201 protein-coding genes, 1 tRNA gene and 2 pseudogenes (2 of these 204 running past the window's edge) are annotated in these 229347 nt (G+C 72.1%); 86 read left to right on the top strand and 118 right to left on the bottom strand.

The genetic code is table 11. From position 1 onward, the window contains the following. Window positions 1-1268, bottom strand: partial view of a 30S ribosomal protein S1 gene (rpsA, locus tag JW613_RS07380; protein WP_209209880.1) — the 5' portion only. It extends 265 nt beyond the left edge of the window; only the first 1268 of its 1533 coding nucleotides appear in the window; the start codon lies at window positions 1266-1268; the stop codon falls past the left edge of the window. A gap of 365 nt (window positions 1269-1633) precedes the next feature. Here rpsA and JW613_RS07375 point away from each other — a divergent pair, with 365 nt between their 5' ends. Beyond that, complete coding sequence (locus tag JW613_RS07375) at window positions 1634-2497, top strand: class I SAM-dependent methyltransferase (RefSeq protein WP_209209879.1); 864 nt, start codon at window positions 1634-1636, stop codon at window positions 2495-2497. Window positions 2498-2575: 78 nt separating this feature from the next. Then, complete coding sequence (gene hrpB, locus JW613_RS07370) at window positions 2576-5086, top strand: ATP-dependent helicase HrpB (protein WP_209210004.1); 2511 nt, start codon at window positions 2576-2578, stop codon at window positions 5084-5086. Window position 5087: 1 nt separating this feature from the next. Here hrpB and pgfA read toward each other — a convergent pair whose 3' ends face one another. The 4 genes from pgfA to polA all read right to left on the bottom strand — a co-directional run bounded on the left by pgfA (window position 5088) and on the right by polA (window position 11136). Further along, entirely contained in the window at window positions 5088-6131 is a 1044-nt protein-coding gene (pgfA, locus tag JW613_RS07365) for a cell envelope lipid trafficking protein PgfA (protein ID WP_209209878.1), read from the bottom strand. Window positions 6132-6157: 26 nt separating this feature from the next. Next, window positions 6158-6292, bottom strand: a complete 135-nt coding sequence (locus JW613_RS07360; protein WP_107488695.1) for an SPW_0924 family protein — start codon at window positions 6290-6292, stop codon at window positions 6158-6160. Between the two features lie 231 nt (window positions 6293-6523). Continuing rightward, window positions 6524-8230, bottom strand: a complete 1707-nt coding sequence (locus JW613_RS07355; protein WP_209209877.1) for a lytic transglycosylase domain-containing protein — start codon at window positions 8228-8230, stop codon at window positions 6524-6526. 239 nt (window positions 8231-8469) lie between these two features. Beyond that, on the bottom strand, window positions 8470-11136 hold the full coding sequence (polA, locus tag JW613_RS07350; protein WP_209210003.1) for a DNA polymerase I: 2667 nt from the start codon (window positions 11134-11136) through the stop codon (window positions 8470-8472). Window positions 11137-11395: 259 nt separating this feature from the next. On the opposite strand from polA, the gene JW613_RS07345 reads away from it, so the two are divergent. The 8 genes from JW613_RS07345 (at window position 11396) to JW613_RS07310 (ending at window position 21010) form a co-directional block, all read left to right on the top strand. After that, window positions 11396-13678, top strand: coding sequence for an FdhF/YdeP family oxidoreductase (locus tag JW613_RS07345; protein WP_209209876.1), 2283 nt, complete (start codon window positions 11396-11398; stop codon window positions 13676-13678). Window positions 13679-13740: 62 nt separating this feature from the next. Next, window positions 13741-14196 (top strand): PaaI family thioesterase, encoded by a 456-nt coding sequence (locus tag JW613_RS07340; protein WP_209209875.1) that lies wholly within the window; start codon window positions 13741-13743, stop codon window positions 14194-14196. 349 nt (window positions 14197-14545) lie between these two features. Then, window positions 14546-14923: a hypothetical protein gene (locus JW613_RS07335; RefSeq protein WP_209209874.1), complete on the top strand. Its 378-nt coding sequence runs from the start codon at window positions 14546-14548 to the stop codon at window positions 14921-14923. A gap of 300 nt (window positions 14924-15223) precedes the next feature. After that, a complete protein-coding gene (locus JW613_RS07330) occupies window positions 15224-16468 on the top strand; it encodes a branched-chain amino acid ABC transporter substrate-binding protein (RefSeq protein ID WP_099879532.1) in 1245 nt (414 codons plus the stop codon). A gap of 95 nt (window positions 16469-16563) precedes the next feature. Continuing rightward, window positions 16564-17493 (top strand): branched-chain amino acid ABC transporter permease, encoded by a 930-nt coding sequence (locus JW613_RS07325; RefSeq protein ID WP_185016527.1) that lies wholly within the window; start codon window positions 16564-16566, stop codon window positions 17491-17493. A gap of 5 nt (window positions 17494-17498) precedes the next feature. After that, window positions 17499-19376: a branched-chain amino acid ABC transporter permease gene (locus JW613_RS07320; protein ID WP_209209873.1), complete on the top strand. Its 1878-nt coding sequence runs from the start codon at window positions 17499-17501 to the stop codon at window positions 19374-19376. A 6-nt stretch (window positions 19377-19382) separates the two neighbouring features. Further along, window positions 19383-20297 (top strand): ABC transporter ATP-binding protein, encoded by a 915-nt coding sequence (locus tag JW613_RS07315; RefSeq protein ID WP_209209872.1) that lies wholly within the window; start codon window positions 19383-19385, stop codon window positions 20295-20297. Beyond that, window positions 20294-21010 carry an ABC transporter ATP-binding protein gene (locus JW613_RS07310; RefSeq protein ID WP_209210002.1) on the top strand — a complete coding sequence of 239 codons (717 nt, stop codon included), beginning with the start codon at window positions 20294-20296 and terminating at the stop codon, window positions 21008-21010. Before JW613_RS07315 ends, JW613_RS07310 begins: the two co-directional genes overlap by 4 nt. Before the next feature lie 74 nt (window positions 21011-21084). On the opposite strand, the gene JW613_RS07305 is transcribed toward JW613_RS07310, so the two are convergent. Further along, on the bottom strand, window positions 21085-21768 hold the full coding sequence (locus JW613_RS07305; protein WP_209209871.1) for an ANTAR domain-containing response regulator: 684 nt from the start codon (window positions 21766-21768) through the stop codon (window positions 21085-21087). Between the two features lie 96 nt (window positions 21769-21864). Between JW613_RS07305 and JW613_RS07300 the strand changes: the two genes are divergently transcribed. Together JW613_RS07300 and JW613_RS07295 are read left to right on the top strand one after the other, a co-directional pair. Then, window positions 21865-21939: transfer RNA gene (locus tag JW613_RS07300), tRNA-Leu, on the top strand. Window positions 21940-22049: 110 nt separating this feature from the next. Then, entirely contained in the window at window positions 22050-22820 is a 771-nt protein-coding gene (locus JW613_RS07295; RefSeq protein WP_209209870.1) for a helix-turn-helix domain-containing protein, read from the top strand. Here JW613_RS07295 and JW613_RS07290 read toward each other — a convergent pair. Both JW613_RS07290 and JW613_RS07285 read right to left on the bottom strand, forming a co-directional pair. Then, window positions 22817-23443, bottom strand: a complete 627-nt coding sequence (locus JW613_RS07290; protein ID WP_209209869.1) for an isochorismatase family protein — start codon at window positions 23441-23443, stop codon at window positions 22817-22819. The genes JW613_RS07295 and JW613_RS07290 overlap by 4 nt on opposite strands. A gap of 50 nt (window positions 23444-23493) precedes the next feature. Then, entirely contained in the window at window positions 23494-24477 is a 984-nt protein-coding gene (locus JW613_RS07285) for a GlxA family transcriptional regulator (RefSeq protein ID WP_209209868.1), read from the bottom strand. 200 nt (window positions 24478-24677) lie between these two features. On the opposite strand from JW613_RS07285, the gene pepN reads away from it, so the two are divergent. The 5 genes from pepN to pyk all read left to right on the top strand — a co-directional run bounded on the left by pepN (window position 24678) and on the right by pyk (window position 33019). Then, window positions 24678-27233, top strand: a complete 2556-nt coding sequence (gene pepN / locus JW613_RS07280; protein ID WP_209209867.1) for an aminopeptidase N — start codon at window positions 24678-24680, stop codon at window positions 27231-27233. 234 nt (window positions 27234-27467) lie between these two features. Then, the gene (locus JW613_RS07275; protein ID WP_209209866.1) at window positions 27468-29135 is read left to right on the top strand and encodes a pyridoxal phosphate-dependent decarboxylase family protein; all 1668 of its coding nucleotides are present in this window, start codon (window positions 27468-27470) and stop codon (window positions 29133-29135) included. Continuing rightward, on the top strand, window positions 29114-30586 hold the full coding sequence (locus JW613_RS07270) for a lysine N(6)-hydroxylase/L-ornithine N(5)-oxygenase family protein (protein WP_209209865.1): 1473 nt from the start codon (window positions 29114-29116) through the stop codon (window positions 30584-30586). Before JW613_RS07275 ends, JW613_RS07270 begins: the two co-directional genes overlap by 22 nt. Next, window positions 30583-31365, top strand: a complete 783-nt coding sequence (locus JW613_RS07265) for an SIMPL domain-containing protein (protein ID WP_209209864.1) — start codon at window positions 30583-30585, stop codon at window positions 31363-31365. The genes JW613_RS07270 and JW613_RS07265 overlap by 4 nt, the downstream gene beginning before the upstream one ends. 226 nt (window positions 31366-31591) lie before the next feature. After that, window positions 31592-33019 carry a pyruvate kinase gene (gene pyk / locus JW613_RS07260; RefSeq protein ID WP_209209863.1) on the top strand — a complete coding sequence of 476 codons (1428 nt, stop codon included), beginning with the start codon at window positions 31592-31594 and terminating at the stop codon, window positions 33017-33019. A 65-nt stretch (window positions 33020-33084) separates the two neighbouring features. On the opposite strand, the gene JW613_RS07255 is transcribed toward pyk, so the two are convergent. From JW613_RS07255 to JW613_RS07235, 5 genes and pseudogenes are all read right to left on the bottom strand, one after another. Further along, on the bottom strand, window positions 33085-33417 hold the full coding sequence (locus JW613_RS07255; RefSeq protein WP_209209862.1) for a chorismate mutase: 333 nt from the start codon (window positions 33415-33417) through the stop codon (window positions 33085-33087). A gap of 9 nt (window positions 33418-33426) precedes the next feature. Next, the gene (locus tag JW613_RS07250) at window positions 33427-34314 is read right to left on the bottom strand and encodes a helix-turn-helix domain-containing protein (RefSeq protein WP_209210001.1); all 888 of its coding nucleotides are present in this window, start codon (window positions 34312-34314) and stop codon (window positions 33427-33429) included. Window positions 34315-34427: 113 nt separating this feature from the next. After that, window positions 34428-37299: pseudogene (locus tag JW613_RS36740) on the bottom strand (endo-alpha-N-acetylgalactosaminidase family protein); the annotation flags it as partial. A 55-nt stretch (window positions 37300-37354) separates the two neighbouring features. Then, window positions 37355-38320: a Ppx/GppA family phosphatase gene (locus JW613_RS07240; protein ID WP_099886397.1), complete on the bottom strand. Its 966-nt coding sequence runs from the start codon at window positions 38318-38320 to the stop codon at window positions 37355-37357. A gap of 119 nt (window positions 38321-38439) precedes the next feature. After that, a complete protein-coding gene (locus JW613_RS07235) occupies window positions 38440-38733 on the bottom strand; it encodes a sigma-70 family RNA polymerase sigma factor (RefSeq protein WP_209209861.1) in 294 nt (97 codons plus the stop codon). A 307-nt stretch (window positions 38734-39040) separates the two neighbouring features. On the opposite strand from JW613_RS07235, the gene JW613_RS07230 reads away from it, so the two are divergent. Together JW613_RS07230 and JW613_RS07225 are read left to right on the top strand one after the other, a co-directional pair. After that, window positions 39041-39943 (top strand): hypothetical protein, encoded by a 903-nt coding sequence (locus tag JW613_RS07230; RefSeq protein WP_209209860.1) that lies wholly within the window; start codon window positions 39041-39043, stop codon window positions 39941-39943. A 70-nt stretch (window positions 39944-40013) separates the two neighbouring features. Next, window positions 40014-40478, top strand: coding sequence for a PPOX class F420-dependent oxidoreductase (locus JW613_RS07225; RefSeq protein WP_099879559.1), 465 nt, complete (start codon window positions 40014-40016; stop codon window positions 40476-40478). A 105-nt stretch (window positions 40479-40583) separates the two neighbouring features. On the opposite strand, the gene JW613_RS07220 is transcribed toward JW613_RS07225, so the two are convergent. From JW613_RS07220 to JW613_RS07210, 3 genes are read right to left on the bottom strand one after another with little or no spacing between them, the layout of a single operon-like run. Beyond that, window positions 40584-41573 carry a carbohydrate kinase family protein gene (locus tag JW613_RS07220; protein ID WP_209209859.1) on the bottom strand — a complete coding sequence of 330 codons (990 nt, stop codon included), beginning with the start codon at window positions 41571-41573 and terminating at the stop codon, window positions 40584-40586. 60 nt (window positions 41574-41633) lie between these two features. After that, entirely contained in the window at window positions 41634-42086 is a 453-nt protein-coding gene (locus JW613_RS07215; protein ID WP_209209858.1) for an SCP2 sterol-binding domain-containing protein, read from the bottom strand. After that, window positions 42083-43369 (bottom strand): NAD(P)-binding domain-containing protein, encoded by a 1287-nt coding sequence (locus JW613_RS07210; RefSeq protein WP_209209857.1) that lies wholly within the window; start codon window positions 43367-43369, stop codon window positions 42083-42085. Before JW613_RS07210 ends, JW613_RS07215 begins: the two co-directional genes overlap by 4 nt. 172 nt (window positions 43370-43541) lie before the next feature. Between JW613_RS07210 and JW613_RS07205 the strand changes: the two genes are divergently transcribed. The 7 genes from JW613_RS07205 to JW613_RS07175 all read left to right on the top strand — a co-directional run bounded on the left by JW613_RS07205 (window position 43542) and on the right by JW613_RS07175 (window position 51063). Next, on the top strand, window positions 43542-44075 hold the full coding sequence (locus JW613_RS07205) for a hypothetical protein (RefSeq protein ID WP_209209856.1): 534 nt from the start codon (window positions 43542-43544) through the stop codon (window positions 44073-44075). Beyond that, window positions 44072-45712 (top strand): multicopper oxidase family protein, encoded by a 1641-nt coding sequence (locus tag JW613_RS07200; protein ID WP_209209855.1) that lies wholly within the window; start codon window positions 44072-44074, stop codon window positions 45710-45712. Before JW613_RS07205 ends, JW613_RS07200 begins: the two co-directional genes overlap by 4 nt. Window positions 45713-45835: 123 nt before the next feature. Next, window positions 45836-47038, top strand: a complete 1203-nt coding sequence (locus JW613_RS07195) for a nucleotide disphospho-sugar-binding domain-containing protein (RefSeq protein WP_209209854.1) — start codon at window positions 45836-45838, stop codon at window positions 47036-47038. After that, on the top strand, window positions 47026-48882 hold the full coding sequence (asnB, locus tag JW613_RS07190; protein WP_209209853.1) for an asparagine synthase (glutamine-hydrolyzing): 1857 nt from the start codon (window positions 47026-47028) through the stop codon (window positions 48880-48882). Before JW613_RS07195 ends, asnB begins: the two co-directional genes overlap by 13 nt. Before the next feature lie 34 nt (window positions 48883-48916). Further along, window positions 48917-49591, top strand: a complete 675-nt coding sequence (locus JW613_RS07185; RefSeq protein WP_209209852.1) for a TenA family protein — start codon at window positions 48917-48919, stop codon at window positions 49589-49591. Window positions 49592-49664: 73 nt separating this feature from the next. After that, a complete protein-coding gene (locus JW613_RS07180) occupies window positions 49665-50864 on the top strand; it encodes a cytochrome P450 (protein ID WP_180289598.1) in 1200 nt (399 codons plus the stop codon). A gap of 1 nt (window position 50865) precedes the next feature. Continuing rightward, on the top strand, window positions 50866-51063 hold the full coding sequence (locus JW613_RS07175; RefSeq protein WP_099879578.1) for a ferredoxin: 198 nt from the start codon (window positions 50866-50868) through the stop codon (window positions 51061-51063). Window positions 51064-51172: 109 nt separating this feature from the next. Here the strand turns inward: JW613_RS07175 and JW613_RS07170 are convergent, their stop codons facing one another. From JW613_RS07170 to JW613_RS07150, 5 genes are all read right to left on the bottom strand, one after another. Continuing rightward, window positions 51173-52363, bottom strand: coding sequence for a glutathionylspermidine synthase family protein (locus JW613_RS07170; RefSeq protein ID WP_209209851.1), 1191 nt, complete (start codon window positions 52361-52363; stop codon window positions 51173-51175). A gap of 33 nt (window positions 52364-52396) precedes the next feature. Next, window positions 52397-52822, bottom strand: coding sequence for a hypothetical protein (locus tag JW613_RS07165; protein ID WP_209209850.1), 426 nt, complete (start codon window positions 52820-52822; stop codon window positions 52397-52399). A gap of 45 nt (window positions 52823-52867) precedes the next feature. After that, window positions 52868-53647, bottom strand: a complete 780-nt coding sequence (locus JW613_RS07160; RefSeq protein ID WP_209209849.1) for a hypothetical protein — start codon at window positions 53645-53647, stop codon at window positions 52868-52870. Window positions 53648-53774: 127 nt separating this feature from the next. Next, window positions 53775-55394 (bottom strand): FAD-dependent monooxygenase, encoded by a 1620-nt coding sequence (locus tag JW613_RS07155; protein WP_209209848.1) that lies wholly within the window; start codon window positions 55392-55394, stop codon window positions 53775-53777. 32 nt (window positions 55395-55426) lie between these two features. Then, entirely contained in the window at window positions 55427-56443 is a 1017-nt protein-coding gene (locus JW613_RS07150; RefSeq protein WP_209209847.1) for a methyltransferase, read from the bottom strand. A 221-nt stretch (window positions 56444-56664) separates the two neighbouring features. On the opposite strand from JW613_RS07150, the gene JW613_RS07145 reads away from it, so the two are divergent. Beyond that, window positions 56665-58305 (top strand): FAD-dependent monooxygenase, encoded by a 1641-nt coding sequence (locus JW613_RS07145; protein ID WP_209209846.1) that lies wholly within the window; start codon window positions 56665-56667, stop codon window positions 58303-58305. Window positions 58306-58320: 15 nt separating this feature from the next. Further along, window positions 58321-59346 carry a methyltransferase gene (locus JW613_RS07140; RefSeq protein WP_209209845.1) on the top strand — a complete coding sequence of 342 codons (1026 nt, stop codon included), beginning with the start codon at window positions 58321-58323 and terminating at the stop codon, window positions 59344-59346. A 76-nt stretch (window positions 59347-59422) separates the two neighbouring features. Here the strand turns inward: JW613_RS07140 and JW613_RS07135 are convergent, their stop codons facing one another. Together JW613_RS07135 and JW613_RS07130 are read right to left on the bottom strand one after the other, a co-directional pair. After that, entirely contained in the window at window positions 59423-60583 is a 1161-nt protein-coding gene (locus tag JW613_RS07135; protein ID WP_209209844.1) for a CDP-alcohol phosphatidyltransferase family protein, read from the bottom strand. Between the two features lie 196 nt (window positions 60584-60779). Continuing rightward, window positions 60780-61271, bottom strand: coding sequence for a MarR family winged helix-turn-helix transcriptional regulator (locus JW613_RS07130; protein WP_209209843.1), 492 nt, complete (start codon window positions 61269-61271; stop codon window positions 60780-60782). Between the two features lie 118 nt (window positions 61272-61389). Here JW613_RS07130 and JW613_RS07125 point away from each other — a divergent pair, with 118 nt between their 5' ends. Continuing rightward, entirely contained in the window at window positions 61390-61920 is a 531-nt protein-coding gene (locus JW613_RS07125; protein WP_209209842.1) for a hypothetical protein, read from the top strand. A gap of 131 nt (window positions 61921-62051) precedes the next feature. After that, a complete protein-coding gene (locus JW613_RS07120) occupies window positions 62052-63371 on the top strand; it encodes a cation:proton antiporter (protein WP_209209841.1) in 1320 nt (439 codons plus the stop codon). Window positions 63372-63391: 20 nt separating this feature from the next. On the opposite strand, the pseudogene JW613_RS35625 reads toward JW613_RS07120, so the two are convergent. The 7 genes and pseudogenes from JW613_RS35625 to JW613_RS07090 all read right to left on the bottom strand — a co-directional run. Then, window positions 63392-63682: pseudogene (locus tag JW613_RS35625) on the bottom strand (glycosyltransferase family 2 protein); the annotation flags it as partial. Between the two features lie 209 nt (window positions 63683-63891). Next, entirely contained in the window at window positions 63892-64758 is an 867-nt protein-coding gene (locus JW613_RS07115) for an LLM class flavin-dependent oxidoreductase (RefSeq protein WP_209209840.1), read from the bottom strand. A gap of 31 nt (window positions 64759-64789) precedes the next feature. Continuing rightward, window positions 64790-65827, bottom strand: coding sequence for a methyltransferase (locus JW613_RS07110; RefSeq protein ID WP_209209839.1), 1038 nt, complete (start codon window positions 65825-65827; stop codon window positions 64790-64792). Beyond that, window positions 65824-67398 carry a peptide MFS transporter gene (locus tag JW613_RS07105; protein ID WP_209209838.1) on the bottom strand — a complete coding sequence of 525 codons (1575 nt, stop codon included), beginning with the start codon at window positions 67396-67398 and terminating at the stop codon, window positions 65824-65826. Before JW613_RS07105 ends, JW613_RS07110 begins: the two co-directional genes overlap by 4 nt. Then, window positions 67395-68822, bottom strand: a complete 1428-nt coding sequence (locus JW613_RS07100; RefSeq protein ID WP_209209837.1) for an NAD(P)/FAD-dependent oxidoreductase — start codon at window positions 68820-68822, stop codon at window positions 67395-67397. The genes JW613_RS07105 and JW613_RS07100 overlap by 4 nt, the downstream gene beginning before the upstream one ends. 194 nt (window positions 68823-69016) lie before the next feature. Further along, window positions 69017-70225: an FAD-dependent oxidoreductase gene (locus JW613_RS07095; protein ID WP_209209836.1), complete on the bottom strand. Its 1209-nt coding sequence runs from the start codon at window positions 70223-70225 to the stop codon at window positions 69017-69019. A 128-nt stretch (window positions 70226-70353) separates the two neighbouring features. After that, entirely contained in the window at window positions 70354-72009 is a 1656-nt protein-coding gene (locus tag JW613_RS07090) for a multicopper oxidase family protein (protein ID WP_209209835.1), read from the bottom strand. Between the two features lie 128 nt (window positions 72010-72137). Here JW613_RS07090 and JW613_RS07085 point away from each other — a divergent pair, with 128 nt between their 5' ends. The 5 genes from JW613_RS07085 (at window position 72138) to JW613_RS07065 (ending at window position 77093) form a co-directional block, all read left to right on the top strand. Continuing rightward, on the top strand, window positions 72138-72824 hold the full coding sequence (locus tag JW613_RS07085) for an SDR family NAD(P)-dependent oxidoreductase (protein WP_209209834.1): 687 nt from the start codon (window positions 72138-72140) through the stop codon (window positions 72822-72824). A gap of 104 nt (window positions 72825-72928) precedes the next feature. Then, window positions 72929-73330, top strand: coding sequence for a VOC family protein (locus JW613_RS07080; RefSeq protein ID WP_180289600.1), 402 nt, complete (start codon window positions 72929-72931; stop codon window positions 73328-73330). A gap of 190 nt (window positions 73331-73520) precedes the next feature. After that, a complete protein-coding gene (locus JW613_RS36290; RefSeq protein ID WP_209209833.1) occupies window positions 73521-73967 on the top strand; it encodes a VOC family protein in 447 nt (148 codons plus the stop codon). 115 nt (window positions 73968-74082) lie between these two features. Further along, window positions 74083-75315 (top strand): cytochrome P450, encoded by a 1233-nt coding sequence (locus JW613_RS07070; RefSeq protein WP_307843675.1) that lies wholly within the window; start codon window positions 74083-74085, stop codon window positions 75313-75315. A gap of 74 nt (window positions 75316-75389) precedes the next feature. Further along, window positions 75390-77093: an MFS transporter gene (locus tag JW613_RS07065; protein ID WP_209209832.1), complete on the top strand. Its 1704-nt coding sequence runs from the start codon at window positions 75390-75392 to the stop codon at window positions 77091-77093. 77 nt (window positions 77094-77170) lie between these two features. Here the strand turns inward: JW613_RS07065 and accC are convergent, their stop codons facing one another. From accC to JW613_RS07010, 11 genes are all read right to left on the bottom strand, one after another. Next, window positions 77171-78514, bottom strand: a complete 1344-nt coding sequence (accC, locus tag JW613_RS07060; RefSeq protein WP_307865818.1) for an acetyl-CoA carboxylase biotin carboxylase subunit — start codon at window positions 78512-78514, stop codon at window positions 77171-77173. A gap of 2 nt (window positions 78515-78516) precedes the next feature. Next, a complete protein-coding gene (locus JW613_RS07055) occupies window positions 78517-79056 on the bottom strand; it encodes an acetyl-CoA carboxylase biotin carboxyl carrier protein (RefSeq protein WP_209209831.1) in 540 nt (179 codons plus the stop codon). Between the two features lie 141 nt (window positions 79057-79197). Further along, on the bottom strand, window positions 79198-80883 hold the full coding sequence (accA, locus tag JW613_RS07050) for an acetyl-CoA carboxylase carboxyl transferase subunit alpha (protein ID WP_209209830.1): 1686 nt from the start codon (window positions 80881-80883) through the stop codon (window positions 79198-79200). Continuing rightward, on the bottom strand, window positions 80880-81194 hold the full coding sequence (locus tag JW613_RS07045; protein ID WP_099879622.1) for an antibiotic biosynthesis monooxygenase family protein: 315 nt from the start codon (window positions 81192-81194) through the stop codon (window positions 80880-80882). Before JW613_RS07045 ends, accA begins: the two co-directional genes overlap by 4 nt. Continuing rightward, window positions 81184-81528, bottom strand: coding sequence for an antibiotic biosynthesis monooxygenase family protein (locus JW613_RS07040; RefSeq protein WP_209209829.1), 345 nt, complete (start codon window positions 81526-81528; stop codon window positions 81184-81186). The genes JW613_RS07045 and JW613_RS07040 overlap by 11 nt, the downstream gene beginning before the upstream one ends. Next, the gene (locus JW613_RS07035; RefSeq protein ID WP_209209828.1) at window positions 81528-82280 is read right to left on the bottom strand and encodes an SDR family NAD(P)-dependent oxidoreductase; all 753 of its coding nucleotides are present in this window, start codon (window positions 82278-82280) and stop codon (window positions 81528-81530) included. The genes JW613_RS07040 and JW613_RS07035 overlap by 1 nt, the downstream gene beginning before the upstream one ends. 26 nt (window positions 82281-82306) lie before the next feature. Continuing rightward, a complete protein-coding gene (locus JW613_RS07030; RefSeq protein ID WP_209209827.1) occupies window positions 82307-82768 on the bottom strand; it encodes an anthrone oxygenase family protein in 462 nt (153 codons plus the stop codon). Continuing rightward, window positions 82765-83244, bottom strand: a complete 480-nt coding sequence (locus JW613_RS07025; RefSeq protein ID WP_209209826.1) for an SRPBCC family protein — start codon at window positions 83242-83244, stop codon at window positions 82765-82767. The genes JW613_RS07030 and JW613_RS07025 overlap by 4 nt, the downstream gene beginning before the upstream one ends. Window positions 83245-83256: 12 nt before the next feature. Continuing rightward, window positions 83257-84549 (bottom strand): ketosynthase chain-length factor, encoded by a 1293-nt coding sequence (locus tag JW613_RS07020; protein WP_245225153.1) that lies wholly within the window; start codon window positions 84547-84549, stop codon window positions 83257-83259. Beyond that, complete coding sequence (locus JW613_RS07015) at window positions 84546-85847, bottom strand: beta-ketoacyl-[acyl-carrier-protein] synthase family protein (RefSeq protein ID WP_209209825.1); 1302 nt, start codon at window positions 85845-85847, stop codon at window positions 84546-84548. The genes JW613_RS07020 and JW613_RS07015 overlap by 4 nt, the downstream gene beginning before the upstream one ends. Continuing rightward, window positions 85844-86278, bottom strand: a complete 435-nt coding sequence (locus JW613_RS07010) for a cupin domain-containing protein (protein WP_209209824.1) — start codon at window positions 86276-86278, stop codon at window positions 85844-85846. Before JW613_RS07010 ends, JW613_RS07015 begins: the two co-directional genes overlap by 4 nt. A 262-nt stretch (window positions 86279-86540) precedes the next feature. Here JW613_RS07010 and JW613_RS07005 point away from each other — a divergent pair, with 262 nt between their 5' ends. After that, a complete protein-coding gene (locus JW613_RS07005) occupies window positions 86541-86912 on the top strand; it encodes a SchA/CurD-like domain-containing protein (RefSeq protein WP_099879635.1) in 372 nt (123 codons plus the stop codon). A gap of 30 nt (window positions 86913-86942) precedes the next feature. On the opposite strand, the gene JW613_RS07000 is transcribed toward JW613_RS07005, so the two are convergent. Next, entirely contained in the window at window positions 86943-87896 is a 954-nt protein-coding gene (locus JW613_RS07000; RefSeq protein ID WP_209209823.1) for a LysR family transcriptional regulator, read from the bottom strand. Window positions 87897-88026: 130 nt separating this feature from the next. Here JW613_RS07000 and JW613_RS06995 point away from each other — a divergent pair, with 130 nt between their 5' ends. The 4 genes from JW613_RS06995 to JW613_RS06980 all read left to right on the top strand — a co-directional run bounded on the left by JW613_RS06995 (window position 88027) and on the right by JW613_RS06980 (window position 91898). Next, window positions 88027-88938 carry an ABC transporter substrate-binding protein gene (locus JW613_RS06995; protein WP_209209822.1) on the top strand — a complete coding sequence of 304 codons (912 nt, stop codon included), beginning with the start codon at window positions 88027-88029 and terminating at the stop codon, window positions 88936-88938. Then, window positions 88935-89885: an amino acid ABC transporter permease gene (locus tag JW613_RS06990; protein WP_209209821.1), complete on the top strand. Its 951-nt coding sequence runs from the start codon at window positions 88935-88937 to the stop codon at window positions 89883-89885. Before JW613_RS06995 ends, JW613_RS06990 begins: the two co-directional genes overlap by 4 nt. Then, a complete protein-coding gene (locus tag JW613_RS06985; RefSeq protein WP_280635106.1) occupies window positions 89882-90655 on the top strand; it encodes an amino acid ABC transporter ATP-binding protein in 774 nt (257 codons plus the stop codon). Before JW613_RS06990 ends, JW613_RS06985 begins: the two co-directional genes overlap by 4 nt. Before the next feature lie 82 nt (window positions 90656-90737). Next, window positions 90738-91898, top strand: coding sequence for an NAD(P)/FAD-dependent oxidoreductase (locus JW613_RS06980; RefSeq protein ID WP_209209820.1), 1161 nt, complete (start codon window positions 90738-90740; stop codon window positions 91896-91898). Between the two features lie 23 nt (window positions 91899-91921). Here JW613_RS06980 and JW613_RS06975 read toward each other — a convergent pair whose 3' ends face one another. The 6 genes from JW613_RS06975 to JW613_RS06950 all read right to left on the bottom strand — a co-directional run bounded on the left by JW613_RS06975 (window position 91922) and on the right by JW613_RS06950 (window position 95605). After that, a complete protein-coding gene (locus JW613_RS06975) occupies window positions 91922-92383 on the bottom strand; it encodes an anthrone oxygenase family protein (protein ID WP_209209819.1) in 462 nt (153 codons plus the stop codon). Between the two features lie 4 nt (window positions 92384-92387). Next, the gene (locus JW613_RS06970) at window positions 92388-92768 is read right to left on the bottom strand and encodes a SchA/CurD-like domain-containing protein (RefSeq protein WP_209209818.1); all 381 of its coding nucleotides are present in this window, start codon (window positions 92766-92768) and stop codon (window positions 92388-92390) included. Further along, window positions 92768-93544, bottom strand: coding sequence for an SDR family NAD(P)-dependent oxidoreductase (locus JW613_RS06965; protein ID WP_099879642.1), 777 nt, complete (start codon window positions 93542-93544; stop codon window positions 92768-92770). The genes JW613_RS06970 and JW613_RS06965 overlap by 1 nt, the downstream gene beginning before the upstream one ends. Further along, on the bottom strand, window positions 93541-93810 hold the full coding sequence (locus tag JW613_RS06960) for an acyl carrier protein (protein WP_209209817.1): 270 nt from the start codon (window positions 93808-93810) through the stop codon (window positions 93541-93543). Before JW613_RS06960 ends, JW613_RS06965 begins: the two co-directional genes overlap by 4 nt. Beyond that, the gene (locus JW613_RS06955) at window positions 93807-94145 is read right to left on the bottom strand and encodes a TcmI family type II polyketide cyclase (RefSeq protein WP_099879646.1); all 339 of its coding nucleotides are present in this window, start codon (window positions 94143-94145) and stop codon (window positions 93807-93809) included. The genes JW613_RS06960 and JW613_RS06955 overlap by 4 nt, the downstream gene beginning before the upstream one ends. 206 nt (window positions 94146-94351) lie before the next feature. Next, a complete protein-coding gene (locus JW613_RS06950; RefSeq protein ID WP_209209816.1) occupies window positions 94352-95605 on the bottom strand; it encodes an aldehyde dehydrogenase family protein in 1254 nt (417 codons plus the stop codon). A 222-nt stretch (window positions 95606-95827) separates the two neighbouring features. Here JW613_RS06950 and JW613_RS06945 point away from each other — a divergent pair, with 222 nt between their 5' ends. Both JW613_RS06945 and JW613_RS06940 read left to right on the top strand, forming a co-directional pair. Continuing rightward, window positions 95828-97369: a DUF6002 family protein gene (locus JW613_RS06945; RefSeq protein WP_209209815.1), complete on the top strand. Its 1542-nt coding sequence runs from the start codon at window positions 95828-95830 to the stop codon at window positions 97367-97369. Next, on the top strand, window positions 97366-98592 hold the full coding sequence (locus JW613_RS06940) for a hypothetical protein (protein WP_209209814.1): 1227 nt from the start codon (window positions 97366-97368) through the stop codon (window positions 98590-98592). The genes JW613_RS06945 and JW613_RS06940 overlap by 4 nt, the downstream gene beginning before the upstream one ends. On the opposite strand, the gene JW613_RS06935 is transcribed toward JW613_RS06940, so the two are convergent. The 3 genes from JW613_RS06935 to JW613_RS06925 all read right to left on the bottom strand — a co-directional run bounded on the left by JW613_RS06935 (window position 98549) and on the right by JW613_RS06925 (window position 101244). Continuing rightward, entirely contained in the window at window positions 98549-99403 is an 855-nt protein-coding gene (locus JW613_RS06935) for an AfsR/SARP family transcriptional regulator (protein ID WP_099879654.1), read from the bottom strand. The two genes, JW613_RS06940 and JW613_RS06935, sit on opposite strands and share 44 nt — an antisense overlap. A 39-nt stretch (window positions 99404-99442) precedes the next feature. Then, window positions 99443-100273 carry a thioesterase II family protein gene (locus JW613_RS06930; protein ID WP_209209813.1) on the bottom strand — a complete coding sequence of 277 codons (831 nt, stop codon included), beginning with the start codon at window positions 100271-100273 and terminating at the stop codon, window positions 99443-99445. Between the two features lie 113 nt (window positions 100274-100386). Continuing rightward, complete coding sequence (locus JW613_RS06925) at window positions 100387-101244, bottom strand: AfsR/SARP family transcriptional regulator (protein ID WP_209209812.1); 858 nt, start codon at window positions 101242-101244, stop codon at window positions 100387-100389. Window positions 101245-101599: 355 nt separating this feature from the next. On the opposite strand from JW613_RS06925, the gene JW613_RS06920 reads away from it, so the two are divergent. The 3 genes from JW613_RS06920 to JW613_RS06910 all read left to right on the top strand — a co-directional run bounded on the left by JW613_RS06920 (window position 101600) and on the right by JW613_RS06910 (window position 105730). Continuing rightward, on the top strand, window positions 101600-101956 hold the full coding sequence (locus JW613_RS06920; protein WP_209209811.1) for a hypothetical protein: 357 nt from the start codon (window positions 101600-101602) through the stop codon (window positions 101954-101956). Between the two features lie 33 nt (window positions 101957-101989). Continuing rightward, the gene (locus tag JW613_RS06915; protein ID WP_209209810.1) at window positions 101990-104317 is read left to right on the top strand and encodes a TOMM precursor leader peptide-binding protein; all 2328 of its coding nucleotides are present in this window, start codon (window positions 101990-101992) and stop codon (window positions 104315-104317) included. A 153-nt stretch (window positions 104318-104470) separates the two neighbouring features. Then, window positions 104471-105730, top strand: a complete 1260-nt coding sequence (locus tag JW613_RS06910; RefSeq protein ID WP_209209809.1) for a sensor histidine kinase — start codon at window positions 104471-104473, stop codon at window positions 105728-105730. Here the strand turns inward: JW613_RS06910 and JW613_RS06905 are convergent. Continuing rightward, window positions 105666-106271, bottom strand: a complete 606-nt coding sequence (locus tag JW613_RS06905) for a response regulator transcription factor (RefSeq protein WP_099879667.1) — start codon at window positions 106269-106271, stop codon at window positions 105666-105668. The two genes, JW613_RS06910 and JW613_RS06905, sit on opposite strands and share 65 nt — an antisense overlap. A 122-nt stretch (window positions 106272-106393) precedes the next feature. Between JW613_RS06905 and JW613_RS06900 the strand changes: the two genes are divergently transcribed. After that, window positions 106394-107614, top strand: a complete 1221-nt coding sequence (locus JW613_RS06900; protein WP_209209808.1) for a cytochrome P450 — start codon at window positions 106394-106396, stop codon at window positions 107612-107614. An 18-nt stretch (window positions 107615-107632) separates the two neighbouring features. On the opposite strand, the gene JW613_RS06895 is transcribed toward JW613_RS06900, so the two are convergent. The 17 genes from JW613_RS06895 to JW613_RS06815 all read right to left on the bottom strand — a co-directional run bounded on the left by JW613_RS06895 (window position 107633) and on the right by JW613_RS06815 (window position 132129). Further along, complete coding sequence (locus tag JW613_RS06895; protein WP_245225150.1) at window positions 107633-108001, bottom strand: DUF4260 family protein; 369 nt, start codon at window positions 107999-108001, stop codon at window positions 107633-107635. Further along, the gene (locus tag JW613_RS06890) at window positions 107998-109182 is read right to left on the bottom strand and encodes an alpha/beta hydrolase (protein WP_209209807.1); all 1185 of its coding nucleotides are present in this window, start codon (window positions 109180-109182) and stop codon (window positions 107998-108000) included. Before JW613_RS06890 ends, JW613_RS06895 begins: the two co-directional genes overlap by 4 nt. After that, window positions 109179-110474, bottom strand: a complete 1296-nt coding sequence (locus JW613_RS06885) for an FAD-dependent monooxygenase (protein ID WP_209209806.1) — start codon at window positions 110472-110474, stop codon at window positions 109179-109181. Before JW613_RS06885 ends, JW613_RS06890 begins: the two co-directional genes overlap by 4 nt. Next, window positions 110464-111336, bottom strand: coding sequence for a 4'-phosphopantetheinyl transferase superfamily protein (locus JW613_RS06880; protein ID WP_209209805.1), 873 nt, complete (start codon window positions 111334-111336; stop codon window positions 110464-110466). Before JW613_RS06880 ends, JW613_RS06885 begins: the two co-directional genes overlap by 11 nt. Window positions 111337-111453: 117 nt before the next feature. Further along, a complete protein-coding gene (locus JW613_RS06875) occupies window positions 111454-111681 on the bottom strand; it encodes an acyl carrier protein (RefSeq protein ID WP_099879674.1) in 228 nt (75 codons plus the stop codon). Continuing rightward, entirely contained in the window at window positions 111660-113636 is a 1977-nt protein-coding gene (locus tag JW613_RS06870) for an HAD-IIIC family phosphatase (RefSeq protein WP_209209804.1), read from the bottom strand. Before JW613_RS06870 ends, JW613_RS06875 begins: the two co-directional genes overlap by 22 nt. Continuing rightward, entirely contained in the window at window positions 113629-114696 is a 1068-nt protein-coding gene (locus JW613_RS06865; protein ID WP_209209996.1) for a 3-oxoacyl-ACP synthase III family protein, read from the bottom strand. Before JW613_RS06865 ends, JW613_RS06870 begins: the two co-directional genes overlap by 8 nt. Beyond that, entirely contained in the window at window positions 114696-117725 is a 3030-nt protein-coding gene (locus tag JW613_RS06860; RefSeq protein WP_209209803.1) for a type I polyketide synthase, read from the bottom strand. Before JW613_RS06860 ends, JW613_RS06865 begins: the two co-directional genes overlap by 1 nt. Window positions 117726-117727: 2 nt before the next feature. Continuing rightward, a complete protein-coding gene (locus tag JW613_RS06855; RefSeq protein ID WP_209209802.1) occupies window positions 117728-118102 on the bottom strand; it encodes an acyl carrier protein in 375 nt (124 codons plus the stop codon). 31 nt (window positions 118103-118133) lie between these two features. Further along, the gene (locus JW613_RS06850) at window positions 118134-119951 is read right to left on the bottom strand and encodes an acyl-CoA dehydrogenase family protein (protein WP_209209801.1); all 1818 of its coding nucleotides are present in this window, start codon (window positions 119949-119951) and stop codon (window positions 118134-118136) included. Then, the gene (locus tag JW613_RS06845; protein ID WP_209209800.1) at window positions 119945-121801 is read right to left on the bottom strand and encodes an acyl-CoA dehydrogenase family protein; all 1857 of its coding nucleotides are present in this window, start codon (window positions 121799-121801) and stop codon (window positions 119945-119947) included. The genes JW613_RS06850 and JW613_RS06845 overlap by 7 nt, the downstream gene beginning before the upstream one ends. After that, window positions 121798-123588: a fatty acyl-AMP ligase gene (locus JW613_RS06840; protein WP_209209799.1), complete on the bottom strand. Its 1791-nt coding sequence runs from the start codon at window positions 123586-123588 to the stop codon at window positions 121798-121800. Before JW613_RS06840 ends, JW613_RS06845 begins: the two co-directional genes overlap by 4 nt. Window positions 123589-123875: 287 nt before the next feature. Then, window positions 123876-125729 (bottom strand): glycoside hydrolase family 15 protein, encoded by a 1854-nt coding sequence (locus JW613_RS06835; RefSeq protein WP_209209798.1) that lies wholly within the window; start codon window positions 125727-125729, stop codon window positions 123876-123878. Window positions 125730-125861: 132 nt separating this feature from the next. Beyond that, window positions 125862-127352 (bottom strand): lanthionine synthetase LanC family protein, encoded by a 1491-nt coding sequence (locus tag JW613_RS36285; protein WP_280635105.1) that lies wholly within the window; start codon window positions 127350-127352, stop codon window positions 125862-125864. Between the two features lie 35 nt (window positions 127353-127387). Continuing rightward, entirely contained in the window at window positions 127388-130168 is a 2781-nt protein-coding gene (locus JW613_RS36540; protein WP_209209797.1) for a lantibiotic dehydratase family protein, read from the bottom strand. Window positions 130169-130349: 181 nt separating this feature from the next. After that, window positions 130350-131276, bottom strand: a complete 927-nt coding sequence (locus JW613_RS06820; protein WP_209209796.1) for a thiopeptide-type bacteriocin biosynthesis protein — start codon at window positions 131274-131276, stop codon at window positions 130350-130352. A 385-nt stretch (window positions 131277-131661) separates the two neighbouring features. Beyond that, window positions 131662-132129 carry a DUF2000 domain-containing protein gene (locus tag JW613_RS06815; protein ID WP_245225148.1) on the bottom strand — a complete coding sequence of 156 codons (468 nt, stop codon included), beginning with the start codon at window positions 132127-132129 and terminating at the stop codon, window positions 131662-131664. Between the two features lie 49 nt (window positions 132130-132178). Between JW613_RS06815 and JW613_RS06810 the strand changes: the two genes are divergently transcribed. Further along, on the top strand, window positions 132179-132982 hold the full coding sequence (locus JW613_RS06810) for a helix-turn-helix transcriptional regulator (protein WP_209209794.1): 804 nt from the start codon (window positions 132179-132181) through the stop codon (window positions 132980-132982). Here the strand turns inward: JW613_RS06810 and JW613_RS06805 are convergent. From JW613_RS06805 to JW613_RS06790, 4 genes are all read right to left on the bottom strand, one after another. Then, on the bottom strand, window positions 132955-134418 hold the full coding sequence (locus JW613_RS06805; RefSeq protein WP_209209793.1) for a tetratricopeptide repeat protein: 1464 nt from the start codon (window positions 134416-134418) through the stop codon (window positions 132955-132957). The genes JW613_RS06810 and JW613_RS06805 overlap by 28 nt on opposite strands. 244 nt (window positions 134419-134662) lie before the next feature. Next, window positions 134663-135637: a pentapeptide repeat-containing protein gene (locus JW613_RS06800; protein WP_209209994.1), complete on the bottom strand. Its 975-nt coding sequence runs from the start codon at window positions 135635-135637 to the stop codon at window positions 134663-134665. Between the two features lie 431 nt (window positions 135638-136068). Continuing rightward, window positions 136069-138486 carry an ABC transporter permease gene (locus tag JW613_RS06795; protein ID WP_209209792.1) on the bottom strand — a complete coding sequence of 806 codons (2418 nt, stop codon included), beginning with the start codon at window positions 138484-138486 and terminating at the stop codon, window positions 136069-136071. Then, on the bottom strand, window positions 138483-139367 hold the full coding sequence (locus JW613_RS06790) for an ABC transporter ATP-binding protein (RefSeq protein ID WP_209209791.1): 885 nt from the start codon (window positions 139365-139367) through the stop codon (window positions 138483-138485). Before JW613_RS06790 ends, JW613_RS06795 begins: the two co-directional genes overlap by 4 nt. 110 nt (window positions 139368-139477) lie before the next feature. Between JW613_RS06790 and JW613_RS06785 the strand changes: the two genes are divergently transcribed. Together JW613_RS06785 and JW613_RS06780 are read left to right on the top strand one after the other, a co-directional pair. Beyond that, on the top strand, window positions 139478-140653 hold the full coding sequence (locus JW613_RS06785) for a sensor histidine kinase (protein WP_209209790.1): 1176 nt from the start codon (window positions 139478-139480) through the stop codon (window positions 140651-140653). Next, window positions 140623-141297: a response regulator gene (locus tag JW613_RS06780; RefSeq protein WP_209209789.1), complete on the top strand. Its 675-nt coding sequence runs from the start codon at window positions 140623-140625 to the stop codon at window positions 141295-141297. The genes JW613_RS06785 and JW613_RS06780 overlap by 31 nt, the downstream gene beginning before the upstream one ends. A gap of 21 nt (window positions 141298-141318) precedes the next feature. On the opposite strand, the gene JW613_RS06775 is transcribed toward JW613_RS06780, so the two are convergent. Next, on the bottom strand, window positions 141319-142128 hold the full coding sequence (locus JW613_RS06775; protein WP_209209788.1) for an SAM-dependent methyltransferase: 810 nt from the start codon (window positions 142126-142128) through the stop codon (window positions 141319-141321). Between the two features lie 208 nt (window positions 142129-142336). Between JW613_RS06775 and JW613_RS06770 the strand changes: the two genes are divergently transcribed. The 9 genes from JW613_RS06770 (at window position 142337) to JW613_RS06730 (ending at window position 152220) form a co-directional block, all read left to right on the top strand. Beyond that, entirely contained in the window at window positions 142337-142732 is a 396-nt protein-coding gene (locus JW613_RS06770) for a TOBE domain-containing protein (protein ID WP_209209787.1), read from the top strand. Window positions 142733-142911: 179 nt separating this feature from the next. After that, window positions 142912-143703 carry a molybdate ABC transporter substrate-binding protein gene (gene modA, locus JW613_RS06765; RefSeq protein WP_209209786.1) on the top strand — a complete coding sequence of 264 codons (792 nt, stop codon included), beginning with the start codon at window positions 142912-142914 and terminating at the stop codon, window positions 143701-143703. Further along, window positions 143700-145844: an ABC transporter permease gene (locus tag JW613_RS06760; RefSeq protein ID WP_209209785.1), complete on the top strand. Its 2145-nt coding sequence runs from the start codon at window positions 143700-143702 to the stop codon at window positions 145842-145844. The genes modA and JW613_RS06760 overlap by 4 nt, the downstream gene beginning before the upstream one ends. A gap of 123 nt (window positions 145845-145967) precedes the next feature. Next, complete coding sequence (locus JW613_RS06755; protein ID WP_209209784.1) at window positions 145968-146588, top strand: helix-turn-helix domain-containing protein; 621 nt, start codon at window positions 145968-145970, stop codon at window positions 146586-146588. 257 nt (window positions 146589-146845) lie between these two features. Beyond that, complete coding sequence (locus JW613_RS06750; protein ID WP_209209783.1) at window positions 146846-148135, top strand: NAD(P)/FAD-dependent oxidoreductase; 1290 nt, start codon at window positions 146846-146848, stop codon at window positions 148133-148135. Beyond that, window positions 148132-148518, top strand: a complete 387-nt coding sequence (locus tag JW613_RS06745) for a (2Fe-2S)-binding protein (RefSeq protein ID WP_209209782.1) — start codon at window positions 148132-148134, stop codon at window positions 148516-148518. Before JW613_RS06750 ends, JW613_RS06745 begins: the two co-directional genes overlap by 4 nt. After that, complete coding sequence (locus tag JW613_RS06740; RefSeq protein ID WP_209209781.1) at window positions 148515-150272, top strand: NAD(P)/FAD-dependent oxidoreductase; 1758 nt, start codon at window positions 148515-148517, stop codon at window positions 150270-150272. Before JW613_RS06745 ends, JW613_RS06740 begins: the two co-directional genes overlap by 4 nt. After that, window positions 150269-151219 carry a dihydrodipicolinate synthase family protein gene (locus tag JW613_RS06735; RefSeq protein ID WP_209209780.1) on the top strand — a complete coding sequence of 317 codons (951 nt, stop codon included), beginning with the start codon at window positions 150269-150271 and terminating at the stop codon, window positions 151217-151219. The genes JW613_RS06740 and JW613_RS06735 overlap by 4 nt, the downstream gene beginning before the upstream one ends. Next, complete coding sequence (locus JW613_RS06730) at window positions 151219-152220, top strand: proline racemase family protein (protein ID WP_209209779.1); 1002 nt, start codon at window positions 151219-151221, stop codon at window positions 152218-152220. The genes JW613_RS06735 and JW613_RS06730 overlap by 1 nt, the downstream gene beginning before the upstream one ends. 78 nt (window positions 152221-152298) lie before the next feature. Here JW613_RS06730 and JW613_RS06725 read toward each other — a convergent pair whose 3' ends face one another. After that, a complete protein-coding gene (locus JW613_RS06725; protein ID WP_209209778.1) occupies window positions 152299-153120 on the bottom strand; it encodes a DJ-1/PfpI family protein in 822 nt (273 codons plus the stop codon). Further along, complete coding sequence (locus tag JW613_RS06720; protein WP_372447917.1) at window positions 153117-154103, bottom strand: GlxA family transcriptional regulator; 987 nt, start codon at window positions 154101-154103, stop codon at window positions 153117-153119. The genes JW613_RS06725 and JW613_RS06720 overlap by 4 nt, the downstream gene beginning before the upstream one ends. 157 nt (window positions 154104-154260) lie before the next feature. On the opposite strand from JW613_RS06720, the gene JW613_RS06715 reads away from it, so the two are divergent. Beyond that, window positions 154261-155040 carry a maleylpyruvate isomerase family mycothiol-dependent enzyme gene (locus JW613_RS06715; protein ID WP_209209776.1) on the top strand — a complete coding sequence of 260 codons (780 nt, stop codon included), beginning with the start codon at window positions 154261-154263 and terminating at the stop codon, window positions 155038-155040. Here the strand turns inward: JW613_RS06715 and JW613_RS06710 are convergent. Then, complete coding sequence (locus tag JW613_RS06710) at window positions 154988-156310, bottom strand: MFS transporter (protein WP_209209775.1); 1323 nt, start codon at window positions 156308-156310, stop codon at window positions 154988-154990. The genes JW613_RS06715 and JW613_RS06710 overlap by 53 nt on opposite strands. A gap of 376 nt (window positions 156311-156686) precedes the next feature. Here JW613_RS06710 and JW613_RS06705 point away from each other — a divergent pair, with 376 nt between their 5' ends. Further along, on the top strand, window positions 156687-157322 hold the full coding sequence (locus JW613_RS06705; RefSeq protein WP_209209774.1) for an HD domain-containing protein: 636 nt from the start codon (window positions 156687-156689) through the stop codon (window positions 157320-157322). A 114-nt stretch (window positions 157323-157436) separates the two neighbouring features. On the opposite strand, the gene JW613_RS06700 is transcribed toward JW613_RS06705, so the two are convergent. The 3 genes from JW613_RS06700 to JW613_RS06690 all read right to left on the bottom strand — a co-directional run bounded on the left by JW613_RS06700 (window position 157437) and on the right by JW613_RS06690 (window position 160249). Further along, window positions 157437-158165, bottom strand: a complete 729-nt coding sequence (locus JW613_RS06700; protein ID WP_307865817.1) for a maleylpyruvate isomerase family mycothiol-dependent enzyme — start codon at window positions 158163-158165, stop codon at window positions 157437-157439. 117 nt (window positions 158166-158282) lie between these two features. Further along, the gene (locus JW613_RS06695) at window positions 158283-158942 is read right to left on the bottom strand and encodes a response regulator transcription factor (protein ID WP_209209772.1); all 660 of its coding nucleotides are present in this window, start codon (window positions 158940-158942) and stop codon (window positions 158283-158285) included. Next, window positions 158939-160249, bottom strand: a complete 1311-nt coding sequence (locus JW613_RS06690) for a sensor histidine kinase (RefSeq protein ID WP_209209771.1) — start codon at window positions 160247-160249, stop codon at window positions 158939-158941. The genes JW613_RS06695 and JW613_RS06690 overlap by 4 nt, the downstream gene beginning before the upstream one ends. 133 nt (window positions 160250-160382) lie before the next feature. Between JW613_RS06690 and JW613_RS06685 the strand changes: the two genes are divergently transcribed. Together JW613_RS06685 and JW613_RS06680 are read left to right on the top strand one after the other, a co-directional pair. After that, window positions 160383-161291: an ABC transporter ATP-binding protein gene (locus JW613_RS06685; protein ID WP_209209770.1), complete on the top strand. Its 909-nt coding sequence runs from the start codon at window positions 160383-160385 to the stop codon at window positions 161289-161291. Next, window positions 161288-162148, top strand: coding sequence for an ABC transporter permease (locus tag JW613_RS06680; RefSeq protein WP_209209769.1), 861 nt, complete (start codon window positions 161288-161290; stop codon window positions 162146-162148). Before JW613_RS06685 ends, JW613_RS06680 begins: the two co-directional genes overlap by 4 nt. Window positions 162149-162267: 119 nt before the next feature. On the opposite strand, the gene dapA is transcribed toward JW613_RS06680, so the two are convergent. Both dapA and JW613_RS06670 read right to left on the bottom strand, forming a co-directional pair. Then, on the bottom strand, window positions 162268-163215 hold the full coding sequence (dapA, locus tag JW613_RS06675; RefSeq protein WP_209209768.1) for a 4-hydroxy-tetrahydrodipicolinate synthase: 948 nt from the start codon (window positions 163213-163215) through the stop codon (window positions 162268-162270). A gap of 138 nt (window positions 163216-163353) precedes the next feature. Then, window positions 163354-164094: an SDR family NAD(P)-dependent oxidoreductase gene (locus tag JW613_RS06670; RefSeq protein WP_209209767.1), complete on the bottom strand. Its 741-nt coding sequence runs from the start codon at window positions 164092-164094 to the stop codon at window positions 163354-163356. 63 nt (window positions 164095-164157) lie between these two features. Between JW613_RS06670 and JW613_RS06665 the strand changes: the two genes are divergently transcribed. The 3 genes from JW613_RS06665 (at window position 164158) to JW613_RS06655 (ending at window position 166580) form a co-directional block, all read left to right on the top strand. Further along, on the top strand, window positions 164158-164745 hold the full coding sequence (locus JW613_RS06665) for a MarR family winged helix-turn-helix transcriptional regulator (RefSeq protein WP_209209766.1): 588 nt from the start codon (window positions 164158-164160) through the stop codon (window positions 164743-164745). Between the two features lie 126 nt (window positions 164746-164871). After that, complete coding sequence (locus tag JW613_RS06660) at window positions 164872-165507, top strand: hypothetical protein (protein WP_245225146.1); 636 nt, start codon at window positions 164872-164874, stop codon at window positions 165505-165507. A 47-nt stretch (window positions 165508-165554) separates the two neighbouring features. Beyond that, window positions 165555-166580, top strand: coding sequence for a hypothetical protein (locus JW613_RS06655; RefSeq protein ID WP_245225145.1), 1026 nt, complete (start codon window positions 165555-165557; stop codon window positions 166578-166580). 209 nt (window positions 166581-166789) lie between these two features. Here the strand turns inward: JW613_RS06655 and JW613_RS06650 are convergent, their stop codons facing one another. The 4 genes from JW613_RS06650 to JW613_RS06635 form a co-directional block, all read right to left on the bottom strand. Beyond that, window positions 166790-168256: a glutamate synthase subunit beta gene (locus JW613_RS06650; RefSeq protein WP_209209763.1), complete on the bottom strand. Its 1467-nt coding sequence runs from the start codon at window positions 168254-168256 to the stop codon at window positions 166790-166792. After that, on the bottom strand, window positions 168249-172850 hold the full coding sequence (gltB, locus tag JW613_RS06645) for a glutamate synthase large subunit (protein WP_245225144.1): 4602 nt from the start codon (window positions 172848-172850) through the stop codon (window positions 168249-168251). The genes JW613_RS06650 and gltB overlap by 8 nt, the downstream gene beginning before the upstream one ends. Before the next feature lie 491 nt (window positions 172851-173341). Beyond that, window positions 173342-174667, bottom strand: a complete 1326-nt coding sequence (locus JW613_RS06640) for a cytochrome P450 family protein (RefSeq protein WP_209209761.1) — start codon at window positions 174665-174667, stop codon at window positions 173342-173344. Then, window positions 174667-175866 carry a cytochrome P450 gene (locus JW613_RS06635; protein WP_209209993.1) on the bottom strand — a complete coding sequence of 400 codons (1200 nt, stop codon included), beginning with the start codon at window positions 175864-175866 and terminating at the stop codon, window positions 174667-174669. Before JW613_RS06635 ends, JW613_RS06640 begins: the two co-directional genes overlap by 1 nt. Window positions 175867-176279: 413 nt before the next feature. Here JW613_RS06635 and JW613_RS06630 point away from each other — a divergent pair, with 413 nt between their 5' ends. The 10 genes from JW613_RS06630 to JW613_RS06585 are packed head-to-tail and all read left to right on the top strand — an operon-like array spanning window position 176280 to window position 187669. Beyond that, on the top strand, window positions 176280-177305 hold the full coding sequence (locus tag JW613_RS06630; protein ID WP_209209760.1) for a LacI family DNA-binding transcriptional regulator: 1026 nt from the start codon (window positions 176280-176282) through the stop codon (window positions 177303-177305). After that, a complete protein-coding gene (locus tag JW613_RS06625) occupies window positions 177302-178312 on the top strand; it encodes a carbohydrate ABC transporter permease (protein WP_209209759.1) in 1011 nt (336 codons plus the stop codon). Before JW613_RS06630 ends, JW613_RS06625 begins: the two co-directional genes overlap by 4 nt. Continuing rightward, entirely contained in the window at window positions 178309-179196 is an 888-nt protein-coding gene (locus JW613_RS06620) for a carbohydrate ABC transporter permease (RefSeq protein WP_209209758.1), read from the top strand. Before JW613_RS06625 ends, JW613_RS06620 begins: the two co-directional genes overlap by 4 nt. After that, complete coding sequence (locus tag JW613_RS06615; RefSeq protein ID WP_209209757.1) at window positions 179196-180533, top strand: ABC transporter substrate-binding protein; 1338 nt, start codon at window positions 179196-179198, stop codon at window positions 180531-180533. Before JW613_RS06620 ends, JW613_RS06615 begins: the two co-directional genes overlap by 1 nt. Before the next feature lie 32 nt (window positions 180534-180565). Then, window positions 180566-181711: an ADP-ribosylglycohydrolase family protein gene (locus JW613_RS06610; protein WP_209209756.1), complete on the top strand. Its 1146-nt coding sequence runs from the start codon at window positions 180566-180568 to the stop codon at window positions 181709-181711. After that, window positions 181708-182946 carry an ADP-ribosylglycohydrolase family protein gene (locus JW613_RS06605; RefSeq protein ID WP_209209755.1) on the top strand — a complete coding sequence of 413 codons (1239 nt, stop codon included), beginning with the start codon at window positions 181708-181710 and terminating at the stop codon, window positions 182944-182946. Before JW613_RS06610 ends, JW613_RS06605 begins: the two co-directional genes overlap by 4 nt. Next, window positions 182943-184118, top strand: a complete 1176-nt coding sequence (locus JW613_RS06600; RefSeq protein WP_209209754.1) for an ADP-ribosylglycohydrolase family protein — start codon at window positions 182943-182945, stop codon at window positions 184116-184118. Before JW613_RS06605 ends, JW613_RS06600 begins: the two co-directional genes overlap by 4 nt. Then, on the top strand, window positions 184115-185575 hold the full coding sequence (locus JW613_RS06595) for an ADP-ribosylglycohydrolase family protein (RefSeq protein ID WP_209209753.1): 1461 nt from the start codon (window positions 184115-184117) through the stop codon (window positions 185573-185575). The genes JW613_RS06600 and JW613_RS06595 overlap by 4 nt, the downstream gene beginning before the upstream one ends. After that, window positions 185568-186776, top strand: coding sequence for a CaiB/BaiF CoA transferase family protein (locus tag JW613_RS06590; protein WP_209209752.1), 1209 nt, complete (start codon window positions 185568-185570; stop codon window positions 186774-186776). Before JW613_RS06595 ends, JW613_RS06590 begins: the two co-directional genes overlap by 8 nt. Then, entirely contained in the window at window positions 186773-187669 is an 897-nt protein-coding gene (locus JW613_RS06585; protein WP_209209751.1) for an HpcH/HpaI aldolase/citrate lyase family protein, read from the top strand. Before JW613_RS06590 ends, JW613_RS06585 begins: the two co-directional genes overlap by 4 nt. Window positions 187670-187685: 16 nt before the next feature. On the opposite strand, the gene JW613_RS06580 is transcribed toward JW613_RS06585, so the two are convergent. The 18 genes from JW613_RS06580 to hisI all read right to left on the bottom strand — a co-directional run bounded on the left by JW613_RS06580 (window position 187686) and on the right by hisI (window position 204559). Further along, window positions 187686-188417 carry a VIT1/CCC1 transporter family protein gene (locus JW613_RS06580; protein WP_209209750.1) on the bottom strand — a complete coding sequence of 244 codons (732 nt, stop codon included), beginning with the start codon at window positions 188415-188417 and terminating at the stop codon, window positions 187686-187688. 102 nt (window positions 188418-188519) lie between these two features. Then, entirely contained in the window at window positions 188520-188918 is a 399-nt protein-coding gene (gene mnhG, locus JW613_RS06575) for a monovalent cation/H(+) antiporter subunit G (RefSeq protein WP_209209749.1), read from the bottom strand. A 22-nt stretch (window positions 188919-188940) separates the two neighbouring features. Next, a complete protein-coding gene (locus JW613_RS06570; protein WP_307865816.1) occupies window positions 188941-189396 on the bottom strand; it encodes an MrpF/PhaF family protein in 456 nt (151 codons plus the stop codon). Then, entirely contained in the window at window positions 189387-189971 is a 585-nt protein-coding gene (locus JW613_RS06565) for a Na+/H+ antiporter subunit E (RefSeq protein ID WP_209209748.1), read from the bottom strand. Before JW613_RS06565 ends, JW613_RS06570 begins: the two co-directional genes overlap by 10 nt. After that, the gene (locus JW613_RS06560; RefSeq protein WP_209209747.1) at window positions 189968-191641 is read right to left on the bottom strand and encodes a Na+/H+ antiporter subunit D; all 1674 of its coding nucleotides are present in this window, start codon (window positions 191639-191641) and stop codon (window positions 189968-189970) included. Before JW613_RS06560 ends, JW613_RS06565 begins: the two co-directional genes overlap by 4 nt. A 49-nt stretch (window positions 191642-191690) precedes the next feature. Next, complete coding sequence (locus tag JW613_RS06555; protein ID WP_099879777.1) at window positions 191691-192323, bottom strand: Na(+)/H(+) antiporter subunit C; 633 nt, start codon at window positions 192321-192323, stop codon at window positions 191691-191693. After that, window positions 192320-195433 (bottom strand): Na+/H+ antiporter subunit A, encoded by a 3114-nt coding sequence (locus JW613_RS06550; RefSeq protein WP_307865815.1) that lies wholly within the window; start codon window positions 195431-195433, stop codon window positions 192320-192322. Before JW613_RS06550 ends, JW613_RS06555 begins: the two co-directional genes overlap by 4 nt. Window positions 195434-195515: 82 nt before the next feature. After that, the gene (gene lgt / locus JW613_RS06545) at window positions 195516-196583 is read right to left on the bottom strand and encodes a prolipoprotein diacylglyceryl transferase (RefSeq protein WP_209209746.1); all 1068 of its coding nucleotides are present in this window, start codon (window positions 196581-196583) and stop codon (window positions 195516-195518) included. Between the two features lie 122 nt (window positions 196584-196705). Further along, entirely contained in the window at window positions 196706-197458 is a 753-nt protein-coding gene (locus tag JW613_RS06540; RefSeq protein WP_209209745.1) for a DsbA family protein, read from the bottom strand. A 150-nt stretch (window positions 197459-197608) separates the two neighbouring features. Then, window positions 197609-198427, bottom strand: coding sequence for a tryptophan synthase subunit alpha (gene trpA / locus JW613_RS06535; protein WP_099879784.1), 819 nt, complete (start codon window positions 198425-198427; stop codon window positions 197609-197611). Further along, window positions 198424-199689, bottom strand: a complete 1266-nt coding sequence (gene trpB, locus JW613_RS06530) for a tryptophan synthase subunit beta (RefSeq protein WP_209209744.1) — start codon at window positions 199687-199689, stop codon at window positions 198424-198426. Before trpB ends, trpA begins: the two co-directional genes overlap by 4 nt. Window positions 199690-199767: 78 nt before the next feature. Then, the gene (gene trpM / locus JW613_RS36735) at window positions 199768-199920 is read right to left on the bottom strand and encodes a tryptophan biosynthesis modulator TrpM (protein ID WP_368860579.1); all 153 of its coding nucleotides are present in this window, start codon (window positions 199918-199920) and stop codon (window positions 199768-199770) included. A gap of 6 nt (window positions 199921-199926) precedes the next feature. Further along, on the bottom strand, window positions 199927-200745 hold the full coding sequence (trpC, locus tag JW613_RS06525; protein ID WP_099879789.1) for an indole-3-glycerol phosphate synthase TrpC: 819 nt from the start codon (window positions 200743-200745) through the stop codon (window positions 199927-199929). 217 nt (window positions 200746-200962) lie between these two features. Continuing rightward, window positions 200963-201382 carry a DUF2752 domain-containing protein gene (locus JW613_RS06520; RefSeq protein WP_307865814.1) on the bottom strand — a complete coding sequence of 140 codons (420 nt, stop codon included), beginning with the start codon at window positions 201380-201382 and terminating at the stop codon, window positions 200963-200965. A gap of 23 nt (window positions 201383-201405) precedes the next feature. After that, window positions 201406-201684, bottom strand: coding sequence for an HGxxPAAW family protein (locus JW613_RS06515; RefSeq protein ID WP_099879793.1), 279 nt, complete (start codon window positions 201682-201684; stop codon window positions 201406-201408). 255 nt (window positions 201685-201939) lie between these two features. After that, window positions 201940-202614, bottom strand: coding sequence for a TIGR02234 family membrane protein (locus JW613_RS06510; RefSeq protein ID WP_372447922.1), 675 nt, complete (start codon window positions 202612-202614; stop codon window positions 201940-201942). A 53-nt stretch (window positions 202615-202667) separates the two neighbouring features. Then, window positions 202668-204188 carry an anthranilate synthase component I gene (locus JW613_RS06505; protein ID WP_209209742.1) on the bottom strand — a complete coding sequence of 507 codons (1521 nt, stop codon included), beginning with the start codon at window positions 204186-204188 and terminating at the stop codon, window positions 202668-202670. A gap of 11 nt (window positions 204189-204199) precedes the next feature. Beyond that, window positions 204200-204559, bottom strand: a complete 360-nt coding sequence (hisI, locus tag JW613_RS06500) for a phosphoribosyl-AMP cyclohydrolase (protein ID WP_099879797.1) — start codon at window positions 204557-204559, stop codon at window positions 204200-204202. Window positions 204560-204703: 144 nt separating this feature from the next. Between hisI and JW613_RS06495 the strand changes: the two genes are divergently transcribed. Further along, the gene (locus JW613_RS06495) at window positions 204704-205336 is read left to right on the top strand and encodes a TIGR03085 family metal-binding protein (protein WP_209209741.1); all 633 of its coding nucleotides are present in this window, start codon (window positions 204704-204706) and stop codon (window positions 205334-205336) included. 142 nt (window positions 205337-205478) lie between these two features. After that, window positions 205479-206699, top strand: a complete 1221-nt coding sequence (locus tag JW613_RS06490) for a serine hydrolase domain-containing protein (protein WP_209209740.1) — start codon at window positions 205479-205481, stop codon at window positions 206697-206699. A 224-nt stretch (window positions 206700-206923) separates the two neighbouring features. On the opposite strand, the gene JW613_RS06485 is transcribed toward JW613_RS06490, so the two are convergent. Continuing rightward, window positions 206924-207811, bottom strand: coding sequence for a LysR family transcriptional regulator (locus tag JW613_RS06485; protein ID WP_209209739.1), 888 nt, complete (start codon window positions 207809-207811; stop codon window positions 206924-206926). Between the two features lie 96 nt (window positions 207812-207907). On the opposite strand from JW613_RS06485, the gene JW613_RS06480 reads away from it, so the two are divergent. Genes JW613_RS06480 through JW613_RS06460 form a run of 5 tightly spaced genes read left to right on the top strand, consistent with a single transcriptional unit; the run spans window position 207908 to window position 213402 of the window. Continuing rightward, window positions 207908-208654, top strand: a complete 747-nt coding sequence (locus JW613_RS06480) for a succinate dehydrogenase cytochrome b subunit (RefSeq protein WP_209209738.1) — start codon at window positions 207908-207910, stop codon at window positions 208652-208654. Window position 208655: 1 nt separating this feature from the next. Next, window positions 208656-210662 carry a fumarate reductase/succinate dehydrogenase flavoprotein subunit gene (locus JW613_RS06475; RefSeq protein WP_209209737.1) on the top strand — a complete coding sequence of 669 codons (2007 nt, stop codon included), beginning with the start codon at window positions 208656-208658 and terminating at the stop codon, window positions 210660-210662. Beyond that, on the top strand, window positions 210659-211399 hold the full coding sequence (locus tag JW613_RS06470; RefSeq protein WP_209209736.1) for a succinate dehydrogenase/fumarate reductase iron-sulfur subunit: 741 nt from the start codon (window positions 210659-210661) through the stop codon (window positions 211397-211399). Before JW613_RS06475 ends, JW613_RS06470 begins: the two co-directional genes overlap by 4 nt. 57 nt (window positions 211400-211456) lie before the next feature. After that, window positions 211457-212620 carry a pentapeptide repeat-containing protein gene (locus JW613_RS06465; protein ID WP_209209735.1) on the top strand — a complete coding sequence of 388 codons (1164 nt, stop codon included), beginning with the start codon at window positions 211457-211459 and terminating at the stop codon, window positions 212618-212620. 50 nt (window positions 212621-212670) lie between these two features. Beyond that, the gene (locus tag JW613_RS06460) at window positions 212671-213402 is read left to right on the top strand and encodes a class I SAM-dependent methyltransferase (RefSeq protein WP_209209734.1); all 732 of its coding nucleotides are present in this window, start codon (window positions 212671-212673) and stop codon (window positions 213400-213402) included. A gap of 85 nt (window positions 213403-213487) precedes the next feature. Here the strand turns inward: JW613_RS06460 and hisF are convergent, their stop codons facing one another. The 8 genes from hisF to hisD are packed head-to-tail and all read right to left on the bottom strand — an operon-like array spanning window position 213488 to window position 219360. Next, on the bottom strand, window positions 213488-214246 hold the full coding sequence (gene hisF / locus JW613_RS06455) for an imidazole glycerol phosphate synthase subunit HisF (protein ID WP_209209733.1): 759 nt from the start codon (window positions 214244-214246) through the stop codon (window positions 213488-213490). Then, entirely contained in the window at window positions 214243-214668 is a 426-nt protein-coding gene (locus JW613_RS06450; RefSeq protein ID WP_185016612.1) for a Rid family hydrolase, read from the bottom strand. The genes hisF and JW613_RS06450 overlap by 4 nt, the downstream gene beginning before the upstream one ends. Continuing rightward, complete coding sequence (priA, locus tag JW613_RS06445; protein ID WP_372447914.1) at window positions 214668-215393, bottom strand: bifunctional 1-(5-phosphoribosyl)-5-((5-phosphoribosylamino)methylideneamino)imidazole-4-carboxamide isomerase/phosphoribosylanthranilate isomerase PriA; 726 nt, start codon at window positions 215391-215393, stop codon at window positions 214668-214670. Before priA ends, JW613_RS06450 begins: the two co-directional genes overlap by 1 nt. A gap of 56 nt (window positions 215394-215449) precedes the next feature. Then, a complete protein-coding gene (gene hisH / locus JW613_RS06440) occupies window positions 215450-216100 on the bottom strand; it encodes an imidazole glycerol phosphate synthase subunit HisH (RefSeq protein ID WP_209209731.1) in 651 nt (216 codons plus the stop codon). Beyond that, a complete protein-coding gene (locus JW613_RS06435; protein WP_173869221.1) occupies window positions 216100-216264 on the bottom strand; it encodes a CG2302 family histidine operon protein in 165 nt (54 codons plus the stop codon). The genes hisH and JW613_RS06435 overlap by 1 nt, the downstream gene beginning before the upstream one ends. Next, a complete protein-coding gene (gene hisB, locus JW613_RS06430; RefSeq protein ID WP_099879829.1) occupies window positions 216261-216851 on the bottom strand; it encodes an imidazoleglycerol-phosphate dehydratase HisB in 591 nt (196 codons plus the stop codon). The genes JW613_RS06435 and hisB overlap by 4 nt, the downstream gene beginning before the upstream one ends. Beyond that, a complete protein-coding gene (locus JW613_RS06425; RefSeq protein ID WP_209209730.1) occupies window positions 216851-217993 on the bottom strand; it encodes a histidinol-phosphate transaminase in 1143 nt (380 codons plus the stop codon). The genes hisB and JW613_RS06425 overlap by 1 nt, the downstream gene beginning before the upstream one ends. Beyond that, window positions 217990-219360, bottom strand: coding sequence for a histidinol dehydrogenase (hisD, locus tag JW613_RS06420; RefSeq protein WP_372447912.1), 1371 nt, complete (start codon window positions 219358-219360; stop codon window positions 217990-217992). The genes JW613_RS06425 and hisD overlap by 4 nt, the downstream gene beginning before the upstream one ends. A 209-nt stretch (window positions 219361-219569) precedes the next feature. On the opposite strand from hisD, the gene JW613_RS06415 reads away from it, so the two are divergent. From JW613_RS06415 to ybaK, 3 genes are all read left to right on the top strand, one after another. Next, the gene (locus JW613_RS06415) at window positions 219570-221222 is read left to right on the top strand and encodes an oxidoreductase (RefSeq protein ID WP_209209729.1); all 1653 of its coding nucleotides are present in this window, start codon (window positions 219570-219572) and stop codon (window positions 221220-221222) included. 105 nt (window positions 221223-221327) lie between these two features. Further along, the gene (locus tag JW613_RS06410; RefSeq protein ID WP_209209728.1) at window positions 221328-222143 is read left to right on the top strand and encodes an LON peptidase substrate-binding domain-containing protein; all 816 of its coding nucleotides are present in this window, start codon (window positions 221328-221330) and stop codon (window positions 222141-222143) included. A 22-nt stretch (window positions 222144-222165) separates the two neighbouring features. Continuing rightward, window positions 222166-222663, top strand: a complete 498-nt coding sequence (gene ybaK, locus JW613_RS06405; RefSeq protein WP_209209727.1) for a Cys-tRNA(Pro) deacylase — start codon at window positions 222166-222168, stop codon at window positions 222661-222663. A gap of 29 nt (window positions 222664-222692) precedes the next feature. Here ybaK and JW613_RS06400 read toward each other — a convergent pair whose 3' ends face one another. The 4 genes from JW613_RS06400 to JW613_RS06385 all read right to left on the bottom strand — a co-directional run bounded on the left by JW613_RS06400 (window position 222693) and on the right by JW613_RS06385 (window position 227130). Then, entirely contained in the window at window positions 222693-223379 is a 687-nt protein-coding gene (locus JW613_RS06400; RefSeq protein WP_209209726.1) for a hypothetical protein, read from the bottom strand. A 112-nt stretch (window positions 223380-223491) separates the two neighbouring features. Then, entirely contained in the window at window positions 223492-224424 is a 933-nt protein-coding gene (locus tag JW613_RS06395; RefSeq protein ID WP_245225172.1) for an ABC transporter permease, read from the bottom strand. Window positions 224425-224593: 169 nt separating this feature from the next. Continuing rightward, window positions 224594-225625 carry an ABC transporter ATP-binding protein gene (locus tag JW613_RS06390; protein ID WP_209209988.1) on the bottom strand — a complete coding sequence of 344 codons (1032 nt, stop codon included), beginning with the start codon at window positions 225623-225625 and terminating at the stop codon, window positions 224594-224596. A 149-nt stretch (window positions 225626-225774) separates the two neighbouring features. Continuing rightward, window positions 225775-227130, bottom strand: coding sequence for an NYN domain-containing protein (locus tag JW613_RS06385; protein WP_209209987.1), 1356 nt, complete (start codon window positions 227128-227130; stop codon window positions 225775-225777). Between the two features lie 255 nt (window positions 227131-227385). Between JW613_RS06385 and JW613_RS06380 the strand changes: the two genes are divergently transcribed. Further along, a complete protein-coding gene (locus JW613_RS06380; protein WP_180289607.1) occupies window positions 227386-227538 on the top strand; it encodes a hypothetical protein in 153 nt (50 codons plus the stop codon). A gap of 69 nt (window positions 227539-227607) precedes the next feature. On the opposite strand, the gene dnaE is transcribed toward JW613_RS06380, so the two are convergent. Continuing rightward, on the bottom strand, window positions 227608-229347 hold the final stretch of the coding sequence (gene dnaE / locus JW613_RS06375) for a DNA polymerase III subunit alpha (protein WP_209209725.1). 1806 nt of this gene lie beyond the right edge of the window; only the last 1740 of its 3546 coding nucleotides appear in the window; its start codon lies off the right edge, out of view; the stop codon is at window positions 227608-227610.

Here is a 229347-nt window from a genome sequence, read left to right as displayed (position 1 = left end):
TCCCACTCCTCGCGCTGCTTCTCGTAACCCGGCAGCCAGTCGTTGGCCTCCGGGTCGAAGCCCTCGGGGTAGATGTAGTTGCCCTGGTCGTCGTAGGACGCGGCCATGCCGTAGAGCGTCGGGTCGAACTCGACCGCGGTCGGGTCCGCACCGAAGGACTCGTTGGCCTGCTTCAGCGAGAGGCTGATGCGGCGGCGCTCCAGGTCGATGTCGATGACCTTGACGAAGATCTCGTCGTTGACCTGGACGACCTGCTCCGGGATCTCCACGTGGCGCTCGGCCAGCTCGGAGATGTGGACCAGGCCCTCGATGCCCTCGTCGACGCGGACGAACGCACCGAACGGCACCAGCTTGGTGACCTTGCCGGGAACGACCTGGCCGATCTGGTGGGTCCGGGCGAACTGCTGCCACGGGTCTTCCTGGGTCGCCTTGAGCGACAGGGAAACGCGCTCGCGGTCCATGTCGACGTCCAGGACCTCGACCGTGACCTCCTGGCCGACCTCGACGACCTCGGAGGGGTGGTCGATGTGCTTCCAGGACAGCTCGGAGACGTGCACCAGACCGTCGACGCCACCCAGGTCCACGAAGGCACCGAAGTTGACGATGGAGGAGACGACGCCGGAGCGCACCTGGCCCTTCTGGAGGGTGGTGAGGAAGGTCTGGCGGACCTCGCTCTGGGTCTGCTCCAGCCAGGCGCGGCGGGAGAGGACCACGTTGTTGCGGTTCTTGTCGAGCTCGATGATCTTGGCTTCGAGCTCCTTGCCGACGTACGGCTGGAGGTCGCGGACACGGCGCATCTCGACCAGGGAGGCCGGGAGGAAGCCGCGCAGGCCGATGTCGAGGATGAGGCCGCCCTTGACGACCTCGATGACGGTACCGGTGACGATGCCGTCTTCTTCCTTGATCTTCTCGATGGTGCCCCAGGCACGCTCGTACTGGGCGCGCTTCTTCGAGAGGATCAGGCGTCCCTCCTTGTCCTCCTTCTGGAGGACGAGGGCCTCGATCTCGTCACCGACGGCGACGACCTCGTTCGGGTCGACGTCGTGCTTGATCGACAGCTCTCGGGAAGGGATGACACCTTCGGTCTTGTAACCGATGTCGAGCAGGACCTCGTCCCGGTCGACCTTCACGATGACGCCGTCGACGATGTCGCCGTCGTTGAAGTACTTGATCGTCTCGTCGATCGCGGCGAGGAAGGCTTCCTCGGAACCGATGTCGTTGACCGCAACCTGCGGGGTGGTGGCGGAAGTCTCGGTGCTGCTCGTCATGTGGGAAAGGGTCTCCGGTACGGACATGAAGTCGTAGGTACTGCTACGCCGAGGACCCTTTGATCGCACCACATGCAAGTCTCAGCCGGACAGCCTGGAAAGCCGGAAACCCGAGGGGACATACAGCCGATGCGAGCGCGGCCTGCTCCGTCCGAGGCACGCAGGCCCGCAGCGCAACTTGTAGCATACGGGGGCTGCTGGGCATGGTCAATGCGCGAAAGAGCACACCTGGGATGCAACACCCCATTTCCGGCACAACTCGCCGCTGCACTCGGCCAGATGGCCCTCAGCCGCGGCACTCCCACGGCGTCCACCGAGGCCGCCGACCGTGAGCACGGCCAACCGAGGGTACGGCTACTGGCGCAATGGAACAAAAGCACGAGGGCAACAGGGGTGTCCAGCCCCTGACACAGGGTGATCATGACGGCGAGGCCGTGCGGCGGCCGGCCGGGGGCCGGGAGAGCAGCCGGGCCAGCCGCGGCTGGTGGGACAGCAACGCGGACGAGTACCAGAACGACCACGGCGACTTCCTCGGCGACGCCCGCTTCGTCTGGGGCCCGGAGGGCCTGGACGAGAGCACGGCCGGTCTGCTGGGCCCGGCGCAGCAGCTGCGCGGCCTGAACGTGCTGGAGGTGGGCGCCGGAGCCGCCCAGTGCTCCCGATGGCTGGCCGCACAGGGCGCGAGGCCCGTCGCGCTCGACCTCTCCCACCGGCAGCTCCAGCACGCGCTGCGGATCGGCGACGGGCAGGGCGGCGAGCCGGGGTTTCCGCTGGTCGAGGCGGACGCGCGGGCGCTGCCCTTCGCGGACGGCTCCTTCGACCTCGCTTGTTCGGCGTACGGGGCGATCCCGTTCGTGGCCGATCCGCAGCGCGTCTTCGCCGAGGTGGCACGGGTGCTGCGGCCCGGCGGCCGGTGGGTCTTCTCGCTGACCCATCCGCTGCGGTGGTCCCTGGCGGACGAGCCGGGACCCGAGGGGCTGTCCGTCCTCGCCTCCTACTTCGACCGCACGCCGTACGTGGAGCAGGACACCGAGGGGCGGACGGTGTACGTGGAGCACCACCGCACGCTGGGGGACCGGGTGCGGGAGCTGGTGGGCGCCGGTTTCCGGCTCGACGACCTCGTCGAACCGGAGTGGCCCGAGTGGAACCAGCAGGTGTGGGGCGGCTGGTCCCCGCTGCGCGGGCGGCTGGTGCCGGGAACCGCCATCTTCGTGTGCACGCGCGCGTGAGCAGCCTGTGCACGCGCATATGAGCAGCCGACGGGGAGGATCCCGGTGCGCCGCGACGACCAGCTGAACCGGCTTCCCATGGCCGAGGCCCTGCCCCGGCTGCGGGAGGCCCTCACCGTCTGCGGGGCAGCCGTCGTGCACGCTCCGCCGGGCACCGGAAAGACGACGCTGCTCCCGCTCGCCCTGGCCGGGCTGTTGTCCGACGGCGCACCCGCACGCACCGTCCTGGTGGCCGAGCCGCGCCGGATGGCGGCGCGGTCGGCGGCGCGCCGGATGGCGTGGCTGCTGGGCGAGCAGCCGGGCGGGAGCGTCGGCTTCACGGTGCGCGGCGAGCGCCGCGTCGGCGCCCATACCCGCGTGGAGGTCGTCACCACAGGCGTACTGCTGCAACGCCTCCAGCGCGACCAGGAGCTGTCCGGTGTGGACGTCGTCCTGATGGACGAGTGCCACGAGCGTCATCTGGACGCCGACACGGCGCTCGCCTTCCTGCTGGACGTACGGGCCACGCTCCGCCCGGACCTGCAGCTGATAGCCGCCTCGGCGACCCAGGACAGCGCGGCGTGGGCGCGGCTGCTGTCGGCACAGGTTGTACACGGACGGGGGACGAGCCACCCGGTCGAGGTGCGGTACGCGCCGCCGCCCGCCGGGGTGCGGCCACCGCACGGCATGTGGGTCGATCCCGCCCTGCTGCGCCATGTGGCGGCGACCGTCCGGCAGGCGCTGGCGGCCGTGCCCAAGGGCGATGTGCTCTGCTTTCTGCCCGGTTTCGGCGAGATCACCCGGGTGGCGGGACTGCTGTCCGGCGTGGCGGCCCGCGTGCTGCCGCTGCACGGGCGGGCACCGGCCCGGATGCAGGACGACGTGCTGAGCGGCGGCGCGGACGGCGAGCGGCGGGTGATCCTCTCGACGGCGGTGGCCGAGTCGAGTCTGACGGTGCCGGGAGTGCGGGTGGTGGTGGACGCCGGGCTGGCCCGGGAGCCGCGAACGGACCACGCACGCGGTCTCGGCTCCCTCACAACGGTGCGGGTCTCCCGGGCGGCGGCCGAGCAGCGGCGCGGCAGAGCGGGGCGCGAGGCACCGGGCGTGGCGTACGCGTGCTGGGCGGAGGCCGAGGAGACCGGACGACCCAGGGAGCCGTCCCCCGAGATCGCGGTGGCCGATCTGACGGCGTTCGCCCTGCAGGCCGCCGGCTGGGGCGACCCGGAGGCGGCACAGCTCGCCCTGCTGGACGCACCGCCGCCGGGTGCGATGAGCGCGGCGCGGCGGACGCTGCGCGCGATCGGTGCCCTGGACGAGGCGGGCCGGGTGACCGGGCGGGGTGGACGGATGGCCCGCCTGGGTGTGCACCCCCGGCTCGCCCGGGCCCTGCTGGACGGCGCCACGGCAGTCGGCAGCGAACTGGCGTGCGAGGCGGTGGCGCTGCTGAGCGAGGAGCCGCCGCGCGCCTACGGGGACGACGCGGCCGAGGCGCTGCGGCGGGCCCGCGCGGCCCCGCGGGAGGAGGCCTACGGGGCGCGCTGGGCGGCGGAAGTGCGGCGGCTGCGCTCGCTGCTGGGTGAGCAGACGGCGCGGCCGGACGGGCTGACCGACGAGCAGGGCGTCGGCACGGTGGTCGCGCTCGCCCAGCCGGAGCGCGTGGCGCGGATGCGCGACGGGACGTCGTATCTGATGGTCGGCGGCACCCGCGCCGAGCTGTCCCAGGACAGCCCGCTGCGCGGCACCCGATGGCTGGCCGTCGCGGTCGCGGACCGGCCGGTGGGCGCTGCCTCCGCCCGGGTGCGGCTGGCGGCGTCGATCGACGCCCGGACGGCGTTCGCAGCGGCGGGAGCCCTGTACGACGTACGTGACGAGGTGCGCTGGGACCCCGAGCAGGGTGCGCAGGGCGCACCGGGCGAGCGCGGTGATGTGGTGGCGCGCCAGGTGGAGTTCCTGGGCGCCGTGCGGTTGTCGGCGCGCCCCCTGCCCGACCCGCCGCGCGAATCGCTGCGCAAGGCCGCACTGGAGGGGCTTCGGCAGCACGGAACCGGGCTGCTGCGATGGTCGGACAGTGCGGTGGCGCTGCGGCAGCGGCTCGGCTTCCTGCACCGGACGCTGGGTGCGCCCTGGCCGGACGTCGGGGACGAGGCGCTGCTGGAGCGGGCCGAGGAGTGGCTGGAGCAGGTGCGGTCCCGGGCCGACCTCGCCCGAATCGACGCCTCCCGTGTGCTGTCGGGGATGCTGCCGTGGGCATCCGGTGAGGCGGCGCGCCTGGACGAGCTGGCGCCGGAGCGGATCGAGGTGCCGTCCGGGTCACGGATCCGGGTCGACTACGCGCCGGAGCAGCCGGTGCTGGCCGTCAAGCTCCAGGAGATGTTCGGGGCGCGGGAGACGCCGCGGGTGGCGGACGGGCGGGTGCCGCTGCTCGTCCATCTGCTCTCCCCCGCCGGGCGCCCTGCCGCCGTGACCGCCGATCTGGCGTCCTTCTGGTCGGCGGGCTATCGCAGTGTGCGGGCCGAGCTGCGGGGGCGGTACCCCAAACATCCGTGGCCGGAGGACCCCGCCACCGCGGAGCCCACCCGGCGCACCAGGGCCTCCCGAGGGCGGGGCTGACCTAGGACTTCGCCCTCCCGTGGTCTGGCGACGGGCTGCCCCCGCTCGACGCTTGCAGGCTGCGGCTCTGGTGTAGCTGGTCGCGCAGTTCCCCGCGCCCCTTACGGGGCGCGGCCGCGGCGCGGGCCTCCAGGGCGAGGGAGCCGGCCAGCAGGAGACCCCCCAGCACGAGGAAGCCCCAGGGCAGATAAGTGGTCATCGTCAGGACGAGCTGCCGCTGGGAGGCGACCATCTCCACCGTCGCCTCCTGGTAGTCCGGGCGCATCTTCACATGCCCGGCGAAGGCGGTGAGCGGCTTCTTGCCGGGCTTGTCCGTCCAGCGCATCTCCTCCTTGTGGATCTCCTGACCGTCCACCGGGGCGCCGGTGGTCGGCTCGACCCAGAACATCCGCTTGGTGGTGTACCAGCGCTCCAGGCCGAGCTGCTCGACGGTCTCGGGGGTGGCCCCCAGCGGCAGCTTCTTGGGGACCTTCACCTTCGTCCAGGGAATGGTCTGCTCGAAGTAGTAGGTCTCCAGGCCGTGAACGGTACGGGTGCCCTTGTAGTGGATGGGGGCCGAGGTGCGGGTCTGGAAGTCGAAGTACTCGTAGTCGCGCTTCTCGGTGAGGAACGGCCACTTGTACTCGATGCCCTGGCGGCGGACCGGGTCGCCGTCCACGTGTTCGCCGCCCGCGTGCACGGGTTCCTGGGAGTGGGCGTCGAAGACGTACCGTTCGGGGATCTGCGAGACCATCTTGCCCTTGTGGTCGGCCACATGGCTGAGGGTGTCCCAGACGACGACGTCGCGGCCCGTGCGGTCCTTGACCTTCTTCGCCGCCGCCACATTGCCCTTGAGGGTCTGCACGATGCTGACCTTGGGCACCTTCTTCGACTTCATGGTGGCGTAGTCGAGCAGGGTGGCGTTCTTCGCCTCCAGGACCATGTCCTGGTACTGGCTGGGCGGGATCTTCGCCAGGCGGGGGAAGGCGTACCAGCGGATGAGGGGCGAGAGCGCGGCGAAGAACACCGCGAGGGCGAGGAGGATCAGGCTCGCTCTCCTGCGCATGCTGCCTCCTGCCTGTTGCCGGGCGGCTAGGGGCGGTCGGGGACGGTGGTGTGCAGCGGCTTCTTCGACGTCTCCCCGGGAGGGGCGCCGATCGCGGTGATCGCGAAGACGAGCGCGAGTGCGGCGGCCAGTCCGATCCCGGCGGCGATGAGAGCTCGCATGCGCTGGCTTCACCCCTTCTTGGTAGCCGGCTGGTCCGTGGTGGCCGACCGGTTGCCGGTTACCGACTTGTGAGCTGACGCCCCGTCAATTCCGCGGATCGCACCGTAGCAACGCCCGCGTGGGATGGGAACCGTGCATCACGGTTCCGGGCCGGGAAAGGGCCGGGCCAGGCCCCGCGCAGCAGACCGCCCCCGGTGCGTGGCACCGGGGGCGGTGGAGGGTCGTCGCGCTCAGCCCTTGATGGTGAGCTTCACCTTGAGAGTGACGCCGCCGTCGGCCGTCAGCGTCAGGGTGTAGGTGCCGGGCTGGTCGTCGGCGAACAGGTCGGGCAGCTTGACGACACCGTTGGCGTCCGTCTTCAGATCCGTAAGGCTGCGGATCGGTTCGCCCTGCTCATTCTTGCCGAAGTACGGACCGGCCTTGGCGTCCTGGCCGAACGTCGCCGTCAGCGTGGTGTTCGCGACGGCCTTGCCCTTGCGGGTGGCCTTGACCTCCACGGCCTGGGCGAACTTCGCGTTCTTGGCGGCCTCCAGCACGACATCGCTGGTACGGGCCAGCGTGTCGGCCTGCGGTGCGGTGACCGAGGCCGTGAAGCCGACCTTGCCCAGGTCCTTGCCGGGGACCGTCGCGTTGACGGTGAAAGAGCCGGTCTTGCCGCCCGCACTGAGCACCGGTGCCGTTGCGACGCCGTCGGCATTCGTGCTGACGGTCTCGCTCTTGCCGCCGCCCTGGAACGTCGCCTCCGTCTTGCCGCTGATGTCGAAGCGGACCTTGACGCCCTTGACGGCCTTGCCCTTGGAGGTCACGACCTTGACCGCGGGGCGCGCCGCGAACTTCTCGCCCGCGACCGCGGTGAGGTTCTCGGCGCCGACCCGCTTGATGGTGTGCGGCTTCGTCGGCTCGGGGCTGGGCTCGTCGTGGCCCCCGCCGCCCTCGTTGTTACCGCCTCCGTTGCCGGGCCTGTTCGGCTTGTTCGGCTTGTTCGGCTTGTCGTGGGAGCCACCGCCCTTGCCGGGCCGCTTGCCGCCGCGCTCCGGCGAGCCCTTGTCCGGGCCGCCACCGGACTCGCCTAGGCCGGGAGCGGTGGGCAGCACCGAAAGGTCGCGGTCCGGTACCGCATGGGTGCCCTTGCGGTAGAACTCGTACCAGGCCAGCACGGTGCGCAGATAGTCGCTGGAGTTGTTGTAGCTGAGGATCGCCCGGTCCAGATCGGCACCGGTGGACAGATCACGGCCCCCCGCGCACAGATAGTCGCCGGCGGCGAGCGCGGCGTCGTGGACGTTGTTGGGGTCCTTGCGGCCGTCGCCGTTGCCGTCGGCACCCCACCGGTCCCAGGTGGAGGGGATGAACTGCATGGGGCCGACCGCGCGGTCGTAGTCGGCGTCGCTGTCCCACCGGCCGCCGTCGGTGTCCTTGATGTTCGCGAAACCCTGGCCGTTGAGCACCGGACCCAGGATGGGACGCAGCGTCGTGCCCTCCTTGTCGACGGCGCCGCCGCGGGCATGACCCGACTCGACCTTGCCGATGCCCGCGAGGAGCTCCCAGCGCAGCCCGCAGCCGGGCGTTCGGGAGGCGAGCGACTTGGCGGCCTTCTTGTAAGCGGCCAGCACGGAGGCCGGTATGCCGGACTCGCCACCCGCGCCGGGCTCGGAGGCGCCGGGCGGGTGCGGGGACTCCAGCGGGGGCAGCTCCGTCTCGTAGCTGTCGTCACCGGGCGTGCGGTCGCTCGCGGCACCCGACCGGCCATCGTCGTGGTCGCCACCGAGTTCCACACCGGGTGCCTGGGAGGCGGTCAGCGCCGCCATGACGACGGCCGCGATCGCTGTACCACCCAGACCCCTGCGGTATCTGGTGCTGCGAAGCCCGCCGCGACGCCGGTGTCCCGTCGCTGTGGTGGCCGCCCGCTGTGCGGCGTGCCTGCCCCGGTTTCGCGCCATAGGTCAGTCCCCGTCCTCTCCCCTTCGGACGCAATCACCGCGACCTTACGGCAGAGTCAGGCCCCAAGTCAGCGGCCTCCGGCCACTTATGGCGCCTCTGACCCGCTTTCCCGGCCGGTTTTCGCGGAGTTTGCCCCGTGGTGTCCCCAACATCCGCGAAGCGACGCCCGCCGGGGCGCCGAAGCGCCCTCGGGTGCCCCCGGTGTGCCCTCGGCCGGGGGCGCGTCCCCTCGCGGCTCTCAGTGTGCCGCCGACTCCCAGTCCAGACCGACACCTACCGACACATCCAGCGGCGCCCGCAGCGAGACGGCCGTGGACATCTCGGAGCGGACCAGCTTCTCGGCCTGCTCCCGCTCCCCCGGCGCGATCTCCAGCACGATCTCGTCGTGCACCTGGAGCAGCATCCGGGAGCGCAGTCCGGCCGCCCGCAGCGCCGCGTCGACCTTGAGCATGGCGACCTTGACGATATCGGCGGCGGTGCCCTGGATCGGCGCGTTCAGCGCCATCCGCTCGGCCATCTCGCGGCGCTGCCGGTGGTCACTGGTGAGGTCGGGCAGATAGCGGCGGCGGCCCATGATCGTGTGGGTGTAGCCGGTGGCACGGGCCTCCTCGACCGTGCGGTGCAGATAGTCCCGCACTCCGCCGAAGCGCTCGAAGTAGGTGTCCATCAGCTTGCGCGCCTCGTCGGGGGTGATCCCCAGTTGCTGCGAGAGCCCGAAGGCCGAGAGCCCGTACGCCAGTCCGTAGGACATCGCCTTGATCTTGCGGCGCATCTCCGCGTCGACGGCCGTCTTCTCGACGCTGAAGACCTGCGCCGCGACCGTGGTGTGCAGATCCTCACCGGAGGTGAACGCCTCGATCAGGCCCTCGTCCTGAGACAGGTGCGCCATCACCCGCAGTTCGATCTGGCTGTAGTCGGCCGTCATCAGCGACTCGTAACCCTCACCGACGCGGAAACCGCGGCGGATCGCGCGGCCCTCGTCCGTGCGGATCGGGATGTTCTGCAGATTCGGGTCCGTGGAGGAGAGCCGGCCGGTGGCGGCGACCGTCTGGTTGAACGTGGTGTGGATACGCCCGTCCGGGGCGATGGTCTTGATCAGCCCCTCGACCGTGGTGCGCAGCTTCTGCTGCTCGCGGTAGCGCAGCATGATCACCGGCAGTTCGTGCTCGGTCTGGGCCGCCAGCCAGGCCAGCGCGTCCGCGTCCGTCGTGTAGCCCGTCTTCGTCTTCTTCGTCTTGGGCAGGCCCAGCTCGCCGAAGAGGACCTCCTGGAGCTGCTTGGGCGAGCCCAGATTGAACTCGTGGCCCACCGAGGCGTGCGCCTCGCCGACCGCCTGCTGCACCGCGTCGGCGAACTGCTGCTCCAGCCTCGTGAACCACTCGCGGTCCGCGCAGATACCGGCACGCTCCATCCGGGAGAGCACCTCGGAGGTCGGCAGCTCCAGCTCGCGCAGCAGATCGGCGGCCCCCACCTGCTCCAGGCGCTCCTCGAAGGCGCCCCCCAGATCGAGGATGGTCCGCGCCTTGATCATGAGGGCTTGCGCCTCGGCCTGTTCGTCCACCCCCAGCGCCAGCTGGCCGTCGGCCTCGGCCGTGGGGCCCAGCTCGCGGCCCAGATACTCCACGGACAGCGCGTCCAGCGCGAAGGAGCGGCGGCCCGGCTTGTCCAGATAGGCGGCCAGCGCGGTGTCCATCCAGACGCCGGCCACCTGCCATCCGTGGTCGGCGAAGACCCGCATCAGCGCCTTCGCGTCGTGCATGGCCTTGGAGCGGTCGGCGTCGGCCAGCCAGGCGGCGAACGCCCGCTCCTCCGCCTCGGTCAGCTCGGCCGGGTCGAACCAGACGGCCGGGCCCGCGCCGGTGGCCAGCGCGATCTCGCTGACGCTGCCGCTGCCCTGCTTCCACACATCGACGGTGGCCACCCCGAGCGGGGCGGCACCGTGCTGCTCCAGCCAGGGGGCGAGCTCGCCGGCCTGCGCCACCGTGCCGTCCACCTCGATACCGTCGGCCGAGGCGGGCTCCTCGGCCTGGGCCGCCGCGCCCGGGTCCACGGCGAAGAGGCGGTCGCGGAAGTTCTGGTGGCGGAACTCCAGGGTGTCCAGGATGACGGCGAGCGCGTCGCGGTCGTAGGGAGCGCGCACCAGGTCCTCGGGGCGGTCCGGCAGCGCCACGTCGCGGACCAGCTCGGTCAGCCGGCGGTTGAGCAGCACGGACTCCAGGTGGGCGCGCAGGTTCTCGCCCGCCTTGCCCTTGACCTCGTCGACGCGCTCGGCCAGCTCGGCGAGGGAGCCGAACTGGTTGATCCACTTGGTGGCCGTCTTCTCCCCCACACCGGGAATGCCGGGAAGGTTGTCCGAGGGGTCACCGCGCAGCGCCGCGAAGTCCGGGTACTGCTGCGGGGACAGCCCGTACTTCTCGTGCACCTTCTCGGGGGTGTAGCGGGTCAGCTCGGAGACGCCCTTGGTCGGGTACAGCACCGTGACGTTGTCGCTGACGAGCTGGAAGGTGTCCCGGTCACCGGTGACGATCGACACCTTGAAGCCCTCGGCCTCGGCCTGGGTGGCCAGCGTGGCGATCACATCGTCCGCCTCGTAGCCGTCGATGGCGTAGCGGCGGACGCCCATCGCGTCGAGCAGCTCGCCGATCAGCTCCACCTGGCCCTTGAACTCGTCCGGGCTCTTGGATCTGTTCGCCTTGTACTCCGCGAACTGCTCGGAGCGCCAGGTCTTGCGGGAGACGTCGAAGGCGACGGCGAAGTGGGTGGGGGCCTCGTCGCGCAGAGTGTTCGCCAGCATCGACGTGAAGCCGTAGATGGCGTTGGTGGGCTGGCCCGTGGTCGTGTTGAAGTTCTCCGCGGGTAGCGCGAAGAATGCCCGGTATGCCAGGGAATGCCCATCCATGAGCATCAGGCGGGGCTGCGCCTCGCCGCTCTGCTGAGAGGGTGCTGTTGGTGCCGTCTTCGGTGCTGCCTTCTTAGCCACGTGCCCGATCCTCGCATGCGGGTCCGACAATGGCGGGGCACGCTTGCGTTGTGGCTCAGGTCCCGCCGCCGGATGCCGGCCCGGTGGGCGGGGTTCTGCCGTCCCGGTCCGTTGGCCCACCCCGCCCGAAATCCACGGGGAGCGGGCTGCCCACGGACGCTGATCAGTGGCACCATCAGGTGCTATGAAGCGGAAGGCTCCCTCGGATGACCCGGTCCAGGACGCGCCCCGGGTGGCGGCGCCCGCACGAGCTGCGGCGGGGTTGCCTGCCGTAGGGCACTCGCTGCGGATGGCACGGCAGCAGATGGGGGTGAAGCGGACCGCGCTCACGCTGCTGCGCGTCAACCAGAAGGACGGCTTCGACTGTCCGGGGTGCGCGTGGCCGGAGGGTGACAAGCGGCACACCGCGGAGTTCTGCGAGAACGGGGCCAAGGCGGTCGCCGAGGAGGCCACCACGCGCCGGGTCACCCGGGACTTCTTCACCGCGCATCCGGTGACCGACCTGGCCCAGCGGTCCGGGTACTGGCTGGGGCAGCAGGGACGGCTGACCGAGCCGATGTATCTGCCCGAGGGCGGGGAGCGGTACGAGCCGATCAGCTGGGACGACGCCTTCGCCCTGATCGCCGAGGAACTGCGCGCCCTTGCCTCACCCGACGAGGCGGTCTTCTACACCTCGGGCCGCACCAGCAACGAGGCCGCGTTCCTCTACCAGCTCTTCGCCCGCGAATTCGGTACCAACAACCTGCCCGACTGCTCGAACATGTGCCACGAGTCGTCGGGCTCCGCACTGACCGAGACGCTCGGTGTCGGCAAGGGCAGTGTGCTGCTGGAGGACCTGTACAAGGCGGACCTGATCATCGTCGCCGGGCAGAACCCGGGCACCAACCATCCGCGGATGCTCTCCGCGCTGGAGAAGGCCAAGGCGGCCGGCGCGAAGATCATCACCGTCAACCCGCTGCCCGAAGCGGGGATGGAGCGGTTCAAGAACCCGCAGACCGCCAAGGGGCTGGCCGCGGGCGGCACCCCGCTGACCGATCTGTTCCTGCAGATCCGCCTCGGCGGCGACCAGGCCCTCTTCCGGGCGCTGAACCGCATGATCCTGGAGCGGGACGGCGCCGTCGACACGGAGTTCGTACGGGAGCACACACACGGTTTCGAGGAGTTCGCGCAGACCGCGCGCGCCACCGACTGGGACGCGACGCTGGCCGCGACCGGCCTGGAGCGCGCCGAGATCGAGCGCGCCCTGGAGCTGGTGCTGGCCTCCCGCCGCACCGTGGTGTGCTGGGCGATGGGGCTGACCCAGCACAAGCACTCGGTGCCCACCATCCGCGAGGTGGTCAACTTCCTGCTGCTGCGGGGGAACATCGGCCGCCCCGGCGCCGGGGTGTGCCCGGTGCGCGGCCACAGCAATGTGCAGGGCGACCGCACGATGGGCATCTTCGAGCGGCCCGCGCCCGCCTTCCTGGACGCGCTGGAGAAGGAGTTCGGCTTCGCCCCGCCGCGCGAACACGGCTACGACGTCGTACGGGCCATCCGCGCGATGCGCGACGGACTGGTGAAGGTGTTCTTCGCGATGGGCGGCAACTTCGTGGCCGCCTCGCCCGACACCCAGGTGACCGAGGCGGCGATGCGCCGGGCGCGGTTGACCGTGCACGTGTCCACCAAGCTCAACCGCTCGCACTGTGTGACGGGCGCACGGGCGCTCATCCTGCCGACGCTGGGCCGCACCGAGCGCGACACCCAGCACGGCGGTGACCAGTTCGTCACCGTCGAGGACTCGATGGGCATGGTGCACGCCTCACGGGGACGGCTGGAGCCGGCCGGTGAGCAGCTGCTGTCCGAGCCCGCGATCGTCGCCCGGCTGGCGCGGGCCGTGCTGGGCGAGGCGTCGAGCACACCATGGGCACGGTTCGAGGGCGACTACGGGCTGATCCGCGACCGCATCGCACGTGTGGTGCCCGGCTTCGAGGACTTCAACGCCAAGGTGGCCCGCCCCGGAGGGTTCGCGCTGCCGCACGCGCCGCGGGACGAGCGGCGCTTCCCCACCGCGACGGGGAAGGCCAACTTCACGGCCGCGCCGGTGGAGTACCCGCAGGTTCCTCAGGGGCGGCTGCTGCTGCAGACACTGCGCTCCCACGACCAGTACAACACCACCGTCTACGGGCTCGACGACCGCTACCGGGGCATCAGGAACGGCCGCCGGGTGGTGCTCGTCCACCCCGAGGACGCGGCGGCCCACGGGCTGGCGGACGGGGCGTACGCCGACCTCACCAGCGAGTGGAGCGACGGCCGGGAGCGGGTGGCGCGCGGGTTCCGCGTCGTCCACTACCCGACGGCGCGCGGGTGCGCTGCCGCGTACTACCCGGAGACCAATGTGCTGGTCCCGCTCGACGCGACGGCGGACACGAGCAACACCCCCGCCAGCAAGTCGATCGTGATCAGGCTCACTCCGTCCGAAGCCGACTGACGGCTCAACGGGCTTAAGCTCGGATCGGCCGGTTGAACAGCACATGATCGGAGCAGCGGCACATGGGTGAGCAGCAGACCACCACCACGTTCCCCCAGGAGGTCCTGGACCAGTGGAAGGGGTCGGGGGTCGACCTGCCCGCGCTGTTCTCGGCCGGGAAGCTGGGCGAGCGGATGGGCCTGGAGATCCTTGAGGCCTCGCCCGAGCGGGTGGTCGGCACCCTGCCGGTCGAGGGCAACACCCAGCCGTACGGGCTGCTGCACGGCGGGGCCTCCGCGGTGCTCGCCGAGACGCTGGGTTCCGTGGGCGCGATGCTGCACGGCGGGCCCGGCAAGGCCGCCGTGGGAGTGGACCTCAACTGCACCCACCACCGCGGCCCGCGCTCCGGGGTGGTGACCGGCGTGGCCACGCCGGTGCACCGGGGGCGGACGACGGCCGGCTACGAGATCGTCATCAGCGATGAGGAGGGGCGGCGGGTGTGCTCCGCGCGCCTGACCTGCCTGCTGCGTGACGCGTAAGCCCGCTGCGGGGTTCGGGGACGGGGTGCCCCTGCCCGTTGTCCGCGGGCTGCGGGCTGCGGGCTGCGGGCTGCGGGCTGCGGGTCGAGTGTGGTTGCGCACGCAGTTCCCCGCGCCCCTTTCTTGCATACCCCACCCACCTCGGGCGCGCTAACGTCCCCGTATGGGGGACGTTCTCAGTGGCGGGTCCGACAAACCCCGGCTCTCCGAGCGGTGGGGCGGGTTTTCCCGAGGTGTCCGGCGGTTGATCGTCGGCCTCGTCTGCTGTGCCCTTCTCGCCGGGGCGGCGGTCTGGATACTGCGAGCCGACCGGTCGGCTCCCGCGGCGCGGCACAAGGTGCCGTACCCGGTGCACAGCACGCGGATCACTTTCGTGCGTGTCTTCGACATCGACGCCCAGAAGCGCTCATTCCGGATCGAGTTGCGGGCAGTCACCAAGCACCTTGTGCTGGTGCGGCGGGTCACCCAGCAGTACGAAGCGCTGACGATGGAGCTCTCCCCGCCGCAGGCGGTCACGGTACGGCCCGGACAGGCGAGGCGGGTGCGGGTGACGGCGCGGGTCACCTCCTGCCGGGACCTGCCGGTGCGGGCACGGCTCCCTTTCCTGGACGTCACGTTGCGTAACGCGCGTGCGTCGCAGGATCTCAGCTTCATCCCCGGGGACCGCTACGCCCGGGCACTCACCCGCGTGTTCCGTACGGTATGCGGACCCGTTTCGCGCTCCTGATCGACGACCTGTTGACCCAACTGCGGCTTCGGAGCGGGAAACGCGTCCGCCATCTCCCCGTCATACGGGGTGCGTTGAGGAGCGCCGACCACCGGGCTGCCGGTTCCGTGACGGTCATAACAAGAGAGTCACATCCTGGATCCGACCTCTGCCCGACCGCACGGCAGCGGCCATAGAGTCACCGCCAGTCACCGCGCCGCCGGGCGCGCACGACGAGCTCCGTTCTGTACTACCCGTACGGCCCGGCGCGCGATACGGCCACCACTCCTTGGAGGCCGCGCCTTGGGGAAAGGACTGATCGTGCGTCACCGTTCCTTGCTCATACTCACCACCACCGTCACGGTGTCGGCTCTCACCCTGTCAGCGTGCGGCTCGCGCGACGACAAGAGCGGCGGCGGCGACAGCGGTGAGAAGACCACTGTCGTCATCGGCGTCGACGCCCCGCTCACCGGCGACCTGTCCGCACTCGGGCAGGGCATCAAGAACTCCAGCGACCTGGCCGTCAAGACGGCCAACAAGAACAACGAGGTCGAGGGCGTCACCTTCAAGCTGGAGTCGCTGGACGACCAGGCCCAGGCGGGCACCGGTCAGCAGAACGCCACCAAGCTGGTGGGCAACGACAAGGTCGTCGGCGTCGTCGGCCCCCTCAACTCGCACGTCGGCCAGTCCATGCAGAAGGTCTTCGGCAACGCCGACCTGGTGCAGGTCTCCCCCGCCAACACGGCGCCCGAACTCAGCCAGGGCCCCAACTGGCAGAAGGGCGACAAGAAGCGGCTGTTCGACACCTACTTCCGCACCTCCACCACCGACGCCGTGCAGGGCCCGTACGCCGCCCAGTACCTGTTCAACAAGCGGAAGTTGAAGAAGGCGTACATCATCGACGACAAGAAGACCTACGGCGCGGGACTGGCCGGCACCTTCTCCGACGAGTTCAAGAAGCTCGGCGGCAAGGTCGTGGGCACCGACCACATCAACCCCGACGACCGCGACTTCTCCGCCGTCGGCACCAAGGTCGCCAAGTCCAAGGCCGACTTCGTCTACTACGGCGGCGAATACCCCGCAGGCGCCCCGCTCAGCGCGCAGATCACCAAGGCCGGCTCCAAGGCTCCGGTCGTCGGCGGTGACGCCCTCTACAGCGAGGAGTACATCAAGCTCGGCAAGAAGAACGTCGAGGGCGACCTGGCCACCTCGGTCGGCGCCCCGCTGGAGACGCTCGACACCGCCAAGACGTTCATGGAGAACTACAAGTCGGCCGGGTACAAGCTCCCCTACGAGGCCTACGGCGGCTACTCCTACGACAGCACCTGGGCGATCATCCAGGCGGTCAAGGCCGTCGTGGAGAAGAACGACGGCAAGCTGCCCGACAACATCGACGACACCCGCAAGCAGGTCACCGAGGCCATGCAGGACGTCAAGTTCAAGGGTGTCACCGGTGACGTCGCCTTCGACGAGTACGGCGACACCACCAACAAGCAGCTGTCCGTCTACGAGGTCAAGGGCGGCAAGCACAAGCCCGTGCAGACCGGCACCTTCGAAGAAGGCTGATCCGGCACGCACGCCCCGCCCTTCACCTCAAGGCCGCGCGGGGGCGCCGAGCGCGCCCCCGCGCAGCCGTTTCTGACACACCCCAAGGAGTCCCGGTGCAAGATCTGCCGGATCAGCTGGCGAACGGACTCGCACTCGGCGCGTTGTACGGCCTCATCGCGATCGGGTACACGATGGTCTACGGCATCGTCCAGCTCATCAACTTCGCCCACGGCGAGATATTCATGATCGGCGGCTTCGGCGCGCTGACCGCCTACCTGTGGCTGCCCGACGGCACCGGCCTGGCCGTCGCCCTCCCCCTGATGATCCTGCTCGCCGTCGTATGCGCCGTGCTCGTCGCCATCGGCGCCGAACGCTTCGCCTACCGGCCGCTGCGCGGCGGGCCCCGGCTCTCCCCGCTGATCACCGCGATCGGGCTGTCCCTCGCGCTGCAGCAGGCCGTCTGGGCCTTCTACCCCGACGCGAAGAAGGCCCGGCCCTTCCCGCAGCTCGGCGGCAGCGACTTCGACCTCGGCTTCGTCACCCTCTCCCGCGAGGACCTGTTCATCTTCGTCTCCGCACCCGTGTGCATGCTGGCGCTCGGCCTGTTCGTCGCCAAGACCCGCACCGGACGCGCAATGCAGGCCACCTCGCAGGACCCCGACACCGCCAAGCTGATGGGCGTCAACACCGACCGCATCATCGTGATGGCCTTCGCCATCGGTGCCGCCTTCGCCGCCGTCGCCGCCATCGCCCAGGGTTTCAAGACCGGCGAGGTCAACTTCCGGATGGGCTTCATCGCCGGGCTCAAAGCGTTCACCGCCGCCGTACTCGGCGGCATCGGCAACATCTACGGCGCCATGGTCGGCGGCCTCGTCCTCGGCGTCGCCGAAGCCCTGGCCACCGCCTACATCGGCGACATCCCAGGGCTCGAACAGTTCGGCGGCGGCTCCTGGAAGGACGTATGGGCGTTCATCCTGCTCATCCTCGTCCTCCTCGTACGGCCCCAAGGAATACTCGGCGAACGCCTCGCGGATCGGGCGTGATACCCATGACGACTCAGCACACCACCGGCACCCCCGCCCCCGGCGAAGCGGCCACCACCGCGCCGCACACCTCCACCGCGGGCCCACCGCCCCTGCCGCTCAACCCCGACCCGCACACCAGCCGCAAGCTGGGCCGCATCCTCATCGGCGCCGGAGCCGTCGTCTCCTTCGCGAGCACCATGCTCCCGTGGACCTGGACCTCCGCGTTCCCCGGCGATCTGACCATCGCCATGTACCCCGCCGGGCTCCAGCTGCTCACCCTGGCCGCCGCCGTACTGACCGCGGCCGTGCTGCTGGCCACCGCCGGCGTGAGGGGACTGCGCTGGCTCACCCCCGGCGGCAAACACAGCACCCTGCTGCTGCTCACCGTCGGCAACCTCGCCACCACCTGGTACACGGCCGCGGCCATCGCCGTCGAGCTGGGCGGCATCGTCAACTTCGAACCCGGCATGTGGATCGCCGTCGCGGGCACCGCGCTGGCCGTCGTCGGCGCCCTCGCCCTGCCCACCGACCTCCCGCCGGACCCCTCCGCCTCATCCACCTCGTCCGCAGCCGGGACGGACGAGCGGCCCGGGAGCTGGCAGCGGCTCCGCCACGCGCTCAAGGCACCCGCGCCCGGCACCGCCGCACCCCTCCCCGGCTGGGCCGAGATCGTGGTGATCTGCGCCGCCTGCGCCATCGGACTCTACGTCTTCGCCTACGGCATCGAAGCCGAGGACGGACCGCCCTTCATCGGCTTCCTCGTACTGGCCGCCTTCGTCTTCCCCGCGCTCGCCCGGGCCGGACTGCCCAAGCGGCTGTCCGTACTGGCCGGCCGCAACCGCAACACCACCCTGGCCGCCGCCTTCGTCGCCGCACTGCTCTTCCCCATCACCCAGAGCAACGAGGCCTACACCAACATCGCCGTCAGCGTGCTGATCTTCGCCACCGTCGCCCTGGGCCTCAACATGGTCGTCGGCCTCGCCGGCATCCTCGACCTCGGCTACGTCGCCTTCCTCGGCGTCGGCGCCTACACCGCGGCACTCGTCTCCGGAGCCGAGACCTCCTCGCTCGGCATCCATGTGCCGTTCTGGGCCGCCGTGCTCATCGGCGCCGCCGTGGCCCTCGTCTTCGGCCTGGTCATCGGCTTCCCCTCGCTGCGGCTGCACGGCGACTACCTCGCCATCGTCACCCTCGGCTTCGGGGAGATCTTCCGTATCTCCGTACAGAACCTCGACGGTGACTCCGGCCCCAACATCACCAACGGCCCCAACGGCATCCCCAACATCCCCGACCTGAAGATCTTCGGCTTCGACCTCGGACAACCCCACACCATCCTCGGCTTCGAACTCGGCCGCTTCGCCAACTACTACCTGCTGATGCTGGTGTTCACCGCCATCGTCGTCACCGTCTTCCGGCGCTCCGACGACTCCCGCATCGGCCGCGCCTGGATCGCCATCCGCGAGGACGAGACCGCGGCCCGCGCCATGGGCGTCAACGCCTTCCGGCTCAAGCTCATGGCCTTCGCCCTCGGCGCCACCCTCGCCGGCATGGCAGGCACCGTCCTCGCCCACGTCGAGTTCTCCGTCACCCCCGAGTCGTACAAATTCGTACACACCGCACCACCCAACTCCGCGTTCCTGCTGATCGCCGTCATCCTCGGCGGCATGGGCACCGTCAGCGGACCGCTCATCGGCGCCGCACTGCTCTACCTCATCCCGGCCAAACTCCAGTTCATGGCCGACTACCAGCTGCTGCTCTTCGGGATCGCGCTCATCCTGCTGATGCGCTTCAGGCCCGAGGGCCTGATCGCCGACCGCCGCAAACAGCTCGAATTCCATGAGACGGGACAACTCGACACCCCTAAGGCAGCCACCCCCGGCCTCGGCAAGACGGAGGCGTGAGACGAGATGACGACCACCACACCAGCCGACGCACCCGCACCCGGATCCGGACCCGCCCCGGGCGAGGTCGTACTCGACGCCTCAGGGGTCACCATGCGGTTCGGCGGCCTCACCGCCGTACGCAACGTGAACCTCGATGTGCACGCCGGAGAAATCGTCGGACTGATCGGCCCCAACGGCGCCGGCAAGACCACCTTCTTCAACTGCCTCACCGGCCTCTACATCCCCACCGAAGGAACGGTGCGCTACAAAGGCACCGTCCTGCCCCACCGCTCCCACCTGGTCACCCAGGCAGGCATCGCCCGGACCTTCCAGAACATCCGCCTGTTCGCCAACATGACCGTCCTGGAGAACGTCCTCGTCGGCCGGCACACCCGCACCCACGAAGGCCTCTTCTCCGCCCTCATCCGCGGCCCCCGCTTCCGCAGAGCCGAGCAGGAATCCGAAGAACGCGCCATGGAACTGCTCCGGTTCACCGGCCTCCAGGACAAACGCGAACACCTCGCACGCAACCTCCCCTACGGAGAACAGCGCAAGCTGGAGATCGCCCGCGCCCTCGCCAGCGAACCCGGACTGCTGCTGCTCGACGAACCCACCGCGGGCATGACCGCCGTCGAGACCACCGCCACCCGCGAACTCGTCCTCGCCGTCCGCGAACAGGGCACCGCCGTACTCGTCATCGAGCACGACATGCGGTTCATCTTCAACCTCTGCGACCGGGTCGCCGTCCTCGTCCAGGGCGAGAAACTCGTCGAAGGCACCCCCGAAACCGTGCAGCGCGACGAACGCGTCGTCGCCGCCTACCTCGGCACCCCCTTCGAAGGCGAACCGGGCGAGGCGGAGGCAGCCGAAGTACAGGCGGCCGAAGAAGCCGACACCCCCGGCGCGCAGCACGGACAGCAGGAAGGGAAGACGGACTGATGGCCCTGCTCGAAGTCGAGGACCTACGCGTCGCCTACGGCAAGATCGAGGCCGTCAAAGGCATCTCGTTCACCGTCGACGCCGGCGAAGTCGTCACCCTCATCGGCACCAACGGCGCCGGCAAGACCACCACCCTGCGCACCCTCTCCGGACTGCTCAAACCCGTCACCGGGAAGATCACCTTCGGCGGAGAAGTACTCAACGGGGTCGGCGCCCACAAGATCGTCTCCATGGGCCTGGCCCACTCCCCCGAGGGCCGCCGCATCTTCCCCCGGCTCAGCATCGAGGAGAACCTCCAGCTCGGCGCCTTCCTCCGGAAGGACGCCGACGCCGTGGCCAAGGACATCGACAACGCCTACGAGCGCTTCCCCATCCTCGGAGAACGCCGCCGCCAAGCCGCCGGCACCCTCTCCGGCGGAGAACAGCAGATGCTCGCCATGGCCCGCGCCCTGATGTCCCGCCCCAAGCTGCTGATGCTCGACGAGCCCTCCATGGGGCTCTCACCGATCATGATGCAGAAGATCATGTCGACCATCAGCGAGCTGAAGGAACAGGGCACGACGATCCTGCTCGTCGAACAGAACGCCCAGGCAGCGCTCTCCCTGGCCGACCACGGCCATGTCATGGAGACCGGCAACATCACCCTCTCGGGAACAGGTGAGGAACTGATGCACGACGAGTCGGTACGCAAGGCGTACCTCGGCGAGGACTGAGAGCCGGGCGGCCGGGGCCCCGGCAGGAACGGGGCCGGGGCGACCCCGCCCCGGCCCCGGCCACCGCATCCGGCCTACTGCTGCTTCTTGCGCTCCTCGGCGTCAGCGATGACCGCCTCCGCCACCTGCTGCATCGACAGCCGGCGGTCCATCGACGTCTTCTGGATCCACCGGAAAGCGGCCGGCTCCGTCAGCCCGTACTGCGTCTGCAGCACGCTCTTGGCCCGGTCCACCAGCTTCCGCGTCTCCAGCCGCTGAGAGAGGTCGGCGACCTCCTTCTCCAGCGTCTTCAACTCCGTGAACCGGGAGACCGCCATCTCGATGGCCGGCACCACATCGCTCTTGCTGAACGGCTTCACCAGGTAGGCCATCGCCCCGGCGTCCCGAGCCCGCTCGACCAGCTCCCGCTGGGAGAACGCCGTCAGCATCAGCACCGGCGCGATGCTCTCCTCCGCGATCTTCTCGGCCGCGGAGATACCGTCGAGCACCGGCATCTTCACATCGAGAATGCACAGGTCAGGACGGTGCTCACGAGCCAGCTCCACCGCACGTTGGCCGTCTCCGGCCTCGCCGACGACGGTGTAGCCCTCCTCCTCCAACATCTCCTTGAGATCCATCCGGATCAGCGCCTCGTCCTCCGCGATCACGACCCGGGTCGTCGCCGGAGGTACATGCGCACTACCGTCCGTCGAGGCCTCCGCCTCGACGGACTCTGCACTCTGGGCACTCTCAGGCTCGGGGAAGTCCGCCGCGCTCACTTGGCTCCTCGTTTCCGCACAGGTGGGACCTTCGAGCCTACCTAGGTGTTGTAAAGTGAGAACACAGCGGGTAGGCGTTAGCCTGCGATTCCGTTGGCCCCGGTAGTCCAATTGGCAGCAGACAATGGATTCAAAACCCATACAGTGTCGGTTCGAGTCCGACCCGGGGCACTTCACCTTCGATTCCAAGGTGACAAGCGAAAGCGACTGACTCCACTCCATCGAGCTAACGGAGCCCCTTTCACCCTCCCGCGTCGTACGTATCAGCGAATGCTGCTCGCATGTACGACATCAACACGAGGAGGCGCGCTCTCGCACTCGTCGCGCAGGGCCGCAGCCTCAACTCCGTCAGCAAGCAGACCGGCATCTCGCGGTGGTGCCTCCGCTCGTGGCAGCAGAGGCTCCACCCGAGCCGCCGATGCACCACCACATGTGAGCGGTGCTCCTCTCCTCCTCGACCACCGGCGGACGTCGCTGCCTACAGCTACCTCTTAGGCCTCTACCTCGGAGACGGCTGCGTCAGTCGGCTGGCCCGCACCTACACTCTCCGGATCGCGTGCGCGGACGTCTGGCCCGGGCTCATCGACGCCTGCGAACAGGCGATGCGCCTGGTCCGACCGGAGAACAAGGTCTGCCGCGTCCAGCGTCCTGGCTGCGTCAATGTGACCGCCTACTCCAGTCACTGGCCCTGCCTCTTTCCCCAGCACGGACCCGGCAGGAAGCACGGGCGCCGGATCGTACTGGCCCCCTGGCAGCAGGAGATCGTTGACGTGTACCCCTGGGAGCTGATCCGTGGGCTCGTGCACTCAGACGGCTGCCGGATCACGAACTGGACCACGCGTATGGTCGGCGGGCAGCGGAAGCGCTACGAGTACCCGCGCTACTTCTTCACCAACAAGTCCGATGACGTTCGGCAGATCTACTGCCGCACCCTTGATCAGGTCGGGGTCGAGTGGAAGGTCACCAAGCGCGGCGCGGAGCCGTACAACATCTCCGTCGCCCGTCGTGCCTCCGTGGCGCTGATGGACGCGCACGTCGGGGCCAAGTACTAGGGGGTGAGGTCGGCGACGGTGGGGGCGATGGGGCCGAAGAGGTCGGCGATGGTGGTGAGGGCGGCCAGATGGAGGGTGGCGGCTGGGATGACGGTGGCGTCGGGGGCGGCCAGGGACCGGGTGGCGGTGGCCTCGGCGACGACGGTGGGGCGGTAGCCGAGGTTGAAGGCGCCCTGGGCTGTGAAGGTGACACACATGTGGGTCATGAAGCCGGCCAGCACCAGCTGTGTGCCAGCGCCGAGTTCTCGCAGGATCTTGTCCAGGTCCGTGTCGTGGAAGGCGTCGGGGTGGTGCTTGACCACGACGGGTTCTCCGTCGGCAGGGGCGACTTCGGGGCTGATGGCGCCGATGTCGGCGCGGATGTCGTAGGGGGTGTCCTCGCCGCCGTCGTTGACGATGTGGACGACGGGGGTGCCCGCGGCGCGGGCGGCGGCCAGCAGGCGGGCTCCGGCTGCGAGGGCCGGCTCGGCGCCTTCGAGGGTCATGACGCCGGTGCGGTAGGTGTTCTGGAAGTCGATCATGACGAGGGTGGTCTCGGCGAGCCGGGGAAGTCGGTTGTCGAGGCCGATCACCTCCCGCAGGCTCGGGGAAGGGGTCGGGGAAGCAGTCGGGGCAGCGGTCATGGCAGGGCTCCGTTTCATGAGTGTCGGTTCGGCAGGGGGTCGGCAGGGGTTCAGCCGGCGGTGCGGAAGCGGCGGCGGTAGGCCGCCGGGGTGGTGCCGATCTGTTTGCGCAGCGCTCGGTGGAGGGTTTCCACCGAGCCGAGTCCGCAGGCGGTGGCGATCCGGTCCAGCGGCTGGTCGGTGCTCTCCAGCAGGCGGCGGGCCGCCTCCACCCGGGCGGCCTCGACGTATGCGGCGGGGGTGGTGCCGGTCTCCTGGCGGAAGACCCGGGCGAAGTGCCGTTCGCTCAGGCACATGTGTGCGGCGAGGGCGGCGGCGGACAGGTCGCCGTCCAGGTGGTCGGCGATGAACATCCGTAGTTCGTCGATGTCCCGGCGGGTGGCCGGCGGCCGGCTCAGCGGAACCGAGAACTGGCTCTGGCCGCCTTGGCGTTTGAGGTACATGACCAGTTGCCGGGCCACCGCCAGGGCGATGTCCTCGCCCAGGTCCTCGGCCACCAGTGCCAGTGCGAGGTCCATGCAGGCGCTGATACCGGCGCCGGTCCACACGTTTCCGCACCGTACGAAGATCGGGTCGGGGTCCACCGTCACCGCCGGGTGGTCGGTGGCCAGTTGTGCGGCGGTCGTCCAGTGGGTGGTGGCCGTCTTGCCGTCCAGCAGGCCGGCCGCGGCCAGCAGGTGTGCGCCCACGCAGACCGACGCCACGCGCCGGGCCAGCGGCGCGGTCGTCTTGAGCCACGCCACGATGTCGGGGTCGATCCTGGCGACCGGCCCTTCGGGGGGCATGTCCACGGCGCCGGGCACCAGCAGCGTGTCGAGAACGCCGTCGACCTCGGCGAACGAGAGGTCCGCGACCAGCCGTATCCCCGCGGATGTGGTGATCACTCCGGCGGCGGGGCCGGCGAGCTGCACCTGGTAGCCCGCCCGGCCGCCGGTCTCCCGGTTGGCGAGCGCGAACACCTCGGCCGGGCCGGTGACATCGAGGAGGTCGACATCGGTGAAGACCGCGATGACGACCCGGCGGGTTGTGGTCATGCGCTCATCGTCACGCCTGGTCGGTCATGGCGGCAATGACGGTCTTCTGTCATATCCGGACACGGTGCGGGTGCCCCTCACGGGGGACGGACGGAGGCCGTCGCGGGGTGGCGCCCGGTGGTGGGCGGTGGCGCTCGGTGGTGATCCGCTGTGCGCGGCTACCGGTGCGCGATGTACCCGTGTGGGGCACTATGGCGCGCATGGTCGTGTTGACGTGTGCGGAAGCGCAGGGGCGGGCCCGGGTTGTCAGGGTCGAGCAGTATGCGGTGGATCTTGACCTGACCCGGGGGGAGGAGGTGTTCGGGTCCACGACCGTGGTGCGGTTCGCCGCGCTGGAGGCGGGGGTGGACACGTTCGTGGAGCTGCGGCCGAGCCGGCTGGTGCGGGCGGAGCTGGACGGGGCGGCGATCGATCCGGGCGAGCTGCGCGAGGGGCGGTTGCCGCTGCGCGGGCTGGCGGCCGGGGAGCATGTGCTCCGGGTCGAGGCGTTGATGCCGTACTCGCGGGTGGGCGAGGGCATGCACCGGTTCACGGATCCGCAGGACGGCAAGGTGTACGTGTACACGCAGTGCTGTGTCACCGATGCGCCGTTGGTGTTCGCCTGTTTCGACCAGCCGGATCTGAAGGCGGTCTTCCGGGTGTCGGTGACGGCGCCCGAGGGATGGACGGTGCTGGGCAACGGTGTGGCCGCCCGCGTCGGGGAGGCCGGCAGCGGCGCCGGCCGGTGGGAGTGTGCGCCCACGCCGCCGATCAGTACCTATCTGATGGCGGTGGCGGCGGGCCCGTTCCATTCGGTGCGCACCGAGCACGCGGGGCTGCCGTTCGGGCTGCATGTGCGCAGCTCGCTGGGCCGGTATCTGGAGGCGGACGCGGCGGAGTTGCTGGAGGTGACGCGGCGCTGCTTCGACCGCTATCACGAGATCTTCGACGAGCCGTATCCGTTCGACTCCTACGATCAGGCTTTCGTGCCGGAGTTCAACGCGGGTGCGATGGAGAATCCTGGTCTGGTGACCTTCCGGGACGAGTTCATCCACCGTTCGGCCGTCACGGAGACCGAGCAGCAGACGCGGGCCATGGTGATCGCGCACGAGATGGCGCACATGTGGTTCGGCGATCTGGTGACGCTGCGCTGGTGGGACGACATCTGGCTGAACGAGTCGTTCGCGGAGTACATGGGGTATCAGGTGTTGAGCGAGGCGACGCGCTTCGGCGACACCTGGACGGACTTCGCGGTGGCGCGCAAGAGCTGGGGTTACGACGCGGACGAGCGGCCTTCGACACATCCGGTGGCGCCGGATCCGGACGCGGTGCCGGACACGGCGGCGGCGCTGGGCAACTTCGACGGGATCTCGTATGCGAAGGGCGCGTCGGCGCTGCGGCAGCTGGTGGTGTGGCTGGGTGAGAAGAGTTTCCTGGCGGGCATCAACGAGCATTTCGCCCGGCACCGGTTCGGCAATGCGACGCTCGCGGACTTCCTGGACTCGCTGGCCCGTGCTTCGGACCGGGATGTGCGTGGCTGGGCGGAGAGCTGGCTGCGTACGACGGGGGTGGACACGCTGGTGCCGCGGGTGGGCGAGTCGGGGGCCCGGCGGTGGTACGTGGATGTGGAGCATCGGGGTGATCGTCCGCACCGGTTGGCGGTGGGGTTGTACGACCGGGCTGCGGCGGACGAGTCGCGGTTGGTGCTGCGGGAGCGGCTGGAGCGGGATGTGCCGCCGGACGGGGGCCGGTTGACGGTGACGTTGGACGGGCCGCGTCCGGATCTGGTGCTGGTCAATGATCTGGACTGGACGTATGCGAAGGTGCGGCTGGATCCCGTCTCGTGGGGGACGGTGCGTTCGGTGCTGTCCGGGTTGCCGGGGCAGTTGTCGCGTGCGGTGGTGTGGAACGCGGCGCGGGACATGCTGCGGGAGGCCGAGTTGGGCCCGTTGGAGTATGTGCGGATGGCGCGGGCACATCTGCCGTTCGAGACGGACAACGCAGTGGTGCAGGGGGTGCTGGCGTTCGCGCGGGGGTATGCGGCCGACCGCTGTCTCTCAGGTGCCCAGCGCACGGAGGCGCTGGGGCTGCTGGGCGAGGTGTGTCGGGAGTTGCTGGCCGCCGGGGGTGGCGGCGGTGTCGTAAGTGGGGCGGGTGCCGGTGGTTCGGGGGTGCGGCTGACGGCTGCGCGGTATTTCATCGACTGCGCGACCGAGCCGGCGGAGCTGCTGGCGTGGCAGGCGGCGGGCGAGGTGCCGGGGGGCGGTCCGGCTCTGGATGTGGAGCTGCGGTGGCGGCTGCTGTTGCGGCTTTCGGTGCTGGGTGCGGTGGATACTGCCGAGATCGAGGAGGCCCGGGCGGCCGATGCGAGTGCGCGCGGTGCGGAGGCCGCTGCCCGGTGCCGGGCGGCGCTGCCCGAGGCGGCGGCCAAGGAGAAGGCGTGGGAGGACATGTTCGGCCCTGCGGACGCGTTGTCGAACTATCTGTTCACGGCGACGGCGCAGGGTTTCTGGCAGCCGGAGCAGTCGGGGCTGCTGCACGGGTTCGTGGCGCGGTACTTCACGGATGTGGTGCCGTTGGCGGCGCGGCGGGGCCCGGCGCTGGCGGAGGCGGCGGGGCGGTACGCGTTCCCGGCCGTCTTCGTGGACGAGGAGACGCTGACCCGGGGTGAGGAGTGTCTGGCCTCGGGTCGTCCGGTCCCGGCGCTGCGGCGTCGGCTGGAGGATCAGCTCGATGATCTGCGGCGTGCGCTGGGGGTGCGCGCGGCGATCTCCTGAGCGGCGACGCGGCTGCGGGCCCGTCGGCGGGCGGGCGGGCAGGTGCGGGCGGCAGGTGCGCGCGGCGACCCTTTTATCAGATCCGTCGCGCGGATCGGCTCCCGGCTACCTCCTTCGGGCGAAGTAGCGCGGAGATCGTCGGGTGGTGGGGCGCACGGCACCTAAGTTAGGTCGCCCTAACCACCCAAGGCCGCCGTCGTGTTCGGTTCGGCCGCCGCGTACGAAAGAGCCGCCATGTCTGCGTTCACCGTCGATGGCCTGCAGGATGTCGCCCCGGGACCGGGGGGAAGGGCAGGTCCGGATCCCGGTCCTGAACCGGGACCGGGCCCGGACACCGGTCAGTTGCTCGCGGGCGGGGCCGCCGGTCCGGCCGCGCTGCGCCCACTGCTCGGCACGGTGGTGGGAGCGTTGTCGCGGGGGGCGGTGGAGCGCGGCGGGCCGCTGCCGGCCGGCGGTCCCGAGGCGGTCGCCGCGCGGGTGCGGGCGGCTGTGGGTGCGGTGTTGCCGGAGCGGGGCGCTGGGGCCACCGAGGCGCTGGACGTCCTGGTCGACGCGGTGGCGCGGGGGGCCGCCGACCCCGCGGACCCGCTGTGCGCCGCTCATCTGCACTGTCCGCCGCTGGCGGTGGCGGCCGCCGCCGATGTGGCGGCCAGCGCGTTGAACCCGTCGCTGGACTCGTGGGATCAGGCGCCCGCCGCCTCGGAGCTGGAGACGCTGGTGTGCGGTGCGCTGGCGCGGCTGGTCTTCCCCTCGGCGGGTGCGGCGGTGGGGCCGGACGCCTCGGCGGCGGGGCCGGACGCGCTGGTGACGACCGGTGGTACGGAGGCGAACCAGCTCGCGCTGCTACTGGCCCGGGAGCGGGCCAGCACCGCGGCGGAGGGTGATGGCGGCCCGGTGCGCGTGGTGTGCGGCGCGAACGCGCACCACAGCGTGCACCGTGCGGCGTGGCTGCTGGGGATGGCGCCGCCGCTGGTGGTGCCGACGCCCCGCGGGGTGCTGGATCCCGCGGCGCTGGAGACGGCGCTGGAGGATCTGGCGCGCGGCGACGCGGCAGCGGACCGGACTGCGTCGGGGCGGGCCGGCGCGGTGCCATGGGTGGTGGCGACGGCGGGGACGACGGACACGGGCGCGGTGGATCCGCTGCCGCGGCTCGCCGAGGTGGCGCACCGGCACGGCGCGCTGCTGCACGTGGACGCGGCGTACGGCGGTCCGCTGCTGTTCAGTGCGGCGCTGCGGGGGCGGTTGGCGGGTCTGGAGCGCGCCGACAGTGTGACGTTCGATCTGCACAAGCTGGGCTGGCAGCCGGTGGCCGCCGGATTTCTGGCCGTGCCGGACCGGACGGCGCTGGGCGTCCTGGACCATCGCGCCGACTATCTCAACGCGGACGACGACACCGAGGCGGGGCTGCCGGATCTGCTGGGGCGCTCGTTGCGCACGACGCGGCGCCCGGACGTGCTGAAGGTGGCGGTGACGCTGCGGGCGCTGGGGCGGTCGGGGATGGCCCGGTTGGTGGAGCGCACCTGTGCGGCGGCGGCGGAGCTCGCGGACCGGCTGGCGCGGGACGAGCGGTTCGAGCTGTATGCGCGTCCGGTGATCTCCACGGTGGTCTTCCGCCCGGTGGGCGGGGACGACGCGCTGGTGGCGGGGGTGCGCCGGCAGTTGCTGGAGCGGGGTCAGGCGGTGTTGGGCCGGGCTGCGCTGGGCGGCCGGCTGTGGTGGAAGGTGACGCTGCTCAACCCGGCGGTGCGGGGCAGTGATCTGGCCGCGCTGCTGGAGCTGGTGGCTCGGGCGGCGTCGCCTGGTGCGGCGGCGGACACGGCAACGGCGGCGGATCGTGCGGCGGCGGGGCAGGTGGCGGGACCGGAGTCGGAGGGATCGGTATGCGAGGGAGTGGACGCGTGAGGGACGGCGAGGAAGCGCGGGCGGCGGCAGAGTCGGCGGCGGAGCCGCTGGATCTGGTGGGGGTCGGGATCGGCCCGTTCAACCTTTCGCTGGCGGCGCTGGGGGACGGGGTGCCGGGGCTGCGGTGCGCGTTCTACGAGCAGCGGTCCGCCTTCCGCTGGCATCCCGGGCTGCTGATCGAGGGGGCGACGCTGCAGGTGCCTTTCCTGGCGGACCTGGTGACGCTGGCGGACCCGGCGAGCCCGTGGTCGTTCCTGCGGTTCCTGCGGGAGCGGGAGCGGCTGTTCCCGTTCTACTTCGCGGAGCGGTTCCACATCGAGCGGGCCGAGTACGACGCGTACTGCCGTTGGGTGAGCGAGGGGGTGCCGGGGCTGCACTTCGGGCACCAGGTGGACGCGGTGCGCTGGAACGCCGAACAGGAGCTGTTCGAGGTCGACTTCACTCAGCTGGACGCGCACGGCGAGGCGGAGGCGCTGGGCAGGTCGTACGCGCGCAACGTGGTGCTGGGGGTCGGTACGGCACCGTATGTGCCGCAGGCGCTGCGGCCGTTGGCGGAGGCGCCGTCGGTTCCGGTGTACCACTCCTCGGAGTATCTGGAGCATCGCGAGGAGCTGCTGGCGGCCGGGCATGTGACGGTGATCGGGTCGGGTCAGTCGGGTGCGGAGGTATTCCTGGATCTGCTGCGCAGGCGGCCGGTGGGGCGGGAGCGGCTGCGCTGGCTGACGCGCAGCGGTGCTTTCGCGCCGATGGAGTACAGCAAGCTGGGGCTCGAACACTTCACCCCGGACTACACCCGCTACTTCCACGGTCTGTCCGAGCGGGTGCGCGACGGGCTGCTGCCGCGCCAGTGGCAGCTGCACAAGGCGGTGGACGCCGAGACGCTGGCGGCGGTGCACGACGAGCTGTACCGCAGGACGCAGGCACTGAACGACGGTGGCGGTGACGGTGACGGCGGGGGCTGGCCGGACGCGGTGCTCACCCCGGGGGTGCGGGTGCGGACGGCCGGGAGGGGCGGCAGGTCGGGACTGGAGCTGCACGTGGAGCACACGGAGCAGGAGGAGCGCGGTGTCCTGACTACGGACGCGGTGGTGCTGGCGACGGGTTACACCGAGCGTGCGACGGACGGGATGCTGGCGGCGCTCCACCCGTATCTGCGGCGGGACGGCTCGGACCGTCCGCTGGTGGACGAGGAGTACCGGCTGGTGCTGGACCGCGCGGTCACTGGTGCGGTCTTCGTGCAGAACGCGGAGCGGCACACGCACGGGGTGGGCGCCCCGGATCTGGGGCTGGCGGCGTACCGCAGCGCGGTGATCCTCAACGCGATGACGCGGCGGGAGAGTTATCCGCTGCCGAGGCGTACGGCCTTCACCCGCTTCGGGCTCCGGGAGGAGCGGTCGGGCGCCGCCGGTGCCGCGGGGCCCGCGGGCCGGTCTGCCACAGTTGGCGTATGACGCAGATACCCGGAACATGGCCGACTCCCGACCCGCCGCCCCACGGTGCCGGCTCCGCCGCAGGGCCGGACTCCGCCGACGCGGACGGCGGCTTCGGGGCGCTTCCCTACGGCACTCCTCAGGCGCCGCGGGTGGCGGTGCGCGGGGAGGCGAGCTTGGAGTTCGACCCGGACTACGCGCGCATCGGTGTCTCGGTCTCCGCGCGCGGTACCGACCGGCGCGCCGCGCTGGAGGATCTGACGCGGCGCAACGCGCGAGCGCTGGAGCTGATCAAGAGCTACGGCGACGCGGTGCAGAAGTTGTCGACGGGTACGTTCAGTGTGCAGCCTCAGATGCGGGACGGCAGCAAGCGGGAGCGCGTGCACGCCTACGACGGGCGGGTGCGGCTGAACGCCACCGTCACGGATTTCACGGTGCTGGGCGAGTTGACGACGCGGCTCGCCGATCTGGAGCTGACTCAGGTGCAGGGCCCGTGGTGGGGGCTGTGGCGGAATTCCCCGGCGCACCGTGAGGCGCGGCAGCAGGCGGTGCGGGAGGCGGTGACGCGGGCCCGGGAGTACGCGGAGGCGCTGGGGGCGCGGCTGGTGGCGCTGGTGGAGCTGGCGGATCTCGGTGCGGAGAACAGCGTTCCGCCGCCGTTTCCGGCGGCGCCCGGGGGGATGCGCGGGTACGGCAGGGCGGCGGGGCCGCCGCCGGAGCTGGATCTGGAACCGCAGCGGCAGACCGTCTCCGCGCAGGTGAATGCGCGCTTTGTGATGAGTCCGCCGCGGTTGGAGTGATCCGCGAAGGAGTCGGTGCGCGAGGAGCACGCGAGGGGTGTGCGAGGAGTGCGGGGGCTGTTCCGTCTCGGCGGTCGAGACGGAACAGCCCGGTGCATGCTCATCAGAGCGAATGGGCGCCCAATTTATTAGTTGTCCTCGGGATTCAATGGCTTTTCGGTAAAGGGCGGTTGGACAATTGTCCAGTGACGGTTCTTTACGCGTCGGTAAGTCTTAGGCTCTGGCTATGCGCCGAGCAAAAATCGTCAGCACCCTGGGCCCGTCCACCGACTCGTACGAGCAGATCAAGACGCTCGTGGAAGCGGGAATGGATGTCGCCCGGTTCAACATGAGCCACGGCACGCACTCCGAGCACGAAGAGCGCTACCACCGGGTGCGCGCCGCCGCCGAGGAGACGAAGCGGAACGTGGGGGTGCTCGCGGACCTTCAAGGTCCGAAGATCCGGCTGGGTCGATTCCAGGAAGGGCCTGTACTCCTTGAACGGGGCGACGAGTTCGCCATCACCGTGGAGGACATGGAGGGTGACCGCTCGATGTGCGGCACCACCTATCCGGGACTGGCCGCCGATGTCACGGCCGGTGAGCGGATCCTGGTGGACGACGGCCGGGTCACCCTGGAAGTCACCCGCGTCGAGGGCTCCGTGGTGCACACCATGGTCATCGAGGGCGGGATGGTCTCCGACCACAAGGGCCTCAATCTGCCGGGCGTCGCCGTCTCCGTGCCCGCGCTCTCCGACAAGGACGTCGAGGACCTGCGCTGGGCGCTGCGCACGGGTGCCGACCTGATCGCGCTCTCCTTCGTGCGCAGCGGGCACGACATCAAGGAGGTGCACCGCGTCATGGCGGAGGAGGGCCGCCAGCTGCCGGTCCTCGCCAAGCTGGAGAAGCCGCAGGCGGTGGCGAACCTGGAGTCCATCGTCGACGCGTTCGACGGTGTCATGGTCGCCCGCGGTGACCTGGGCGTGGAGATGCCGCTGGAGCAGGTGCCGCTGGTGCAGAAGCGGGCCATCAAGCTGTGCAGGCGGAACGCCAAGCCGGTGATCGTGGCGACGCAGATGCTGGACTCGATGATCGACGCGTCCCGCCCCACCCGCGCGGAGGCCTCCGACGTCGCCAACGCGGTGATGGACGGCACCGACGCGGTGATGCTCTCGGGCGAGACGAGCGTGGGCAAGTATCCGATCGAGACGGTGCGCACGATGAGCCGGATCGTCGAGGCGGCCGAGGAGGACATGCTCGCCAAGGGGCTGCCGCCGCTGACGCAGAGCAGCAAGCCGCGCACCCAGGGCGGCGCCGTGGCGCGGGCGGCAGCGGAGATGGGCGACTTCCTCGGCGCCAAGTACCTGGTGGCCTTCACCCAGTCCGGCGACACGGTCCGCCGGCTGTCCCGCTACCGCTCCCCCATCCCGGTGCTGGCGTTCACCCCGGACGCGTCGACCCGTTCGCAGCTCAATCTCACCTGGGGCGTCGAGACCTTCCTCGGCCCGATGGTGCAGACCACGGACGAGATGGTGGACCAGGTCGACGAGATGCTGCTGAAGCTGGGCCGCTGCGACCGCGGTGACCTGGTCATCATCACCGCCGGCTCGCCGCCCGGAGTCCCCGGCTCGACCAACCTGGTGCGGGTGCACCGGCTGGGCGAGGAGGACTCCTGAGGCAGGACTTCTGAGGGACGATTCCCGGACCGGTGCGACCCGGCCGCCGCGACCCGGCGGCCGGGTCAGCGGTCCCGCTGCCCGGCTCCCCCGGCGATCTGCTCGTGGTGGCGGATGACCTCGGCGATGATGAAGTTCAGCAACTTCTCGGCGAAGGCCGGGTCCAGCTTGGCGTCCTTGGCGAGCTCGCGCAGGCGGGCGATCTGCCGGGCCTCACGGGCCGGATCGGCCGGGGGCAGCTGGTGGTCGGCCTTGAGGCGGCCGACGCGCTGGGTGCACTTGAAACGCTCGGCGAGCATGTGCACCACGGCGGCATCGATGTTGTCGATGCTGTCGCGCAGCGCGGTCAGCTCCGCGCGTACGGACTCGTCGGGCTGCTGGATGTTGCTGCTGGTCATCGCTCGACCCTATCCGCTGAGCCGACTGCACGGGATGGTCGGCGGGTGGTCCGGGTCGGGGACGCGGCCGGCGTAGCCGCCGGGGACCTTGCGGGACTGGGTGGCGCGGAAGTGGATGGGCGGGGTGCCCACCCGTCGGGTGAAGAGGCGGGAGAAGTAGGCCGGGTCGTCGTAGCCGACGCGGCGGGCGACCGTGGAGACGGGCAGCTGGGTGCCGGCCAGCAGTTCCTTGGCGCGGCCCAGCCGGATACCCAGCAGATAGTCCTTCGGGCTGCACCCGGCGCTGCGGCGTACGGCGGCGCGCAGCTCGGCGGGGGTCATACCGTGCCGGGCGGCGTGGTCGGCCACGGAGAGCGGGAGGAACGCGTCGCGGGCCAGGGCCTCCAGCACGGGTGCGCCGTCGGCCGTGGTGTCGGCGCGGGCCCTGCGCAGGGCGACGAGGAGTTCGTGGACGGCTGCGGCAGCCTCCACCTCGAGCAGCGGATTCCCGGGGCGGGCCGCGCGGGCGACGCGCGCTATGGCGGCGCGGGCCGGGTCCGCGTCGGTGAGCGGGACGAGGGGGCGGCCCGGCTCGATGCAGCCCAGTTCGGTGTAGGCGGTCACGGCGGAGCCGGTGAAGTCGACGAAGCTCTCGTCCCAGCCCTCGCGGGGGTCGGCGCCGAAGTGGTGCGGTACGCCGGGGACGATCCACAGCAGCGCGGGTGCCACCACCTCTTGGCGGGCCCCTTCCGGATCGCGGGGGTCGACGTACCAGCCGCGGCCGCCGCTGACGACGACCGCGACATGGTGGTCGAGGGTGCGGGGACCGACCGGGGGCAGAGCGCCGTGCTGCATTCCGACGCCGAGGCAGACCAGTCCGAGGCGGTGGTGGACGGGCCCCGGAGTGAAGTGCCGCATCCAGGACTGGTACCGGTGCTCGGCCACCGCAGGCGCTCCCCTCACTCGTTCAGGGCAGCAGCGTACGGTGATCACCCCGGTCGGTCACCGGTCCGTCGGCCGGCGACCGCCGCTCATGCGCTCGCCCGGGTCACCGTGAAGGTGTCCAGTACGAACTCGGCCTTGCCGTCGTCACCCACGTTGCGCAGGCCGACCCACGCCTCGCCCTGTTCGGGTGCGGTGAACTCGTAGGTGTGGGTGGCCGTTCCGGTGGCGACCGGCAGCGGTGTGCGCTCCAGCTCCCGTGCGTCCGGCTCGTCCACCCCGGTGACCCAGGCGTACTGGCCTGCCTTCTCGTTCTGGTAGCGGAACGCGACGCGGTAGGTCTTCCCCGGCTCGAAGCGGGCGGTGTGCGCGACCGTGCGGTGGACGAGGCCGGTGTTCTCGCCCCGGGACTTGAGCGACTCGCTCCCCCCGATCACGTCGTCGACAGCTTTGCCGTTCCAGCCGCGCTGGGTGTAGGGCGCGTGCCGCTGGGCTGGGGGCACCTCCCAGCGTTAGCTGGGGGAGGGTGCGCGGGTCGGTGGTGCCGCCCGCGTCGCCCTTGACGAACGGCCCCCAACCGTGCGGCACATGCTCGAAGTCCTCGTGCACGAGTGTGCCGCGCCGCCCGGAGGGAGTGCCGGGGACGATCCGTACGTCGTCGAAGCGGACCGGTACCTCGCCCTTCCCCACCGTGAGGGCGAGGGTGACCGGTCCGCCGCCTTCGGGCACGGTGAACCAGGTCGTCATCCGCTGGAAGCGGGTGCCGTGCTTGAGGTCGGCCGCGACGTGGTTGGTGGCGGTGGAGGATGTGGTCCAGTTCTGCGCGGTGACACCGTCGGCGGTGCGGACGGTGAGCGCGGCACGGCGCCGGTGGCCCGCCTCGGTGCCCACCTGCACCTGGACCGAGGCGGCGTAGCTGCCCGGCCGCAGCCGGGCCGCGCGCTGGCTGACGGAGGCGGCGCCGCCCGGCGGGAAGACGAGCTCGTTGTCGCCGCGTTCGCCGGCCGCCACGCTGGCCGCGCCCTGGACGGTCCACGCCGCGAGATCGCCCGCGTGGAAGCCGGGGTCGGCCAGCGGGGTGCCCTCGCCCCAGCGGGGGTCGGGCGGTGCGGGCGCGGGGGTGCGGTACAGGACGTACGGCTGGTCGGGCTCGGCGGTCAGCGTGACCTCGCCGCCCGAGACGGCCACCCGGCGCGGTGCGCCCCGGCCCCGGCCGGTCAGCGGGTGGAGATGGACCGTGCGGGCGTCCGACCAGCCGGCGGGCAGCCGCCAGGTGGTGCATCCGCCGCGGGGGTTGTAGTGGTAGAGCTTCGGCGGGTCGGTGGCCTTGCGGGGCTCCCAGGGCAGCAGGTACGTGCCGTCGTCGTAGACCTTCCGGCCGTCGGTGGTGATGCGGCGCCTGCCGTCGGTGTCGGTGACGGTGGTGGCCTCGGCGCCCTCGAAGGTGATCTCGTGCTCCCGCCAGGTGCGGATGGGCCTGGCCTGGAGGTACTTGGCGGGGAGGCTGTGGGTCCAGATGAGCCGGTAGAAGGCGTGCCAGTCGGTCTTGCCCCGCCAGCCCTCGTAGTTGCCCATCCGGGCCGCGCCGAGCAGGGTGGGCCACTTGTCGGCGAAGACGTCCTTCTGGTGGTTGCGGATGAAGCGGATGAGGCGGGAGTTGATGCCGCGCGAGGTGTCGCCGCCGTAGTCGGTCTCGGTCGCCCAGTGCGACCACAGCGCCGACCGCTCCAGGCCGTGGCCCCACTCGGTGGTGACCATCCAGCCCTGTTCGTCCAGGACCCGCTGGAGGCGGTCGGAGGTCCAGCCCGACTCGCCGAAGACATCGATGTAGAGGCAGTTGAGTCCCTCGTCGGTGTCCTCGCGCAGCTTGCGGAAGCGCGCGGTGATGTCGCCGGATACCAGGTCGCGGCGCTGGTCGATGCGGTAGGACTGGTCCAGCCAGTCCCACTGTTCGTCCGTCTTGTCGACGAGGGTCTCGGAGAAGGCGTGGGCGACCGGGTACGACTCGGTGGCGTTGACGTGCACCGCGAAGTCGCAGTTCCACCGCTTGCCCTTGCGCAGCAGGGTGTTCAGGTCCGCCAGCCCGCCGGCGCGATTGTTGTAGTTGCCCGCGTAGTCGGGGTGCGCGGAGTCGTGGCCCTCGGACTGGTAGCCCTTGAGCAGGGCGAACTGGCGCAGCCCGTCGGTTGCCAGGTGGATGCGTTTGACGTGGTCGAGGGTGGTCAGGAACGGGTTGGTGGCCTGGCTGGCGAAGTTGAACGGGATGTGCGGGACCACCCGCAGATGCTGTTCGTCGGCGCCGCGCGGTTCGACCATGATGTCCCGCATCGCGATGGCCGCGTCCTGCCAGTCGGCGACCCCGTCGCCGTTGCGGTCCCGGGTGACGACGACGGTGACCTGCGGCAGCGGCTCGGTCTGCTCGGGCCCGGCGGTGGCGGCGCGGTACGTCCACTGGCCGCAAGTCAGCCGGGCCACCACCGCTTTCCGGTCGCTGACCGTCTGCCGCCAGAACCTGCCGTTCTCCCAGGTGGCGCCCTTGGTCCCGGTCGGCTCGTCGTAGCTGGTGTTGGTCTCGACGGCCGCGGCGAGATCGCCGGTGGCCACGACCGCGTATGCGCAGCCGACCGGTTCCGGATCAATCCGGGTGCCGTCGGCCAGTTCGACGAGGGTGTCGCCGCTTGCGGCCTTGTCCAGCTCGATACGGGCGGCGTACAGCACGGGCGCGGGCCGCTGGTCGGAGCGGACGGACAGAAAGGCCAGCTGCGGGAGGCCGAGCGTGCCGATGCGTCCGGTGGCGCTCTCCTCGATACGGGTGACGCGCCAGTGCACCTGGTGGCCGTCGGCCTCGATCTCGACGGTGAGTACGGTGCCGGTGTCCAGGGTGAGGGTGTAGGTGATACTGCGGGCGCCCGGTCTGCTCGTGACATGGGGCCGGTGTTCCGCGCCGTCGACCAGGAGGCTGTCGCCCTACGGTCCGGTTGGGCGACCCAGCCTTCGCCGACGGGTGTGCGGCTGCCTATGGACAAGTGTGGGCAGTTGTTGGACTTCCGGATGCGCCGGGGGCGTCCTGTTCGAGCTCGTGGATCAGGACACCCTCGCGCAGTGCCCAGGGGCACAGCTGGAGCGTCTTGATGTCCAGCAGTGTCATGGTGGTGTGCGCGACCAGGGCGCCGGCCAGTGCCTGGCCGGCCCGGGCGGGGGAGATACCGGGCAGCTCGGCGCGTTCGGCGGCCGGGAGCCGCGCCAGCCTGCTCAGCTCCTTGCGCAGCCGGCCGCGCTTGAGATAGCGCGGGGTGAACGGGCCTTCCCTGCCGGGCGCCGCCCCGCACAGCCGGGCCAGCTGGTGCAGTGTGCGGGAGGTGGCCACCGCGGTGTGCGGCTGCTCCCAGCGGATGCGGGCGGTGACATCGCGCAGTTGGTGCCGTACCTGGCGCCGTACGGCCCGCAGTTGCTCGGCGGGCGGCGGGTCGGCGGGGCCGAAGTGCTCGCGGGTGAGCCGGCCGGCGCCCAGCGGGGCCGAGACGGCGAGGTCCGGCACTCCGGAGCGGCCGAAGGCCACCTCCACGGAGCCGCCGCCGATGTCGAGCAGCACCATCGGTCCGGCCCGCCAGCCCATCCAACGCCGGGCCGCCAGGAACGTCAGCTCCGCCTCGCGGCGACCGGACATGATCCGCAGCTGGAGCCCCGAGCGTTTGTGTACGGCTTCGACGATCTGGTCGCGGTTGGGCGCCTCTCGGACGATGGCCGTCGCGAAGGCCGCCAGCCGGGTCACTCCCCAGGACCGGGCCTCCTCCTCGGCCGCCGTGGCCGCTTCGGCCAGCCGCTCGACCGCGTACTCGGGCAGCCGGCCCTCGCTGTCCACGTCGTCCGCCAGCCGCAGCCGGTACTTGACGGTGTGCACCGGGAGGGGAACCGCTCCGGTGGCGTCGGCTATCTCCAGCCGTACGGTGTTCGAACCGACATCCAGTACCCCCACGCGCAAGCCGAAACCTCCCACCGACGACCGTACCGCGCCCTCGTCTGTTCGTGGCCCGGGCCCCGTGAGTGGCCGTGGGGCGCACGGGGGCCGCGGGGCGGGAGAGCGCCCCGCGGCCGCGGCCGTCAGGCGGCCGGCACGCGCCCGGTCGCGTGCGGGCGGACGGTGCGGTGCCCGGGCCCGGCGGCACGGTGCCGTCCCAGGACGCAGCAGTTGTCCATGGCCTCCAGCCCGGTGCGCACCTGGTCCCCGGCCAGCCCGGCCTGCTGGGCGATCCGTTCGACGGTGGGGGCCTGGGCCCGGGTGGTACTGCTCAGCTCTCGGACGGCGGCGCGCACCTTCTCACTCAGCTCACGTACCTGGTGGGACGTGTGCACGTCCCGGCGGTCGCGGACGTGACGGTGGCGTGCGGCGCACATAGGATCTCGCTCCTCCCGGTCTCGAACATCCCCGGCAACCGCGGGAGGCGGCTCGGGTGACACACCCGGGGCGACCGTTGGCGGTCACCTCCCGCGGATGTGCCTGTCCTCCCAAGCACCTGGCGTTTCGTCTTACCGGCAGCACCGGCCGCAAACCCCGGTGATCGCAACTTTTCTCAAGGGGCAATGGTTGCCGTCTGCCGTCCCGTGGTGCCGGTGGTGTCCGTGGTGCCGGTGACCGAGGATGCCCGGCGGGGCGCCCGGGGCGGCGTTATCGTGGCGGTAGGCCGCGTGCTGGGGGTGTGGGATGGGTGGTTCGGTGGCTGACCCCGTGGAGCGGGGGTTTCCGCACCTGGAGACGGTGCGCGAGGCGATCACGGCGCTGTATCGGCGGATGTCGGCGGACTCCGTCCGCGGCTTCGACACCAGCGTGGCCCCGGGGGATGTCGCCTTCGCGGACGCCGACGACCTGTATCTGGGGGCGCAGCGCGTCGCGGGAGTGATGGTGCGGCACCTGCGGCTGCCCGAGGCGCGGGTGATCGTCAGCTTCCGCGAGATGACACATGCGGCGAACGTCGAACTGACGGCCGGGCCCGAGTACTTCGTGGAGCTGAACTCCCGCTTCAAACGCCACCGCCACGACATCGGCGCCGCCCTCGCCCACGAGGTCACCCATGTCTGGCTGCACCGCCTCGGCCTGGCGTTCGACGGCACCCGGGCCAACGAGATCCTCACCGACACCGCCACCACCTATTTGGGCGCCGGCTGGCTGCTACTGGACGCGTTCCGGCAGGACGCCCTCACCTCGCAGAAGCTCGGCTATCTGACCCCGGAGGAGTTCGGCTACGTGCTGGCCAAGCGGGCGCGGCTGTTCGGGGAGGACCCGGCGATCTGGTTCACCAGCCCGCAGGCGTACGAGGCCTACGAGCGGGGGCGGAAGGTGGCCGACCGGGACGAGGAGGTGCCGCCGCTGGCGGCCGCGCCGTGGCTGGAGCGGCGGCGCTATGTGCGCGACCGGCGGCACGGGCAGGGCGGCGGCACCGACGCCGGCCCGGGCGCCGCCGGGTACTCCTTCGAGCCGGGCGACGGCTCGGCGCTGCGGGTCTCCTTCCCGTGCCCCACCTGCCGGGTGCGGGTGCGGGTGCCGGTACGCGGACATGTGCGGGCCCGGTGCGGGCTGTGCGGCTCGGTGTGGCCCTGCGACACGTAGGAAGCCCCGGCCCCCGTCCCTTCCGCCGCAGCTTCTCGTGGCGGGGCGCGCCATGGCGTAGGTTCGGAGGATGAGCCCTTCCATTGCCACCAACACCCGGGTCGGGGTCGAGGAACTGCTGGAGTTCGTGCGGCCCCGGCACCGGGCCATCCTGCTGACGCGCCGGGCGGACGGCACACCGCAGGCGTCGCCGCTGACGTGCGGGGTCGACGCCGAGGGCCGGATCGTCGTCGCGACGTACCCGGAGCGCGCCAAGACGCACAACGCGCGGCGCGACACCGCGGTGAGCGTGATCGTGCTGTCCGACGAGTGGAACGGGCCGTGGGTGCAGATCGACGGGGAGGCCGAGGTGCTGGACGTGCCCGAGGCGGTGGAGCCGCTGGTCGAGTACTACCGGTCCGTCTCCGGTGAGCACCCGGACTGGGACGAGTACCGGACGGCCATGCTCAAGCAGGGCAAGTCGCTGATCCGGGTGACGCCGCGCAGGTGGGGGCCGATCGCCAAGGGCGGGTTCCCGGCCCGGCTGGCTTCCTGAGGGCGCTGCCGGCCCCGGGCCCCTGCCGCAGGCGGGGTCGGCCGAACGTCCCAGTCGTCAGTCGTCAGTCGTCAGTCGTCAGTCGTCAGTCGTCAGGCAACAGTGTCAGGCGAGTGCCGACAGACACGGGGCCAGCTCCTGTGCCGCATCCTGGCCGTACGCGTCACGCAACCGGCGCGCCAGCAGGCCCCGGTCCAGGGCGTAGGTCTGGGTGCCGGTCACCTCCAGCGCCGTGGTCGCCAGGGCACTGCCGAGCCGGGCCGCGCGTTCGTGGCCGACGCCCCGGGCGAGGCCCGCCAGGAAGCCCGCGCGGAACGCGTCGCCCGCGCCGGTCGGGTCGATGGTGGCGGACGGTTCCAGGGGCACGGCGGGGACGTCGAGGGGGCGGACCCCGACCCGCTCGATGTGCACCCCGTCGGCGCCGCGGGTGGTGATCCAGGTGCCGACGCGGCCGAGGATCTGCTGCTCGGTCCAGCCGGTGCGCTCCTGGAGCAGCACCGCCTCGTAGGCGTTGGTGAACAGATACGCGGGTGAGGCCAGCAGCGCCCGTACACCGTCGCGGTCCAGGACGGCGAGCTGCTGGGAGATGTCGGCGGCGAACGGGAGGCCCAGTTCGGCACATTCGCGGGTGTGGCGCAGCATCGCCTCGGGGTCGTCGGGGGCGACGACGACCAGGTCGAGTCCACCGGTGCGGCGCGCCACCTCGTGCAGCGAGATGTGACGGGCCTCGCTCATGGCGCCCGGGTAGAAGGAGCCGATCTGGTTGTGGTCGGCGTCGGTGGTGCACACGAAGCGGGCGGTGTGGCGGCTGCCGCTCACGTGCACGGAGTCGGTGTCGACGCCGTGCTCCTTGAGCCACAGCTGGTAGTCCGTCCAGTCGCTGCCCGCCGCCCCGACCAGCACCGGGGTCAGTCCGAGCCCGCCGAGGCCGAAGGCGATGTTGGCCGCGACCCCGCCGCGCCGGATCTCCAGCTCCTCCACGAGGAAGGAGAGCGAGACCGTGTGCAGGCTGTCGGGCAGGAGTTGGTCGCTGAAGCGGCCGGGGAACGTCATCAGGTGGTCCGTGGCGATCGAACCTGTCACGGCTATCCGCACGGGAGTCTCCTTGCCGGCTGGAAGCTTTGCGGTGGGGGTGGGGTGGGGGACGGCCGAGGGTCAGGCCGGGTCCGGGGCGGGACCGGGCGGGTGGCCGCTGCGGGCGCCGAACCACTCGATCCAGTTCATGGCGAAGAACGCGTCGCCCGAGATCTTCAGCCGGCCGCCCACGAACGCGTCGGTGCCCTTCAACTCCCCCACCGCCAGTGCCACCAGGTCGGGCAGCGCCACGCCGATGGTGGCGTCGGGTGCGCCGTCGAGCGTGGCGGGAGTGGTGCAGGTGCCCCGGCACACGACGACATAGCGGTGCCGTACGCCGAGCGGGGTGTCGATCTCGTAGTGGAAGGTGCCGGACGCGTCCCCGGCGCGCCGGGGGCTGAACCGGGCACGGAACCATTCGAAGACCAGGTCCAGCAGCGCCTCCACCTCGTCGGGCGGCGGCGAGGGGGTGGCGGCCGTGCTGGAGCGGGCGATGTTGCGCAGCTGGTGGAACATCGCCTCGCGCGCGGTCACGACTCCGCCTTGGCGCCGCCGTCGCGGACCGTGTGTTCCAGCAGTACGGAGGCGTCCTTGTCGCCGTCGCCGGCCGCGTTGACGTCGGCGAAGCGCTCGCGTACGGAGTCGAGGACGGGCAGCGGCACACCGGCGACCGCCGCGTCGCCGAGGGCGAGGCGCAGATCCTTCTCCATCAGCGTGGAGCGGAAGAACGCGGGCTCGTAGCTGGCCTTGCGCATCAGTTCGGCGCGGAAGCGCAGTACCACCGAGCTGAATCCGCTCTCGGCGACGGAGGCCAGCAGCCGGTCGCGGTCCAGCCCGGCGGCGACGCCGTAGGCCACCGCCTCGGCGAGGGAGGCCACCTGCGCGCCGAGCAGCAGGTTGAAGATGAGCTTGAGGGTGGCGGCGGTGCCGGGTGCTCCGAGATGGACGACCTGCGCGCCGAGGGTGTCCAGGATGTCGCCGACCCGGGCGAGGTCGCTCTTCTCGCCGCTGGTGTAGACGCGCAGCTTGCCCTCACGGGCCTGGAAGGGGTTGCCGACCACGCACGCCTCCACCCGGCGCAGCCCGAGCCGGTCGAGCCGCTGCGCGCACTCGCGCGCGTACGCGGGGGAGACGGTGGAGGTGTCGACGACCACGGCGCCCGGCGCCAGCACCTCGGCCACCTGTCCGAAGAGCACCTCTTCGACGGCCGCCTCGTCGGCCAGGCTGAGCAGCACGACGCTGTGGCCCTTCGCGGCCTCGGCCGGGCTCGCGGCCACCGTGGCGCCCGCCTCGGCCAGCGGCGCCGCCTTGGCGGCCGTGCGGTTGTGGACGGTCAGGGTGCGCCCCGCCGCCAGGAGCCGGTGGGCCATGCCGCCGCCCATGTTGCCCAGGCCGATGAAGGCCAGCGGTTCCCCGACGGCGGACCCGGGGCTCGGCCGGTCGGCCGCGTCCTGTGCCGCAGTCCGAGGGCCTGCCGCGGTCCCGGTGCCTGCCGCGGGCGCCGGTGGCAGGTCGTGGACGGTCTCGGTGACGACCATCTCACCGCCCCGCCGGAACGGCTGCAGCCTGCGCCGGTTCTCGACGTGGGCCTCGCTCAGCTCGAACGTACGGAAGGAGGACTCGTCGGCCCAGTCGGTGAAGACGTAGTAGACGTGCTCGTCGTCGACCGAACGCACCAGCTTCTGGCCCCGGTTGGCGGGCTCGCGCGCGATGCCGGTGGCCACCTGGAGCCAGGTGCGCTCGAACTCCTGCCGCCTGCCGGGGTGGACCTCCATCCGCAGCATGACGCGGAACGGTGGCCGGGAGTCAGCTTCCATGGTGCGGCCTCCAATGCGTGGGATCGCCCTCCACGGTCGCCGTCCGCGCTCGACATCCGATCGAGGCCCGCTCCGGACCGGGCGGCGGGCGCCGCCGGGCAGGCGGCTCAAGTCTTGCTCGAGGGCGTCTTTCTACGCTCGGTGCAGACCCCGACCCCGGAGAGATCACGCCATGGCACACATTCCCGACGGGGGCCTCACCGGCGCCCCGGACGCTGCTCGCGGGTCCGCCCCGGGAGAGGCCCCGCCGCCCGCCACCACCGCAGCCGCCGCCACCGCGACCACCGGTGAGGACGGCACCGCTGCCGCGCCCCCGCCCACGGTGCGCGGCTGGCCCGTCGTCGCGCTGCGGACAGTGGCGACGCTCTTCTTCCTGCTCCTGCTGATCCAGCCGGTGCTGGCCGGCATGTTCATCAGCGGCGATGTCGATCTGCTCAAGCTGCACGAGGCCAATTCGTTCGTCATCTCCATCACCAGCTGGTTCCAGGTGCTGGCGGCCGTGCTGGTGTGGCGGCCGGGCCGCGGCCCGCTGTGGCCGATCGGGGCCACCGTGCTGCTGAGTTTCACCGTCGTCATGCAGGACGGCTGGGGGTACGCGCGGGAACTGGACCTGCACATTCCGGTCGGAGTGTTCATGGTGGCCGCCTCCACCGCCCTGCTCCACTGGGCCTACGGGTACCGGCCGGGACGCGGGAGGCGTGGATGAGCGCGCCGCGCGAAGCCGGGGAAGCCGGCGGGCCGGGCCCGGTGCGCGGCGGCCCGGGCCGACGGCGCTTCCTCGCGCTGGCCTCGGGCGCGGGAGCGGCCGCCGCGCTGGGCGGGGCCGCCGGATGCGGTGCGCCGGGCCCCGGTGACGAGGTCGCCGGTGAACTGCTGCGCAGCAGCGCCGAGCTGCCCGAGCCCTTCCAGGTGCCGCTGCCGGTGCCGCCGGTGGCCGAGCCGGTGCGTACGCGGGGCGGCGCGACCGTCCACGAGGTGGAGCAGCGCACGGCGCGCCAGGAGATCCTGCCGGGCCTCAAGACCGAGGTGTGGGGGTACGACGGGCGCTTCCCCGGGCCCACCTTCGTCGGCGAGTCGGGTCGTGAGCTGCGGCTGCGGGTACGCAACAAGCTCGCACTGCCGACCTCCACCCATCTGCACGGCGGCGTCCAGGAGCCGGAGTTCGACGGGCACCCGACCGATCTGGTGCTGCCACCCGGTTTCCCCGATCCGCGCAAGAGCCACGGGCACGGGAAGCACAGCATGGTGAAGCCCTCCGAGTGGACGGTCTCGCGCGGCCACAAGGAGTACGTGTATCCGCTCGACCAGCCGGCGGCCACGCTGTGGTACCACGATCACCGGATGGACTTCAGCGCTCCGCAGGTGTGGCGAGGGCTGGCCGGGATGTTCCTGATACACGACGACGAGGAGGCCGGGCTGCCGCTGCCCGAGGGCAGCCGGGACATTCCGCTGATGATCTGCGACCGGGCCTTCGAGGAGGACGGCTCGCTGCGCTACCCCTCGCTCGACCCCTCGCTGACCAAGGAGCCCGGGGTGCGCGAGGCGTACATGGAGGGGGTGATGGGGGATGTCGTCCTGGTCAACGGGGCGCCCTGGCCGGAGCTGGAGGTCAGCGCCGAGCGGTACCGCTTCCGCGTCCTCAACGCCTCCAACGCGCGCCGCTACCGGCTCATCCTCGATCCCGGCCCCCGCCAGGGTGCCGCGTTCGTCCAGGTCGGCAGCGACGGCGGGCTGCTGGACGCGCCCCGCTCGCACGAGGCGCTGCCCGTCTCGCCCGCCGAGCGGTTCGATGTCGTCGTCGACTTCGGGGCGTATCCCGTGGGGTCGCTGGTGCGGCTCGTCAACACGCTGGGCAGTGGCGGCACCCGGGATGTGATGCGCTTCCGGGTGACCCGGAAGGCCGGCCGGGGCGGCGCCCCGAAGGTGCCCGGGCGGCTGGCCGACCTGCGGAAGCTGCGGGCCGGGCAGGCGGTGGCCGAGCGGCAGTTCGACTTCCGCCTCAAGCAGGTGGACGGGATGCGGATGTGGACCGTCAACGGCAAGCCGTACGACCCGGGCGCGGCGCTCGCCAGGCCCCGGCTCGACACCGTGGAACGGTGGCGCTTCACCAGCGACTTCCACCACCCGGTCCACCTCCACCTGGCGCACTTCCAGGTGTTGGCCAGGGGCGGGAAGTCGCCGTCGGCCACCGACGCGGGATGGAAGGACACGGTGGATGTGCGGCCGTACGAGGTGGTGGACGTCCTCGTACGGTTCGCCGGGTACCGGGGGCGGTACATGTTCCACTGCCACAACCTGGAGCACGAGGACATGGCGATGATGGCGGACTTCCGCGTGGTGTGAGCATCCCCGACCGAGGGCCCGGGCCGTGGTGACAGCCGGCTCCAGCGAAGGCCGACCCGTCTCCTAGGCGGGTCGGCCACCGTCTTCCTCGTCATGTTGGCGGCGGAAGGGGCTGGGGCTGCGATGCGGGTACTGTTCACCACCTGGGCCTGGCCCTCACATCTTTACGCACTGGTGCCACTGGCGTGGGCCTGCCGCAGCGCGGGCCACGAGGTGCTGGTCGTCAGCCAGCCGGAGCTGCTGCCCCTCATCGAGCGGACGGGGCTGCCGGGCGCCGCCGTCGGCAAGGACGTCGACGGGGTCGGCATGGTGCGCGGCTATGTGCTGCCGAGCCAGGACGACCCGACGGGCGACCAGCGGGCGCCGCGCGGTGGCAAGGGGCCGCGGGCGCTGCGGATGTTCACCGCGCACGCCGACTCGATGGTCGACGGGGTGACGCGGACGGCTCGCGAGTGGGGCGCCGATGTGGTGGTCTCCGAGCCGACGGCGCTGGCGGGGCCGCTGGCCGCCGCCGCTGCCGGGGTGCCGGCGGTGCGGTTGCTGTACGGCGCCGATCTGATGGCGCGGGCCCGCACCCTGCTGCCGCAGGCGCTGGCGCCGCTGGCCGAACGGGTGGGGGTGGATCCGGAGGGCTACCACCCGTTCGGGGACTTCACCATCGACCCGTGCCCGCCGGGATTCCAGGCCCCCGCCCCGGCGGAGCACCCCCGGGTTCCCATGCGGTACGTGCCGTTCAACGGGCCCGGCACCCCGCCCGATCCGCCGCTGCCCCCGCCGCGCGAGGGCCACCGCAGGATCGTCGTCACCTGGGGGCACACGATGGCGCGGCTGGACCCCGCGCTGTTCCTGGCCGGGCACGCCGCGCGGGCGCTGGCCGCACTGCCGGACACCGAGCTGGTGCTGGCCGTCACCGCGGCGCAGCGCCCGCTGCTGGGCCGGGTGCCCGACGGCGACAGGGTCCGGGTGGTGGTCGACGCACCGCTGCACACGCTGCTGGGCGGCGCCGACCTGGTGGTCGCGCACGGCGGGGCGGGCACCGTGCTCACCTCGCTGCGCGCGGGTCTGCCGATGCTGCTCGTACCCCAGTTGCCCGATCACGCCGGACACGCGGCACGGGTGCTGGCGGCCGGCGCCGGTGAGGTGCTCACCAGGGACGAGGCCGACGCCGAACGGCTTCGCCAGGAGGCGGCGGGGCTGCTGGACCGCACACAGGGCGCCGGGCGGCGCGAGGCGGCGCGGACGCTGCGCGACGGGATGCTGGAGCAGCCCGCGCCCGCCGAGGTCGTCGGTGAACTGGAGAAGCGGGTGGTCGCATGTGCGGCATAGCGGGCTGGATCGACTTCGCGCGGGAGATGAGCGAGGAGGGCAGCACCGTCCGGGCCATGGCCGGCACCCTCGCCAACCGGGGCCCGGACGACGAGGCGGTGTGGACCGACGCGGACGCCGCGCTGGGGCACCGCAGGCTCGCCGTCATCGACGTCGACGACTCCACCCAGCCGATGACCGCCGAGCACGACGGGCGCACCCTCGCCGTCCTGGTGCACAACGGCGAGGTCTACAACTACCGCGAGGTCCGGGCCGAATTGACGGCACGGGGGCACCGGTTCCGTACCGCTGGTGACACCGAGGTGGTGCTGCGGGCCTATCTGGAGTGGGGGCCCGAGTGCGCCCGGCGGCTGGAGGGCATGTTCGCCTTCGCCGTGTGGGACCCGCGCAGCCGGCAGCTGCTGCTGGCCCGCGACCGGCTGGGCATCAAGCCGCTGTACTACGCGCGAACGGCCCAGGGGCTGCTCTTCGGCTCCGAGCCCAAGGCGCTGCTGGCGCACCCGTCGCTGGAGTGCGTGGTGGACGCTGAGGGGCTCGCCGAGCTGCTGGCCTACATCGCGACACCGGGGCACGCCGTCTACCGCGGCATCCGCGAGCTGCCCGCCGGGCACACCGCGCTCCTGCGGGAGGGCGCCGGTAGTGCCGTGCTGCGCGAGTCGCGCTACTGGTCGCTGCCCAACCACGCGCACCCGGATCCGCTGGAGCGCACCGTGGAGACGGTGCGCGGACTGCTCCAGGAGTCGGTCCGCGATCATCTGGTGGCCGATGTACCGCTGTGCACGCTGCTGTCGGGCGGTGTCGACTCCAGTGCGCTGGCCGCCTTCGCGGCCCGTTCGGGTTCCGGGCGGCCGCGCACCTTCGCGGTGGACTTCGAGGGGCACACCGAACGGTTCCGCAAGGACTTCTGGCACGAGGACCCTGACGCGCCCTACGCCGCCGAGGTCGCCCGGCACGTGGGCACCGACCACGAGCCCGTCGTGCTGCGTACCGCGGATCTGGCCGACCATGTGGTGGACGCGGCGGCGCTGCGCGCCCAGGATCTGCCCCGCCCCATCCCCGACATGGACCGCTCGCTGTATCTGCTGCTGCGCGCGGTACGGCAGCGCTCGACGGTGGCGCTGATGGGCGAGGTCGCCGACGAACTCTTCGGCGGCTACCAGTCCTTCCGCGACCCCACGCTGGTGGACACCGCCAACTTCCCCTGGGTGACGATGGGCCTGCGGGTCGCACCGCACGGGATGAGCACAGGGCTGCTCGACCCGGGCCTGCTGCGCAAGATCGACGTGCCGGACTACTCGGCGCAGCGCTGGTCCGAGACCGTCGCCGAGGTACCCGACGTACCCGGGGAGTCGGAGACCGAGCGGGTGATGCGGCGGGTCGGCCACGCCCATCTGACGCGCTGGCTGCCGCTGCTGCTGGCCCGCGACGACCGGCTGAGCATGGCCGTGGGCCTGGAGCTGCGGGTGCCGTACTGCGACCACCGGCTGGTGGAGTACGTCTACAACATTCCCTGGGCGATGAAGACCGCCGACGGCCGGGAGAAGAGCGTGCTGCGCTCCGCCGTCGCCGACCTGCTCCCCGACTCGGTCACCCAGCGCCGCAAGAGCCCCTTCCCGATCACCCAGGACCCGCACTACGGGCAGGTGCTGCGGCGGCGCTTCAACGCGGTCGTCGCCGATCCGGCGAGCCCCGTGAGGCCGCTGCTGGACGGACCGGCGTGCGCCGAACTGGCCGCCGAGGACCGGCCGATCGCGGTGGACGGGTGGGGCGAGCGGCGCAACGTCGAGATGGTGCTCCAGCTCGACGCGTGGCTGCGCCACTACCGGGTGCGGCTGGACCTGTGAGAGCCGACGGAGCGAGGGAAGAGGGGCGAGATCGATGCTGTTGAGCGATCAGCTGAAGGAGCTGGCCGCGCCGGTGCTGGAGAAGGTGCGGGCCCACCCGTTCTGGTCGGGGCTTCGGGACGGCTCCCTGCCGGGCGAGTCACTGACGTACTTCGTGGAGCAGGACACCGGGCATCTGCTGCCCGCCTACGCACGGGCGCTGGCCCGTACGGCGGCGACTGCAGAGCAGGACGCGCACACGGCGCTGCTGGGCCGCTCGATCACCGGCACGCTGGAGGCCCGCGACCGGCTGCGCGAGAAGTACGCGGAGCTGGCGGACGGTCTCGGGCTGCCCGGGCCGGTGCACGGAACACCGTCGGTCGGCCCGGTCACCCACGCGCACTGCGCGTTCTTCAACGCCTCCAGCGCGGCGTCCTTCACCGCGGGCGTCGGGGCGCTGCTGCCGATGGTGTGGTTCAACTTCCAGGTCTCCGACGATCTGCTGGAGCGCCACACGGCCGGCTCCCGCTACGCGAAGTGGATCGAGGCGTACCACCCGGGCCCGGGCTACGGCTATGCGGTGCGGGCCTTCATGGGGCTGGCCGACGAACTCGGCGAGACGGCCTCCCCGGCCGAACGCGACCGGCTGGTCGCGCACTTCCGCACCGGTATCCGCCACGAGTGGGCGTTCGCCGAGTCCTCGTGGGAGCGCCCCGAATGGCCCGTGTGACCGGCGCTTCCGTCGTGCCCGTACGGCCCTGCCCCCCTCCCGCATCCGATCACCGCAACCCGAAGGGACAACCGTGAGCACTCAGACCCCGCCCAGGTATCCGTTCGCCTGGACCCCGCCCATGCAGGTGCCCGAAGCGCTGCGGCATGTGCACAGCAGCTCCGCGATGGAGGTGACGCTGCCGAGCGGGGACGTGGCGACGCTCGTGACCCGCTACAAGGACGTGCGCGCCCTGTTCGCCGACAAGCGTCTGTCCCGCAACATCGCACGCCCCGACTGCGCGCGCATCTCCAAGGACAACGACCTGTTCATGGACCCGGAGATCGACCCGGACCCGCCCAAGCACACCCAGGTGCGCTCACTGGTGACCAAGGCGTTCACCGCCCGCCGGATCGAGGCCCTGCGGCCGTATGTGCAGCAGGTCGCCGACGAGCTGCTGGACGAGATGGCCGCCGGTCCGCAGCCGGTGGAACTGAACGAGGCGCTGGCCTTCCCGCTGCCGATCAAGGTGATCTGCAAGCTGCTGGGCGTACCGGCGGAGGACCGCGACCAGTTCCGCGCCTATGTGGACGGCTTCCTGTCCGTGACCAAGCTGCCGCCCGAGGAGGTCGGGCAGTGCCGCCAGAACCTGTGGAAGTACCTGGGCGACCTGATCGACGCCAAGCGGGCCGCTCCCGGTGACGATCTGGTCAGCGAGCTGATCCGGGTCCGCGACGAGGAGGACAACCGGCTCAACGACCATGAGCTGCACTTCTGGTGCCAGGGGCTGCTCATCGCCGGCTATGTGACCACCGCCAGTCAGATCGGCACCGGCACCGCCGTGCTGCTGCACCACCCGGAGCTGGTGCGGCAGATCCAGGCGGACTGGTCGCTGGTGCCCTCCACGGTGGAGGAGCTGCTGCGCACCCAGATCATGGGCTCCTCGGTCGGCACCATGCGCTACGCCGTGGAGGACATCCCCCTCTCGGACGGCTCGGTCATCAAGAAGGGCACCAGCGTGCTGCTGTCGGAGGAAGGGGCCAACATGGACCCCGAGGTCTTCGACAACCCCTTCGAGCTGGACATCCGCCGCCAGGAGAACCACCACATGACGTTCGGCGCCGGCATCCACTACTGCGTGGGCGCCGCACTGGCCCGGATGGAGCTCCAGGTGGCCACGGAGTCGCTGCTGCGCCGCTTCCCCGACATCCGGCTGGCGGCCCCCGCCGAGGAGCTGCCGCGGGCGCTGGGCGGGTTCATGGAGGGCTTCACCGAGATTCCTGTGGAGTGGTGACATGCTCCGTGTGACCGCGAACTCCGAGACCTGTGCGGTCAGCAGTCTGTGTGTCTACCGGCTGCCCGGCGTCTTCGACCAGGACGAGGACGGACTGGTCGTGGTCCTCGACGAGACCCCTGACGGGGAGCTCCACGAGGAGGTCCGCCGGGCGGCCCGGGGCTGTCCGACGAAGTCCATCCGGGTGACGGAGGAATGACCCTGCGGACCGGTCCCGCCACCCGCCTCCCCGCGAGCCGGGACCGGTCCGCACACCGCTGTCCTTGCCGGGCGGCGGTGTCGTGCCGAGCGTCCTGCCGCCCGGCGGTCTACTGGCGGATGACGTGCGGCAGGAACCGCGCGTACTCGTCCGTGACCGGCCCCGCCGACTCGCGGATGCCCAGCCCCGCCGCCTCACCGTCGACGACCCAGGTGCCGAGCACCGTGCGGTTGCCGTCGAAGTCCGGCAGCGGGCACAGGGCCTGGTAGCAGCACGGCTCGCCCCGTACCGACGGCTCGGTCCCGGGCTGGTGCAGGGTGACCCCGGCGCCCTCGCGACCCAGCAGCGGCTTGGCCGCCCATCCGGTGGTGGCCGCCAGCTCGCGCGGCCCGTCCAGGTAGGCGGGCAGCAGATTGGGGTGGCCGGGGAACAGCTCCCACAGGATGGCCAGCAGCGCCTTGTTGGACAGCAGCATCTTCCAGGCCGGCTCGATCCACAGCGTGGAGCCGGTGCCGCCCCCGTTGTCGAGGGTCTCCAGCACATGCGGGCCGAACCTGTCGGAGGCCAGCCACTCCCACGGGTAGAGCTTGAAGCAGGCGCGGATGAACTTCAGCCGCTGGTCGACGAACCGGCCCGACAGCCGGTCCCAGCCGATCTCCTCCACCGGTATCGCGACGGTCTCCAGACCGGCCTGCTCGGCCGTCTCCTGGAGGTAGGCGACGGTCATCAGGTCCTCGCCCAGTTCGTCGCGCGCCGAGTGGGCGAAGTGCACGGGTGCGCCCGGCGGCAGCAGCGCCGCCTGCTTCTTCCACGTGTCGACCAGCCGCTCGTGCAGCGAGTTCCACTGGTCGGCGCCGGGAAAGCGCTCCTCCATCCAGAACCACTGCGGAGAGGCCGCCTCGACCAGCGAGGTGGGGGTGTCCGCGTTGTACTCCAGCAGCTTCGCCGGCTCACCGCCGCCGTCGTAGCGCAGATCGAACCTGCCGTAGAGGCTGGGCAGTTCGTCGCGCCGCCGCCAGCTCTCCGCGACCCGGGCCACCAGGGCCGGGTCGGTGATGCCCAGTTCGGCGAACCGGCCCTGCTCCACGATGTGCGCGGCGGCCCGCAGACACATCTCGTGCAGCTCCTCCACGACCTCCTCGAGGGCTTCGACCTCGGGCAGGGTGAAGGCGTAGTAGGCGCTCTCGTCCCAGTAGGGGCGCAGCGAGCCGTCGGGGTACCGCGTCAGCGGATAGATGCAGCCCTGCTCCTCGACGGTCTCCTGCCAGCCGGGGCGCGGAGCGAGGGTGTGGCGTTCCACTCGGGGCGTCTCCTCTCCTGAGCCGCGCCCGTCTCAGCCGCCGTACCCGCCGCCACCGCTGCTGCCGTCGTCATCGTCGTCGCATCCGAAGCCGGCCCGTTCGACGGCCGCGGCGTGGATGAACGTGCCTCCCTTCGCGCGGCCCTTCGCCTCCCGGCCGCCGTAGTACCAGACGTCCTCCTGGCCCTCGGCGCCCCCGGCGGCGGGGAAGGCCGCGGTCCTGGCCGAAGCGCCGGCGCCGCCGGTCTCGCACTGGCTCTGGGGCAGGACGCGGTAGCCGCGCACCGCGTCGTAGCTGTCGGGGTCCACGCACCGCCGGTCCGGCTCCGAGGAGTACCCGGACAGCGCCACCGCGAGGGCGCCCATGCTGCCGAGTACGACGGTCGAGGAGCGCAGCTTGCGCCGGCGGCCCTGTCCGGCGTCGCTGTCGGTGCTGCGCGGCTTCGGTGTGACGGTCATGCGGTGCCCCCTGTGCACAACGGAGATTCAACTGCCCGGCACACCCTAGTGGGTGGCGACGACCTCCTCGATCAGGCGTTCGCAGCCGGTGATGTAGTGCCGGGCCGCCTCGGGGGTGACGGGGGCGCGGTCTTGCACCGCCGCGTCGCGCAGCCGGTGCAGTCCGTCGAAGACGGCGACCAGTCCCGTCGGGGCCCCGCCCAGCAGCAGCCGGCTGCGCAGCGCGCGGTCCGCCGCGGCCGGTGCCTCCTCACCGGGGCGGGGGGCGGGCGGCGGCAGGACGGCGGCCAGCATCCCGGCCGTCGTCGCCCAGGCCGTCACCAACGCCGCCGTGGGCGAGACCTCGACGGTCTCCCACGCCTCGTGGAAGGCCGTCCGACCCCGGTCCGCCGCCGTCCGCTGCGAAGGCGGGGGCAGCGGTTGGGAGGGCGCCGGATCCCCGGCGGGCGCCGGACGGGGATCCGGTGCGGGGGACGGCGGTGCGGGCGAGGGCGGCGGCCCTTGGGGGCGCGGACCCGTTTGGCGCCGGTCCCTGACCGGGGGCGCGGCATACGGACCGGCGCCGGGTTGCGGCTGCTGCGGGACACCCCAGGGGCCGGGCGCCGGCTCTCGGGGCGCGCTGGGCTGCTGCCGCAACTCCTCGGCCCGCTCGCGCAGCTGCCGTGCCTCCGTCTCGAACTCGATGGCTCCGGCCGGGGTTTCGATCCGCGTCATACGGGCGAAGGCCTCCCGCAGATAGGCGCGCAGGTACCAGGCCACCGTCAGTGTCACCAGCGGCCAGATCACGGCCTCGACGTACCTGAGAACGAGCTCGGCCACATCCATGGGGATCATCTTGGCCCGCAGCGCAGCCGCGCGCACGCGAACGGGCCCGGCAGCCTCGCACGCTGCCGGGCCCTGTCCGAAGCGGTCCGGGGCCGGCCGGGGCGGCCCCGGACCGGTCCCGGGCCGGTCAGGTACGCGGATACAGGGCGCGCACCGCCTCCCGCAGCGCCGCCTTCGGGTCGGCGGCGGCGCCTTCGGAGCGCCAGGCGACGAATCCGTCCGGCCGCACGAGCACGGCGCCGTCGTCCGCGATGCCGTGCGACTCGGCAACCGAGCGGCCCCCGGGGGCCGTCAGTGTGGCGCCGGGACCGCCCACCCGGTGGGCGTCCACCCGCACCCCGGTGTCGGCGGCCACGGCGGTGGCCGCATCGACCCACGGCTGACCGCCCTCGGCGGTCAGGAGTACCGGCGCCCGGCCGTACAGGTCGAGGGAGGAGATCCGCTCCCCGGCGCGGTCGAGCTCGATGTGCGGGGCCCGGGTGCCGGGCTCGCCGCGCAGGGCGTGCGGGGGAACCGGCGGACCGTCGCCGTAGCGGTAGCCGAAGACTGTGGTGCTGTACGCCTCCGCGGGGTCGGGGCCCTCCCCTTCGCCGTCGCCGTCGGGACCGGTGCGCTCCTGCATCATGCCCAGGGCCTGCTGAAGGGTCATCCAGGCGACCGGGTGGCGCTCGGTCTGGTAGGTGTCCAGCAGTTCGGGTCCCGACTCGCCGTCGAGGACGGCGGCCAGCTTCCAGGCGAGGTTGTTGGCGTCCTGGATGCCGAGGCTGGCGCCGAACCCGCCGGTGGGCGGCACCAGGTGGGCGGCGTCACCGACCAGGAAGACCCGCCCTCTGCGGTAGTCGCGGGCGACCTGGGCGCCGATGATGAAGCTCAGCCACTTGGCGCCGCCGGCGGGCAGCTGGGGGACGATGCGCACCTCCAGGTCCCGCTGGCCGATGGCGGCACGGACGAGGCCGATCGCCTGCTCCTCGGTGACGGTCTCCAGCGTCTCGCCCTCGGGCATGGCGGTGGCGAAGATCCACCGCTGCTTGCCGTCGTGCGCGAACAGAATGGTGGAGGGCGCGGGCTTGTCGAGGTAGCAGACGCCGACGTCGCGGCCGCGTGCCGCCTGGCTCAGGTCCGCCTCGAAGAGCACCGAGAGGGTGGTGGCGAACTCACCGGGTCCGTCCGCGACGATGCCCAGTTCCTGACGGATGGGGCTGCGACTGCCGTCGGCAGCGACGAGGTAGGCGGCGCGCACGGTGCGCTCCTGGCCGGTCGCGGTGTCCCTGAGAACGGCGGTGACCCCGTCGTCGTCCTGGGTGAAGGAGACCAGCTCGGTACCGAAGGCCAGCTCGGCGCCGAGCTCGGTGGCCCGGCCGCGCAGCAGGTGTTCGAGCCGGTCCTGGTCGATGGGTGCCCACTCGCAGGGGCTGACGCCACCGGTGGGGTCGGGCTGGTCGGTGGGGCCGCTGAACATCTCCGGGCCCGCGAGTGTCTCGGCGCGGATCATCAGCAGCTTGCTGAAGTCGGTGGCCAGGCTCGCCTCGGACCAGATGGGGTCCTCCAGTCCGACCTGCCGGTACAGCTCGACCGTGCGCGGGTTGACGCCGCGCGAGCGCGGGTGGCTCAGCGTGTCGGGGTGGCGTTCGACGACGAGCGAGCGGATGCCGTGCCAGCCGAGGAACACCGCGGTGGACAGTCCTGTCACCGCGCCTCCCACGACCAGTACCGGGACCTGCTGCGGGGCCTGCTGGGTGTCGCTCATGGGGTACGGACTCCTCTTCTCGGGCGGCGCGCTCAGCCGGCCTTGCGGCAGATCACGAGGGTGTCGTAGTCGCTCAGCGGCAGCACCTCGGTGGAGGCGAACCCGGCGCGCTCGGCGTGCGCGACGGCCTCGGAGACCGGGTACTCGGAGCCGCCGTCGGTGACCAGCAGCATGTCGAGGCTGATGACGAGGTTCTCGACGTGGTCGGGCTCGTCGTCCAGCATCCGGTCGTAGATCAGCAGGGCGCCGCCCGGGTTGACGGACCGGTACGCCTTGGCGACCAGCTCGCCGCGCTGCTTCTCGTCCCAGTCGTGCAGCACATGCCCGAGGGTGACGACGTCGGCGCTGGGCAGCGGGTCTGTGAAGAAGCTGCCGCCGTGGAAGGTGACCTTGCCGGTCAGCCCGTACTCGGCGACCTTCTCGTCGAACAGCGGCTCCATGGGCGGCAGGTCGAAGACGTGGCCCTGCAGATGCGGCTGCGCCTTGACGATGATGGAGCACAGGTTGCCGCGGGCGCCGCCGATGTCCAGCACGGAGCTGTGGCCGCTCCAGTCGAACTTGCCCACCAGCTCCGGCCCGACCACATGGGTGAGGGCGTCCATCATGCCGACGAACTGCCGCAGGATGTGCGGGTTCCTGGTCACTTCCTCGAAGTCGCTGCCGGACTGCTGCTGACCGGTGCGCAGGGCCTCGGTGAGCTTGCCCCAGGCGGGGTAGAGGTTGCGGTTGGAGCGCTCCAGGAAGCCGCCCACGTAGGTGTGGCTGCCGCGCACCAGATAGGTGCCGGCGCCCTCCGCGTTGCCGAACCTGCCGCCCTCCTCGCGGGTGAGCAGACCCAGCGCCGCCAGCAGGTTGAGCCAGTCGCTCAGCCCGCGGCCGTGCAGACCCAGCTCCTTGCGGATCTCCTCCGGGGTGGCGGGGCCCTTCTCGGCGAGGGTGGTGAACAGGCCCAGTTCGACGGCGGTCAGCAGCGCCTTCGCGTCGCAGAACGCGTTGCTCAGCCGAATGATTCCGGCCGGGGTGCTGACATCCAGGCTGGTGTGCGTCATGCGCGAGACTCCTTCCGAAACGGCACATGGCCTGGCGCCAGGGCCGCCCCGGGAGGGTCACACCGGGAAGTTGAGCGCCCCTCGAACGGTGGTGGGGGCCCGCCCGGGGCGTGCCGCGCCCCGTTCGCTCCCCGCCGTATCTCCAGCGGCCCTCTAGGGGCCGTGGCTACTCATCAGGGGTGCCGAAATCGGCCAAGCCCAGCCGTTCAGAGGGGACATGCATGTATGACGTGAAGATCCCGGTGCTGATCGTCGGCGGTGGTCCCGTCGGACTCTCCACCGCGCTGTTCAGCGGCCGGCGTGGCGTCCGCACGATGCTGCTGGAGAAGCGGGACAGCACCTCCATGCTTCCCCGCGCCCCCGGCCTGCAGGCCCGCACGATGGAGCTGTTCCGCGCCGCGGGGCTCGGGAAGGACATCCGCGCGCTGGAGAAGGGCAACTCGCACGCCTATTTCGAGGGCGGGATCATCAAGGTCGACACCTTCTCCGACATCGACAACGCCGAGCTGCTGGAGTCCCCCTCGCTGGACGGCCCGACCGTCAGCCCGGAGCGGGTCATGGGCTGCGGCCAGGACCGCTACGAGAAGGTGCTGGTCGCCAAGGCCCGTGAGTACGGCGCCGATGTGCGGTTCAACACCAAACTGCTCTCCTTCGAGGCGGACGACGAGGGCGTGACCGCCGTCGCCGAGGAGGCCGCCACGGGCAACCGGCTGACCATTCGGGCCGACTACCTGGTGGGCGCCGACGGCGCGGGCAGCCGCATCCGGCAGGCGCTGGGTGTCGAACGGGTCGGCCGCGGCACCGTCTTCAACGCGCTGAGCATCTACTTCCGCGCGCCCGAACTGGAGACGCTGCTCAAGGACCGCAAGTTCATCCTGTGCTACGCCTCGGCGGGCGGCTCCCTGATGGGGCTCTCCCGGCTGCACGGCTGCGACCCGTGGCTGGCTGCGCCCATCTACTACCCGGAGAAGGGCGAGAAGCCCGAGGACTACACCGACGAGCGGTGTGTGGAGATCGTCCGCCGTGCGGCGGGCAAGGACATCGACGTCGAGATCATGGACAAGGTGCCGTGGCAGGGGGCCCAGTTGGTCTCCGAGACCTTCCGGGTCGGCCGGGTCTTCCTCGCGGGTGACGCCGCGCATGTGCACCCGCCCGCGGGCGGCTTCGGCGCCAACACCGGCATCCACGACGCGCACAATTTGTCCTGGAAGCTGGCCGCCGTACGGGCCGGCTGGGGCACCGAGGCGCTGCTGGACACCTATGACGCGGAGCGCCGCCCGCTGGGTACCGCCATGTCCGAGCAGGCGCTGGTGCGCAACCGCATCCGGCACGGCTACGCCACCGAGCAGGACCGGCAGGACTTCGTCGACGATGTGATCATCACGCTCGGCTACCGCTACCGGTCCTCGTCCATCATCGGCGCCGAGGGCTCCAAGGTCCTCACCCCCGATCTGGAGCTGACCGGCGAGCCGGGCACCCGCGCCCCGCACGTGTGGCTGACCCGCACGGGCGCCGGGGGCGAGGAGCGGATCTCCACCGTCGACCTGTTCTGGGACGACTTCGTCCTGCTGCACGGCCCTGCCGGCGGCGCCTGGGCGAAGGCGGCGGTCAAGGCCGCCGAGCGGCTGGGGGTGCCGCTGCGCACCCACGCCGTCGGCCCGGACGAGGAGTTGCGGCCCGCGGACCGGGACTGGGCGGCGGCGTACGGGGTGGGCGCGGGCGGCGCCGTGCTGGTGCGGCCCGACGCTTTCGTCTCCTGGCGCTCCGAGGGCGACGCCTCGGCCGTCACGGACCCGGACGCGGTGCTCGACGACGTGGTGGCGCGCGCCTCGGCCGCCGACGGCGCGAAGGCCGGCTCGTGACCGGGAGGTGGCTTCGTGGGTGACGATGTGACGGTCCGCGCCGGTCAGGTGCTCGGCCAGGCCATGGCGTTCCAGCCGGCGAAGCTGGTGCTGGCCGGGGTACGGCTCGGTCTGTTCGGCACGCTTGCCCAGGGCCCGCTGTCCGAGGAGCGGCTGCGGCAGCGGCTGGGCCTGCATCCGCGCGGCTGCGACCACTTCTTGGCGGCGCTGGCCGAACTCGGCTTCCTGGAGCGCCGGCGGGACGGCACCTGGGCCAACGCCCGGGTCGCCGACCAGCTGCTGGTGCCCGGCGACCCGGCCTCGCTCAGCGGTTTCCTGCGCCTCGCCGACCAGGTGATGTACCCGGCGTGGGAGCGGCTGGCCGACGGGCTGCGCACCGGCGAGCCGCAGGCGGCGACGTATTCCGGTGAGGACATGTTCGACCAGCTCTACGACAGCGAGGAGCACAAGGACGGGTTGGTCGGTATGGCGGAGGACGCCAGCCGCCCGCTCATCCCGGCGCTGACGGAGGTCTTCGACTGGCCGTCGTACGGCTCCGTGCTGGAGCTGGGCGGCTGCCGCGGCAACGTGCTGGCCGGTCTGGTGGCGGCCCATCCGCACCTGGACGCGCGGGTCTTCGACCTGCCGCAGCTGGAGGGCGACTTCGCAGCCCATATGTCGGCGTTGGGAATGGCCGGCAAGCTCGGCTTCGTGGGCGGCGACTTCTTCGCCGGTCCGCTGCCCGAGGCCGATGTGCTGATGCTGGGGCACGCGCTGGTCGACTGGAACGACGACCAGCGCGCCCAGTTGGTCAAGAACGCCTTCGCCGGGGTGCGGCCCGGTGGCGCCTTCCTGGTGTGGGACCCGGTGATCGTGCCGGAGGAGGAGAGCTATCTGCGCAACCTGCTGCGCAGCCTCAACCTCCAGCTGATGACCCCGCACGGCAAGGGGTACACGCTGGCGCAGTGCGCGGCGTGGATGCGCGAGGCGGGGTTCGACTCGGTCGAGCACCGCTCCCTCGGGCACGACGTCACCCTGGTGATCGCGCACAAGAGGGCGTGATCGCCACCTCGACCGCGCATACTCCGCTGTCCCGCCCTCCCCCCCCCGGTGACGGGTAGGGGAGGGCGGGCCGTTCTCAGGCCACCACCGCCGGGCTGGCCTCGCCCTGGGGGGCCTCGGGGGCGTGGGGAAGCGCCTCGACGGCGGGCGCCTCCCGGTCGAAGGCGTCGATGGTCCTGGCGAAGTCCCGGGTGGACAGCAGCAGTTTGTAGATGATGGCGAGCTCGAAGACCAGGAGCAGCACTCCGGAGACGATCGTGACGGCCAGCACCTGGTCGAGCAGCGGGCCGACGATGAACACCCCCATCTGGAACTCGATACCGCTGATCAGATGGGTGCGTATGCGGTGCCGCAGCAGGAAGGAGCGCATTCGCAGATACCACGGGAAGCGGTGCCGGAACTCCTGGTGCAGGTCGATGACCGGTCGCCTGGACCGCTCCGCTTCCCGGTCCTGCTCGCCGACCTGCTCGCTCAGCTGCTCCTCGGCCGGCTCCGCGCGGTCGGAGGCCGCGTACGTGCCGGGCCCGGCGACGCCTTCGGCGGCTGCCTGCACCGTTCCCGTCGTCGGCGCCGTACTCGGCACCGCGTGCGGTTCCGATACGGTACCGACCGTCTCCCCGTGCGCCCTGCGCAGGTCCTGCTCGACGTCGGCCTCGGGGTTGTCGCGCAGCAGGTCCTCCATGAAGGCGAGCTCGACCTGGTTCTCCGCCCGGCGGGCCGCCCGGATCCTGCCCTTGATCTGCTTGCGCATCGTGTGCCGGGTCTTGAAGATCTCCAGCGAGTTGATGTAGCGCAGGCCGTCCAGGAAGATGACCGCCGCCGCGAGCCAGACGTACCGGATGTCGTCGGTGCGCTGGTACTGCCCGGCCATCAGCGCCACGGCGCAGAACATGACGCGGACACGGTCGAAAATGTAGTCCAGCCAGGCGCCGAAGACGGAGCCGGTGCCGGTGAGCCGGGCGGTCTTCCCGTCCATGCAATCCAGGATGAAGCTCAGGTGGTAGACGACGGCTCCGGCCACGAGCCAGCGCCAGTCGCCCATGGCGAAGCAGGCTGCCGAGCCCAGTCCCAGCAGCAGGGCGCCCCAGGTGATCTGGTTGGGAGTGATGCGGGTGCGTGCCGTGAGCCGGACCAGCGGGGTGGCGACCGGGTCCACGAGCAACACCGTCCACCATGCGTCGCGCTTCTTCTGCGTGATGCGACGCACTTCGGACAGGGGCGGTATGTCTGAGCGCATGCTCTACTTCCTTGGATCCACAGAATGTTCATGTGAAGTCAAGAGTGCGTTCATGCAAAGTACAACCTCTTGGCCGTGCAACCTTTTTGGCCGGGTAACGGTCTTGGTTCGGCAAGCGGTCGGTAGTGGTCTCGTACCCCCTCCCCCCGCACCCGGCCCCGGGGGCGGCCGGTTCGCCCCCGGGTGCCGGCTCAGCTCACTCCGCGTCCCGCAGCCTGCGCACCTGCCGCTCCTGGATCTCACGGCTGCGCCGGGCGAAGTCCAGGAGGAGCTCCAGCTCGGGCAGCGAGTAGCGCTCCAGGAGCGCCGCACCCTCCTCCGCGAGGGGGCCGTAGAGGTCGTCGGCACCGCGCCGGATCGCGGCGGTGGCGCGGACGACGGACTTGCGGCGGTCGTTCGGGTCCGGTTCGCGGGTGAGGTAGCCGAGCCGGGCCAGGCGGTCGAGCATCGCCGTGACGCTGCCCGTCGTCAGCCCGAGGGCGGTCCCCAGCTGGCTGGGGGTCGCGCTCTCGCGCTGGGTGAGGACGTCCAGGCAGTGCAGGTCGGTGCGGTTGATACCGAGCCGGTCGGCGGTGGCGGCGTCCACGGCCTCGGTCGCGCTCTGCAGTGCGCGGATCTGCTCACCGAGCTGTCGGCGCAGCTCGGTTTCCTTCGACTCCTGCGGCGGAGAAACCTGTTCACTTGACATACAAGTATCTCGACTCCCAAAATAAAGACCGACCGGTTAGCTTGGTTGCCAAGATAGCCGGTTTCCAAGGTACTTCCACCATCGGGTTGTTGCCCGGGTTCCAGGAAGGAACACTGCGATGAGCAACCAGCACACCGAGCACACGCCGGACCTCCACACCGAGCGGGTCGAAGCCTTCTACACCAGTGTGAAACGGCTGGGCCACTGGACGCGGTCCCGCACCGTCGAGGTACGCACCCGGCGCTCGGCCGTCCACCTCGACCTGCGCTCGGCGCAACTGCCCGACGGCGAGATCGAACTGCGGCTGCTGAGCGAGCGGAGCATGCTCAAGCTCCTGCTCCCCCAGGACGCCGTCCTCGACGAGAGCGAGCTGCGGCTGGTCGGACGCTGCAAGATCAAGGACCGCGAGCGGCATGTGCCGCACCACGGCCGCGTCGTCCGGCTGACCGGCACCCTCCAGCGCAGCGAGATCCGCGTCGCCCGCGGCGGCGTCGCGACCCTCAGCGCGATGTTCTCCCGCGAGTTCATCGACGACTGCCGCACCGCACACCGCGACGGCACCTGGCCGGTACTGCCCGACCCCGGCGAGCTCCACCCCCGCCCCGAAGCCGAGCGGCACCACGAGGCGGCCACGAGCCGGTCCCGCTGAAGCCTCCAAGCGCCGTCGAGCGCGCCCCCCTAGCCTCACCGTCCGGCGCCGGATGCTGCCTGGTCACGGCGTGACAGCCGGTCGGCCGGACGACCGGCCGCACCGCTCGGTACCGCGCAGGGGGCGCACTCATGACTCCGGAGCAGGCCCAGTCGTTCTTCATCGGACTCGCCGCCATCCTGGCGCTCAGCCGGCTGCTGGGCGCCGCGGCCCGCAGAATCGGACAGCCGCCCGTGGTGGGGGAACTGCTCGCGGGGGTGCTCGTCGGCCCCACCCTCTTCGACGGCGCCCTGGCCCGGCACCTGTTCCCCACCGACATCCGGCCCATGCTCGGCGCGCTGGCCGAACTGGGCCTGGTGCTGTTCATGTTCGTCGTCGGCTACGAGCTGGACCTCGCCCGGCTCCGGGGCAGGGAACGCGTCGCGGTCAGCGTTTCACTGTGCTCCGTACTGGTGCCGCTGAGCCTCGGCGGGCTGCTCGCCCTCCACCTCGCCGAACGCCACGCCACCGGCAGCCGGGCCGCCTTCGTACTCTTCCTCGGCGCCGCCATGGCGGTCACCGCGTTCCCGGTGCTGGCCCGCATCCTGGCCGACAGCGGACTCGGACGCACCCGGATCGGCGGCATCGCCCTGGCCGGCGCGGCGCTCGACGACATCCTCGCCTGGTCGCTGCTGGCCGTCGTCGCCGCCGTCGCGGGCGGCGGCGGCCAGTGGCGGCTGCTGCTGACTCCGGTCTACCTCGCGGCGATGCTGCTGGTCGTACGACCCTGGCTGCGGCGGCTGTTCGAGGGGCGGCGCGGGTCCGGACCGCGCGCCGGCTGGCAGGGGTGGATGCGCGAGCACGTCACCGCGGACCAACTGATCGTCGTACTGGGCGGGCTGCTGCTCTCCTGCCTGGCCACCGCGTGGATGGGCGCCCATTTCGTCTTCGGCGCCTTCCTGTTCGGCGCCGTGATGCCACGGGACGCCTCCCGGCAGCTGCGGCACCAGATCACCGACCGGCTGGAGTATGTGACCCGGCTGTTGCTGCTGCCGTCCTTCTTCGTCGTCGCCGGGCTCCAGGTCGACCTCTCCGGCATCGGCACCCGCGGGCTCGGCGAGCTCGGACTGATCCTGCTGACCGCCATCACCGGAAAGTTCGCCGGCGCATATCTGGGCGCCCGGCTCAACCGGGTGCCGCCCGTGCAGAGCGGGGTGCTGGCCGCACTGATGAACACCCGCGGACTGACGGAGCTGGTCATCCTCACCGTAGGACTGCAACTGGACGTCATCGGCCCCGACCTGTACGGCCTGATGGTCGTCATGGCCCTGGTCACCACCGCCATGGCCGGCCCCCTCCTCCACCTGCTGGGCCGCCGCCGCGGCGGCGCCCAGGCACTGGGGGACTTCGACTTCCCCGGGGAGCATCCCAGGACCACCCCCGCCACGGGCACCCCCTCCCACCTGGGCTGAGGCGCGGTGGGGTGGGCCGTCTAGAGCACCGGCGGGCGGCCGAGGCGGGTCATGCGCCAGACCGTGGCCCACCGCATCGGCTGCCGCGGCGGACACGAGGTACGCACGCCTTCTGCGAACCCTGCGAACCAGGCGCGGAGCCCGCCCACGAGCGGGTCCGGACCAGGGTGAGCAGGGTCCAAGCTCCCAGATATGCGGGGACGAGCGGCGCGGGAAGGTGGGCGTTTGGCCAGCCACACCCGGTTGCGGGCGACCATACGGTGGAAGACCGCGTGCCGGGTCGGCGAGGTCCACGGGTGCTGGAGCACCATCAGTTCGGCCGGTCGGTTGCCCATCGTCAGGATGGCGACGCCGATGCGCGGACTACCCACAGGTGGACGCTCCGTTCCTCGGGACTGACGCAGATGCTAACGGCACCGTGTGCCGGGGTCTGTCCGTGAAAGAGGGCGTGTGTCCAGGGTGGGGGCCCGTGCGGCAGCGGCCCGGCTCCATGGGAGCGGGCCGCCGGCGAAGAGCGGGTTCAGCCCAAGGTGGCCTCGGCCAGCAGGTCGAGCTGGCTCGGTGCGGCGGTGCAGGGGAAGACGAGCAGCTCGTCGCAGCCGGCTTCCGCGTAGGCGGCGGCCGTCTCACGGAGCGAGCCCGCGTCGGTGAGGACGGCCTTGGCCGCCATTTCGGCCTTGGGCCCGATGAAGGCGTAGTAGGCGCGCAGATAGCGCTCGGCTCTGTCGCGGGCGTCCGGGCCGAGGCACGCGTAGACCAGGGCGATCAGGCGTGGGGAGTCGGTGCGGCCCTCGGCGCGCCAGGCGGCGCGGGCCTGCTGTGCCAGGTCCGCGTACGCGGTGGCGGAGCTGCCGCCCGCGATCCAGCCGCCCGCGTGGCGGGCGGCGCGCCGCATGGCTGCCGGGGTGTGGCCACCGACGATCAGTTCGGGACCCGGGGCGGCGGGGCGGGGGCCGATGCCGGCGATGCCGGTGGCCGTCTCCTTGCCGTCCCAGATGGCGCGCAGTTCCGTCAGGATGGCGTCCAGGCGACGGCCCCGGTCGCGGTAGGGCGCGCCCGTCGCCTGGAAGTCGTCCTCCCTGCCGCCCGCGGCCGCGCCGACCACCAGTCGGCCGCCGGAGATCTCGTGCAAGGTGGCGAGTTGCTTGGCCAGCAGCGGGGTGCCGGGGCGGTAGGCGGCCAACAGGATGCTGGTGGCCAGCCGGATCCGTTCGGTGACGGCCGCGGCGGCGGTGAGCGCGGTGAGGGGTTCGTAGCTGTCGTAGACGAGCCGGTCGAGCACGCCCAGCGTTGAGAAGCCGTGCTCCTCGGCTCGGACCGCCCACTGGACGAGCCGTCGCCCGTCGATGTCGGGCACGGTGGTGGGCAGGCCCACTCCGATCTCCACAGTCGGTCTCCTTACGGGTGGGGCGCGGGCGTCAGGCCGCCGGTTTGCGGGCGGTCAGCAGGGTGTTGCCCAGCGGCAGCGGCCGGCTGGTCACCTCGGTGAATCCGGCCTGCTCCATCCAGCCGGCGCAGTGGTCCGGGTGGTATCCGGCGCCCGCCGGGGTCATGACGAGCATGTGGAGGCTGGCGATCAGCGAGGCCAGTTCGGGCTTGTCGCCGTTCATGGGGTCGTAGACGAGCAGCGCGCCGCCGTCGTGGACAGCCGCGTACGCCTTCTCGATCAGGGTGCGGCGCTCGTCGCGGGAGAAGTCGGCGAGCACGTGCCCGATGACGAGGACGTCGGCGGGCGGCAGCGGGTCGGTGAAGAAGTCGCCGCCGGTGAAGCCGACCCGGTCGGCAACCCCCAGGTCGCCGGTGTGCTCGGCGCAGGGCTCGGCGTTCTGCGGCCGGTCGAAGACGGTCGCGCTCAGCCCGGGGCGGGCACGGACGACACGCGCTGCGAGGTTGCCGCGGGCTCCGCCCACATCGGTGAGGGTGGTGTATCCGGACCAGTCGAGCGCGTCCAGCAGCTGTCCGATCAGCGGCTGGCTGAGCGAGTCCTGCATGGCCAGGAACATCCGGCGCGCGTGCGGATCGCTGAGCATGGCCTCGAAGTCGCCCTCGGCCTGCGGCTTTCCGGTGCGCAGCGCCTCGGTGAGCCGGCCCCACGCCGGATAGAGCACGAAGCCCGCGCCCTCCAGGAAGCCGCCCTGGTAGTCGGGGCCGCGGACCAGGTGCCGCTGGGCCGCCTCGGTGTTGCGGTAGCGGCCGTACCGGCGCTCCAGCAGTCCGACGGCGGTCAGCGCGTCGAAGAAGTCGGCGGCGGCGCGCGGGTGCAGACCGAGCGCGGCGCGCAGTTCCTCGGCCTCCGCGGTGCCGTCGGCGGTCTCGGCCAGCGCTGTGAACACTCCCAGTTCCAGTGCGCTCAGCAGCAGTTTGGAGGCGGCGAAGCCGAGCCCCAGCTGGGCGAGGGCGGAGGTTGGCGTGGAGTCGAGGGTGGTGGGTTCCGGTGCCGGGGAGAGGATGGTCATGCGGGGTCGCCTTCCTTGACGGTCGCGGGCGCGGCGTCCTCGGGCGGAGCTTCCTCGGCCGCTTCGCCGGCGTCCCGTTCGGGGGCCAGCCCGCGCGCGACGGTGTGCCGCCGCAGCGCGAGCGTGCCGCCGACGGCCAGCGCCAGGACGGCGAGCAGCAGGTAGTACAGCGCCTCGGGGATGACGTCGATCAGCCGGACGAGGCCGCTGCCCGCGCCGCCGCCGAGGGCGGCGAACAGCCACAGCAGTCCGAGCATGTGCGCGATGAAGCGGCGCGGCAGCACATCGGCGACGGCGGCGATGCCCACGGCGGCGACGATGAGTTCACCGCAGGCGTGCATCAGATAGACCACCAGCAGCCACAGCGGGGAGACCTTGTTGTCGCCCGAGGCCAGCGCGGCGGCGACCGCCATGATCAGGAAGCTGACGCCGGTCAGCAGCAGCCCGGCGGAGAACTTGGCCGGCACGCCCGCGCGTCCGCCGCCGTGCTTGAGCAGCAGCCAGGCGAAGACGGGCGCCAGTACCAGGATGAACAGCGGGGTCGCCGACTGCAGCCAGCTGACCGGGACCTCGAAGCCGAGCACGTCGCGGTCGGTGGAGTGCTTGGCGAACAGGGTCAGGGACGAGCCGTCCTGGGCGATCAGCGACCAGAACAGGGTCGAGCCCAGGAAGATCCACAGGAACGAGCGCAGCCGTCTGCGGTCGCCGGCCCGCAGCTCGCGGCTGCGGTAGAGCACGGTGTAGGCGACGACGGGCGCGATGATCGAGGCCATGCCGACCAGCGCGATACCGCTGCCCGGCGTCAGCCCGCCGCCTGCCGCCATACCGCCCAGCAGCAGCGCGAGCACGCCCGCGACGGTGCCGGCCCGCCGTTTGACGCGGCGTGCCGTCCCGGCGTCCAGCGGCCTGCCGGGCTTGTCGCCCACACCCTGGAACTGCGGCCTGGCCAGGGCGACCTGGATGGTGCCGATGAGCATGGCGGTGCCCGAGACGCCGAAGCCGAGCCGCCAGTCGACGCGTTCGCCGAGGAACCCGGCGATCAGCGGCGAGGTGAGCGCGCTGACCTGGATGCCCACGTAGATCAGCGAGATGCCGGCCTCGCGGCGTCCGTTGTCCTTGAACATCAGGTTGAGCATCGCCTGGTGGTTGGGCTTGTACAGGCCCATGCCGACGGCGAGCAGGACGAGTGCGATCGGGGTGAGCCACAGCAGCGGCGTGGCCAGCGCGAAGTGGCCCGCGGTGGTGATGGCGGCACCCAGCAGCAGGGTGCGGCGGGGGCCCAGGACCCGGTCGGCGATCCAGCCGCCGGGCAGGCACAGCATGAAGGCCAGCCCGATCCAGGCGCCGAACAGCGCGGCGGCGTCCGCCTTGGCGAGCCCGAGCCCGCCCTCGTCGCGGGGCGCCACGGCGAACAGGACGAGGATCGCCTGCATCCCGAAGAAGCCGAAGCGCTCCCACAGATCGCTCATGAACAGGGTGCGGAACCAGTTGGGCCAGGGGCGCAGCGAGGCGGAGGCGCTCTGCTCGCGGGGGGCGGTCCCCCCGGCCTCGGCGGTGTGCTCGGCTGTCATGCCGCGGGTCCTCCCTCGTCGGCGGCGGGCGCCGCATCCTCGGTCCTGGCCAGGTGCAGATGCGGGCGGAAGGAGAGGTACAGCCCGCCGACGGCGTTCTGTGCGCTCATCGGGGCCTGTTTCTGCTCGTGGACCTTGTTGAGGTTGGCGAGCGGGTTGGGGTCGCCGCTCTCGGCGCCGTTGAGGTGGGCGTGCACGCTCGCGTACACGTCCTGGGCGTCCTCCATGTCGGCGATGCCGGTGATGATGCGGTCGAAGGCGTCCTGGAGGTTGAGGTTCTCGCGCTGCGCGGAGGTGAGCTTCTGCGCGTTGTAGAAGTGGTGCTCCTTGCCTCGGTAGCTCTCGTAGAAGACCGAGACCAGCACCAGCAGCCGCTCGTAGGCGTGCCGGTAGACGGTGTTGAAGAAGTGCCAGGCCTCCTCTTCCTCGACCTCGCCGCGGATGACGCTGCCGAGGGCGGCGCTGGCCAGCATGGCGCTGTAGGTGGCCAGGTGGACGCCGGTGGACAGCAGCGGGTCGAGGAAGCAGGCGGCGTCGCCGCACATCAGATAGCCGGGGCGGCCGAAGTTCTCCGCGGTGTAGGAGTAGTCCTGCTCGACCTTCATGCCGCTCACCTGCTCGGCGCCGCCCAGCAGTCCGGTGACGGCGGGGCACTCGGTCAGCGCCTGGTCGTAGACCTCCTGGATGCCGCCCAGGTCGTTGCGCTTCTCGTTGAAGATGTCCCGCCCGGTGACCAGGCCGATGCTGGTGGTGCCGTCGTGCAGCGGGATCACCCAGAACCAGCCGTCGGGCGCCGAGCAGACGGCGATGGCGCCCTCGGGGCCGCGGTCGAGCGGCTTGACGTTCTTCCAGTACGTCCAGGCCGCCACATTGCGGAAGATCTCGTGGTACTGGCGGTTCTTCATATGCCGGGCCGCCAGGACGCCGCCGCGCCCGGAGGCGTCGATGACGTAGTCGAAGGTGATGCGCCCGCTCTCGGCCGGGTCCTTGGTGCCGGCCCACTGGGCGGCGACGGGACGCTCCCCGTCGAACTCCAGTTCCTTGACGGTGATGTTCTCCACGACCTCCACACCCAGCGACTCGGCGTGCCGCAGCAGCAGTTCGTCGAACTCGGAGCGGATGACCTGCCAGGCGTTGGTGCCGTCGTCGCCCAGGTTGTCGAACTTGACCTCCCACTCCTCCGGGCCCCAGAAGAAGTAGGCGCCGCCCTTGGGCTGGAAGCCGTGGGACTCCACCTTGTCCCAGACGCCGAGCAGTTCCAGGATCGGCCGGCACGAGGGGAGGATCGACTCGCCGATGTGGTAGCGGGGGAACCGGTCGCGCTCCAGCAGGGTGACCTCGAAGCCCTGCTTCGCCAGCAGTCCGGCCGCCGTTGACCCGGCGGGCCCGCCCCCGATGACGAGGATCTGGGTGGAACCACGCATGAACTTCTCCATCTCTCCGGGGTCCAGGACAGGTCGGTGCCGAAGGCTCGGACCCTGACCGGCACGGTGCTCCGGGCTGCCGGAGGGGCGGTGGAGACGTCCTCGAAGCGGAATCGCCGGCGCAGCGCGGCACACGCGAGGGGCGCACCCTTGAGCGGGCGCGCCCCTCGGTGCTGGGCGGTGGAGGGTGGTGCTCAGACGCGGGCGGGTGTCACCGGCTCGTCCCAGGGGACGCGGTAGGAGTAGACCGGCTCGGTGGCCTTGACGCCGAGCTTGAGGAAGAAGGGCAGCACCAGATCGCGCACGGCACGTTGGAAGCCGTTGGCGGCGGCCTTCTGGTTGCCGGTCTTGCGCCCCTCCTTGATGATCTTCTCGACGCGGCCCTTGCGAATGTCCTGGTAGGCGGCGAAGGCCCGTTCCGGGGCGTCCAGGTCCCGCAGGCACTTGGCGAGCACGATCGCGTCCTCCATCGCCATGGAGGCGCCCTGCCCGACGTGCGGCGAGGTGGCGTGCGCCGCGTCCCCCACCAGACAGACCCGCCCCTTGTACCAGGTCGGCAGGGACGGCATGTCGTAGATGGGGTAGCCGATGATGCCGGCCGGGGTGTCCTCGATCAGCTGCGGCACCGGGTAGTGGTCCTTGCGGTGCTTGGCCAGCAGCCGCCGCTGCCACTCCTCATGGGTGACGGCCTCGATCTCGCCCCGGGCGGGCTCGCGGGACTGGTGGTAGTTCTCGAACCAGTAGATCTCCCCGCCGGGTGTGGTCTGGTGGCCGAAGAAGCCGTCGAGGCAGAAGGACATCCGCATCGTGCCGTCCTCGGGCGCGCCGTACCGGGAGCGGGTGTAGCCGGCGGTGCCGATGACGCCGGTGTACGTCGGCCTGGGGGCGTTCGGCAGCACCGAGTACCGCGACTTGGAGTGGATGCCGTCACAGCCGACCATGAAGTCGCCCTCGGCGGTGGTGCCGTCGCGGAAGCGCACGGTCACGCCGTCCCCGGTCTCGGACACGCTCTCGAAGAACTTCCCGAACTCGACGGTGATGCCCCGCTCGACGGCGGCCTCGCGCAGCCCCTTGTTCAGCAGACCGCGTTTGAGCAGCAGCGTCTCCGCCGGGTTCTCGCCGAGCTGCTTGCCGCGGTGGTTGAGGAAGGCGGTGCTGGTCGTCGGCGATCCGTACCGCTCCACATTGTCCCTGATGCCGAGGGTCTCCAGCACCGCGAGGCCGTTGGGGGCGAGGTTGAGGAAGGCGCCGACGTCGTCGCGTGGTTCCTCGCTCGCCTCATGGATGACGGCCTCGACACCGATCCGCTGGAGGAAGAGAGCCAGCACCGGGCCGGCGATCCCGCAGCCGATGAGCAGCGCCCTGCGCTGCTCCTTCGACCCTGGCGCTTGTGGGTTACCCATGCGAGTCCTCGCCTCTCGTCACGATCGGGCAGTGCCTCTGCCACGTGCGCGGAGCGTAGGAAAGAGCACTTGCGGACCGCTCGAACGCCGGGGCGCCCCGTCAGGGGCACCCCCTCACCGGAAGAGCGCTAGTGGTGGCCGCCCGGTACGCGGCGCGGAGCCGAGCGCTCGGTTCCGGGCTTGACGACGGTGAACTGGCCCATCATCCCCTGGTCCTCGTGCTTGAGCATGTGGCAGTGGAACATGTAGGGCGTGGCCGGGTCGACGTACTCGGGGATCGGCACGGCCAGCCGTACCGTCTCCTGCGGGCGCAGATAGACGGTGTCCTTGAGGCCGCGCAGCCGTTCGGGCACGGGTCCTCCGTCGTAGGAGACGACGCTGAAGCTGGTGCCGTGCACATGGAAGGAGTGCGGCACGCCGTCGATGCCCTGGACGTCCCACAGTTCGACGGCGCGGGCGGGCGCGACCTGGTCGATGCGGTTCATGTCCATGGACCGACCGTTGATCTGGATGCCGGACAGTTCGAACTTCCGGGTACGCGCGGAGTCGGACGCCTTCACCGGCTCGGGGGCTCCGGGCAGCTCGGTAGGCAGCTCGCCGGAGCCGCGCAGCTTCTCGGCGGCGCGGAACTGGAGCAGGTCGAAGGTGTCCTCGCCGCCGTCCAGCCGCCCGTTGGGGAAGCCCACACCGAGATCCGGCGGGTAACTGCGCAGCACCGTCTTCTCGCCCGGCTCGAAGGGCACCACGATCTCGGCGCGCTCGGCGGGTGCCAGCTGCAGCCGGCGCAGCCGTAAGGGGGCCGGCAGCAGGCCGCTCTCCTGGGCCACCAGGTGGAAGGCGCGGCCGTCGGTGAGGCCGAGGTTGTAGACGCGCGCGTTGGACCCGTTCAGCACGCGCAGCCGCACCAGCCGGGTGGTGACCTTCAGATGGGGGTTGGCGGTGCCGTTGACGAAGATGTTGTCGCCGAGGACGCCCAGGGAGCCGGCACCGGCCAGTTCCTCCAGGAAGGAGACGCCGCGCAGCGACAGCGAGCCGTCGTCCTGGAAGGCGCGGTCCTGGAGGATCAGCGGTACGTCGTCCACACCGTAGGTGTGCGGCAGGCCGGAGCCCTGGGAGTGCTCGTCCTCGATCAGGAACAGACCCGCGATGCCGCGTGTGACGTGGTCGGCGGTCTTGCCGTGCGGGTGGGGGTGGTACCACAGGGTCGCCGCGGGCTGATCGAGGCGCCAGCTGGGCCGCCACACCTCGCCCGGTGCGACGGCCTGGTGCGGCCCGCCGTCGAACTCCGCGGGCAGATGCATGCCGTGCCAGTGCAGCGTCGTGGTCTCGGGCAGCCCGTTGCTGAAGGTGACGGAGACGGTGTCGCCGCGCCGGGCACGCAGGGTCGGGCCGAGGAACGGCCCGTTGATGCCCCAGGTGGGTGTCTTCTTGCCGGGTACGAGGCTGCTGGTGCCGGTGCGTGCCTTCAGGGTGAAGTGGCGCCTGCCGCGCTTGTCCTTCTCCGGCTCCAGCAGCCGCGGTACGGCCACCGGGTTGCGGAAGTCCAGCTCGCCGACGTTGGACAGCTTCCGGTCGCGGTAGACCAACGCGTAGTTGACGCCGTACGCGCCTCCGGTCAGCGCGCCCAGGCCCAGCAGCGAACCCGTGGTGATCAGGATGCGGCGCCGGACGACTCTCCGGCGGGTTGGGACGGGCGGCCCGTCCTGCTCTCCGGTGTGCTCACCGGAGCCGGACCGATCGGCGCCGGAGGGGTCGGGGGTCGCGCTGTGCGGCGGTCTGTTCATCGGTCCATCATGCCCAACGTCGCTCAACACCCGCTGGTGACCGTGAACTTGACACCCGTCCGGTCGAGCGCGGCTCCACCAGGGCGCGGCATGCTGCCGCTCCCGAAGACAGGCGAGAGGGCGATCCCATGGCGGAGGTCTGCAGGACTGCTCTGGTCACCGGCGGCAATCGCGGCATCGGGTACGCCGTCGCGGCACTGCTGCACGCCCGCGGGCACCGGGTGATCGTCGCGGCGCGGAACGGCGCCGAGGCCCGGACCGCCGCCGAGCGGCTGGGCGACGGGGCGAGGGGCGCCACCGTGGACGTCACCGATCCGGACGCGGTGGCAAAGCTGCGCGCGGCGGTGGGCGCGGTCGACATCCTGGTCAACAACGCCGGGGTGCAGCTCGACTGGGGCGAGCAGCCCACCGGTGTGGAGCTGGCGCTGGTCGACCGCACGCTGGAGGTCAACCTGCTGGGCGCATGGCGGATGGCGCAGACATTCGTCCCGGACATGGTGCGCAGGGCCTGGGGGCGGGTCGTCAACATCTCCAGCGGTACCGCCTCGTTCGCCCTCGGGCTGCCGGGCGCGTGCCCCGCCTACTCCGTCTCCAAGGCCTCGCTCAACGCGCTGACGGTACTGCTCGCCCGGGAGACCGAGGGCACGGGCGTGCTGGTGAACGCGATCAACCCCGGGCTGGTCCGCTCCCGGATGCGGCCCGACGCCGAGCAGTCGCCGCAGCAGGCCGCCGAGCACATCGTCCGCGCCGCCACGCTGCCCGACGACGGCCCGTCGGGGGTCTTCCTGCGGCGGGACGCCGTCATCGGCTGGTGACGTGCCCGTCGGCGGGCCCCGCGACCGCGTCCCCAGACATCTTCGAGGGCCGCTGGCTACTCCTGGGGACGACAGCGCATCCCAGCCCTGCGGAGGTACTCCCAGTGATCAACGGCGTGAACAAGATCTTCATCTTCGTGGACGACCAGCAGAAGGCCAAGGAGTTCTGGACCGGAACCATGGGCTTCGGGCTCCACCTGGACTCCGAGGAATGCCCGGGTGCGGGATGGGTCGAGGTGGTGACCCCCGACAAGCGGGCCATCCTCATCCTGGCACAGCGCCCCGAGGGCATGCCCAGCACGGCCGGGCAGCGCTCGCACACGGCGTTCTACTGCGACGACATCCACAAAACGGTAGCCGAGCTGCGGTCGCGCGGGGTCGAGATCGCGAACGACATCACCGAGGAGCACTGGGGGCTGTCGGCGGACTTCAAGGACCCGCTGGGCACCCTCTTCAACATCGGTGAGCGCACCCCCGAGGTCCAGCCCCCGCCGCCGAACAACTGACGACCCGACGCGGTTGTCGCAGCTCCCGACGATCCCGCCGGACCCGCGCCGTCGTGGCCGACCGCTGTTGCGGCGGAGATGTCCTCCGCCGCAACAGCGCGCGACCGCACAGCGGAGGGTCCGGCGGAGTCGTCGGCGGGCGCGGCCCGCCACGCACCGGCCCACACCACACCTGCAGGAGGTATCCACCGTGCCAGGGGACGAGACAGCGGCCGACGCCGACGACATCCGGGCCGGCCAGCCCACCCTGTTCACCGACGACATCGAGGCCATGGCGGCCTTCTACCGGACCATCGGCTTCATGGAGACGTACCGGTTCCCCACCAAGGAGGAGCCGGTGTTCATCACCCTCAAGTGGAGCGCCTTCCACCTCACGCTGGCCGACGCGGCAGCCGTCCGCGGCTCGACGGGGCTGTCCGGCATCGGAACGTCCGGCAGCCACCGGTTCGACATCACCGTCATCGTCGAGGACGTCGACAAGACCGTCGGCGCGCTCCGGGAGGCCGGCGCCCCGGTCGTACTGGAGCCGCGCGACCAACCCTGGGGGGACCGGCACGCCTATGTGACCGACCCCGAGGGCAACTACGTGCAGATCACCACGCACAGCAACCACGACTTCGGGTGGAGCGGCGCATGACCCGGTCCTGCCGCGCTCGAGCCGGACTCGAGGCGCGGCTGGGACGCTGGCCGGTGCGACCGGTCACATCGCTGCGACCTCCGCACGAGAGAAGAGCCTTCGAAGGGAGCCAGGTGTGACCACGACAGGTCCGCAGCCGCCCGCAGCCCGGCGGGAACAGCCGCCGCTCGCCTACCCGTTGGGCGAGCCCACCCGACTCGACCTGCACCCGGGCTACGCCCGGCTGCTCGCCGAGTCCCCGCTCACCCGGGTGACGATGCCGCACGGCGGCACAGCGTGGCTGGCGACCGGCTACGAGGCGGTGCGCGAGGTGATGTCCTCCCCCGCCGTCAGCCGGGCCGCCGCGGCGGAGAACCCGGCGATACCCCGGCTGCTGCCCGAACCCCCTCCCGCCGGAACGATCATGACGCTCGACCCGCCGGAGCACTCCCGGCTGCGTCGCCTGGTCAGCAAGGCGTTCACGGCCCGCCGGGTGGAGGCCATGCGGTCCCGCATCCAGAAGGCCGTCGACGAGCTGCTGGACGACATGGTGGCGCACGGCGCTCCCGCCGACCTGGTGCGGCAGTTGGCCGTGCCGCTGCCGGTGCGGGTGATCTGCGAGGTGATGGGCGTGCCCGTGGAGGACGAGAAACACTTCCGCGCCTTCACCGAGGGGATCATGGGCACCACGGCCTTCGACTCGGACGAGGTCAAGGCCGCGATGGGCAACTTCTTCGGCTACTTCGCCCAGTTGGTCGCCGAGCGCCGCGCCGACCCGACCGACGATCTGCTCGGCGCCCTGGTGACCGCGCGGGACGACGACGACAAGCTGAGCGAGCAGGAACTGGTGTGGCTGGGCGTCGCACTGCTGATCGGCGGCCACGAGACCACGCTGAACCAGATCACCAACTTCACCTATGTGCTGCTGGGCAACCCCGCACGCGCGCAGGAGCTGCGTGAACACCCCGAGCTGTGGCCCAGGGCCGTCGAGGAGCTGCTGCGGTACGTGCCCACCGGGGCCGGCTCGGCGTTCGCGAGTCTGGTCACCGAGGACACGGTGCTGCACGGGGTGCCGGTGGCCGCGGGCGAGGCGGTGATCGTGGACCTGGGGGCCGCCAACCGTGACCCGGCCGCCTTCGACCACCCCGACGAGCTGGACTTCCACCGGGAGCCCAACCACCATCTGGCGATGGGGCACGGCGCCCACTTCTGCCTGGGCGCCCAACTCGCCAGGATGGAGCTGCACATCGCGCTCGGCACGCTCCTCGACCGCTTCCCCGGCCTGCGGTTGGCGGTGCCCGAGGAGGACCTCACCTGGCGTACGGGGTCGCTGATCCGCGGTCTGGACGAGCTGCCGGTCGCCTGGTGACGGCCCGCCCATGACCCGCCCGGCAACCCCGACCGCCCACAACCTCATAGCACCGACAGTGCGGAGTTGGAGACATGACCACCACAGCGGACAACTCGGTGACCCCGGCGGCCGGGCCGTACCCCAAGCGCTGGCTGGCGCTCGGGGTGCTGCTCGCCGCGGCCTTCATGGACCTGCTGGACGTCACGATCGTCAACATCGCCTTACCCGACATCCGCAGTGACCTGGACGCCGGCTACGCGGCCTCCCAGTGGGTGGTGACCGCCTACACCCTGGCCTTCGGTCTGGGGCTGATCACCGGTGGCCGCCTGGGCGACGGTTACGGCCGCAAGCGGATCTTCCTGCTGGGCATCGGACTGTTCACGCTCTCCTCGCTGCTGTGCGGTATCGCACCCGACGTCGAGGTGCTGGTGGCGGCGCGCGCGGTGCAGGGCATCGCCTCGGCGCTGATGGTGCCGCAGATCATGGCGACGGTCTACGCGATCTTCCCGGGGAACGAGCGCGGCGGCGCCAGCGGCGCCTATGGCGCCGTGACCGGGCTGGCCGCGGTGGCCGGGCCGCTGCTCGGCGGCGTGTTCGTCGCCTACGACGTGCTGGGGCTGGGCTGGCGCGCGGTCTTCCTCGTCAATGTGCCCATCGGGGTGGCCGCGCTGTTCGCCGCCTGGCTGCTGGTGCCGGAGACCAAGTCGGACTTCCCGCTGCGGATGGACATCCTCGGCGTCGTCCTGGTCAGTGTCAGCCTGCTGCTCCTGCTGTATCCGCTGGTGCAGGGGCGTACCAGCGGCTGGCCCGCCTGGATGGTCGTCGCGCTGGTCGCGGCGCCGCTCGTGATGGTCGGCTACGCGCTGCACGCCCGGGCCAAGGAGCGACGCGACGACTCCCCGCTGGTGCCACTGCGGCTGTTCGGACAGCCAGGGTTCAGCGCGGGCACCGTCGTGCTGTTCGTCTTCGACGCGACGATGATCGGCTTCTTCCTGGCGATCTCGCTCACCCTGCAGATCGGCCTCGGCTACAGCGCCATGCGCACCGGTCTGCTGTTCCTGCCGTGGGCGATCGGCGCGGGCCTCACCTCCGGTGCGGCCGACGGCCTGGTCGGAAAGCTGGGGCGGCATCTGCTCACCGCGGGCGCGCTGGTGATGGCCGCGGGCATGCTGTGGTTCGCACTGGCCCTGGGACCGGGCGCGAGCTGGTGGGAGCTGGCCCCCGGCCTGTTCCTGGCGGGCATCGGCATGGGCGGCGTCATCGGCCCGGCCTTCACCGTCGCGGGCGCCCATGTGGCGGGCCGGGACGCCGGTGCCGCCTCCGGTTCGCTGAGCGCCGCCGTACAGCTCGGCAACGCGACCGGTGCCGCACTGCTGGGCGTATTGCTGTTCACGCCGCTGGCCGCCGCCGCCCCGGACGCCTACGACGGCCACGAGAAGCAACTGCGCACCCAGCTGATCGCCGCCGGCACCCCGGCCGCCGAGGCGCGGGAGCTGACGGCGCAGCTGCGCCCCTGTTTCCTCGACTACGCGAAGGAGGAGAACCCGGACGAGCAGCCGGCCAGCTGCGGCCCGGTGTTCGAGAAGGCCGGCAGCGATCCCGAGGTGCGGCAGGCCGTGGACAAGGCGGTCGACGCCAGCCGCGCCGAGATGTTCACCGACACCTTCGGGCGCTTCGTATGGTTCACGGTCGGCGGCCTGGCCGTCGTCGCGCTGCTCGCCCAGACGATGCCGCGCGAGGTGCGCGGCTATGAGAGCTGGGGCGAGGAGAGCGAGGCGCGGGAGGCCAAGAGCTAGCGCCGCTCCCCGGGCATGAACTCGGCCCCGGCCCTGGGATCAGGGCCGGGGCCGAGTTCGTGCCCGGGGGGATGCCGTCAGTCGCGGGTGTCGAGGAAGGAGGTGATGTGCCGGCCGGCGCGGAAGACCGGGTCGGCGACGATCTCGCGCAGCAGCGGGATGGTGGTGTGCACTCCCGGTCCGGCGATGCGGAACTCGGCCAGCGCCCGGTCCATCCTGTCCAGGGCCTCGTCGCGCTCGGGCGCCCAGCAGACGACCTTCGCCAGCAGCGAGTCGTACTGCGGCGGCACCTTCCACCCGGCCCGGCCGTGGGTGTCCACACGGACGAACGGCCCACCGGGCGGTACGAACTCCTCCAGCGTGCCCGGTGCCGGCGCGAAGTCCCGCGCCGGGTCCTCGGCGTTGACCCGGCACTCGACGGCCACCCCGCGGGGCACCAGGTCCTCCTGGGTCATCCGCAGCGCCTCGCCCGAGGCGACCCGGATCTGCTCGCGGACCAGGTCGACCCCGTACACCGCCTCGGTGACCGGATGCTCGACCTGGATGCGGCAGTTCATCTCCATGAAGGAGAAGCCCTCGTCGTGCACCAGGAATTCAAAGGTGCCCGCGCCCGTGTAGCCGATGGCGCGGGCCCCGCGCACCGCGGCGCGGGCCATGGCCGAGCGCAGTTGCGGGTGCAGCCCGGGCCCGGGGCTCTCCTCGACGAGCTTTTGGTGTCGGCGCTGCACGGAGCAGTCCCGCTCGCCCAGGTGCAGCACGGTGCCGTGCCCGTCGGCGAGCACCTGGACCTCGATGTGCCGGGCGCTGTCGCAGTACCGCTCCATGTAGACGCGGTTGTCCCCGAAGACGGCCTGCGCGGTCGCCCGGGTCTGCCGGTAGGCGGGCAGCAGGTCGGCGGCGTGCCGTACGACGGTCATTCCACGGCCGCCGCCGCCCGCCGCCGCCTTGATGATCAGCGGGTAGCCGATCCGGGACGCCAGGTCGGACGCCTCGGCGGCGCTGTCGACGGTGCCGGGGCTGCCGGGCAGCACCGGCAGCCCCGCGTCCGTCATCAGCGCCCTGGCCACGGCCTTGTCCCCCAGCTTGGCCAGCACCTCGGGGCGCGGGCCGATGAAGGTGAGACCGTTCTCCGCGCAGATCTCGGCGAAGTCGGGGTCCTCGGAGAGGAACCCGTAGCCGGGGTGCACGGCGTCGGCCCCGGTGCGCAGCGCCGCCTCGATCACGGCGGGCGCCGAGAGGTACGACTTGCGGGGCGCCCCGGGGCCGATCTGCACCGCGGCGTCCGCAGCGCGCACATGGCTGCTGTCCTGGTCCGCCGTCGAGTGCACGGCAACGGTGCGGATGCCCAGCTCGCGGCAGGTCCGCATGACGCGTATCGCGATCTCACCCCGGTTGGCCACCAGGACGGTGCCGAATCCCACGGTCAGGCCCCCTCGTCCGTACCGTCCGCGGCCGGGTCGGGGTCGAGGAGCACCAGCGGCTCGCCGTACTCGACCGGCTCGCCGTCTCCGACCAGCACCTCCACGACCCGCCCGGGCCGGGTGGCCTCCAGCGGGTTCATCAGCTTCATCGCCTCGATGATGCCGAGCTGCTGCCCCTTCTCCACATGATCGCCCGGCTGTACGAAGGGCGGCGCGCCGGGGGCGGGAGCGGCGTAGAAGGTACCGACGAGAGGGGCACACTCGCGGTGCCCCTCCAGGATCTGCTCTCCGGCGCCCCCCGCGGCGCCGGTTCCCTCCTGGGGGGCCGGGCCGACCAGGGCGGCCGGCCCTCGGTCGCCCTCCCATTCGACCTCGACGCTGGCCGCGCCGAGCGCGACGCGGACCCTGCGGGGCTTGTCCGGCCCCACCCGGACCACTTCCGCGATGCTCCGGCAGATGTCCGCGAGCGCCAGCCCGCTGTTGTCGTAGTCCAGCCCCGCGAAGGTGTCGTCGGAGCCCTGTGTTCGGGTGAGCTCACTCATGAGTGCCTCTCGATCGGTAATGCGTACCCGGCATGGGGGTTGCGCTTGCCGGCCCTGCGCCCTGGGGGCACCTCCCGGCCGGAGGCTGGACGAGGATGGGCGGCCGGCAGCGAACGGACAGGGGTACCGCCTCGCCGGACCTCACGGGCCCTCCGCGAGTCCGAAGGCCCGGAAGCGCCGCCTCCGTGCAGCCACCGACTCCCCGTCCGGCGCGGAGCGCAGCTCGCGCAAGGCGGCGACAACAGCCCTCCGCACGGAGTCGCTGAGGGTGGCCGTATCCATATGGCCGCCGCCCTCGGGCTCGGGGATCACCCCGTCCACCACGCCGAGCCGCAGCAGCGAAGCGGCGTCGAGGCCCAGTTCGTCGGCGGCGACAGCCGCCTCTGCGGCGTTCTTCCACAAGATGGCCGCGCAGCCCTCCGGGCTGATCACCGAGTAGGTCGCGTTCGCACAGATCAGCACCCGGTCGGCGACGCCCAGCGCGAGAGCGCCGCCGCTGCCGCCCTCGCCGGTCACCACGGCGACGACCGGCACCGGCAGCGAACCCATCAGCCGCAGATTCTCGGCGATGGCGACGGACTGGCCCTTCTCCTCGGCGGTCAGCCCCGGGTAGGCGCCCGGGGTGTCGATGAGGGTGACGACGGGAATCCGCAGCTTGGCCGCCAGCCGCATCAGCCGTGCCGCCTTGCGGTAGCCGGCGGGTGTGGGCATCCCGAAGTTGCGGCCCACCAGTTCGGTGGTGGTGTGGCCCTTCTGGTGCCCGATGACCATGACCGGCAGCTCGTCCAGGCAGCCGATCCCGCCGACGATCGCGGGGCACTCCTCGCCGGCCCGGTCGCCGTGCAGTTCGACGAAGCCGTCCAGCCAGTACCCGATGTGCTCCAGGGCGGTGGGCCGGCCGGCCTCGCGGGCGAGCTGTACGCAGTCCCAGGCGGGCAGCTGGTCCAGCAGCTGGCTGTCGCGGACGACGGGATCCACCTCGCCGCTCCCCCACTCCGCCGCCGGGCCGGTGGACACGGCCAGCAGCCGGGCGAGCCGGGCGCGCAGTTCACCGCGCTCCCACACATCGTCCACGAGGCCGTGGTCGCGCAGGAACTCGGCGGTCTGGAAGCCGTCGGGCAGCTGCTGGCGGATGGTCTGTTCGATGACGCGCGGCCCGGCGAAGCCCATCCTGGCGCCCGGTTCGGCGACCACCACGTCGGAGAGCGTGGCGAAGGAGGCGGCGACCCCGCCGTAGGTCGGGTCGGTGACCAGGGTGACCGTCAGCAGCCCGGCCTCGTCCAGTTCGGCCAGCGCGTTGCTGGTCTTGGCCATCTGCATCAGCGAGAGCGCGCCCTCCTGCATACGGGCGCCGCCGGAAGCGGTGACCAGCAGCAGCGGGGTGCGGTCCCGGAGCGCGTTCTCGGCGGCGGTGGTGATCGCCTCGCCCGCCGCCACACCGAGGCTGCCGCCGAAGAAGCGGAAGTCCATGACGGCGGCCGTCAGCTGCCGTCCCTCGATGCGTCCGCGCACGGCCAGCACGGCGTCGTGCTGATCCGTGCGGTGGCGGGCCTGCTGGAGCCGCTCGGCATACGGCCGCTGGTCCACGAAGTCGAGGGGGTTGTGCTGGGTCGCGGGTATGTCGAGGTACTGGACGCTGCCCTCGTCGAAGAGTTGCGCTATGCGCGCGGGTGCGTCCAGGCGGGCGTGTGCCCCGCACTCGGGGCACACGTGCAGCAGCCGCTGGTACCGCTTGCCGTAGACCAGGGAGCGGCAGTTGGTGCACGAGACCCAGGAGGGTTGTTCCTGGGCCGGTGCGTGGCCCGGCGGCCTGGGGGAAGTCGTCATCTGTACTCCGCGTCCACCTCGTAGATGCCGAACGGCACCGTCGGCCGCGTGTCCCGGTAGGGGCGCAGCGGGGCCGTGTCGTCCTTGTGGGTGGCGCCCTCCTCCCATGCGCGGAAGGCCGCCATGTCCGACCAGCGGCTGACGACGACGAGCGCGGTCGGGTCGGCGGGCGAGCGCAGCAGCTCGTTGCCGAGCATGCCGGGAACCTGCGCCATCCGCTTGCTGACCAGGTGGTACGCGTCGCGTACCGCGGCCAACTGCTCGTCGTCGTACGCCGCCTGGTACACCAGTACACGGACCTCAGCGGGCATCCGTGTCCGCCTTGCCGGGTACGTGTGCGACGACCGTCATCGTGTTGAAGGAGCCCTGGGAGCGGTAGGGGTGCAGCCGCTCGCGGTGGGCCAGGTGCGCGTCGCTGGTCTCGAACTCGCGGAAGCCGGGCTCGTCCACCCAGTCGCTGACGATGTAGTAGGTGGACTCCTCGTCGGCCGACTTGGACAGCCACTGGCCCAGGCAGGCGGGGTGGCCGGTGACCGCCTCGGTGCTGCCGCGCCACACCTTCTCGAAGTCGGCTTCCATGCCCGGGTTGATCTGCATCCGCAGCAGCACCCGGAACTGCCCCTCTCGCTGTGCTTCGGTGGTCATCAGGAGATTCCTCCGTCCACGCCGATGGTGGCGCCGGTGACATAGCGGGACAGGTCGCTGGCCAGCCACAGGACGGCGCCGGCGACCTCTTCGGGGGTGCCGAGCCGGGCCAGCGCGGTCTTGGCGCTGTACCGCTCGATCATGAGTTTCTGCTGGTCCTCGGGCATCTTGTGCAGGTTCTCCGTCTCGATGACGCCGAGCGCGACGATGTTGAAGCGGATGCCCTGGCTGCCGAACTCCTTGGCCAGCGAGCGGTTCAGCCCCACCAGCGCGGCCTTGGTGGCGGTGTAGTGGGAGCGCAGCGGGATGCCCGCCTCCACGGCCTTGGAGCCGATGCTGACGACCGACGAGCCCTCGCCCATCAGCGGCAGCGCCGCCTGGATGACCAGGTGGACACCGGTGAGGTTGACGTCGACGATGCGCCGCCACTCCTTAAGCGGCAGCTCGGCGTAGGGGATGTGGCTGATGGCGCCCGCGTTGTTGACGACCAGGTCGAGGTGGCCCCAGCGGGTGCGGGCCTCGGCGATCAGGGCGCCGACGCTGTCGGGGTCGGAGACGTCGGCGCGCACCACATGGTGGTCGCCGTCGGTCTCCTTGAGCGCCGCCTGGAGCGAGGCGACGGCCTCGCTCTCGGTCTGGTAGCAGGTCAGCACGTCGGCGCCGGCCTCGGCCAGGGCGAGCACGATGCCCCGCCCCACTCCCCTGGTGCCACCGGTGACCAGGGCTTTCCTGCCCTTGAGGCCGAGATCCATGAGTGTCTCCTTAAGCGGTTCGTAGGTCACAGCAGCAGCGTGAGCGCCGCACAGTTGGCGACCAGGGCGAGGACGGTCAGCGCGCTGCGGCGCTGGTTCCAGGCACCCCAGTGCCGGCGCGGATCGCGGTCGGCGAAGTCGGCCGGCAGGTTGTCCGGGTCGAGGGTGCGCACCCACTTGTTGACCGGGACGTTCTTGGTGAGCGAGATGACGACGGTGACCGCCGCCAGTACGGCGCCCGCGACGAACAGGCCGCGGGCCCCCGGGTGCGGGCTGACGGCCGCCAGCCAGCTGTCCCCGGCCAGGGTGCCGAGCAGACAGATCGGCATGGCCGGGTCGTAGCGGGTGGCGAAGAACGCGTGCGCGTGCACATACCGGTCGGCGGGCAGCGCCGCCAGCAGCGGCCAGCCGCCGAGCTGGGTGCCGAACAGCACCCCGGCGGCCAGCCCGTTGAACAGGACGACGAGCGGGGCGAGATACTCGATCACTGCCGCCCCGCCGCTGCCTTCGCTGCCGCCTCGACCTTCTCCTTGATGAGCTTCATCTGGATGGCGGTGTTGCGGTTGAGGTGCTCGGTCATGCCCTCGTCGGTGACGGGGGCGGCCTCCTTCATATGGAAGTCCTGGACCCAGCGCATCTTGGTGCCGTCGCCCTCGGGCAGGTACTCCCAGTAGATGTTCATGTACTCGAAGGGCCCCGTCTCCACGCGGTGGGCCCGCACCTGGCGGGTCTTCGGGTCGGGGATCCGCTTGGAGACCCAGCTCCAGGCGTTGCCGTCCTCGTCGGGGTGCATGGTGAGCCGGAAGAGGATCTCCCGGCCGCTGTCCCCGTCCTTGTCCTCCAGCACCTCGACGGACGCGTACTCGCTGAACAGCCGGGGCCAGGAGTCGAGATCATTGGTCATGTCCCAGACCAGTTCCAGCGGCGCGTCGATGACGATGCTGTTGTCGGTGTGGCCCGCCATGGCGGTCCCTCCTCACTTGTCGCGGTTTTGCTGCGCGTGTCCCAGCACGAGTGCGGCGTTGAAGCCGCCGTGGCCGCGGGCGACGACCAGAGCGGTACGCAGCTCGGTCGGGCGGGGCTCGCCGAGCACCAGGTCGATCTCGTATCCGGGGGCTGCCGCGGCCGGGCCCGCGGTGTGCGGGACGGTCTGGTCGCGCAGTGCGAGCAGCGCGGTGGCCGCGTCCAGTGCCGCTCCCCCGCCGTAGAGCCGTCCGGTCAGCGTCTTGGGGGCGGTCACGGGCACCCCGCGCGGCCCGAACACCTCGGTCAGCGCCTCGGCCTCGGCGCGGTCGGCCTCCGGGACGCCGAGCGCGTCGGCGAACACGACGTCCACGTCGGCCGCGTCCAGCCGGGCGTCGGCGAGCGCGGAGCGGACGGTACGGCCCAGCACCGGGCCGCGCTCCGAGCCCGGCGGCGGGTCGAAGCCGGCGGCGTAGCCCAGCACCCGGCCGTAGATGTGCGCGGCACCGCGGGCCTCGGCCGCCTCGGCGTCCTCGACGACGAGCAGCGCGCCGCCCTCGCCGGGCAGATAGCCGCAGGCGTCGGCGTCGAACGGCAGATAGGCGCGCGCCGGGTCCTGCACGGTGGACAGCTGCCCGGTGGTCAGCTGCGCGGTCAGCCCGTAGGGGCACAGCGAGGCGTCGGTGCCGCCGGTCATCACCAGCTTGGCGCCGGTACGGATCAGCCGCCGGGCCTGGCCGATGGCGTCGAGCCCACCGGCCTGTTCGCAGCACAGCACACCGCACGGGCCGCGCATCCCGTGCCGGATGGAGACCTGGCCGGTGGTGGCCGCGTAGAACCAGGCGATGGACTGGTAGGCGCCCACCCAGTCGGGGGCGTGCTGGTAGAGGTTCTCCATCTCGTGCTGGCCGAACTCGGTGCCGCCGGAGGAGCTGGAGGTGACCACGGCCATCTCGTACTCGGGCAGTTCGGCGGGGGTCACCTGCGCATCGGCGATGGCGGCCTCCGCCGCCGCCAGCCCCAGATGGGTCCAGCGGTCCGTCTGCTGGATGAGCCTGCTGGGCACCCGCCCCTTCGCCTCGAAGCCGGGTACCTGGCCGGCGAGCCGCACCGGGTAGGGGCTCGGGTCGAAGAGGGTGATCCGGTCGATGGCGGAGCGGCCCGCCAGCACCGCGCGCCAGTGCTCCTCGGTGCCGATGCCGGTGGGCGCCAGGACGCCGAGTCCGGTGATGACGGGGGCGCGGGTCGGGGCGGTGACGCCGGTCGCGGAGACCGGCATCGTCCCGGTGGTCGCGGTGGGGCTCATGCGGACCTCCCCTCGTAGGCCACAACTCCGGGCCGGGCCAGCACGGTGGCGCTCTGGAAGCCGCCGAAGCCGCTGCCGACGCTGAGGACCACGTCCATGGGGTGCTCGCGCGCGGTGAGCGGTACGTAGTCCAGGTCGCACTCGGGGTCGGAGTTGTGCAGATTCGCGGTGGGCGGCACGACCTGCCGGTCGAGGGCCAGTGCGCAGGCGGCCACCTCGATGGAGCCGATGGCACCCAGCGAGTGGCCCACCATGGACTTGATGGAGCTGACCGGGACCCGGTAGGCGTGTTCGCCCAGGCTGCGCTTGAACGCGGCGGTCTCGTGGCGGTCGTTCTGCTTGGTGCCGGAGCCGTGCGCGTTGATGTAGTCGACGGCCGTCGCATCGAGCCGGGCGCGGTCGAGGCAGACCCGGATGGCCTCGGCCATCTCGCGTCCGTTGGCCTTCAGACCGGTCATGTGGAAGGCGTTGCTGCGGCCCGCGTAGCCGACGATCTCCCCATAGATCCGTGCCCCGCGCGCCTCGGCCGCCGCCTTCTCCTCCAGCACCAGTACGGCGGCGCCCTCGCCGAGGACGAAGCCGTCCCGTTCGGCGTCGAAGGGCCGGGAGGCGTGCTCGGGGTCGTCGTTGTTGGGGGAGGTGGCCTTGATGGCGTCGAAGCAAGCCGAGGTGATCGGGGAGAGCGGCGCGTCGGTGGCGCCGGCCAGCACCACGTCGCTGCTGCCCTCCTCGATCAGCTGCACGCCGTGCCCGATGGAGTCCAGCCCGGAGGTGCAGCCGGTGGACACGAGCGCCACCGGGCCCTCGGCGCCGACCTCCCAGGCGACCTCGACAGCGAGGGTGGAGGGCACCATGTAGCCGTACAGATGCGGCACGCCGTAGGTGTGGTCGACCAGCCAGTGCTTTCCGGCGTCGCTGAGCAGGACGTACTCCTCCTCCAGGCCCATGGTGCAGCCCACCGCGCTGCCGATGCTCACCCCGGTGCGGGCCGGGTCGGCGGCGGCGAAGTCGTAGCCGCTGTCCTCCACGGCCTCCCGGGCACCGACGACGGCGAACTGCGCGGCCCGGTCCATACGGCGGATCTGCCGCGGGGTGAGGCCGGCGGCGACCGGGTCGAAGTCGGCCTCGGCCGCCATCCGGGAGCGGAAGCCGGTGGGATCGAACAGCGAGATGCGGCGGGTGGCGGTACGGCCGTCGGACAGCAGCTTCCAGAACGCCTCCCGACCCACCCCGCCGGGTGCGACCACCCCGACGCCGGTGACGACGGCGCGGCGGCCGGTCGCTGCGTCACGGGTCACGAGGCACCGCCGACCGACGGGTTGGGCTGCTCGGGCCGTGCCACCTTCTCGGTGTCGACGTGTCCGAGGTCGGGGCGGGGCGCCAGCGGCGAGAGGTGGAAGGCGGCGTGCGCGCTCTCGGTGCCGGTGTTGACCAGCCGATGGCGCACCCCGATGGGCACCAGCAGCGAGTCGCCGGGGCCCAGCTGCACGACCTGGCCGTCCATCGTCATCTCCAGCCGGCCGGTGACGACGTGCAGGAACTCCTCGGAGTAGGGGTGGTAGTGCTCGGTGACGTGTTCGCCCGGCTCCAGGCTCAGCACCCCGCCGAAACCGCTGGTGCATCCCGTGGTCTTCGGGCTGAGCGTGGTCCTGATGTCGCCGCCGCGCCGGGTGTTGGCCTCGACGTCGTCGGCGTGCACCCGGACGGTGCGCGTGATTTCGGTGGTCACTGACCCCGCCTCCTCATCGGCTGTCGCTGGCAGCGCCGTGCACCGTCGCAGCCGCGCCTACAAGTCCGCTCGAACCGCCGTTGATGCCGATGAGGGGCTGCCCCTGTCCGTGGTCCCCGGACTGCGGGTGAGTTGTGGCTTGTCGCGCAGTTCCCCGCGCCCCCGACGGGGCGCTCCCCCAGCACCGCTCTAGCGCTCAGCGAGCGGAGTGCGGCGACATGGCCCCACAGGGATCCGTGTTCGCGACCAGCGAGGAGCAGCTATGCCGTTCGCCGCCATCACCTACGACATCAAGGCGGGGTACGAGAAGGAGATATCGGAGATCTTCGGCAACTTCCGCCGGGTCGGCTCACCCGTCGTCCAGGACGAGTCGGGCGGCGAGACGGCGCGCATCCTGTCCACCGCGGTCTTCATCCGCGACGACACGATGGTGCGGGTCATCGAGTACGAGGGCGACCTGGACGCCATCGCCCGGCACATGGCGACCCAGCCGGGAGTGCGTGAGGTGGAGGAGAAGCTGGCCCCGTATCTGTCCCGGCCCCGCGCGACCGACACCGTCGAGGGCTTCGTCGCCACCTTCCGCCGCTCCCTGCTGACCTGTATGGCGCAGATGTCGGTCCGGGACGCCGCCTGACGAGACCGTTCGCCGCCGCTGCGCCGCCGTTCAGCCGGTCACCGTGCCGCACTCCCGCTCGTCCCGTTCGGGGAGCGCGGCCGCGGCGGCGTGCAGCAGATCGAGGGCCTGCGGGAGGAACGGGTTGGGATCGGTGGTGCGTCGGGTGGCGTAGACGCGACGGGTGTGGCTGGGGTCGGTGAGCCGGACCAGGCGCGTCCCTGGTGCCTTGGACGTGCTCGGGGCGTCCACCACGGCGAGCTCGGGCGCGATGGCCACGCCCAGCCCCTGCCGGACCAGTTCGTAGGGCAGGTTGTAGTCGTTGGTACGGAAGAGCACCTCGGGCAGGAAGCCGCCGGCGGCGCAGATGTGACGCAGACAGCGCGCGGCGTCGGTGTCCTCGTGGTAGCTGATCCAGCGCTCGTCCCGCAGCTCGGCCAGGCGCAGATGCGGGCGTCCGGCGAGGGGGTGGGTCGCGGGGAGAAGCAGGTGGAGCGGCTCCTCCAGCACGAGTGTGTGCTCCAGGCCCTCGGGCCAGTTGTGCGGCACCACGCCGTACTCGAAGATCACGGCCAGGTCCAGCCGCCCCTCCAGCACGGCGGGGACCGTGACCTGCGGGTCGCCCTCCTCGTAGCGCACCTCGACCTCCGGCCGATCGCGGAGGAACCCCGTCAGCACCGTCGGCACCAGCCGGAATCCCGCGGACCAGAAGCTGCCCAGCCGCAGTCGTCCGCGCTCGGCGGCGGCGTAGGCACGCATCTCGTTCTCCGTCGCCGACAGGTCGGCCAGCAGACGTCCGGCGCGCCGGGCGAGCTGCAGCCCGGCGGGGGTGGGCCGCACGCTGCGCGGTGAGCGCTCGAACAGCTGCACGCCCAGGGCGCGTTCGACGGTGGAGATCTGCTGGGAGACGGCGGAGGGCGTGTAGCCGAGGCGCTGGGCGGCCGTACGGAAGGAACCGGCGGCGACCACCTCGCATATGGCCTGCAGCTGCGGCGGAGTCAGCATCAGCTGAACTTAACACTCTGTTGGGCAACGTTCATTCTCTTTGACCTTGCCTGGGCCTCCGCCATCCCGCAGATTGGGCGTCCACCAGCCCAGCCCCGGCCCTGACCAGCAGCTGCAGAAGGGAGGCACCGTGCCCGGAAGGCATACGCGGGCCCGTGCCGCCGCACTTCCCCTGGCGCTCGCGGCGCTGCTCACCTCGACCGCGACGGCCTGCGGCGGCACCGCGACCGTCAACCAGTCCAAGGTGCCCACCCAGCGCGTCGACCCCGCACTCCGCTCGCTGCTCCCGGCGGACATTCGCGACAAAGGGTCACTCACCTCCGCCGTCGGCAACGACTACCCGCCGCTGTCCCTCCTGGACATCGACAACAAGACCGTCATCGGCGCCGAACCCGATCTGATCCGGGCGATCGGCCAGATCCTCGGCGTCCGCGTGCACCTGGTGCAGGCGAACTTCGACAGCATCATCGGCGGCGTCAAATCCCACCGCTACGACGTGGCGATCCAGGCCATGCTCGACAAGAAGGAGCGCCAGGAGCAGGTCACCTTCGTCGACTACATGAAGACCAGCAGCTCGATCCTGGCCTCCGAGAAGGCGGCCGACGACATCGACTCGCTGGCCGGCATGTGCGGCAGCCGGATCGCCGTCGAGCAGGGCACCTCGCAGGTGGACGACGTGACGGCGCAGGCGAAGAAGTGCGCGGCGGCCGGCAAGCCGGAGCTGGAGAAGCTGGTCTTCCCCGACTCCGTGGGCTGCTTCCAGGCCCTGTCCACCGGCCGCGCCGACGCGTTCGTCGGCGGCACCCCCACCGTCGTCTACCAGGCGGAGATGTCGCACGGCAGGTTCCGCACGGCCGGCGAGCCGTACCGCTTCCTGCCGTACGGAATCCTGATCAACAAGGAGGAGCGGACCTTGGTACGGGCCATCCGCGGTGCCCTGCAGAAACTCATGGACAACGGCACCTACGCGAAGATCCTCAAGCAGTGGAACATCCGCTCGGGGGCCCTTGAGCGCGCCACGGTGAACGGGGGCACGGCATGACCGAGACCCTTGTGCGTGCCGGCTCCGGCGGCGCCGGCCCCGGCCGTGCGGCCGAGTCCGTCCGCGCCGTTCCACAGCGCCGTCCGGGGCTGCGCGTCGCCGCGATCGTGGTGACCTTCCTGCTGGTCTTCCTCTTGGAGGGATGGATCACCAATTCCCGTATGCAGTGGGGGACCGTCGGCGAGTTCCTCTTCTCGCCGGTGATCATGGAGGGGCTGCGGACCACGCTGCTGCTGACGGCGCTCGCCATGGCGCTCGGTGTCGTCGGCGGTGTCGTCCTCGCCGTCCTGCGGATGTCCTCGAACCCCATCCTGGCCCAGCTGAGCTGGTGCTACATCTGGGTCTTCCGCGGCACCCCGCTACTGGTCCAGCTGCTGTTCTGGTACTTCCTGTCCGCGATCGTCCCCACCGTGGGCCTCGGCGTCCCCTGGGGGCCGACGTTCGTCCAGGCCGACACGAACACCCTCATCACCCAGCTCACCGCAGCCGTGCTCGGCCTCGGACTGCACGAGGCGGCGTACATGGCGGAGATCGTCCGCGCGGGCATCACCTCCGTCGACGACGGCCAGAACGAGGCCGCCCAGGCGCTGGGCATGTCCCGCGGGCAGACGCTGCGCCGCATCGTCCTGCCGCAGGCGCTGCGCATCATCATCCCGCCCACCGGCAACCAGGCGATCTCCATGCTCAAGACCACCTCGCTGGTCTTCGCCATCGCCGTACCCGAGCTGCTGACCTCCATCCAGGGCATCTACTCGCGCAACTTCCAGCAGGTTCCGCTGCTGGTCGTCGCCTGCTTCTGGTACCTGGTGGCGACCTCCGTGCTCAACGTCGGCCAGTTCTACCTGGAACGCCGCTTCGGCCGCGGCGCCAGCCGCGACCTGCCACCCACCCCGCTCCAGCGGCTGCGCGCGGCGGCCCGCAAGAACCTCAAGGAGACGGCACGTTGACCACCACAACGACCCCGCTGATCAGAGCCGAGAGGGTGCACAAGAGCTTCGGCCGGACCGAAGTGCTCAAGGGCATCGACCTGACCGTCGCACCCGGAGAGGTGATGTGCCTGGTGGGCCCCTCCGGGTCCGGCAAGTCGACCTTCCTGCGCTGCATCAACCACCTGGAGACCATAGACCGGGGACGGCTGTGGGTCCGCGACGAGTTGGTCGGCTACCAGGAGCGCGACGGCCGGCTCCACGAACTGAGCGAAAAGGCCGTCTCCCGCCGCCGCCAGGGCATCGGCATGGTCTTCCAGCGCTTCAACCTCTTCCCGCACATGACCGCGCTGGGCAACGTCGTCGAGGCCCCCCTCCGGGTCCGGAAGGAGCCGAAGGAGCAGGCACACGCGCGCGGCGCCGAACTGCTCGCCCGCGTCGGACTCGCCGACAAGGCGCACAGCTACCCCGCCCAGCTCTCCGGTGGACAGCAGCAGCGGGTGGCCATCGCCCGTGCCCTGGCCATGAAGCCCGAACTGATGCTCTTCGACGAGCCCACCTCCGCACTCGACCCCGAACTGGTCGGCGAGGTGCTGGAGGTGATGCGGACGCTCGCCGAGGACGGCATGACGATGGTCGTCGTCACCCACGAGATGGGCTTCGCCCGCGAGGTCGGCGACTCCCTGGTGTTCATGGACGACGGGATCGTCGTGGAGACCGGAACACCGGCCGACGTACTGGGCGCACCGCGACACGAGCGCACCCGCGCGTTCTTGAGCAAGGTCCTGTGACCGCCCCGCAGATCCGCTGACCACCCCGCAAGGGCCACCGCCCGCCCTGCGCCCCACCGCCACCCCCCGAGGGAGTTTCCGCATGACCAGCCGAGCCGTCGTCATCGGTGCCGGAGTGATGGGCGCCGCGACCGCTCACCGCCTGGCCGAGGCAGGCGTCAGCGTCACCGTGCTCGACGCCGGAGGCCGTACGCCGGGCACCTCCGGCGCCACCTTCTCCATCGACGTCACCCATCTGAAGACCCCGCTCTCCTACTTCCTGCTCAACCAGCGCAGCGCCGCGCTCCACCGCGAACTGGAGTCGGAACTCGGCGTCGGGCGGGACGCCGGATGGCGCCACCCCGCGCCGCTCGTCCAATGGGGCCACAGCGAGGAGGAACAGCGCACCCTCCGCGCACGTGCCCAGCGCCTCGCCGAGTGGGGGCACCCCTGCCGCAGCGCCGACCCCGGCGAGTTGAGCGCCCTGGCACCCGGCGTCGACCCGGCCTCCTGCCGCGCCTCCGAACTCGTCGTGCACGACGACGCCGCCTGGTACGACGCGCCCCTCCTGGCACGTACCCTGCTGGATCGCGCCGCGGCCCTGGGAGCCGACATCCGCTACGACAGCCCCGTGACCGCACTGCTGCGGGACGGCGGGCGCGTGTGCGGAGCCGAGGCGCGCGGCCGGCGCTTCGAGGCCGAGCACGTCGTCAACTGCGCGGGCCCGGACGCCGGACGCATCGCCGAACTGGCCGGGGTGCGGCTGCCGCTGCGGCAGATCCCCGGCCTGGTGGGCGAGTCCACACCGCTGCCCGAACCGTTGCGCGCCATCGTCGCCACCCCCGGCGTCGATCTGCGCCCCGCCCCCGGCAACCGGGCCTGCGCCATCTCCTGGCCCGTCGACGCCCTCCTCGACCCGACCTCGGCAACCCCTGTCCCCGCCGAGGCGCAGCTGCTCACCCGGTGCTCCGCGGTCCTTCCGGCCTTCCGCGCCCTGGGCGGCACCCGTATCGGCGTGCGCCCCGTCCCCGAGGACGGCCTCCCCCTGGCCGGTCCGCACCCGGGGGCCCCCGGCCTCTACACCCTCGTCAGCCACAGCGGCGTCACGCTCGCTCCCCTCCTCGGCGCGCTCGCCGCGCGGGAGCTCACCGGTCGGGCGCCCGTCCCCGACCTCGCCCCCTACCGCCCCGACCGCGACACCTCGCACCCGGTCCGCGACGAGAGTCTCGCGGTGATGAGTGGGCACCGCCCTCCCTCCCCCTGACAGGGCACTTCCCCTCCTGCGGGTCACAGCACCGCCACCGCTGCGGCGTTCAGCACCAGGGCGACGAGGGACAGCGCGGTCCGCAGCAGGTGCCAGCGGCGCCACAGGGGGCGGGGGTCCTCCCAGTCGTGGGGCAGCGCGGTGGGGTCGGTCACCGCCTTGACCCGCCGGTTTATGGGAACGTTGGCCAGGTGGGAGACGGCGGAGACGCCCAGCGACAACACCGCTGCGACGGCGAACAGCACCCGGGCCGAGGCGTCGTCGGCGACGAAGGCGAGGGCGGCGGCCAGCACCGTGGAGGTCAGTACGACGACGGGCATGGTCGGGTCCCAATTGCGTCCCAGCAGCTTGTGCGCGTGCACATAGGTTCCCGTCTCCATCGCGAACAGCGCGGGCAGCACGCTGAGCGCCACGGCGAAGAGGACCCCCGCCGTGACGCCGCTGCCGAGGAGAACGGCCACCCCGAGGACAGCGTCCACCCCCATCGGTTCAGCTCCCGGCCGGGTGCGTGTCCACGGTCAGCTGAGCGATGGACCGCATGGTGGCGTCGCGGAAGTAGGCGGCGAACGCCTGGGGGGAGGCGGTGTCGCGCTGCTCCGCGAGGTAGGGCTGGAGCTTCTCCTCCAGCAGGTGGACGCCCTTCTGCTGGGCCATGTGCTTGCCGACGGCCGCGAAGTCGCCCTCGTAGTGGATGACGCGCACCATCACGTCGTCCTTGATGAACACGCCGGTGCCCAGCAGCCGTCCGGCGGCCCGGCCGTCATCGCCGGGCAGGTCGGGGGTGTCGACGCGCTTGAAGTTGGCGAAGATCTCCGCGATCTCCTCCTCGTGACCGGGCTTGACCCGATAGGTGATCGCCGCGTAAGGCATCAGATTCCTCCATCTACGGTGAGCGTGGCGCCGGTGATGTAGCGGGAGGTGTCGCCCGCGAGGTAGAGGACCGCGCCGGCCACGTCCGCCGCGGTGCCCAGCCGGCCCAGCGCCGTCATTCCCGCCAGGCGCTCGACGAGCTGCGGCGGCAACCCCGCGCCCGGCTCGTCGTCGGTCGCCGTGACGCCGGGCGCGACGGTGTTGACGCGGATGCCCCGGCTGCCGACCTCCTTGCACAGCGCCCGGCCGAAGCCGACGAGTGCCGCCTTGGAGGCGGAGTAGTGGGTGCCCAGCGCACGCCCCCGCAGCGCGACCGAGGCGCCGACGTTGACGATCGAGGCGCCGTCCGCGAGCAGTTCGTGGACGGCACGGGTGACCAGATAGGCGGAGGTGACGTTGGAGTCCATCAGCCGGTGCCATTCGGTCTCGTCCAGGTCGGCGAACTTGCTGTGCCCGTCGACACCGACGTTGTTGACGAGCACGTCCAGGCCGCCCAGGTGCGCCCCGCACTCCTCGGCGAGCCGGGCGGCGTCCTGCGAGGCGGTGACATCGGCGCGCACCAGGTGGTGTTCGGCGCCGGTCGCCGCCAGCGCCTCGGTCAGGGTGCGCGCGTCGTCACCGGCCGTGCGGTGGGCGACGACGAGCCGGGCACCCGCCTGGGCGAAGGCCAGGACCGTGGTACGGCCGATGCCCCGGGTGCCGCCCGTGACCAGGACGCGCTTGCCGGCGAGTCCCGGCGCGGGCAGCACACCGGTCTCCGGGCCGGCGGCGCTCATACCGCATCGGGCAGGTTGGCATTGATCATCTTGAGCAGCAGCCGGGGCGTCTCCGCCTCCACCACGGCGTCGTCGGACAGTTCGACGCCGTACTCGCGCTTGATGACACCGGTCACCTGGAGCAGGGCGAGCGAATCGTAGCCGAGTTCGAGGAACGGCACGTCCAAGGCCGCCTCGTCGGCGATGTCGCAGCCGTCCGCGTACTCGGCCTCGCCCGCGCACTCCAGCAGCTTCTCGGCCAGCTCGCGCTGGGTGAACTCGCTCACCGGGTCCTCCCTGAGTCCTTCGTCCATACGTAGAACGGGTTCGCCATCGCGTCCTTGGGCTCCTGCCAGTTCGGGTCGTAGGGCGACACGCACTGCGCGAGGCGGGTGTTGATGTCGTCGTAGAGGGGGTGGCTGCGGGCACGGTAGAGATTGGGGGTGATGTCCTCGTCCGCCTCGACGAGGTGGAAGTACAGGTCGTGGAAGGTGAAGAGCGTCCGCCGCGCCACCCCCACCATGTGGGGCAGCTCGGTCGCGTCCGACTCCTCGAAGATCTGCGCGATGGAGTCGGCCTTGCCCGGCTCCATCCGCGCCACTATGAGCGTCCGGTGTGCCACCGTCGGCCTCCTTCGGGAAGGTGTGGAGCAGCCCGCCCCGGTCGGTCGGCGGGCCTGCCGGGCAGCGTGCCACCGGCCTCTACAGCCCCGCTCGATCCGTGCCCCGAAGGGGCGCGGGGAACTGCGCGACCAGCCACCGGGGCACCTCCCGGCCGGAGGCCGGGGAGGACCGCGGCCTGCGGACGTCGGGCAGGCCCCCCGGACGGCTACCGCAGCGGCCCCGTGATCACTGTGCGGCGCTGCGCGGCCTCGTGCGACAGCAGCAGCGGTCGGCCGATGAGCCGGCCCTCCCGCCGTACTCCGGCGGCCCGCACCCCGTAGCCGCCGAAGGGCTGGTTGCCGTCCTCGATGTCGAAGGGGGTGGCGTCCCGCAGCACGACGGCCGTGCCGAGGGTCCGGCCGGTCAGCCGGGGCTCGCCGAGTACGGCCGCGTACATGCCGCGCTCCAGCTCCAGGGGGTGCCGCGCCCAGGCGCGCAGCAGTTCCGGGTCCTCGTAGGGGACGACGCAGAACAGCGGCCCGGCCAGCTGGGGCGGGTGGAAGTCGGGGTCCTCGTCGAAGACGAGGAGGGAGGGTTCGACCTGCATCCGTTCGGGGTCGGCGCCGCCGCCGGCCACCACCCGGTCGGCGTGCTCGGCCAGGAAGCGGGCGGCGCCTTCGACGGCCTCCCCGTAGGTGAGCGCGGTCAGTACGGCGTCGGGCCAGCGGCGGGCGCCCACCGTCAGCACGGACAGCTCGGCGCGCAACTGCTCGACCAGCGCGTCGAGCCGCAGCCGGTGGACGAACAGCACATCGGGGCACAGCCGGTCCTGCCCGGAGTTGTGCAGCCGGGCACGCAGTACGGCACGGCAGGCGGCGGCCGGTTCGGCGCGCGGTCCGACGATCAGCGGGTTGGGCCCGTACCCGAAGTGGAGGAAGAGCGGGCCGTCCCCGGTCTCGGTCATCAGCTGTCTGCCGGTCTCGGCGGAGCCGGTGAAGACGACGGCGTCGGACTCGGCGCACACCGGGGTGAAGTCGCGCTGGGCGGCGTCGGTGAACCGGATGCGCGCGGCCAGTTCGGGGTCGAGCCCGCGGCTGACGGTCCGGTGCACCTCGTACGCCGTCTCGCGGATGCGGGGCGTGGGGCGTACGACGACCTCGTCGCAGTAGAGGGCGGGCACCAGGCAGTGGCGGACGTAGGAGTAGAGAGCGGTGTGCTGCGGAAGCACGACCGAGAGCCGGGACAACTGCGGCACCCCGGTGCGGGCGAGCTCCCAGGGAGCGCCGGCGACCGCGCGCAGTGAGCGCAGCAGTTCGTCGCGGGCGCTGGCGTAGGTGGCGAGCCGGGTGAGCGCCGCCAGCAGTTCGGTGCGGCCGTGCAGCAGCGCGGCACCGGCGCCCGTGGCCCTCTCGTGCGCCGCCTCGATGTCCGGCCACGTGCGGGTGAGGGATTCCAGCACGGGCATGGAGGGCTGGGTCATATGACGACTCCTCGGGCGCGGGTGGGGTCGGGTCCGACCGGCTTCAACCGGCGCTCGACCCCGCCGGATTACCTTTCCCTGCGGCTCACCGCCGCATTTCCGAGGAATCACCGATGTCGTGCATGTCATCTCGTGACGGTGATTTCAGCGTAAGGGGACGAGGACGGGGTGTCGAGAGGGCGGCCCGGACAGCGGGCCGACCGGACCAGGAGGGGGACGTCCATGACTCTCACCGCGCACACCGGCCGCGACGCACCCACCGGCCTTCCCACCCACGCGGGCCCCGCCACGGCCGGAGCCGAGGCGGGGGCCGAGGCGGGGGCAGGGGCAGGGGTCGGGCAGTGGGCGACCGTGTCCCGTGACCGGACGGCGCCCACGGTGCGACCGCTGACCGAGCACTGGGAGACCGTCCGCGCTCTGGTGCGCGCCCTGCACGAGCGCACGGCCGCCCCCTCACCCGCTCCCCCGGGGGATGCCGCCGTCTTCACCCCGGACGGCGAACTCCCCACCCTGGACGGGCCGCTGCGCGACCTGCTGTCCGCCGCGACCGCCCGCGTCACGCGGCTGCCGGACCACCGCGGCACCCGGCTGCACCTGCTCGACCTGCGCGGCGACCCCCGGGCGCACCCGGCGCAGCCGGCCGGGGCGCTGCTGGTCGTCGCGCGTGCCGTGCAGCATGTGCGCCGCACCGGCCGGCGGATCACGCTGCTGGCTCCCTCGTCCGGCAACACGGCGACGACGCTGCGCGAGGCGGTGCTGCGCGCCCAACGGTGCGGGCTGGCCCGCCCCGACCAGATCCGCGTGGTCGCCCTGGTGCCCGCCTGTTCCCGCCACAAGGTGGCCGACTCGCCGCTGGCCCGGCACCCTCAATTGCGCCGCCGCAACCCCTTGGTCGTCTACCACGGATCGGAGCCGGGCGCGGTGCACGAGTTGGCCGCCGCCTACTGCCGGGAGCGCGCACACAGCCTGCGCACCGCGACCGGCACCGACCTGTGGCACGTACGCGACCCGGTCGACCACCGGGTCGCCGACGCGCTGCGGGCATTCGTGGAACACGACGCGCTCGGCGCCGCCGACGTGCGGGGCCGGCTGCACGCCCAGGCGGTCGCCACCGGATCGGGTCTGCTGGGGCACCGGCTGGGCAGCACGCTTGCCAAGCCGCAGGACGCACCCGGGAGCGCGGCACCGCGCTATCTGCTGGTACAGCACCTGCGCACCCCCGCCCTGGTGCTCCACCTGCTGACCGGCTCGTTCTCCCACGAAGGCGTACCGCCGTACGTCCACGACCGGGCACGCGGCGTCCACCGGCAGCCCGCCGACGGGCTCGATCCGCACTTCCCGCACACGGCCCACCACCCGCAGGAGGTCCTGGACCCCATCTTCTTCACCCGCGCTCCGGACACCGCACGGGAAGTGAGCATGCTCGTGCGCACCCACGGGGGCGACGGGATCGTCGTCTCGCGCTACGAGTGCCTGGCCCGCTATCCGTCCGTACGCGCCATGCTCCGCCCGGCGGGTGTCGAACTCCCCGCCGATCCGGCGCGGCTGGGCGAGTGGTCGCTGGTGATGGCCATGACCGGCGTCCTGAACGCGATCGACCGGGGCCTGGTCACCGAGCCGGAGGTGGTGGTGCACGGCACCGGCTCGTACGGCAGGGACGAACGCGCCCCCGTACCGCCGGCGTCGGCACGGTACGCGGACTCCGTCGACGAGCTGCACGCCGTCCTCACCCGGGCGCTCGCCCCGCTGGGGCGGCGGTCATGACGGCGGCCTCGCACCGGCCCGGCACCCGCCCGCTGCCCACCGGGCCGTTCGTGCTGCCGCGCAGCCGCTACGACGAACTCTTCGACACCACGGCCGCCTTGCTGGCACTGGTGCGCCGAGCCGTGCTGGCACTGGCCCCGACCTGGCCGGAGCGACTGGTCGCGCTGGGTGCCGACCCCGCCGACCATCCGCCCCACTCGGGCCTGGAGGCCGCGGAGACCGAGCACTGCGCCCTGCTGGCCGGCGCCGACTTCCTGGTCGACGAGACAGGGCCGCGGCTTGTGGGCCTGGACCCCGACGGAGCGCTCGGCAGCGCGCGGAGGACCGGGATGCTCACCTCCGCCCGGCTGCACACGCACACCCGGCCGCAGGACGGGCCGCTCTTCGGCCACGACCCGCGGGCCGTGCGCGCGGAGGCGCTCGCCGAGGTGTGCGCACACCGGGGGCTGCCGCGCACCGTGGCCCTGATCGGGCCGGGCTTCCACCCGCAGGACGTGCACGACCTGACCGAGCACGGCTTCGCAGCCGATCTCCTGGCCCCCACCGACCTGCCGGGCGCGCTCGGCCGCCCGGGCGGACTGCGCTACGCGCTGGGCCTGCTGGGCAGCACACGGCGAGCCACCGGCACGGACCTCGGCCCCCTACGGGACACGCAGCGCGCCGGGATGTTGCTGCTGCCGCCGCTGAGCAGCGGGCTGCTGGCCGACAAACGGGCGCTGGCCCTGGTCTCCGAGGGGCTGCCCTGGATGACGCGGGGCGAGCGTGCCCTGGTGGAACGCGGACTGCCGTGGACCAGGATCACCCTGGCGGGCCGTACCCGGTGGCACGACGGCGAACGGGAGCTGCCCGGACTGCTGCTGACGGAGCGCGAACGGTTCGTGCTCAAACCGGCGGTCGCCGGTGCCGGGCCGGTGCTCGTGGGTCACCGGACCGACGAGAGCACCTGGGCGGCAGCGGTGCGGCGGGCCTTCGGTCAGGGGGACAGCGTGGTGCAGGAGCACATACGCCCGGCGCCGTACCCGCTCCGGATGGGCGACGGTACGGGCACCTGGACGGTACCGGCCGCGCCGGTGCTCAGCCCTGTGCTGTTCGCCGGACGGCCGGGCGGCTGCCGGGTGCGGTATCTGACGCCGGCCGGCGGCTCCCTCCCGGCCGACGCCGTGCTGGCCCGCCAGGGACTCAGCCGCCGCGCAGCGCCCTCAGCGGCCCCCCGCTGCCGCTGAAGGCCGCCTCCCGGGCGGCACCGCTCAACTCCAGCTCGACCGCCGAGTCGAGCACGGCGCACTGGAGTCGCTGCAGATCGGGTGAGGGGTCCAGGCCCAGTTCCCGGGAGAGGACGCCGCGCAGCCGCTGGTAGACCTCCAGCGCGTTGCCGCGTCTGCCCGAGCGGTAGAGAGCGAGCATCAGCTGCGCCTGGATGCCCTCGTGCAGCGGGTGCTGGGCGGCCAGCCCGGACAGTTCGCCGACCAGTTCGTGGTGCCGGCCCAGGGTGAGGTCCACCTCGATGCGCTGGTTGAGAATGCCCAGCCGCGACTCCTCCAGCCGGGTCGCCTCGATCTCCAGCAGCGGGCCGCACTGCACATCCACCAGTGCGGGACCGCGCCACAGCTCCAGCGCCCGGCGGAAGGACGCGGAGGCCCCCACGAAGTCGCCCGCTTCCAGTGCCCGGTGCCCGGCGCCGGAGAGCCGCTCGAACTCCAGGGCGTCGACCATTCCACCCTGGGTGTCGAGCAGATAGCCGCCGGACTCGGTGATCAGCACGCTCTTGGCGCCGTTCGGCAGGTCGGCCGGGAGCCGGTCGCCCAGCGCCGCGGCGATGAGGTTGCGCAGTTGCAGTACGTAGGTCTGCAGTGTGGTCTGGACGCTGCGCGGCGGGGCCTCCCCCCACAACTCCTCCACCAGGGAGGCGACGGAGACCACTTGGTCCGGATAGAGGGCCAGCAGGGCCAGCACCTTTCTCGGTTTGACCGCGGTCGGAACGACGGAGACCCCCGATTGGACGACCCTGCAGGGTCCCAGCACGCTGATGTCCATCTCTCGCTCCTTTCGGGTGCGTTGGTGCGCTGTGTAGGACTACATGGATGTCTCGGACAGGTGCGAGGCGCGCTCCGGGCGAGCGGTGCGGCGCAGTTGGGCCGCCAGCAGTTCCAGGAGCGCGGTGTCGCGGACGAAGAAGTGGCCGCCGGGCACGCGGTGCAGGGCGAACGGGCCGCTCGCCCAGCGGCGCCACTCGGCGACCGCGGCGGGCGGGGCCGCCTCGTCCCGGGTGCCGGCGAAGGCGTGCACGGGGCAGTCGAGCGGCGCGTCCTGTTCCGCCTCCGCCGCGCCGCCGACCGCGCGCAGACTGGCGGCGAGGCGCAGATCGTCGCGCATGGTGGACAGCAGGGTGCGCAACCAGTGGGGGCGCTCGAACAGGTACCCGGGCAGTGTGCCGTAGCGGTCGAGTGCGGCCAGCAGTGCCGCGTCGGGCATCTCGCACTGGTCGGTCAGCGGCGTCGGCAGGTGCGGTGGCGGGCAGGCGCCCAACCCGACCAGCACCGGCGCCGGGCGGCCCGCGCGCCGCACCCGCTGGGCGAAGCGGTAGGCGACCAGGGCGCCCAGGCTGTGCCCGTACAGCGCGTAGGGCTGCTCCAGCAGCGGGCCCAGCTGCGCGTCGAGTTCGTCCAGCAGCAGGCGCCCGTCGGTGATGCGGGGCTCACGCAGCCGGGTCTCCCGGCCGGGGAGCCGGATGGGCAGTACGCACACGGCGGGGTCGAATCCGCGGCGCCAGCGCGCGAAGGTGAGCGCGCCGGCGCCCGCGTGGTGGAAGCAGAACAGCCGCAGTCCGGCACCGGCGGGCGCCTCTCCCGCGGGCGGGGCGTCCGTCGGCCGTCTTCCGGGAGGTGCCGCGAGATACGCGTTCATCCCTCCCCCCTTCCCCCGTCCCCGTGACGGGGCCGGTCGTCAAGGGCCAGATCCTCACGACCGGCACTGGACGACAGCTCGAAGCGGGGTGGACCGGGCCCGGGGCGGGCGCATCACCCCGCGAGGCCGGCGGCCTCGCCCGATCCCGTACCGCGCCAGGCGTCCAAGGCGTCCTCGCCCCGGAGAATGGCCTGGTGGAGGCGGTCGATCCGGGGCGAGGGCTCCAGGCCCAACTCCTCCACGAGAGTGCCGCGCAGCCGCCGGAAGGCGATCAGCGCGTCCGAGGAGCGGCCGTCCTGGTGGAAGGCGACCATCAGCAGCGCGTGCAGGTTCTCGTAGAGCGGATAGCGGCCGCGCAGTGCGCACAGTTCGCCCAGCACCTCGCGGTGCCGTCCCATGTGCAGGTCGGCGTCGATGCGCCGCTCCAACGCGCCCAGCCTGCTCTCCTCCAGCCGGGTGGCCTCGATGGACAGGTGCCTGCCGTGCGGGAGGTCGGCGAGCGCGGGCCCGCGCCACAGTGCCAGCGCCGCCTCCAGCAGTCGCGAGGACTTGGCCATGTCGCCCGCCTCGTAGGCGGCGTGCCCGGTGCGGGTCAGCTGTGCGAACTCCAGCGCGTCGACGTCACTGTCGGCGATCTCGAGCTGGTAGCCGCCGTGCCGGGTGGCCAGGATGTCCTTGTCGCTGGGCGCGTACGGGTCGCGGGGCGCGGTGCCGGTCCCGGGCAGCGGCCCGGGGTCACCGAGCGCGGCGCGCAGCCTGCGGCGCAGTTGCAGGATGTAGGTCTGGAGCGTGGTCGGAGCGCTGCGCGGCGGCCCGGCGCCCCAGACCTCCTCCATCAGGTCGGACACCGGCACGATGTGCCGGCTCTGGAGAGCGAGCAGGGCCAGGATCTGCCGCGGCTTGGCCGCGCTCGGCGCGATCGAGACGCCCGCCGTCTCGGCGTGCAGAGTTCCCAGCACCCTGATGCGCATCTGGGGCCTCCCCGTTGGCGGTTCCGGCTGAAAGGTCGCTGAAGGTGGCGAAGGTGTCGCCGGCCGGTGTCATCGACATCTGTCGCCGACCTTCCACCACGTACGGTCTGGAGAATCGCAGCCGTCCCCGCCGCGCAACAGTGAGCAACTCACGATCTCGGCGCGAAGATCGGGCGGGGAGGGCCGTGAGTTTTTCACATGGAGGGTCGTGAAGCCTCCACTGGCCCTCGCCCGGGGTCCCACTCACACTGCTGGTGCGCATCGGACCCACACGATCGGGCCACTCCCCACACAGCGTCGCCCCATGAGTCCACGGGGGGCCATGGGTTCCTCTCTCCAGACGGGAGACGTCACGATGTCAGGTCACGCGCTCGCCAAGGTCACCGTCAGCCGTGCACACGGCGCCGCGGACGTTGTCGAACACGACTGGCGCTTCGCCGAACTGACCGCCCAGTGCTGCCTGGACCCGGCGCTCGCGGTGCGCTACGCGGTCGAGCCGCGCAGTGTGCTGGCCGAGTTCGGCATCCCCACCGACGAGCGGACCCGTATTCCGGCGCTGCCCACCGGGCCCGGCGCCGAGGTGTCGATCACCAGCCTCAACCCGCGCGACGCCGTCGGACACGCCGCGCTCTGCGACAGCTGGACGTTCGCGCTGCCGACCGAGCCGGAGCTTCCCACGCGCTCCCTCTCGCCGGCTGAAACGGCCCTTTGACGCACGAACTCGGCACAGAGCGGGGGAGACAGAATGGAGACGAAGACAGAACTTCCCAGATTGGGATTCCGTAAGAACCTGCGGCCGGCCGTCGTACCCGGCGATGCCACCTATCTCGTCTCCGAGCAGGGTGTCACGGCGGTCGAGGGAACCGAGGTGGCCGCGCTGGCGCCGCTGCTCGACGGCAGCCGGGACCTTGCCGCACTCGCCCGGGAGACACGCGGGCTGCTCTCGCCCGGCAGGCTGGGCAGCATCCTGGGCCAGTTGACGCAGGCCAACCTGGTCGCCAGCTTCGCCCCGCCCGCCGGGCCGCCTGCCGGGCAGGAGGTCGGGCGGGGCACCGGGCTGCAGCTCGGCCCCTCGGACGCCACCGCGGCGTTCTGGGAGTCCGCCGGGCTCGATGGAACGCAGGCCGACGCCGGACTGTCCGCGGGGCGGGTACGGCTGCTGGCCGTCGGCGGCGAGGAGCCAAGCGCCGCCCGGGACGCCTTCCGCGCCGCCGGGATCGGGCTGGCCGAGCCGGAGGAGGAGGGAGAACACACCCTCACCGTGGTGCTGTGCGAGGACTATCTCGCGCCCGCGCTGGCCGACATCGACGCCGCCCAGCGGCGCACCGGCCGGCCCTGGCTGCTGGCCAAGCCGGGCGGGGTCGAGCCGTGGCTCGGGCCGTTCTTCCAGCCGGGTGAGGGCGCCTGCTGGCACTGTCTCGCACACCGGCTCAGACACCACAGGAGCGCGCACAGCTATGTGGGACGGGCACTGGGGCTGGCCGCGCCGGTCACTCCGCCGCGCGCCCACATCCCCGCGAGCCGCGCCTGCGCTCTGCATCTGCTGGCGCTCCAGGTGGCGACCTGGCTGGGCGGGTTCCGTGACGAGCGGCAGTCGGCGGTGTGGACCGTCGACAGCCTGCGCGGCGAGGGGCGCCACCACGCGGTCGAGCGGCGGCCGCAGTGCCACGGCTGCGGCGATCCGGGGCTGGTCGCCGCACGTTCCCGGCAGCCCGTGCTGCTCACCTCCCGTCCGAAGGTGTCCACCGGCGGCGGCCACCGGTCGCTCACGAGCCGCCAGATGCTGGAGCGGTACGAGCATCTGGTGGGAGAGGTCACCGGTGTCGTACGGCTGCTCCAGCGTGACCCGCGCTGCCCCACCGGCCTCAACGCGTTCGTCTCCGGCAGCAATCCGGCGCTGCACGGCAACGGGCTGCACACCCTGCGTTCGGCGCTGCGCAGCCACAGCGCGGGCAAGGGCGTCACGGAACTCGACGCCAAGGTGGGGGCGTTGTGCGAGGCGCTGGAGCGGTACTCGGGCACCTACCAGGGTGACGAGGCCCGCATTCCGGGGCGGTACGCCGAACTGGGCGAGGCCGCCGTGCACCCCAACTCCTGCCAGCTGTACGACGAGCGGCAGTTCGCCCGGCGGCGGGAGTGGAACGCGCGGCACTCGCCGTTCCAGTTCGTCTGCGACCCGTTCGACGAACAGGCGGTCGTCGACTGGACACCGGTGTGGTCGCTGACCGAAGAACGGCACCGGCTGCTGCCCACCTCGATGCTCTACTTCGCCGCCCCGCAGGAGACCGGCGCCCCGGTCTTCGCCCGCGCCGACTCCAACGGCAACGCGGCGGGCAGCAGCCTGGAGGACGCCATCCTCCAGGGCTTCCTCGAACTGGTGGAGCGCGACGCGGTGGCGCTGTGGTGGTACAACCGCACCCGGCAGCCGCGGGTGGACCCGGAGTCGTTCGGCGAGGAGTGGATCTGCCGGATGCGTGCCTCCTACGCCGCGATCGACCGCGAGTTCTGGGTTCTGGACCTCACCTCGGACCTGGGCATCCCGGTGATGTGCGCGGTCTCCCGGCGCACCGGTGCGGCTGACGGCGGGGTGGGCCGGGAGGACATCGTCTTCGGCTTCGGCTGCCATCTGGACCCGGCGCTGGCACTGCGCAGGGCCCTGACGGAGATGACGCAGATGCTGCCCGCCGTGCTGGACACCCGGCTCAGCTTCCAGGATCCGGTCTTCCGCGACTGGTGTACCCGGCACACGCTCGCCGACCAGTGCCATCTGGCACCGGACCCGGAGGCCGCCGTACTGGGGCCCGCCGACTACGCCTACACACCCCGCGCGGATCTGGCCGAGGACGTGGCGGACGCCACGGCGCTGCTGCGCCGGCACGGTATGGAGATGCTGGTGCTGGATCAGACGCGGCCCGATCTGGGGATTCCGGTCGTGAAGGTCGTCGTGCCGGGGCTCAGACACTTCTGGGCCCGATTCGCGCCCGGAAGGCTCTACGAAGTGCCGGTCCGACTCGGACGCCGTGCCGAGCCGGTCGACTACGACCGGCTCAACCCCGTCCCGGTGTTCGTCTAGCCGATGGTCGCACCCGGTCCCCTCGCCTATGCTGTGCTCACCTTCGGCGGGGCGAGGGGAGAGCCCGGAGTGAGCTCAGGGGGAAAGCGCATCTCTTTACACCGGCAACGACCCGGGGCACGGCAACCGCTCGTGTACGGAGTCGACGCCGCCATGGCTCCCCGCATCGTGCTGACCGTCTTCGTCGTGGCGCTCAGCGGCATTCTGGGCGCCGCTGTGCTGCATCTGCTGACCATCGGCGGCTCGTTGAAGCAGATCCTGGTCGGCGGCGCCGCGATCGTCGTGATGTTCGCCACCCAGGTGGCCCGTACGACCCAGCGGGGTATGCGGCTGAGCCGTGCCTACCAGCACTGGGTACTGGGGGTGCAGGCGTTCTGCACCTTCGTGCCGATGCTGCTGCTGGGCACGGCCTGGGTCGGGCTGCCGGGGCTGCTGGCCGGATCGCTGCTGCTCACCTTGCGGAAGCCCTGGTCGTGGCTGGGGATGGTCGGCTGCCTGGCCTGTGTCATGATCGTCACCTCCTCCTCCGGCTGGCCGGCGCTGGACGTCGCCTACAACGGGGTGTCCACGCTGACCACCTGCGCCGTCGTCTACGGGCTCACCAAGCTGTCCGAGATCGTCATTCAACTGCGCGCGGCCCAGCAGGAGATCGCGCGGCTGGCCGTCGAGGAGGAGCGGCTGCGCTTCGCCCGCGACCTGCACGACCTGCTGGGCTACAGCCTCTCGGCGATCACGCTGCGCAGTGAGCTGGCGCACCGGCTGGTGGACGCCGATCCGCCGCGCGCCAAGGACGAGGTGACGCATGTGCTGGAGATCTCCCGCCAGGCGCTGGCCGACGTCCGCGCGGTGGCGCGCAGCTACCGCAACATCTCGCTGCCCGCCGAGATCTCCTCGGCCGTCTCGGTGTTCGAGGCGGCCGGGATCGAGGCGGAGGTGGACACGACGCTGGAGAACATCCCGGAGACGGTGGGCACGGTGCTGGCCACCGTGCTGCGCGAGGGCGTCACCAACATCCTGCGCCACAGCAAGGTCCGCCGGTGTCAGATCACCGTGTGCGGCGACGCGAACTGCGCCGTGCTGCGTCTGGTCAACGACGGGGTGCAGCCGCTTGCCGACCCGCTGGACCCGACCACGCCACGGCCGGACAACGACGGTGGCAGCGGCATCGGCAACCTGTCCGCACGGGTGGCGGCGATCGGCGGCACCCTGGAGGCACAGGTGCGCGAGGACGGCTGTTTCCATCTGGAGGCACGGATTCCGCCCCCGGCGCCCGGCCGGGCGGTACCCGAGAACGGGGCCTCGGGACGTGCGGGGCTGCCGAGCCGTCCGGCCACGGCCTCCGGTACGGCTACAGCCAACCCTGTTCCCGGGCGATCCGCAGAGCGTCCACCCGGTTACGGGCCCCGAGCTTGATGACGACGGCCGTCAGATAGTTGCGCACCGTTCCCACCGACAGGAACAGCCTGGCCGCGATGTCCGCCGCCTCCTCGCCCTCGGCCGCCAGCCGCAGCACCTCCGTCTCCCGCGCGGTGAGCGGGTTCTCCCGCGCCGACCAGGCGTCCAGGGCCAGTTCGGGGTCGATGACGCGCTCCCCGGCCCGCACCCGTCGGATGGCGTCCGCCAGCCTGCTCGGTGGCGCGTCCTTGAGCAGGAAGCCGGAGACATGGGCCTCCAGCGCGCGGCGCAGATTGCCCGGCTGGCCCAGACTGGTGAGGATCAGGGTGCGGCAGCTCGGCAGCTTCTGGTGCACCTCGGCAGCCGCGGTCAGCCCGTCCATGCCCGGCAGGTCGATGTCGATGACGGCGACGTCGGGGCGGTGCGCGAACACTGTCGGCAGGATGTCGTTGCCCGAGTCGACCTCGGCGACGATCTCGATGTCCGTCTCGATGTCCAGCAGGGCCACCAGAGCACCGCGCACCATGTGCATGTCCTCGGCGAGCACCACTGAGATCATCGTCGAGTTCCCCCGCGGACTCGGGCTGCCTGACTTGCGGTCGAAGACGTGAGAATACCCCGTCCGGTCCCGCCCGACACCGACTCGACCACGAATCGAGGTCAAAGGTCAACAGTGCGTACATGGCCCAGGATTCCGCCGCCCGTGCCCGCCCCTACCCCCCGCCGCGCCGCTCGGCCACCGAGGTCCCCGCCGCCTACGCGCGGCTGCGCGCCGAGGAGCCGGTCACCGAGGTCACCCTGCCCAGCGGCGACACGGGGCACCTTGTCAGCCGCTACGACGACGTACGGGCCGTGCTCGCCGACCCCCGCTGCTCGCGGGCGGCGACCGTACTGCCCCAGGCACCGAAGCTGACGGCCGTCCCCTTCGACGCGGGCGGCCTGTTCACCATGGACCCGCCCGAGCACACCCGGCTGCGCGCGCTGGTCTCCCGCGCCTTCACCCCCCGCCGGGTGGCGGCCATGCGACCCCGTATCGCCGAGCTGGCCGGGGAGTTGGCCGACGCCATGGCGGCCTCGCACCGGGCCGACGGCGGCCCGACGGATCTGAACGCGGCCTTCGCCTTCCCGTTCCCGGTGGCCGTCATCTGCGAGCTGCTCGGCGTCCCCTACGCCGACCGCGAGCGCTTCCGCACCTGGTCCGACGCGGTGGTGTCGCTGACCGCGCACCCGCCCGAGGAGATGCTGCGGCACAAGCGGGCGCTGCTGGCCTATCTGGGCGAACTGGTCGCCGCCAAGCGGCGCGCGCCCGGTGCGGACCTGCTGAGTGCGCTGGTCACCGTGCGCGACGAGGAAGGCGGGCTCAGCGAGACAGAACTTCTCACCATGGCCATGACGCTGCTGATCGCGGGGCACGAGACCACGGTCGGGGTGCTGGGAACCTCCGTCTTCACCCTGCTGCGGCAGCCCGACCGGCTCGCGCTGGTACCGGACGACGAGGAGCAGCTGGCGGCCCTGGTCGAGGAGTTGCTGCGGATCAACCCGATCGGGGACGGCGGGCCGCTGCGGGTCACCACGGCACCGGTCGAGGTCGCGGGGCGGGTGCTGCCCGCCAACAGCGCGGTGATCGCCGCCATCTGCTCGGCCAACCGGGACGCGGACCGCTTCACCGATCCGGACGGCTTCGATCCGCACCGCCCCTCCCCCACCCCCCATCTGGCCTTCGGCCACGGCCCCCACTACTGCCTGGGAGCACCGCTTGCCCGCGCCGAACTGGCCATCGCCCTGCGCGTACTGGCCGACCGCTTCCCCACCATGCGGCTGGCCGTACCCGCCGAGACCGTCACCATGCACACGGGGTTGCTGGTCAACCGCCTCACCCGGCTGCCGGTCAGCTGGGACTGAGGCCGCGCCGCACCCGGGTCACAGCCGCGAACCGTCCCGGGCCCGGGGGCCGTAGCCGAAAGCGCGGTCCACGGCGACATGGGCGAGCCAGCCGCAGGCGGCAAGGCGCAGATCGCGGCTGCCCAGGGCGTGCGCGGCGCCGAAGAGCACGAGCGGGACACCCGGCGAGTGCAGCACGTTGTAGGGCCGCACGGCACGGCGCGGGAGCGGATCGAAGGTGGGCGCCGACGCGGCCCCGTACAGCAGGGCGACATCGGGCAGCACCGCACAGGCCCACAGCACCCGGCTGCGCGCCCCGCCCAGTCGTACGCCCGCGTACAGCGCCGTCACGCCGACCGTGCCGCTCAGCAGGCGACCGCGCGGGCTGCGCCACGTCCAGCCGTTCATGTCCGCACCCGGCCGCGCCGCACCCCGCGCACTCCGGCCACCGTGGTGAGGGCCGCTCGCCGGACGGGGTGGAGGCCCAGCCCGCGCAGGGCGGAGCCCAGCAGCACGGCGCGGACCCGCGCCAGATGGGCGGGGGCGCCGTGTTCGTCGTCGAGTACGAGCAGCTCCCGCCGGGCGGCGGGGTCCCGGGCCAGCAGCGCCGCGTCGCCGAGCGGGACGATGTCGTCGCGCAGTGCGGCGACATAGGTGACGGGGAGAGCGGTGAGCCGGGCCAGCTCCGGTGCGGACAGGGCCCACTCCGCGAGCGACGCCGGCACCTGCGCCGGTGGGCGGCCGGTCAGCCGCGCGAGCGTGTGCACCGTGGTCGCGGGAATCCCGGCATGCCAGTCGCGGTCCGTGAAGAAGTGGCGTACGGGCGCGCCCACCGTGGAGACTCCCACCAGCCGGGGGTCCGTCAGCGCGGCACGCAGCGCCAGGTGGCCGCCGAAGCTGAGGGCTATGGCGTGGGTGCGGCTCACGTCGGCGCGGTCGGCGAGGTGGTCGAGGAGGGCACCGACCATGGCGGGTGCCGCGGTGTCGTAGGGCAGCGTGTTCTCGCCCACGCCCGGCAGTTCGGTGACAGCGACGGCGGTGCCCAGCGCGGCGGCGCGGGCCAGCAGCGGTGCCCACTGCTCCTTGACGGAGACGATGCCGCCGCACACCACGAGCAGCGGGCGCGGTGTCCTGCTGCTGAGCCCGGCCGTCCACGCGGTGAACCGGCCCGCGCCCGAGGGCGGTTCGATCTCCTCCCGGCCGATACCGGGGCGGTCGGTCCGCCACTGGTCGAAGGAGCGCACACACAGCCGCTGTGCCCGCTCGCGGGCGGGCCCGTCCGGGTAGGGGAAGCGGGCCAGCGCGTAGTGCCGGGCGGCGTCCAGGTGGCGGCCGCGCGCCGCGAGGGCGTCGCCGGCGCGGCTCCAGACGGCGGGCCAGGAGTCGGCGTCACCACCGCGTGCGCTGCGGATGCGGGAGAGGGCGGCGCGGCACCGGTCGGCGGGGATGCCCTGTGCGCGGGCGTGCAGGGGCGCCAGCGCCCGCAGCTCGGCCAGCGTGGGGGCTTCGGTCTGTACTGTGGGGTGCGCTGCTTCGGGGTGCGTGGCTGCTTCGGGATGCGCTGCGCTGCGTGCTCCGGCGTCGCTCATACGGGTGCCGCCTCACTCGCGGCGTCCTGCTGTTCTGGCGGGGCGACGGGCCGCTGCCCCGGGAAGTAGGCGGGGGCCAGCACCCGGCGGCGCAGGGCGGGGCTGGCGTCGAGGGCGCGGTAGACCGTCCGGCGCAGCGCGGTCGCGGCGGGCGCGGTGAGGGTGAACATCCGCTCCTGCCGCAGCTGCAGGGCGCGTGAGCGGCCCACGTCCGGCTCCCGGCGCCGTTGGAAGTGCTGCAGGGCCTCCAGGAGCGCACGGCCGTGCGCCCGCCGGTCGCGGTCGAGCGCCTCGGCGACCAGCGGTGCGAGCGTCACCGCGTCGGCCAGCGCGTGGTTGACGCCCTGGCCGAGGACGGGCGAGAGGGTGTGCGCGGCGTCGCCGATGAGCACGACGCCGGGAGCCGACCAGCGCGGCAGCTCGGTGGTGAAGATGTCCAGCAGCGCCGTCTCCGACCAGCTGCGCAAGCCGTCGCGGGCGGCCTCGGCGGCCTCGGGGGCCAAGTGGCCGATACGGGCGTGCAGTTGGCCGAGGCCACCCGCGCGCAGCGTCCGCAGCCCGCCCTTGGGGATGTTGAGGCCCACCCGGACCGTGCCGTCCGTGCTGGGCAGGAACAAGCCGTGGCTGTCCCCGGCGATCCGCACCCGGTAGGCGCGCCGGTCCCATTCGGCGGGGAAGGGCAGTTTCAGCCACACCACATCGCGCTCCAGCGGCAGCTGCCGGGCGTGCTCCGCCAGCCCGCTCAGGCGGCGTACGGCGCTGTAGCGGCCGTCCGCGCCCACGGTCAGCGCCGCGCTCACCCGCACGGTGCCGGTCGGGGTGCTCGCCCGGACGCCGGTCACCGCGGGGCCCTCCACCAGCAGCCCCACCGCCGTGGCGGGCTCCAGCACGGTGCAGGTCCCCGGCAGCGGGCCGGCCGGCTCGGCGAGCGCCGCCAGCAGGGTGGGCTGGGCGAGCTCCACCGGGTGCCGGTAGCGGTAGGGGAAGTCGGCGAACCGCACATCGAGCACACGGCGGCCCGCGTCCTCGATCTCCAGCCGGTCCACCCGGTGGGCCGCCTTCCGCAGCCGCTCCCAGACCCCGAGCCCGTCCAGCAGCCGCACCCCGTCGGGGGAGACCGACTCGCCCCGGAAGGCGGGGGCGCCGCCGCGGGCCGGGTCGCGCTTCTCCAGCAGGACGACGTCGCACCCCAGCCGGGTCAGCGCCAGCGCCAGGGCCCGGCCGCCGGGTCCACCGCCGACGACGCACACGTCCGCGCCCAGTACCGTCCCCTCGCTCGCCTCACTTCGCACGGTCGCCCGCCTCCCCCGTCTCGTCCACCAGTGCCGCGATCAGTCCCGCGTCCAGCATCGTGGCCGCCGCCGTGTCGCTCGTATCGCCGAAGCCCGCGTCGAAGAGGGCGACGCTGACGGTGTAGGCCCGGTCCACCAGGCAGGTGTGGAACGCCCACTCCTCACCGGTGCCCGGCGCCCCGTCGGGCCGCAGCACCTGCACGTTGCGGTCCTGCGGGCTGAAGCCGAACTCGGTGAAGCGGAAGCGCATGCCCTGGCCGATGGCCTTGCTGTAGGCCTCCTTCAGCGTCCACAGGCGCACCAGCGCGGCGTTGCGCCGCTCTTCGGCTATCTGCGCCAGCGTGCGGCTCTCGTAGGGCGTACAGACCTGGTTCTCGGTGCCCAGGCCCAGCATGGGCCGGTCCTTGGCCTCCGCGTCCACCCCGATCCAGCCGCGCCGGGTGAGGCCGACCAGCAGCAGGTTCTCGGTGTGGCTGAGGCTGATGTCGATCTGGTCGAGGCCGCGCAGATAGGGGCGGCCACCGGGCTTGTACGCCAGTTCCACCGACTCGGGTGCGGCCTCGATGACGGCACAGGCCACATGTTTGAGCAGCAGCCGCGACGCCACGAAGCGGGAGCGGACCTGAGGGTGGGTCATCGCCTGGAAGCGGGCGTGGTCCCGGCCCAGCAGCGGGCGCAGCCGCGGATGGTCCAGATCGTCGGGCAGCCACTCCTCCAGCCGCCCGTGCACGACGACGCTGCCGTGCCGCGCGACCGCCTCACGGACCCGCTCCCAGGGTCCCTCCGGTCCGCTCATCCGCACCGGCCGGGCGAACGCCTCCGCCGTCCGACCGTCCGTCGCGGGGCCCAAGGTGATCGCCATGCCAGCCCTCCAGGCGTGTGGCCACGCCGTCGAGTACGTCGACCGCGCGGTGGCCCGGCGAGCAGCCCACCGCGAGCCTGCCCGGCAGCTCCTGCCGGGCGGTCGGGGCGCGGGCGCTCATGCGCCCACCGCCACGGCCCAGATGTCGCGCAGGCTGCGCGCCTGGAGCACGGCGTCCACCGGCACCGGACGGCCCAGTTCCTGCTCCAGCAGAGCGATCAGCCGCAGCAGGTGCACGGAGTCCCACTCGGCCAGCTCGGTCAGCTCCGCCGCGGCGTCGGCGGGTGCGAGCGCCGTGCCCAAGTGCGTGTTGGCGAGTTCGATCAGTTCTTCGACGGTGCGCATGCCGTCACCTCCCCCTCCTCCCGGGCCCGCTTCTCCTGCTCCCGGGTCAGCCGCAGCTCCAGCCGGACGTGCCCGGGGACCGGCTGCAGCTGCCGCAGCGGGTGCCGGAAGCGGAGCTCGGCCGTGCCGGGGTCCGGTCCGCCGACGGTCGTGAAGCCGTGCCCGGGGCACAGCGTCCGCAGGGCCGCGTTGGCCCGGGTGGGGCGCCAGCCGGCGTGTACGGCGGTCAGCCCGGCGCTCCGCGCCGCCCGCAGCAGCCCGTTGATCACGGCCTCCTCGATACCGCGGCCCAGCACCCGGCAGCTGAGCACCAGGTTGTCCACCCACAGCCGGCCGGCTTCCGTGCGGGCGAAGACGGCCCCGACCACCCCGTCGTCGCCGAACCGGTCGGCCGCGCGCACCGCCAGCACCACAGCACCGGGTGCGGCAGCGCGCTGCCGCACCTGTTCGGTGCTCAGCCGCTCCCCGGTCAGATTGAACCTGTTGGTGCGCAGACTCAGCTGGGCCAGCCTGGCCAGTTCGTGGTCCTCGGCGGGCGAGACGTCCACCCGCAGGGCCAGACCGGCCAGGAAGGCGCGGTAGTCGCTCGAACCGGCCTCGGACCGCTCCCGCGCCGCCCGCCGGGCGTAGCGGGCCGGGCGTAGCCGGTCCTCGTCGGTGAGCGTCGGGGTGTCGAACCAGCCGTCCGCGAGCAGCCGTTCGGGGTGCAGCGCGGGCTCACCGTCCAGCGGGACCACGGCGGCGCCGGGCACACCAGCGCGCACGCTCTCCCGCTCGAAGGCCGTGTCGTCGGCGAAGACGACCGCCTCCGGGGCGATGCCCAGCCGCTCCGCGATGGTGTGCACGCCCTCTGCCTTGGAGCCCCAGTCGGCGACGACGGTCACGAAGTCGGCGGCCCCCAGCGGGAACTCGGGGTGCTGGGCCAGCGCCCGGGTGACGGCCTCCGGGTCGTTCTTGCTGCAGACGGCGAGCAGCACGCCCTGCGAGGCGAGCTGTTTGACGGTGCGCTGGAAGGCGCCGAAGGCCGCGCCGCGCAGGGACCCGGACGCGGTGACGCCCTCCGGCCCGTCCTCGGCGAGCACGCCGTCCCACAGGGTGCCGTCCAGGTCGAGCACCAGGCACTTCTTGGCGGCTCCGCGCAGGCCGCGGATCAGGTGGGCGGCCTCACGGGCGTAGCCGGCCAGCAGCTCGGCGGTGCAGTGCGCGTCGGCGTAGGCGCCGAGCCGTGGCTCGTCCGCGCGCACGCCCGCGCTGGTGACCGGCTCCAGGTCGAGGACGGCCAACCCGGCGGAGGGGCGGGCCATGTACAGCAGGTCGGCGTTGAACTGCCGCCACAGCCCGCCGAGTTCCGCACGCTGGGCAAGAGAGGTGAGCTGGTGGGTGAAGCGGCGCAGCAGCGGCACGGTGTTCAGTACCAGGGTCGCGCCGGGTGGCGCGTGGGCGGCGTGTGCCTGGGCCAGTTCGCCGAGCACCTTGCGCTGCCGCTCGGCCGCGACGCTCACCTCGATCGGCTGCCAGGGCGCGGCGACCTTGTCCCAGACGGTGAGCGGATCCAGCACACACAGGGTGACATCGGGCGCGTGGGCGTAGAGCGGGGAGCGCGGGTCGGCCAGATCGCCGAGGTAGGCCCCGGTACCGCACACCAGGGTGCGCGGCAGTATCCCGTGCCGCGCCAGCTGACCGGTGAGCGCCGGCACCACATCGCCCACCGTGGCCCGCCCCGTGACGGCGATCCGGACGGTGGGGGTGTCCGGGTGGTGGCGCAGCACCTCCTCGGGGTCCAGCGGTGCCAGGACGCGGCCCGCGAAGTCGAGTTCGTCCGCGTCCGCACCGGCCAGCAGCTCCGGCACGGCCGGGTAGGCGGCGGCGAGCCGACCCCGGGCGTGCAGCGTGCGCAGCGACGGAGCCGGCTCGCGGTCGAGGGGCCGTCCCTGCGCGAGGTCCCGGTCACGCATCAGATGCCTCCTGCGGTGCCTCGACGGTGAAGCCGGCCCGGATCCACTTGCTGGACTCGACGGCCAGGGCCAGGGCCCGCTGGGTGGGGGCGAGGCGCGGCAGCAGACGGTCGAGCTGGAAGAAGACCAGCGCGTTGCCGTTGTTGCCGGTCTCCGCGACACAGGAGACCGGCTCCCACTCGAATCCCTGGCCCAGCTCGCTCGTGATCCGCTCGGTCATCCGGCCGCTGAGCTGCGGGGGCAGCAGGTAGTCGACCGTCTCGGGTCGCCAGCCCGCGGCGGTGAGCAGCGCGTCGAGCAGCTGGCGTGCCAGCACCGGGACCCGGTGTTCGACGGCCTTGTAGTCCTCGGTCACCGCCGGGCGCCGGCCGTCGCCGGAGCGCAGATCGGCTGCGCCGAACCACTCGACGCGCTGCCCCGGCGGCACCCCGAACCCGGCCGCCCGGTGTTCCAGGTGGGTGAGGAGGGCCCGGGCCCCGCCGCGGGGCGCGCCGCTGACCACGGCCGCGCCCGCGCCGTCGCCGAACAGCACATAGTTGACGAGGGCGCCGGGCGGCAGCTCATGGAAGTCCTGGCCCAGGTCCAGATGTTTGCTGCACACGTCGCCACCGACCACCAGGCCCAGCCCGGACGGGCTGACGGCCAGCAGGGCACGGGCCACCGCGAACGCCTGTACGGCACCGCTGCAGCCGGACTGGAGCTGGTAGGCGGCGGCGCCCTCGATGCCGAGCCGGTCGGCCAGCAGTGCGGCGGTGGTCGGCATCAGCGCGTCCGGGGTGGCGGTCGCCAGCACGATGAAGGCGACCTCGGAGGGTTCGGCTCCGGCGTCGGCCAGCGCCCGGTCCGCCGCGTCGGTGCACAGGTCCTCCAGCGTCCAGCGCACCCGGCCGCTGTCCAGATCGACGGCGAAGTGCCGGGTCCTGGTGCCGATGAACGTCTCCACCCACGCGGAGGGGAGGCCGAGGCGGTGGGCGAGCCGGTCGTTGCCGACCGGCTCGCCGGGCAACGCGGTCCCCGTGCCCAGCACGTGCACGGGCGGCGCGCCCACCGCGCGGGCCATCACACGGCCGCCGGTGTCAGCAGGCCGCACACATAGGCGGCGAGGGAGCCGATGCTCACCAGGCTGGAGAGCATCTCGGGCAGCGAGAGCTCACCCAGCTCGGGGAAGCGTTCCTCCAGCCGGTGTTTGAGCTCCATCAGCATCACGGAGTCGAAGCCCAGGTCGTCGTAGAAGCGCAAGTTCTCATCCAGCTCGGTGGGCTCCCCACCGACGATCTCGGCGACCACGGTGCGGATGCCGGTAAGGGGCTGCCCCTGACCGTTGATCGGGGGCTGCGGATCGGTTGTGGCTTGTCGCGCAGTTCCCCGCACCCCCCGGGGGGCCGGCTCCTGCGCTCGGGAGGTCTGCTCCCCCGAGCTCTTCGAGCAGGCCGTGCCCCCAGGCGCAAGGCCGGCAAGCGCAGCACTCCTTGCCGGGTGCGCAGGCTGCCAGGAGCGCCAGCGGGTGGCGAAGACGTGCGGAGGCATACGTACGGTCCGCCGGTCGGTGTCGGCGTAGAGCCGCTCCCACTCCGGGTCGAGCCCGTCCTGGTACAGGCGGGCCACCACCTCGGCGAGCTGCCGCGGGCCCGAGTCGGCGTTGCGGCACGGGGCCAGTGCCGGGATGCCGCGTGCCGCGGTGATCCGGCGCAGCAGTCCGGTCAGCACCGGCTTGGGTCCGATCTCCACGATGTGGGTGGGCGGTTCGGCGCACAGCGAGCCGACGGCCTCCTCGAACAGCACGGTCGCCGGTATCTGTTCGGTCCAGTACGCGGCGTCCGGCGCGGCCTGTTCGGCAAGCGGCCCGCCGTGCACCGTGGAGTGGAACGGGATGCGTGGCGGCGCCCCGCGCACGCCGTCGGCCGCCTCGGCGAAGGCCTCCAGCATCGGCTCCATCAGCGGGGAGTGGAAGGCGTGCGAGACCGTCAGCGGGGTGCAGCGGAAGCCGCCGCGCTCCAGCTGTTCCCGGATCCGTGCCAGCCCCGCCAGATCGCCGGAGAGCACGGTGGCGCCGGGGGCGTTGACGGCGGCGACCGCGCACAGCGGCTCGTCGGCCACCAGCGTCCGCACCTCCCGGGCGCGGGCCCGGGTGGCGAGCATGCCGCCTCCCTCGGGCAGCGCCTCCATCAGCGCGCCCCGCTTCGCCACCAGCCGGGCGGCGTCGGCCAGTTCCAGCCCCCCGGCGATCACCGCGGCGGCGAACTCGCCGATGCTGTGCCCGATCACCGCGCAGGGCCGCAGCCCCAGCTCCGTCAAGGTCCTGGCCAGCGCGTACTCGACGGCGAAGAGCGCGGGCTGGGTGACACCCGTACGGTGCACACGCTCGCTGCCGTCGAGGATCAGCTCGTGCACCGGCTCCCCGGTCCAGGGGCGCAGCGCGGCGGACGCGTCCTGCAGGAAGCCGCGGTACAGGGGTGAGCCCGTATACAGCGCTGCCGTCATTCCCGGGTACTGGGCGCCCTGCCCGGTGAACGCGAAGGCCACCGAGGGCTCCTCGGTGGCCGCGACCGGCTCCGGCATCGTGTCGGCCGCCGTGTGCAGCGCCTCGGCCAGCTCCCGCGGGGTGCCGGCCACCGTCGCGAAGCGGCACGGCTGCGCGGAGCGCACCCGGTTGCTCGTACGGCACAGCGCCGCCAGGTCCCGCTCGGGCGTGGTGTCGGCCGCCGCAGCCTGCACACGGAGGTTGTCGCGCAGGGCTTCGGGGGTGTCGGCGGAGAGGGTGAACACACCGGGCGCGGCCTGCTGCCCTGCCGCGGGGCGGGAGCGCGGTGCCGGGCCCAGCACCAGATGTGCGTTGGTGCCGCCCATGCCGAAGCTGGAGACACCGACCCGGCACCCCGGGCCCTCGGCGGCCAACCGAAGCGGCTCGGCCAGCAGCTCCATCCGCCGCTTGGCCAGCCCGAGTTGGCCGTTCTCGGTACCTGGCTGCGGCCCGGGCGGCACGGTGCCGTGGTGCATCGCCAGCACCATCTTCACCAGCCCTGCCATACCGGCGGCGCCCTCCGTGTGACCGACGGCGGCCTTGACGGAGCCGAGCGCGAGCGGCGCCTGTCGCGGGCCCTGCCGTGCGCCCAGCGCGTCGTCGAGGGCCAGGACCTCGATGAGATCGCCGAGCGCGGTGCCGGTGCCGTGGGCCTCCACATAGCGGATCTGCTCGGGCTCGGCACCCGCGCGCACCCGGGCGGCGGTGACCACCTCCCGCTGCGCGGCACGGTGCGGCGCCATGATGCCGTTGCTGCGCCCGTCCTGGTTGACGGCGCTGCCATGGATGACGGCGTACACCGGGTCGCCGTGCCGCACCGCCTCGTCCAGCATGCGCAGCGCCACCACGCCGACGCCCTCGCCGCGCCCGATCCCGTCGGCCTCGGTGGCGAACGGCTTGCACCGCCCGTCGGCCGCCGCGAGCCCGGCCTGCTGGTAGATCCGGTCGAGCGCCGTACCGAGGACGATGTTGACGCCGCAGGCCAGCGCCAGGTCGCACTCGTCGGTCAGCAGCGCGTTGCAGGCCAGGTGCACGGCCACCAGCGAGGAGGAGCAGGCGGTGTCCACGGTGAGGCTGGGGCCGCGCAGATCGAGCTGGTAGGCGAGCCGGTTGGCGAGCATGGAGCGCCCGCTTCCGGTGCCGGTGCGCGGAGTGATGCCGGCCGGGTCGGCCAGCGAGAGCCGCGCCCAGTCGTCGGACATCGCGCCGACGTAGGTTCCGGTGCGGCTGCCGGCCAGCTCGGACGGCGGCACCCCGCAGTCCTCGACGGCCCGCCAGGCACACTGCAGCAGCAGCCGCTGCTGCGGATCCATGGCGCTCGCCTCGGCGGTGGAGATGCCGAGGAAGCCCGGGTCGAAGGCGTCGGCGTCGGCGAGGAACGCGCCGGTGGCCCCGGCGCGGAAGCGGGTCGGCGGCGGGGTACCGACGGTGTGCTCGGTGCCGTTCAGCAGCCGGTAGTACGCGGCCGGATCGGGTGCTCCGGGAAAGGCGCAGTCCAGCCCGACGACGGCGACGGCACGTGAACCGGGCATCGGATCCGGGGCGGCTGCGGTGTCGGTGCGCGGCATCGTCACACCTCCGCCGGTCCGGCCGGGCCCGGACGGCCGCCGCTGTGCGCGTACGCGTCGGCGAGGCAGCGGGCCAGCGCCTCGACGGTGGGGTGGTCCCAGGCGACCGTGGGCTCCAGGTAGAGCGCGAACTCGTCCTCGATGTCGCCGTAGAGGCTCAGCGCGGCGACGGAGTCCAGTCCGTACTCCGCGAACGGCGTGCGGGGGTCGATGTCGTCGGCGGACCGGCCCAGGAACTCCGCCAGCCGGGCGGTCAGCCACCGCGCGAACTCGCGCTCCCCCAACTGCTCGGGGAGCGCCGTCCGGGCCTGGGTGCGGCCCGGTGGGCGGGTCCCTGACGGGTCCGGGGCCGGGGCCCCGGTCGGTTGCGGCACCATGGCATGCTCCTCGTCCTGCTCGTCCTGGCGCTCAGCCGGCGAGCGGGGTGTCGTACAGGTCGTAGCTGCGGGCCTCGTGGTACCGCGTGAGCACCTCGTCCAGCAGGTGTTCCTCCCAGCCGGCGGGCAGCTTGGGCAGCGGGCGGCCGAGCCGTTTGGCGAGCCGGGTGAGGGCGACGGTCGGCCACACCGGGGAGGCGAGGAAGTCCGTCGAGGCGGCGTGCGGACCGGCCTGACCGCCCGCGTCCTGGCCGGTGCCCTGGTTGCGCCACACGCCCAGGCAGGCCGCCGCCGCCAGCAGCAGCGCGTAGCGGTCCGCGCCCGCGTAGGCGCGCGGGCTGGCCAGCACCGTGCGGTCCTTGGCGGGCATGGCCGCGCACTCCTCCTGCAGCCCGCGCAGCTCCGCCTCCACCTCTCCGGCCAGCGCCACCAGCGCCTCGCCGTACTCGCCGGTGCGGGCTCCGGGGCCGTCCCGGCTGTCGTCGGCCAGTTCGTCGGCTGCTCCCGCCAGCGAGCACGCCAGCCCGTCCGCCGTGGCCACCAGCTCCAGCCGCGCGGGGTCCAGCGGCGGCAGCGGGTCGCGGATCCGGAACAGCCCGTCGGGAGCGGGCGGGCCCGTGAACCACGCGGCGCGGGCCAGCCGCGGCAGCTGCGGGATGATCGTCGCCTGGCAGGCCGCGGTGCCCGCGTGCCCGAGGCTGATCATCGGCAGGTCCCGTACGTGCTTCTGGAAGGCGCCGTACTCTCCGCCGCGCACATAGAAGTTGGCACCCAGTACGACGGACAGGTCGTAGGTGGTCTCCGTCAGCAGCTTGGGCAGCAGATACTTGACGGCCGCCGCGTACACGCTCGTCTCGGCGGGCAGCAGATGCACGGCGCGGGTGGCCGCCAGCGCCAGACAGTCGCAGATCAGCAGATCGATGAAGGCGCCGACGAGTGTGGCGCGGGCGTGCGGGATCTCCAGCACCGAGCGGTTGTACAGCTGCCGGTTCAGCGCGAAGCTCACGGCGGTGCGCAGCGCGGTGTCGCCCCCGCCCAGGATCATCGACGGTACGACGCTGCGGGTGATCTGGAAGGAGCGCAGCGCCAGTTCCACACCGTCGCCCAGTTCGCCGACGAGCGCGTCACCGGCCACCGGGCAGTCGGTGAACTCGACGCCCGCGTTCTGGCAGCCGCGCACCCCGACGGTCGCATAGCGCGGCAGATACCGCAGCCGGCCCGCCGGGAGCCGGTCCTTGTCCACCAGCAGCACCGAGTGGCTGCGGCTGCCCGCCGCCTCGTCGGTACGGCTGAAGAGGACGAGCGCCTCGGCACGGACGACGTTGTTGATGACCTGTTTGACACCGTCGAGCCGGAAGCCGCCGTCGGCGGTGGGGGTGGCGCGGAACTCGTTGCGTACGAAGTCGTTGCCGTGCGCCAGCTCGTGGTAGGCGATGGCCAGCCGGCCGCCGCCCAGCAGCAGTTCGGCCACCCGGCGCCGCTGCTCGCGGGTCCCGGCCGCCCATACGGCGACGGCGGCGAGGAAAGAGGTGGCGCCGTAGCCCAGCCCCAGACTGGCGTCCCTGCGGAAGACGGCGCGCAGCACCCGGCCCATGGTGTCGACCCGCTCCAGCCTGCCGCCCCACTCGCGGGGCACGAACTCGGCGTTCAGCTGGAAGTCGGTCAGCACGTCCTCCGCCTCGGCGAGCAGTTCGCCGCGCTCGTCGGCGGCCAGCAGCGCGGTGATGCCCAGCGGGTTGTCCGGGTCTGCCGGATCGCCGAAGCGGCGCTCCAGGTCGGCGATCCGGTACTGGATGCGGAGCTCTTCTTCGGCACCGGTGCCCCCGGTGCCCTCGGTCGGCGTCAGCATGGCGGTCCCTCCGCTGTGCGGCACGGGAGCAAGGAGAACAGCTCCCCCACCGCGTACTGTGCGGCCATCCGTTCCAGCAGCCGCTCGTACAGCGGCTCCCGCGCCTCCTCCTCCACCCCCCAGGGCCGCGGCAGCGGCCCGGTACTGCCGGGTACAGCCTCCTCCAGACCGCTCGAGAGCCGGTCCAGCACCGCATGGAGCCACAGCGGCGACACCGCCCCTCCCGCCCCGCCCGCTGCGTTGTACCGCCACAGCCCCAGCGCGCAGGCCGCGGCGAAGCAGGCGCTGTAGCCGCGCGCCAGATCGAAACTCTCCACGGGCGCCCCGCCGGGCAGCAGCCGGGCCGCGCCCATCCGCGCGTGCAGCTCGCGGCAGGCCACCGTGAGGGTGCCGGCCGCGCGGGCCGCGGGGAGCAGCCGCACATCCCCGGCAGCCGCCCGCTCCAGGGCCGCCGCACTCGCCGGCAGGGACGCCATCAGCGCGCTGCCGTGCCGGGCCAGCAGACTCAGCCGGTCGGGCCGCAGGTCCGGCAGCGAGCGGGTGAGGGAGAAGGTGTCGGCCTCCCAGCCGACCGCGCCGTCCGGTGCCGCGAACCGGCGCGCCAGTGTGCGGAACTGGGCGGTGAGCGCGTAGAGGTTCACCATCGTGTTGCCGTCGAAGATGCCCACGATGCGGTGGTCGCGCTCCAGCTTCTGGAAGCGTCCGTGCGCGTGGTGGTCGCTGAGGAAGGCGCGGGCCCCCAGCACCCCGCGCAGCCGCAGCAGCGTCCGGTCCACCATGGTGGGCACCAGGTACTTGGCGACGGCGGAGGTGACACTCAGCTCGCCCGGCAGCGTGTGGATGCTGCGCGCCGCGACCGTGCTGAGCGCCTCGGCTGCCAGCAGATCGGCGTAGCACTCGGACAGCGTCCGCCGCACCTGCGGCAGCTCCAGCATCCGGCGCCCGTACAGCTCCCGTTCGGCGGCGAATCCGTGGGCGAGCCGCAGCCCGTGGTCGGCGGCGCCCAGGGAGAGGGCCGTACACAGCGAGCGGGTGATCTGCAGCGCCTTCAGCACGGTTTCGGGGCCCTCGCCCTCCCGGCCCACCAGACGGTCGCGGCCGACCGGTGCCCCCTGGAAGGCGATGCCGCTGATGTCGGCGCCGCGGATGCCCAAGGTGGGCACCTTGGGCAGGGTGCGGTACGTACCGGGCGGCAGCTCCGCCTTGTCGACGAGCAGCAGACTGAAGCCGCGCGGGCCCCCCTCGGGCGCCGTGCGGGCCAGCAGGCAGACGAGGCGGCCACGGGTGGCGTTGTTGATGAGCCACTTCTCGCCGGTGATGCGGTAGCCGTCCGGTACCCGCTCGGCGACGACCTCGCCGGCCATCAGATCGCTGCCGTGCGCCCGTTCGGTCAGCCCCAGCGAGACGGGCTCCCCGGCGCGCACCAGATCGGCCAGCCGCGCCGCGCCCGCGCCCTGTTCGGCGACCCAGATGCACACGGCGCCCAGGAAGGTCTTCCCGTGCCCCACAGCGGTCGTCAGGTCCCGCCGGGCGAGGGTGCGCACCAGCTCCAGCAACTGCGGCAGCCCGGTGAGCGTGCCGCCGTACTGGGCGGGCACGTAGTAGTGCTGGACGCCGAGTTCGTCGAGCGCGGCGCAGGCGGCCGAGGGGAACCGCTCGGCGGCGTCCTCGCGGGCGGCGTCGGCGTAGCCGAGCGGACCCGCGTCGTCGTCGGGGTCACCGAGCCAGGCGTCCAGGCGTTCGGCGAGCGACCAACGTGCCGTGGGCGCTGCGACCGGCCCGGACGCCGCGCGTGCTCCGGCCGCCTCCGGCCCGCGCTGCGGGGCGCGCCGTCCGCGCAGCACCGTCATCCTCGCTCCCGGGCGCCACGGCGGCTGCCGGCTCGCGCGTCGGCCCCGGCCTCGACGAGCTTGCGCACCTCGGGCGCGACCACCTCGTGCAAGGGCTGGATCTGCCCTTCCAGGAACATCTGCCGCATCGCGCGGCGCTGCAGCTTGCCGCTGGTGGTCCTGCGTACGGTGCCGGGTCGCACCAGCAGCACGTTCTCGGCTGCGACCTCGAACTCCCGGGCCACGCACTGCTGCACGTCCGCCGCCAGCGACGCCAGCTGCGTGTCGTAGTTGCGGCTGGTGCGCACCTCCTGGACGACGACCACATGGTCGCGGTCCGACTCCACCGAGAACGCCGCGCTGGAGCCGAACAGCGCGCTCACCTGCTGCACGCTGCGCTCGATGTCCTGCGGGTACAGATTGCGCCCGGCGACGATCATGATGTCCTTGAGCCGTCCGGTGACGAACAGCTCCCCGCCGTCCAGCACCCCCAGGTCCCCGGTGCGCAGGAAGCCGTCGGTGCCGTCGGCCATGGTGGCGCAGAAGGACTGCGCGTTGTCCAGCGGCCGGTTCCAGTAGCCGTGCGCCACGCTGTCCCCGCGCACCCACACCTCGCCGACCCGGCCGTGCGGCAGTCGCGCATGGCTCTCCGGGTCCACGATCCGCACCTCGCAGCCGCGCGGGATGCCGGAGCTGACCAGTGTGCGGCTCGGTCTGCCCGATCTCGCCTCCCCCACGGTGTGCCGCTCCAGATCGGCGGCGTCGACGGTGCGCTCCAGCGCCGGCGCTCCCGGGGTCCCGCCGGAGACCAGCAGGGTGGCTTCGGCCAGCCCGTAGCAGGGGTAGAACGCCGAGCGGCGGAACCCGGCGGGGGCGAACCGCTCGGCGAACGCGTCCATCGTCTCCGCACGCACCGGCTCGGCGCCGTTGACGGCCGTCGTCCAGCGGGAGAGGTCGAGTCCGGCCAGTTGCTCGTCGGTGACGCGGCGCACACACAGGTCGTAGCCGAGGTTGGGGCCGCCGCCCGTGGTGATGCCGTAGGCGTCGATCATGCGCAGCCAGCTGACCGGGCGCTTGACGAAGCTGATCGGCGGCATCAGCACGCCCCTGCCACCGAGCCACAGCGGGTGCAGCAGATGACCCGCCAGTCCCATGTCGTGGTGGAACGGCAGCCAGCCGCCGACCACCGAGTCCGCCGTCGTCCGCATTCCCTGCCGGACGGCCTCCTGGTTGGCGAGCATGTTGCGGTGCGTCACCATGACGCCCTTGGGCTCGCTGACCGACCCGGAGGTGTACTGAAGGTAGGCCACATCGGCCGGATAGAGCCCCGGCTCGTGCCACTCCGGCTCGCCGTCGTTGACCGCCGTACGGTCGGTCGCCAGGCAGACGACGTCGGAGTGGCCGATGGTGGCCAGCAGTTGGGAGACGGCGGAGGCGTTCGCACAGTCCGTCATCACATAACTGACTGCGGCGTCCTTGATGATGTTCGCGACGCGCTCCACGTTCTGCCGTGCGCCGCTGGGCGGCGGCGCCGGAACAGCCACGGCACCGGCGAACAGGCAGCCCAGGAAGCTGGTGACGAACTGCGCCCCGTCGGTGTGCAGGATCAGTACCCGCTGTCCGTGACAGCCGCGCTCCTGGAGCCAGGCGGCCAGGCGCAAGGAGCGCGTCCCCAGGTCGCCGTAGCTGAGGGAGTCGGCGTCGAGCCGGCCGTCGCGGCCCACCCGGACGAACTGGTAGGCGGTCGCGTCGGGTCGCTCGTGGATTCTCCGCAGTGCGAGTTCCGTGAAGTTCTCGGGCACAGCCATCATCGCCCCCATAGCCCCGTTGGCGACCCGCCCGACGGGCGGGCCGTTGCAGACGACCGCGAACGCGTCATCTATGGCCAGAGCTTGACTCGAAGCTCTCGAACTCTCCTTTATTCACCGTGGACCGCGCCGGATCGTCCTCCGTCACAGTGAAGTGCGGCACCACCCAGAGCAGTCCGTAGGTGGAAAGCGCCCTCCACACCACCGCCAATGCCTTGCGCCACACAGTGCCCTCCCGGGGTAGCCGACTGGGCCCCCAGCGTGAGCGGCCCCACTCGCGGACGGCTCTAGAGCACCGGCTGCCCACCGAGACGCAGGGCCGCGTCGATCAGCGGAACATGGCTGAAGGCCTGGGGGAAGTTGCCGACCTGCCGCTGCCGCGCCGTGTCCCACTCCTCGGCGAGGAGACCCACGTCGTTGCGGAGGGCCAGCAGACGCTCGAACAGCCGGCGGCCCTCCGCTGGGCGCCCGATGAGGGCGAGATCGTGCGCCAGCCAGAAGGAGCAGGCGAGGAAGACACCCTCCCCACCGGGCAGCCCGTCCCCGGCGGGGAGCCCGGTGCCGTCGAAGAGGCCGTCCCCCTCGTCGGCGACGGGATAGCGCCGTACGAACCCGTCCTCGCACAGCTCCCGCTGCACCGCCTCCACCGTGCCGATGACGCGCGGGTCGTCCGGTGGCAGAAAGCCCACCTGCGGTATCAGCAGCAGTGACGCGTCCAGTTCCCGGGAACCGTAGGACTGTGTGAAGGTGTTGCGGTCCGCGTCGTACCCCTTGGCGCACACCTCTCGGTGCACCTCGTCCCGCAGGGCGCGCCACCGGGAGACCGGGCCGTCCAGGCCCAGCCGCGACAGCCGCCGCACCGTACGGTCGGCGGCCACCCACGTCATCACCTTGGAGTGGGTGAAGTGCCGGCGCGGCCCCCGGACCTCCCAGATGCCCTCGTCCGGCTCCTGCCAGTTGGCCTCCAGATGGTTCATCAGCTTCATCTGGAGGATGTGGGTGCTGTCGTCGCGGACATCGGGCGTCAGCCCGGAGGTCTGACCGAGCCACAGCGCGTCCACGACTTCCCCGTACACGTCCAGCTGCAGCTGATCGGCGGCCCCGTTGCCGATCCGCACCGGCCGCGAGCCCTCGTACCCGGGCAGCCAGCCCAGTTCCGACTCGGCCAGCTCCCGCTCACCGGCGACCCCGTACATGATCTGGAGGTTCTGCGCGTCACCGGCCACCGCCCGCAGCAGCCACTCGCGCCAGCGCCGGGCCTCCTCCCGGTAACCGGTGCGCAGCAGCGCGCCCAGTGTGATCGCGGCGTCCCGCAGCCAGGTGTAGCGGTAGTCCCAGTTGCGTACCCCGCCGAGCTCCTCGGGCAGCGATGTGGTGGGCGCGGCGACAATGCCGCCCGTAGGCGCGTAGGTGAGGGCCTTGAGGGTGATCAGGGAACGGACGACGGCCTCCCGCCAGCGCCCGGTGTAGCTGCACTGAGCGATCCAGTCGGCCCAGAACCGCTCGGTGTCGCACAGCAGTCGGTGCGCGTCGGGCCGCGGCGGCGCGGCCAGGTGCGAGGGCTGCCAGCTGAGGGCGAGCGTCACCCGCCGGCCCGCGGTGACGGTGAAGTCGGCGTGCGTGGTCAGGTCGCTGCCGTACGTCTCGGCCTCGGTGTCCAGCCACAGCGAGTCGGGCCCCGCGACGGCGACGGTGCGGTCGGCGAGCCCACCCGCGCACCGTCCGCCCTCCCGCCGCACCCATGGCACCACCCGGCCGTAGCTGAACCGCATCCGCAGCGCCGAACTCATCCGCACCCGCCCGGTCACGCCCTCCACGATCCGCACCAGACACGGCGCGGCGTGCCTGCGCGGCGGCATGAAGTCGATCACCCGTACGGTGCCCTCGGGCGTGTCCCACTCGGACTCCAGAACGAGCGAGTCCCCCCGGTACCGGCGCCGCGCCGCCGCCGTCCGCCCCGGGCCGCGGGCAGTGGGAGCCAGCCGCCAGAACCCGTGGTCGTCGGTGCCCAGGAGACCCGCGAAGACGGCCGGCGAGTCGAAGCGCGGCAGACACAGCCAGTCCACCGAGCCGTCCCTGGCGACCAGCGCGGCCGTCTGCATGTCCCCGATCAGCGCGTAGTCCTCGATCAGCGTCGCCACCCGGCCTCCCCGAAACCGCCGTAGGGCCCACCACGGCTTCGACCAGCACAAGTGCCGCCCATGGAGCCTCACTAGAAGCCCGCTGGTGCGGGCCGGCGGGGCGGAGGGCGATCAGTCGGAGAGCAGCCGGCCTCAGCGCAGGCCCAGACAGGGCAGCCAGGTCCGACTGCCCCCCGTCGCGGTCAGCATGGCGGCAAGCACGCCGGTTGCCCCCGACAGCAGCCCGTACCGCTCATCGGCGAGCATGGCCAACTCCTCCTCGTGCGAGGCCAGGTGAGCCAGCAGCCGGGCCCGTAGCCCGGTTGCGGCGGGCAACCGGCCGTGCCGGTGCAGCGCGTCGGCGACCAGAAGTACGCCCCCGGCCCCATGGCACAGGCCGAGCCGATCGCCGATGTGGTCACCGAAGAGGTGGTAGCCCTCGTGGAAGCCCTCGGCCAGCGAGGTGAAGGCCGACGCCGCCCAGGCAGCGGCCACCCCGTCCCCCAGCACATCCGCCGCCTCCCACATCGCCCAGGAGACGCCGGGGGTGCCGTAGCACCAGCCTTGGCGCGCATTGGTGCCGGGCAGCCGAGGAGCACCGTCGGAGCCGCAGCCGTTCCAGGTGCGGATGTCCCGCGCATCGTCGAAGGACTCACCGGCCAGCCAGTGGCAGGTGTGGCTGAGCGCGGCGGTCAGTTCGGGGCGCGGACCCAGCCGCCGTACGGCCGCGCTGAGTGCGGCGGTGACTCCCGCGACGCCGTGCCCCATACCGGTGTTGATGCGCCCGTCCAGCCAGCCCAGCAGCGGATGACCGGGGTAGCGGGTGCGCAGCCCGGCCAGTTGCAGGTCGTCGCAGAGGGCGGCGAGATGCTCGGCGTACGCGGACAGCCCGGCCTCGACGGGACCGCCGTTGCTGCCGCGCCCACGCGCGACGCCCGGTCCGCCTCCGCCCGGTCGCTGTCCGCCGGGCCCGGGACCGGGACCGTACGGGCCGGGTCCGCCCGGGAGCCCCTTCCCGAATCCCTTCGGGGCGCGCCTGGTGTCGTCGATTCCGTCCGCCGTACTGCGGGTGTCGGCCACCGCGCCGCGTGCGCCACCCGCACCCGGCAGGTCCGCGATCAACGCGAGCAGCACACCGGAGGGGCCGAGCATCAGGTCGTAGTCGGGGAAGGTGACGGCCCCGTACCGCACCCGGCCGCTGACGGAACGGTCCAACAGCCGGTCCCGCAGCCGGTCGGCGACCGGATGCAGTGCGGGATGCAGTACGGCGCACTGCCGCAGCCCCACCAGCGTCCCGGCGAGTCCGCCGTCGTACAGCCCACGGTGGCCGGGGCCGCGCCCCGCCCTGCGGGCCCACACGGCAGCGGCGCGGCCGGCGACCGTCGCCGCCTCGGCGTCCCCCGCCGCCGCCACCAGCCGCGCCAGAACGGGAATCCCGGGGTCACCGGGGTACTCGGGCGGGGACCCGTGCGGGTCGTCGGGGGGCGTACCCGGGGAGGGGTCGGAGGAGGTTTCGGGGGAGATGTCGGGCGGGCGCTGCACCGCGGCCCGTCTGGCGCGATCGGTCCACCGGTCGAGCGCGGTCAGGGCGAGGCGCAGGGCCACCGTCCGGGTTCCGTTCTCGGTGAGAGCCGGCTGGTACATGGTCGTCCTCCCTTTCTTGCTCTCTTGTCTTCCTCTTATCGGGGGTGCGGCGTCCGCCCCGGCTCCGTGCCGCCGCCGGAGGCAAGCGGTACGCCGGGGAGGCTGATCGCTGCCCCGCACCAGGCGGCGGCCGCACGTTCGGCGAGTTCTTCGGCTGTACGGTCGCGCGGCAGCCGGAGCAGCAATTGGGCGGCCACACCCTGCCGTTCAGCCGCGGTCGGCGCGGGCAGCGCCTCCTCGAACACCAGATCCGTGCCGGGCTCGGCCTGACACAGCCGCTCCAGTGCTTGGAGCGCCGGCAGCGCGGCGAGGTCCACAGGCAGCGGCTTGGCGCCCGGACGCGTACGGGCATAGCCGAACCGGGGCAACCCGGTCGACCGCCGCAGCCCGGCGAGCGCCGCCACCTTCACGGGTTCGGGATCCGTCGACCGCCACAGCGCCGCGCGCGGCACCCGCCACTGCGCGGGGCTCACGATGAGCAGTCCACCGACCGTCAGCCGCGGCACCCGCGCCGCTTCGGGGAAAGCCCCGGCGAGCCCGTCCAGCCGCACCATCCGCGCGGTGGCCGGATGTCCAGCGGCGGTCAGCAACCGCAGCAGCCTGTCGTACGGCGGCGCGGGGGTGCGGGTGGCATGGTGCACGGGGAGAAGCCGCACGCCGCCGGCCTCCGCGACGAGGGCGCGGCCTTCAGCGGTGTCCGTGACGCGCAGGGTGACGCTGTCGAGAGGCAGATGCCGGACAGGCGGGAGCGGCGTGGACCTGCTGTGCCGGTCGGCGTCACCAGGAACGCTCTCCCGCGAGCGCCCGTAGTACAGCGGTGTGTTGGGATCACCTGTGCACCAGCTCGTGGTGATCGGACGGCGTACGGCGTTGGCCGCCCCCTCGGCCAGCGGTGGCACCAGAAGCTCCACGAACCGCACTCCGGTCCGGCGTTCGAACGCGGCGAGGAAGTCCCGGTGCGCGGCGGGGTTCGGATATCCGCCGTACGGCTCGTGCAGTTCACCCAGCGCTTCGGCGAAACGCGCGTCCAGCACCCCGGCGGGCGACGCGGACTCCAGCACCGCCAAGGCTCCGCACCCGGCAGGAGCGGGAACCGTCGGCCGCAGCAGGCAATCGACGGGCCAGGCCTCCAGCAGCGGCGACACCCGGGGCGCCCCCAGCCCGTCCAGCAGCGTGGCGTCCAGGTCGACGCACTCCGCGTCCAGCCGCGCACCGATGTACGCCACCAGCCGGGCGTACCCGGAACCGGGCGTACGCACCGGCCGCCACCCCTCGTAGCGGGCCCGCGGCACAGGTTTCGCCGCCGCCGCGTCGTACTCGTGGTCGTACTCGTGATGGTGCGCGTCCAGCAGCCGTACGACGGAGACGGGTTCGGCACCGAGCGAGGCCGCCTCCGCCGGCTCCTTCCACCCGTTGCCCTCCTGGCCCCCGTCCGCCGCACACAGGGCCGCGACCCGCCGCGCCAGCGCCAGCCCCTCGGCCACGGCGGCCACACCCTGCCCACCGACCAGCGGGCGCGTCGCCTTCCCCCGGGCGCCGGGCGCCGCCGACGGCCCGAGCATGCGGTAGGAATCGAGGAACGAGCCCCGCGCGCTACGCGCCGATGCGCCAGTGCCCGCGCCGGAGCTGCCGAGTGGCAGGCGCTCCCCCGTAGCCGGTGGCGGCGTCCAGGAGAGGCGGCGGACCTCGGGCACGGCGCAGATCTGCAGAACCCCCAGACAGTGCAGCTGGGAGAGAAAAGCGCGCAGCACCGGGCGGGACGACGGCGGCCCCAGGCCCGCCTCCAGCGCACCCACGGTGCGGGGCGTCGAACCGAGGAGTTCCAGGACGGCTTCCAGCACCGGAGTGCGGCGCAGCGTGAGGCGCCGCAGCCGCCCACCGCCTTCCGGCCATGGATCGACGACGCAGAAGTGCAGATCGCCCGTACCGGGTACGCCCGTGGCCCGTACGCCCGTGGCGTGGTACAGCGGAGCGGGCGCGAGCAGCGTCTGCGGGCCGACGGCGGACAGATCCAGCTCGCGCAGCCGGGACCACAACAGATGCACATTCTCCGTCCGCCGCGCGGCGACATCACCCCCGACCGGCCGTGGCTGCGGCAGCAGTGGCCCGTCGTCGGCCCCGGCGCACACGGGAAGAGCCGCCAGTTGACCGGCCCAGCCGCGCGGAGTGGTCTTCGCCGCGGCCCGCCCCAGCGCGCGCCACAGATAGCCGACGCCCTTGCGCTGCCGCTTGTCCTGCCAGGGCACGCCCGCCGCAGCACGCCGCTCCAGGTCCGCCACGGCACGCGGTGCGGCGTCCTCGACGAAACCGCGCAGCGCGGGATCGGTACGCGCCAGCTCCAGCAGCGCCAGGCTCACCCGCTCCCGCTCGGCGGCGACCGCGCGTTCGAACGCGCCGAACGAGGCCCGGAGCTCCCCGGCGTCGTCGCCGAGCTCCCGCAGCTCCCGTGCGAGGTACGGATCGAGCACGGCGACGGCCTCGGTGGCGGCATCAGGGGCCTCCGGGGCTTCCGATGCGGTTTCCCGGGTGTCCGGGGCCTCCGGGGCCTCCGGGGCGCCCGACGCGGATCCCGGGGCAGTTCCCGCGGTTTCCGGAATGGTTGCGGCGGATTCCGGAACGGTTGCGGCGGTTACGGGAGCCACGTCCGGGAGGTCACCCGCGTACAGGCGGCGACGCAGCGCCAGCACCGCGCGTCGGCCGGTGGTCGTCAGCCGGTCGTCGGGCACGATCTCGTTCCCGAGTCGCACGCTCAACGCGCGGGCCCGCGAAACGGTCCGCGCCTGCCGCTCGGCCAGTTCGTCGGCCCAGGCGAACACTTCAGGACTCCCCGCTCCGCACCAGGCGTCGACCGGCATCCCTGCGAGCCGCAGCAGAGCAGTCGACCCGAGCGGTATCCCCGCGCCGAAGGGGTCCGGAGAGCCGGGACGGGAGGGGGAGCCGAAACGTTCCGACGGTGCGCGGGGCGGCGGCGCGCCGCCCCCGCACCGGGTGGCGGCGTCAGGGCCCGGACGGCGTGGCCTCATGCGGGACACCCCCCTCGGTCGCCAGCGCATGGGTCAGCAGCTTCTGGCGGGGCAGGGACAGTCGGCCCCGATTCCAGTGGAAGACGGTGAAGTACGCCGCAGCCGTGCGCGGCCCGACCGTCGCCTCACCACCCTCGAAGTACCCCTTCCGCCAGCGGACGGCGGCCTGGCGAACGGCCTGGGCGTGCCGCACCAGCGCCGGGCGGCGCTCCTCGGGGAAGGCGAGCAGCGCCTCCTCGCGTGGTGCCCGCCAGAACGCGGCGATGCCGGCGGCGGCCTGCTCCCGAGCCGCACGATCGGTACCCCCCGCAGCCCCCAGTCCGCGTCCCGCCTCCCGGCTCAAGGTGTGCCACACCCCGCGGTGCTCCCAGCCGACGATGCCCAGCCCGGTGAAGAGTTCCCGCAGCAGCAGGAGCGAGTGCCGCCAGGCCGCCAACTGGCCCGCACGGCCGGGATGCCGGACATGGTGGTCCAGCCAGGCGAAGGAATCGAGGGTGAAGAGGTCGTGCACGTACGCCATCGACGCCGGGCCGCCGAAGAGATAGTGCTCGGGCTCGTAGACCACGCACACCGGCCGCGTCCGCGCCCCCTCGCACCGGGCGAACCGGCGCAGCAGCGAGGCGCGCAACTGCGTGGCGCCGTCGCCGTCCGGCTCGGGGGCCTGAAAGCGCACCCGGATTCCCGGGTCCTTGTGCATGAAGAAGAAATTGCGCGCCCGTTCGGCGCCGAGGAATTCCCGTGCGACGACACCCAGTTCCGCGCAGAATTCCGTACGCGCCCGCTCTTCCGATTCCACAGCCAGATTGACCTGCGCCCATGGCGCCTCGGCGCCCGCGTCCCGGGCGGCGGCCAGCCCGGCGGCAAAACCCACCGACAGCGCCGCCCGGCCACGCAACCGCATTTCACGGAGCCGTTCCGCTACGGCGGACCAGGCATACGGCGGACGCAGCAAATACCAAGCATCGGGCAATTCTCGCCCCCTTCGCCGGTGATTACGCTGCCCGCAATCACGTCATGAAGGGGACTTGCCCGCCCTCCCGATCAACCAACAACCGAGCCGCATTCTTCATATGACCGGCAGTTGTGCGCCGGTGCACTCGGGCCTGCCCGGCGAACCTCGCGTACCCGGCACCGACGCCGCGCCTCGCCCGGAGGGTGCACGGGGAAAGGGCGCACGGGGAAGCCCCACGGGCGAAGGGGAGCACGGGCGGAGGTGGGCATGGGCGAAGGGCACGGGCGAAGGGCACGGGCGAAGGGGCACGGGCAAGCTGCTGTGCACCGGCAGCTCAGGGGTGCATCCGCGCGCCTTTGAGAACCTTGTCCACCGCGTTGCGCGGCCCGTGGACGGCGATCCCCACCAGGTCGAGCTGGTCGGTGCCCACCGCCCGTACGGCCGCCCGGTTGTCCCGGTCGTTGCCCGTCCTGAACAGGTCCGAGGTGAACACGGCCCTCGGCAGCGAGCGGGACAGCGCACGACGGTGCGCCGTGGTCAGCGTCTCCTTCGTCCCCTGGAAAACCAGCACCGGCTGGCGGAACATCGGCAGATACGCGGTGCCGTCGGCATCCTCGTACGGCTCGCCGATCACCTCGGGCGACATCGTACCGAGCCCGCTGACGAGGAAGGCGGTCACATTCAGCCGTTGCCAGGGCTCCAGGTCGTCGCGCAGCAGTACGGCGATCTTCGTGTCGAAACGAACGGGAAAATTCTGCACCGCCGCACCGGCCGCGACCCCGGCTTCATCCATCTTTCTCATGCTCTGAGACTGCAGGCTGCGAGCCTGCGCCGTCTTGTACGTTCTTTGCATGGCGTACCAGCAGGAGATCTCTGCCTGGCGCCCGTCGGTCCCGGGCGTCAGGGAGGTCTTCCATGCCCACTACACCGAGCACACGTACCCCATGCACGTCCACGACGCCTGGACCCTGCTGATCGTCGACGACGGAGCGGTCCGCTACGACCTGGACCGCCATGAGCGCGGCACCCCGAACGACACCGTCAGCCTGCTGCCGCCGCAGATCCCGCACAACGGCTCTCCGGTCACCGCTCGCGGCTTTCGCAAGCGTGTGCTCTACCTCGACATGACGCAGCTGGACGCCGGCCTCATCGGGCCGGCGGTCGACGGTCCGGACCTCACGGATCCCCTGCTGCGCCGACGCGTCGGGCAGCTGCACACCTCCCTTGCCTACCGGGGAGACGAACTGGAGGCCGAGAGTCGTCTTGCCCTCATCAGCCAGCGCCTGCGCGAGCACTTGCGCCCCCGAGCGATCATCGACAGCGCCGTGCCGGACCGCGGTGTCGCCCACGACCTGCGCGACCTCCTCGACGAGCGCTTCCGCGAAGGCACCACCCTGGAAGAGGCCGCGCGTCTGCTCCACGCCCACCCCGCGCACCTCGTCCGTGCCTTCAGCGCCGCGTTCGGCATCCCGCCCCACCAGTATGTGACGTCCCGCCGCGTCGACCTGGCCCGCCGGCTGCTGCTCGACGGGCAGCCACCGGGCGAGGTGGCAACCGCGGCCGGCTTCTACGACCAGTCACACCTCACCCGGCACTTCAAGCGAGTACTGGGCATCGCTCCGGGCCGCTACGCCCGTACCGGCCCCCTGGGCTGAGCGACGCCGGCACCGGCGAGCGCGCTCTTGCCGGGAGCCGCCAGGGCGGCTGCCCTCTCACGGGCGGTGGCGGCGAGGGCCGCCTGCCCCAGCTGGTCGGCGAGACGGGCCTGACCGAGCCAGTTGTAGGGGCTGGTGGGGCGCAGGTTGAGACGCTCACTCAGCAGGGTGCGGGCCAGCTCCCACCGTTGTCCGCGCAGCGCCGCCTCGACCAGTGTGCGCTGCACCGCGTCCCGCTGCGCATGGCTGCCACCGAACGTCTGCAACCGCCCGCGCAGCGGCAGCAGCAGCTCGACGGTCTCCGGGTAGCGTCCCCGGGCGAAGGCGATCAGTGCCCGGCACACCGGCAGCCCGACCTCGGCCGTCATCGTGTGATTGCTGACGCCGGGATGTGGACGCGCCGCCCACTCCGTACGGTCGGCCACCAGCTCCTCCGCCTCCCGCATCCGCCCGGCACCGAGGTAGGCCATGACGGCGTGGGTGTCGTTGAAGGCGTAGTGCGGACCGTTGTCACGTGCCGCCCAGGCATCGGCGAGCGCGCCCCAGCGCTCACCGACCAACTGCTGGGCGTCCTCGGCCGTTTCGGCGTCCACATAGAACCGCCACAGCAGCGCTGCCGCGTCCAGCAGTTCGAGCGCCAGCCCCGAGGACGACGCGGGGTCGAGCGTGGCGTCGTAGATCTCCAGCACCCGGTCCGTATCGCCCGCCTCCAACGCATAGAGGGCGTAGTGCCACCAGTTGTGCACCGCCATCATGTTGTTGGCGCCCCAGTCCCTCCGCCGTGCGTCGAGGTAGCGGATACCGTCCGCGAAGCGGCCCTGCATCTCGAAGGCGTGCACAACGGCGTGGATGCCCCACACGTCGCGGGGCTGCCGCTCCACGGCGGACATCGCCACCTGCTCGGCCCGGGCGTAATCGCCCGACTCCTCCAGGCCGAAACCGAACATGCCCAGCAGCGGCCCGTAGTGCGGATCCTCCTCGTCCCAGGCCGTCAACGCCCCGGCGATCCGATCGCGCAGCGAGTCGGCGTTCCCCGTGAAGAAATCGATCTGGTGCCCCACCGCCAGCGCCAAGGTGTCTCGCGGCCAGCCGACATTGATCTCGCGCAGCATCGCACCGGCCCGCTCGATGTCCCCGCCGAGCCAGACGGACGCCGCACGCAGATGCGCGCGCTCGCGCTCGGTGAAGGCAGTGTGATCCGCCTCGGCACGGAAGCGTGCGAACTCCTCGCCCGCCGCGACCGCCTGTGTCCGCTCCGTACCCAGCAGCCCCAGATACGCGGCGAACGCCTGCCCCAACGGCGCCCCCGGCGCCACCCTGCGCATCGCCCCCACCGATTCGGCGACATCACCCCGGAAGAAGAGCAGCGAATCGACCGCGCTCTCGTACCACGCCGCAGCCTCCTCACCCCCGTCTCCACCGCCGAGCCCACTCATCTCCAGCCCGTGCCGATCCCTCCGCCGACGGCCACCCGGCCTTCCCCCGCCCGTCTCACCCGCAGCACTTTCGCCGAAAGCGGCGCCGCCCCTCCGTGGAGCACCGCCGACGCCCACAGCGCGCCCACTCCCGGTGCTCTCCCCTGGAACATCTACCGTGCCACCGTCGCGCTCCTCCTTTGCGTGCTCGTGCTCTCTCGCAACCGCCCCGCCCGGTGCGCTCTCACCCCCCGACGACGCGGTATCACTCGGTGCGGCGACCGGGCCGACCGGTGCCGTTACGGGGACCCGTCCCTCCGTTCCGTTTGCCGCGTCCTCCACGCCCGGTGCGCTGCCCATTGCCGCTCCTCCCGCCGACGCCAGTGCCACCGCCGACCGGGGTGGCCTTCCCACGCGGCATACCCCGCGCCTGCTGCGAGGCCTCATGCTGCCCGGGTGGAGGGCTAGGCAGCCAGTGAGCGGGGCGGGTCAGCGTGTCGGGGACAGCGGTGGCGGCGTCACCGCGCGCGGCATTCACTTGCGCCTGGGTCACAAAGAGCGAGTCCGACAGATCGGCGCCCCGCAGATCCGCGTCACGCAGGTCGGCGCCGAGGAGATCGGCCCGGCGCAGATCGGCCCCGCGCAGGTCCGCAGCGATCAGTAGCGCCCCCCGCAGGCTGGCCCCGCGCAGCCGCTCGCCCCGCAGCCGAGCTCCCATCAGGTCGGCCCGCCGCAGATCCCGTCCACCCAGACCGTCCCGCACCTGGTGACTGACCTGCTCCAACACCACCCCCACCCGCGCCCGCCACGCGTCCACATCCACATTGCGCAGCACCTCCGCGTCCCCTTCGACGAGCGCGTCGATCTCCGCGATCAGCGAGGGGGCCTCCTCGCCGTGCCCGATGGCTTCGGCCTCCGTCAGCAGCCACAGCAACTCGTGCAGCTGCCGCGTCACCCGGAAGACGGCGAACATCTCCGGTCCCGGCGTCAGCCCGTCCCGGCCGGTCACCCGCTGTCCGGCGCCGAAGCAGTCGAAGACCGCGCAGCCGGTGAAGCCGCTCTCCCGCAACCGCGCATGGATCGAGCACCGGTTGTCGGTGGTCAGGTTTCCGCATCGCTTCCCGCCCGGCTTGTCGACGGCGAAGTCGGCCGACGCCGTGAACGGCAGCGCCACACAGCACAGCCCCGCGCAGTTCGCGCAGTCGGCCCGCAACCGTTCCGCACTCCCCCGCCCTGTCATCTCACTCACCCATCCAACCTAACCTGCCCAGAACCACCCACTGTCCTGCGACGATGCCGGACCTGTACCTGTACCGCCGCCACCCGCCGTGCCCCACGCGCCGGCCCGGGCGCCGGGCGAGCACCGAGTGGCGGGCAGGGCCGGACGAGCACCGGGTGACGGGCAGGCGCCGGGCGAGCACCGGGTGACGGGCAGGCGCCGGGCGAGCACCGGGTGGCGGGCAGGCGCCGGGCGGCGGCCCCAGGCGGCAGGCAAGCGCCGGGTGGCGGGCGGCGGACGGGCAGCCAGCGGGCAGAGGGCGCCGGTCACCCGCAATACCCCGCCATCGGAGCCCCCTCCCGGTGAGGCCCCGGAGCCCTCCGAGAGGGAAGGCTTCAGGGGCGCGCCCCCGCTGGGAGAGCTGGCGGAACGGGCGGCGGCTCCAAGAGCTGTCAGGCGCGCGCGTCCGGTCTTCCGGCCGGCCCTCTCAACAGCCGGTACGCGGGGACGACGCTCGCCACCAGGCCCAGTACCAGGCAGCCGCCCACAGCACCTATCACCCAGGGCCAGGCGATCACCGCCTCCACCGGAACGCCCAGGCTCTCGCGTAGCCCATGGACCATTCCCGTCAGCGCGGGTATGACCACAGCCATCCCCAGCACGGCCCCCAGCGCGACAGCACAGACGGTTTCCCCCGCGACCGCCCGTAGCGCCTGTCCGCAGGTGGCCCCCGAGAGCCGTAGGATCCGCAGGTCTCCGGCTCGGTCAGCGGTGGCCGTCAGCAAAGTGGAGGCGACGGCTATGGCGGTGTATCCCGCCGTCATGGCCACCAGCATCAGGGTGAAGATCCACACCAGGCGGTCCTCTTCGGCCTCGGCCGAAGAGGCGTAGCTCCCCACCGAGACCTCGTGCGCCCTCAGCACACTGCCGAGCTGCGGCAACGCGTCCTCACCAGTGCGGTAGGCGACATCCGCGAGAGCCGACGGGTCGTGCTCGCGCACCACCGCACGTGGGAGTACCAGCTGATACGGCACTTCCTCGTCGCCCAGCACCGCCGCCACCCGTAGCCGCTCCTTACGACCGTCCTCGAAGGTGACCACCGCGCTGCGCCCCGACCGCCATCCATGTGCGGCCGCGACGGACTCGGCCATCAAGACGCTTCCGGCCCTTGGCGCGGGGTGACCGTAGAGCTGGGGGAAGCCCTCACCGACCCCCACCGCCGTCAGCGCAGACTGCCCGCGTCCGCCATACACAGTGGTGGACAGCATCGCGTTCCGCGTCAGGCCGGCTTCCTCCGTCGCGGCATCGCTGAGGCCGGGGGTACCGGTGGGCGCCAGTGCGGTGCGCGCCTGCACGGCAGCAGCCTGCCGGTCGGTGTCCGCGGTCTCCGTCGTCTGCACCGTGCTGGTGATGAGCACAGCGAACGTCACGGTGGCCAACACCGGAGCGACAGTCGCCGAGGTGCGACGCACCGCTGTCCGCATGTTCTCCCGCACAAGCAGAGCTGTCGCTCCCGGCCGACGGGCCAGCGGGCGGGTGAGCGCTCCGACAACGGGTCGCACCAGCGCCGGTATGAGCAGGGTGAGCCCCGCGGTCAGACCTGTTGCCGTGCCCAAACCGAGCAGCACCATGGTGTCGCTGTCGGCCAATGCCGTTCCCACCGCGCAGGCCAGTCCGAGGGCGGTCACCACCAGCCCAGCCACCCAACGCCTGCGGGTCATGGGTTGTTCGTCGACAGCCGCCTCCCGCATCGACTCCATCGGCGCCACTTTCGCAGCGCGCCGGGAGGCCGACCATGCTCCCGCCAGCGCGACAGCGACCCCCAGCACCAACGCTGCGCACGGCACCCACCAGCGGGACCGCACCGCGAAGCCCTCCGGTTGCAATCCGGCGTCCACCAGGACCCCGGCCACCGAGGGGGCGAGAGCCGACCCCGCGATCGCCCCCAGGGCGGCTCCGAGCACTCCTACGGTCATCGCCTCGGCACAAACCGTGCGGCGCACCTGCTTCGGCGTGGCTCCGATGGTGCGCAACAACCCGAACTCACGGCGTCGCTGCGCCACGGTGAACGCGAACGTCGAGGAGACGATGAAGACGGTCACGAAGGCCGAGAGTGCAGCCATGGCGGTGAGCACCTGTCCACCGATCCACCGGGTCATCTCGTCCTGTTGGGGCGCCAGGGCGTCGCGGCTCTCTCCGGTGAGGACTTCGCCTCCGCCGTCCGCTCGGATCACCACTCGCTCGGCGGCAGCTGCGATCTGCGCGACCGGCGTACCGCTCTCCAGGGCGAGCCCGATGACGCGGACCCCTCCGGCGAGGGCCTCCGCACGCGCGTCGGTGACGAAGTAGCCGGGCCCGTCCAGCGTGCCGGACACGGTGAAGCGGTGAGGGCCGTCAGCAGTGAGGACCGTCACCCGTTCCCCGGGCTGGTGTCCGTAGGACCGGGCGAGAGCGATGTCGTCGCGTCGTGTGGGAGGTCGCCCGTCGTGGAGGCCGTAGGAGGCCAGGGCGGCCGAGGACCAGCCGTGGCCCTGCCGCTCCCCCTTCTTCTGCTCGATACCCGGCAGTTGCGCGTAGAAGGAACGGTCGGCGACGGCAGCCCGCACCCCGGGGAGGTCGGCCAACTGCCTTCGCAGTTGCTCGGCGTGGCCCGGCTCCCAGGGACGCGGCTCAGCGAACTGGCCGCCCGTCTGCTCACCCGTCGGCGCCCGCACCAACACGGGGGCACCGGCCAGCCGCTCGGGCACCCCGGTGCCGCCGGACAGCAACATCAAGGCGCTCATCGTCACGACCGTGACGCCGAGCGCCACGGCAACGAACGATCCCAGGAACGCCGACCAGCGCTCCCGTACGGTCGCCAAGCTGATCACGGCCGCACCGCCCCTCGCCCTTCGACGGCGGAGCCGGAAGCCGGATACGGCCCAGCGGTCCCGGCCGTCGACTCCTCCAGCCCGGCCATCCGGGCCGCGATCGCCTCCGCCCCGTCACTGCCGGGCAGTTCGCTGACGGGCAGGCCGTCGGCGAGAAGCACTACCCGGTCCGCATAGGCGGCGGCTGCGGGATCGTGGGTGACCATGACGATCGTCTGCTCGTGAACGTCCACCAGCTCGCGTAGCAGCCGAAGAACCCCGCGTGAGGTATGGGTGTCGAGCGCGCCCGTCGGTTCGTCGGCGAAAAGCACCGCTGGGCGGGTGATCACGGCGCGGGCCAGAGCCACCCGCTGCTGTTGGCCTCCGGACAGCTCGCTGGGCCGGTGCCCGGCGCGCCCGCCGAGCCCGAACCGCTCCAGAGCCGCCACCACTTCTCCCGGCCGGGCGCGCCGCCCGGCGAGCCGCAGCGGCAACTCGACGTTCTGGGCGGCCGTCAGCGCCGAGACGAGATTGAAGGACTGGAAGACGAAACCGATGCGCTCGCGGCGCAGCACCGTCAAAGCGTCCTCGCTCAAGTCACCCAGCGCCACGCCGTCGACCAGCACGCTTCCCCTGGTCGGCCGCTCCATACCTGCCGCGCAGTGCAGCAACGTGGACTTGCCGGAGCCGGACGGGCCCATGACGGCGGTCATCGTGCCGCGCACGAATCGGAGGGAGACGCCGCGCAGCGCGGTGACGGCTCGTTCCCCTTCTCCGTACCGCTTCTCCACCCCGCGCAGTTCCACGGGTGTCGGCTCTGCGGGTGTCGGCGGGCCGGGGCGTTCGGCAAGATGCTCGGCCGCCGGCTCGTTGGCCTGCGGCGTGGTCTGTTCCGTGGTCATGGCTCAAGGGAACGCCGCGGGATGCCCCGAACACAGCAGTGCCTGGGCGAGTATCAGGACTACACCTGGCACTACTGCCCTGGCCCGCGCCGCCCGGCTACGGTCGTTTGGTGATCTCACGAACCGTCCTGGAAGCTCTCGGCCGTGCGCCGCTACGGTTTCCACTCACCGCCTGGCCATGGCGCTCGCTGGCCTATCTGCTGTCCGGCGGCGGGCTGGCGGCCGCGGTGTATCTGACCGTCGCGGCCGTCCTGGCCGCGCCGTTCGGAAGAACGGCGGGAGTACTGTGCTCAGTGCTGGCCATAGCGTTCGGTGCCGCGCTTGCCGGACCGCTGGAACGGTGGCGGCTCGGCTTGGTGGAGCCCGAGGCCCCGCTCCCGCCCAGGGACCGGAGAACCTATGGGTACGGTGCCGTCTCCGTGTTGGCCGTGGCGTGGGCCGACCTGGCGGTAGCGCTGGTTTCGGTCGGCATACCCGGCGTGCTGCTGCTCTCTCCGCTCCAGCCGACCGCGACGAGTTGGGAGAAGGTCGCAGGTCCGATAGCCGGTGCGATGCTGTTGATCGTCGCGACCTACCCGATAGGTGCATGGGCGGGAGTCCGTGGGGCGGTCACGCGTTCGGTGCTGGCTCCCGAGGAGAGCGAACTGCGGGAAGTCGTCCGCTCCCGGGCCCGGCTGGTGGACGCCTTCGAGACCGAGCGGCGCCGCATCGAGCGCGATCTGCACGACGGGGCCCAGCAGCGGCTGGTGGCGCTCAACGTTCGGTTGGGGCTGGCCGCGTTGGACGTGCCCGCGGGGAGTGTCGCGGCCAAAGAGATCAGTGAAGCGCATGCGCTGGCCAAGGAGGCTCTGGCCGAGTTGCGGGAGCTGATCCGCAATGTGCATCCGCAGGTACTGAGCGAGCGGGGACTGCACGCGGCGGTGCGGGACATAGCGGGTCGCTCGCCCATACCTGTCGATGTGGACATCGAATTGCCGGGCCGTCTGCCGGCAGCTGCGGAGACCACCGCGTTCTTCGTGACATCCGAGGCTTTGGCCAACGTGGCGAAGCACAGTGGGGCGGCGCACTGCCGGGTGAGAGTGCGGGTCAAGAAGGGGGTGCTGGATGTGGAGGTGATGGATGACGGAGTGGGCGGTGCGGATACGGAGGCGGGCTCGGGCCTTACAGGCTTGGCCGACCGGGTCGCGGCAGCCGACGGCAGAATGTTCCTGTCCAGTCCGATGGGTGGGCCCACCCGTGTGAGAGCGGAGATCCCATGCAGACCGAGCGTCCTCTCCGCCTCGTAATAGCTGAGGATGCGGTGTTGCTGCGCGAGGGGATGGTCCAGTTGCTCCAGCGCTTCGGCCATGAGGTGTTGGCGGCGGTGGGCGACGGCGACGCTCTGCTCGCGGCGGTACGGGAGCATCGGCCGGAGCTGGTGGTGGCGGATGTGCGGATGCCGCCCAACTTCACCGACGAGGGCTTGCGTGCGGTGCGCACTCTGCAGATGGAGCAGCCGGGGCTCGCCGTGCTGGTGCTGAGCCAATACGTCGAGCAGACCTTCGCCGAGGAGCTGATGGATCAGGGTGGTCAGCGGGCGGGTATGGGATATCTGCTCAAGGAACGGGTGGGCGATGTCGGCGAGTTCATGGACGCGGTGGCCCGTGTCGCCCGGGGCATCACGGTTGTCGACCCGGATGTGGTGAGTCAGCTCCTCGCCCGCCGTCGTGGTCCTTTGGAACGGCTCACTCCACGGGAGCGCGAGGTGCTGGCGCTGATGGCGGAGGGGCACTCCAACACGGCTATCGCTCGGCGTCTGGTGGTGACGGAAGCGGCCGTCGCCAAACACATCGCGGGGATTCTGCTCAAGCTCGACCTGCCGGCCGACAATCCGGAGGTCAACCGCCGTGTAGTCGCCGTACTGACGTACCTGCGAGGGGAGGACGCATGAGCATATGAGAGAGCAAAGGGATCAGGGCTTGCGGGCCACGGCGCCGAACTGGGCGACGGCTTTCTCGTCGGCTGCCACATATCCGGGCCGCCACTGCGCGCACGAGACGATGCCGGGCTCCAGCACCTCCAGCCCCTGGAAGAACCGGGCGATCTCGGCACCGGTGCGGGCGGTGATGGGGGGTGTGGCGTTCTCGTTCCAAAAGCGCATCGCTTCGACGTTGCCGGCACCGCCCAACTCCAGAGTGGGATGCGTCAGCACCAGATAGCTGCCGGAAGACATGGCCGCCATCAGGGTCTTCACGATGCCTTCAGCCTCGTCCGTGTTGTCGATGAAGTTGAGAATGCCCAGCAGTATGACGGCGACCGGTTCGGCGAGGTCGAGGGTGTCCGTGGCGGCGTCGAGGATGGCTTGCGGCTGGTGGGCGTCGGCGTCGATGTAGTCCGTTTCCCCCTCCGGGGTGCCTGCGAGCAGGGCACGGGCATGGGCGAGCACGGTGGGATCGTTGTCGACGTAGACGATCCGTGAGGTGGGGGCCACGGCCTGGGCCACCTGGTGGGTGTTCTCGACGGTCGGCAGCCCGGTGCCGATGTCGAGGTACTGCCGGATGCCCGCCTCGCCCGCCAGAAACCGTACGGAGTGGCCGAGGAAGGTGCGGTCCGCGCGGGCAACCTCGCGGATGATGGGAAACATGCTGGTGATGTGGTCGCCGACCTGCTGGTCCACGTCGTAGTAGTCCTTGCCGCCCAGCCAGTAGTTCCACACCCTGGCGTTGTGCGCGACGTGGGCGACCGGGGGCGTCTCCCCTGGAGGGTCGCTGCGCTCGCTCACGTTGGTGCCCTCTCCACTCGACGCTGCGCCCAGGAGCTGTGGGCCGAGTCTAGGCCGGGCCCTCGGCGCTCCAATAGTGCAGCGCCGCGTCGCGCCCCGCTCGGCGCAGAAGAGGGATTGGTGCTTCCTCCAGGTGAACCTGGCAGATGCTATAGAAAGGAGAGACAAAGATTGCAGATGCGAGCTCAGACCCCATACGTTGACGCACATGCAGTCATACACCATCGGGCAGGCCGCACGACTGCTCGGCGTCAGCCCGGACACGGCTCGGCGGTGGGCTGACGCCGGCCGAGTCGCCACCCACCGTGACGAGAGCGGGCGACGGCTGATCGAGGGACGCGATCTGGCCGCCTTCTCCGTCCAGCTCGGGCAGCACGCCGGCGAGGACGAGGAGACCCCCTACACCTCGGCGCGCAACGCGTTTCCCGGCATCGTCACCGCCGTCAAGCTCGGCGATGTGGCGGCTCAGGTCGAGATCCAGGCGGGTCCGCACCGGCTGGTCTCCCTGTTGACCCGGGAAGCCGTCGAGGAGCTGGGGCTGGAGGTCGGGATGCAGGCCACTGCCCGGGTGAAGTCGACAAACGTCCACATCGACTGCCCCTGAGGCCTCGGGGTCGAGTCCGCTGTTCGAGCTGCGTTCCGTCGCCCCTCCATCCCTCTTTGCCCCTCCACCCCTCTTTGCCGCCCCTCCGTCCCTTCGCCCCTACGTCCCCCCGCCCGTCGGGCCTTGCCTTCCTTTCCTTGGGGGCTTGTGCCTCAGCTGCCTCACCGGGAGTTCCGCCCATGCATGCGATCCCTCTGACACCTCGCCGAGTGCTCGCCGCGCTCGTCACCGTCGCCGTGCTCGTTCCGCTCGCCGCGTGCGGGAGTGGCGGAAGTGGTGGTGGCGGTGGCGCGGGTGAAGGGGGAAAGACCGAACTGACCGTGCTCGGCGCCGCGTCCCTCACGGACGTGTTCCAGAAAGCGGGTAAGGCCTACGAGAAGGAGCACCCCGACACCAAGGTGAAGTTCTCCTTCGCCGGATCGCAGGCACTGGCGGCACAGGTCGAGCAGGGCGTGCCCGCAGATGTGCTGGCCACGGCGGACACCGCCACCATGGGCGGCCTCAAGGGCGAGACGGGCAAGCCGACCGTCATCGCCAGGAACCGGCTCGTCATCGCCACCGAAGAGGGCAACCCGAAGCACGTCGAGCGCCTCGAGGATCTGGCGGACAGCAAGCTGAAAGTGGTGCTGGCGGCGCCCGAGGTGCCGGTCGGGCGCTACGGCAAGCAGGTGCTGGATGCCCAGAAGCTGAAGGTCGAGCCCGTTTCCGAGGAGCCGAACGTCCGGGCGGTGCTCAGCAAGGTCGAACTGGGCGAGGCGGACGCGGGTCTCGTCTACAAGACCGACGCCGCCACGGCGCCCAAGAAGGTGGACGCCATCGACATACCGGACAGCCAGAACGCCATCGCCTCCTACCCCGCCGCCACCCTCAAGCAGTCCCAGCACCAGAAGGAGGCTGCGGCATTCGTGAAGTGGTTGAGCACGCCCCAGGCCCAGAAGGTGCTGCGTGGCGCGGGTTTCCAGCGCCCATGACCCGCCCGCACCACCACGGAGAGCCTCACGCGCACCCGGCGGCGCGTCGCGTCCGCGCCCGCATCCGAACCGGCACCGGCACCCGCACCCGCACCCGGCCGCCTACGCCGTTCGCGCTGGCGGCGCCCGCGCTGTTGGCGATCGCGTTCTTGCTGATGCCGTTGCTCGGCATCCTGGCGCGAACCGAGTGGGCGGAGTTGGGCTCGCATCTGAGCAGCGAGGGCGTGACGGAGGCGGTAAAGCTTTCGTTGCTGGTGTCCTTCTGCGCGCTCGAGCTCTCGCTCGTACTGGGCGTGCCGCTGGCCTGGCTGTTGGCGCGGGTCAGCTTCCCCGGCAAGGCGCTGGTGCGTTCGTTGGTGCTGTTGCCGATGGTGCTGCCGCCGACCGTGGGGGGCGTGGCGCTGCTGCTGGGTTTCGGGCGGCGCGGGCTGCTGGGGCCTTGGCTGGAGGAGACATTCGGCATCGTGCTGCCGTTTCACACCTCGGGGGCGGTGGTCGCGGCGACATTCGTGGCGATGCCGTTCCTGGTGATCAGTCTGGAGGGGACCCTGGCGGGGTTGCGGCCCGCCTATGAGGAGACGGCGGCCTCGCTGGGCGCCGGGCCGCTGCGGGTGTTCTGTACGGTCACCTTGCCACTGGTCGCCCCGGGGCTGGCGGCGGGCGCGGCGCTCACCTGGGCACGGGCGCTCGGCGAGTTCGGGGCCACGATCACATTTGCCGGAAATCTTCCGGGGGCGACACAGACGCTGCCGCTCCAGGTGTATCTCCTGCTCCAGGAGCAGCCGGAGGCGGCGACATCGGTCTCGCTGCTCCTGCTCGCCATCGCCATGGCGGTACTCGTCGGACTGCGCGGTCGCTGGGCGGGCACCGGGCGCTCCCGGGCCACACCCACCCCGCTCCTCGACGAGATCGCCCCGCCGCCCGGTACACCCGACCCCGCCGGTACGAAGGGCATCAGCAATACGGGCGGCAGCCCCGCTGACGGCACCACCGCTAATGGCACAGGCGCCGGCGTCAGCACCACCGGTGACACCAGTTCCCCCACCGGTGCGGCTGGCCCCACTGGAACAGGTGAACCGAGTGGCCCGGGTGGCGTCGGCGGTGGTTGGCCGTTGCATGCCCGTGTCACCGGGTTCACCGAGCTGACGCTGGATGCCGAGCCCGGCACCACCGTCGCCGTCGTCGGTCCCAACGGGGCCGGTAAGACGACGCTGCTGCGTGCCCTCCTCGGTCTCACTCCGCGCGCACACGCAGAGCTCCTGCTCGGCGAGCTGCCGGTCGGCTCGCTGCCTTCGCACCGACGCGGTGTCGCCTGGGTCCCGCAGGACGGTGCGCTCTTCCCACATCTGACCGCTCTGGCGAACACGGCGTACGGGCTGCGTGCCCAGGGAGTACGCCGTACCGAAGCGCGCCGCCAGGCACAGGCGTGGCTGACACGGCTGGGGGTCGGGCACCTGGCACACCGCAGACCGGGGCAGCTCTCCGGCGGCCAGGCCGGGCGGGTGGCGCTGGCCCGAGCGTTGGCGGGGCGGCCCCGGCTGCTGTTGCTGGACGAGCCACTGGCAGCGCTCGACCAGACGACGCGGGCACAGGTACGGCACACACTGCGCGGCCATCTCGCCGGGTTCGGTGGCGTCTGTCTGCTGGTCACACACGACCCGGTGGAGGCGGTCTCACTGGCCGACCGGGTACTGGTGCTGGAGGACGGCCGGGCTGTCCAGGACGCTCCGCCCACCGAGGTCACCCGGCATCCGCGCTCGCCGTGGGTGGCACGGATGCTCGGGCGCAACGCGCTGGCGGGCACGGCGGCGACGGACGGCACGCTGGCCCTGGACGCCGGGGGCAGCCTGGTGGTCGCCGACCCGGTCGGGGAGGGGACCGCCGTGCTGGCGGTCATCGCTCCCGAGGCGGTCGCCCTGCACCGCCGGCGCCCGCACGGCAGCCCGCGCAATGTGTGGCCGGGGACGGTACGGGAGATCACGGCGGTCGGCAGTCGGCTGCGGGTGCTCGTCACCTCGGCCAACGGTCCGGACCTGGTCGCCGAGATCACCACGGAGGCCGCTGCCGAGCTCAGGTTGGCGGACGGTGCCGAGGTCTTCACCAGCGTCAAGGCAACGGAGATCACCCTCGTGGAGAGATGAGCCCTCTCACGGGCCGCGACGGAGGTACACGGCGCCATTGCCTTTCAGTTCGGGATAATGACCGAGCACACCACCAGATCGTTCAGTAAAGCGAACGCAACCCGTGAGGGAAGGGAGGGGACCGTGAGCGGTCCCGAGGGGTCGATCCGGGGAATGCTGGCGCTCAACCTGAAGCGGGCGCGAGCCCAGCGGGGGTTGTCGATCTCCGAGCTGTCGCGCCGCTCCAAGATCGGCAAGGCGACGCTGTCCCAGCTGGAGTCCGGCACCGGAAACCCCACCATCGAAACGGTCTTCAGCCTTTCGCGCGTTCTCGAGGTGCCGATCTCCGACCTGCTGGACGCCCAGCAGCCCGCTGGCCTGCGCGTGGTCCGGGCCAAGGATGTCGAGATGCTCAGCGGCCAGGGCATCGACCTTCGCCCGCTGCAGCGGATCGAGTCGGGGCAGGCCGTCTTCGAGGTGTACGACCAGCAGGTCAGAGCCGGTGAACGGCGGGATTCACCGGGCCACGTCGGTATCGAGCACACCGTCGTGCAGGCCGGCCGGCTGGAGGTGACGGTCGACGGGCAGGAAGTGGAACTGGAGGCCGGGGACTACGTCGGCTTCGACGCCACACTGCCGCACAGCTATGCCGCCGTGGAGGGGGTCGTGCGCTCGGTGCTGCTGCTCCAGTACCGGTCGGACCAGCGCCTGGACCCGAACGCCCCGCACTCCCTGCCCGGTGAGGGCACCCCATGCGGTGACTGACCGACCGCGCAACCGTGCGGCCATCCACCGCGCCGTCGTCGGGTACGCGTGCGGATACGCGGGGCCGGGATACGCGGGGGCCGGGGTACGCGGGCCGGGGCACGCCGGGGGACGCGGGGATACGCAGGGCGGGATACGTGGGGTGGGGTCGCGGTTGGAGACGACCCACGGCGGGCACGGCGCGGTCGCACCGTTGACACCCCCCGGGCGCTGGCATAGCGTCCCTCTCGTTCGCTTTAACGAACGAGGAGGGTTCGATGAACGGAACGCGGGCCGTGGTGCTCGGGGCCGGCATCATCGGAGCGGCCTGTGCTCGCGAACTCGCCCTGGCCGGGCTGGAAGTGACGCTCCTCGACCGGGGCGGCGCCGGGGCGGCCACCACCTCGCACGGCGAGGGCAACGTACTCGTCTCCGACAAGGGCCCCGGGCCCGAACTCCGACTGGCCCAACTCTCGCGGCGCCTGTGGCCGGAGGTGCTGGCGGCAATCGCGGAACGCTCCCCCGCGGGAGCGCGGTGTGTGGAAGCGGCCGAGTGGGACCCCAAGGGCGGCATCGTCGTCGCCACCACCGAAGCCGGGGCCCACGGGCTCGCGGAGTTCGCCGCCACCCAGCGCGCCGCCGACGTGCGGGCCGACACCCTGACGACTGACGCGCTCCGCGCAGCCGAACCCTGCATCACCCATGCGCACACCGCAGCCGTCCACTACCCCGAAGACGCCCAGGTGCAGCCCGCAGGCGCGGCAGCGGCGCTGCTCACCGACGCCCTCGCGGCAGGCGCCAGGCTGCGGACCGGCGAAGAGGTGCTCGCCGGGGTGGTGACCCGCGGCGGCCGGCTGACCGGTGTACGCACACCCGGTGGGGTGGTGGAGGCCGATCTGTTCGTCAACGCGGCCGGTCCCTGGTCGGGCGCGCTCGGTGCCCGACTCGGCGCGCCGGTGGCCGTCGAACCCCGTCGCGGCGACGTCCTGGTGACGACGCCGCTGCCGCCGACCGTCTTCCACAAGGTCTACGACGCCGACTACGTGGGCGCCGTGGGCAGCAGCGAGGAGGAGTTGCAGACCTCGGCGGTGGTCGAGTCGACGCGGGCGGGCAGCGTACTGATCGGCTCCTCGCGGCGCCGGGTCGGCTTCGACGACCTGCTGCGGCCCGAAGTGCTGTCCGCCGTCGCGGCCAAGGCGCTGCGGCTCTTCCCGTCACTCGCCGGTGTGCCGGTGATGCGGGCGTACGGCGGTTTCCGGCCGTACGTGCCCGACCATCTGCCGGTCGTCGGCGCCGACCCCCGGCTGGCCGGGTTGTGGCACGCGAGCGGTCACGAGGGCGCCGGGATCGGGCTTTCGGTCGGCACCGGACGGCTGCTGCGAGATCTCGTACTCGGTGAGCCGACCGAGATCGACGCCCACCCGTTCCGGGTGGACCGCCCGGCCGTGCTCACGCCCCCGCCCGAATCCCGGCAGCAGAACCGGAAACAGGGCCGGAAACAGAACCGAGAACAGCGCCGGAAGCTGGAAATGGAGCAGGACCAGGACCAGGACCAGGAGGGGGCATGAGCCCGCGACTCGTACCCGTCGAGAGCGACTCCACCGGCCGCCGGGACCGGCCGTTGCGCATCACCGTCGACGGCGAGCCGGCCGACGGCGTCGAGGGGCAGACGGTGGCCGGTGTACTGCTCGTCTCCGGCCGGCTGGCCTGGCGCGAGGGCCCCTCCGGTGCCGGGCGCGGGGTGTTCTGCGGCATCGGTGTCTGCTTCGACTGCCTGGTGACCGTCAATGGCGACCGCGACGTACGCGCTTGCCGACGGCGGGCCGTGGACGGCGACGTCGTGCACACCCAGTCCCGTGCCCGGACCGGCCTCTGCCCCGGTACACCCGGCACACAGGCCGCCTCCCGGGCCGAAGCGCAGGCCGGCCCGCAGACCGGGGAGGGCGAGTGACCCCCCGGCACGTGGGGGTCGTCGGTGCGGGACCGGCCGGGTTGGCGGCGGCGCACGCGGCGCTGGCGGCGGGCGCCCGGGTGACGCTGATCGACGCCGCCGAGCAGCCGGGCGGCCAGTACCACCGCATGCTGCCCGAGGCGTACGCGGCGGAGCGTCCCGGACGACTCCAGCACGGGTGGCAGGAGTTCGAGCGGCGCCGCCGCCAGGTGCTGACGCATCGGCGCTGCAGTTGGCTGCCGGAGACCTCGGTCTGGGCGCTGGAGCGCCACGAAGGCAACCCCGAACCGGCCGCACCGGGTGGTCCGGCGGACCCGACCGGACGGCCACCGCGCGTGCATCTGCTGTGCGGTGGTCCCGCCGACGGCTCCGGACGTGGGCGGCGGACACTCGACGTGGACGCGCTGGTGCTGGCGACCGGTGCGCACGACCGGGTGCTCCCCTTCCCCGGTTGGCAGTTGCCGGGGGTCTTCACCGCAGGCGCCGCACAAGCGTTGGCCAAGGGGGAGCGGGTGGCCGTCGGCGAGCGTGCCGTGGTCGCGGGCAGTGGACCGTTCCTGCTTCCGGTGGCCGCGTCCTTGCTGGAGGCGGGCTCCACCGTGCTGGAGGTGCTGGAGGCCAACACCGCGGGCACCGTGGCCCGGGGCTGGGGCAGCCGTCCCTGGGAGCTGGCCGCGCAGCTGGGCAAGACGCCCGAACTCGCCGACTGCACCGCCGCGATGGCCCGCCACCGGGTGCCCTACCGGCTGGGCTGCACGGTCGTCGAGGCGCGGGGCGAGGGCCGTGTGGAGGAGGTCGTCACCGCCCGGTTGCGCCCGGATTGGTCGGTGGTCGGCGGGAGCGAGCGCACCGTGCCGGTCGACGCGCTGTGCATCAGCCATGGTTTCAGCCCGCAGTTGGAGCTACCGGTGGCGGCCGGGTGCGCTCTGCACGGCGACCGTGGCCGACCCGGGCTCGGGAGCGGGACCGGTACCGGTACCGGGGAGTTCGTGCTGGTGGACGACGAGCAGCGCACCAGCGTGCCCGGCGTCTTCGCCGCCGGGGAGGTCACGGGGATCGCCGGGGAGCCGGCCGCGCGTGCCGAGGGCGCGGTGGCGGGGTGGTCGGCCGCCGGTGGCGACCGGTCCGCACGGGCGCTGCGCGTACTGCGGCGCAGCCGGGACCAGGGGCGGGCCTTCGCGCGCCGACTCGCCCGCGCACATCCCATCGGGGCGGGCTGGCCGGGCTGGCTGCGTGCGGACACGGTGGTGTGCCGCTGCGAGGAGACCGACTTCGGGGCCCTGTGCGCGGCGTTCGGAAGCGAGGCGGAGGCGTCGCCCCGAGTCGCCAAGCTGGGCACCCGGGCCGGGCTCGGGCCCTGCCAGGCCAGGATCTGCGGCCCCACCGTCTTGGAGCTCCGCGACCGGCTCGGTGCCCGGCCCGATGCCGGACCGATCCCCGGGCGCAGGGACGGGCCCGGGGGTGGAAACAGGGCCAGGGGTGAGGACAGGGCCGGGGATGGACCCCGCGAGCAGTCCGCCGAAGGGCTGCCCGCCGCCACCCCGCACCGCAGGCCGATCGCCCAGCCACTCCGGCTCGGCGAGCTCGCCGCTTCCCCGGAGCCCTGGGGCACTGCTCCTTCGGGCACCGCCCCCGACGCCACTCCGGGCACCCCCGAGATCGCCACCCCCGACATCACCGTTCCCGACGCCACCACCCCCGGCACCGCCGAGCGAACCGATCCGACCGATCCTTCGGAGGAGAGCACTTCATGAGCGAAAGCAAGAAGCCGCCCCGGGCCGCGCAGGGTCTCGGTGGCGTGGTTGTGGCAACAGCACTCCCGTACTACGAGAAGGCATCGGCGCCCGCCGGACTGGCCGTCGACTACGACCGCTACGCCGAGCACTGCCGCTGGCTGGTGGCGAGCGGCTGCGACGGTGTCGGACCCAACGGTTCGCTGGGCGAGTACTCGTCGCTGACGGATCAGGAGCGCCGCACCGTGGCCCGTACGGCGATCGAGGCGGTGGGTGACGCGGGCAAGGTCGTCGTCGGGGTGCACGGGGTCGGCTCGCACCAGGCGCGGCACTGGGCCGAAGTCGCCGCCGAGGACGGTGCGGACGGGGTGCTGTGTCTGCCCCCGACGATGTACCGCGCCAACGAGCAGGAGATCGTGGACCACTTCGCCGCGGTGGCCTCGGTCGGTCTGCCGGTGATGGTCTACAACAACCCCTTCGACACCAAGGTCGATCTGACACCGGAGCTGCTCGCTCGGATGGCGCAGATCGAGAACATCGTGGCCGTCAAGGAGTTCTCCGGCGATGTCCGCCGTGTGCTGGAGATCAAGGAGCGGACCGCCGGCAGCGGCCTGGAGGTCGTCAGCGGTGCCGACGACGTGGTGCTGGAGAGCCTGCTGATGGGCGCGACCGGCTGGTTCGCCGGGTTCCCCAACGTCTTCCCCGCCGAGTCGGCGCGGCTGTTCCAACTGGCCACCGAGGGGCGCCTGGAGGAGGCGCGGGCGCTGTACGAGCCGCTGGTGGCGGCCTTCCGCTGGGACTCGCGCACCGAGTTCGTCCAGGCGATCAAGCTCGGTATGGAGCAGGTCGGCCGGTTCGGCGGCCCCTGCCGACCGCCGCGCGGGCCGCTGCTCCCGCAGCTGCGGGAGCGGGTGGAGGCCGACATGGCGCGGGCGATCTCCGCCCTCGCGGAGCGGGGGGCGGCCTGATGCGGTCGGTCCGTTCGCTCAGCGCCGTCGATTCGCACACCGAGGGCATGCCGACCCGGGTCGTCACCGGCGGCCTGCCGCCGATCCCGGGCGCGACGATGGCCGAACGTCGCCGCTACGCCGTCGAGCATCTGGACGAGTTGCGCAGATTCCTGGTGGACGAGCCGCGGGGGCACCCGGCGATGAGCGGTGCGCTCCTCCAGCCGCCGACCCGGCCGGACGCCGACTGGGGTGTGGTCTACATCGAGGTCAGCGGCTTCCTCCCGATGTGCGGGCACGGCACGGTCGGGGTGGCGACCGTGCTGGTGGAGACGGGCATGGTCCCGGTGAGCGAGCCGGAGACCACGGTGCGGCTGGACACTCCGGCCGGGCTGGTGGAGGCCCGCGTCACCGTGCGGGACGGGATGGCCGAAAAGGTCACCCTGCGGAACGTGGACGCGTTCGCGCTGGAGCTGGACGCCACCGTGCGGGTGCCGGGACTGGGCGAGGTCGGCTACGACATGGCGTACGGCGGGAACTTCTACGCCGTCGTCGAACTCGACCAGCTCGGGCTGCCGTTCGACCGGACACGCAAGGACGACATCCTCGCCGCGGGCCTCGCCGTCATGGACGCCGTCAACGAGCAGAACCGGCCGGTGCATCCCGTCGACCCCGGCATCAGCGGCTGCAAGCATGTGCAGTTCCTGGCGCCGGGCTCGGACGGTCGGCACTCGCGCAACGCCATGGCGATCCACCCCGGCTGGTTCGACCGCTCCCCCTGCGGTACCGGCACCTGTGCGCGGATGGCGCAGCTGCACGCGCGGGGTGAGCTGCCGCTGGATACCGAGTTCGTGAACGAGTCGTTCATCGGCACCCGGTTCACGGGCCGACTGCTGGAGACCACCGAGGTCGGCGGGTTGCCCGCGGTCGTGCCCGAGTTCTCCGGGCGCGCCTGGATCACCGGCATGGCAACCTATCTGCTGGACCCCCGGGATCCGTTTCCGCACGGCTTCACCCTCTAGAGCCCGCCCGGTACGGCCGCCCCGGCCCACCCCCGTCCTGCTCGATCCGGCCCGCTCACTCATGAGAACGAGTCCCACTCATCCGTGGGACGACTCCTCCAGCAGCCGCAGGGCGAGCGCCTTCAGCTCCGGGGACGCTTCCGCGGCGTTCCCGGAGTCGAACGGGGGCTGAGGGTCGTACTCGACGGCGAGTTGGATCGCCTGCGCGATGCGCTCCCCGGCGATCAACGACGCGAGGTGGAGCGACATGTCCACTCCCGCCGAGACCCCGGCGGCGGTGACGATCTTGCCGGACCGGACGTAGCGCTCCGGCACGTACGTCACGTCGAAGGTGGACTCCAGATATTCGGCGGAGGCCCAGTAGGTGGTCGCGCGGCGCCCGTCCAGCAGTCCGGCCGCGGCCAGGATCAACGATCCGGTGCACACGGAGGTCGTCCACCGGGTGTGCCGGTGCATACGGCCGATCCACTCCAGTATCCGCTCGTTCTTCATCGCCGCCGTGGTGCCGCGATTGCCGGCGCCGGGCACCAGCAGCACATCCAGCCGGTCGACCTCGGCGAGCGAGCGGTCCGCCATGACGGCCACGTCACCGGTGTCGGTACGGACCGGACCACGCCGCTCCGCCACCATCGTCACCGCCGCGTCAGGCAGTCGGGACAGCACCTCGGCAGGCCCCGTGGGGTCCAGCAGGCTGTAGCCGTCGTACAGCAGGATGCCGATGTCGAGATCACGGCGGCGGGGCTGTGCGGCGTGCGCGGTCCCGGTCTGCGTCGCGGCGACGGCGGCGAGCGCGGAAGCCGCCGCCGCACCCCGCAGCACCGCACGACGCGCCGTCGAAGAGGTGCGGGAGCTGGAAGGCGTGGTCGGGGTCGAAGGCGAGGACGGGGTCGAAGGGGTCATGGCTCGGGATTCTGCGCACGGGCGGCGCCGCGGGGCCGCGGCATGTCCGGCATCCTGCGAATCGTGTCCCCGCCGACGCCGTAGAGGTCCAGGAACGCCTGCCGGAGCGTCTGCGGCGACCGGAACCCGCAGCGCCGGGCGATGGCGGCCAGCGGCAGCGCGCTGGACCGCACCAGATGCGCCGCCGCCTCGGTCCGCGCCGCCCGTACGGCGCGGCTCGGTGTGGTGCCCAGGTGGGTGGTGAACAGTCGTGTCAGATGGCGGGTGCTCACCCCCGCCCGGGCGGCCAGCGCACGCGGGCTGAGGTCTTCGGACAGGTGACCGGCGATGTGGCCGGCCAGGTCCCGCACCAGCCGGTCGCCCGGCGGCGGAGCGGCGAGGAACATGCTGATCTGCGCCTGGTCGGCGGGTCGGTGCAGATAGGAGACGAGTTCGCGGGCGACGGCGCGGGCCAGCGTCGGCCCGTGGTCATCCTCGATCAGCGACAGCGTCAGATCCAGCGCGCTGGTCACCCCTGCTGAGGTGTAGATGTTGCCGTCGCGGATGTGGAGCGGTCCCACGTCCACCGCGACTCCGGGGTGCTGCGCGGCCAACTGCTCGCCGAACCGCCAGTGCGTGGTGACGCGCCGGTTGTTGAGCAGTCCGGCCGCGGCCAGTACGTAGGTGCCGGTGCAGACGGAGGCGACACGCCGGCTCTGCCGCGCCAGCCGCCGTACCTGTGCCAGCAGCCGCGCGTCGGCCGCCGCGGTCGCGTACCCGGCCCCGCCCACCACGACCAAGGTGTCCAACTGCCCGCCGACCGCCTCCAGATCGCACCCGGCGCCGAGCACGATCCCGGCCGAACTGCGCGCGGCGCAACGCCCCAGGGTGCCCAGTTCGACGGCGTACGGCGGAGTGGCGCCGTGCCGGTTGGCCAGCTCCAGGGCGCTGCTGGGCGAGGCGATGTCGAGTATCTGCGCATCGTCGTAGGCCACAAGAAGCACGCGCCGCCGGTTCTCCATACCGCCGATACCATCACGCCCGAAGCCACCCCGGGCGCCGCACCGACTGCCAGCCTTCCCGCTACCCCTCCTCCCCCCCCGGATCGCTCACAGCACAAACGTGGTGACAGCGCCGTCCCGTGCAGGCAGGCTCAGGCCCATGAAGAACCGAGAGTTCATCGACATCCTCAGCCGCGAGGGCCGTCTCTTCGCGGACGCCGTCGAACAGGCCGACCCCTCGGCCCCCGTTCCCACCTGCCCCGACTGGACGGTGCGTGACCTGGCCCTGCATCTGGGTGCGGTGCACCGCTGGGCGGCGGACATGGTCCGGGAGGCCCGTGCCGAGCCCGTACCGCCGTCCAGGCCCGCCGGGTTGGCCGACGAGGCGCTCGGGCCGTGGCTGCGGGAGGGGCACGGGTTGCTGGTCGAGGCGCTGGAGTCGGCTCCGGACGATCTGACCTGCTGGACGTTCATGCCCGCGCCCTCCTCGCTGGCATTCTGGACGCGGCGCCAGGCGCACGAGACGGCGGTGCACCGGGTGGACGCCGAGTCGGCACTCGGCGCCCCCCTCTCCCCCGGCTCCTCATCGACAACCGAGCTCGCCGTACAGGAGCTCGCTGCGGAGTTCGCCGCCGACGGGGTGGACGAGCTGTTGTGCGGCTTCTACCCCCGGCGCGGTACGCCGGACGGGTTCGCCGGCGATCCCCGTACGGTCCTCGTGCGGGCGACGGATGTGGACGGGGCCGTCTGGGCCGTCTTCCTCGGCGATCCGGCGCGGGCGGAGCGCGTCACCGAGCCACCGCCCGCACCGGACTGCGTGTACGAGGGCACGGCCGAGGACCTCTACCTCACGCTGTGGAACCGGCGCCCGCTGTCCGACCTCGGCATCACCGGGGAGGTGTCCGTGGCGCATCGCTGGCGCGAGGTGTTCCGGCCGTGATCGCACCGTCCTGGCCCGTACGGTGGGCGGCGCGCCGGGCGGCAACGGCCCGCGCCACCCCGCCCACCAGCAGGGCGAGCGCCACCAGCAGCGCACTCACCCACAGGGGCGCGCGGTAGCCCGCACCCGCGCTGAGCGCGAGGCCACCGGCCCAGGGTCCGAGCGCCGCGCCGACGTTGAGCGCCGCCGTCGCGAAGCCGCCCGACAGGGTCGGTGCCTCGGCTGCCGCGTACAGGGCCTGCGAGATGAGCGTCGAGCCGACCGCGAAGGACAGGGTGCCCTGGACGAGGACGAGAGCGACGGCCGCGAGCTGGCTGCCCGCCGCCAGCGCGAACAGTACCCATCCGGCGAGCAGCGCGGCCCCGCCCACGGTCAGCAGCCGCAGCGGGCGGGTGTCGGCGACCCGGCCCGCCGCGGTGACGCCCAGGAAGGAGCCGAGACCGAAGAGCGCCAGCAGGATCGGCACCCAGCTGTCGCCGAATCCGGCGACGTCGGTGATCAGCGGGGCGAGGTAGGTGAAGGTGCAGAAGGTGGCGCCGTTGACCAGTGCGCCCAGCAGCAGCGTCACCAGCAGCCGCGGTCCGCGCAGCGCCCGCAGCTCGCGGGACAGGCTCACGGACCGTCCGCCCTTCGCCGGGACGGGTCCTCCGCCCTTCACCGGGTCCGTGTGCTGTGGGACCGCCTGCGCCGGGGGCTCGTCCGCGCCCGCCTGCGCCCCGGTGTCGTGCGCGCCGGGCAGCGACCGGACGAGGGCGAACAGCGCCGGGGCCGACACCAGGGCCACCGCCCAGAACGCCGAGCGCCAGCCCCACGCCTGCCCCAGTACGGCGCCTGCGGGCACCCCGGCGACACAGGCGAGGGTCACGCCGCTCAGCAGCACCGAGGTGGCCCGGCCCTTGGCGTCGGGCGGCACCATTCCGGCGGCGGCGGTCAGTGCGACGGCGAGGAACCCGGCGTTGGCCAGCGCCCCCAGTACACGGGTGACCACCAGCACCGCGAAGCTCGTCGTCACCGCGCCCACCACATGCACCAGCAGGAAGGCGCTCAGGAATCCCAGCAGCGCCCGTCGTCTGTCCCAGCGACGGCTCAGCACCGCCATCAGCGGCGCGCCCACGATCATCCCGACGGCGAACGCCGAGGTCAGCAGCCCGGCCGCGGAGACGGACACCTCCAGCTCCGCGGCGAGGTCCGGGACGAGCCCGGCGAGCATGAACTCCGACGTTCCCTGGGCGAACACCGCCAGCGCGAGAACGTACAACACAAATGGCATGAAAACTCCGCAATCCACTCGGATCGGAATCGACGAGGACAGCGGTAGGCGCGCACGCCACCCGGCGACAGGGCGTGCCTGAGGGAGCCGCTGGAAGATCCGGGACCCGCCGGAGCCCCCGAAGAAGGAGCACCGGGCCGGGAAGGCAGCGGCATACGTCAGGAAGAGAGTCCGTCCAGCCGGGCGCGCGGCAGCACTACCGCGGAAGAGCCCGGGACACGGCGATCCGATGGCGTTCGGCGAACGCGGGAAGCAGACAGCGCGAAGCAGCCACCGGAGGGCCGGTGGCTAGAGTCTGGAAGCCTCAGGACTGGACACGCCCGCACTCTAACCGGGCCGCGCCGTCGGAAGCCAAGCAATTTATGGGCAGGAAGCCATGACGAACACCCGGGACTTGTTCGACTTCATCGCCTACACCGCCCGCCTGCGGGAGGTGGAGCGGCACAACCGGGCCACGCCCGAGCGGCGCGAGTCGGTGGCGGAGCACTCCTGGCATCTGGCGATGGTGTGCTGGGCACTGCACATGGAATTCGAACGGGAGAGCGGACTACGGCTCGACCTGGAACGGATGCTGAAGCTGTGCCTGATGCACGACGTGGTGGAGATCGACGCGGGTGACCCCTCCGCCTGGCACACAACAGGCGGGAGCACGCAGACGGAGCAGGCCCGCGCACAGGAGAAGACCCGTACGGAGGAGAAGGCCCGAACCGAGGAGGCGGTGGCGCGCGAACGGTTCGGTGCGCTGCCGGCACCGCTCGGCCCCGAACTGCTCGCCCTGTGGTGGGAGTACGAGGACGGCGCCACCCCCGAGGCCCGCCTGGTACGAGGCGTCGACCGCCTCAACCCGGCGCTGATGCGGCTGCTCACCGGCCAGGGCTGGTCCGACGTCGGCGCCGACGCCGCGGCGCTGGACCGCCTCCAGCTTCCCCGCGTCAGCGCCAGCCCGGTCCTGACGGCGCTGTACGAACAGGTACGGGAGGCAGCGGTCGCCCGCGGCCTGCTGTACCCCTGAGGCAGCGGCCGGGCCTCAGCTCCGAGTCAGGGGTGGTCGGCGCGGGCGGCGGCGAACAGCACAGGTGCGGCGAGCCGGACCGCGCTACCGCCTCCGGGCCGGGGCTGTCCTGTGCTACGGGCCCGCGTCCGTCCGCCGGGGCGGCTGCGGCGGATGCGGCGGCCAGGGGCCCAGTTCGGGCAGACCGGCCTGGCAGCGGGGCGGGCTGTCGGGCACCCGCCCGGCCAGCCATGCCGCCAGATCCCGTACGCCGCCGCGCACTTCGCGGACCGGTGCGGTGCCCTCACGGGCAGGTGCGGTGCCTTCCCCGCCCGTGTGCCAGCGCCGGTCCAGGTCCGTGGCGACCAGGCAGATGCCGTGCGGCAGTCTGCCCAGCAGGAAATCAAGGGCATGGGCCGCCAGTTGCGGGGGCCAGGCGGCCGGGCCGATACCGAGGCCGAGATCGACCATATGGATCCACACCTCGCGCCAGCGCGCGAACACCGTCGCGGCGATGTCCGCGTCACGGAACGCGACGGGACGCCGCCAGTCCTCCGCCCCCGCCCGCGACCATACGGCCATCAGCGTCCGGGTGTGTCCGGCCAGCGCCGCCCGGTGCTCTGCGGCCGTACGCCCGGCCGTGGCCTCGATGATCGCGTCACGCTCGGCCTGGCCCCCTTCGTAGGTGGGAACCCGCTCCCCGCGCAGCGCGTGCTCGGCGAGGCGGGCGAACATCCGGGCGTTGTCGGTCAGATGCGCCAGCACATGCCCGCGGGACCAGCCGGGCAGTGCGGAGGGCGCCCGCACCTGGTCGTCGTCCACATCGGCGAGCAGTTCCCGAAGCACCCGCTGGGCCTCGGCCACTTCCGCAACAGGAGGTATCACAGGCACCAACACTAAGCCCCCGCCCCGCATCGGGCCGCCTGGCTGATCCGAGCAGTACCGCCTGCTGCTGAACGAGGGAGCCACATGGCAGTTCGCTCAGTGGGACGGTGCGACCAGTCCCGCTTCGTAGGCGAGGATCACGAGTTGCACCCGGTCACGCGCATCGAGCTTGGCCAGCAGCCGGGTCAGATAGGTCTTGGCGGTGGCCACACTGAGGGAGAGCTGGTCGGCGATTTCGGCGTTGGACAGGCCCTTGCCCACCAGGGTGAGCACCTCCCGTTCCCGGTCGGTGATGCGATCGAGTTCCCTCCGCCGTGGTGGCGTCGCGGCCGGGCGGCGCGCGAACTCCTTTATCAGTCTGCGGGTGACGCTCGGTGCGATGAGGGCGTCCCCGGCGGCCACGGTACGGACTGCGGCGAGGATGTCGTCCAAGGCCATGTCCTTGACCAGGAACCCGGACGCGCCGGCACGCAGCGCTCCGTAGACGTAGTCGTCGTCGTCGAAGGTCGTCAGCACAACCACGCGTGCGGCGCTGGTGCCCGTGGTGATCAGGCGGGTGGCCTCGATGCCGTCCGTGCCGGGCATCCGGATGTCCATCACCACCACGTCGGGAGCGACTTCCCCGACCAGCCGGACCGCTTCGGCGCCGTCCTCGGCCTCGCCCACGACCTCGACGTCCGTGGTGTCGGTGATCACCATCTGCAACGCGGCGCGGACCAGGGGCTGGTCGTCGGCGAGTACCACTCTGACGGTCATCCGGCTCCAGCCTTCGCTACGGGCCCGGTCCCTGCCGCTTCCGCTGTCGGCACCGGTAGCCGGGCGGCCACCTTGAAACCGCCCCCCGGACGCGGTCCGGCGGTGAAGCGACCGTGCAGCAGGGCGACCCGCTCCCGCATACCTGCCAGACCGAATCCGGTCTGCGGGGTCTTCGTGTGCGTACTGCCGCCCCTTCCCCGGTCGACGACCTCGATGCCGAGCTCGTCCTCACGGTATTCGACTGTCACCTGACAGCCCTCAGCACCCGCGTGCCGTACGACGTTGGTCACCGCTTCCTGGACGATCCGGAACGCAGCGAGGTCCGTGTCGGCCGGGAGCGGTCGGCGTTCGCCCTGCCACCGCACTTCCACGCGGACACCGGCGGCCGTGGTCGTCGCGGCGAGCCGTTCCAGGTCCGCCAGACCGGCGGCCGGCCGCAGCGGAGCCCGGGAATGTCCCTGGTCGTGGCGGTCGGTCGGTTCCTGATCCCGGGGGCCGGGCTCCTGTTCCTGGTCGGCCTGCCGCAGGGCGCCCAGCAGCCGCCGCAGTCCCGCCAGGGTGTCACGCCCGGTGTGTTCGACGGTGAGCATCGCCTCGCGGGCCTTGGCCGGCTGTGTCTCGACCACCCGGGCCGCGGCTCCGGCTTGCAGGGCGATGATGCCGATGCTGTGGGCGACCGTGTCGTGCATCTCGCGGGCGATGCGCAGCCGTTCGGCGGTGACCGCCTGAGCGGCGGTCCGGGCGTGCAGCTCTGCGGTGTGGGCACGGGCCTGGTGCAGCGAGTTGCCGATGAGCCAGGCGATGACGACCGTGAGGGCGACGAACGGTTCGGAGGCGGTACCCGCTTCCTCTCCCGTGAGCCGGCGCAGCACGAGGTACCCGGCGAGCACGCCCAGCGCCCCGGCGGCCGCGATGATCGCCGTGCGCCGGGGTCGGGTGGCCGCGACGTAGCAGAGGGCGACATCCACCCCCAGGAACTGCAGGGGCACGACTTCGTCCTGCCGCCAGGCCACCGACGCGACGACCGTGCCGACGATCAGCAGACCGTACGCCACCGCCGTGCGACGGCGCAGCAGCGCGCTGCCGGCCAGCACCGCCAGGAAGGCCAGGGCGAGCAGCACCCGAGCAGTGAGCGGGTCGAGGCCGTCGCGGGGATAGCTCAGGGAGTACTCGTGCCGCTGCGGCATCAGGACGTACTCCACGATGGGCTGCACTGCTGCCGCGCCCCACACCAACGCCGTCCACACACCCGGCGGTACGCGCTTGAGCAGCGGCAACGGCGGCGGCAACGGTGCGGAGGCGGACATGCCGAAATGGTAGGCGCGTACCCGCGACAGGGCATCGACCTGCGGTCGTACAACCAGGGTCGACACCCGCGCCCGGCGATTGTCAGCACCGGCCCGACGACGAGTGGGGGCGCCGAACGACACCGTGGGCGCCATGATCCAAGTCAACGGACTCACGAAGCGATACGGCGGCACGACAGCCGTCAAAGACCTGACCTTCACCGTGCGCCCCGGCCAGGTGACCGGATTCCTCGGGCCGAACGGCTCCGGCAAGAGCACCACGCTCCGGGTGATCCTCGGCCTGCACCAGCCCACCAGCGGCACGGTCACCGTTGCGGGCCGGCCCTTCCGTGACCGCCCTCGCGGCCTGCGCCATGTCGGCTCCCTCCTGGACGCGCACGACGTGCACGGCGGACGCAGCGCGGCGGCGCAGCTGTCGGCGCTGGCCCGCAGCAACCGCATCCCGCGGCGCCGGGTGGACGAGGTGCTGCGGGAGGTCGGTCTCGCCGAGGTCGCCGAGCGCCGCATCGGCGGGTTCTCGCTCGGTATGAAACAGCGGCTGGGCATCGCCTCCGCCCTGCTCGGCGACCCACCGGTACTGCTCTTCGACGAGCCGCTCAACGGCCTGGACCCGGAGGGGGTGAAGTGGGTGCGTGAGCTGTTCGAACGGCTCGCCGCGGAAGGCCGCACCGTGTTCGTCTCCAGCCATCTGATGTCGGAGATGGAGCACACCGCCGACCAGCTGATCGTGATCGGCCGGGGCGAACTGGTCGCGGCGGAGAGCCTCGCGGAGTTCTCGGCCCGCGGCACCCGGCAGAGCGTCACCGTGACCACGCCCGCCGCGACCGCACTGAAGGAACTGCTGACGGCTGAGGGCGCGGCTGTCCGTCTGAAGGGTGAGCGACTCACCGTGACCGGCCCGACGGCGGTGCGGATCGGCGACATCGCCCGACGGCACGGTCTCCCGCTGCACGAGCTGTCCACCCGCTCCGCGTCGCTGGAAGAGGCCTTCATGGAGCTCACAGCCGACCGTGTCCAATACCCCGGAGGAGATCCCCGATGACCGCGACCGCCGCCCCGACAACGGACGTGTCCGACCGCGAAGGCGCCACCCGCCGACCCCCCGCCCGCTTCGGCGACCTGGTCGCCGCCGAGTGGATCAAACACCGGTCGCTGCGCTCGACCTGGATCGCCTACGGAGCCACCGCCCTGGCCGTCATCGGCTTCAACGCGGGCATCGCCTACGACACCTACAGCCACTGGACGCTGCAGATGTCGAAGGACCGCGCCGCCTTCGAACGGGACGGGATAGCGCTGCAGGAGGCGTTCACCCCGAACGCCGCTCTGCTCATGGCCCTCGCCCTCGGCACCATCGGCGCCCTGGTGATCGTCGGGGAGTACAGCACGGGCACCCACCGGACGACGTTCGCGGCCGTCCCGGCCCGCCGCTCGGTGATGGCCGCCAAAGCAGTCGTCGTCACGGTGGTCACGACCGTCTTCGGCCTGGTCGTCGCCGGTGCCTCCTTCGCTGTGACGCAGGCGATTCTCGACCGCCGGGACGCGGGCGTCTCCCTCGGTGACCCGGGAGCCTTCCGTGTCGTTGCGGCCTCCGCACTCCTCGCGCCGGTGTGTGCGCTCGCCGGGCTCGCGCTCGGCGCCGCCATCCGACACACCGCCTCCACCATGATCACCTCGGTCGTGGTCCTCCTCGTGCTGCCGCTGTTCCTGACCGACGGCCGCCACTGGTCGGCTGTCGCCGGACACGCCCTGCCCTACCGTGCGTGGCTGCGGCTCGTCGATGTCAACTACTCCCCGACGGCCTTCCCGTGGACCGTCGGCGGAGCCTGGACCGTCTACGCGGTGTGGGCGTGCGCCGCCTGCGCTGTCGCCGTCACCAGCGTCCACCTGCGGGACCAGTGAGTGGTCGAGGTCCGCAGAGTGCTGCTCGCTCCGTGCTGCCGCCCGCGGATCCACGGCGGCAGCAGGGCGGCAGCACGGCGGCAGCACCCGGAAGGCGCGGACAGGACTGATACTTGCCGCTACCTCGGTGATCCCCCGGCCGCCGTGGCCGTCACCGCCGCCGTCACCGCCGCTGTCGCCGCCTCGGCCTCGTCCAGTAGCCGGCGCAGACGTGCCGTCAGGGCCGGGCCCGCGTCCAGGAGCGGGCCGCGTACCGGGCCCGCCGGCAGGCCGCGCGCGTTGAGCAGAGCCTTCGTGGCGACGGTGCCCGGCTGGCCGGTCATCACCGCCTCGGTCAGCCGGGAGAGCGCCAGATGGCGCCGCGCCGCCGACTCGTGCGCCCCCGCGTCGTAGGCGTCGAGCACCCCGCACACCAGCGGCGCCGCGACATTGGCGACGGTGCTGATGCACCCGGCACCGCCGATCGCCCGCAGCGGCAGCGCGAACTCGTCACAGCCCGCGTAGTAGGCCAGTCCGGTGTCCGCCATCACCCGGGAGGACTTGATCAGGTCGTACGCGCAGTCCTTCACCCCCTTGATGCGGGGGTGCTCCGCGAGCCGCAGCAGCGTGTCGGTGGTCAGTACGGTTCCGGTGCGGCCCGGGATGTCGTAGAGCAGCACCGGCAGCCCGGTGGCGTCGGCAACCGTGCGCAGATGGTGCGCGACGGCCTCCTGGGTGGGACGCGAGTAGTACGGCGTCACCACCAGCAGGCCGTCGGCGCCGGCTGCTTCGGCGGCGCGGGAGAGCTCGACACTGTGGCGGGTGTCGCTGGAGCCGACACCCGCCACCACACTCGCCCGGTCCCCCACTTCCGCCACCACGGCACGTACGAGCGCGGTCTTCTCGTCGTCCGAGGTGGTCGGCGACTCCCCCGTCGTCCCGCTGAGCACGAGGGCGTCACACCCTCCCTCGTCGACCAGATGCCCGGCGAGGCGCCGGGCACCCTCGACATCAAGCTGCCCCGCGGCGTCGAACGGGGTGACCATGGCTGCTGCGATACGGCCCAAGGGCCCGGTGGTGGTCGGCATGGCCGGAGTGTGCGGCCGGCAGGGCCCGCGCACCATTTAATTGACGTGAAGCCGGCGCGTAAGCAGTGCTTCACCGTGCGCCGCCGGTCATGGTGGACCGGCGGCGCACGGTGGGCCGCCGGTCTGGTGGGCGACCGGTCAACGGGTGCCGCGCTCACCGCCGTTGACGTTCAGCACCTGCGCCGTGATGTCGCGGGCCGCGGACGAGGCGAGGAAGGCGACGGCTCCCGCGATGTCCTCCGGCAGGCCCGGACGCCCCAGCGCGGTGGAGGCGATCAGATGGTCGCGCCGCTCGGGCGTGAGGTGGTCGCGGAAGAACTCCGTCTCGGCGATGTAGCCGGGCGCGACCACGTTCGCCGTGATGTCCCGCTGCCCCAACTCCTGCGCCAGGCCCAGATTCCACGAGGCGAGGCCCGCCTTGGCCGCGCCGTAGGCGCCCGCCCCCTTGTCGGCCGCGATGGAGCCGATGCTGACGACGGCGCCGCCCTCGGCGAGCCGGTCCTCGACCGCCTTGGTCGTCAGCGCCGCGCTGACCAGGTTGGCGTCCAGGTTCGCGCGGAACCGCTGCGCGAACGCCGCCAGCGGGCCGGGCCCGGTGTCCGTGTCGTCGGCGGGTGCCGCGTCGAAATCGGTGTTGCCGCCCGCGTTGTTGACCAGGACGTCGAGCCGCTCCGGCAGCCGAGGCAGCAGTCGGGCCACCGCCTCGGGGTCGGTGTGGTCGCAGACCACGGCTTGTGCGCCGATCTTCTCGGCCGCCGCCTCCAGCGGGGCCTGCCGTCGCCCCGTGATGACGACCGTGTCCCCGTTCTCCGCGAAGTGCCGCGCCACGGCCAGCCCGATGCCTGTCGCACCGCCGGTGACCAGGATGCCGCGTGCCATACAGTGTCCTCCAGGATCATTCAGACCTAAATTTAGATCTAAACGTAACCGGGAGAAGGAGCCATGGCAAGCGACGACCACCCACTGGACAGCGCGTCCGACTACCCGGTGGCGGACATCGCCGCAGCATGGGAGCGGGAGCGCCCCGGCACGCCCGTCTCCTCCATCGGCATCGTCACCCCGCTGTGGCGGCTGGCCAAACTGCTGGGCGACGACCGCCGCCGCGTGCTCGCCCGCGCGGGCGTGGACACCGCCACCCTGGACCTGCTCAGCGTGCTGCGGCGGGCGGGCGAGCCGTACGCCCTCACCACTCGGGAGCTGGCCGACCGGTCCATGATCACCGCGGGCGCCATCTCGCAACGGGTGGCCCGCGCCGAACGCGAGGGCCTGGTCACCCGGCGCCCCGGGAACGCCCCCCGGACGCAGGGCGGAGCGGGCCGCCGCCGCTCGGTCGTGGTGGAGCTGACCTCGGCCGGGCACCGGCTGGTGGAGTCCACCGTCGATCAGGTCCTCACCCGCGAAGCGGACCTGATGACAGGCCTCGACCCCGATCAGCAGAACCAGCTCGCCGAGTTGCTGCGTGTCCTCCTTCAGGATGTCCAACGACGGTTGAACGATCACCGATTGACACAAGTGGGAGAACCGGAGTGAGGACTGTCGACTCCCCTTTCACTGTAGTAACTTTAAGTGATCAAAACTGCGGGTGATTCGTACCGCCGTCGCCCACGGACAGAGAGCTGAGAGAACTTGCGCATGAAAAAGCAGGCCGGCACAGCGATGTGGACCGCAGCAGCCCTGGCCGCGTCCCTCCTCCTGGGCGCGTGCGGGGGCGACGGCGACTCGGACGACAAGATCGACGGCGCCAAGGACGGGAGCAAGGCCGCCACCAAGTCCCCCTCGCCGTCGAAGAGTTCGAACACCGGTGGGCGCAAGGCGCCCGACGAGATCAAGCTGGCGAAGGACGCCAAGAACGTCTTCGAGGACACCGAGACGGGCGACCCGAAGAAGGACGAAGTCCTGGCGGACAACCAGGCGCGGATCAACCTGGTGGACCGAATCATCACCACGGGCAAGGACGCCGATCAACTGAAGTTGTACGCCGATGGCCAGGCGTTCATCAGCGCCACCAAATACATCAAGGCCTACAGCGACGATCACTACAGCTGGGCAGGCGTCACCCGGTACTACAACCAGCAGGTCGAATTCCTCAGCAGCAGCACCGCGCAGGTCTCCTACTGCGTCGATGACTCGAAAGCCAACGACAAGAACCTCAAGACGGGCAAGCTCGACCACTACGAGTCAGGTGACAAGAGGGACACGCTGGAAACCAGCCGCTTGCGGCGGAGCAAGAGCGGAATCTGGCAGTCATATTCCAGCCAGACAAAACGGGGAGCAGAGGAATGCGAAAAGTAGCCAGGACAGGCGTCGCTCTTTCTTTGGTCGTCGGAGTCTCCCTCTCCATGGCGACCCAAGCGCACGCCGAGAAGAAGCGGGGGGACCGGGCCGCCGGCTCTGCCAACAACGGAAAGGTCGCCTCCCAGGTCTCGCACGTCCGGATAACCGGCGGTGGCGGTGGCGGAAAAGGCACCGTCAAGCTGAACCCCAAGGACCCCAACTGGGAAGCTCCTGCGTGCTGGTATGAGCCGAAGACGACGCCCAAGGAGCTCAAGGAGGAGATGGAGAGCCTGAAGCCGAAGAAGCCGAAGAAGGACAAGGAGGAGGAACCGATCATCGGGGCCGGCGCCGACGCCACTGAGCTCTCCAACGCCCTCCTCGGCCAGGCCAAGAACGTTCTGGACAACTACTACCAGACCGACAAGTACGAGGACTACAACATCGACCAGCAGGGCAAAGGCATGTTCTGGGAGGGGGTGCGGAATCCCAACCGCGCGGACGACCCCGAGGCCGACGCCTGCAGTGAGCACGCCATCTGGGTACCCAACGGCAAGCCGCCCAAGAGCATGCCGCTCGCGGTCAGCCCGAAGATTCTCGCGGAGTACGCGTACGAGGAGCTGCCCATCCCGGGGACCGACATATCGATGAACCCGGAGGACAAGCAGACGGTCAACCTCGACACCTGGGTGTGGCTCGACAAGGGGAAGTTCAAGCCGGTGGACGTGACCGCGTCCCTGGATCTGGAAGACGGCACCCACCTTTCGGCGACCACCACTGCGAAGCCCACCTCGCTCACCCTGGAACCGGGTACGTACGACGCCAAGACGTATCCCGGCTCGGGAAAATGCGTGGTCAAGAATGGGCAGTTGGGTGAGGAGTACTCGGTCGGCAAGAAGGACGAGACCCCGCCCTGCGGGATCAGGTATCTGCGGGCCAGCGGCCAGAACGGTTCCTACCCGCTGAAGGCGACGCTCACCTGGGACATCTCCTGGAAGGGCTCGGACGGGACCAGCGGCGATCTGCCGTCCGGCTCCTTCAGCACGACCGAGAACGTCACCGTGAAGGAGATCCAGTCCATCGTCCGCGACTGACGGGGCACGGGCGAGTACCAGACCGCCAAGAAATCTCTTTCGGGTGACTCAGAACTTGCCTCGGCCTTGGGTCACGTCGGTGAACGCTGGGACGAGCACCTGCGGACCGTCCCGGGCCGCAGGCACAGTGCGGCGCCTGCCACAACCCGGTCGGGGACTGGCAGGCGCCGCGTCGTCCGTACGCCCTTGTACGGAAGTTCCGAAGGAAGCTACACCGTCAGCGCGCGGTCCGTGGGGCGGACCGGGGCGTGGAGGGTGCTGGACTCGCCGGTGAGGTAGCGGTCGACGGCCTTGGCGGCGGAGCGGCCTTCGGCGATGGCCCAGACGATGAGGGACTGACCGCGGCCGGCGTCGCCGGCGACGTAGACGCCGGCGACGTTGGTGGCGTAGTCGCCGTCCCTGGCGATGTTGCCGCGGGCGTCGAGTTCCACGCCGAACTGCTCGACCAGGCCGTTCTCCCGGTCGACGCCGGTGAAGCCCATGGCGAGGGTGACCAGTTGGGCGGGGATCTTCCGCTCCGTTCCGGGCTTGGGCTCCAGCTTGCCGTCCACCATCTCGACCTCGACCAGGTGCAGCCACTGCACGTTGCCGTCCTCATCACCCTCGAAGTGGGTGGTGTTGACGGAGTAGATCCGCTCGCCGCCCTCCTCGTGTGCGGAGGTCACCTTGTAGAGCATGGGGAAGGTCGGCCACGGCTGGCGGGCCGGGTCCCGCTCCTCGCCCGGCTTGGGCATGATCTCCAGCTGGGTGACGGAGGCCGCGCCCTGCCGGTGTGCGGTGCCGACGCAGTCGGCGCCGGTGTCGCCGCCGCCGATGACCACGACATGCTTGCCCTCGGCGGTGATGGGGGGCGTGACGAAGTCGCCCTCCTGCACCTTGTTGGACAGCGGCAGGTACTCCATCGCCTGGTGGATGCCGTTCAGCTCGCGGCCGGGTACGGGCAGGTCGCGTGCCGTGGTGGCGCCCGCGGCGATGACGACCGCGTCGTACCGCTTGCGCAGCTTCTGCGCGTCGATGTCGCGGCCGATCTCGACACCGGTGCGGAACTTGGTGCCCTCCGCGCGCATCTGCTCGATACGGCGGTTGATGTGCCGCTTCTCCATCTTGAACTCGGGGATGCCGTAGCGCAGCAGTCCGCCGATGCGGTCGGCGCGCTCGTAGACGGCGACCGTGTGGCCGGCCCGGGTGAGCTGCTGGGCCGCGGCCAGCCCTGAGGGGCCGGAGCCGATGACGGCGACGGTCTTGCCGCTCAGCCGCTCGGGGGGCTGCGGGGTGACGCCGCCGGTCTCCCACGCCTTGTCGATGATGGAGACCTCGACGTTCTTGATGGTGACGGCGGGCTGGTTGATGCCCAGCACACACGCCGACTCGCAGGGCGCGGGGCAGAGGCGACCGGTGAACTCGGGGAAGTTGTTGGTCGCGTGCAGCCGCTCGCTCGCGGCCTCCCAGTCTCCGCGGTAGGCGTAGTCGTTCCACTCGGGGATGAGGTTGCCCAGCGGACAGCCGTTGTGGCAGAAGGGGATGCCGCAGTCCATGCAGCGCCCGGCCTGCTTGCTGATGATGGGCAGCAGGGAGCCGGGTACGTAGACCTCGTTCCAGTCCTTGACCCGCTCCTCGACCGGGCGGGTCTCGGCGACCTCGCGGTCGGTGTTCAGGAAGCCCTTGGGGTCAGCCATTGGTCGCCGCCTCCATCATCTTCTCGTGGGTCTCGGACTCACTGAGCCCCGCTCGCTCGGCGGCGTCCTTGGCGGCGAGCACAGCCTTGTACGTGGCGGGCAGGACCTTGCTGAAGCGGCTGAGCGCTCCGTCGGGTCCGTCCCAGTCGGCGAGGAGCTTGGCGGCCACGGTGGAGCCGGTCTCCTCCTGGTGGCGGCGCACGATCTCGTGCAGCCACGCCTTGTCGTCGTCGGTCAGCTCCTCGACGGCGCCGCGCAGTCCGGCGTTGACGTTGGCCAGGTCGAGGTCGATGACGTAGGCGGTGCCGCCGGACATTCCGGCGCCGAAGTTGCGGCCCGTGGTGCCCAGGACGACGGCCGCGCCGCCGGTCATGTACTCGCAGCCGTGGTCGCCCACGCCCTCGGAGACGACCAGTGCGCCGGAGTTGCGGACGCAGAAGCGTTCGCCGACCCGGCCGCGCAGGAAGATCTCGCCGCCGGTGGCGCCGTAGGCGAGGGTGTTGCCCGCGATGGCGGAGAACTCGGCCAGGTGGTCGGCGCCCCGGTCGGGGCGGACGACCAGGCGACCGCCGGAGAGGCCCTTGCCGACGTAGTCGTTGGCGTCGCCCTCCAGCCGCAGGGTGATGCCGCGCGGGACGAAGGCGCCGAACGACTGGCCGGCGGAGCCGGTGAAGGTGATGTCGATGGTGTCGTCGGGCAGTCCGGCGCCGCCGAACTTCTTGGTGACCTCGTGCCCGAGCATGGTGCCGACGGTCCGGTTGACGTTGCGGATCGCGACCTGGGCGCGGACGGGCTCCGCCTGTTCGGCGGTGTCGGCCTGCAGCGCGTCGGCGGCCAGCTTGATGAGCTGGTTGTCGAGCGCCTTCTCCAGTCCGTGGTCCTGGGGGACGGCCTGGTGCAGCACGGCGCCCTCGGGCAGCTCGGGCACATGCAGCAGCGGTGCCAGGTCGAATCCCTGGGCCTTCCAGTGGTCCACGGCGCGCGAGGTGTCGAGGAGTTCGGTGTGCCCGATGGCCTCGTCCAGGGTGCGGAAGCCCAGTTCGGCGAGGAGTTCGCGGACCTCTTCGGCGATGAACCGGAAGAAGTTGACGACGTACTCGGCCTTGCCGCTGTAGCGCTCGCGCAGTACCGGGTTCTGGGTGGCGATGCCGACGGGGCAGGTGTCCAGGTGGCAGACGCGCATCATGACGCAGCCGGAGACGACCAGCGGCGCGGTGGCGAAGCCGAACTCCTCGGCGCCCAGCAGCGCGGCGATGACCACGTCGCGGCCGGTCTTGAGCTGGCCGTCGGTCTGCACGACGATCCGGTCGCGCAATCCGTTGAGCAGCAGTGTCTGCTGCGTCTCGGCCAGGCCCAGTTCCCAGGGGCCGCCCGCGTGCTTGAGCGAGGTGAGCGGGGAGGCTCCGGTGCCGCCGTCGTGTCCGGAGATGAGCACGACGTCCGCGTGCGCCTTGGACACGCCCGCCGCGACCGTGCCGACGCCGACCTCGGAGACCAGCTTCACATGGACGCGGGCTGCCGGGTTGGCGTTCTTCAGGTCGTGGATGAGCTGGGCGAGGTCCTCGATGGAGTAGATGTCGTGGTGCGGCGGGGGCGAGATGAGGCCGACGCCGGGTGTGGAGTGCCGGGTCCTGGCCACCCACGGGTAGACCTTGTGGCCGGGCAGCTGGCCGCCCTCACCGGGCTTGGCGCCCTGGGCCATCTTGATCTGGATGTCGTCGGCGTTGACGAGGTATTCGGAGGTGACGCCGAACCGGCCGGAGGCGACCTGCTTGATCGCGGACCGCCGGGAGGGGTCGTAGAGCCGCTCGGGGTCCTCGCCGCCCTCACCGGTGTTGGACTTGCCGCCGAGCTGGTTCATGGCGATGGCCAGCGTCTCGTGCGCCTCCTGGGAGATGGAGCCGTACGACATGGCGCCGGTGGAGAACCGCTTGACGATCTCGTCGGCGGACTCGACCTCCTCGACGGGGATCGAGGGGCGGCCGCTCTTGAAGGAGAACAGGCCGCGCAGCGTCATCAGCCGCTCGGACTGCTCGTCCACCCGCCGGGTGTACTGCTTGAAGATGTCGTAGCGGCGCTGGCGGGTGGAGTGCTGGAGGCGGAAGACGGTCTCCGGGTCGAACAGGTGGGGTTCGCCCTCGCGGCGCCACTGGTACTCGCCGCCGATGTCCAGCAGCCGGTGCGCGGGCGCGATGCCGGAGGAGGGGTACGCCTTGGCGTGCCGGGCGGCGACCTCCTGGGCGATGACGTCGAGGCCGGCGCCGCCGATCTTGGTGGTGGTGCCGTGGAAGTAGCGGTCGACGAACTCCTCGTCCAGGCCGACGGCCTCGAATACCTGCGCGCCGCGGTAGGAGGCGACGGTGGAGATGCCCATCTTGGACATCACCTTCAGCACGCCCTTGCCCAGCGCGTAGATCAGATTGCGGATGGCCTGCTCGGGTTCGAGCCCTTCCCCCGAATCGGTCGCCGAGGTGCCCCCGGTGCCGGGCAGGAAGGTACCGGCGCGTACCAGGTCCTCGACGGACTCCATGGCCAGGTAGGGGTTGACCGCGGCGGCGCCGTAGCCGATGAGCAGCGCCACGTGGTGCACCTCGCGGACGTCACCGGCCTCCACCAGCAGGCCCACCTGGGTGCGCTGCTTGGTGCGGATGAGGTGGTGGTGCACGGCGGAGGTGAGCAGCAGCGACGGGATCGGCGCGTGCTCGGCGTCCGAGTGGCGGTCGGACAGCACGATGAGCCGGGCCCCGGATTCGATCGCCGCGTCGGCCTCCGCACAGATCTGCTCGATACGGGCCGCGAGGCCGTCCCCTCCTTCGGCGACGCGGTAGAGCCCGGAGAGCGTGGCGGACTTGAAGCCCGGCAGGTCGCCGTCGGCGTTGATGTGGATGAGCTTGGCCAGCTCGTCGTTGTCGATGACGGGGAACGGCAGCGTCACGCTGCGGCAGGAGGCCGCGGTCGGGTCCAGCAGGTTGCCCTGCGGGCCCAGCGGCGAGTGCAGCGAGGTGACCAGCTCCTCGCGGATCGCGTCCAGCGGCGGGTTGGTGACCTGCGCGAACAGCTGGGTGAAGTAGTCGAAGATCAGCCGGGGCCGCTCGGAGAGCGCCGCGATGGGCGAGTCGGTGCCCATCGAGCCGATCGGCTCGGCGCCGGTGCGGGCCATCGGGGCGAGCAGGACGCGCAGCTCCTCCTCGGTGTAGCCGAAGGTCTGCTGGCGGCGGGTGACCGAGGCGTGGGTGTGCACGATGTGCTCGCGCTCGGGCAGGTCGGCCAGCTCGATGAGGCCGGCTTCCAGCCACTCCTGGTACGGGTGCTCGGCGGCCAGCTGCGCCTTGATCTCGTCGTCCTCGATGATGCGCTTCTCGGCGGTGTCCACCAGGAACATCCGGCCGGGCTGCAGGCGGCCCTTGCGCACGACCTTCGCCGGGTCGATGTCGAGGACGCCGACCTCGGAGGCGAGGACGACCAGCCCGTCGTCGGTGACCCAGTACCGGCCCGGACGCAACCCGTTGCGGTCGAGAACGGCGCCGACCTGGGTGCCGTCGGTGAAGGTGACGCAGGCGGGGCCGTCCCAGGGCTCCATCATGTTCGAGTGGTACTGGTAGAAGGCCCTGCGCGCGGGGTCCATGGAGTCCTGCGACTCGGCGCTCTCCCAGGCCTCGGGCACCATCATCAGCACCGAGTGCGGCAGCGAACGCCCACCCAGGTGCAGCAGCTCCAGCACCTCGTCGAAGGTCGCCGAGTCGGAGGCGCCCTCCGTGCAGACGGGGAAGATCCGCTCCAGGGTCTCGTGGCCCCCGTCGTGCTCGCGGCTGAACAGCTCGGAGGCGAGCTGCGACTCGCGGGCGCGCATCCAGTTGCGATTGCCCTGCACGGTGTTGATCTCACCGTTGTGCGCGACGAACCGGTAGGGGTGGGCCAGCGGCCAGCTCGGGAAGGTGTTGGTGGAGAAGCGCGAGTGCACCAGCGCGATGGCGGTGGCGAAGCGGCGGTCCGACAGGTCGGGGAAGAACGGCTCCAGCTGCCCGGTCGTCAGCATGCCCTTGTAGACCAGGGTGCGGGCGGACAGCGAGGGGAAGTAGACGCCGGCCTCGCGCTCGGCGCGCTTGCGCAGCACGAACGCCAGCCGGTCGAGGGCGATGTCGCTGCGCTGGCCGGCTGTGTCGGCGACGAACAGCTGGCGGAACGTGGGCATGGTGGCGCGGGCGCCGGGGCCCAGCAGTTCGGGAGCGACGGGCACCTCGCGCCAGCCGAGCACGGTCAGCCCCTCCTCGGACGCCAGCGTCTCGATGTGCGAGACGGCGGCCGAGGTGGCCTGCGGGTCGTCCTCCTCGTGCGGCAGGAAGGCGGTGCCCACGGCGTAGGAGCCCGGCTCGGGCAGGGCGAAGGGGACGTTCTCGCGCAGGAAGGCGTCGGGGACCTGCAACAGGATGCCGGCGCCGTCACCGGTGTCCGGGTCGGAGCCGGTGGCGCCCCGGTGCTCGAGGTTGCGGAGCACGGTCAGCGCCTTTTCGACCAGCTGGTGGCTGGGCTCGCCGGTCAGGGTCGCCACGAAGCCGACGCCGCAGGCGTCGTGCTCGTATCGGGGGTCGTACATGCCCTGCTTGGCAGGGCGGTGGGCGGCCCAATCCGCTGTAGGCACAGCACGCATCGGCTCTCCCGTCGTCTCGTGGCAGTGGTACGTACCGAGGGACGACGTTGGCCCTCATATGGCAAAAAGATCGTGCAGAAATTTTCGTGCAGGTTACATGGTGGCGGACTTCCCGGAAAGTGGAAGACGCATCTCACCATGCGAACGCGGGCGCGACTGTGTCAGCGCGCCGACGCGGGATGGTCCTTATGGGACCGGAGGAGTCCTGCACAGAGGGTTCGGGGTGGGTGGCCCCGGGTGATGAGCGGCTTTGACTCGCGCGCAGGCGTCGTTGCCGGCGGCGTTACGGACTACTGCCCAGCGCCACGCGAGATGAAACCGCCGGGTAACACGCGGATCATGCAGCCACCCCTTTCGGAGCGCCATGAACCAGGTCACAGCGCCCGTACTCCGCATTGCGACGGACAGGCAGGGGCGCCCCCTCAGCAGCGCGAGGGCTACCGCAGCCGCACCGGCAACGACTCCAACTCGTTCTGCGTGAGAACGGGACGATTGCGGATCTCCGTGACCGGGACGGCCGGCGAAAGCCCAGGAAACCGCTCGAACAGCGCCGGGAGGGCAACCAATGCCTCCAGCCGGGACAGTCCGGCGCCGGGGCAGATGTGCGGGCCGTGCCCGAAGGCGAGGTGCCGGATGGGCGCGGGGCGCCGTACATCGAAGCAGTCCGCATCCTGACCGTGCTGCTCCCGGTCCCTCCCGATGGCGCGGTAGGACATCACCACCCCTTCCCCCGTACGGATGACGACGCCGGTCTGCTCGACCTCGATGTCCGAGGTCGCGAACCGCATCAGGAGGTGGGTGGAGGGCGACTCCCACCGCAGCGTCTCCTCGATGACCGCCTCCCAGCCGACCTCGCCGTCGAGCACGAGCTGCAGCTGGTCCGGATGGGTGAGCAGCGCCCGTACCGCGCACAGGATCAAGGTCACCGTGGTCTCGTGCCCGGCGGCGACCATGGCCTCCAGGTTGCCCCGCACCTCCTCGGGGGTCAGCGGCTCACCGCCCTCGTCGGCGAGGATCAGGGCACTGGTGAGGTCGTCGCCCGGGGTGGCGGTCTTGTGCCGGACCATCTGCGCGTAGAGGTCGTCCAGCTCCTGGATGACGGCCAGCCGCTCGTCCTGCGGCGTCAGCATGGAGAAGAACGCCTCGTAGAGCTGGTGCAGCCGTGGCTCCAGCTCCGGGTCGACGCCCATCAGGGAGCAGACGACCGACATGGGCAGTGGCTGTGCGAACGCCGATTTCAGGTCGACGGGCTCCTCGGGCGCCCGGGCGGCGTGCGCCTCCAGCGCGTCCAGCAGCCGACCGGCGATCCCTTCGACGACGGGCCGGATCCCCTCCAGCCGACGCGGGGTGAGGGCCTGGGCCGTCTTGACGCGCAGCCGCCGGTGCTCGGCGCCGTCCACGGTGAACATCGAGCGGCCCGCGTCGACCATGCCGATCAGCGGCCAGCTCTCGTCGATCTCGCCGCTGCGCCACAGGTTCCAGCGGGTGATGTCCTTGACCAGCCGGGTGTCGGTGAGCAGCTTGCGCGCCTGGGCGTGGGTGGTGACGGTCCACACCTCGGCGCCCATGAGGTCGATCCGGGCGAGCGGCCCGGCGGTCCGCAGCGCCTCGGTCTCCTCGGCGAGCGCGCCGACGAGCGGATCGATGGCGATCGGGCACCCCGGGGAGCCGGGAGCCGCTCCCCCACCCGCCGGGCATCTGCCGGACGCCGCCCCGCCGCCGGGAAGGGCGCCGTTTGCCGTGGTCGGTGCGTTCCCGTTCATCAGCGTCCTCCGTACGGGGGTGTGGTGGCGAACCGGACGGGGAGCACCGTCATGCCGCGCAGAAAGGGCGAGGGGCGACGGGCCAGCGCGCGGGGCGCTACGGCCAGTTCGAGGTCCGGGAGGCGGTCGAGCAGCACCTCGATGCCGGTTCGGGCGATGATCTCGGCGAGCTCCTGTGCCGGGAAGGGGCACTGGTACTCGCCGTGGCTGAAGGCGAAGTGGGCGAAGTTGCTGTTGCGCAGGCCGTTCGCGCTGTGCGGGGTGTGTGCCGCCGGGTCGCCGTTGGCTCCGGCGAGACCGAGCAGCAGCATGTCGCCCCGGGCGATGGTGCGGCCGCCCAGCCGGGTGTCGCGCGCGGCCCAGCGGCCGGCGAGGATCTGGGTGGGGGTGTCCTCCCACAGCACCTCGTTCATGGCCTCCGGGATGCTGTGGCGACCACCGGTCAGCGAGGCGGCGAACCGGTCGTCGGTGAGCATGAGGCGCACCGAGTTGCCGATCCAGTCGGCCGTCGGCAGGAAACCGGCGGAGGTGAGGGCCATCAGATTGAGGACGTACGCCTCGTCGGTGAACTCCTCGGGGTGGGCCAGCATGGCGGAGAGCGCATCGGGGCCCGGCGCTGTCTGCTTGCGGGCGACCAGCCGTGACATGAGGGCCAGTGCGTGCTCGAACCCGGCCAGCGCGTCGGGCCCGCCGTCGGCCATGTCGGTGAGGGAGCGGATCAGCTCGGGCCCGTCGGAGTCGGGGAAGCCCAGGATCCGGGCGAGGGTGAGCAGCGTCAGCGGTTTGGCGTAGGCGGAGACGATCTCGGTTTCGCCCACGGCGCAGAAGCTGTCGATGAGGCGGTCGGCCATCTCCTCGGTGGTGCGGCGCAGTCCGATCCGGTCCACGCTCTCCAGCGCGTACTGGACCATCGCCAGATGGCGGCGGTGCTCCTCGCCGACGGTGAAGTAGACCGAGGGCTGCCGGGTGCCGATCATCGGGCGCAGCGGCCAGTCCTCGGGGAGGGTGTCCCACTGGTTCCACAGCCCCTGGTCGCGGGGGAAGAGCACCGGGTCGGCGGTGACCTGGTACAGCTCGCGGTAGCCGATGACCAGCCAGGCGGGGACGTCGCCGGGGAGGGTGACGGGGACGACGGGGCCATGGTCGCGCCGCATGTCCCGGTAGACCGCCTCCAGGTCGGTGTGGAACCGGGGGCCCATCAGCGGGACCGGCCCCGGGGCGGTGCCGCCGCCCGCGGACGCGGGGCAGGCCCGGCCTTCCGGAGTACGGGGCTCCGAGTCGGGTGGGCCGTGTGCGGCGGCCGGCCGGTAGGGCTGGGGCTGACTGGTCACGGTCGTAACTCCCCTTTTGGCTGCGGCACTTGACGTTCGCAGGTGTCACTTAGTGCCCAGCCTAGGGCTGTTCACGATCAGAGGAAGGCCGTTCTCGACGATCGGGGGCACTCGTTCCGCCCACAACTGATCGCCCAGCGACCCGCCTTGGGACCGCGAACATCCGGCGTGCACGACCCCTTGACGTACGGGAGGCCCGGCCCCACTATCTGTAAACGTTTTCAGTCGCTGTAAAGGTTTACAGCCGATTCCCGGCCACTACCGCGAAGGGGCGAGCAGTGATGCCTGAGGGCGGACCACCGACCATCGTGTCCATCGCGGAACGGGCGGGCGTCTCGATCGCCTCGGTCTCCCGGGTCCTCAACGGCGTCGGCGCACGCCCGGAGACCGTACGGCGGGTCGAGCGGGCGGCGGCCGAGCTCGGCTATGTGCCCAACGCCGTGGCCCAGTCCCTCAAGGGCGGCCGCACCAAGCAGCTGACGTTCGCCATGCAGGACATCGGCAACCCCGTCTACGTCGCGATGGTCCGGCAGATCCAGGCCGTCACCAGGGCAGCCGGCTACCGGCTGCTGCTGCACTCGACCGATGCCGTCCTGGAGGAGGAACTGGCCGTCGTACGCAGCCTCGGTGACCGCACCAGCGACGGGCTCATCCTGTGCCCCATCCGCATCACGCCCGAACATATCGAGGTGCTCAAGTCCGCCGCGGGCCCGGTCGTCGTCATCGGATCGCTGCCCGGCGACGTACCGGTGGACGCCGTCGCCGCCGACTCGGTGACCGGCGCCCGGCTGGCCGTCACCCACCTCGCGGAGACGGGCAGAGAGCGCATCGCCTTCCTCAACGGCCCGCTGGACACGGTGCCGGGACACAACCGCCGCCAGGGCTACCTCAAGGCGCTGGCGGACCACGGCATCGTGCCGGAGCCCGCGCTGGAGCGCGCCACCTCCTTCGGACTGGCGGCCGGCCGCGCGGCGATGCTGGACCTGCTCGACTCCGGCGCCGCCCCGGACGCCGTCTTCTGCGCCAACGACCAACTCGCGCTCGGCGCCGGGCAGGCCGCGCACGAGCGGGGGCTGCGCATACCCGAGGACCTGGCCCTCGTCGGCATGGACGACAGCGAACTGGCCCGCGCCGGCTGGCCTCCGCTCACCAGCGTCGACCTGGGGTCGGAGGAGCGCGGCCGGACGGCGGCCCGGATGCTGCTCGAACGGCTCGCCCAGGACGCCACGGCGGCGCGCCGGATCACCACCGCCCCGCGGCTCGTCGTGCGGGCCTCCTCCGCGTCGCGGAGAGGCTCCGCCTCATGAGCGGCACCCGGCATGAGGGTACCGCCCTGCTCGAAGAGCTCGGAGGAGCACCCGCCGCCCGCAAGCGTCGGACAGGGACACCCCCTCCCCGCACGCCAGCGGCCCGCAAGCGGCTGCTCGGGCTGGACCATGGCGCCTGGTTCCTGCTGCTGCCCGCGCTGCTCCCCATCCTGGTGCTGAGCGTGGGACCGCTGCTGTACGCGGTCTCGCTCTCCTTCACCGACGCACAGGCCGGGCGCACCGTGCGCACCGACTTCGTCGGCGTGGCCAACTTCGCCGATCTGCGCAGGGACTCGCTGTTCTGGGAGTCGTTCCGGATCGGCCTGGTGTGGGCCGTGTCGGTGACCGCGCTGCAACTGCTGCTGGCTCTCGGGCTCGCGCTGCTGCTCAACCAGAACCTACGGTTCCGCTGGCTGGCCCGCACCCTGGCGCTCGTCCCCTGGGCCATGCCGGAGGTCGTCGTCGGTGTCATGTGGCGGCTCGTCTACCACCAGGACGCGGGCATCCTCAACAAGACGCTGCGGCAGCTGGGGATGCTCGGCGAGGGCTCGGGCAACATCGACTGGCTGACCAACATCTCACTCGCGCTGCCCGCCGTCATCCTCGTCGGCGTCTGGGCGGGCATGCCACAGACCACCGTCGTCCTGCTGGCCGGGCTGCAGAACGTGCCCCACGAACTGACCGAGGCGGCACAGTTGGACGGAGCCGGAGGGTGGCGGCGGTTCGCCGCGGTGACCTGGCCCGCGCTCAAGCCGGTGGCGCTCGCCATCACCGCGCTCAACTTCATCTGGAACTTCAACTCCTTCGGGCTGGTGTATGTGCTCACCCAGGGCGGCCCGGGCGGGCAGACGCGGCTGCCGATGCTGTTCGCCTACGAGGAGGCGTTCAAGTACGGGCAGTTCGGCTATGCCGCCGCGATGGGCGTCGTGATGATCGCCGTGGTCGCCGTGTTCCTCACGGTGTTCCTGCGCAAGCGGCTGAAGGGCTCCGAGGAGGAGGCGGTATGAGCGCACCGAGCACCGGCGTCACCCGTGGTGGCGCCCCGCCCGCCGGGCGGCGGGCCCGGCGGTTCGCGGGCCGCACCGGACAGTACGCGGCGCTGCTGGCCTATCTGATCTTTCTCGCCTTCCCGCTGGTGTGGCTGCTGTCCACGTCCTTCAAGTCGCCCACGGAGCTGGGGAAGATCGACCCGACCTGGATTCCGCAGCACCCCACCCTGGAGAACTTCCGCTCCGCCTTCGAGGCGCAGCCGCTGGCCCGCTCGGCGCTCAACAGCCTGATCGTGGCGAGCGGCGCGACGCTCGTCTCGGTCGTGATCGCGGTGCCCGCCGCCTATGTGCTGGTCAGGCACCGCTCCAAGGTGGGCGGCGCCGCGAACGGCTGGGTGCTGGTCAGCCAGATGTTCCCGTTCGTACTGGTGATCATCCCGCTGTTCCTCGTGCTGAAGAACCTCCACCTGATCGACTCGGTGGGCGGGCTGATCATCGTGTACGTCGTCTGGAATCTGCCGTTCGCGCTGTGGATGCTCCAGGGCTATGTGCGCGCGGTGCCCGTCTCGCTCGAAGAGGCGGCCGCGGTCGACGGAGCCGGCCGGCTGCGCATCCTGCGCAGTGTCGTGCTGCCGCTGCTGGCACCGGGGCTGGTGGCGACGCTGATGTTCTCCTTCGTCACCGCCTGGAACGAGTTCTTCTTCGCCCTCGTGCTGCTCAAGTCCCCGGAGAACCAGACGATGTCCGTCATCCTCACCCGCTTCCTCGGCGCCGAGGGGGTCGCCGATCTGGGTCCGCTGGCCGCCGCCTCGGTGCTGGCGACCGTCCCGAGCCTGCTGTTCTTCGCACTGCTCCAGCGGCGGCTCGCCGCCGGGATGCTGGCAGGGGCGGTGAAGGGCTGATGCGCCGCAGCACACCCACCGCCCGCCCGGCCGTCGCGGCCCTGCTGGCCTGCACACTGCTCGCCTCCTGCGGGGGCGGTGACGGGGACGACGCCGCCGGCACCGTCACCCTCGACTACTACAGCCTCGCCTGGCAGAAGGAGTCCGTCGCGGCCAACAAGAAGCTGGTCGCGCAGTGGAACAGGACGCACAAGAAGGTGAAGGTCCGCTATGTGCAGGGGGCCTGGGAGAGCGTCCACGACCAGTTGCTCACCTCTTTCGAGGGCGGCGAGGCGCCCGACATCATCCACGACGACGCCAGTGACCTGACCGACTTCGCCTACGGCGGCTACCTCGCCGATCTGCGCCCGTATCTGCCGAAGGCCACCCGCGCCGCCATCCCGCAGCCCAGTTGGGAGTCGGTGACGATGAACGGCGGCCGCGTCTACGGAGTGCCATTCCTCCAGGAGCCCCGGGTGATCATTGCCAACCGGAAGCTGCTGGAGCGCTCCGGCGTGCGCATACCGACGGCGGCCAAGCCGTGGACCTGGCGCGAGTTCGAGCGGGTCGCCGAGAAGCTGACCCGCGACAAGGACCACAACGGCAGACCGGAGCGGTACGGCACCGTGTGGACGATGAAGGAGCCGGTCAAGCAGACGGTCAACCTGGCGCTGTCCACCGGCGGGAAGGTCTTCACCAAGGAGCGGACGGACGACGGCACCAAGAACGTGGTCCGCTTCGCGGCGCGGGACTCGGCCATCAGCCGGCTGATCCGCCGCCAGGTCGAGGAGGACCGGACGGCGCCCAGGAGCGGACTCGGCATGGGCGGCTCCGACGCGCTGCCCGGCTTCTTCGCCGGTCGCTACGCGATGGCCCCGCTCAACTTCTCCTACCGGCAGCAGGTGCAGCAGCAGGCCCCGGACGGTTTCGAGTGGACCGTGCTGCCCCTGCCCCGGGGCGAGCGTCCCGGCGAGAACGTCCAGGGCGTCGTCCCGCAGACCCTCTCGGTGGCGCAGGAGAGCCGGCACAAGCAGGCCGCGGCCGACTTCGTGGCCTATATGACCACGCCCGAGCACCAGGTCGAACTCGCCACGGGCGACTGGCTGCTGCCCACCGCCACCGAGGCGCTGAAGGACCCGGCCGTCAACCGGCGCGAGGACGGCTGGCACACCGGCGCGCGGACGGCCCGCACCCTGCGGCCGTCACCGACGCTCGGCGTACGGGGTTACGCCGAGTGGTCGGACAAGGTCGCCACCCCCGCCTTCCAGCGCTACTACAACGGCGACACCGACCTGGGGACGCTGCGCGACTCCCTCGTCGACGACGGCAATCTCATACTCAACCGCTACCAGCGCTAGGGCACGCACGGCACGCACAGAAAGAGCAGCGCATGAGCGCCGAGCACTCGGCCGCAGCACCGACCGCACCACCGCCCTCTCCTCCCTCACCCACACCAGCACCCACACCCGTACCGGTACCCGTCCCAGCAACCGCCACCGCGACCGTCCCCACCCATCCCCTCGCCCCCTCCCCCATCGATCGCGCCCGGGGAGCCCTGGTCGGGCTCGCCGTCGGTGACGCACTCGGTGCCCCCGCCGAGAACATGAAGCCCTCGCAGATCCGCGAACGCTGGGGCCGGATCGAGGGGTTCGTCCGCGACGACCCGGCCGGTACCGACGACACCGAGTACGCCATCTTCTCCGGGCTGCTGCTGGCCGAACACGGCTCGGCCCTCTCGGTCGCGCACGTGGAGGCCGCCTGGCACCACTGGATCGCCGACCTGGAAGGGGACGGCGCGGGCTCCTTCCGCGGCGCGGGATTCAGCGAGCGCGGCACCCTGGAGAACCTGCGCCGGGGCCTGGCGGCGCCCATCTCCGCACAGCACCGGCACGCCTGGAGCGACGGACTGGCCATGCGCGCCGCGCCGTTCGGAGTCTTCGCCGCGGGCCGGCCGGCCGAGGCCGCGCGGCTGGTGTCCATCGACGGCACCGTCAGCCACGAGGGCGAGGGCATCTACGGCGGACGGGCCGTCGCGGCCGGGGTGGCCGCCGCCATGGTGAGCGACAGTCCGGGCGCCGTGGTCCAGGCCGCGCTGTCGGTCGTCCCCGAGGACGCCTGGACCTCCCGGTCCCTGCAGCGGGCCGTGTCGGCGGCACGGCGCGCCCCGCTGCGGCCGAACGCCACCCGGTTGAGCGTCGAGCGGGCGGTGCGCTCCTCCGTCGTCATCGGCGGCTACCCGTGGACGGATCTGGCGCCCGAAGCCATCGGACTGGCCTTCGGCGCCTTCACCACCGCACGCGGGGACTTCACCGGCTCGGTGCTCACCGCCGTCAACATGGGGCGCGACGCCGACACCACGGCGGCCGTCGCCGGGGCGCTGGCGGGCGCCCTCCGCGGCGAGTCGGCCATCCCCGCGCAGTGGGCCGCCGCGATCCGTCCGGCCCGCGGCAGCTGTCTGCCCGCCATGGCCGGGCGGCACGTCCGCGACATCGCCGACCGGCTGGCCCCCGTCCACGACGCGCGGGACGCCTCATGAGCTGCGTCACCGCCGCGCCGCGGCCCACCGGCCCGCCCGGTGGTGACGGTGCCGGGCGGATCGAGGGACTGCTGCTGGGGCTGGCCGCCGGGGACGCGGCGGGCTGGCCCTCCGGGCGGCACCGCGCGGCCCGGCTGCCGGACTGGACGCGCAGACTCACCCGCGAACTCGACACGTTCGCCGAACAGAACGCCACCACGACGCTGCCGGTGCCCATCGCGCTCAACCAGCCGCCCGAGCCGCTGCGGCTGGGCCCGTCCGACGACGCGGAGTGGGCGGCCTTCACCGCACACGCCGTGCTGTCGGCCGACGCCGCCGGCCACAGCGACCTCACCCCCGACCAGCGGGTGCGCGCGGCACTGACCCTGGCGTGGAACGCGCTGGCCGACGAGGTCGCGGCGGCGGCCGAGCAGGCCGAGGAGATCGAGTCGGCACAGATCCCGCTGCGGGCCCGGATCTCCGTACGCGCCGGTCTGGGCAACCTGGCCGCGGGGCTCAGACCGCCGGCCACCGGCCACGACAACCCGCACTACTTCGACGACGCCGCGTGCGTACGCGCCGCCGTACTGGCTGTCGTCCACCCCGGCGACCCCGCCTCGGCGGCGGCGCTCGCCGAGTTCGACGCCCGCTACTCCCAGGACGACGACGGGGTGCACGGCGCCCGTGCGATGGCCGCGGCCGTCGCGGTGGCGCTGGCCGGCGGCCGGACCGGTGCCTGTGTACAGGCGGCGCTCGACCAACTGCCGGAGGGCACCGAGATCCGCCGCAACACGCTGCACGCCGTGCGGCTGGCGCGCCACGCGCTGCGGGAGAACGCCTCGGGGCCCGGCAGTGCCTTCGCGCTCGTCCCCGTCCTGGAGCACGAGATCGTCGACCACGTCTACAGCTACGGCATCGCCGCCGCCGAGACCGTGCCCGTGGCGCTCGCCGTGGCGACCGCCGCGCGGGGCTCGCTCAGCGCCGCCGTACCCGCCGCCGCGTGTCTGTCCCGGGTGGCCGACTCGGCGCCCGCGCTGACCGGAGCGCTGGCGGGCGCGCTCGGCGGCTGCGGCGCGGTGCCCGCCTCCTGGCGGGACAGCTGCCGGCAGCTGTCGGGCTGCGCGCTGCCGCAGTTCGCCGGCACCGATCTGGTGGAGACCGCACGGCGGCTGGCCGCCCACCATCTGCTCCCGGTCCCGGCCGACGCACCACCGGACCCCGCCACGCCCCTCGCCCCGGAAGGACCACTGGAATGAGTTCTGCTCCCGCACCGAATGGTGCGCTGCCCTCGCTGGAGGAGCGCGCCGTGGGCTGCCTGGTGGGTGCCGCTGTCGGCGACGCGCTGGGCGGCCCGGTCGAAGGCTGGACCCCGGAAGCCATCGCCGAGCGGCACGGCGGCCGGGTGAGGGGCATCGTCGAGCCGTTCCACAAGGACCGGTGGCGGACGGCCCGGCCCATCGCGCCGTACCACAAGGGTGACGGGCACGTCACCGACGACACCCTCATGACGCACGCCCTGGTCCGCGTCTACGAGACGGTGCGCGACCATCTGGACGCGTACGCCGTCGCCGACCATCTGGTGCCCGACCTCATCGGCTCGCCCCGCTGGATCCCCGAGCTGGAGGCGGAGGCGCTGCTGCTGCAGCGGATCTTCCTCGCCGAGAAGTGGCTGGTGGCCCGGCTGCACTACGGCCATGTCGACCCCCGTGAGGCGGGGACCGGCAACATCGTCAACTGCGGGGCGGCGATGTACATGGCGCCGGTCGGGGTCGTCAACGCGGGCAACCCGGACGCCGCCTACGGGGAGGCGCTGGATGTGGCGGGGGCCCACCAGTCCTCGTACGGGCGGGAGGCGGCCGGGGTGTTCGCCGCCGCCGTGGCCGCGGCGCACCGGCCGGACGCCACCCCCGAGTCGGTCGTCGAGGAGTCGCTGCGGCTCGCCAAGGACGGTACCCGTGCCGCCATAGCCGCGGTCTGCGGGACGGCCGGACGGTACGACGACTGGGAGGCGGCGCTGGCCCCGCTGCGGGAGGCCGTCGCCCCCTTCGACACCGTGGGCGCCGACTACCGCAACCCGTCGCTGGGTGCTCGCCGACCCTCGCGGCTGCACGCCATCGAGGAGCTGCCGATAGCGCTCGGCATGCTGCTGGTCGGCGCCGGTGACTACCGGGCCACCGTGCTCGGCTCCGTCAACTACGGGCGGGACTGCGACTCCATCGCCTCGATGAGCGGCGCCCTGGCCGGCGCCCTGCGCGGCGGGGCCGCCGTCCCCGCCGAGTGGAGCGAGCGGGTCGCCGCCGCCAGCAGACTCGATCTGCACTCCCCCGCGGTGTCGCTGGCCGCGGTGGCCCGCGAGGTGTTCGCCCGGGACGTGGCGCGCAGGCGGGCCCACGAGGCGGCGTTCGAGGCGCTGGGAGGGGGGCGATGAGCGGCGGCGCACCGGGCGCTGAGGGCTCCGGCAGCGCGCCCGGCACGGCGAAGGCCGCCGCGCTGCGCCTCACCTGGGTGCAGCCCGAGGACCTGCTCGGGCACGAGCTGCGGCAGGCGGCCGAGGACGGGCGGGACGCCTCGGCGGTCGAGCGGCGCTGGCTGGCCGCGGGAGGCGGGCCGGCGCCGGAGCACGCCGGTGCGTCCGCCGGTGGGGCCGATCCCGGACTGCGGTCGCTCGCCGAGGAGTTGCTGGACGAGTTGGCGCGGCTGGAGAGTCCGTCGGCCACGGACGAGCCGACCGGTCTGGAGGCGATCCGTGCCGCCTGCCCCGACTGGCCCACCGGCCGCCACGCGGTGCGTCCCGGGCTCGAAGGCCGGCTGCACGCCGCCTGGTCGGGCCGGGCCGCCGGGTGCGTGCTGGGCAAGCCCGTGGAGAAGGTGTCGCTGGCGGGCATCAGGGCGCTGGCCCGGGCCACCGGGAACTGGCCGCTGACCGGCTGGTTCACCGCGCGCGGGCTCGATCCGGCGACGGCCGCCGCACATCCTTGGAACCGCCGCTCGGCCGCCGACTCGCTCGCCGAGAACATCGACGGGGCGCCCGAGGACGACGACCTCAACTACCCGCTGCTGGGCATCCTGCTCCTGGAGCGGTACGGCCACGGGTTCGGCACCCCCGACGTGGCGCGGCTGTGGCTGGACGAGCTGCCGGCCGGCCGTACGTTCACCGCCGAGCGCGTGGCCTACCGGAATCTGCTGGCCGGGATCGAGCCGCCGGATACGGGAACGTACCGGAACCCGTTCCGGGAGTGGATCGGCGCCCAGATCCGCGCCGACATCTTCGGCTGGACCCACCCGGGCGACCCCGGGGCCGCTGCCGAGGCCGCATGGCGGGACGCGGTGCTCACCCATACCGCCAACGGCGTCTACGGCGCGATGTTCGTGGCGGCGGCGCTGGCCCGTGCGGCGGGTGGGGGCCCGGACGTCGACGTGGACGCCTGCCTGGCGGCGGGGCTGTCCGTGGTGCCGCCCGCCTCCCGGTACGCGGCCGCGGTGCGCACCGGCGCCGCCGCGGCGCATGCGGCCCGGGACGGCGGCGTGGCCGGGTTCGAACCCGTGGTCGACGAGCTGCACGAGGCGTACGGCGGCCACCACTGGGTCCATGTGCTGCCCAACGCGGCGCTGGTGGCAGCGGCCCTGACCCATGCGCGCGGCGACTTCGACGGTGCCGTGCGCCGGGTGGTGTCGGGCGGCTGGGACACCGACTCCAACGGGGCGACCGCCGGGTCCCTGACCGGGCTGCTGGCGGGCTCCCCCGCCGCGCTGCCCGCCCGCTGGACGGACCCGCTGCACAACCGGCTGGCGACGAGCGTCGGCGCCCTGGACGGCATCGGCTTCGACGCGCTGGCCTCCCGCACGGCCGCGCTGAGCGTGAAAGGAGCACCGCACCATGTCTGACGGCACCTCATCAGCCGCGCCGCTCGACCGGCTCCGCGTCCTGGACTGCGCCACCCTCTTCGCGGGGCCGCTGGCGGCCACCATGCTCGGCGACTTCGGCGCCGAGGTCATCAAGGTCGAACACCCGCACAAGCCCGACCCGTCCCGGGGGCACGGCCCGAGCAAGGACGGGATCGGCCTGTGGTGGAAGCTGCTGGGCCGCAACAAGAGGACCATCGCCCTGGATCTGTCCCGCGCCGAGGGGCGCGACGTACTGCTGAGGCTCGTCGCCGGGGCGGATGTCGTGGTGGAGAACTTCCGCCCCGGCACCCTGGAGCGGTGGGGGCTGGGCTGGGAGGAGCTGTCCGCGGCCAACCCGCGGCTCGTGCTGGCCAGGGTGACCGGCTTCGGCCAGTTCGGCCCGTACGCGCACCGCCCCGGATTCGGCACCCTCGCCGAAGCGATGAGCGGTTTCGCGGCGCTCACCGGTGAGCCGGACGGGCCGCCGACCCTGCCACCGTTCGGCCTGGCGGACTCGATCGCCGCGCTGTCCACCGCGTACGCCGTCATGACCGCGCTGGCCGGCCGGGAGCGCACCGGGCGGGGCCAGGTGGTGGACATGGCCATCATCGAGCCGATGCTGACCGTGCTGGGCCCGCACCCCGTCTGGTACGACCAGCTCGGCTACGTCCAGCCGCGCACCGGCAACCGGTCGGCCAACAACGCGCCCCGCAACACCTACCGCACGGCCGACGGCCGGTGGGTCGCGGTCTCCACCTCCGCGCAGTCCGTGGCCGAGCGGGTGCTGCGGTTGGTGGGACACCCGGAGTTCCTGGCCGAGCCGTGGTTCTCCACCGGTGCGGGCCGTGCCGCGCACGCGGCGGAGTTGGACGAGGCGGTCGGCGGCTGGATAGCCCGCCACGACCGCGAGGAGGTGCTCCGCGCTTTCGAGGAGGCCCAGGCCGCCGTCGCCCCCGTCTACGACATCCGCGACGTGCTGGCCGACGAGCAGTACCGCGCCCTGGGCTCGATCACCGAGGTCGAGGACGAGGAGCTCGGCACCGTGGCGATGCAGAACGTCCTCTTCCGGCTCTCCGAGACGCCCGGCGGAATCCGCTGGGCGGGCCGCGGGCACGGGGCCGACACCGACGAGGTGCTCTCGGGTCTCGGTCTGACGAGGGAGCAGATCGACACGCTGCGGGAGGCAGGTGTGGTGCGGTGAAGTCCTCCCCGGCGGCCCCGGCAGCGCACACCACCGCAGCGCTCCCTTCCGGGGCCCCGGCGACCTGGCTGACCTGGCTCTATGTTCCCGGGGACCGGCCCGAGGTGGTCGCCAAGGCGCTGCACTCGGGCACCGATGTGGTGCTGGTCGACCTGGAGGACGCCGTCGCGCCCGAGCGCAAGGCGTACGCCCGTGCCGCCACCGCGGAACTGCTGGCCGACGGCCCGCCCGGCCCGGTCCCCGTCCATGTGCGGGTCAACGCCCTGGACGGTCCCCTCGCCGAGGGGGACATCCGCACGCTGGCGCCCCTGCCGGGGCTCGCCGGGCTGCGGCTGCCGAAGGTGACGGGCGCGGACCAGCTGCGGCACGCCGTCGGCTGGGTGCCGTCGGTGGACGACGTACCGCCGCTGTACGCCCTGTTGGAGTCGGCACTGGGTGTGGAGTACGCCTTCGAGATCGCCACCGGGCACCCCGCGGTGGACGGCATCGCCCTGGGAGAGGCCGATCTGCGTGCCGATCTGGGAGTGCCGAGCGGCTCGGCCGGCGGTCTGGAGTACGCGCGGGGGCGGGCGGTGGTCGCCGCGCGGGCCGCCGGGCTGGCGCCCCCGCCCCAGTCGGTGTACCCCGACGTACGGGACACCGAGGGGCTGGCCCGCGACTGCGCGGCGGGGCGGGCGCGCGGGTTCCTCGGGCGGACGGCGATCCATCCGCGGCAGCTGCCCGTCATCGAGGAGGCGTACCGGCCCAGCGCGCAGGAGGTGGCGGCGGCGGAGGAGATCGTGACGGCCGCCGCCACGGAAGCGGGGGCGCTGGCGCTGCCGGACGGGCGCTTCGTCGACCCGGCTGTCGTCGCGGGGGCCCGCCGCACACTGTCGCTGGCGCGCCGCCGCTGACCCGTCCGCCGTCCGGCTATCCGACCGCGACCCCGAACAAGGCGCCCAGCCCGTAGGTGACCGCGGCCGCGGCGGCGCCCAGGCCCAGTTGGCGGGCGCCGCTGAACCACCAGCTGCGGGCGGTGACCCGGGCGACGACCGCCCCGCACACGAACAGCCCCGTCAGCGCGAGCAGCACAGCGGGCCACAGCGCGGTGGTCCCGAACAGGTAGGGCAGCACGGGCAGTACGGCGCCCAGGGCGAAGGACAGGAACGAGGAGACGGCCGCGACGGTAGGCGAGGGCAGCTCGGCGGGGTCGATGCCCAGCTCCTCGCGGGCGTGTATCTCCAGCGCCTGCTCCGGGTCGCGGTGCAGCTGCTTGGCGACCTTCATGGCCAGTTCGGCGTCGACCCCGCGCGACTCGTACAGGGCGGCCAGCTCCTTGACCTCCTCACCGGGGCTGCGGCGCAGCTCGCGCCGCTCGATCTCCAGCTCGGCCTGGACCAGTTCGCGCTGCGAGGCGACGGAGGTGTACTCCCCGGCGGCCATCGAGAAGGCGCCGGCCGCGAGCCCGGCGAGACCGGCGATGACGATGGTCTGCGAGGAGGCGGCACTGCCCGCCACGCCGGTCATCAGACCGAGGTTGGAGACCAGCCCGTCCATCGCGCCGAAGACGGCGGGCCGCAGCCAGCCGCCGTTGACGTCGCGGTGGGTGTGGTTGTCGCGGTGTGCGACATGGGTCGGGTCGGTGACTCCGGCATGGGACATGGCCGGTACGGCTCCTTCGCTTCGAACTGCAGGCGGGCGGGGCGCCCACTGTTCGAAGCGTAGGCACGAAGCGCCTTCCGCTGCCAGCAAGGAAGGCCGTACTTACCCCGTTGACCTGGGGTTCTCCCCGGAATCCCCGGGGTCGCGGTCGGCGGCCGCGGTACGCAGCGCCTCCGCCAGCTCGTCGCGGACCAGGCCCTCCCGGTCCAGCCGTCCGGTCCGATAGGCGGCACGGCCCACCATGTGCGCGGCCACCGGTGAGGTCAACAGCTGGAAGAGGCCGACGAGCAGCAGGGTGCACAGGTCGATGGGGCTGCGCAGCCAGAGCCCGGCACCGATCAGGACCAGCAGCAGGCCGAAGGACTGCGGTTTGGTCGCGGCGTGCATCCGGCTGAGGACGTCCGGCAACCGCAGCAGTCCGATCCCGGCCAGCAGGCACAGCAAGGCACCCGCCAGCATGCACAGGGCGCCCCCGGCGTCGGCCACCTCCCCCCAGCTCATCGCGGCTCCCGGAATGTGGGATTCATGGCTCCTCCGGTGGTGGTCCGGGCCGTTGCGGGCCGTCGTCGGGCGCGGAGTTCCCCCCGGCACCGCCCGCTTGCCCGCCGGCGCTCTCCTGATCGGTGCCCTGCTCGCCCCGGCTCTCCTCCCCGGTGCCCTCGCTCACGTCCACGTCCTCGGTCCCGGCCTCGTCGCGCAGCGCCATGAAGCGGGCGACGCCGACCGAGCCGGTGAAGCCGAGGAAGGACAGGACCAGGAGCACCGGCAGATAGAAGGCGTTGCCCCGGACCGCCGACTGGAGGGCGATACCGGCCATCACCACGGCGACCAGCACATCGAGGGCGACGGCCCGGTCCAGGGTCGAGGGTCCCCGCGCCATCCGCAGGGTGACCATCAGCCCGGCGGCCAGCAGCAGCGCCGCGATCACCGCCGCGACCGTCTCGTAGGCCCCCGAAGGGGCGGCCGCCGTCACCGCCACCGGCCGAACACCTCCTGGGCGGTCTCGGAGGCCCGGATGGCAGCGACGTCGGCGGCGGTGCCGAAGGCCTCCACGACCCGGGTCTCCAGGCGCAGTGCGTCCCGCCGGGCGCGCGCCAGATCCTCCTCCCGGTCGCCGCCGAGCACATGCAGGTAGAGGATTCCCGACCGGCGGTCGACCTCCAGGACGGTGCTTCCGGGTACGGCGGTGACGGCGACGGCCGTCGCGGTCAGCAGCAGGTCGCCGGGACAGCGCATCTGCACCGCGAGCACGGCGCAGCGCGGACGGCCGAGAGCGAGGATGGAACGGTTGATCCGCCAGCTGGAGACGACCATGTCCAGCGCGAACCGGGCGACGAACCGCAGGATGCCGAACGGGTGCGGGCGGGACTGCTTCTCGATGGGCGGCAGCGGGAAGACCAGCACCACCAGCAGCGCGACCAGCACCCCGGTCACGATGTTGGCCGGGGTGGGGGTGCCCCACAGCAGCAGCCACAGCAGGGTCAACCCGAGCACCATGGGCCACTGGGTGGCGCGCAGCCGACTGGCCTCGGGCAGCCGTTGAGGGGCCGTCATCCGCCGATCACCGCCTCGACGTAGGGGGTACGCGCGAGCAGTTCGCCGGCCGCGCGGTCGGTCAGTGCGAACAGCGGTCCCGCGAGCACGGTGAAGGCCAGTCCGAACAGTACGAGGGCCGTGGTGGCACCGGCCATGCTGACGGGGAGCGAGCTGGTGGTGGTGATCTCCTGGCCACCGAAGGTGGCCGTCACCCGCCGCGGCGCCAGCAGTCCGAGACCTCCGGCGGGCCAGTCGCCGACGCCGCCCGTCGGGGTGCCCCGGGCGGCCGCGTCCGGGACGCCGTCCGAAGCGTCCTCCTCCGTCGATTCCAGCACCGTCCCGGCCGCGCACATCTCGGGCGTGGCGGCGCGCCAGAATGCCAGATTCCACGCCTTGGCCAGCGCGTACAGGGTCAGGAGGCTGGTGACCGTGCTGCCCGCGACCAGGACGTAGGCGAGGACCCCGCCGTCGTCCACACCGGCCCGCATCAGCCCGAACTTGCCGAGGAAGCCGGAGAGCGGCGGAATGCCGGCGAGGTTCAGTGCGGGGACGAGGAACAGCACGGCCAGCAGCGGGGAGAGCCGCACCAGGCCGCCGAGGCTTTGCAGGTCGGTCGTTCCGCTGCGGCGTTCGACCAGCCCGGCGACGAGGAAGAGGGTGGTCTGCACGGTGATGTGGTGGGCGACGTAGAAGACGGCGCCGGAGATGCCGTCGGGGCTGGCCAGTCCGATCCCGAAGAACATGTATCCCATGTGGCTGACGAGGGTGAAGGACAGCAGCCGTTTCAGGTCCGTCTGTGCGACGGCGCCGAGGATGCCGACCAGCAGCGACAGCAGCGCCACGACCATCAGGACGGTGTCGATGCCGGTCCCGGGGAACAGCAGCGTCTGGGTGCGGAGCGCGGCATAGACACCGACCTTGGTCAGCAGTCCCGCGAAGACCGCGGTCACCGGCGCCGGGGCCGTGGGGTAGGAGTCGGGCAGCCAGGCGGCGAGCGGGAAGACGGCGGCCTTGATGGCGAAGACTCCGAGCAGGGCGACCTGGATGACCATGGCCACGCTGCTGGGCAAGGCGTCGAGCCGGGCGGGCAGTTGGGCCATGGTGACGGTGCCGGTGGCGGCGTACACCATGGCGACGGCGGCCAGGAACAGCATGGACGACAGCAGCGAGACGATCGCGTAGGTGGCACCCGCGCGGATGCGCGCCAGGGTGCCACCAATGGTCATCAGCACATAACTGGCCGTCAGCATCAGCTCGAAGCCGACGTAGAGGTTGAACAGGTCCCCGGCCAGGAAGGTGTCCGAGACCCCGGCGACCAGCACCAGGTAGGAGGGGTGGAAGACGGACAGCGGGGTGGTGTCGTCGTTGTCCGCCATGCCCTGGCCGACGGAGTAGACGAGTACGCACAGCGTCACGGACGAGGAGATCACCAGCATCAGCGCGGAGAGCCGGTCGGCGACCAGGACGATGCCCACCGGCGGGGCCCACCCTCCGGCGAACATCACCTGCGGTCCGTGCCGGTCGGCGGCGATCAGCAGCAGCAGCGAGACGATGAGCACGGCGAGCAGCACAGCGGCGCTGATGAACCGCTGCACGCGTTCGAGTCTCGCGCCGATGGCCAGTTTGAGCCCCGCGGCGCACAGGGGGAGGATCACCGGGAGGGGCACCAATGACGCGACCCCGCTCATCGCGGCCCCCTCTGCGCGCGGGGTTGCCGGGGACTGCGGGCGGGCGCGCTCATCGGTCCGCGCCCAGGATGGTCTGCCACGGGTCGTCCTCCCCTACGATCTCCTCCGCCGTCTCCTCGGCGCGCGCCTGCCGGGCCCGGAAGACCCGCGCGTCGGCGCGGGCGCGCCGGCGCAGTCCGCGGTACCGGTCGCGGGCCGTGCCCAGCCGCTCGTAGGCGCTGCGTTCACGGGCCTCGCGCTCTTCCTCGTCGTGCGCCAGGGCGCGGTACTCGTGGCGCCGTTTGCGGTAGGCGGCGCGCAGCCGCTCCCGTTCCTCGGCGTACGTGGCGCGGCGTACGACGCGGATGTCCTCGATGTCGTCGGGCACGTCGTCGTTGCCGGAGTGCTGCCAGGCGCGGTAGGCCATGGTCGCCAGGAACGCCGTCAGCGCGAGGGTGATGACGATGGCGGTGAGGATGAACGCCTGCGGCAGCGGATCGGCGATCGTCTCGCGCGCGGTGCCCGGGTACAGCAGCGCGGCGTTGCCCTGGGGCCCTGAGGTGGCGAGGACCAGCAGGTTGACGCCGTTGCCGATGAGCACGGCCCCCAGCAGGATGCGGGTCAGCGGGCGGGCCAGCAGCAGCGCCGTACCGCAGGAGAACAGCACTCCGCCGCAGCCCACCAGCGCGACCGTCCCCGTCATCGCGACCGCTCCTGCCCGGTGCCGGACGGGCTCCCCGCACCGGGCGCGTCGCCCGTGCCGGACGGGCCCGCACCGTGGCGCTCGCGCTCCAGGCGCCGGTCGATCTCCGAGCCGAGGCTGCGCAGTACGTCGAGAACGACGCCGAGCACGAGCAGATAGACGCCGGTGTCGAAGAGCACGGGGCTGGCCGCGTGGAACGGTCCGACGAGCCAGAAGTCGCCGGTCACCTTGCCGGAGGCCAGCACGGCGCCGCCCAGCCCGAGCCCGGCCAGACCGGTGCCGGTGATGATCAGCAGCCCCAGGCCGAGCAGGAACCCGGCGTCCACGGGTGCGGCAGCCGCCAGTTCCAGCCGTCCGCCCGCCAGATAGCGCACGGCCAGCGCGAGTCCGGCCACCAGGCCCGCGGTGAAGCCGCCGCCGGGCTGGTTCTCGGCGGAGAAGAGCAGATAGAGGGAGAGCACCAGGATCGGGTGGAAGACCAGTCGGGCCATCACCTCGAACATCACCGAACGGCCCTCGGGCGCCAGCGTGGCGCTGGCGGCCAGCCAGGTGCGGCGGGGCGCGACGGGCGAGCGGTGCGGAGGGCGGGTGCCGAGGCGCCCCGGCAGCTTCCAGGCGTCCCGGCGCCCGGTGGGCAGCCGGTGGGCCCCGGCCTCCGCGGCTTCGGGAGGGCGGTCGAGGGCGACGCTCGCCGAGCCGGCCGGCTGGGCACCGGGGGGTCTTCCGGGCCCCGCGACGGGCGCGGTCGGGGCGGGGCCGTCGACGGGGTGTTCGGCGCCGGGCACGGGATGGGCGACGGGCACCCGGGCACGGCGGCGTAGATAGACCAGGCTGGTGACGCCGACGGCGGCGACGGCCAGCACCGCCGACTCACCCATGGTGTCCCAGGCCCGCAGGTCCACCAGGGTGGTGGCCACCACGTTCCGGACGCCCTCGTGCTCCGTGGCCAAGAGCAGTTCCGGGCCGGAGGGCGCAGCGGTGCGGGCCGCGAGCGAGAGGTGGAGCAGCCCGGCCAGCAGGCCGCCGGCGGCGACGGAGACGACGAGCTGCACGCCCCGCCGGGTGCGCCACCTGCTGCTGCCGTCGGGAAAGCGCGCCGGCAGTCTACGCAGCACGAGTACGAAGACGATGAGCGAGACGGTCTCGACGGCGAACTGGGTCAGCGCCAGGTCGGGCGCGCCGTGCAGCACGTACAGGAGTGCGGCGCCGTAGCCGGTGATGCCCGCCAGGACGGCCGCCTTCAGCCGCTGGCGTGCCACCACGCACAGCACCCCGACCGCCGCGACCCCGGCCGCGACGGCCAGCTGCGGGAACGAGTCGTACCAGCGCACCGGCTCCAGATCCGGCCATGGCCCCCCGGCCACCAGTTGCGCGGTCTCGAAGCCCAGCAGGACGACGAGAGCGGTGCCCAGGTAGACGGGCAGCGAGCCGCGCTGCACGGCGCCGGTGACCTGGAGGGAGACGCGCTCGAGCGCCCACAGCGCCCGGGCGAACACCTGGTCGCCGTCGACGTGTGCGAGCCGGTCCCCCAGGGCGGCCAGCTGCCGTCCGGCGAGGAAGACGGCGGCGCCCAGCACCCAGGAGAGGGCCGAGAGTCCCAGCGCGGTGCCCCAGCCGTGCCACAGCGCCAGGTGGTAGCGGGCGCCTTCGACGGGGAAGAGATCGGCGTACCGGCCCAGCAGCGGGTCCAGCCATGCCACGCCGGGCCCCAGCACCAGCCCGGCCAGCGCGCACACCAGCGCGGGTCCCAGCAGCAGTGACCCGGCGCGGGCGTCCGGGGACACGGTCACCGGCTCCATCGGCGGGGTGCCGCACTCCTTGCGGGCGAAGGCCCCCCACAGGAAGCGCAGCGTGTACGCGGTGGTCAGCGCCGACCCGGCGACGACGGCACACAGCGCCCACGCCTCGGCGGTCCCCGCCCCCAGCAGCGCCGAGACGGCCGCCTCCTTGGCGGCGAACCCGAGCAGTGGTGGCAGCCCCGCCATCGACAGCCCGGCGCACACGGCGACGGCGCACAACACGGGCTGCGCCCGGCCGACACCGGAGAGCCGGTCGAGATCACGGGTGCCGGTGAGGTGGTCGATGATGCCGACGACGAGGAAGAGGGGTGCCTTGAACAGCGCGTGCGCCAGGATCACATCGGCCCCGGCCAGCGCCGCGTCCCGGGTGCCGTCGCCGACCAGCACGGTGAGGAGGCCGAGCTGGCTGACGGTGCCGTAGGCCAGCAGCAGCTTCAGATCCTTCTCGCGCAGCGCCCGCCAGCCGCCCAGCAGCATGGTGATGCTGCCCAGCACCAGCACCAGCGGCCGCCAGGGCGGCAGGTCGGCGAAGGCGGGCGCGAGCCGCGCGATCAGATAGACCCCGGCCTTGACCATGGCGGCGGCGTGCAGATAGGCGGAGACGGGCGTGGCGGCGGCCATCGCCCCGGGCAGCCAGAAGCTGAACGGCCACACGGCGGACTTGGACAGCGCCCCCACCAGCACCAGTACGAGGGCGGCCGAGACCAGTGCGGAGCCGCCGGGCGGGTCGGCGAGCAGCCGTGAGATCCGGTAGGTGCCGGCCGCCTGCCCCAGCATCAGGAAGCCGACGAGCATCACCAGCCCGCCGAGCGTGGTGACCAGCAGCGCCTGCAGCGCGGCCCGGCGGTTGGTGCGGTGTTCGGAGCTGTGCCCGATGAGCAGGAAGGAGAAGACCGTGGTGAGTTCCCACAGCACGTACAGCACGATCAGGTCGTCGGCCAGCACCAGGCCGAGCATCGCCCCGGCGAAGGCGGTCAGCGATCCGGCGAAGGCACCGAGCCGTGGCGCGTCGCGGTCGAAGTAGGCCGCGCAGTAGACCATCACCAGGGCCCCGACGCCCCCGGCGATCAGCACCATCACCAGTGCGAGCGCGTCGCAGCGCAGGTCGATACCGACGCCGAGCGCGGGGATCCAGTCGGTGTGCTCCTCCAGTGCACCGCCGTCCACGACCTGGCTGTAGTGGGCCGTGGCCCAGCCGGCCGCACCGGCGGGTGCCAGCGCGAGCGGCAGGAAGGCGCGCGGGCCGAGCCACCGCACCAGTGGCCCGGCACAGCAGGCGGCCGCGAAGTGGACGACGATCAACCACAGCACGCACCGAGAATTGCACACATAAGGGCGCAATTCGGACAGGCGGCTCGCCCCCTGCCACCGCAGGGGGCGAGCGGATCAGGGTCTAGGAGGCGGGCCCGTCGACCGCCTTGCGCCGCGGCTCCGGTCCCTTCGCCACCGACTCCGCCCCCGCGGGGCCGTCACCGCCGCCGTCACCGGCAGGCTTCCCGCCGGAGGACTTCCCGCCGGAGGGCTTCCCGCGGCCGGGCCCGTCCTCGGAGGACTCCTTCGCCGAGGAGTCCTCGGGCGCGGCGTCGGCATCCGCGGAGTCCGGACCGTCGGCGTTTGTCCCCGGCTCCGGCTCCGCCTCCGGCTCGACGATCTCCTCGCGGCCCGGCCGCTTCTTCGCGGAGACGACGATGTAGACGACCGCGAGCAGGAAGACGACGATCGCCGTCCAGTTGTTCAGCCGCATGCCGAGCACATGGTGCGCGTCGTCCACCCGCATGTACTCGATCCAGAAGCGGCCCACCGTGTACCCGGCCACATAGAGCGCGAACGCCCGGCCGTGCCCCAGCCGGAACCGGCGGTCCGCCCAGATCACCAGCAGCGCCACACCGACGCACCACAGCGACTCGTACAGGAAGGTCGGGTGGTAAGTGGCCAGATCGGGGGTGTCGACCGGCCGGTGCTCCGGGTCGATCTTGAGGGCCCACGGCAGATCGGTCGGCCGCCCGTACAGCTCCTGGTTGAACCAGTTGCCCCAGCGGCCCAGCGCCTGCGCCAGCACGATGCCCGGCGCGACCGCGTCCGCGTAGGCGGGCAGTGCGATGCCCCGGCGGCGGCAGCCGATCCAGGCACCGAGCGCGCCCAGCGCGATGGCGCCCCAGATCCCCAGCCCGCCGTCCCAGATCCGGACGGCGTCGACGGGGTTGCGGCCCTCACCGAAGTAGAGCTGGTAGTCGGTGATGACGTGGTACAGCCTGCCGCCGACGAGACCGAACGGCACGGCCCATACGGCGATGTCGGCGACGGTGCCCGCCTGCCCGCCCCGAGCGACCCACCGGCGCCCGCCGAGCCAGACCGCGACGAAGACGCCGAGGATGATGCAGAGCGCGTAGCCGCGCAGCGGGAGCGGCCCGAGGTGAATCTCACCGGCCGAGGGACTGGGGATAAAGGCAAGGGTCTCCATGGCGAACCCGACGCTACCGTGCCCGGCGGCGCACCGGACAATCAGCCCGCACAACGGCTGGATAACGCCTCGCCGCCCGGGCGGGACGGGACGGCGCGGGGCAGGGCCGGGCGTCCGGGCGGCTAGCTCTTCTTGTCGGCCTTGCGCTCGACCAGCTTCCGCAGCTTGTCGGGGGTCAGCGGGTCCGACTGGTCGCTGAAGACGTCCTCGCCGTTGAGCAGGACGGTCGGCGTCCCCTGGTACCCGGAGGCACGGAAAGCCTCGTCCGAGCGCTTCACCGAGGCGTCGTGCCGGCCGCTGGTCACACACTTCTCGAACCCGGCGTCGACCAACCCGTCCACCTTCCGGGCCAGTTCGATCAGCCGCCGGGTCTCGGCGAACGCGTCGTCCTCCTCGGCGGGCTGGTTCTGGAAGAGCACGTCGTGGTACGGGGCGAACTTCCCCTTGTCCCTGGCGCACAGCGCGGCGTTGGCCGCCTCTTTGGAGCCCCGGCCGCCCATGTTCCCGTCGATGAGCGTCACCAGGTGGTACTCGGCCTTGAGCTTGCCCGCCCGCTCCAGGCTCTTGACCGTGCTGCGGAAGGCGTTCTCGAACTGCCCGCACGCCGGGCAGCGGAAGTCCTCGTAGACCGTGAGCTTCGCCGGGGCGCTCTGCCGCCCCACCGTGACCGGCTTCGCCGACTGGGCGCTCTGGTCACCGCCGCTCCGGCTGGCGACCGTGGCGCCGATACCGGCCGCGACGGCCAGCACCGCGACGACCACCCCACCCACCTTGAGCGAACGCCACCGGCGCTCGGCTGCCTTGTCCCGCTCCCGCTGGTCCCGCAGGCGCTCGCGGGCCGAGCGCCTGCCGTCCTCTTTGTCGTTCTGGCTCATCACGCCCGACCCAACGAGAGGGGCGGGGCGGCGACGGACACACAGCACCCTTTTTCACCCGAAAGGGAGGGCTTCGGTGTCACCCGAAAGGGAAGGGCCCCGGCGAGAGATCGCCGGGGCCCTGACAACCGTGCCGGGTCCGCCGGTCCGCTAGCGGCGGACGCCCTCGGCGAGTGCCGCCGCGAGCTCGCGCACCTCGTCGAGGCCCGCCTCCAGGGTGTCGGCGTCCAGCAGGCGCTTGACGAACGCCGAGCCGACGATCACCCCGTCCGCGAAGGCGGCCACCTCGGCGGCCTGCCCGGGATCGGACACCCCGAGCCCGACGCACACCGGCAAAGAGGTGGTGGCCCGCACCCTGGCGACCAGCCCCCGGGCCTCGTTGCCCACCGACTCCCGCGTCCCGGTGACCCCCATCAGCGAGGCGGCGTACACGAAGCCGCTGCCCGCCGCGGTGATCCGGGCCAGCCGTGCGTCCTGGCTACTGGGCGCGACGACGAAGACGGTGCCGAGCCCGGCCCGCTCGGCGGCCTTCCGCCAGCCCTCCGACTCCTCGACCGGCAGATCGGGCAGGATGCACCCGGCGCCGCCGGCGGCCGCCAGCTCCTCGGCGAAGCGCTCGGCGCCGTACCGGTCCACGGGGTTCCAGTACGTCATCACCAGCACCGGCTTCCCGGTGGCGGCGTGTGCCTCGCGGACCGTGCGCACCACGTCCGCGATCCGCACCCCGCCCTCCAGTGCGATGGTGTCCGCCGTCTGGATCACCGGCCCGTCCATCACCGGGTCGCTGTGCGGCAGCCCGACCTCGACCACGTCGCAGCCGCTCTCCAGCAGCGCGGTGCAGGCGGCGATGCCGCCCTCGACGGTGGGGAAGCCCGCGGGGAGGTAGCCGACGAGCGCGGCCCGGTTCTCGGCCTTGGCCCGCGCCAGGGTCTCGTCCAGCAGTGTGACGTTGCCACCCGTGCCGCTCATGCGTTCTCCCCCTCGGCCGTGCCGCTTGCGTCGTTGTCGTCACCGAGCAGGCCGAAGTACCGCGCGGCGGTGTCCATGTCCTTGTCACCACGGCCCGAGAGGTTCACCAGCACGATGCCGTCGCTGCCCAGCTCCTTGCCCAGCTCCAGGGCGCCCGCCAGCGCGTGTGCGCTCTCGATGGCCGGAATGATGCCCTCGGTCCGGGAGAGCAGCCGCAGCGCCCGCATCGCCTCGTCGTCGGTGACCGGCCGGTACTCTCCGCGTCCGCTGTCCTTGAGGAAGGCGTGCTCGGGGCCGATGCCCGGGTAGTCGAGCCCGGCGGAGATCGAGTACGGCTCGGTGATCTGGCCCTCGTCGTCCTGCAGGACGTAGGAGCGCGAACCGTGCAGGATGCCCGGCTCGCCCGCGGTCAGCGTGGCCGCGTGCTCGCCGGAGTCCACACCGTGGCCCGCCGCCTCGAAGCCGACCAGCCGCACGCCGGTGTCCGGCAGGAAGGCGTGGAAGAGCCCGATCGCGTTGGAGCCGCCGCCCACACAGGCGGCGACCGCGTCCGGCAGCCGACCGGTCCGCTCCAGGATCTGCCGCCGCGCCTCGACGCCGATGACGCGGTGGAAGTCGCGGACGAGCTGCGGGAAGGGGTGCGGCCCGGCGACGGTGCCGAACAGGTAATGGGTCCGCTCGACGTTGGCGACCCAGTCGCGGAAGGCCTCGTTGATGGCGTCCTTGAGGGTGCGGCTGCCCGAGGTGACGGGGACGACCTCGGCGCCGAGCATCCGCATCCGGGCGACGTTCAGCGCCTGCCGCTCGGTGTCGATCTCGCCCATGTAGATGGTGCATTCGAGCCCGAAGAGGGCGCACGCGGTGGCGGTCGCCACGCCGTGCTGCCCCGCGCCGGTCTCGGCGATGACGCGCGGCTTGCCCATGCGCTTGGTCAGCAGCGCCTGACCCAGCACATTGTTGATCTTGTGCGAGCCGGTGTGGTTGAGGTCCTCGCGCTTGAGGAAGACGCGGGCACCCCCCGCGTGCTCGGCGAACCGCCGCACCTCGGTGAGGGCGCTGGGACGGCCGGTGTAGTTGACGAGCAGCTCGTCGAGCTCGGCGGCGAAGGCCGGGTCCGCCTTGGCCTTCTGGTACTCGGTGGCCACCTCGTCCACGGCGGCGACCAGCGCCTCCGGGATGAACTTGCCGCCGAAAGCGCCGAAGTAACCGGCGACGCTTGGACTTTGACCCTCCGGGTCAGGAATGAAGTAGTCGGATGACATACCGACGGTGCTCCTTGCGAGTGGGCTGACGTGATGGCTGCGCCCCCACCCCTCCGCGGGGGGAAGGAAGGGGGAGGATCAGCGCCATCGACGGCCGCGGATCACGCCCGGCTCGCACCCGATGTGGTAGCGGACGGACCGCCCCCGCACGCGCCGCGCGGGCGCCCGGCACCCGCGCGGGCGGCACCCGCGCGCCAGCGCGAGGGAGCACAGGGAGACGACGGCGGCCATGGGAGCTCAGCCCCTCCCGTGGCGGAGCGCCGGGTGGGCGCCCGCGGCGACGAGGTCGGAGACGGCGGTCCGCGGGTCCTTCCCGGTCACCAGGGACTCCCCCACCAGCACCGCGTCGGCACCCTCGTTCGCGTACGCGATCAGGTCGTGCGGGCCGCGGACACCGGACTCGGCGATCTTGACGAGGTGGTCGGGGATCTCCGGAGCGATCCGGGTGAAGTTGCCCCGGTCCACCTCCAGCGTCTTGAGGTTCCGCGCGTTGACGCCGACGATCTTCGCGCCGGCCTCCAGCGCCCGCTCGGCCTCCTCCTCGTCGTGCACCTCGACCAGCGGGGTGAGCCCGATGGACTCGGCCCGCTCGATCAGGGAGACGAGCGCCTCCTGCTCCAGCGCTGCGACGATCAGCAGCACGAGGTCGGCGCCGTGCGCACGGGCCTCCCACAGCTGGTAGGAGGAGAAGATGAAGTCCTTGCGCAGCACGGGGATGTCGACGCGGGCACGCACGGCCTCCAGGTCGGCCAGCGAACCGCCGAAGCGGCGGCGCTCGGTGAGTACGGAGATGACGGCGGCGCCGCCGGCCTCGTAGTCGGCGGCGAGCCCGGCCGGGTCGGCGATGGCCGCCAGCGCGCCCTTGGACGGGCTGGAGCGCTTGACCTCGCAGATCACCCGCACGCCGGCCGTGCTGTCGCCCTTGAGCGCCGCGAGTCCGTCCTTGGCGCGGGGTGCCCGGGCCGCACGCTCCTTGAGCTCCTCGAGGCTGACGCGCGCCTGCCGCTCGGCGAGGTCCTCACGCACGCCTTCGATGATCTCGTCGAGCACACTCACCGAGCGGCCTCCTTGTGGCTGGGTTCGGGCTGGGATCCGGGCTGATTGTCAGCTGGCGGGGTGTTGGCCGGGTGCGGCCCCTCGTCGGCGGAGCGGGGGATGGTCGGGTGGGCCACTGTGATGGTATCCGCCACGGCACGGAGGTCCCGCATCCGGTTACGCACGGTCCCATATAGCGGACAAATCACCGCCTCGTCGGTCGTCCGGGCGGGGCCGCTCAGGGAATCAGCGCGGTGCCGAGGGGCGTATTCCGGACAACCGTGAAGGCCACCAGCGCCCCGCCCGCAGCCCACCAGTGCCAGGCCCGCAGACGTACCGGGAAGGAGTACGCACGGGCCCGCACCGCGCGGCCGGTCCAGTGCAGCCAGCCCACCGCGAGACCGACCAGGAGCAGGACCGCGAGCGCGTTCGCGCTCAGCGCGGCGCCCAGGTCGCCATGGGCGACGGCGTGCGCGCTGCGCAGCCCACCGCACCCCGGGCAGTACAGGCCGGTGACGGTCAAAAAGGGGCAGGCCGGGTAGTGGCCGGGCTCGTTGGGATCGACGGCGGCCACATAGGCGAAGGCCGCGCCCACCGCGGCGAGGCTGCCGAGGGGCGCGGCCAGGCGCGACACCGCGCCGAAGAGGCGGTGCCGCACTGTCGCGGCGTACTGCCGGTCGCTCAGGAGTGCGCCTTGCTGTGCGTCTGCGGGTGCGCCTGTTGATGCGCCAGCTTGTGGGCCCGTGCCTGCTCGGCCGTCAGACCCGCGGACTTCGACTGTCCGAGCCCCGCCGCCCGCATGATGCCGCCGATCACAGCGCCCGCTCCGATGACGACCAGCCCTGCGATCACGCCGATGGGCTGCGCCATGACCGTGAAGGCCGAGGCGACGCAGAAACCGACGAAGGCGATGATCGAGCCGGTCCAGGCGGCCGGGGTGTGTCCGTGGCTGTGCGCCATGAATGCTCCTTGAGTCACAACATGAGGTGGGGCCACCCGGCCCGTACGCGGCCCATTGTCTCCCGTCCGCGCCCGCGCGCTACCACGGGGTCGCCCTACCGGGCCGTGTCCACCGCGCTTCCCTCTGCCGCCACACCCATTTCCTTCCGCCGCACCCCTTCCCACCGGTCCGGCACCGCCGACCCGCGCCGTCGGGCCCCTCGCCGCTGCGGCGGAAAACGGGTGCGGCGGGAAGTGGGTGCGCCGCGCAAGGGGTCAGGCGGTGCCGTGGGTGGGGTCCTCGCCCCGGTCCAGGGCCTTCCACAGGTCCTCGGGCCGGTCGGGGTCGACGCGCTGCGGACGGGCGGCACGCTGCCGCAGCGGGGTGCGCTCGTAGCGGGCGCTGCCGGACATCGACGGCCAGCCGCTGCCGTAGCGCAGCGCCAGCAGCCCCGCGACGAGGAGCAGCGCACCGCCCGCGGCCGACACGTACGGCCAGGCGGTGACGTCGACGGCGCCGATACCGCTGTGCGCCAGGCCGCTGGTCTTGGCTGCCTCGGCACTCAGCGCCCCGGTGTCGTCCGCGCCCAGCAGCGCGGAGGCCAGGACGACGGCGCCGCACAGGCTCAGCAGGCCGGCGACCATACGGCGGCCCGCGCGGCGCACGGCGAAGACGGCGACGAGCGCGGCGAGGCCGACCAGTGCCAGTGCGCTGGGCAGGCCGGTCACATCGCTGCCCTCGGCGCTGACGGGTACCTCGCCCTGCGCGAACTCGGCCGTGGACTCGCTCCATGTCTGCCCTGCGGAGACCAGCGCGAGGGCCGCGCCCACCGCGCCGCACAGCAGGGCGACCGCCAGTGCGGTGCGCGCGGCGCGTGAGCGTGCGGGGCCCTCACGCGCGGCGTCGGGGACCGCATCCGCTTCGTCGGAGTGCGAGGTGGGGTGCGGTATCCCCTCGGCACCGTTCTCGGCACCGTTCGCGTCCGGAGCGGGGGCTGAAGAAGTCACCCCTCCACGCTACCTGCGAGCCGCGCGGCGGTCCGGACCGCCCTCAGCACCGCCGCGGCCTTGTTGGCGCACTCGGTGTCCTCGGCCGCGGGGTCGGAGTCGGCGACGACACCGGCGCCCGCCTGGACGTACGCCGTCCCGTCGCGCAGCAGCGCGGTGCGGATCGCGATGGCGGTGTCGGAGTCGCCCGCGAAGTCGAGATATCCGACACACCCGCCGTAGACCCCGCGCTTGGTGGGCTCCAACTCCTCGATGATCTGCAGCGCGCGCGGCTTGGGCGCTCCGGAGAGGGTGCCGGCCGGGAAGCAGGCGGTGAGCGCGTCGAACGCAGTACGCCCCTGGTCCAGTTGGCCGGTGACGGTCGAGACGATGTGCATCACATGGCTGTAGCGCTCGACGGACATGAAGTCGACCACCTCGACGCTGCCCGGCTCGCAGACCCGGCCCAGGTCGTTGCGGCCCAGGTCGACCAGCATCAGGTGCTCGGCCCGCTCCTTCGGGTCGGCCAGCAGCTCCTCGGCCAGCGCGGTGTCCTCGCCCGGGGTGGCGCCCCGCGGCCGGGTACCGGCGATGGGGTGCATCATCGCGCGGCCGTCCTCGACCTTGACCAGCGCCTCCGGGCTGGAGCCGACGATGTCGAAACCGTCGAAGCGCAGCAGATACATGTACGGGCTCGGGTTGGTGGCCCGCAGCACCCGGTAGACGTCCAGCGCGCTCGCCTCGCAGCGGGCCTCGAACCGCTGCGAGGGCACCACCTGGAACGCCTCCCCGCCGCGGATGCGCTCCTTGATGTCCTCCACCCAGCCCTGGTACGTCCCCCCGCCCGATCTGGCCTCGAAGGCGGGCAGTTCGGAGGGCGGCAGCGCCACCGGGTCGACGGGCGCGGGGCGGGCCAGGTCGGCGGCCATCGCGTCCAGCCGCCGTACGGCGTCCGCGTGCGCCTCGTCCACGCCGGTGTCCAGGTCGTTGTGGTTGATCGCGTTGGCGATGAGCAGCACCGTGCCGTCGCGGTGGTCGAGGACGGCCAGATCGGAGGTGAGCAGCATCGTCAGCTCGGGCAGCGCGAGGTCGTCCACGGTGTCCGGATGGTGGCCGACCTTCTCCAGCCGCTGGACGATGTCGTACCCCAGGTAGCCGACCATGCCGCCGGTGAACGGCGGAAGATCGCCGCCCTGGTGCAGGTCCCGCGGGGTATGCAGGACCTCGACGGTGGCACGGAGCGCGGCGAGCGGGTCGCCGTCGGTGGGCACCCCCACCGGTGGGGTGCCCCGCCAGTGCGCCTGGCCGTCGCTGCCCACGGTGAGCGCGGCGTCGCTGCGCACCCCGATGAAGGAGTACCGCGACCAGGTCCGCCCGTTCTCCGCCGACTCCAACAGGAAGGTGCCGGGGCGTTCCGCGGCGAGCTTGCGGTACAGGGCGATGGGGGTGTCGCCGTCCGCCAGCAGGCGGCGGGTCACCGGGATGACCCGCCGGTCCTTGGCGAGCGTCCGGAAGGTTGCGAGGTCAGGCGCCGTCATGGCCCCTCACCCTACTGGTCGGCGGGCAGCAGTACGTCCGCGTCGAAGCAGGTCCGCCTGCCGGTGTGACAGGCGGCGCCGACCTGGTCGACCTTGACCAGCACGGTGTCCGCGTCGCAGTCGAGCGCCACGGACCTGACCCACTGCACATGCCCCGAGGTGTCCCCCTTCACCCAGTACTCGCCCCGGCTCCGGCTCCAGTAGGTGGCCCGCCCCGAGGTGAGCGTGCGGCGCAGCGCCTCGTCGTCCATCCACCCCAGCATCAGCACCTCGCCGGTGTCGTACTGCTGGGCGATGGCGGGCACCAGCCCGTCGGCGTTGCGCTTGAGCCGGGCGGCGACGGCAGGGTCGAGAGGGATCTGTTGGGACATGGCTTCATTGTCCCGCACCCCGATGCCTGCGCGTCGCCGCGGTAGCGGCCGACACACCACGCGGGGCAGCGGCCGACACGCCCCGTACCTGCCCGGGCGCCCACAGCCGCCCCACACGGCCGACCGCGCCGTACGCTTGCACGCATGTCGACCCATGCCAAGCGTGAACGCCTGTTGCTCGCCGACCTCTTGGAGACGCACGGCCCCGAGGCCCCCACCCTGTGCGAGGGGTGGACGGCCCGGGACCTGGCCGCGCACGTCGTCGTGCGGGAGCGCCGCAGCGACGCGGCGGGCGGCCTGCTGATCAAGCAGCTCGCACCCCGGCTGGAGCGGGTGCAGGGCGAATTCGCCGCCAAGCCGTACGACGAACTCGTCCAGCTCATCCGTACCGGGCCGCCCCGCCTGTCGCCCTTCGCACTCAAGCAGGTGGACGAGGCCGCCAACACGGTCGAGTTCTTCATCCACACCGAGGACGTGCGCCGCGCCCAGCCGGACTGGTCGCCCCGGGAGCTCGACCCCGTCTTCGAGGACGCGCTGTGGCGCCGGCTGGAGACGGCGGCCCGGATGTACGGCCGCAAGGCGCCGGTCGGGCTGGTGCTGCGGCGGCCCGACGGTCAGACGGCCGTCGCCAAGCGCGGTACGCCCGTGGTCACCGCCGTCGGCGCCCCCTCGGAGCTCCTGTTGTTCGTCTCCGGTCGACAGGAGCACGCCGATGTGGAGCTGGACGGTGACAAGGACGCCGTCGCCCGCCTCCACCAGGCCGGTCTCGGTCTGTAGGGCCGGGCCGGTGGCCGCCGGCGGGAGTGCGCCCCCGAAACGGCGCCCCTGAGCCCACCCCCAGGGGTCACGGCCACGGGTACGGGGGCGGGTCAGGGTGTTCCCGGATGGAGCGCGGGCGCCGGGCCGCGAAGGTGGAGCCATGACTTCCTCGTCGCTCTCCCGCAGCCGCCTGTCCACCGCCCGGCGCCCCTCCCGCAGGTCCCTGCTCGCCGGGGTGGCCTCCGGCGCGGCGCTCGCCGCTGTCGGCACTCCGGTACCGGTCGCCGCGGCCGACAGCCGGGACACCGGCTCCGGCCACCGGCTGCCGCCGCCCGACGCGGGAGCGCTGCGCGCGGCCATCGACGATCTGGCGCACCCCCGTGCCTCCGGCGCCCAGCTGCGGGTCACCGGGTCGGCCGGCCGCTGGTACGGCACCTCGGGGGTCTCGGACCCGGCGACGGGGCGTCCGGTCGGGCTCAACGACAAGGTGCGCGCCGGCAGCGTCACCAAGGCGTTCGTGGCCACGGCGGCGCTCCAGCTCGCCGACGAGGGGCGGCTGCGCCTGGAGTCGCCCGTACGGCACTACCTCCCCGGCCTCCTGCCGGAGCGCTTCGGCGCGATCACCGTGGCGCAGCTCCTCGACCACACCAGCGGACTGCCCGACCACGTCGGTCTGCCGGACAGGAGCACCCCCGAGGCGGTGGTCCGGCACCGGTTCGACCGGTGGACGCCGCAGCAGATCGTGGCGACGGTCACCGGCGGCGAGCTGAAGTTCCGCCCCGGCAGCAAGCAGGAGTACCGCGGCATCAACTATGTGCTGGCCGCACTGGTGATCGAGCAGGTGACGGGGCGGCCGTACGGGGTCGAGATCCGCAACCGCATTCTGCGGCCGCTGCGGCTGGGCCACACCTCCTTCCCGTCGGCCAACGGCAACGAGGTGAGCATCCACGGGCCGCACATGCACGGCTGTCTGGAGATGAGCGACGGCACGCTCACGGACATCACCGAGTTCGACATGTCCAGCACCTACGCGGACGGCGAGATCGTCACCAGCACCGGTGATCTGCACCGCTTCCTGGCCGCGCTCTTCTCCGGCGCCCTGCTGCCCCAGCGGCAGCTGCGGAGGATGTTCACGCTGCCGCCCGCGCACGTACGGATGATCGACGGCACCCCCGCGCGCTACAGCACCGGCCTCCAGACCGCCACGGTGAACGGTGTCACCCTGTGGGGCAAGACGGGCCAGTACTACGGCTACGCCACCGGCATGTTCGCCACCCGGGACCAGCAGCGCCGACTGGTCTGGTCGTTCACCCCCCTACAACTGGACGCGGACCAGTCGCCCATGGCCCAACGGATCGCCGAAGCCGCCACGCTCCGCTAGGCCGCCCGCTGTTCCGGCGGGGGCGCCCCTTATGGGTCGCGACACTCAGGGGGTGTGCAGCTCCCGCCGTGCCCCCGAACACGATCAGTCACTGGTTTCGCACACCTCAGCAGAGTGTCCGCGAGAGGGCGAGCGGTGCCCTGGTCCGCCTCCCGCGAGTGCGTGACGCACCGGGTCCGGCGTCGGGCGGCGCCGAAGTCGCGGGCCATGACGGGGGCTTCCGGCTACTCCTCCGACAGCCGCTCCGCGAGGATGTGTTGGAGTTCGCGGGCCGCGCGGGTCGGGGAGACGTCGCCGCGGTGGGCGACCGAGATGGTGCGGTGCAGTCCCGGTGGCGCGAAGCGGGTGATCCGCAGCCCGGAGCGGGCGGCGACCATACGGGGGACGACGGCCACTCCGAGACCCGCGCGGACGAATCCGAGCACGGCGTCCATCTCGCCACCCTCCACCCCGAAGACGGGTTCGAAGCCCGCGTCACGGCACGCGGCCACGGTCAGCTCGCGCAGGTCGTAGCCGCGCCGGAACATCGCCAGCGGGCGGTCGCGCAGGTCCTCGACCGCGAGGCGGGAGCGGCGCACCGGCGCCGGCGCGTCCGGGGACGAGACGACGACCAGTTCCTCGCTGAGCAGTTCGGCCGTGGTGAGCACCGGCCCCTGCGCGGCGAGCGGGGTGATGATCAGTGCCAGGTCCAGTTCGCCCGCCGCCAGCACCCGCACCAGGTCCTGGGAGCCGTCCTCGTGCACGACCAGCTCCACACCGGGGTACCGGTCGTGGAAGGCACGCAGCACATCGGGGACCAGGCTGGCGCACAGGCTCGGCGGTGCCCCCAGCCGCACCCGGCCGCGCCGTAGCTGGGCGACCTCCTGCACTTCGCGACGCGCCGTCTCGGTGTCGGCCAGCACCCGCCGGGCCAGCGGCAGCAGGGCCTCGCCCGCGTCGGTGAGCGAGATGTGACCGCGCGCCCGGTGGAAGAGCTCCGCGCCCAGCTCCCGCTCCAGGGAGCGGATCTGCTGGGAGAGGGAGGGCTGGGCGACGTGCTCCCGCTGGGCGGCCCGGGTGAAGTGGCGGGTGTCGGCGACGGCGACGAAGTAGCGGAGCTGCTGGAGCTGCATACGGCAAGCATACGGCTCCACGATAGGTGGCACCTATCGTGCGCAGCCGCACTATGTCTTGGACTGATGCTGGGTTCCGTCCCTACTTTCGTGGTCATGGCGACGGCTACGCGCACTCCCACCTCCCCCGGCACCCGCCCGCCGGCCGGCTCACCACCGGGGTCCCGGGGCGGCTTCCTGCGCACCCTGTGGGGTTCGACGATCGGCAAGAAGGCGGTCATGGCGGTCAGCGGACTGCTCATGCTGGCCTATCTGCTCGTCCACATGTTCGCGAACCTGAAGGTCTTCTTCGGCCCCGAGGAGATGAACGGCTACGCGCACTGGCTGCGCACCCTCGGCGAACCGCTGCTGCGCCACGGCTGGTTCCTGTGGATCGCCCGTGCGGTGCTGCTCGCGGCCGTCGTGCTGCACGGGGTCAGCGCCTACCAGCTCAGCAGGCGCGGCATCGCCGCCCGCCCCGTCCGGTACCGGCACCAGCAGCGCCGGTCCAGTTATGCGACGCGCACCATGCGCTGGGGCGGGATCATCCTGGCGCTGTTCATCGTCTGGCACGTGCTCGACCTGACGACCGGCACCGTCAACCCGCGCGGCCAGGCGGGCCACCCCTACGAGAACATCGTCGCCGGTTTCCAGAACTGGTACGCGAACGTCATCTACATCGTCGCCATGCTCGCCGTCGGACTGCACATCCGGCACGGCTTCTGGAGCGCGGCACAGACCCTCGGCATGACGCGTCCCGGCGCCGCGCGCCTGCTCAAGGGCGGTGGCAACCTCCTCGCGGTGGTGATCACCGCCGGTTTCCTGTCCGTACCGATCGGTGTCATGACGGGAGTCGTGAGCTGAGATGACCACCCCCTACCAGGACCACCGGACCGGCGAGCCGCTCGCCGACACCAAGGCACCCGACGGGCCGATAGCCGAGCGCTGGAACAAGCGCCGCTTCGAGGCCAAGCTGGTCAACCCCGCCAATCGCCGCAAGTACACCGTCATCGTCGTCGGCACCGGGCTGGCCGGCGGCTCGGCGGGCGCCACCCTCGCCGAGGCGGGCTACCACGTCGTCCAGTTCTGCTACCAGGACTCCCCGCGCCGCGCCCACTCCGTCGCCGCACAGGGCGGCATCAACGCCGCGAAGAACTACCGCAACGACGGCGACTCGGTCCACCGCCTCTTCTACGACACCGTCAAGGGCGGCGACTTCCGCTCCCGCGAGTCCAATGTGCACCGGCTGGCGGAGATCTCCACCGAGATCATCGACCAGTGCGTCGCGCAGGGCGTGCCGTTCGCCCGCGAGTACGGCGGGCTGCTGGACACCCGCTCCTTCGGCGGCGTCCAGGTCTCCCGTACCTTCTACGCCCGCGGCCAGACGGGGCAGCAGCTGCTGCTCGGCGCCTATCAGGCGCTCTCCCGGCAGATCGCGGCCGGCAACGTGGAGATGCACGCCCGCACCGAGATGCTGGATCTGATCGTGGTCGACGGCCGGGCCCGCGGCATCGTCGCCCGCGATCTGCTGACCGGCCGGATCGACACCTACTTCGCCGACGCGGTGGTGCTGGCGACCGGCGGCTACGGCAACGTCTTCTATCTGTCCACCAACGCCAAGAACTCCAACGCGACGGCCGTCTGGCGCGCACACCGCAGGGGCGCGTACTTCGCCAACCCCTGCTTCACCCAGATCCACCCCACCTGCATCCCGCGCTCCGGCGACCACCAGTCGAAGCTGACGCTGATGAGCGAGTCGCTGCGCAACGACGGCCGGATCTGGGTGCCCAAGGCGGCCGGTGACGACCGCCCGCCGCAGGACATCCCCGAGGACGAGCGCGACTACTACCTGGAGCGCCTCTACCCCTCGTTCGGCAACCTCGTCCCCCGCGACATCGCCTCCCGCGCCGCGAAGAACGTCTGCGACGAGGGTCGCGGCGTCGGCCCCAGGGGGCACGGGCAGAGGGGCGGAGCCGAAGGCTCCTCGGTTGAGGGCGGTGGCGGGCGACGGGAGGGCGTCTATCTCGATTTCGCCGACGCCATCGCCCGGCTGGGCCGAGCGGCCGTGGAGGAGAAGTACGGCAACCTCTTCGAGATGTACGCGCGGATCACCGCCGAGGACCCGTACACCCGGCCCATGCGGATCTATCCGGCCATCCACTACACGATGGGCGGGCTGTGGGTCGACTACGACCTGATGACCACCGTTCCCGGGCTCTTCGCCATCGGCGAGGCCAACTTCTCCGACCACGGCGCCAACCGGCTCGGCGCCTCGGCGCTGATGCAGGGACTGGCCGACGGCTACTTCGTCCTCCCGGCGACGCTGGGCGACTATCTGGCCCGCCACCCGCACCAGGACGTCGATCCCGACCATCCGGCCGTCCACGAGGCGGTGTTCGCGGTGACCGACCGCCTCTACGCCCTGCTGTCCAACAACGGCGACCGCTCCCCCGACTCCTTCCACCGCGAACTCGGCGAGCTGATGTGGGACGAGTGCGGCATGTCCCGCACCGATGAGGGGCTGCGCAAGGCGCTGGAGCGCATCCCCGAACTGCGTGCCGAGTTCTGGCAGCGGATCAGGGTGCCCGGATCCGGCGAGGCGCTCAACCAGTCGCTGGAGAAGGCCAACCGGGTCGCCGACCACCTGGAGCTGGCCGAGCTGATGTGCCTGGACGCGCTGCACCGCACCGAGTCGTGCGGGGGCCACTTCCGCGAGGAGTCCCGCACCGCGGACGGTGAGGCGGTACGCAAGGACGAGGAGTTCTGCTACGCCGCCGCCTGGGAGTTCACCGGCGTCGGCCAGGCCCCCGTGCTGCACAAGGAGGCCCTCCACTTCGAGTACGTCCACCCCACCCAGCGGAGCTACACATGAACCTGACCCTCCGGATCTGGCGCCAGCCGGACGCCTCGGCGGACGGCGAGATGCGCACCTACGAGGTGACGGACATCTCCCCCGACATGTCGTTCCTGGAGATGCTCGACACCCTCAACGAGACGCTGATCGAACAGGGTGAGGAACCCGTCGCCTTCGACCACGACTGCCGCGAAGGCATCTGCGGCGCCTGCGGCATGGTGATCAACGGCCAGGCACACGGACCCGAGCGCACCACCACCTGCCAGCTGCACATGCGGCACTTCGCCGACGGCGACACCATCGACATCGAGCCGTGGCGGGCTGCCGCCTTCCCCGTCGTACGGGACCTGGTCGTCGACCGGTCCGCGTTCGACCGGGTGATCGGCGCCGGGGGCTACATCACGGCGCCCACCGGCTCGGCGCCCGAGGCCCACGCCACGGTGGTGCCCAAGCCCGCCGCCGACGCGGCCTTCGTCCACGCCGAGTGCATCGGCTGCGGCGCCTGCGTGGCCGCCTGCCCGAACGGGGCGGCCATGCTGTTCACCTCCGCCAAGGTCAACCACCTCAATGTGCTGCCGCAGGGCGCGCCCGAGCGGGAGGCCCGGGTGCTCGGCATGGTCGAGCAGATGGACGCCGAGGGTTTCGGCGGCTGCACCTTGACGGGCGAGTGCGCCACGGCCTGCCCCAAGGGCATCCCGATGCCGTCGATCGCCGCGATGAACCGCGAGTACCTGCGGGCCGCCGCCAAGCGGTGAGCCGCCCGCCCCGGCATCCTTGATCGATTTCCGCTGGACGTCCTAGGCTCCCGGTCCATGGAGACGGGGGGAGCGGGCCACGGCCCGCGGCCGTGGCGTGAGCGGCTGGTCAGGGCCCGGGCAGGTGTGGCGCTGCTCGCCGGAGCAGCGGGGCTGACCGTGCTGGGGGCGGTCTTCGTCGTCGTTCCCGGCGCGGTGGTCGACCACGATCTGGCCGGAACACACGTGGCCGCGCACGAGCGGCTCAAGGCGGTCAACGATGTCCGCACCACGCTTTTGCAGGTGATCGGCGGCCTGGTGGTGCTGATCGGCGCGTACGCGACCTGGCGGCAGCTGCGGGTCAGCCAGGAGGGCCTGCGCCTCACCCAGGAGGGGTACATCACCGACCGGTTCAGCCGGGCGGTCGACCAGCTCGGCAGCGACACACTGGATGTGCGCATCGGCGGCTTCCACGCGCTGTGGCGGATAGCGGAGCACTCGCCCCGCGACCGCGAGGCCGTCATCTCCATCCAGGCCGCCTATCTGCGTTCGCATCTGCCGTGGCCGCCCGGCGGGCCGGAAGCGCCGGCGGCGGACACGCCCATCAACGACATCGCCCCGCTGGAGACCCGGGTCCCCGACGCCCAGGTGGCGCTGACCGGTCTCGGCTCGCTGTGCCAGTACCGCGAGCAGAGCTGGGTCAACCTCAGCCGCACCGATCTGCGCCGGGCCGACGGCGACGGGCTGGTACTGCCCGAGGTCAACCTCGACGGCGCCTGTATGGAGGCCGCCGGCCTCTACCACGCCGATCTGACCCAGGCGTCGCTCACCTCCGTCAACCTGCGGCACGGCGACCTGCAGACCGCGATCCTGCGCAGGGCACGCTGCGTCTCGGCCGATCTGCGGGGCGCGCGGCTGGTCGAGACCGACCTGCGCGACGCCGACTTGTCCGAGGCCGATCTGCGCGAGGCGAACCTGCGCAAGGCCGACGCCAAGGGTGCCGCCTTCCGCGGCGCCGACCTGCGCCTGGCCGATCTGCGTGGCACCGACCTGAGCACGGCCGACCTGGACCGGGCACGGTTGACGGGTGCCCTGGTCAGCGACCGTACGCGCTGGCCCGCCGGCTTCGACCACACGGCCACCGGCGTGGTGGCCGCCGAGGACCCCGGTCCCGAACCGCCGCCCCTGCTGCAGCCGCCGGGGATCACGACCCAGCACCCGCCGCTGCGCTCCCTGCCGTGACCAGGAGCCCGGTACCGGACTCCACCGGGAACCGGCCATACAGTGGTGGCGTGACGACCAGCCAGCGGCCCACTCTGCCCGAACTCGCCCGCCAGGCGCTCTCCTCCGTGCAGCGGGGCTACGACCTGCTGGCACCGAAGTTCGATCACACCCACTACCGCACCCCCGACCCGGTGCTGGAGGCGACGGCGGCAGCGCTCAGGACCGGCGGCGGTCCCTTCGGCGACGGGCTCGACCTGTGCTGCGGCACCGGAGCGGGCCTGCGGGTGCTCGGCGAGGTGTGCACGGACCGCGCCGTGGGCGTCGACTTCAGCGCGGGCATGCTGGCCGAGGCCGAACCGGCCTTCGCGGCCCCCCGGCCCCCGGCCCCGTACCGGGTGCGGGCCAACGCGCACGCGCTGCCCTTCCGCCGGGCCGCCTTCGACCTGGTGGTCAGCTTCGGCGCGTTCGGCCACTTCCTGCCGTCCGAACGCCCCTACCTGTTCGAGGAGGTACACGAGGTGCTCCGGGACGGCGGCACGTTCGCGTTCCCGATGGCGGCGCCACCGCGCCCGGGGACGGCGGCCTACTGGTCGCTGCTGGCGTTCGACGCGGCGATGCGGGTGCGCAACGCAGTGTGGCGGCCGCCGTTCGTCATGTACTACCGCACCTGGCCGCTGGCCGACGTCCGCGACGACCTGCGGCGGACCGGCTTCGACGTAGCCCTGCGGCCCCTCCCGCAACTGGGCCACCGGAACGACGGCTCACCGCGCTGCCGCCTGGTCGTGGCGACGAAGCGCTGACCGCACGGCGGCCCGCGCGGCAGCGCGGGCCGCACCCGGTCGGGCGCTGGCAAGCGGCGCGATCCCGGCGATCAGGTGGCGGGCCTCAGCGCACCGGGTGGCCCGCGTCGCGCAGGGTGTCCTTCACCTCGCCGATCCGCAGATCGCCGAAGTGGAAGACGGAGGCGGCCAGTACGGCGTCGGCACCCGCTCCGATGGCCGGCAGGAAGTGGTCGAGGCGTCCGGCGCCGCCGGAGGCGATCACCGGGACGGTGACGTGCTTGCGGACGGCGGCGATCATCTCCGTGTCGTAGCCGTCCTTGGTGCCGTCCGCGTCCATGGAGTTGAGCAGGATCTCGCCGGCGCCCAGTTCGGCGGCGCGGTGGGCCCACTCGACGGCGTCGAGGTCGGTGCCGCGGCGCCCGCCGTGCGTGGTGACCTCGAATCCCTCGCCTCCGGCGCGGCGGCGGGCGTCGACGGACAGCACCAGCACCTGGCGCCCGAAGCGTTCGGCGATCTCCCGGATCAGCTCGGGACGGGCGATGGCCGCGGTGTTGACGCCCACCTTGTCGGCCCCGGCGCGCAGCAGCTTGTCCACGTCCTCAGCAGTGCGCACCCCGCCGCCGACGGTCAGCGGGATGAACACCTGCTCGGCGGTGCGCCGCACCACGTCGTAGGTGGTCTCGCGGTCGCCGGAGGAGGCCGTGATGTCCAGGAACGTCAGCTCGTCGGCGCCCTCGGCGTCGTAGACCTTGGCCATCTCGACCGGGTCGCCGGCGTCGCGCAGGTTCTGGAAGTTGACGCCCTTGACGACCCGGCCGCCGTCCACGTCCAGGCAGGGGATGACTCGGACCGCGAGGGTCATGCGGGGTGTGCTCCTTGGGTGCCCTGTGTACCTTGCTGGTCCCGGTACGCCTCCATCTCGACCTCGACCACCAGGCTGGGGTCGGCGAACCCGGAAACGATGATCATGGAGGAGACCGGCCGGACCTCGCCGAACAGCTCCTTGTGGGCGCGGCCCACCTCTTCCACGTCCCGCGCATGGGCGAGGAACATACGGGTGCGCACCACGCTGTCGGCGCCCAGCCCGAGGCTCTTCAGCGCGTCCAGCCCGACGCCGAACGCGGTGATGGCCTGCTCGTACGGACCCCCTTCGGTGATCACGCCGTCCACGACCGAGGTGCAGCCGGCCACCAGCACCAGGCCGTTGGGCAGCTCCACCGCGCGGGAGTAGCCGAAGGGCTCCTCCCACGGAGCATCGGACGCGATCCGGTGTATCGATCCCATCAGGCAACCGCCTCCAACGCCTCTTCAAGGGTGAACGCCTTGGCGTAGAGGGCCTTTCCCACGATCGCCCCTTCGACACCTTCGCCGACCAGTCCCGCGATGGCCCGCAGGTCGTCGAGGGAGGAGACCCCGCCGCTGGCGATCACCGGCCGGTCGGTGACGGCGCACACGTTGCGCAGCAGCTCCAGGTTGGGGCCCTTGAGGGTGCCGTCCTTGGCGATGTCGGTGACGACGTAGCGGGCGCAGCCCTCGGAGTCGAGGCGGGCCAGCGTCTCGTACAGATCGCCGCCGTCCCGGGTCCAGCCGCGGCCGCGCAGCGTGGTGCCGCGTACATCGAGGCCGACGGCGATCTTGTCGCCGTGCTCGGCGATGACCTTGGCGACCCACTCGGGGGCCTCCAGCGCGGCCGTACCCAGGTTGACCCGGCGGCAGCCGGTGGCCAGAGCCGCCTTGAGCGAGGCGTCGTCGCGGATGCCGCCGGACAGCTCGACCTTGATGTCCATCGCGCGCGCCACCTGGGCGATCTGCTCCCGGTTGTCACCGGTGCCGAACGCGGCGTCCAGGTCGACCAGGTGCAGCCACTCGGCTCCGGCCCGCTGCCAGGCCAGCGCGGCCTCCAGCGGGTCGCCGTAGGAGGTCTCGGAGCCGGACTCGCCGTGTACCAGGCGGACGGCCTGCCCGTCGCGGACGTCTACGGCGGGCAGCAGCTCAAGCCGGTTGCTCACGGCGGTCACGCTCTTTCGGCTCTGAGGACTTACGGGACTCACGGGGCTCACAGGGCTCACAGGGTTTCGATCCAGTTTCTCAGCAACTGTGCTCCGGCGTCGCCGGACTTCTCGGGGTGGAACTGGGTGGCCCACAGCGGCCCGTTCTCCACGGCGGCGACGAAGCGCCCGGCGTGCGTCGTCCAGCTCACCACCGGCGGCGCGAGGGCCGGGTTGGTGGCCTGGAGCTCCCAGTCGTGCACGGCGTAGGAGTGTACGAAGTAGTAGCGCTCGTCGGCGGGCACACCGGCGAACAACCGCGAGTCGTCCGGCGCCGCCACGGTGTTCCAGCCCATGTGCGGGACCGGGTGCGCCGCGTCGGTGGCGAGCGGGCCGACGGTGCCGGGCCACTCGTCCATGCCCTCGGCCTCCTCGCCGTGCTCGATGCCCCGGGAGAAGAGGATCTGCATACCGACGCAGATGCCCATGACGGGCCGGCCGCCGGCCAGCCGCCGCCCGATCACCCAGTGGCCGCGCGCTTCGACCAGCCCTGCCATGCAGGCGGCGAACGCCCCCACTCCGGGGACGAGGAGGCCGTCGGCGGCCATCGCCTTGTCGTAGTCGCGGGTGATCTCGACCTCGGCTCCGGCCCGCTCCAGTGCACGCTCGGCCGAGCGCACGTTGCCGAAGCCGTAGTCGAAGACCACCACGCTCTTGGAGTTGCTCATCACGACCACCAGTCCAACCGCAGGATTCCCGCCACCAGGCACATGGCCGAGGCGAGCGAGAGCAGCACGATCACACCCTTGGGCAGCTGCTGCTTCCAGAAGGAGATCGCCCCGCCGGCCAGGAACAGCCCCACGAAGATCAGCAGCGCCGCCAGCCCCGTCACAGGGCGCCCTTGGTGGAGGGGATACCGGTCTGCCGCGGGTCCCTCTCGCTGGCGTAGCGCAGGGCGCGGGCCAGCGCCTTGAACTGGCACTCCACGATGTGGTGCGCGTTGCGCCCGTACGGTACGTGGACGTGCAGGGCGATCTGGGCCTGGGCGACGAAGGACTCCAGGATGTGCCGGGTCATCGTCGTGTCGTAGCTGCCGATCATCGGCGCCATGGACTCGGGCTCGGTGTGCACCAGGTAGGGGCGTCCCGACAGGTCCACGGTCACCTGGGCGAGCGACTCGTCCAGCGGCACCGAGGCGTTGGCGAACCGGACGATGCCGCGCTTGTCGCCGAGGGCCTGCTTGAAGGCGGCGCCCAGCGCCAGCGAGGTGTCCTCGATGGTGTGGTGGCTGTCGATGTGCAGATCGCCCTCGGTCTTGACCGTGAGGTCGAACAGGCCGTGCCGGCCGAGCTGGTCGAGCATGTGGTCGTAGAAGCCCACGCCCGTGGAGACGTCCACATCGCCCTTGCCGTCGAGGTCGATCTCGACCACGACAGAGGTCTCCTTGGTGGTGCGCTCCACCCGGCCCTTGCGCGTCATCAGTCGCTCTTCTCCTTCAGTTCCTTCGTCACGGCTCGCACCGCGTCGAGGAACGCGTCGTTCTCCTCCGGCGTGCCCGCCGTCACCCGCAGCCAGCCGGGGACCCCGTTGTCCCGGACCAGTACGCCGTGGGCCAGCAGCGCCTCCCACACGGCGTGCGATCCGGCCGCGCCGTCGAAGCGGCCGAACTGTACGAAGTTGGCGTCCGAGGCGGTGACCTGGCAGCCGATGGCCCGCAGCTCGGTCACCAGCCGGTCGCGTTCGGTCTTCAGCTGCTCCACGTAGCCGAGCAGGGTGTCGGTGTGCTCCAGCGCGGCCAGCGCCGTGGCCTGGGTGACCGCCGACAGGTGGTAGGGCAGCCGCACCAGCTGGACGGCGTCCACCACGGCGGGCGCCGCGGCCAGATAGCCGAGCCGCAGCCCGGCGGCGCCGAACGCCTTGGACATGGTGCGCGAGAGCACCAGCGTGTCACGGCCCTCGATCAGCGGCAGCAGCGAGGGGTGGTGCGAGAACTCGCCGTACGCCTCGTCCACCACCACCAGCGCCCCGTGTTCATGACGGTCCGACCGGGCCGCCTGCGCGGCCTCGTACAGCGCCAGCACCGTCTCCTCGGTGACGGCGGTGCCGGTCGGGTTGTTGGGCGAGCAGACGAACACGACGTCCGGCTTGTGCTCGGCGATGGCGGCGACGGCGGCCTCGGTGTCGATGGTGAAGTCGTCGTTGCGCGGACCCGACAGCCAGCCGGTGCCGGTGCCGCGGGCGATCAGCGCGTGCATCGAGTACGAGGGCTCGAAGCCAAGGGCCGTACGCCCTGGCCCGCCGAACGCCTGGAGGAGCTGCTGGAGCACCTCGTTGGAGCCGTTGGCCGCCCACACCTGCCGGTGGTCGACGGTGTGGCCCGCCGTGCGGGACAGATAGCGGGCGAGCTCGGTGCGCAGTTCGACCGCGTCCCGGTCCGGGTAGCGGTTCAGCCCGCGCGCGGCCTCGGTGACCCGCTCGGCGATCCGCGCCACCAGCTCCTCGGGGAGCGGATAGGGGTTCTCGTTGGTGTTCAGCCGTACGGGGACGTCCAGCTGCGGCGCGCCGTAGGGGGACTTGCCGCGCAGCTCGTCCCGGATGGGGAGATCGTCAATGCCGGTCACGAGCCGCTCTCCGGAACCTTCCAGTCGAACCTTGCCTTGAGTGCCGCGCCGTGTGCGGGCAGGTCCTCCGCCTCCGCCAGGGCGACGACATGGTGGGTGACCTCGGCCAACGCGTCCCGGGTGTAGTCCACGACGTGGATACCGCGCAGGAAGGACTGGACCGACAGGCCCGAGGAGTGGCAGGCGCAGCCGCCGGTGGGCAGCACATGGTTGGAGCCCGCGGCGTAGTCGCCGAGCGAGACGGGAGCGTACGGGCCGACGAAGATCGCGCCCGCGTTGCGTACCCGCGCCGCCCAGGCCGCGGCGTCGGCCGTCTGGATCTCCAGGTGCTCGGCGGCGTAGCCGTTGACGACGGCCAGGCCGGCTTCGAGGGAGTCGACCAGGACGATGCCCGACTGCCGCCCGGCCAGCGCCTCGGCGATGCGTTCGCTGTGCCTGGTGGCGGGCACCTGCGTCTTCAGCTCGCCCTCGACCGCCTCGGCCAGCGCCTCGGAGGGGGTGACCAGCACCGCGGCGGCCACCACGTCGTGCTCGGCCTGGGAGATCAGGTCGGAAGCGACGTGGGCCGCGTCCGCGGTGTCGTCGGCGAGGATCGCGATCTCGGTCGGGCCCGCCTCGGAGTCGATGCCGATGACGCCCTTGAGCAACCGCTTGGCGGCGGCCACATAGATGTTGCCGGGGCCGGTCACCAGCTGGGCCGGGGCGCACTCCTCGGTGCCGTGGGCGAACATCGCCACGGCCTGGGCGCCGCCCACCGCGTAGACCTCCTCGACGCCCAGCAGGGCGCAGGCGGCGAGGATGGTGGGGTGCGGCAGGCCGGCGAACTCGCGCTGCGCGGGTGAGGCCACGGCCAGCGAGCCGACGCCCGCCTCCTGCGCGGGCACCACATTCATCACCACGGACGACGGGTAGACGGCGCGCCCGCCCGGTACGTACAGCCCCACGCGCTCCACCGGCACCCAACGCTCGGTGACGGTGCCGCCGGGCACCACCTGCACGGTGGAGTCGGTGCGCCGCTGGTCGCGGTGGACGATCCGGGCGCGCCGGACGGACTCCTCCAGGGCCGCGCGGACGGTCGGGTCCAGCTCCTCCAGGGCCTCGCGGAGCGCCTCGGCCGGCACCCGGGTGCGCTCCAGGCGCACCCCGTCGAACTTCTCCGTGTACTCGATCACCGCGGCCGCGCCACGATGCCGTACGTCGTCGCAGATGGGCCGCACCTTCTCCAGGGCGGCCTCGACGTCGAGCTCGGCACGGGGCAGCAGGTCACGGTCGAGCGCGCCGCTCACCGGGCCGGAGGCCAAAGGGGTGCCCTCCGCCGGGAGGCCGGAGGGGAGTGCGGCGCCACGCAGATCGATTCGGGAGATCACACACTCAAGTCTCTCAGACCCTCGGCGTGCCCCGGCCGCCCGTATCAGAGGCTGATACAGGCCACAGACGACGATCGTCGCCTCCCGCGTTCATCCGGTCACGGAGCGGGAAAGGGAGCGGTACGACCACCACGTTCGAACACCGCGCGGCCTGCGCCGCGGAAGACGGGCGAACGCGAGAGACCGAGTGATCAAGAGGGGGAGACCGCGTGAGCGAGCCAGCGGACTCGGGCGAGCCGCCGCCGGGGCTGCAGCTGACGACTGCGGAGTGGGGGCTCTGGCAGGCGTTCCGCAACGGAACCGAGCACGATCTGCGCCACGGCGAGGCCGAGCTCGACGACCCCAACGGGGACCACCCCTGGGGCCCGGAGCGCACGGTGCGTGCCCGGGTGATCGCGCTGCTGCTGCTGCACGGGCCGCCGCCGCTGCTGGGCAGGGTCGCCTCGCTGCATCTGACCGGCGCGTTCGTGACGGGCTGCCTGGATCTGTCGGGCGGCGCCGTGGAGCCGTTCTTCGAGCTGCGGCAGTGCCGCTTCGAGGACGAGGTGCGGATGCCGGAGGCCCGCGTGAACACCGCGCGGTTCGTCGACTGCTACCTCCCCCGCCTGGAGGCGGCCCGGCTCACCACCGAGGGCGATCTGCACCTGCCCAGGTGCAGCATCCCCGAAGGCATCAAACTCACGGACGCCACGATCGGCACCGATCTGCTGCTCAACGAGGCGACCGTGGGCAGCGGCCGGCGGACCCGCGCCATCGCGGCGGACGGCGTCAACGTCTCCCAGGAGCTCCAGGCCAGCCTGCTGGTCACCGACGGGCAGGTCAGCCTGCGCGGTGCCTCCGTCGGCAGTTCGCTGCACATGTTCGGCTCGGTGCTGCGCAACCCGCGCGGGCGCTTCGCGCTGTACGCGCCGCAGATGACGGTCGAGCAGGTGGCCAGCTTCGCCGACGCCGGGCGCGGCAGCGCCCCGCAGATGTACGGCATCACACCGCCGACCGGTATCCGCTACGGCTCCCAGCAGGGCACCTTCCCCCAGGCTCCCGGCTTCACCCGGTCGGGGTGGGACCCCCATCGCACCAAGCACTTCCAGTGCACCGGCGGCGTGGTGCTGGACGACGGTCGGTTCGGCTCCTCGCTGGTGATCGAGAACGCCCGGCTGGAGATGCAGCGCGACCAGGAGCTGTCGCTGCGCCGCATCACCACGCCGGAGCTGACCTTCACCCCGCAGCTGCCCGAGCGGGGCCTGGTCGTGCTGTCCGGGGCGAGTGTGGAGAAGCTGATGGACCGCGCCTCCAGCTGGCCGGGCGACCACCGGCTGTGGATGGCGGGCTTCACCTACCAGCACGCCATCCCCAAGGAGGGGCACTTCAACGTCCGCGAACGGCTCCAGTGGATCAACGCGGCGACCGCGGAGTACGCGCCGGAGCCGTACGAGCAGCTGGCGGCGATGTACCGGAACAGCGGCGAGGACACCAACGCGCGCCTCGTGCTGCTGGCCAAGCAGCGCCGCCGCCGCGAGACGCTCCCGCTGCCCGGCAAGCTGTGGGGCGTCCTGCAGGACTGGACGGTGGCGTACGGCTACCGGCCGGGGCAGGCCGCGCTGTGGATGGCGCTGCTGTGGCTGACCGGGGCGATGCTGTTCCAGGCCCACCGGCCGCCCGCCCTCAAGGGCGACGAGGCACCGCACTGGAACGCCGCCCTGTACGCGCTGGACCTGCTGCTGCCCGTGATCACCTTCGGACAGGACACGGCGTGGGACCCGGGCGGCGGCTATCAGTGGATCGCCGCGGGCATGATCATGGCCGGCTGGGTGCTGGCGACGACGGTGGCCGCGGGCGCCACCCGGCTGCTGCGCCGGCAGTAGTTGCCGGGGCCGGTGCCCCGGGAGCGGCGCGGCCCCGGCCCCGGGTAGATCCGTAAGGCGCACCGGGCCGCGCGGTGGGCGCCGGAGGCTTTAGGCTTACCGGTTGTGACAACCGCGCTTCCGCTCTTCCCGCTCAACTCGGTGCTGTTCCCGGGGCTGGTGCTGCCGCTGAACATCTTCGAGCCGCGGTACCGCGCGCTGATGCGGGACCTGCTCGCGCTGCCCGAGGACGCGCCGCGCCGCTTCGGCGTCGTCGCCATCCGGGACGGCCGCGAGGTCGCGCCCGCGGCCACCGGCATGCCCGACTCGGCGCCGCCGCCGGGCACCGACCCGACGGCAGGCTTCGGCCCCGACCCGATCAAGTCGTTCTACACGGTCGGCTGCATCGCCGACGCGTCCACCATCCGCGAGCGCGTCGCGGGCCTGGGCGCCCCGGACGCGGCGGACGAGCCCGAGGAGGCGGCTCCGGGTGCCGACCCGCGCACCAGCACCACCGGTTACGAGGTGCTGGCGACCGGTACCACCCGGTTCCGGCTGCTCTCGGTGGACGCCTCCGGGCCGTATCTCACCGGCGAGATCGAGGAGCTGCCCGAGGAGGAGGGCGACGAGGCCGGCGCGCTCGCCTCCGGAGTGCTGCGTGCCTTCCGCGCGTACCAGAAGCGGCTGGCCAGCGCCCGTGAGCGGACCCTGGCGGCCGGGCAGGAGCAGGACCTGCCGGACGACCCCTCGGTCGTCTCGTACCTGGTCGCGGCGGCCACGGTGCTGGACACCCCGGCCAAGCAGCGGCTGCTCCAGGCGCCGGACACCGCGACCCGGCTCGCCGACGAGCTGAAGCTGCTGCGCCGGGAGACGGCCGTCATCGGCAAGCTGCCGTCGCTGCCCGCGGCGGAACTGACGCGGAACCCGACCAGCCAGAACTGAGACCCGTCCGGGGGCGGAGGACATGGGGAAGAAGAACAAGCGGCAGGGGTCGGCGACGCCCGCGATCGTCGCGGCCACCGAGGCGGGCATCGTGTTCGAGACGCACGCCTACCAGCACGATCCGGCGGCCCCCTCCTACGGCGAGGAGGCCGCCGAGGCCATGGGGGTGCCGCCCGAGCAGGTCTTCAAGACGCTGGTGGCCGACGTCGACGGGGCGCTGACGGTCGCCGTCGTCCCGGTCTCCGCCTCGCTGGACCTCAAGGCCCTGGCGGCGGCGGTGGGCGGCAAACGCGCCGCCATGGCCGACCCGGCAGCGGCCGAGCGTACGACGGGCTATGTACGCGGCGGCATCTCCCCGCTGGGGCAGCGCAAACGGCTGCCCACGGTGCTGGACGCCTCCGCCGAGGAGTATGCCGCGGTTTTCGTCTCCGCCGGGCGCCGCGGCCTGGAGATCGAGCTCGCCCCCTCGGACCTCGCCGAACTGACCGGCGCGGTGGTGGCTCCGGTGGCCCGGCCCTGACCGCAAGGGGCACCCCTACCCGCAAGCGGTCAGCTCTCCCATCGCTGCGGGGCGGCGACAACCGCGCCCGGCGCGTCGTCGCGGGGGCCGAAGAAGGCCGTGGCCAGCAGGTGGACGAGGACGGCCGCGAAGGGCCAGGCGAGCAGCACCCCGTAGGCGTGCAGCTCCAGCGGAGCGTCGAAAGTGGCGCCCTGACCCGCGGCCCGCGCCGCCGCGGACAGGTCCGTCTCGGGGCCGAGCCACACGCCGGTGCGCCAGGCCAGCAAGGAGCCCAGCAGCCCGCCCACACCGAGGCCGACGACGAGGCCGACGCCCCCGCTCCTGCGGGCCAGGAAGACGGCGACGCCCGTCACCAGGCCGAACCCCAGACCGAGCAGGGCGAAGATGCCCTCCGCCGCGATGGCCTCCTCGCCCTCGGGGTGTTTGAACAGCACCAGCTTCCCGCTCGAGTACAGCGGCACCCGGGGCGCCAGCCACAGCCACAGCAGGCCCAGCAGCACCCCGGCGACGGCGACGGCCGCCGCACACACGGCGGCGTCCCGCAACTCACGGCGGACGAGCGGTCCGCCCTCGCCGCCGTAGCCCGCGCTCACCGCGTGCGGCGGCGCCGGGGGCGGGGCCGACGCGGCGGCGCCGGGCTGGTCACCCGGTCCGGCCTGGGGCGCGGAGGGGTGGGAGGGATCCGGGTTGTGGGAGGAGGGCGTCGGTACGGTCACCCCGCCATCGTGCCAGGCCCGCCCCGTGCGCCCGGCCCCGGCCCGCTCGGCGCGCGCCCGCCCGAAGCACCGGCGTGCGCCCGCGCGGAGCACCGACACCCGCCGCGCGGAGTCAGCGGGTGGCGGCCCACCGGTAGGCGCGGGTGGCGACGGCGAGCGAGAGTACCCCGACGGCGGCGCACACGCCCAGATCGGTCACGACGCGTGCCCAGTCCGGGTGCGGCTCGAAGGTGCGGGCGAAGGCCTCCACACCGTAGGTGGACGGCAGCAGATCCCGCGCCCACCGGACCACCAGTGGCAGCCCGCCCGCGGGCAGCACCCCCAGCAGCAGTGCCGCCGACATCCCCAGCTGACCGCCCAGGGTGGCCAGTTCGGGTCGCGGGGCGAGCAGTCCCAGTGCGGCTCCCAGCCCGGCGAGCGCGGCTCCGGCGAGCGGGACGACGGCCACCAGCACCCACAGCCCGCCCAGCGGCAGCTGGAAGAGCACGCTGCCCGTCACGGCCGTCACCACGACGCCGGGCACGGTGAAGGACGCGTAGGCTGCGGCGGCGCCCAGCACCACGGAGGCGGCCGGTACCGGGAGGGTGGCGTAGTGGTCGAGGCCCCCGCCGGCGCGGAGCTGGCCGAAGTACTGCGCCAGCAGGTTGAGGGCGACGAAGGCGACGACCAGCACACTGGACCCGGCGACCACCGCCCGCGCCTCCGCGCCGCCGTCCACCACGCCGCGCATCAGGACCATGATGCCCAGCGACTGGAACGTCGCGACGAAAAGCAGCGGAATCCGCGCCACCCGCGCCCGGGACAGCTGCGCCCGGTAGACGGCAGCCAGCGCCGGCCACATCCGCGCCCGCGGCGCCAGTGGCGCCCCCGTGTCCTGACCGGCCTCCTGGTCACCGGAGTCGGCCGCCTCCCCCACGGGTTCCGCTCCGCCGTCCGTACCGGCGCCCTCGTCGGCGCCCGTACCGGTGCCCTCGTCGACACTCGTACCGGCACCCGCCTCGGCACCCGTGCGGCCGCCCACGACGCCCGCGACACCGTGGGCCATCACATCGCCGTCGGTCCGCGTACGGCTCTTCACCGTCGTCCTCACCCGAGCCTGCCCCTCACATACCGCACGCCGGGCGTGCGGATCCTGTGCCGCATCATCGCGCCTCGTCCTTCCGGGCCACCGGCCGGGAGGCACCGTCGGCCACGCCGTCGTCCCGCGTCCGCGCTCACGCTTTGACCAAGCCCTCGGCACCGTCCTCCCCCGCGGCGCGGCCGCCGAGCGCCACATAGACGTCCTCCAGGCTCGGGGTGGCGAGCCGGAAGTCGTCGAGCGCCTCGAACGCCTCGCCCGTGGTGACCAGCGCCACCGCCTCGCGTGCCGCCTCGGGCGGCAGCCGCAGCGTCCAGCGACGGCCGGTGACGACGGCGGCGGCGGCGAGCGCGGCGACGTGCGGCAACTCCACCGGCGCCCGCTCGCGCCACACCAGCTCCAGCCGCACCTCCTCGCCGACGGCGGCCTTCAGCCCGCCCGGCGTGTCGCAGGCGATCACCCGGCCCCGGTCCAGCACGGCGACCCGGTCCAGCACGGTCTCGGCCTCGATCACATTGTGGGTGACGAGCAGTACGGTCACCCCGCGCTCGGCGCGGCGCCGGTCGACGGCCGCCCACACCGCGCGCCGCGCGTGCGGGTCCATACCGGTGGTCGGCTCGTCCAGCACCAGCAGCGGCCGGTCCCCCACCAGCGCCGCCGCCACACACGCCAGCCGCCGCTGGCCGCCGGAGAGCTTCTTCAACGGCCGCGCCGCCAGCCGGGTCAGCCCCAGCTCGGCCAGTACCTCGTCCCGCGCGACACGGGCCGCCGCGGTCGCCATCCCGCGCAGCCGCGCGGTCGTCTCCGCGGCCAGCGACACCGTCAGCTCGTCCAGCGCGCTCGACTCCTGACCGAGGTAGGCCAGCAGCCGGGCGGCCCGCTCGGGGTGGCGCACCAAGTCGTGGCCGAGCACCTCGACCACTCCGGCGTCGGGCCGCAGCAGGCCGGTGAGCTGCCGTACCAGGGTGGACTTGCCCGCACCGTTGGGGCCCAGCAGTCCGAAGATCTCGCCCTGCCGCACCTGCAGGCAGATGCCGTCGGTGGCACGGACGGCGGGGGTCGCCGGCGTGCCGCGCCGGGCCCGCACCGGAGGGTAGGTCTTGACCAGGTCCTCGACGCGCACGGCGGCCCGGCTCGGCGTCGTTCCGTTTGCCACCGAGGTGTCCACCGCCTGCCGAGTGCCCGTTCTCACGACCTATGAGGGTACGCGTCCGGGTTCCGCCGCCCCGCTTCGGGCCCTGCCGGCTCCGGGGTGGCCGGGGCCGGTCGGGTGTTGACGCTGCTCGGTGGCCGTCAGGTCGCTGTCCGGTCGCGGGGTCAGTCCCCGGCGGGGGCGTGTTCGGCCGAGGCGCCGGAGCGGGCGTCGACCTCCCGCCAGAAGCCCGCGCGGATCGCGTAGCGGTCGTGTTCGTCGATCTGGTCGTCCTTGTGCGCGAGCAGCCCGAACCGGGCCGCGTAGCGCAGCAGTTCGCCGTCGATCCGGTGCGGGATGCGCGGATACTCGCCCGAGAGCTGCTGCAGATGGCTCTCGTTGGTCAGCCGTTCGATCCAGCGGCGGGCGAAGACCTGGCCGACCTCGTACGGGTCGCCGCTGACCGCGGTGATGTCCTCCTCGCGGTCCGCCCAGCGCTGCTCGGCGGTGGTGAGCTGGGCGAGCATCGGCAGCGACGCCGTCTCGGGCGCCTCGCCGGACGCCGCCCGCTCGACCCAGCCGCGGTCGGAGGACCAGCGCAGCGTCGCCCCCGGTGGGCCCGCCGGGGGCCCCTGCTGCCCCTGGCGGCCGAGGTCCGCCAGATCCTTGGGGGTGGGCACGCCTTCGGTGCGGTTGGGCGCCGTGCCGCCGGTCGTGGGCTCCTCGGGGCCCTCGGCACCGTCTGCGGCGTCCGCTTCCGGCTCGGTGGGCGTCCGCGCCGTCTCCTCGGCCGCCGCCTCCTCGGCCCGCGGCTCGGCCGGTGCGGGTGCGGGGGTCTGCCCCGGCGGCCCGGGAGGTACGGCAGGCACGGTAGGTACGGCCCGGCGGTGGTCGACGCTGTCGCCGTTCTTGCCGGTCTCCGGCAGCGGCGCGGAGAGGATCGCGGCGATCTCCGGGCGGGGCGCCGGCGAAGGCGCGCAGGGTGCGGTGAGGTCCTTGGCGCGGACGACGGGCGTGATCCAGGTACGGTCCAGCACGCGCCGCTCGTCCGCCTCGGCGACCAGGTCCTCGGACTGGTTGTAGTCGCCGTCGGCGGCCTGCACGGCCCACAGATGGACGGCGACGCCGTGCTCCTTCGCGGACATCAGCCCCGGCAGCAGATCGCCGTCGCCGGTCACCAGCACGATGTCGGAGCAGGCGCGGTTGCGGGCGAGTTCGGTCAGCTCCGCGTGCATGGCGGCATCGACGCCCTTCTGCGCCCAGCGCCCGTCGCTGCGGGTGAGGGCTCCCAGGCGTACGGTCACCCTCGGCATGACGCGCAGCCTGCGGTGCTCGGGCTGGGGTACGCGATCGGGGGCGCCGTCGAACCAGTAGATGCGCAGCAGCGCGCACTGGGTGTCGGCTTCGGCCTGCTGACGGAGCGACTGGATGAGACCGGCGTGGTCGACGGTGATCCGCGAGCGGGTGGGCTCCCGTGCCAAGAGGCTCGCGGCGGCACCCAACAGATAACCGGCGTCCACCAGGACGACGCAGCGGTCCACGTTCCACCCACTCTCGGTCATGACGTACAGCCGAGGCTGTGCCCTCGCGTGCCGGCCGTCCCCCGTGTCTTTCGAGTCTGCCCGACCCTACGGGGGTTATCAGCCGGAACTCGATCATCGGCGTGGCGCAATTGTCCGACATGCGAGGCATTTCGACGTATGCAAGGGTGAACGAGAGCCCTCTCCTCCGGGGAGCTCCTCCACGGGAGACGGAGCTCCCTCTCCGGAGGCGGCGCTCCATCGCAGGAGGCGATCATGGCAAAGAACAAGAACCGTCAGCAGCCACGGCAGGCCCGCACCGCCGAGGAGCAGCGGCGCGAGAGGGAGCGCGCCAAGTCCGCCGCCGCGGAGCGCACCCCCGCAGACGTCAGCCGCAAGGTGAGAGAGCGCCGCTTCGGCCACAACTGAGGGCCGCGTCCGCTTCGTCCCCGGGGCGGGAGTCCGGCGGACCCCCGCGCCGGGGACGGGCCCGGACGGTCAACCCGCGAGGCAGGAGGGGCCCAGCAGCTCCTTCAGATCGCCGAACAGGGCGGGGTCCGGGGTCACCCGGTGGCGGTCCAGGCGCAGGACCGTCGTCTTGCGCGCCCCCTCCAGCCGGACGCGTACCTCGCTGGACCCGCGGTGCTGGGTGAGCACGTCGCCGAGCTTCTCGACCAGGGGCGGGGTGACCTTCACGCTCGGGATCGTGATGGTGACCGGTGCGGAGGCCGACGCCTCGCTCAGATCGGGCACCTGCAGCTCCATGGCGACCAGCCGCGGGACATCCTCCCGCTTGTCGAGGCGGCCCTTGACGAAGACGATCGCGTCCTCCACCAGCTGGGTGGAGACCAGCTGGTAGGTGGCGGGGAAGAACATGCAGTCGATGGAGCCCGCCAGGTCCTCCACGGTGGCGATGGCCCAGGCGTTGCCCTGCTTGGTCATCTTGCGCTGGAGGCCGGAGATGATCCCGCCGATCGTCACGATGGAGCCGTCGGAGTAGTCGCCGCCGGTCAGCTGCGCGATGGCGGCGTCGGCCTTCTCGTTGAGCACGTGCTCCAGACCGAAGAGCGGGTGGTCGGAGACGTAGAGACCGAGCATCTCCCGCTCCTGGGCGAGCAGATAGGTCTTGTCCCACTCCTCCTCGGAGAACTGCACGTCCAGCCCGAAGCCGGGCCCCGAGTCGGCGGCGTCGTCCTGGCCGAGGTCGCCGAAGAGGTCGAACTGGCCCTCGGCCTCCTTGCGCTTGACCTGCACCACGTTGTCGATCATCGGCTCGAACTGGGCGGTGAGGCCCTTGCGGGTGTGTCCCATCTCGTCGAACGCGCCGGCCTTGATCAGCGATTCGACGGTGCGCTTGTTGCAGACGACGGCCTCGACCTTGTCCAGGAAGTCCGGGAAGGAGGTGTACTTCCCCTTGGCCTTGCGGCACTTGACGATCGAGTCGACCACGTTCTGGCCCACGTTCCGCACGGCTGTGAGACCGAAGACGATCGTGGAGTCATCCTTCGAGGTGAAGTTCGCCTCCGACTCATTGACGTTCGGCGGCAGCACCTTGATGCCCATCTTGCGGCACTCGTTGAGATAGACCGCCGACTTGTCCTTGTCGTCGCGCACCGAGGTGAGCAGCGCGGACATGTATTCGGCGGGGTAGTTGGCCTTGAGGTAGGCCGTCCAGTAGGTGACCAGGCCGTAGGCGGAGGAGTGCGCCTTGTTGAAGGCGTATCCGGCGAAGGGCACCAGGACGTCCCAGACGGCCTGGACGGCGGCGTCGGAGTAGCCGTTGTCCCGCATGCCCTTCTGGAAGTTCACGAACTCCTTGTCGAGAACCTCCTTCTTCTTCTTGCCCATGGCCCGGCGCAGCAGGTCGGCCTGGCCCAGCGAGTAGCCGGCGAGCACCTGGGCGGCCTTCTGCACCTGCTCCTGGTAGACGATCAGGCCGTAGGTGATGTCGAGGACCTCCTTGAGAGGCTCCTCCAGCTCCGGATGGATCGGAGTGATCTCCTGCTGGCCGTTCTTCCGCAGCGCGTAGTTGATGTGGGAGTTCATCCCCATCGGGCCCGGGCGGTACAGCGCCGAGACGGCGGAGATGTCCTCGAAGTGGTCGGGCTTCATCATGCGCAGCAGGGAGCGCATCGGGCCGCCGTCGAACTGGAAGACGCCGAGTGTGTCACCGCGGCACAGCAGCTCGAAGGTCTTGGGGTCGTCCAGCGGCAGATCGAGGAGCTTGAGGTCCACGCC

The organism is Streptomyces smyrnaeus (assembly GCF_017676345.1).
Lineage (GTDB): Bacteria > Actinomycetota > Actinomycetes > Streptomycetales > Streptomycetaceae > Streptomyces > Streptomyces smyrnaeus.
The sequence above is the reverse complement of the archived record's forward strand: the minus strand, read 5'-3'. Positions and strand labels throughout refer to the sequence as shown.

Coding starts and splice junctions, on each gene's coding strand:
- JW613_RS07375 (WP_209209879.1), top strand. CDS start 1,634: ATGGAACAAAAGCACGAGGGCAACAGGGGTGTCCAGCCCCTGACACAG.
- hrpB (WP_209210004.1), top strand. CDS start 2,576: ATGGCCGAGGCCCTGCCCCGGCTGCGGGAGGCCCTCACCGTCTGCGGG.
- pgfA (WP_209209878.1), bottom strand. CDS start 6,131: ATGCGCAGGAGAGCGAGCCTGATCCTCCTCGCCCTCGCGGTGTTCTTC.
- JW613_RS07360 (WP_107488695.1), bottom strand. CDS start 6,292: ATGCGAGCTCTCATCGCCGCCGGGATCGGACTGGCCGCCGCACTCGCG.
- JW613_RS07355 (WP_209209877.1), bottom strand. CDS start 8,230: ATGGCGCGAAACCGGGGCAGGCACGCCGCACAGCGGGCGGCCACCACA.
- polA (WP_209210003.1), bottom strand. CDS start 11,136: ATGCTCATGGATGGGCATTCCCTGGCATACCGGGCATTCTTCGCGCTA.
- JW613_RS07345 (WP_209209876.1), top strand. CDS start 11,396: ATGAAGCGGAAGGCTCCCTCGGATGACCCGGTCCAGGACGCGCCCCGG.
- JW613_RS07340 (WP_209209875.1), top strand. CDS start 13,741: ATGGGTGAGCAGCAGACCACCACCACGTTCCCCCAGGAGGTCCTGGAC.
- JW613_RS07320 (WP_209209873.1), top strand. CDS start 17,499: ATGACGACTCAGCACACCACCGGCACCCCCGCCCCCGGCGAAGCGGCC.
- JW613_RS07315 (WP_209209872.1), top strand. CDS start 19,383: ATGACGACCACCACACCAGCCGACGCACCCGCACCCGGATCCGGACCC.
- JW613_RS07295 (WP_209209870.1), top strand. CDS start 22,050: ATGTACGACATCAACACGAGGAGGCGCGCTCTCGCACTCGTCGCGCAG.
- JW613_RS07290 (WP_209209869.1), bottom strand. CDS start 23,443: ATGACCGCTGCCCCGACTGCTTCCCCGACCCCTTCCCCGAGCCTGCGG.
- JW613_RS07285 (WP_209209868.1), bottom strand. CDS start 24,477: ATGACCACAACCCGCCGGGTCGTCATCGCGGTCTTCACCGATGTCGAC.
- pepN (WP_209209867.1), top strand. CDS start 24,678: ATGGTCGTGTTGACGTGTGCGGAAGCGCAGGGGCGGGCCCGGGTTGTC.
- JW613_RS07275 (WP_209209866.1), top strand. CDS start 27,468: ATGTCTGCGTTCACCGTCGATGGCCTGCAGGATGTCGCCCCGGGACCG.
- JW613_RS07270 (WP_209209865.1), top strand. CDS start 29,114: ATGCGAGGGAGTGGACGCGTGAGGGACGGCGAGGAAGCGCGGGCGGCG.
- JW613_RS07265 (WP_209209864.1), top strand. CDS start 30,583: ATGACGCAGATACCCGGAACATGGCCGACTCCCGACCCGCCGCCCCAC.
- pyk (WP_209209863.1), top strand. CDS start 31,592: ATGCGCCGAGCAAAAATCGTCAGCACCCTGGGCCCGTCCACCGACTCG.
- JW613_RS07255 (WP_209209862.1), bottom strand. CDS start 33,417: ATGACCAGCAGCAACATCCAGCAGCCCGACGAGTCCGTACGCGCGGAG.
- JW613_RS07250 (WP_209210001.1), bottom strand. CDS start 34,314: ATGCGGCACTTCACTCCGGGGCCCGTCCACCACCGCCTCGGACTGGTC.
- JW613_RS07235 (WP_209209861.1), bottom strand. CDS start 38,733: ATGTGCGCCGCACGCCACCGTCACGTCCGCGACCGCCGGGACGTGCAC.
- JW613_RS07230 (WP_209209860.1), top strand. CDS start 39,041: ATGGGTGGTTCGGTGGCTGACCCCGTGGAGCGGGGGTTTCCGCACCTG.
- JW613_RS07225 (WP_099879559.1), top strand. CDS start 40,014: ATGAGCCCTTCCATTGCCACCAACACCCGGGTCGGGGTCGAGGAACTG.
- JW613_RS07210 (WP_209209857.1), bottom strand. CDS start 43,369: ATGGAAGCTGACTCCCGGCCACCGTTCCGCGTCATGCTGCGGATGGAG.
- JW613_RS07205 (WP_209209856.1), top strand. CDS start 43,542: ATGGCACACATTCCCGACGGGGGCCTCACCGGCGCCCCGGACGCTGCT.
- JW613_RS07200 (WP_209209855.1), top strand. CDS start 44,072: ATGAGCGCGCCGCGCGAAGCCGGGGAAGCCGGCGGGCCGGGCCCGGTG.
- JW613_RS07195 (WP_209209854.1), top strand. CDS start 45,836: ATGCGGGTACTGTTCACCACCTGGGCCTGGCCCTCACATCTTTACGCA.
- asnB (WP_209209853.1), top strand. CDS start 47,026: ATGTGCGGCATAGCGGGCTGGATCGACTTCGCGCGGGAGATGAGCGAG.
- JW613_RS07185 (WP_209209852.1), top strand. CDS start 48,917: ATGCTGTTGAGCGATCAGCTGAAGGAGCTGGCCGCGCCGGTGCTGGAG.
- JW613_RS07175 (WP_099879578.1), top strand. CDS start 50,866: ATGCTCCGTGTGACCGCGAACTCCGAGACCTGTGCGGTCAGCAGTCTG.
- JW613_RS07165 (WP_209209850.1), bottom strand. CDS start 52,822: ATGACCGTCACACCGAAGCCGCGCAGCACCGACAGCGACGCCGGACAG.
- JW613_RS07160 (WP_209209849.1), bottom strand. CDS start 53,647: ATGGATGTGGCCGAGCTCGTTCTCAGGTACGTCGAGGCCGTGATCTGG.
- JW613_RS07155 (WP_209209848.1), bottom strand. CDS start 55,394: ATGAGCGACACCCAGCAGGCCCCGCAGCAGGTCCCGGTACTGGTCGTG.
- JW613_RS07150 (WP_209209847.1), bottom strand. CDS start 56,443: ATGACGCACACCAGCCTGGATGTCAGCACCCCGGCCGGAATCATTCGG.
- JW613_RS07145 (WP_209209846.1), top strand. CDS start 56,665: ATGTATGACGTGAAGATCCCGGTGCTGATCGTCGGCGGTGGTCCCGTC.
- JW613_RS07135 (WP_209209844.1), bottom strand. CDS start 60,583: ATGCGCTCAGACATACCGCCCCTGTCCGAAGTGCGTCGCATCACGCAG.
- JW613_RS07130 (WP_209209843.1), bottom strand. CDS start 61,271: ATGTCAAGTGAACAGGTTTCTCCGCCGCAGGAGTCGAAGGAAACCGAG.
- JW613_RS07125 (WP_209209842.1), top strand. CDS start 61,390: ATGAGCAACCAGCACACCGAGCACACGCCGGACCTCCACACCGAGCGG.
- JW613_RS07120 (WP_209209841.1), top strand. CDS start 62,052: ATGACTCCGGAGCAGGCCCAGTCGTTCTTCATCGGACTCGCCGCCATC.
- JW613_RS07110 (WP_209209839.1), bottom strand. CDS start 65,827: ATGACCATCCTCTCCCCGGCACCGGAACCCACCACCCTCGACTCCACG.
- JW613_RS07105 (WP_209209838.1), bottom strand. CDS start 67,398: ATGACAGCCGAGCACACCGCCGAGGCCGGGGGGACCGCCCCCCGCGAG.
- JW613_RS07100 (WP_209209837.1), bottom strand. CDS start 68,822: ATGCGTGGTTCCACCCAGATCCTCGTCATCGGGGGCGGGCCCGCCGGG.
- JW613_RS07095 (WP_209209836.1), bottom strand. CDS start 70,225: ATGGGTAACCCACAAGCGCCAGGGTCGAAGGAGCAGCGCAGGGCGCTG.
- JW613_RS07090 (WP_209209835.1), bottom strand. CDS start 72,009: ATGAACAGACCGCCGCACAGCGCGACCCCCGACCCCTCCGGCGCCGAT.
- JW613_RS07085 (WP_209209834.1), top strand. CDS start 72,138: ATGGCGGAGGTCTGCAGGACTGCTCTGGTCACCGGCGGCAATCGCGGC.
- JW613_RS07065 (WP_209209832.1), top strand. CDS start 75,390: ATGACCACCACAGCGGACAACTCGGTGACCCCGGCGGCCGGGCCGTAC.
- JW613_RS07055 (WP_209209831.1), bottom strand. CDS start 79,056: ATGAGTGAGCTCACCCGAACACAGGGCTCCGACGACACCTTCGCGGGG.
- accA (WP_209209830.1), bottom strand. CDS start 80,883: ATGACGACTTCCCCCAGGCCGCCGGGCCACGCACCGGCCCAGGAACAA.
- JW613_RS07045 (WP_099879622.1), bottom strand. CDS start 81,194: ATGCCCGCTGAGGTCCGTGTACTGGTGTACCAGGCGGCGTACGACGAC.
- JW613_RS07040 (WP_209209829.1), bottom strand. CDS start 81,528: ATGACCACCGAAGCACAGCGAGAGGGGCAGTTCCGGGTGCTGCTGCGG.
- JW613_RS07035 (WP_209209828.1), bottom strand. CDS start 82,280: ATGGATCTCGGCCTCAAGGGCAGGAAAGCCCTGGTCACCGGTGGCACC.
- JW613_RS07025 (WP_209209826.1), bottom strand. CDS start 83,244: ATGGCGGGCCACACCGACAACAGCATCGTCATCGACGCGCCGCTGGAA.
- JW613_RS07020 (WP_245225153.1), bottom strand. CDS start 84,549: ATGAGCCCCACCGCGACCACCGGGACGATGCCGGTCTCCGCGACCGGC.
- JW613_RS07005 (WP_099879635.1), top strand. CDS start 86,541: ATGCCGTTCGCCGCCATCACCTACGACATCAAGGCGGGGTACGAGAAG.
- JW613_RS07000 (WP_209209823.1), bottom strand. CDS start 87,896: ATGCTGACTCCGCCGCAGCTGCAGGCCATATGCGAGGTGGTCGCCGCC.
- JW613_RS06990 (WP_209209821.1), top strand. CDS start 88,935: ATGACCGAGACCCTTGTGCGTGCCGGCTCCGGCGGCGCCGGCCCCGGC.
- JW613_RS06980 (WP_209209820.1), top strand. CDS start 90,738: ATGACCAGCCGAGCCGTCGTCATCGGTGCCGGAGTGATGGGCGCCGCG.
- JW613_RS06975 (WP_209209819.1), bottom strand. CDS start 92,383: ATGGGGGTGGACGCTGTCCTCGGGGTGGCCGTTCTCCTCGGCAGCGGC.
- JW613_RS06970 (WP_209209818.1), bottom strand. CDS start 92,768: ATGCCTTACGCGGCGATCACCTATCGGGTCAAGCCCGGTCACGAGGAG.
- JW613_RS06965 (WP_099879642.1), bottom strand. CDS start 93,544: ATGAGCGCCGCCGGCCCGGAGACCGGTGTGCTGCCCGCGCCGGGACTC.
- JW613_RS06950 (WP_209209816.1), bottom strand. CDS start 95,605: ATGACCCAGCCCTCCATGCCCGTGCTGGAATCCCTCACCCGCACGTGG.
- JW613_RS06945 (WP_209209815.1), top strand. CDS start 95,828: ATGACTCTCACCGCGCACACCGGCCGCGACGCACCCACCGGCCTTCCC.
- JW613_RS06940 (WP_209209814.1), top strand. CDS start 97,366: ATGACGGCGGCCTCGCACCGGCCCGGCACCCGCCCGCTGCCCACCGGG.
- JW613_RS06935 (WP_099879654.1), bottom strand. CDS start 99,403: ATGGACATCAGCGTGCTGGGACCCTGCAGGGTCGTCCAATCGGGGGTC.
- JW613_RS06930 (WP_209209813.1), bottom strand. CDS start 100,273: ATGAACGCGTATCTCGCGGCACCTCCCGGAAGACGGCCGACGGACGCC.
- JW613_RS06925 (WP_209209812.1), bottom strand. CDS start 101,244: ATGCGCATCAGGGTGCTGGGAACTCTGCACGCCGAGACGGCGGGCGTC.
- JW613_RS06920 (WP_209209811.1), top strand. CDS start 101,600: ATGTCAGGTCACGCGCTCGCCAAGGTCACCGTCAGCCGTGCACACGGC.
- JW613_RS06915 (WP_209209810.1), top strand. CDS start 101,990: ATGGAGACGAAGACAGAACTTCCCAGATTGGGATTCCGTAAGAACCTG.
- JW613_RS06910 (WP_209209809.1), top strand. CDS start 104,471: ATGGCTCCCCGCATCGTGCTGACCGTCTTCGTCGTGGCGCTCAGCGGC.
- JW613_RS06905 (WP_099879667.1), bottom strand. CDS start 106,271: ATGATCTCAGTGGTGCTCGCCGAGGACATGCACATGGTGCGCGGTGCT.
- JW613_RS06900 (WP_209209808.1), top strand. CDS start 106,394: ATGGCCCAGGATTCCGCCGCCCGTGCCCGCCCCTACCCCCCGCCGCGC.
- JW613_RS06895 (WP_245225150.1), bottom strand. CDS start 108,001: ATGAACGGCTGGACGTGGCGCAGCCCGCGCGGTCGCCTGCTGAGCGGC.
- JW613_RS06890 (WP_209209807.1), bottom strand. CDS start 109,182: ATGAGCGACGCCGGAGCACGCAGCGCAGCGCATCCCGAAGCAGCCACG.
- JW613_RS06880 (WP_209209805.1), bottom strand. CDS start 111,336: ATGGCGATCACCTTGGGCCCCGCGACGGACGGTCGGACGGCGGAGGCG.
- JW613_RS06875 (WP_099879674.1), bottom strand. CDS start 111,681: ATGCGCACCGTCGAAGAACTGATCGAACTCGCCAACACGCACTTGGGC.
- JW613_RS06870 (WP_209209804.1), bottom strand. CDS start 113,636: ATGCGTGACCGGGACCTCGCGCAGGGACGGCCCCTCGACCGCGAGCCG.
- JW613_RS06865 (WP_209209996.1), bottom strand. CDS start 114,696: ATGGCCCGCGCGGTGGGCGCGCCGCCCGTGCACGTGCTGGGCACGGGG.
- JW613_RS06860 (WP_209209803.1), bottom strand. CDS start 117,725: ATGCCGCGCACCGACACCGCAGCCGCCCCGGATCCGATGCCCGGTTCA.
- JW613_RS06855 (WP_209209802.1), bottom strand. CDS start 118,102: ATGGTGCCGCAACCGACCGGGGCCCCGGCCCCGGACCCGTCAGGGACC.
- JW613_RS06850 (WP_209209801.1), bottom strand. CDS start 119,951: ATGCTGACGCCGACCGAGGGCACCGGGGGCACCGGTGCCGAAGAAGAG.
- JW613_RS06845 (WP_209209800.1), bottom strand. CDS start 121,801: ATGACGGTGCTGCGCGGACGGCGCGCCCCGCAGCGCGGGCCGGAGGCG.
- JW613_RS06840 (WP_209209799.1), bottom strand. CDS start 123,588: ATGGCTGTGCCCGAGAACTTCACGGAACTCGCACTGCGGAGAATCCAC.
- JW613_RS36285 (WP_280635105.1), bottom strand. CDS start 127,352: ATGTACCAGCCGGCTCTCACCGAGAACGGAACCCGGACGGTGGCCCTG.
- JW613_RS06820 (WP_209209796.1), bottom strand. CDS start 131,276: ATGCGGTTGCGTGGCCGGGCGGCGCTGTCGGTGGGTTTTGCCGCCGGG.
- JW613_RS06815 (WP_245225148.1), bottom strand. CDS start 132,129: ATGAGAAAGATGGATGAAGCCGGGGTCGCGGCCGGTGCGGCGGTGCAG.
- JW613_RS06810 (WP_209209794.1), top strand. CDS start 132,179: ATGGCGTACCAGCAGGAGATCTCTGCCTGGCGCCCGTCGGTCCCGGGC.
- JW613_RS06805 (WP_209209793.1), bottom strand. CDS start 134,418: ATGAGTGGGCTCGGCGGTGGAGACGGGGGTGAGGAGGCTGCGGCGTGG.
- JW613_RS06800 (WP_209209994.1), bottom strand. CDS start 135,637: ATGACAGGGCGGGGGAGTGCGGAACGGTTGCGGGCCGACTGCGCGAAC.
- JW613_RS06790 (WP_209209791.1), bottom strand. CDS start 139,367: ATGACCACGGAACAGACCACGCCGCAGGCCAACGAGCCGGCGGCCGAG.
- JW613_RS06780 (WP_209209789.1), top strand. CDS start 140,623: ATGCAGACCGAGCGTCCTCTCCGCCTCGTAATAGCTGAGGATGCGGTG.
- JW613_RS06770 (WP_209209787.1), top strand. CDS start 142,337: ATGCAGTCATACACCATCGGGCAGGCCGCACGACTGCTCGGCGTCAGC.
- modA (WP_209209786.1), top strand. CDS start 142,912: ATGCATGCGATCCCTCTGACACCTCGCCGAGTGCTCGCCGCGCTCGTC.
- JW613_RS06760 (WP_209209785.1), top strand. CDS start 143,700: ATGACCCGCCCGCACCACCACGGAGAGCCTCACGCGCACCCGGCGGCG.
- JW613_RS06750 (WP_209209783.1), top strand. CDS start 146,846: ATGAACGGAACGCGGGCCGTGGTGCTCGGGGCCGGCATCATCGGAGCG.
- JW613_RS06745 (WP_209209782.1), top strand. CDS start 148,132: ATGAGCCCGCGACTCGTACCCGTCGAGAGCGACTCCACCGGCCGCCGG.
- JW613_RS06735 (WP_209209780.1), top strand. CDS start 150,269: ATGAGCGAAAGCAAGAAGCCGCCCCGGGCCGCGCAGGGTCTCGGTGGC.
- JW613_RS06730 (WP_209209779.1), top strand. CDS start 151,219: ATGCGGTCGGTCCGTTCGCTCAGCGCCGTCGATTCGCACACCGAGGGC.
- JW613_RS06725 (WP_209209778.1), bottom strand. CDS start 153,120: ATGACCCCTTCGACCCCGTCCTCGCCTTCGACCCCGACCACGCCTTCC.
- JW613_RS06715 (WP_209209776.1), top strand. CDS start 154,261: ATGAAGAACCGAGAGTTCATCGACATCCTCAGCCGCGAGGGCCGTCTC.
- JW613_RS06710 (WP_209209775.1), bottom strand. CDS start 156,310: ATGCCATTTGTGTTGTACGTTCTCGCGCTGGCGGTGTTCGCCCAGGGA.
- JW613_RS06705 (WP_209209774.1), top strand. CDS start 156,687: ATGACGAACACCCGGGACTTGTTCGACTTCATCGCCTACACCGCCCGC.
- JW613_RS06695 (WP_209209772.1), bottom strand. CDS start 158,942: ATGACCGTCAGAGTGGTACTCGCCGACGACCAGCCCCTGGTCCGCGCC.
- JW613_RS06690 (WP_209209771.1), bottom strand. CDS start 160,249: ATGTCCGCCTCCGCACCGTTGCCGCCGCCGTTGCCGCTGCTCAAGCGC.
- JW613_RS06685 (WP_209209770.1), top strand. CDS start 160,383: ATGATCCAAGTCAACGGACTCACGAAGCGATACGGCGGCACGACAGCC.
- JW613_RS06680 (WP_209209769.1), top strand. CDS start 161,288: ATGACCGCGACCGCCGCCCCGACAACGGACGTGTCCGACCGCGAAGGC.
- dapA (WP_209209768.1), bottom strand. CDS start 163,215: ATGCCGACCACCACCGGGCCCTTGGGCCGTATCGCAGCAGCCATGGTC.
- JW613_RS06670 (WP_209209767.1), bottom strand. CDS start 164,094: ATGGCACGCGGCATCCTGGTCACCGGCGGTGCGACAGGCATCGGGCTG.
- JW613_RS06665 (WP_209209766.1), top strand. CDS start 164,158: ATGGCAAGCGACGACCACCCACTGGACAGCGCGTCCGACTACCCGGTG.
- JW613_RS06660 (WP_245225146.1), top strand. CDS start 164,872: ATGTGGACCGCAGCAGCCCTGGCCGCGTCCCTCCTCCTGGGCGCGTGC.
- JW613_RS06655 (WP_245225145.1), top strand. CDS start 165,555: ATGGCGACCCAAGCGCACGCCGAGAAGAAGCGGGGGGACCGGGCCGCC.
- JW613_RS06650 (WP_209209763.1), bottom strand. CDS start 168,256: ATGGCTGACCCCAAGGGCTTCCTGAACACCGACCGCGAGGTCGCCGAG.
- gltB (WP_245225144.1), bottom strand. CDS start 172,850: ATGTACGACCCCCGATACGAGCACGACGCCTGCGGCGTCGGCTTCGTG.
- JW613_RS06640 (WP_209209761.1), bottom strand. CDS start 174,667: ATGAACGGGAACGCACCGACCACGGCAAACGGCGCCCTTCCCGGCGGC.
- JW613_RS06635 (WP_209209993.1), bottom strand. CDS start 175,866: ATGGGCCCCCGGTTCCACACCGACCTGGAGGCGGTCTACCGGGACATG.
- JW613_RS06630 (WP_209209760.1), top strand. CDS start 176,280: ATGCCTGAGGGCGGACCACCGACCATCGTGTCCATCGCGGAACGGGCG.
- JW613_RS06625 (WP_209209759.1), top strand. CDS start 177,302: ATGAGCGGCACCCGGCATGAGGGTACCGCCCTGCTCGAAGAGCTCGGA.
- JW613_RS06620 (WP_209209758.1), top strand. CDS start 178,309: ATGAGCGCACCGAGCACCGGCGTCACCCGTGGTGGCGCCCCGCCCGCC.
- JW613_RS06615 (WP_209209757.1), top strand. CDS start 179,196: ATGCGCCGCAGCACACCCACCGCCCGCCCGGCCGTCGCGGCCCTGCTG.
- JW613_RS06610 (WP_209209756.1), top strand. CDS start 180,566: ATGAGCGCCGAGCACTCGGCCGCAGCACCGACCGCACCACCGCCCTCT.
- JW613_RS06605 (WP_209209755.1), top strand. CDS start 181,708: ATGAGCTGCGTCACCGCCGCGCCGCGGCCCACCGGCCCGCCCGGTGGT.
- JW613_RS06600 (WP_209209754.1), top strand. CDS start 182,943: ATGAGTTCTGCTCCCGCACCGAATGGTGCGCTGCCCTCGCTGGAGGAG.
- JW613_RS06595 (WP_209209753.1), top strand. CDS start 184,115: ATGAGCGGCGGCGCACCGGGCGCTGAGGGCTCCGGCAGCGCGCCCGGC.
- JW613_RS06590 (WP_209209752.1), top strand. CDS start 185,568: ATGTCTGACGGCACCTCATCAGCCGCGCCGCTCGACCGGCTCCGCGTC.
- JW613_RS06580 (WP_209209750.1), bottom strand. CDS start 188,417: ATGTCCCATGCCGGAGTCACCGACCCGACCCATGTCGCACACCGCGAC.
- mnhG (WP_209209749.1), bottom strand. CDS start 188,918: ATGAGCTGGGGGGAGGTGGCCGACGCCGGGGGCGCCCTGTGCATGCTG.
- JW613_RS06565 (WP_209209748.1), bottom strand. CDS start 189,971: ATGACGGCCCCTCAACGGCTGCCCGAGGCCAGTCGGCTGCGCGCCACC.
- JW613_RS06560 (WP_209209747.1), bottom strand. CDS start 191,641: ATGAGCGGGGTCGCGTCATTGGTGCCCCTCCCGGTGATCCTCCCCCTG.
- JW613_RS06555 (WP_099879777.1), bottom strand. CDS start 192,323: ATGACGGGGACGGTCGCGCTGGTGGGCTGCGGCGGAGTGCTGTTCTCC.
- lgt (WP_209209746.1), bottom strand. CDS start 196,583: ATGGAGACCCTTGCCTTTATCCCCAGTCCCTCGGCCGGTGAGATTCAC.
- JW613_RS06540 (WP_209209745.1), bottom strand. CDS start 197,458: ATGAGCCAGAACGACAAAGAGGACGGCAGGCGCTCGGCCCGCGAGCGC.
- trpA (WP_099879784.1), bottom strand. CDS start 198,427: ATGAGCGGCACGGGTGGCAACGTCACACTGCTGGACGAGACCCTGGCG.
- trpB (WP_209209744.1), bottom strand. CDS start 199,689: ATGTCATCCGACTACTTCATTCCTGACCCGGAGGGTCAAAGTCCAAGC.
- trpM (WP_368860579.1), bottom strand. CDS start 199,920: ATGGCCGCCGTCGTCTCCCTGTGCTCCCTCGCGCTGGCGCGCGGGTGC.
- JW613_RS06515 (WP_099879793.1), bottom strand. CDS start 201,684: ATGGCGCACAGCCACGGACACACCCCGGCCGCCTGGACCGGCTCGATC.
- JW613_RS06505 (WP_209209742.1), bottom strand. CDS start 204,188: ATGACGGCGCCTGACCTCGCAACCTTCCGGACGCTCGCCAAGGACCGG.
- hisI (WP_099879797.1), bottom strand. CDS start 204,559: ATGTCCCAACAGATCCCTCTCGACCCTGCCGTCGCCGCCCGGCTCAAG.
- JW613_RS06495 (WP_209209741.1), top strand. CDS start 204,704: ATGTCGACCCATGCCAAGCGTGAACGCCTGTTGCTCGCCGACCTCTTG.
- JW613_RS06490 (WP_209209740.1), top strand. CDS start 205,479: ATGACTTCCTCGTCGCTCTCCCGCAGCCGCCTGTCCACCGCCCGGCGC.
- JW613_RS06485 (WP_209209739.1), bottom strand. CDS start 207,811: ATGCAGCTCCAGCAGCTCCGCTACTTCGTCGCCGTCGCCGACACCCGC.
- JW613_RS06480 (WP_209209738.1), top strand. CDS start 207,908: ATGGCGACGGCTACGCGCACTCCCACCTCCCCCGGCACCCGCCCGCCG.
- JW613_RS06475 (WP_209209737.1), top strand. CDS start 208,656: ATGACCACCCCCTACCAGGACCACCGGACCGGCGAGCCGCTCGCCGAC.
- JW613_RS06470 (WP_209209736.1), top strand. CDS start 210,659: ATGAACCTGACCCTCCGGATCTGGCGCCAGCCGGACGCCTCGGCGGAC.
- JW613_RS06465 (WP_209209735.1), top strand. CDS start 211,457: ATGGAGACGGGGGGAGCGGGCCACGGCCCGCGGCCGTGGCGTGAGCGG.
- hisF (WP_209209733.1), bottom strand. CDS start 214,246: ATGACCCTCGCGGTCCGAGTCATCCCCTGCCTGGACGTGGACGGCGGC.
- JW613_RS06450 (WP_185016612.1), bottom strand. CDS start 214,668: ATGGGATCGATACACCGGATCGCGTCCGATGCTCCGTGGGAGGAGCCC.
- hisH (WP_209209731.1), bottom strand. CDS start 216,100: ATGAGCAACTCCAAGAGCGTGGTGGTCTTCGACTACGGCTTCGGCAAC.
- hisB (WP_099879829.1), bottom strand. CDS start 216,851: ATGACGCGCAAGGGCCGGGTGGAGCGCACCACCAAGGAGACCTCTGTC.
- ybaK (WP_209209727.1), top strand. CDS start 222,166: ATGGGGAAGAAGAACAAGCGGCAGGGGTCGGCGACGCCCGCGATCGTC.
- JW613_RS06395 (WP_245225172.1), bottom strand. CDS start 224,424: ATGGCCCACGGTGTCGCGGGCGTCGTGGGCGGCCGCACGGGTGCCGAG.
- JW613_RS06380 (WP_180289607.1), top strand. CDS start 227,386: ATGGCAAAGAACAAGAACCGTCAGCAGCCACGGCAGGCCCGCACCGCC.